Origin of the sequence: Streptomyces sp. NPDC046261 (genome assembly GCF_040646235.1) — a bacterium.
In the GTDB taxonomy this organism is placed as follows: Bacteria; Actinomycetota; Actinomycetes; order Streptomycetales; family Streptomycetaceae; genus Streptomyces.
On record NZ_JBEYZU010000007.1, the window covers coordinates 27,063 to 253,588 of the forward strand.

196 protein-coding genes, 1 tRNA gene and 3 pseudogenes (1 of these 200 only partly in view) are annotated in these 226,526 nt (G+C 71.8%); 98 read left to right on the top strand and 102 right to left on the bottom strand.

Annotated elements, in window-relative coordinates; translation table 11 throughout:
• Positions 1 to 216 precede the first annotated feature (216 nt).
• Complete coding sequence (locus ABZ956_RS15300; RefSeq protein ID WP_361892561.1) at positions 217 to 621, bottom strand: DUF1992 domain-containing protein; 405 nt, start codon at positions 619 to 621, stop codon at positions 217 to 219.
• A gap of 281 nt (positions 622 to 902) precedes the next feature.
• Here ABZ956_RS15300 and ABZ956_RS15305 point away from each other — a divergent pair, with 281 nt between their 5' ends.
• Positions 903 to 1,556: an HAD-IA family hydrolase gene (locus tag ABZ956_RS15305; RefSeq protein WP_361892564.1), complete on the top strand. Its 654-nt coding sequence runs from the start codon at positions 903 to 905 to the stop codon at positions 1,554 to 1,556.
• A 63-nt stretch (positions 1,557 to 1,619) separates the two neighbouring features.
• Here the strand turns inward: ABZ956_RS15305 and ABZ956_RS15310 are convergent, their stop codons facing one another.
• The 3 genes from ABZ956_RS15310 to ABZ956_RS15320 all read right to left on the bottom strand — a co-directional run bounded on the left by ABZ956_RS15310 (position 1,620) and on the right by ABZ956_RS15320 (position 4,087).
• Entirely contained in the window at positions 1,620 to 2,180 is a 561-nt protein-coding gene (locus ABZ956_RS15310; protein ID WP_361892567.1) for a DUF3592 domain-containing protein, read from the bottom strand.
• 3 nt (positions 2,181 to 2,183) lie between these two features.
• On the bottom strand, positions 2,184 to 2,687 hold the full coding sequence (locus tag ABZ956_RS15315; protein WP_361892570.1) for an SRPBCC family protein: 504 nt from the start codon (positions 2,685 to 2,687) through the stop codon (positions 2,184 to 2,186).
• A gap of 299 nt (positions 2,688 to 2,986) precedes the next feature.
• Positions 2,987 to 4,087: a mechanosensitive ion channel family protein gene (locus ABZ956_RS15320; RefSeq protein ID WP_361892572.1), complete on the bottom strand. Its 1,101-nt coding sequence runs from the start codon at positions 4,085 to 4,087 to the stop codon at positions 2,987 to 2,989.
• A 495-nt stretch (positions 4,088 to 4,582) separates the two neighbouring features.
• Between ABZ956_RS15320 and ABZ956_RS15325 the strand changes: the two genes are divergently transcribed.
• Together ABZ956_RS15325 and ABZ956_RS15330 are read left to right on the top strand one after the other, a co-directional pair.
• Entirely contained in the window at positions 4,583 to 4,804 is a 222-nt protein-coding gene (locus ABZ956_RS15325) for a hypothetical protein (protein WP_361892575.1), read from the top strand.
• A 101-nt stretch (positions 4,805 to 4,905) separates the two neighbouring features.
• Positions 4,906 to 5,112: a hypothetical protein gene (locus tag ABZ956_RS15330; RefSeq protein ID WP_361892578.1), complete on the top strand. Its 207-nt coding sequence runs from the start codon at positions 4,906 to 4,908 to the stop codon at positions 5,110 to 5,112.
• Between the two features lie 234 nt (positions 5,113 to 5,346).
• Here ABZ956_RS15330 and ABZ956_RS15335 read toward each other — a convergent pair whose 3' ends face one another.
• On the bottom strand, positions 5,347 to 5,823 hold the full coding sequence (locus tag ABZ956_RS15335; protein WP_361892581.1) for an SRPBCC family protein: 477 nt from the start codon (positions 5,821 to 5,823) through the stop codon (positions 5,347 to 5,349).
• A 65-nt stretch (positions 5,824 to 5,888) separates the two neighbouring features.
• Positions 5,889 to 7,199: a serine hydrolase domain-containing protein gene (locus tag ABZ956_RS15340; RefSeq protein ID WP_361892584.1), complete on the bottom strand. Its 1,311-nt coding sequence runs from the start codon at positions 7,197 to 7,199 to the stop codon at positions 5,889 to 5,891.
• A 213-nt stretch (positions 7,200 to 7,412) separates the two neighbouring features.
• Here ABZ956_RS15340 and ABZ956_RS15345 point away from each other — a divergent pair, with 213 nt between their 5' ends.
• From ABZ956_RS15345 to ABZ956_RS15360, 4 genes are all read left to right on the top strand, one after another.
• The gene (locus tag ABZ956_RS15345) at positions 7,413 to 8,402 is read left to right on the top strand and encodes an ornithine cyclodeaminase family protein (RefSeq protein WP_361892587.1); all 990 of its coding nucleotides are present in this window, start codon (positions 7,413 to 7,415) and stop codon (positions 8,400 to 8,402) included.
• Positions 8,403 to 8,599: 197 nt separating this feature from the next.
• A tRNA-Trp gene (locus tag ABZ956_RS15350) sits at positions 8,600 to 8,677 on the top strand.
• A 254-nt stretch (positions 8,678 to 8,931) separates the two neighbouring features.
• Positions 8,932 to 9,276, top strand: a complete 345-nt coding sequence (locus ABZ956_RS15355) for a hypothetical protein (protein WP_361892590.1) — start codon at positions 8,932 to 8,934, stop codon at positions 9,274 to 9,276.
• A 192-nt stretch (positions 9,277 to 9,468) separates the two neighbouring features.
• Positions 9,469 to 9,858: a hypothetical protein gene (locus ABZ956_RS15360; RefSeq protein WP_361892593.1), complete on the top strand. Its 390-nt coding sequence runs from the start codon at positions 9,469 to 9,471 to the stop codon at positions 9,856 to 9,858.
• Between the two features lie 462 nt (positions 9,859 to 10,320).
• Here the strand turns inward: ABZ956_RS15360 and ABZ956_RS15365 are convergent, their stop codons facing one another.
• Complete coding sequence (locus ABZ956_RS15365) at positions 10,321 to 12,204, bottom strand: ABC transporter ATP-binding protein (RefSeq protein ID WP_361892596.1); 1,884 nt, start codon at positions 12,202 to 12,204, stop codon at positions 10,321 to 10,323.
• A 436-nt stretch (positions 12,205 to 12,640) separates the two neighbouring features.
• On the opposite strand from ABZ956_RS15365, the gene ABZ956_RS15370 reads away from it, so the two are divergent.
• Positions 12,641 to 13,942, top strand: coding sequence for a vanadium-dependent haloperoxidase (locus ABZ956_RS15370; protein WP_361892599.1), 1,302 nt, complete (start codon positions 12,641 to 12,643; stop codon positions 13,940 to 13,942).
• Between the two features lie 85 nt (positions 13,943 to 14,027).
• On the opposite strand, the gene ABZ956_RS15375 is transcribed toward ABZ956_RS15370, so the two are convergent.
• From ABZ956_RS15375 to ABZ956_RS15385, 3 genes are all read right to left on the bottom strand, one after another.
• On the bottom strand, positions 14,028 to 14,837 hold the full coding sequence (locus ABZ956_RS15375; RefSeq protein WP_361892601.1) for a hypothetical protein: 810 nt from the start codon (positions 14,835 to 14,837) through the stop codon (positions 14,028 to 14,030).
• A 49-nt stretch (positions 14,838 to 14,886) separates the two neighbouring features.
• Positions 14,887 to 15,405 carry a hypothetical protein gene (locus ABZ956_RS15380; RefSeq protein ID WP_361892604.1) on the bottom strand — a complete coding sequence of 173 codons (519 nt, stop codon included), beginning with the start codon at positions 15,403 to 15,405 and terminating at the stop codon, positions 14,887 to 14,889.
• A 119-nt stretch (positions 15,406 to 15,524) separates the two neighbouring features.
• On the bottom strand, positions 15,525 to 16,115 hold the full coding sequence (locus tag ABZ956_RS15385) for a TetR family transcriptional regulator (protein ID WP_361892607.1): 591 nt from the start codon (positions 16,113 to 16,115) through the stop codon (positions 15,525 to 15,527).
• A 50-nt stretch (positions 16,116 to 16,165) separates the two neighbouring features.
• Between ABZ956_RS15385 and ABZ956_RS15390 the strand changes: the two genes are divergently transcribed.
• The gene (locus ABZ956_RS15390) at positions 16,166 to 16,993 is read left to right on the top strand and encodes a class I SAM-dependent methyltransferase (RefSeq protein ID WP_361892610.1); all 828 of its coding nucleotides are present in this window, start codon (positions 16,166 to 16,168) and stop codon (positions 16,991 to 16,993) included.
• 91 nt (positions 16,994 to 17,084) lie between these two features.
• Here the strand turns inward: ABZ956_RS15390 and helR are convergent, their stop codons facing one another.
• Together helR and ABZ956_RS15400 are read right to left on the bottom strand one after the other, a co-directional pair.
• On the bottom strand, positions 17,085 to 19,256 hold the full coding sequence (helR, locus tag ABZ956_RS15395) for an RNA polymerase recycling motor ATPase HelR (RefSeq protein WP_361892613.1): 2,172 nt from the start codon (positions 19,254 to 19,256) through the stop codon (positions 17,085 to 17,087).
• Positions 19,257 to 19,467: 211 nt separating this feature from the next.
• Positions 19,468 to 20,703: a glycosyltransferase gene (locus ABZ956_RS15400; RefSeq protein WP_361892616.1), complete on the bottom strand. Its 1,236-nt coding sequence runs from the start codon at positions 20,701 to 20,703 to the stop codon at positions 19,468 to 19,470.
• 205 nt (positions 20,704 to 20,908) lie between these two features.
• Here ABZ956_RS15400 and ABZ956_RS15405 point away from each other — a divergent pair, with 205 nt between their 5' ends.
• Both ABZ956_RS15405 and ABZ956_RS15410 read left to right on the top strand, forming a co-directional pair.
• A complete protein-coding gene (locus ABZ956_RS15405; RefSeq protein WP_361892618.1) occupies positions 20,909 to 27,910 on the top strand; it encodes an SDR family NAD(P)-dependent oxidoreductase in 7,002 nt (2,333 codons plus the stop codon).
• The gene (locus tag ABZ956_RS15410; RefSeq protein WP_361892621.1) at positions 27,838 to 28,920 is read left to right on the top strand and encodes an alpha/beta fold hydrolase; all 1,083 of its coding nucleotides are present in this window, start codon (positions 27,838 to 27,840) and stop codon (positions 28,918 to 28,920) included. The genes ABZ956_RS15405 and ABZ956_RS15410 overlap by 73 nt, the downstream gene beginning before the upstream one ends.
• Before the next feature lie 11 nt (positions 28,921 to 28,931).
• Here the strand turns inward: ABZ956_RS15410 and ABZ956_RS15415 are convergent, their stop codons facing one another.
• The gene (locus ABZ956_RS15415; protein WP_361892623.1) at positions 28,932 to 29,855 is read right to left on the bottom strand and encodes a LysR family transcriptional regulator; all 924 of its coding nucleotides are present in this window, start codon (positions 29,853 to 29,855) and stop codon (positions 28,932 to 28,934) included.
• A 187-nt stretch (positions 29,856 to 30,042) separates the two neighbouring features.
• On the opposite strand from ABZ956_RS15415, the gene ABZ956_RS15420 reads away from it, so the two are divergent.
• Positions 30,043 to 30,621, top strand: coding sequence for a DUF6817 domain-containing protein (locus tag ABZ956_RS15420; RefSeq protein ID WP_361892626.1), 579 nt, complete (start codon positions 30,043 to 30,045; stop codon positions 30,619 to 30,621).
• A gap of 40 nt (positions 30,622 to 30,661) precedes the next feature.
• Entirely contained in the window at positions 30,662 to 31,573 is a 912-nt protein-coding gene (locus ABZ956_RS15425; protein ID WP_361892629.1) for an oxidoreductase, read from the top strand.
• A gap of 15 nt (positions 31,574 to 31,588) precedes the next feature.
• Here ABZ956_RS15425 and ABZ956_RS15430 read toward each other — a convergent pair whose 3' ends face one another.
• Entirely contained in the window at positions 31,589 to 33,169 is a 1,581-nt protein-coding gene (locus tag ABZ956_RS15430) for a TROVE domain-containing protein (protein ID WP_361892631.1), read from the bottom strand.
• 578 nt (positions 33,170 to 33,747) lie between these two features.
• Here ABZ956_RS15430 and ABZ956_RS15435 point away from each other — a divergent pair.
• A pseudogene (locus tag ABZ956_RS15435) lies at positions 33,748 to 34,367 on the top strand (transposase).
• Position 34,368: 1 nt separating this feature from the next.
• Here the strand turns inward: ABZ956_RS15435 and ABZ956_RS15440 are convergent.
• Entirely contained in the window at positions 34,369 to 34,587 is a 219-nt protein-coding gene (locus ABZ956_RS15440) for a hypothetical protein (protein ID WP_361892634.1), read from the bottom strand.
• Positions 34,588 to 34,879: 292 nt separating this feature from the next.
• Here ABZ956_RS15440 and ABZ956_RS15445 point away from each other — a divergent pair, with 292 nt between their 5' ends.
• Positions 34,880 to 35,911, top strand: a complete 1,032-nt coding sequence (locus ABZ956_RS15445) for a methyltransferase (RefSeq protein WP_361892637.1) — start codon at positions 34,880 to 34,882, stop codon at positions 35,909 to 35,911.
• 41 nt (positions 35,912 to 35,952) lie between these two features.
• On the opposite strand, the gene ABZ956_RS15450 is transcribed toward ABZ956_RS15445, so the two are convergent.
• Both ABZ956_RS15450 and ABZ956_RS15455 read right to left on the bottom strand, forming a co-directional pair.
• Positions 35,953 to 36,480 (bottom strand): hypothetical protein, encoded by a 528-nt coding sequence (locus tag ABZ956_RS15450; protein ID WP_361892639.1) that lies wholly within the window; start codon positions 36,478 to 36,480, stop codon positions 35,953 to 35,955.
• Positions 36,481 to 36,627: 147 nt separating this feature from the next.
• The gene (locus ABZ956_RS15455; RefSeq protein WP_361892642.1) at positions 36,628 to 37,281 is read right to left on the bottom strand and encodes a maleylpyruvate isomerase N-terminal domain-containing protein; all 654 of its coding nucleotides are present in this window, start codon (positions 37,279 to 37,281) and stop codon (positions 36,628 to 36,630) included.
• Between the two features lie 554 nt (positions 37,282 to 37,835).
• Between ABZ956_RS15455 and ABZ956_RS15460 the strand changes: the two genes are divergently transcribed.
• The 5 genes from ABZ956_RS15460 to ABZ956_RS15480 all read left to right on the top strand — a co-directional run bounded on the left by ABZ956_RS15460 (position 37,836) and on the right by ABZ956_RS15480 (position 43,595).
• On the top strand, positions 37,836 to 38,582 hold the full coding sequence (locus ABZ956_RS15460) for a hypothetical protein (protein WP_361892645.1): 747 nt from the start codon (positions 37,836 to 37,838) through the stop codon (positions 38,580 to 38,582).
• Between the two features lie 264 nt (positions 38,583 to 38,846).
• On the top strand, positions 38,847 to 39,698 hold the full coding sequence (aac(3), locus tag ABZ956_RS15465; RefSeq protein WP_361892648.1) for an aminoglycoside 3-N-acetyltransferase: 852 nt from the start codon (positions 38,847 to 38,849) through the stop codon (positions 39,696 to 39,698).
• Positions 39,699 to 39,802: 104 nt separating this feature from the next.
• Positions 39,803 to 41,359, top strand: coding sequence for an FAD-dependent oxidoreductase (locus ABZ956_RS15470; protein WP_361892651.1), 1,557 nt, complete (start codon positions 39,803 to 39,805; stop codon positions 41,357 to 41,359).
• Between the two features lie 230 nt (positions 41,360 to 41,589).
• Positions 41,590 to 43,266 carry a cytochrome bc complex cytochrome b subunit gene (locus ABZ956_RS15475; RefSeq protein WP_361892654.1) on the top strand — a complete coding sequence of 559 codons (1,677 nt, stop codon included), beginning with the start codon at positions 41,590 to 41,592 and terminating at the stop codon, positions 43,264 to 43,266.
• A 95-nt stretch (positions 43,267 to 43,361) separates the two neighbouring features.
• On the top strand, positions 43,362 to 43,595 hold the full coding sequence (locus tag ABZ956_RS15480) for a hypothetical protein (RefSeq protein WP_361892657.1): 234 nt from the start codon (positions 43,362 to 43,364) through the stop codon (positions 43,593 to 43,595).
• Positions 43,596 to 43,697: 102 nt separating this feature from the next.
• Here ABZ956_RS15480 and ABZ956_RS15485 read toward each other — a convergent pair whose 3' ends face one another.
• Positions 43,698 to 44,459: a MerR family transcriptional regulator gene (locus tag ABZ956_RS15485; RefSeq protein ID WP_361892659.1), complete on the bottom strand. Its 762-nt coding sequence runs from the start codon at positions 44,457 to 44,459 to the stop codon at positions 43,698 to 43,700.
• Positions 44,460 to 44,727: 268 nt separating this feature from the next.
• On the opposite strand from ABZ956_RS15485, the gene ABZ956_RS15490 reads away from it, so the two are divergent.
• From ABZ956_RS15490 to ABZ956_RS15500, 3 genes are read left to right on the top strand one after another with little or no spacing between them, the layout of a single operon-like run.
• Entirely contained in the window at positions 44,728 to 51,903 is a 7,176-nt protein-coding gene (locus ABZ956_RS15490) for an amino acid adenylation domain-containing protein (protein WP_361892662.1), read from the top strand.
• 4 nt (positions 51,904 to 51,907) lie between these two features.
• Entirely contained in the window at positions 51,908 to 54,445 is a 2,538-nt protein-coding gene (locus ABZ956_RS15495) for an FAD-dependent monooxygenase (RefSeq protein ID WP_361892665.1), read from the top strand.
• 58 nt (positions 54,446 to 54,503) lie between these two features.
• Complete coding sequence (locus ABZ956_RS15500) at positions 54,504 to 55,388, top strand: SDR family oxidoreductase (protein ID WP_361892668.1); 885 nt, start codon at positions 54,504 to 54,506, stop codon at positions 55,386 to 55,388.
• Positions 55,389 to 55,452: 64 nt separating this feature from the next.
• Here ABZ956_RS15500 and ABZ956_RS15505 read toward each other — a convergent pair whose 3' ends face one another.
• From ABZ956_RS15505 to ABZ956_RS15520, 4 genes are all read right to left on the bottom strand, one after another.
• The gene (locus tag ABZ956_RS15505; protein ID WP_361892671.1) at positions 55,453 to 55,911 is read right to left on the bottom strand and encodes an SRPBCC family protein; all 459 of its coding nucleotides are present in this window, start codon (positions 55,909 to 55,911) and stop codon (positions 55,453 to 55,455) included.
• 2 nt (positions 55,912 to 55,913) lie between these two features.
• Positions 55,914 to 56,795 (bottom strand): RNA polymerase sigma-70 factor, encoded by an 882-nt coding sequence (locus ABZ956_RS15510; RefSeq protein ID WP_361893248.1) that lies wholly within the window; start codon positions 56,793 to 56,795, stop codon positions 55,914 to 55,916.
• Positions 56,796 to 56,977: 182 nt separating this feature from the next.
• The gene (locus tag ABZ956_RS15515) at positions 56,978 to 57,280 is read right to left on the bottom strand and encodes a zinc-binding dehydrogenase (protein ID WP_361892673.1); all 303 of its coding nucleotides are present in this window, start codon (positions 57,278 to 57,280) and stop codon (positions 56,978 to 56,980) included.
• Positions 57,235 to 57,876, bottom strand: coding sequence for a zinc-binding alcohol dehydrogenase family protein (locus tag ABZ956_RS15520; protein ID WP_361892676.1), 642 nt, complete (start codon positions 57,874 to 57,876; stop codon positions 57,235 to 57,237). Before ABZ956_RS15520 ends, ABZ956_RS15515 begins: the two co-directional genes overlap by 46 nt.
• Positions 57,877 to 57,965: 89 nt before the next feature.
• Between ABZ956_RS15520 and ABZ956_RS15525 the strand changes: the two genes are divergently transcribed.
• On the top strand, positions 57,966 to 58,613 hold the full coding sequence (locus tag ABZ956_RS15525) for an ABATE domain-containing protein (RefSeq protein WP_361892679.1): 648 nt from the start codon (positions 57,966 to 57,968) through the stop codon (positions 58,611 to 58,613).
• A 151-nt stretch (positions 58,614 to 58,764) separates the two neighbouring features.
• Here the strand turns inward: ABZ956_RS15525 and ABZ956_RS15530 are convergent, their stop codons facing one another.
• Positions 58,765 to 59,145, bottom strand: coding sequence for a peptidase inhibitor family I36 protein (locus tag ABZ956_RS15530; protein WP_361892682.1), 381 nt, complete (start codon positions 59,143 to 59,145; stop codon positions 58,765 to 58,767).
• A gap of 175 nt (positions 59,146 to 59,320) precedes the next feature.
• A complete protein-coding gene (locus ABZ956_RS15535) occupies positions 59,321 to 60,343 on the bottom strand; it encodes an alpha/beta hydrolase-fold protein (RefSeq protein ID WP_361892685.1) in 1,023 nt (340 codons plus the stop codon).
• Positions 60,344 to 60,762: 419 nt separating this feature from the next.
• On the opposite strand from ABZ956_RS15535, the gene ABZ956_RS15540 reads away from it, so the two are divergent.
• The 5 genes from ABZ956_RS15540 (at position 60,763) to ABZ956_RS15560 (ending at position 66,972) form a co-directional block, all read left to right on the top strand.
• On the top strand, positions 60,763 to 61,641 hold the full coding sequence (locus tag ABZ956_RS15540) for a helix-turn-helix transcriptional regulator (protein WP_361892688.1): 879 nt from the start codon (positions 60,763 to 60,765) through the stop codon (positions 61,639 to 61,641).
• A 349-nt stretch (positions 61,642 to 61,990) separates the two neighbouring features.
• Complete coding sequence (locus ABZ956_RS15545; RefSeq protein ID WP_361892691.1) at positions 61,991 to 62,851, top strand: TauD/TfdA family dioxygenase; 861 nt, start codon at positions 61,991 to 61,993, stop codon at positions 62,849 to 62,851.
• Between the two features lie 28 nt (positions 62,852 to 62,879).
• The gene (locus ABZ956_RS15550; RefSeq protein ID WP_361892694.1) at positions 62,880 to 63,716 is read left to right on the top strand and encodes a TauD/TfdA family dioxygenase; all 837 of its coding nucleotides are present in this window, start codon (positions 62,880 to 62,882) and stop codon (positions 63,714 to 63,716) included.
• Between the two features lie 86 nt (positions 63,717 to 63,802).
• Positions 63,803 to 65,983, top strand: coding sequence for a carbamoyltransferase C-terminal domain-containing protein (locus ABZ956_RS15555; protein WP_361892697.1), 2,181 nt, complete (start codon positions 63,803 to 63,805; stop codon positions 65,981 to 65,983).
• Positions 65,980 to 66,972, top strand: coding sequence for an amidohydrolase family protein (locus ABZ956_RS15560; RefSeq protein ID WP_361892700.1), 993 nt, complete (start codon positions 65,980 to 65,982; stop codon positions 66,970 to 66,972). The genes ABZ956_RS15555 and ABZ956_RS15560 overlap by 4 nt, the downstream gene beginning before the upstream one ends.
• Before the next feature lie 4 nt (positions 66,973 to 66,976).
• On the opposite strand, the gene ABZ956_RS15565 is transcribed toward ABZ956_RS15560, so the two are convergent.
• Together ABZ956_RS15565 and ABZ956_RS15570 are read right to left on the bottom strand one after the other, a co-directional pair.
• On the bottom strand, positions 66,977 to 67,375 hold the full coding sequence (locus ABZ956_RS15565; RefSeq protein ID WP_361892703.1) for a DUF4440 domain-containing protein: 399 nt from the start codon (positions 67,373 to 67,375) through the stop codon (positions 66,977 to 66,979).
• An 81-nt stretch (positions 67,376 to 67,456) separates the two neighbouring features.
• Positions 67,457 to 68,533, bottom strand: a complete 1,077-nt coding sequence (locus ABZ956_RS15570; RefSeq protein WP_361892706.1) for a hypothetical protein — start codon at positions 68,531 to 68,533, stop codon at positions 67,457 to 67,459.
• 120 nt (positions 68,534 to 68,653) lie between these two features.
• On the opposite strand from ABZ956_RS15570, the gene ABZ956_RS15575 reads away from it, so the two are divergent.
• Positions 68,654 to 69,121, top strand: a complete 468-nt coding sequence (locus ABZ956_RS15575) for a hypothetical protein (protein WP_361892709.1) — start codon at positions 68,654 to 68,656, stop codon at positions 69,119 to 69,121.
• A 258-nt stretch (positions 69,122 to 69,379) separates the two neighbouring features.
• Here ABZ956_RS15575 and ABZ956_RS15580 read toward each other — a convergent pair whose 3' ends face one another.
• The 5 genes from ABZ956_RS15580 to ABZ956_RS15600 form a co-directional block, all read right to left on the bottom strand.
• Positions 69,380 to 69,943, bottom strand: a complete 564-nt coding sequence (locus ABZ956_RS15580) for an NADPH-dependent FMN reductase (RefSeq protein WP_361892712.1) — start codon at positions 69,941 to 69,943, stop codon at positions 69,380 to 69,382.
• A 74-nt stretch (positions 69,944 to 70,017) separates the two neighbouring features.
• Entirely contained in the window at positions 70,018 to 71,004 is a 987-nt protein-coding gene (locus ABZ956_RS15585; RefSeq protein WP_361892714.1) for an LLM class flavin-dependent oxidoreductase, read from the bottom strand.
• A gap of 228 nt (positions 71,005 to 71,232) precedes the next feature.
• A complete protein-coding gene (locus ABZ956_RS15590; protein ID WP_361892717.1) occupies positions 71,233 to 71,892 on the bottom strand; it encodes a hypothetical protein in 660 nt (219 codons plus the stop codon).
• 18 nt (positions 71,893 to 71,910) lie between these two features.
• On the bottom strand, positions 71,911 to 72,909 hold the full coding sequence (locus ABZ956_RS15595; protein WP_361892720.1) for an inorganic phosphate transporter: 999 nt from the start codon (positions 72,907 to 72,909) through the stop codon (positions 71,911 to 71,913).
• Positions 72,910 to 73,097: 188 nt separating this feature from the next.
• Positions 73,098 to 73,511, bottom strand: a complete 414-nt coding sequence (locus ABZ956_RS15600; protein ID WP_361892723.1) for an arsenate reductase ArsC — start codon at positions 73,509 to 73,511, stop codon at positions 73,098 to 73,100.
• 113 nt (positions 73,512 to 73,624) lie between these two features.
• Between ABZ956_RS15600 and ABZ956_RS15605 the strand changes: the two genes are divergently transcribed.
• The 3 genes from ABZ956_RS15605 (at position 73,625) to ABZ956_RS15615 (ending at position 76,180) form a co-directional block, all read left to right on the top strand.
• Positions 73,625 to 73,939, top strand: a complete 315-nt coding sequence (locus ABZ956_RS15605) for a metalloregulator ArsR/SmtB family transcription factor (protein WP_361892726.1) — start codon at positions 73,625 to 73,627, stop codon at positions 73,937 to 73,939.
• Entirely contained in the window at positions 73,936 to 75,063 is a 1,128-nt protein-coding gene (arsB, locus tag ABZ956_RS15610; protein WP_361892728.1) for an ACR3 family arsenite efflux transporter, read from the top strand. The genes ABZ956_RS15605 and arsB overlap by 4 nt, the downstream gene beginning before the upstream one ends.
• A gap of 61 nt (positions 75,064 to 75,124) precedes the next feature.
• Positions 75,125 to 76,180, top strand: coding sequence for an ArsO family NAD(P)H-dependent flavin-containing monooxygenase (locus ABZ956_RS15615; protein ID WP_361892731.1), 1,056 nt, complete (start codon positions 75,125 to 75,127; stop codon positions 76,178 to 76,180).
• Here ABZ956_RS15615 and ABZ956_RS15620 read toward each other — a convergent pair.
• Positions 76,173 to 76,547 carry a metalloregulator ArsR/SmtB family transcription factor gene (locus ABZ956_RS15620; protein ID WP_361892734.1) on the bottom strand — a complete coding sequence of 125 codons (375 nt, stop codon included), beginning with the start codon at positions 76,545 to 76,547 and terminating at the stop codon, positions 76,173 to 76,175. The genes ABZ956_RS15615 and ABZ956_RS15620 overlap by 8 nt on opposite strands.
• A 160-nt stretch (positions 76,548 to 76,707) precedes the next feature.
• Between ABZ956_RS15620 and ABZ956_RS15625 the strand changes: the two genes are divergently transcribed.
• Positions 76,708 to 77,928 (top strand): hypothetical protein, encoded by a 1,221-nt coding sequence (locus tag ABZ956_RS15625; protein ID WP_361892737.1) that lies wholly within the window; start codon positions 76,708 to 76,710, stop codon positions 77,926 to 77,928.
• A 9-nt stretch (positions 77,929 to 77,937) separates the two neighbouring features.
• Here ABZ956_RS15625 and ABZ956_RS15630 read toward each other — a convergent pair whose 3' ends face one another.
• Positions 77,938 to 78,573: a hypothetical protein gene (locus ABZ956_RS15630; protein WP_361892740.1), complete on the bottom strand. Its 636-nt coding sequence runs from the start codon at positions 78,571 to 78,573 to the stop codon at positions 77,938 to 77,940.
• 185 nt (positions 78,574 to 78,758) lie between these two features.
• On the opposite strand from ABZ956_RS15630, the gene ABZ956_RS15635 reads away from it, so the two are divergent.
• Positions 78,759 to 80,228: an FAD-dependent monooxygenase gene (locus ABZ956_RS15635; RefSeq protein ID WP_361893251.1), complete on the top strand. Its 1,470-nt coding sequence runs from the start codon at positions 78,759 to 78,761 to the stop codon at positions 80,226 to 80,228.
• Positions 80,229 to 80,259: 31 nt separating this feature from the next.
• On the opposite strand, the gene ABZ956_RS15640 is transcribed toward ABZ956_RS15635, so the two are convergent.
• From ABZ956_RS15640 to ABZ956_RS15650, 3 genes are all read right to left on the bottom strand, one after another.
• A complete protein-coding gene (locus tag ABZ956_RS15640; RefSeq protein WP_361892742.1) occupies positions 80,260 to 81,126 on the bottom strand; it encodes a hypothetical protein in 867 nt (288 codons plus the stop codon).
• Complete coding sequence (locus ABZ956_RS15645; RefSeq protein ID WP_361892745.1) at positions 81,123 to 81,929, bottom strand: MerR family transcriptional regulator; 807 nt, start codon at positions 81,927 to 81,929, stop codon at positions 81,123 to 81,125. The genes ABZ956_RS15640 and ABZ956_RS15645 overlap by 4 nt, the downstream gene beginning before the upstream one ends.
• Before the next feature lie 66 nt (positions 81,930 to 81,995).
• Entirely contained in the window at positions 81,996 to 82,859 is an 864-nt protein-coding gene (locus ABZ956_RS15650; RefSeq protein WP_361892748.1) for a LysR substrate-binding domain-containing protein, read from the bottom strand.
• 69 nt (positions 82,860 to 82,928) lie between these two features.
• Here ABZ956_RS15650 and ABZ956_RS15655 point away from each other — a divergent pair, with 69 nt between their 5' ends.
• A complete protein-coding gene (locus tag ABZ956_RS15655; RefSeq protein ID WP_361892750.1) occupies positions 82,929 to 83,834 on the top strand; it encodes an EamA family transporter in 906 nt (301 codons plus the stop codon).
• 180 nt (positions 83,835 to 84,014) lie between these two features.
• On the opposite strand, the pseudogene ABZ956_RS15660 reads toward ABZ956_RS15655, so the two are convergent.
• Positions 84,015 to 84,623, bottom strand: a pseudogene (locus tag ABZ956_RS15660) (pentachlorophenol monooxygenase); the annotation flags it as partial.
• A gap of 298 nt (positions 84,624 to 84,921) precedes the next feature.
• Between ABZ956_RS15660 and ABZ956_RS15665 the strand changes: the two are divergent.
• The 5 genes from ABZ956_RS15665 (at position 84,922) to ABZ956_RS15685 (ending at position 88,802) form a co-directional block, all read left to right on the top strand.
• On the top strand, positions 84,922 to 85,122 hold the full coding sequence (locus ABZ956_RS15665) for a hypothetical protein (RefSeq protein WP_361892752.1): 201 nt from the start codon (positions 84,922 to 84,924) through the stop codon (positions 85,120 to 85,122).
• 130 nt (positions 85,123 to 85,252) lie between these two features.
• Entirely contained in the window at positions 85,253 to 85,960 is a 708-nt protein-coding gene (locus ABZ956_RS15670; RefSeq protein ID WP_361893254.1) for a MauE/DoxX family redox-associated membrane protein, read from the top strand.
• Complete coding sequence (locus ABZ956_RS15675; protein WP_361893257.1) at positions 85,851 to 86,378, top strand: hypothetical protein; 528 nt, start codon at positions 85,851 to 85,853, stop codon at positions 86,376 to 86,378. The genes ABZ956_RS15670 and ABZ956_RS15675 overlap by 110 nt, the downstream gene beginning before the upstream one ends.
• Positions 86,375 to 88,240, top strand: coding sequence for an ABC transporter ATP-binding protein (locus ABZ956_RS15680; protein ID WP_361892755.1), 1,866 nt, complete (start codon positions 86,375 to 86,377; stop codon positions 88,238 to 88,240). Before ABZ956_RS15675 ends, ABZ956_RS15680 begins: the two co-directional genes overlap by 4 nt.
• Before the next feature lie 16 nt (positions 88,241 to 88,256).
• Positions 88,257 to 88,802 (top strand): S26 family signal peptidase, encoded by a 546-nt coding sequence (locus tag ABZ956_RS15685; protein WP_361892758.1) that lies wholly within the window; start codon positions 88,257 to 88,259, stop codon positions 88,800 to 88,802.
• 103 nt (positions 88,803 to 88,905) lie between these two features.
• Here ABZ956_RS15685 and ABZ956_RS15690 read toward each other — a convergent pair whose 3' ends face one another.
• The 3 genes from ABZ956_RS15690 to ABZ956_RS15700 all read right to left on the bottom strand — a co-directional run bounded on the left by ABZ956_RS15690 (position 88,906) and on the right by ABZ956_RS15700 (position 92,708).
• Positions 88,906 to 91,293 carry an excinuclease ABC subunit UvrA gene (locus ABZ956_RS15690; protein ID WP_361892761.1) on the bottom strand — a complete coding sequence of 796 codons (2,388 nt, stop codon included), beginning with the start codon at positions 91,291 to 91,293 and terminating at the stop codon, positions 88,906 to 88,908.
• A gap of 232 nt (positions 91,294 to 91,525) precedes the next feature.
• Positions 91,526 to 91,882 carry a VOC family protein gene (locus ABZ956_RS15695; RefSeq protein ID WP_361892764.1) on the bottom strand — a complete coding sequence of 119 codons (357 nt, stop codon included), beginning with the start codon at positions 91,880 to 91,882 and terminating at the stop codon, positions 91,526 to 91,528.
• A 223-nt stretch (positions 91,883 to 92,105) separates the two neighbouring features.
• Positions 92,106 to 92,708 carry a 2'-5' RNA ligase family protein gene (locus ABZ956_RS15700; RefSeq protein ID WP_361892767.1) on the bottom strand — a complete coding sequence of 201 codons (603 nt, stop codon included), beginning with the start codon at positions 92,706 to 92,708 and terminating at the stop codon, positions 92,106 to 92,108.
• A 224-nt stretch (positions 92,709 to 92,932) separates the two neighbouring features.
• Here ABZ956_RS15700 and ABZ956_RS15705 point away from each other — a divergent pair, with 224 nt between their 5' ends.
• Positions 92,933 to 94,129 carry a cytochrome P450 gene (locus ABZ956_RS15705; protein WP_361892770.1) on the top strand — a complete coding sequence of 399 codons (1,197 nt, stop codon included), beginning with the start codon at positions 92,933 to 92,935 and terminating at the stop codon, positions 94,127 to 94,129.
• Between the two features lie 4 nt (positions 94,130 to 94,133).
• Here ABZ956_RS15705 and ABZ956_RS15710 read toward each other — a convergent pair whose 3' ends face one another.
• Complete coding sequence (locus ABZ956_RS15710) at positions 94,134 to 94,565, bottom strand: VOC family protein (protein WP_361892773.1); 432 nt, start codon at positions 94,563 to 94,565, stop codon at positions 94,134 to 94,136.
• Positions 94,562 to 95,257 carry a TetR/AcrR family transcriptional regulator gene (locus ABZ956_RS15715; protein ID WP_361892776.1) on the bottom strand — a complete coding sequence of 232 codons (696 nt, stop codon included), beginning with the start codon at positions 95,255 to 95,257 and terminating at the stop codon, positions 94,562 to 94,564. The genes ABZ956_RS15710 and ABZ956_RS15715 overlap by 4 nt, the downstream gene beginning before the upstream one ends.
• Before the next feature lie 190 nt (positions 95,258 to 95,447).
• Here ABZ956_RS15715 and ABZ956_RS15720 point away from each other — a divergent pair, with 190 nt between their 5' ends.
• Positions 95,448 to 96,578 carry a PP2C family protein-serine/threonine phosphatase gene (locus ABZ956_RS15720; protein WP_361892779.1) on the top strand — a complete coding sequence of 377 codons (1,131 nt, stop codon included), beginning with the start codon at positions 95,448 to 95,450 and terminating at the stop codon, positions 96,576 to 96,578.
• Between the two features lie 49 nt (positions 96,579 to 96,627).
• Here the strand turns inward: ABZ956_RS15720 and ABZ956_RS15725 are convergent.
• Positions 96,628 to 97,366, bottom strand: a pseudogene (locus ABZ956_RS15725) (alpha/beta hydrolase).
• 95 nt (positions 97,367 to 97,461) lie between these two features.
• Between ABZ956_RS15725 and ABZ956_RS15730 the strand changes: the two are divergent.
• From ABZ956_RS15730 to ABZ956_RS15740, 3 genes are all read left to right on the top strand, one after another.
• The gene (locus ABZ956_RS15730) at positions 97,462 to 98,502 is read left to right on the top strand and encodes a helix-turn-helix domain-containing protein (protein ID WP_361892782.1); all 1,041 of its coding nucleotides are present in this window, start codon (positions 97,462 to 97,464) and stop codon (positions 98,500 to 98,502) included.
• A gap of 353 nt (positions 98,503 to 98,855) precedes the next feature.
• Positions 98,856 to 99,602, top strand: coding sequence for an alpha/beta fold hydrolase (locus ABZ956_RS15735; RefSeq protein ID WP_361892785.1), 747 nt, complete (start codon positions 98,856 to 98,858; stop codon positions 99,600 to 99,602).
• A gap of 38 nt (positions 99,603 to 99,640) precedes the next feature.
• A complete protein-coding gene (locus tag ABZ956_RS15740; RefSeq protein ID WP_361892788.1) occupies positions 99,641 to 100,261 on the top strand; it encodes a hypothetical protein in 621 nt (206 codons plus the stop codon).
• 61 nt (positions 100,262 to 100,322) lie between these two features.
• Here ABZ956_RS15740 and ABZ956_RS15745 read toward each other — a convergent pair whose 3' ends face one another.
• Positions 100,323 to 102,608, bottom strand: coding sequence for an MMPL family transporter (locus tag ABZ956_RS15745; protein ID WP_361892791.1), 2,286 nt, complete (start codon positions 102,606 to 102,608; stop codon positions 100,323 to 100,325).
• Positions 102,609 to 103,197: 589 nt separating this feature from the next.
• Between ABZ956_RS15745 and ABZ956_RS15750 the strand changes: the two genes are divergently transcribed.
• From ABZ956_RS15750 to ABZ956_RS15770, 5 genes are all read left to right on the top strand, one after another.
• Positions 103,198 to 105,273, top strand: a complete 2,076-nt coding sequence (locus tag ABZ956_RS15750; RefSeq protein ID WP_361892794.1) for an RICIN domain-containing protein — start codon at positions 103,198 to 103,200, stop codon at positions 105,271 to 105,273.
• Between the two features lie 74 nt (positions 105,274 to 105,347).
• Positions 105,348 to 105,947: a hypothetical protein gene (locus ABZ956_RS15755; protein ID WP_361892797.1), complete on the top strand. Its 600-nt coding sequence runs from the start codon at positions 105,348 to 105,350 to the stop codon at positions 105,945 to 105,947.
• Between the two features lie 34 nt (positions 105,948 to 105,981).
• Positions 105,982 to 106,836: a papain-like cysteine protease family protein gene (locus tag ABZ956_RS15760; protein ID WP_361892800.1), complete on the top strand. Its 855-nt coding sequence runs from the start codon at positions 105,982 to 105,984 to the stop codon at positions 106,834 to 106,836.
• A gap of 15 nt (positions 106,837 to 106,851) precedes the next feature.
• Complete coding sequence (locus ABZ956_RS15765; protein ID WP_361892803.1) at positions 106,852 to 107,769, top strand: hypothetical protein; 918 nt, start codon at positions 106,852 to 106,854, stop codon at positions 107,767 to 107,769.
• 123 nt (positions 107,770 to 107,892) lie between these two features.
• On the top strand, positions 107,893 to 109,137 hold the full coding sequence (locus ABZ956_RS15770) for a glycosyltransferase (protein ID WP_361892806.1): 1,245 nt from the start codon (positions 107,893 to 107,895) through the stop codon (positions 109,135 to 109,137).
• A 45-nt stretch (positions 109,138 to 109,182) separates the two neighbouring features.
• Here ABZ956_RS15770 and ABZ956_RS15775 read toward each other — a convergent pair whose 3' ends face one another.
• The gene (locus tag ABZ956_RS15775; RefSeq protein ID WP_361892809.1) at positions 109,183 to 110,229 is read right to left on the bottom strand and encodes an alpha/beta hydrolase; all 1,047 of its coding nucleotides are present in this window, start codon (positions 110,227 to 110,229) and stop codon (positions 109,183 to 109,185) included.
• Positions 110,230 to 110,548: 319 nt separating this feature from the next.
• Here ABZ956_RS15775 and ABZ956_RS15780 point away from each other — a divergent pair, with 319 nt between their 5' ends.
• Positions 110,549 to 111,655, top strand: a complete 1,107-nt coding sequence (locus ABZ956_RS15780) for an alpha/beta fold hydrolase (protein ID WP_361892812.1) — start codon at positions 110,549 to 110,551, stop codon at positions 111,653 to 111,655.
• Between the two features lie 13 nt (positions 111,656 to 111,668).
• Here the strand turns inward: ABZ956_RS15780 and ABZ956_RS15785 are convergent, their stop codons facing one another.
• The 3 genes from ABZ956_RS15785 to ABZ956_RS15795 all read right to left on the bottom strand — a co-directional run bounded on the left by ABZ956_RS15785 (position 111,669) and on the right by ABZ956_RS15795 (position 115,373).
• On the bottom strand, positions 111,669 to 112,526 hold the full coding sequence (locus tag ABZ956_RS15785) for a fumarylacetoacetate hydrolase family protein (RefSeq protein WP_361892815.1): 858 nt from the start codon (positions 112,524 to 112,526) through the stop codon (positions 111,669 to 111,671).
• A 38-nt stretch (positions 112,527 to 112,564) separates the two neighbouring features.
• On the bottom strand, positions 112,565 to 113,854 hold the full coding sequence (locus tag ABZ956_RS15790) for a helix-turn-helix domain-containing protein (protein ID WP_361892818.1): 1,290 nt from the start codon (positions 113,852 to 113,854) through the stop codon (positions 112,565 to 112,567).
• Positions 113,855 to 114,341: 487 nt separating this feature from the next.
• On the bottom strand, positions 114,342 to 115,373 hold the full coding sequence (locus ABZ956_RS15795) for a hypothetical protein (RefSeq protein WP_361892821.1): 1,032 nt from the start codon (positions 115,371 to 115,373) through the stop codon (positions 114,342 to 114,344).
• A gap of 251 nt (positions 115,374 to 115,624) precedes the next feature.
• Between ABZ956_RS15795 and ABZ956_RS15800 the strand changes: the two genes are divergently transcribed.
• The 3 genes from ABZ956_RS15800 to ABZ956_RS15810 are packed head-to-tail and all read left to right on the top strand — an operon-like array spanning position 115,625 to position 118,456.
• Positions 115,625 to 116,539 carry a phytanoyl-CoA dioxygenase family protein gene (locus tag ABZ956_RS15800; protein ID WP_361892824.1) on the top strand — a complete coding sequence of 305 codons (915 nt, stop codon included), beginning with the start codon at positions 115,625 to 115,627 and terminating at the stop codon, positions 116,537 to 116,539.
• A 37-nt stretch (positions 116,540 to 116,576) separates the two neighbouring features.
• A complete protein-coding gene (locus ABZ956_RS15805; protein ID WP_361892827.1) occupies positions 116,577 to 117,350 on the top strand; it encodes an alpha/beta fold hydrolase in 774 nt (257 codons plus the stop codon).
• 11 nt (positions 117,351 to 117,361) lie between these two features.
• Positions 117,362 to 118,456 (top strand): histidinol-phosphate transaminase, encoded by a 1,095-nt coding sequence (locus ABZ956_RS15810; RefSeq protein WP_361892830.1) that lies wholly within the window; start codon positions 117,362 to 117,364, stop codon positions 118,454 to 118,456.
• Positions 118,457 to 118,461: 5 nt separating this feature from the next.
• Here the strand turns inward: ABZ956_RS15810 and ABZ956_RS15815 are convergent, their stop codons facing one another.
• From ABZ956_RS15815 to ABZ956_RS15825, 3 genes are read right to left on the bottom strand one after another with little or no spacing between them, the layout of a single operon-like run.
• Positions 118,462 to 119,751, bottom strand: coding sequence for an ATP-grasp domain-containing protein (locus ABZ956_RS15815; protein ID WP_361892833.1), 1,290 nt, complete (start codon positions 119,749 to 119,751; stop codon positions 118,462 to 118,464).
• Between the two features lie 2 nt (positions 119,752 to 119,753).
• Positions 119,754 to 121,406, bottom strand: a complete 1,653-nt coding sequence (locus ABZ956_RS15820; protein WP_361892835.1) for a condensation domain-containing protein — start codon at positions 121,404 to 121,406, stop codon at positions 119,754 to 119,756.
• Entirely contained in the window at positions 121,403 to 122,698 is a 1,296-nt protein-coding gene (locus tag ABZ956_RS15825; protein WP_361892838.1) for an MFS transporter, read from the bottom strand. The genes ABZ956_RS15820 and ABZ956_RS15825 overlap by 4 nt, the downstream gene beginning before the upstream one ends.
• Positions 122,699 to 122,963: 265 nt before the next feature.
• On the opposite strand from ABZ956_RS15825, the gene ABZ956_RS15830 reads away from it, so the two are divergent.
• The 7 genes from ABZ956_RS15830 (at position 122,964) to ABZ956_RS15860 (ending at position 136,736) form a co-directional block, all read left to right on the top strand.
• Entirely contained in the window at positions 122,964 to 125,372 is a 2,409-nt protein-coding gene (locus ABZ956_RS15830; RefSeq protein WP_361892841.1) for a non-ribosomal peptide synthetase, read from the top strand.
• A 46-nt stretch (positions 125,373 to 125,418) separates the two neighbouring features.
• Complete coding sequence (locus tag ABZ956_RS15835) at positions 125,419 to 129,444, top strand: amino acid adenylation domain-containing protein (RefSeq protein ID WP_361892843.1); 4,026 nt, start codon at positions 125,419 to 125,421, stop codon at positions 129,442 to 129,444.
• Positions 129,441 to 130,850 carry an FAD-binding oxidoreductase gene (locus tag ABZ956_RS15840; RefSeq protein ID WP_361892846.1) on the top strand — a complete coding sequence of 470 codons (1,410 nt, stop codon included), beginning with the start codon at positions 129,441 to 129,443 and terminating at the stop codon, positions 130,848 to 130,850. Before ABZ956_RS15835 ends, ABZ956_RS15840 begins: the two co-directional genes overlap by 4 nt.
• Positions 130,851 to 130,863: 13 nt before the next feature.
• Positions 130,864 to 131,922, top strand: coding sequence for an amino acid--tRNA ligase-related protein (locus ABZ956_RS15845; protein WP_361892848.1), 1,059 nt, complete (start codon positions 130,864 to 130,866; stop codon positions 131,920 to 131,922).
• Between the two features lie 97 nt (positions 131,923 to 132,019).
• Positions 132,020 to 132,778: an alpha/beta fold hydrolase gene (locus ABZ956_RS15850; RefSeq protein WP_361892851.1), complete on the top strand. Its 759-nt coding sequence runs from the start codon at positions 132,020 to 132,022 to the stop codon at positions 132,776 to 132,778.
• Positions 132,769 to 133,593, top strand: coding sequence for a mycofactocin-coupled SDR family oxidoreductase (locus ABZ956_RS15855; protein WP_361892854.1), 825 nt, complete (start codon positions 132,769 to 132,771; stop codon positions 133,591 to 133,593). Before ABZ956_RS15850 ends, ABZ956_RS15855 begins: the two co-directional genes overlap by 10 nt.
• Positions 133,594 to 133,622: 29 nt before the next feature.
• Positions 133,623 to 136,736 (top strand): amino acid adenylation domain-containing protein, encoded by a 3,114-nt coding sequence (locus ABZ956_RS15860; protein WP_361892857.1) that lies wholly within the window; start codon positions 133,623 to 133,625, stop codon positions 136,734 to 136,736.
• A 7-nt stretch (positions 136,737 to 136,743) separates the two neighbouring features.
• Here the strand turns inward: ABZ956_RS15860 and ABZ956_RS15865 are convergent, their stop codons facing one another.
• The 5 genes from ABZ956_RS15865 to ABZ956_RS15885 form a co-directional block, all read right to left on the bottom strand.
• Positions 136,744 to 138,252, bottom strand: a complete 1,509-nt coding sequence (locus ABZ956_RS15865) for a protein kinase (RefSeq protein ID WP_361892860.1) — start codon at positions 138,250 to 138,252, stop codon at positions 136,744 to 136,746.
• A 182-nt stretch (positions 138,253 to 138,434) separates the two neighbouring features.
• On the bottom strand, positions 138,435 to 138,824 hold the full coding sequence (locus ABZ956_RS15870) for a hypothetical protein (protein WP_361892862.1): 390 nt from the start codon (positions 138,822 to 138,824) through the stop codon (positions 138,435 to 138,437).
• A 53-nt stretch (positions 138,825 to 138,877) separates the two neighbouring features.
• On the bottom strand, positions 138,878 to 139,969 hold the full coding sequence (locus ABZ956_RS15875) for a DUF2867 domain-containing protein (RefSeq protein WP_361892865.1): 1,092 nt from the start codon (positions 139,967 to 139,969) through the stop codon (positions 138,878 to 138,880).
• Positions 139,966 to 140,484: a TetR/AcrR family transcriptional regulator gene (locus tag ABZ956_RS15880; RefSeq protein ID WP_361892868.1), complete on the bottom strand. Its 519-nt coding sequence runs from the start codon at positions 140,482 to 140,484 to the stop codon at positions 139,966 to 139,968. The genes ABZ956_RS15875 and ABZ956_RS15880 overlap by 4 nt, the downstream gene beginning before the upstream one ends.
• Before the next feature lie 9 nt (positions 140,485 to 140,493).
• Positions 140,494 to 140,640 (bottom strand): hypothetical protein, encoded by a 147-nt coding sequence (locus ABZ956_RS15885; protein WP_361892871.1) that lies wholly within the window; start codon positions 140,638 to 140,640, stop codon positions 140,494 to 140,496.
• Positions 140,641 to 140,724: 84 nt separating this feature from the next.
• Here ABZ956_RS15885 and ABZ956_RS15890 point away from each other — a divergent pair, with 84 nt between their 5' ends.
• Entirely contained in the window at positions 140,725 to 141,321 is a 597-nt protein-coding gene (locus tag ABZ956_RS15890; protein WP_361892874.1) for a DUF2867 domain-containing protein, read from the top strand.
• A 20-nt stretch (positions 141,322 to 141,341) separates the two neighbouring features.
• Here ABZ956_RS15890 and ABZ956_RS15895 read toward each other — a convergent pair whose 3' ends face one another.
• The 3 genes from ABZ956_RS15895 to ABZ956_RS15905 are packed head-to-tail and all read right to left on the bottom strand — an operon-like array spanning position 141,342 to position 143,332.
• Complete coding sequence (locus ABZ956_RS15895) at positions 141,342 to 142,610, bottom strand: hypothetical protein (protein ID WP_361892877.1); 1,269 nt, start codon at positions 142,608 to 142,610, stop codon at positions 141,342 to 141,344.
• Between the two features lie 6 nt (positions 142,611 to 142,616).
• On the bottom strand, positions 142,617 to 142,979 hold the full coding sequence (locus ABZ956_RS15900) for a chaplin family protein (RefSeq protein WP_361892880.1): 363 nt from the start codon (positions 142,977 to 142,979) through the stop codon (positions 142,617 to 142,619).
• Positions 142,976 to 143,332 (bottom strand): chaplin family protein, encoded by a 357-nt coding sequence (locus tag ABZ956_RS15905; protein ID WP_361892882.1) that lies wholly within the window; start codon positions 143,330 to 143,332, stop codon positions 142,976 to 142,978. Before ABZ956_RS15905 ends, ABZ956_RS15900 begins: the two co-directional genes overlap by 4 nt.
• A 144-nt stretch (positions 143,333 to 143,476) precedes the next feature.
• Here ABZ956_RS15905 and ABZ956_RS15910 point away from each other — a divergent pair, with 144 nt between their 5' ends.
• Positions 143,477 to 144,055 carry a hypothetical protein gene (locus ABZ956_RS15910; protein ID WP_361892885.1) on the top strand — a complete coding sequence of 193 codons (579 nt, stop codon included), beginning with the start codon at positions 143,477 to 143,479 and terminating at the stop codon, positions 144,053 to 144,055.
• 18 nt (positions 144,056 to 144,073) lie between these two features.
• Here the strand turns inward: ABZ956_RS15910 and ABZ956_RS15915 are convergent, their stop codons facing one another.
• On the bottom strand, positions 144,074 to 145,675 hold the full coding sequence (locus tag ABZ956_RS15915; RefSeq protein ID WP_361893260.1) for a CocE/NonD family hydrolase: 1,602 nt from the start codon (positions 145,673 to 145,675) through the stop codon (positions 144,074 to 144,076).
• 189 nt (positions 145,676 to 145,864) lie between these two features.
• Here ABZ956_RS15915 and ABZ956_RS15920 point away from each other — a divergent pair, with 189 nt between their 5' ends.
• Positions 145,865 to 146,584, top strand: coding sequence for a TetR/AcrR family transcriptional regulator C-terminal domain-containing protein (locus ABZ956_RS15920; RefSeq protein WP_361892888.1), 720 nt, complete (start codon positions 145,865 to 145,867; stop codon positions 146,582 to 146,584).
• A gap of 23 nt (positions 146,585 to 146,607) precedes the next feature.
• Here ABZ956_RS15920 and ABZ956_RS15925 read toward each other — a convergent pair whose 3' ends face one another.
• Together ABZ956_RS15925 and ABZ956_RS15930 are read right to left on the bottom strand one after the other, a co-directional pair.
• Complete coding sequence (locus tag ABZ956_RS15925; protein ID WP_361893263.1) at positions 146,608 to 147,684, bottom strand: serine hydrolase domain-containing protein; 1,077 nt, start codon at positions 147,682 to 147,684, stop codon at positions 146,608 to 146,610.
• A 208-nt stretch (positions 147,685 to 147,892) separates the two neighbouring features.
• Positions 147,893 to 148,426: a ferritin-like domain-containing protein gene (locus tag ABZ956_RS15930; RefSeq protein ID WP_361892891.1), complete on the bottom strand. Its 534-nt coding sequence runs from the start codon at positions 148,424 to 148,426 to the stop codon at positions 147,893 to 147,895.
• 256 nt (positions 148,427 to 148,682) lie between these two features.
• Between ABZ956_RS15930 and ABZ956_RS15935 the strand changes: the two genes are divergently transcribed.
• The gene (locus ABZ956_RS15935; RefSeq protein ID WP_361892894.1) at positions 148,683 to 150,191 is read left to right on the top strand and encodes an alpha/beta fold hydrolase; all 1,509 of its coding nucleotides are present in this window, start codon (positions 148,683 to 148,685) and stop codon (positions 150,189 to 150,191) included.
• A gap of 94 nt (positions 150,192 to 150,285) precedes the next feature.
• Here the strand turns inward: ABZ956_RS15935 and ABZ956_RS15940 are convergent, their stop codons facing one another.
• Complete coding sequence (locus ABZ956_RS15940; RefSeq protein ID WP_361892897.1) at positions 150,286 to 151,041, bottom strand: SDR family oxidoreductase; 756 nt, start codon at positions 151,039 to 151,041, stop codon at positions 150,286 to 150,288.
• Between the two features lie 70 nt (positions 151,042 to 151,111).
• Between ABZ956_RS15940 and ABZ956_RS15945 the strand changes: the two genes are divergently transcribed.
• Both ABZ956_RS15945 and ABZ956_RS15950 read left to right on the top strand, forming a co-directional pair.
• Entirely contained in the window at positions 151,112 to 152,038 is a 927-nt protein-coding gene (locus ABZ956_RS15945; RefSeq protein WP_361892900.1) for a LysR substrate-binding domain-containing protein, read from the top strand.
• Between the two features lie 121 nt (positions 152,039 to 152,159).
• The gene (locus ABZ956_RS15950) at positions 152,160 to 153,272 is read left to right on the top strand and encodes a PP2C family protein-serine/threonine phosphatase (RefSeq protein ID WP_361892902.1); all 1,113 of its coding nucleotides are present in this window, start codon (positions 152,160 to 152,162) and stop codon (positions 153,270 to 153,272) included.
• A 26-nt stretch (positions 153,273 to 153,298) separates the two neighbouring features.
• Here ABZ956_RS15950 and ABZ956_RS15955 read toward each other — a convergent pair whose 3' ends face one another.
• From ABZ956_RS15955 to ABZ956_RS15965, 3 genes are all read right to left on the bottom strand, one after another.
• A complete protein-coding gene (locus ABZ956_RS15955) occupies positions 153,299 to 153,754 on the bottom strand; it encodes a DUF6234 family protein (protein WP_361892905.1) in 456 nt (151 codons plus the stop codon).
• A gap of 67 nt (positions 153,755 to 153,821) precedes the next feature.
• Positions 153,822 to 154,367, bottom strand: a complete 546-nt coding sequence (locus ABZ956_RS15960; protein WP_361892908.1) for a hypothetical protein — start codon at positions 154,365 to 154,367, stop codon at positions 153,822 to 153,824.
• A gap of 44 nt (positions 154,368 to 154,411) precedes the next feature.
• Positions 154,412 to 154,975 (bottom strand): hypothetical protein, encoded by a 564-nt coding sequence (locus ABZ956_RS15965; RefSeq protein ID WP_361892911.1) that lies wholly within the window; start codon positions 154,973 to 154,975, stop codon positions 154,412 to 154,414.
• A 283-nt stretch (positions 154,976 to 155,258) separates the two neighbouring features.
• Between ABZ956_RS15965 and ABZ956_RS15970 the strand changes: the two genes are divergently transcribed.
• Both ABZ956_RS15970 and ABZ956_RS15975 read left to right on the top strand, forming a co-directional pair.
• Positions 155,259 to 156,005, top strand: a complete 747-nt coding sequence (locus tag ABZ956_RS15970; RefSeq protein ID WP_361892914.1) for a hypothetical protein — start codon at positions 155,259 to 155,261, stop codon at positions 156,003 to 156,005.
• Positions 156,006 to 156,061: 56 nt separating this feature from the next.
• Positions 156,062 to 157,429, top strand: coding sequence for an erythromycin esterase family protein (locus tag ABZ956_RS15975; RefSeq protein ID WP_361892917.1), 1,368 nt, complete (start codon positions 156,062 to 156,064; stop codon positions 157,427 to 157,429).
• Positions 157,430 to 157,474: 45 nt separating this feature from the next.
• On the opposite strand, the gene ABZ956_RS15980 is transcribed toward ABZ956_RS15975, so the two are convergent.
• Complete coding sequence (locus ABZ956_RS15980) at positions 157,475 to 158,047, bottom strand: TetR family transcriptional regulator (protein ID WP_361892920.1); 573 nt, start codon at positions 158,045 to 158,047, stop codon at positions 157,475 to 157,477.
• 170 nt (positions 158,048 to 158,217) lie between these two features.
• On the opposite strand from ABZ956_RS15980, the gene ABZ956_RS15985 reads away from it, so the two are divergent.
• Complete coding sequence (locus ABZ956_RS15985) at positions 158,218 to 159,408, top strand: cytochrome P450 (RefSeq protein ID WP_361892923.1); 1,191 nt, start codon at positions 158,218 to 158,220, stop codon at positions 159,406 to 159,408.
• Positions 159,409 to 159,411: 3 nt separating this feature from the next.
• Positions 159,412 to 159,627 carry a ferredoxin gene (locus ABZ956_RS15990; protein ID WP_361892926.1) on the top strand — a complete coding sequence of 72 codons (216 nt, stop codon included), beginning with the start codon at positions 159,412 to 159,414 and terminating at the stop codon, positions 159,625 to 159,627.
• A 36-nt stretch (positions 159,628 to 159,663) separates the two neighbouring features.
• Here ABZ956_RS15990 and ABZ956_RS15995 read toward each other — a convergent pair whose 3' ends face one another.
• On the bottom strand, positions 159,664 to 160,437 hold the full coding sequence (locus tag ABZ956_RS15995; RefSeq protein ID WP_361892928.1) for a LysR substrate-binding domain-containing protein: 774 nt from the start codon (positions 160,435 to 160,437) through the stop codon (positions 159,664 to 159,666).
• Positions 160,438 to 160,495: 58 nt separating this feature from the next.
• Between ABZ956_RS15995 and ABZ956_RS16000 the strand changes: the two genes are divergently transcribed.
• Positions 160,496 to 160,888, top strand: a complete 393-nt coding sequence (locus ABZ956_RS16000; RefSeq protein WP_361892930.1) for a DUF5997 family protein — start codon at positions 160,496 to 160,498, stop codon at positions 160,886 to 160,888.
• Between the two features lie 193 nt (positions 160,889 to 161,081).
• Positions 161,082 to 161,543 (top strand): ribonuclease domain-containing protein, encoded by a 462-nt coding sequence (locus ABZ956_RS16005; RefSeq protein ID WP_361892933.1) that lies wholly within the window; start codon positions 161,082 to 161,084, stop codon positions 161,541 to 161,543.
• Between the two features lie 30 nt (positions 161,544 to 161,573).
• Here the strand turns inward: ABZ956_RS16005 and ABZ956_RS16010 are convergent, their stop codons facing one another.
• Positions 161,574 to 161,969: a cupin domain-containing protein gene (locus ABZ956_RS16010; protein ID WP_361892936.1), complete on the bottom strand. Its 396-nt coding sequence runs from the start codon at positions 161,967 to 161,969 to the stop codon at positions 161,574 to 161,576.
• Between the two features lie 52 nt (positions 161,970 to 162,021).
• On the opposite strand from ABZ956_RS16010, the gene ABZ956_RS16015 reads away from it, so the two are divergent.
• Together ABZ956_RS16015 and ABZ956_RS16020 are read left to right on the top strand one after the other, a co-directional pair.
• The gene (locus ABZ956_RS16015; RefSeq protein ID WP_361892939.1) at positions 162,022 to 163,017 is read left to right on the top strand and encodes a helix-turn-helix domain-containing protein; all 996 of its coding nucleotides are present in this window, start codon (positions 162,022 to 162,024) and stop codon (positions 163,015 to 163,017) included.
• Positions 163,018 to 163,164: 147 nt separating this feature from the next.
• On the top strand, positions 163,165 to 164,019 hold the full coding sequence (locus tag ABZ956_RS16020) for an arylamine N-acetyltransferase (RefSeq protein ID WP_361892942.1): 855 nt from the start codon (positions 163,165 to 163,167) through the stop codon (positions 164,017 to 164,019).
• On the opposite strand, the gene ABZ956_RS16025 is transcribed toward ABZ956_RS16020, so the two are convergent.
• The 3 genes from ABZ956_RS16025 to ABZ956_RS16035 form a co-directional block, all read right to left on the bottom strand.
• Positions 163,991 to 165,430, bottom strand: a complete 1,440-nt coding sequence (locus ABZ956_RS16025) for an MFS transporter (protein ID WP_361892945.1) — start codon at positions 165,428 to 165,430, stop codon at positions 163,991 to 163,993. The two genes, ABZ956_RS16020 and ABZ956_RS16025, sit on opposite strands and share 29 nt — an antisense overlap.
• Positions 165,427 to 166,107, bottom strand: a complete 681-nt coding sequence (locus ABZ956_RS16030) for a TetR/AcrR family transcriptional regulator (RefSeq protein ID WP_361892948.1) — start codon at positions 166,105 to 166,107, stop codon at positions 165,427 to 165,429. Before ABZ956_RS16030 ends, ABZ956_RS16025 begins: the two co-directional genes overlap by 4 nt.
• 83 nt (positions 166,108 to 166,190) lie before the next feature.
• Positions 166,191 to 167,510, bottom strand: coding sequence for an aminotransferase class I/II-fold pyridoxal phosphate-dependent enzyme (locus ABZ956_RS16035; protein ID WP_361892950.1), 1,320 nt, complete (start codon positions 167,508 to 167,510; stop codon positions 166,191 to 166,193).
• A gap of 121 nt (positions 167,511 to 167,631) precedes the next feature.
• Here ABZ956_RS16035 and ABZ956_RS16040 point away from each other — a divergent pair, with 121 nt between their 5' ends.
• Positions 167,632 to 168,855 (top strand): MFS transporter, encoded by a 1,224-nt coding sequence (locus ABZ956_RS16040; RefSeq protein ID WP_361892953.1) that lies wholly within the window; start codon positions 167,632 to 167,634, stop codon positions 168,853 to 168,855.
• On the opposite strand, the gene ABZ956_RS16045 is transcribed toward ABZ956_RS16040, so the two are convergent.
• Positions 168,852 to 170,219: an NAD(P)/FAD-dependent oxidoreductase gene (locus tag ABZ956_RS16045; RefSeq protein ID WP_361892955.1), complete on the bottom strand. Its 1,368-nt coding sequence runs from the start codon at positions 170,217 to 170,219 to the stop codon at positions 168,852 to 168,854. The genes ABZ956_RS16040 and ABZ956_RS16045 overlap by 4 nt on opposite strands.
• A gap of 141 nt (positions 170,220 to 170,360) precedes the next feature.
• Between ABZ956_RS16045 and ABZ956_RS16050 the strand changes: the two genes are divergently transcribed.
• From ABZ956_RS16050 to ABZ956_RS16065, 4 genes are all read left to right on the top strand, one after another.
• The gene (locus tag ABZ956_RS16050; RefSeq protein ID WP_361892958.1) at positions 170,361 to 170,930 is read left to right on the top strand and encodes a GNAT family protein; all 570 of its coding nucleotides are present in this window, start codon (positions 170,361 to 170,363) and stop codon (positions 170,928 to 170,930) included.
• Between the two features lie 84 nt (positions 170,931 to 171,014).
• Entirely contained in the window at positions 171,015 to 171,449 is a 435-nt protein-coding gene (locus ABZ956_RS16055; RefSeq protein WP_361892961.1) for a protein-tyrosine phosphatase family protein, read from the top strand.
• A gap of 89 nt (positions 171,450 to 171,538) precedes the next feature.
• Positions 171,539 to 173,149, top strand: coding sequence for a hypothetical protein (locus ABZ956_RS16060; protein ID WP_361892963.1), 1,611 nt, complete (start codon positions 171,539 to 171,541; stop codon positions 173,147 to 173,149).
• A 1,170-nt stretch (positions 173,150 to 174,319) separates the two neighbouring features.
• A complete protein-coding gene (locus ABZ956_RS16065; RefSeq protein ID WP_361892965.1) occupies positions 174,320 to 175,723 on the top strand; it encodes a helix-turn-helix transcriptional regulator in 1,404 nt (467 codons plus the stop codon).
• A 42-nt stretch (positions 175,724 to 175,765) separates the two neighbouring features.
• Here the strand turns inward: ABZ956_RS16065 and ABZ956_RS16070 are convergent, their stop codons facing one another.
• Together ABZ956_RS16070 and ABZ956_RS16075 are read right to left on the bottom strand one after the other, a co-directional pair.
• Positions 175,766 to 176,623 carry a maleylpyruvate isomerase N-terminal domain-containing protein gene (locus ABZ956_RS16070; RefSeq protein WP_361892968.1) on the bottom strand — a complete coding sequence of 286 codons (858 nt, stop codon included), beginning with the start codon at positions 176,621 to 176,623 and terminating at the stop codon, positions 175,766 to 175,768.
• A gap of 162 nt (positions 176,624 to 176,785) precedes the next feature.
• On the bottom strand, positions 176,786 to 177,394 hold the full coding sequence (locus tag ABZ956_RS16075; protein WP_361892970.1) for a hypothetical protein: 609 nt from the start codon (positions 177,392 to 177,394) through the stop codon (positions 176,786 to 176,788).
• Positions 177,395 to 177,750: 356 nt separating this feature from the next.
• On the opposite strand from ABZ956_RS16075, the gene ABZ956_RS16080 reads away from it, so the two are divergent.
• Complete coding sequence (locus ABZ956_RS16080) at positions 177,751 to 178,203, top strand: peptidoglycan-binding domain-containing protein (RefSeq protein ID WP_361892973.1); 453 nt, start codon at positions 177,751 to 177,753, stop codon at positions 178,201 to 178,203.
• Between the two features lie 228 nt (positions 178,204 to 178,431).
• Here ABZ956_RS16080 and ABZ956_RS16085 read toward each other — a convergent pair whose 3' ends face one another.
• Entirely contained in the window at positions 178,432 to 178,926 is a 495-nt protein-coding gene (locus ABZ956_RS16085) for a peptidylprolyl isomerase (protein WP_361892976.1), read from the bottom strand.
• 223 nt (positions 178,927 to 179,149) lie between these two features.
• On the opposite strand from ABZ956_RS16085, the gene ABZ956_RS16090 reads away from it, so the two are divergent.
• Positions 179,150 to 180,019 (top strand): DMT family transporter, encoded by an 870-nt coding sequence (locus tag ABZ956_RS16090; protein WP_361892979.1) that lies wholly within the window; start codon positions 179,150 to 179,152, stop codon positions 180,017 to 180,019.
• Between the two features lie 131 nt (positions 180,020 to 180,150).
• Here ABZ956_RS16090 and ABZ956_RS16095 read toward each other — a convergent pair whose 3' ends face one another.
• The 3 genes from ABZ956_RS16095 to ABZ956_RS16105 all read right to left on the bottom strand — a co-directional run bounded on the left by ABZ956_RS16095 (position 180,151) and on the right by ABZ956_RS16105 (position 183,402).
• Positions 180,151 to 181,320 carry a hypothetical protein gene (locus ABZ956_RS16095; protein WP_361892982.1) on the bottom strand — a complete coding sequence of 390 codons (1,170 nt, stop codon included), beginning with the start codon at positions 181,318 to 181,320 and terminating at the stop codon, positions 180,151 to 180,153.
• A gap of 121 nt (positions 181,321 to 181,441) precedes the next feature.
• A complete protein-coding gene (locus ABZ956_RS16100; protein ID WP_361892985.1) occupies positions 181,442 to 182,374 on the bottom strand; it encodes an HNH endonuclease family protein in 933 nt (310 codons plus the stop codon).
• 92 nt (positions 182,375 to 182,466) lie between these two features.
• Positions 182,467 to 183,402 carry a LysR family transcriptional regulator gene (locus ABZ956_RS16105; RefSeq protein WP_361892988.1) on the bottom strand — a complete coding sequence of 312 codons (936 nt, stop codon included), beginning with the start codon at positions 183,400 to 183,402 and terminating at the stop codon, positions 182,467 to 182,469.
• Between the two features lie 92 nt (positions 183,403 to 183,494).
• On the opposite strand from ABZ956_RS16105, the gene ABZ956_RS16110 reads away from it, so the two are divergent.
• Positions 183,495 to 184,376, top strand: a complete 882-nt coding sequence (locus tag ABZ956_RS16110) for a PhzF family phenazine biosynthesis isomerase (RefSeq protein WP_361892991.1) — start codon at positions 183,495 to 183,497, stop codon at positions 184,374 to 184,376.
• Between the two features lie 52 nt (positions 184,377 to 184,428).
• Here the strand turns inward: ABZ956_RS16110 and ABZ956_RS16115 are convergent, their stop codons facing one another.
• The 6 genes from ABZ956_RS16115 to ABZ956_RS16140 all read right to left on the bottom strand — a co-directional run bounded on the left by ABZ956_RS16115 (position 184,429) and on the right by ABZ956_RS16140 (position 190,786).
• Positions 184,429 to 185,094, bottom strand: coding sequence for a response regulator transcription factor (locus ABZ956_RS16115; protein ID WP_361892994.1), 666 nt, complete (start codon positions 185,092 to 185,094; stop codon positions 184,429 to 184,431).
• A gap of 1 nt (position 185,095) precedes the next feature.
• On the bottom strand, positions 185,096 to 186,271 hold the full coding sequence (locus ABZ956_RS16120; RefSeq protein ID WP_361892996.1) for a sensor histidine kinase: 1,176 nt from the start codon (positions 186,269 to 186,271) through the stop codon (positions 185,096 to 185,098).
• A 5-nt stretch (positions 186,272 to 186,276) separates the two neighbouring features.
• A complete protein-coding gene (locus ABZ956_RS16125; RefSeq protein WP_361892999.1) occupies positions 186,277 to 188,499 on the bottom strand; it encodes an MMPL family transporter in 2,223 nt (740 codons plus the stop codon).
• A gap of 130 nt (positions 188,500 to 188,629) precedes the next feature.
• Entirely contained in the window at positions 188,630 to 188,908 is a 279-nt protein-coding gene (locus ABZ956_RS16130; protein WP_361893002.1) for a hypothetical protein, read from the bottom strand.
• Entirely contained in the window at positions 188,905 to 189,456 is a 552-nt protein-coding gene (locus tag ABZ956_RS16135) for an HNH endonuclease family protein (RefSeq protein WP_361893265.1), read from the bottom strand. Before ABZ956_RS16135 ends, ABZ956_RS16130 begins: the two co-directional genes overlap by 4 nt.
• Positions 189,457 to 189,892: 436 nt before the next feature.
• On the bottom strand, positions 189,893 to 190,786 hold the full coding sequence (locus ABZ956_RS16140) for an NAD(P)-binding domain-containing protein (RefSeq protein WP_361893005.1): 894 nt from the start codon (positions 190,784 to 190,786) through the stop codon (positions 189,893 to 189,895).
• An 803-nt stretch (positions 190,787 to 191,589) separates the two neighbouring features.
• Between ABZ956_RS16140 and ABZ956_RS16145 the strand changes: the two genes are divergently transcribed.
• The 5 genes from ABZ956_RS16145 (at position 191,590) to ABZ956_RS16165 (ending at position 195,000) form a co-directional block, all read left to right on the top strand.
• Complete coding sequence (locus ABZ956_RS16145) at positions 191,590 to 192,852, top strand: cytochrome P450 (RefSeq protein WP_361893007.1); 1,263 nt, start codon at positions 191,590 to 191,592, stop codon at positions 192,850 to 192,852.
• A gap of 95 nt (positions 192,853 to 192,947) precedes the next feature.
• On the top strand, positions 192,948 to 193,505 hold the full coding sequence (locus ABZ956_RS16150) for a hypothetical protein (protein WP_361893011.1): 558 nt from the start codon (positions 192,948 to 192,950) through the stop codon (positions 193,503 to 193,505).
• A 68-nt stretch (positions 193,506 to 193,573) separates the two neighbouring features.
• Positions 193,574 to 194,065: a hypothetical protein gene (locus tag ABZ956_RS16155; RefSeq protein WP_361893013.1), complete on the top strand. Its 492-nt coding sequence runs from the start codon at positions 193,574 to 193,576 to the stop codon at positions 194,063 to 194,065.
• 131 nt (positions 194,066 to 194,196) lie between these two features.
• Complete coding sequence (locus ABZ956_RS16160) at positions 194,197 to 194,352, top strand: DUF6131 family protein (protein WP_361893267.1); 156 nt, start codon at positions 194,197 to 194,199, stop codon at positions 194,350 to 194,352.
• Between the two features lie 276 nt (positions 194,353 to 194,628).
• Positions 194,629 to 195,000, top strand: coding sequence for a MazG-like family protein (locus ABZ956_RS16165; protein WP_361893016.1), 372 nt, complete (start codon positions 194,629 to 194,631; stop codon positions 194,998 to 195,000).
• 63 nt (positions 195,001 to 195,063) lie between these two features.
• Here the strand turns inward: ABZ956_RS16165 and ABZ956_RS16170 are convergent, their stop codons facing one another.
• Together ABZ956_RS16170 and ABZ956_RS16175 are read right to left on the bottom strand one after the other, a co-directional pair.
• A complete protein-coding gene (locus ABZ956_RS16170; protein WP_361893018.1) occupies positions 195,064 to 196,263 on the bottom strand; it encodes a saccharopine dehydrogenase NADP-binding domain-containing protein in 1,200 nt (399 codons plus the stop codon).
• Positions 196,264 to 196,411: 148 nt separating this feature from the next.
• Complete coding sequence (locus ABZ956_RS16175) at positions 196,412 to 197,752, bottom strand: CAP domain-containing protein (protein ID WP_361893021.1); 1,341 nt, start codon at positions 197,750 to 197,752, stop codon at positions 196,412 to 196,414.
• Positions 197,753 to 197,952: 200 nt separating this feature from the next.
• Here ABZ956_RS16175 and ABZ956_RS16180 point away from each other — a divergent pair, with 200 nt between their 5' ends.
• The 3 genes from ABZ956_RS16180 (at position 197,953) to ABZ956_RS16190 (ending at position 203,217) form a co-directional block, all read left to right on the top strand.
• Positions 197,953 to 200,826 carry a hypothetical protein gene (locus ABZ956_RS16180; RefSeq protein WP_361893024.1) on the top strand — a complete coding sequence of 958 codons (2,874 nt, stop codon included), beginning with the start codon at positions 197,953 to 197,955 and terminating at the stop codon, positions 200,824 to 200,826.
• 275 nt (positions 200,827 to 201,101) lie between these two features.
• Entirely contained in the window at positions 201,102 to 202,607 is a 1,506-nt protein-coding gene (gene proP / locus ABZ956_RS16185) for a glycine betaine/L-proline transporter ProP (protein WP_361893270.1), read from the top strand.
• 79 nt (positions 202,608 to 202,686) lie between these two features.
• Positions 202,687 to 203,217, top strand: coding sequence for a GNAT family N-acetyltransferase (locus ABZ956_RS16190; RefSeq protein WP_361893026.1), 531 nt, complete (start codon positions 202,687 to 202,689; stop codon positions 203,215 to 203,217).
• On the opposite strand, the gene ABZ956_RS16195 is transcribed toward ABZ956_RS16190, so the two are convergent.
• From ABZ956_RS16195 to ABZ956_RS16225, 7 genes are all read right to left on the bottom strand, one after another.
• A complete protein-coding gene (locus ABZ956_RS16195) occupies positions 203,187 to 204,356 on the bottom strand; it encodes an FAD-dependent monooxygenase (protein ID WP_361893029.1) in 1,170 nt (389 codons plus the stop codon). The genes ABZ956_RS16190 and ABZ956_RS16195 overlap by 31 nt on opposite strands.
• A 52-nt stretch (positions 204,357 to 204,408) precedes the next feature.
• Entirely contained in the window at positions 204,409 to 206,160 is a 1,752-nt protein-coding gene (locus ABZ956_RS16200) for an ABC transporter ATP-binding protein (RefSeq protein ID WP_361893032.1), read from the bottom strand.
• Between the two features lie 12 nt (positions 206,161 to 206,172).
• Complete coding sequence (locus tag ABZ956_RS16205; protein WP_361893035.1) at positions 206,173 to 207,249, bottom strand: LLM class flavin-dependent oxidoreductase; 1,077 nt, start codon at positions 207,247 to 207,249, stop codon at positions 206,173 to 206,175.
• Positions 207,246 to 207,722, bottom strand: a complete 477-nt coding sequence (locus ABZ956_RS16210; protein ID WP_361893038.1) for a lasso peptide biosynthesis B2 protein — start codon at positions 207,720 to 207,722, stop codon at positions 207,246 to 207,248. The genes ABZ956_RS16205 and ABZ956_RS16210 overlap by 4 nt, the downstream gene beginning before the upstream one ends.
• Entirely contained in the window at positions 207,719 to 207,976 is a 258-nt protein-coding gene (locus tag ABZ956_RS16215; protein WP_361893041.1) for a lasso peptide biosynthesis PqqD family chaperone, read from the bottom strand. The genes ABZ956_RS16210 and ABZ956_RS16215 overlap by 4 nt, the downstream gene beginning before the upstream one ends.
• Positions 207,973 to 209,814, bottom strand: coding sequence for an asparagine synthase-related protein (locus ABZ956_RS16220; protein ID WP_361893044.1), 1,842 nt, complete (start codon positions 209,812 to 209,814; stop codon positions 207,973 to 207,975). Before ABZ956_RS16220 ends, ABZ956_RS16215 begins: the two co-directional genes overlap by 4 nt.
• Positions 209,815 to 209,938: 124 nt before the next feature.
• Positions 209,939 to 210,067, bottom strand: coding sequence for a lasso RiPP family leader peptide-containing protein (locus ABZ956_RS16225; protein ID WP_361893047.1), 129 nt, complete (start codon positions 210,065 to 210,067; stop codon positions 209,939 to 209,941).
• Between the two features lie 440 nt (positions 210,068 to 210,507).
• On the opposite strand from ABZ956_RS16225, the gene ABZ956_RS16230 reads away from it, so the two are divergent.
• Complete coding sequence (locus tag ABZ956_RS16230) at positions 210,508 to 211,140, top strand: hypothetical protein (protein WP_361893050.1); 633 nt, start codon at positions 210,508 to 210,510, stop codon at positions 211,138 to 211,140.
• 13 nt (positions 211,141 to 211,153) lie between these two features.
• On the opposite strand, the gene ABZ956_RS16235 is transcribed toward ABZ956_RS16230, so the two are convergent.
• On the bottom strand, positions 211,154 to 211,918 hold the full coding sequence (locus ABZ956_RS16235; RefSeq protein ID WP_361893053.1) for a response regulator transcription factor: 765 nt from the start codon (positions 211,916 to 211,918) through the stop codon (positions 211,154 to 211,156).
• A 589-nt stretch (positions 211,919 to 212,507) separates the two neighbouring features.
• Here ABZ956_RS16235 and ABZ956_RS16240 point away from each other — a divergent pair.
• Both ABZ956_RS16240 and ABZ956_RS16245 read left to right on the top strand, forming a co-directional pair.
• Positions 212,508 to 213,890, top strand: coding sequence for a tetratricopeptide repeat protein (locus ABZ956_RS16240; protein ID WP_361893056.1), 1,383 nt, complete (start codon positions 212,508 to 212,510; stop codon positions 213,888 to 213,890).
• A 118-nt stretch (positions 213,891 to 214,008) separates the two neighbouring features.
• A complete protein-coding gene (locus tag ABZ956_RS16245; protein WP_361893059.1) occupies positions 214,009 to 215,571 on the top strand; it encodes an NAD(P)/FAD-dependent oxidoreductase in 1,563 nt (520 codons plus the stop codon).
• A gap of 24 nt (positions 215,572 to 215,595) precedes the next feature.
• On the opposite strand, the gene ABZ956_RS16250 is transcribed toward ABZ956_RS16245, so the two are convergent.
• Positions 215,596 to 216,324, bottom strand: coding sequence for a DUF6766 family protein (locus tag ABZ956_RS16250; protein WP_361893062.1), 729 nt, complete (start codon positions 216,322 to 216,324; stop codon positions 215,596 to 215,598).
• An 87-nt stretch (positions 216,325 to 216,411) separates the two neighbouring features.
• Positions 216,412 to 216,858 (bottom strand): hypothetical protein, encoded by a 447-nt coding sequence (locus tag ABZ956_RS16255; RefSeq protein ID WP_361893065.1) that lies wholly within the window; start codon positions 216,856 to 216,858, stop codon positions 216,412 to 216,414.
• Between the two features lie 162 nt (positions 216,859 to 217,020).
• On the opposite strand from ABZ956_RS16255, the gene ABZ956_RS16260 reads away from it, so the two are divergent.
• Complete coding sequence (locus ABZ956_RS16260; RefSeq protein ID WP_361893068.1) at positions 217,021 to 217,728, top strand: RraA family protein; 708 nt, start codon at positions 217,021 to 217,023, stop codon at positions 217,726 to 217,728.
• 37 nt (positions 217,729 to 217,765) lie between these two features.
• On the opposite strand, the gene ABZ956_RS16265 is transcribed toward ABZ956_RS16260, so the two are convergent.
• The 4 genes from ABZ956_RS16265 to ABZ956_RS16280 all read right to left on the bottom strand — a co-directional run bounded on the left by ABZ956_RS16265 (position 217,766) and on the right by ABZ956_RS16280 (position 222,940).
• Complete coding sequence (locus ABZ956_RS16265) at positions 217,766 to 218,818, bottom strand: chitinase (protein WP_361893070.1); 1,053 nt, start codon at positions 218,816 to 218,818, stop codon at positions 217,766 to 217,768.
• A gap of 203 nt (positions 218,819 to 219,021) precedes the next feature.
• Complete coding sequence (locus ABZ956_RS16270) at positions 219,022 to 220,674, bottom strand: APC family permease (RefSeq protein WP_361893072.1); 1,653 nt, start codon at positions 220,672 to 220,674, stop codon at positions 219,022 to 219,024.
• 385 nt (positions 220,675 to 221,059) lie between these two features.
• Positions 221,060 to 222,430, bottom strand: coding sequence for an aldehyde dehydrogenase family protein (locus ABZ956_RS16275; RefSeq protein WP_361893075.1), 1,371 nt, complete (start codon positions 222,428 to 222,430; stop codon positions 221,060 to 221,062).
• Between the two features lie 81 nt (positions 222,431 to 222,511).
• Complete coding sequence (locus ABZ956_RS16280; protein ID WP_361893078.1) at positions 222,512 to 222,940, bottom strand: hypothetical protein; 429 nt, start codon at positions 222,938 to 222,940, stop codon at positions 222,512 to 222,514.
• Positions 222,941 to 223,263: 323 nt separating this feature from the next.
• Between ABZ956_RS16280 and ABZ956_RS16285 the strand changes: the two genes are divergently transcribed.
• Together ABZ956_RS16285 and ABZ956_RS16290 are read left to right on the top strand one after the other, a co-directional pair.
• Complete coding sequence (locus ABZ956_RS16285) at positions 223,264 to 224,463, top strand: hypothetical protein (RefSeq protein WP_361893080.1); 1,200 nt, start codon at positions 223,264 to 223,266, stop codon at positions 224,461 to 224,463.
• Between the two features lie 128 nt (positions 224,464 to 224,591).
• Positions 224,592 to 226,211 (top strand): FAD-binding protein, encoded by a 1,620-nt coding sequence (locus ABZ956_RS16290; RefSeq protein ID WP_361893083.1) that lies wholly within the window; start codon positions 224,592 to 224,594, stop codon positions 226,209 to 226,211.
• A 47-nt stretch (positions 226,212 to 226,258) separates the two neighbouring features.
• Here the strand turns inward: ABZ956_RS16290 and ABZ956_RS16295 are convergent, their stop codons facing one another.
• Positions 226,259 to 226,526: the 3' portion of a nuclear transport factor 2 family protein gene (locus ABZ956_RS16295; protein WP_361893086.1), read on the bottom strand. It continues 227 nt past the right edge of the window; only the last 268 of its 495 coding nucleotides appear in the window; the start codon falls outside the window, past its right edge; the stop codon is at positions 226,259 to 226,261.

Consider the following 226,526-nt stretch of genomic DNA (forward strand, 5'->3'; position numbering starts at 1 on the left):
GTGCGGTGACCGGCCGGTGCGGTGATGCGGTGCGGTGCGGTGCGGTGACCGGCCGGTGCGGTGATGCGGTGCGGTGCGGTGCGGTGACCGGCCGGTGCGGTGATGCGGTGCGGTGCGGTGCGGTGACCGGCCGGTGCGCAGGCGGGCGCTGGTGAAGCTGCGGGCCGCCGGCCCCGGGGCGCAGCGTGCGTACCGGGTGCCGCGTCCCCGGGGGCGCTAGCGGGCTTCGTGGTTCTTGCGCCACGTGGTGAGGACCTGCTCGACGTCGAAAGGGGTGAGGTTGAGCGGGGGCCCGGGCGGGGGCATTCTCAGGGCCTCGGCGATCTTTTCGTTGATGTCCGCCACGATCCGGCGTGCCTCACGTTCCGAGCGTGCCGAGGCGGCCGCGGACAGGGCGTCTTCGGCCTCCTTGCGCAGGGCCAGTGACGGCGGGAGGAAGGAGACCTTCTCGCGGCGCATCTTCTCCTTGATCCACCAGTCCTCGTCGTAGGGCCGGTCGGCGTCGGGCAGCGGTTTGCCGAAGCCCGGCAGGTCACGGAAGTCCCCGCGCTGCTCGGCCGCGTGGATCTGCTGGTCGACCCATGACTGGAAGCCGACACCCGGGGGTTTGCGCTCGGTCAACGTGTGCTCCTCCCTCAAGGGGCGCGCGCCGTGGCTTTCGCGCGCGGCGCGCGCACGCTTCGTCACCTCCCAGGATCCCAGACGGGCGGGGTGGGGTGCTGGTGGGGCGTCTTCCGGCGGGGTGGGTGGATGGGGAGTGGGTGGATGGGGAGTGGGTGGTGGCTGGGATCATGCCGCGTTGTTACTGTGCGTAGCTTTGCTTGTGTGTTTGTGTGAGTTTTCCCGGTGGGTGGGTCGGTCGGTGTGCCGGCTGGCAGGGAGGGCCATGTACGCTCCCGGCCATGCGACTTACGGCCGACGCTCTTTTGTTCGACAGTGATGAAACGCTGGTCTCTTCCCTTCGCTCGGTCGTGCGCGCCTGGACCCGGTGGGCCCAGTCGTACGGGCTGACCCCCGCGGATGTGGCACGCGTCGAGGTCCACGGCCGGCCGGCTGCCGCGATCGTCGCCGAACTGCTGCCGGCCGAGCAGGTCGCCGAGGCGCTTGCGCGCCTGGAAGAGGCGGAGATCGCCGATGCGGCCGCCGGAGGTGTCGTACCGGTTCCCGGTGCTGTCGAGCTGCTGGCTTCACTGCCGGCCGACCGGTGGGCCGTGGTGACGTCCGCCAACCGGCGGGTGGCCGGGGCCCGGCTCGGCCAGGCCGGTATCCACCCCAAGTTCCTGGTCACCGTCGACGACATCACCCACCACAAGCCGCACCCCGAACCGTTTCTCCTGGCTGCTGAGCAGCTGGGCGTCGATCCGGCGCGCTGTGTGGTCGTCGAGGACGCGCCCGCCGGGCTGGCCGCCGGGCGGGCCGCCGGTATGACGACCATCGCCCTGACGACCACGCACCGTGCGCAGGAACTGGAGGCGGACGTGACGGTCGCCGACCTCACCGGCCTGTCCGTCCGGGTCACGGAAGGCGGGCAGCTGGAGGTCCTGGTCGCCGGCTGAGGCGGCGAGCGGGGAGCCGGGGTTGGACGTTGGGCGTTGGGGGTTGAGGGCTGCGGGTGGGTGTCAGGGGTTCAGTGGCGGGAACCCCGGGGGCGCCGGCAGGTCCGGTGGTGCGGGCGGGGCGGGGAGAGGGGATTCGTCGACCTGCCCGACCTTGTCCCTCGCCTCGGTGAAGACACTGGTGACGGTGAGGAAGACCGCTGTCGCGCCCAGGCAGAGCAGCGTGGCGAAGGCGGCGAAACCGATCCGCAAGCGGGCCTGCGCCCGGGCCTGCCTGTCGCCGGGCGGATGCGCCGTCGCCCGGTCGGGGCGCCCTGCCGGGTAGCGGATGAGAACCCTCTCCCCTTCGAAGACGGTCGCGCTCCCCTCCTCCTCGAAGCGCCTCGTTCTTCCGTCCGGGGTCGTGAACTCGTACACATGGCTCAGGGATCGCGACGCGCTGTGGTGCGGGCCCCGTCGCCACACCGTCGTGGTCACGTAACTGCGTACGCAACGCCCCTCGGCCACGATTCCACCGGCCCAGACCGCCTTGAGGCGCCGCTGCCGTCGCAGCGCCACGAACAGCAGGGACAGGGCACCAATGGTCAGGACACCGGGTATCGCCGGCAGAACGTACAGCAACACGGTCTAGGCGTCGCCTTCAGCCGTCGCGGTGTGGGTGGGCGGCGGCGTCGTCCGGCGGATGACGTCGAGGGTGTTACGGACCGTCTCCAGCATGCGGGCGCGCATCTGCTCGAGGACCTCCTCCCCGCTCCGGCCGCCGGCCAGCTGCGTGCCGGAGGAAGGCAGGTGCGGCATGTCGCCGATGAAGGTCAGCGTCAGGGCACCGGTGGAGTCCTCGCCTATACGGTTGCGGATGACCCAGCTGTCCCGGTCACCGCGGCGCAGGAAGCTGACCAGGAGGGGCGGTTCGAAGGTCACCTCTTCCCTCAGGCGCTCACCGTTGACGACGACTTCGCGCAACAGCCCGTTCTCGCGGCGTTCGAGCACCGTGCACTGGCTCATGCCCGCGACGAAAGGCACGGCGTTCTCCGCCTTGCGCAGCAGCCCCTCCCAGACCTGGGCACGGTCGAGCCGGGGCTGCTCGGGACGAGCGGGGTCATTGACCGGCAGGGTGACTTCAATACGCATGACAGGGACTCCACGGTGGGTATCGGCGCTTGCCGGACACTCGGTGATCTTGCTGTCTCGCGCGGCCCGTATCAATAGGTACGGAAGTGGCGTGGCTCGAATTCGCACCCGGCCCGCCGGACCGGCCGGACCGGCGCATCCGGCCGCCGGCCGCAGGTGCGGTCGGCCGGGTGCGGTCGGCGGCCGGTGCGGTGGGCCGGTGCGGTTCGGTCGGGTGCGGTCGGTGCGGTGGGCCGGGTGCGGTCGGCTTCGGGTACCGCCCGGCGGGCCGGCCCGGGAACGGACCACAGGGCGGAGCCTCAGCCCGTCGGGCCGGGGCGGTCCGGAGCGGCGGCATCCAGGGGGGTACGCGGGTGCGGGATCGTCGCGTCGCCGCTCGGGTGCAGGGCCACGGTCCGGGCCGGGGCGGGGATGCGGATGCCCTCGGCACGGTAGCGGTGGTGCAGGCGCTTGATGAACTCGTGCTTGATCCGGTACTTGTCGCTGTACTCGCCGACCCCCAGGATCACCGTGAAGCCGATGCGCGAGTCACCGAAGGTGTGAAAGCGGATGGCCGGCTCGTGGTCGGGGACGGCACCGGTGACGTCCTTCATCACGGCGTCGATGACCTCATTGGTGACCCGTTCGACGTGGTCGAGGTCGCTGTCGTAGCCGACACCGACCTGCACGGTGACGGTCAGGTTCTGCTCGGGCCGGCTGAAGTTGGTCATATTCGTGCCGGCGAGCTGGGCGTTGGGGATGATGACCAGGTTGTTCGAGAGGTCCTCCACCACCGTGATACGCCAGTTGATGTCGCGGACGTAGCCTTCCTCACCACTGCTGAGCCGGATGTAGTCACCGGGCTGGACCGTCTTCGAGACGAGAATGTGCACACCCGCGAACAGGTTCGCCAAGGTGTCCTTCAACGCCAGCGCGATCGCCAGACCACCCACACCCAGGGCAGTGAGCAGCGGGGCGATGGATATGCCGAGGGTTTCCAGGACGATGAGGAAACCCATCGCCAGGACCGCGATACGCGTGATGTTGACGAATATCGTGGCCGAGGCCGCCACACCGGAGCGCGACTGCGCCACGGACTGCACCAGGCCGCTGATCACCCGCGCGGCGGTGAGCGTCGCGGTCAGTATGACGAACGTGGTCAGCACCTGGTTGACGGTGTGTCCGACCTGGCGGGTCAGCGGGAGGGCCGCTGCCGCCGCGGCCACCCCGATCGCCACCGCGGACCACGGGGCGAGCGTGCGCAGCACGTCGACGATGATGTCGTCCCCGGCCCACTTGGTTCTGCGGGCCCGCTCGGCCAGCCAGCGCAGGATCACCCGCAGCACCAAGGCCACGGCGAGGCCGGCGGCCACCGCGATGCCGGCGACGATGATGTCGTGGAGTGTCAGGGCCCGGCTCATCGGCACTCCCCTGCCATCAGACTGAACTGAGCTGCGGCATCGTCGTGCACTGCCGGACGGCCGGAGCCACGACCGGCGCCACGACCAGGGCCATGGCCGGAGCCGGGGCCGGGGCCGGGGCCCCGGTCGTGGCCGGAGTAATGACCGGAGTAATGAATCGTCACCTTGTACCTGTCTGTCCTGACGGATCGTGATCGCGCCAGGTCACGGGGTGGGCCTGGCGCGCGAAGTCATCCTCCATCACGCCCGTTTCACGCGTGCAGGCGAGGAGGGGCATCCGGACGCTGGTGGGGGAACGTGACTTGACGTGACGTTTCTCAGCGTGACGGGCCGCTTCAGCGCGTACACCTTGCCTCACGCCGGGCCGGCGCTCACCTTCCGCATGCCTGCCGCCCGTCACCGGCACAGCCAGGCCAAGCCCAGCGCTGCTCGTCGGGACGGGGCGCCCCTGGCTGGTGACTGGCGCGGGACGGCGCCGCAACGCACTCTGGTGCCATGGTCGCGCCCGTATTCGTGCACAAGCTGGACGCCGGCGGCGGGCGCCGTGTCACCGTCCGCCGCGAGGGCACCGAGCACATCCTCGGCATGGCCTACAGCGACCGTGACGTCATGGAATTCCTCCGCCAGGCCGGCCTGCCCGACGCCGAGGCCCTGCTGGACGACCCCGACGCCGTGGAATGGGCCGGAGGCCGGCCCCATGAATGGACAGCCGCCTGACCATGCCCGGCATGGGGGTGGATGTGGGTGTGCAGGGGGTGGGGGGACGCCTGGGGCCTGGTCCGGATGCATCCGGGGGGTTCCGGGCGCAGGCTGGAGGCGTGTCCGGGATTCCGCAGATCGTGGTTCACCCGCCGTCGCCATCGGGCGGCCGGCTCGTCAGCATGGGCGCGGAAACCCTGGGCGTGGCGTACGGGGTGGTCGATCTGCTGGAGTTTCTCGTGCGGGCCGGGGTCAGCGCCGATGTGCCGCTCGACGACCCAGAGGTGATCGACTGGCGTGGCGGCGGCCCCGGCATCTGGTCGTAAGAGCCCGGGCGGAGCATGGGCGGGGCATGGGCGGGGCCGGTGAGGGACCATTGGCCGGTCAGAGTGCTGGGCCGTGTCTCCCGGCCGGCCGCCTGGCCGGCCTTGACCGGGACCTGCCCCTGATCCGGCGACGGCGCGGGTAGGCACGGTTGGCCTGGGACGCCTAGGTCTTGTCCGTCAGCGCCTGGTCCGGACGGTCCGGCCACCGCCCAGCTGGGCGTCGGTCAGATGAGGTCACCTACCGCGGACAAGCTCGGCCAGGTGGCGCAGCGAGTTGGTGAGATGCTCAGGGCCGAACGGCGGGAACTGGAGGTACTCCCGGATGGACTGCGGCACCGCCGACCAGTCGTAGGTGAGCGTGACCTCAGTCCCGGTCGGACCGAGCGGCGCCAGGTCGTAACGCCAGATCCAGCCGCCGAACTCCAGGTGACCGTCGCTCTTCTCCTCCCCCGTCAGCCAGCCGATGGCGTGCGGCGGGTCGAAGACCTGGACCCTGTTGGCCACCTGGTAGTCACCGTGGGGATGGTCGGCGTGGTACATGGCCATCCGGAAGATCTGTCCCGCCTCGGTCAGCGGCGCCCGGTCGACGGCTTCCTGAACCCAGCCGGTGCCATCGATCGCAACATGGGTCGTCGGGTCCGCCAGCACCGCGAACACCCTCGCGGCGGGCGCGGCAACCGTCAGGGTGGCGCTCACGTTCTCCTGGTCCACGCTGTCCACGCTCCTTGTCATCTCCATCCCGGGCCACCCCGCAGGCGCGAAGGGGGGCAAACCTCTCAGTCAGTGTCAGTGTCGGTGCCGGTGTCGGTGCTGATCGCCTCGATGAGGCGGGTGGCTATGGGGGCGCTGCCATCCGGGGTGGCTGTGCCGTAGCCGTAGACGATGCGACGGCTGAGGTCGGGTGTGGCGAAGGCGGCGCTGCGGTAGCCGAGGTCACTGCCCGTCTTGCCCCACAGCAGCGAGCCGTCGCGCAAGGGGACGGACATCAGGACCGTGCTGAAGCAGGCCGAGCCCTTGCGGGGGCCAGTGTTGCAGTGAGAGGCGTCCGCGTAAGGCAGGGGTGCGCCGCTCTTGTCCTGCGGGAGAGCGAACAGTTCGGCGGCCTGGGCAGGGCGCAGCAGGCGGCCGTCGAGGAGGGCGGTCAGGAAGCGGTCGAGGTCGGCGGTCGTGGAGGTCATGCTGGAGGGGAGACCGCCTTGCTCGTTGACGTCGACCAGCTCGCCCTTGCTGGTCGGTACGTATCCGGGTACGTACGGGCCGGGTATCGGTGCGGTGCGGGTCGGGGCGGAGGTTTCCTTCATCTTCAAGGGCGCCAGAATGCGGGTGGTGACCTCGTGCTGGAAGGAGTGGCCGGTGAGTTTTTCGATCAGCTCGCCGGCGATGCGGTAGCCAAGGGAGTTGTACTCCTGCTTGGTGCCCGGTGCGAACCGCGGGCCCGGCCGGTTGCGGCCCTCGGGCCGGAGCGTCTGCTGAATAACCTGCTCGAAGGTGTAGAAACCGAGGCGCGTGTCGAGGACTTCGTCCTGGGAGGGTGCGGGAGCGCCCTCGAATTCCTGGGGCAGACCGCTGGTGTGGTTGAGCAGCTGCCGCACGGTGACCGGGGCGAAGGTCTCCGGCAGCAGGCCCGGCAGGTAGTGCTGAACCGTCTGGTCGAGGTTCACCCGGCCCTCGGCGGACAGCTGCAGCAAGATCACCGCTTCCATCGGCTTGGCGATGCTGCCGATCCGAAAGCGCGCGCCCGGAGTGACCCGTTTACCGGAGACCATGTCACCGGACGCGCCCCGCCACCTCTGACCGGACGTGTAGACCTGGGCCACCGCACCGGCCATGCCACCGCCCGGGTGCACCGCGACCGCCTCACGCAACGCCGCACGGTCCAGCTCGGCGGATGGGTGCCCGGACGGCGCGAACGGCGCGGCCTGCACGGACGACGCGGCCTGCGCAGCCGGCGCAGCTTGCGCAGCCGGCGCGGCCTGCGCGGACGGCGCGGCCTGTGCGGCTTGCGCGGCCTGTGCGGATGCGCCCGCCGGCAGGGTCAGCGACACGGCGGCCGCGACAGCCAGAGTCAGGGCGGAAGAACGGCGCACGGCAACTCCGATCGGGGGGGACGGATACGTCCCTGAGTCTTCCCAGCCAAGATCATCCGTTCATCCGGGACCACCCTGAGCCCACCCTGACGCGGCTGTGAGAACGTCTCAGGGGCGCGGCGGAGTGGTGTGGTGGGGTGTGGGGTGGGAGAGGCTGCCGGGGCCGGGAACGCTTCAAGACTGCCGTCGGAAGAAGGAAGAAGGGTGTGGCGGATGCTGGTGCTGGGACGCTCGCAGGTCGAGGCGCTGCTCGAGGTGGACGCGCTGATCGATGCCCTGGCCGTCGCGATGGCCGATCTCAGCGCGGGCCGCGCCTCGGCGCCCGAGCGCGTCGCCGCGCTCGTACCCGGGCAGGGCGGGCTCCTGGCCGCCATGCCCGGCTACGTACCCTCGACACCGGTACTGATGAGCAAGCTCGTCTCCCTCTTTCCGCACAACGCCGCAACCGCGCTGCCGACCCACCAGGCGGTCATCATGGTGTTCGACCCCGAGACCGGGCAGCCCACGGCACTGCTGGACGGCACGGCCATCACCGCGGCGCGGACCGCCGCCTGTTCGGCGTTGTCGGCGCGACTGCTGGCACGTGAGGACGCCACCGTACTGGCGGTTCTCGGTACGGGCGCCCAGGCGCGCTCGCACGCCCACGCCATGTGCCAGGTCCGGCCCATCCAGCAGATCCGGGTGGCCGGACGGGACCCGCGCAAGGCCGCCGCTCTCGCCGCGGAACTCTCCGGCACCCTGACAGCGGAAGTCCGGGCGGTCCCCACCTACGCCGCGGCGCTCGACGGCGCGGACATCGCCGCCGCGACCACCCACTGCCTCGAACCCGTCATCCGCCGCCCCTGGCTCACCCCCGGGGTCCACATCACCTCGGTCGGCTACAACCCCGACGGCCGCGAGATCGACGACGCCACCATCGCCCAGGCCCTGATCTGCGTCGAAACACGCCAGGCCGCCCTCGCCCCCTTCCCCGCCGGCAGCAACGACCTGCTCAACCCCCTCCGCGACGGCCTCATCACAGCCGACCACATCCACGCCGAACTCGGCGAACTCCTCTCCGGCACGAAAACCGGCCGTACCACGCCCGGGCAGATCACCTTGTACAAGTCCGTCGGTGTGGCGGTACAGGACGCGGCAGCCGCCGCCCTGGTCGTAACCGCCGCCCGCGAGCGCGGGATCGGCGAGGAGATCACGTTGCGGTGATCCGGTGGGCGGGTCCGGGAACGAGCGCCGCCAGGCGCTCGCGGGCCCCACGTCTTTGTGTTCCGCGCTGCACGTCTTTGTGTCCCGCGCTGCTGCTGTTCGCATGGGCCGCCGGAAGCTGTTCGGCGTGGGCCGTTCGGAAAAATAGTGTGGCTGCGGCGGCCGTGGTTGTGGCAAGCTGATCTTGGCGAAGCCGAAGGGGTGTAGCTCAGCCCGGCCAGAGCAGCGGACTCCAAACCCGCTAGTCGCAGGTTCGAATCCTGTCACCCCTGCCAAACTCCCTCACCCACTCCCTGACAGCGCGTCAGGACCACTTCCCGGCCTGCTCCCCCGGCGGCCCCGGATCCCCCTGGCGGCCCGGCCGTGCAAGCAGGAAACGCCCCGCAGAGGCGAGCGGTTCCAGCGCCTGACGGCCCGGCCGGCCGGCGTCCGCGCCGGGACCGACCGCTTACGACGACGCCGGCGCCCTGGCTGCCGGAGCGTGGACGGCCCTCGTGGCGGCGTGTGTTGACGGCGCTTCTACAGTGCCGTGTATGACAAGGACGGACAGCCCACCCGCGACCACGGCCAGCACCGGGAAGCTGCCATGAAGAACGTCGCGTTACCGGCCGGCGTCCTCGACTACGACGACCGCGGGGACGGACCCGCGGTCGTCCTGCTGCACGGGCTGCTGATGGACCACACCCTGTGGGACCGAGTACTGCCACTCCTGCCCCAGGGATTCCGGTACATACGACCCGTCCTGCCACTCGGCGCCCACCGCCGGCCCATGAACCCCGGCGCCGACCTCACACTGCGAGGACACATCCGCCTGGTCGCCGACCTCCTCGACACACTCGACCTCCACAACGTCACCCTGATACACACCGACTGAGCAGGAGCGCTGTTCCTGACCACCCACGGCCTCGACCAGCGCGTCACCCGGCAGATCATCCTCCCCTGCGAAGCCTTCGACAACTTCCCACCCGGCCTGCCCGGCAAAATGCTCTCCCTCACCGCCCACCTGCCCGGCGGCCTCCAACTCGCCACCCACCTACTACGCATCCGCCCGCTACGCCCACTGCCCATGCTGCTCGGACAGATGGCCCGCCGACCCCTGCCCGACGATCTCGTCCACCGCTGGAGCGAACCCCTCCTGCACGACACCCGCATCCGACGCGACCTCCTCACCTACTGCCGCAGCCCCTTCAACAAACCCGAACTCATCCACAACACCGAAGCACTAGCCCGCTTCACCGGCGACACCCTCATCCTGTGGTCCCCCGACAACCGCGTCATGCCCCCCGCACACGGCCACCGCCTGGCCCACCTGCTACCCGCAGGCCGATACGCCGAGATACCCGGCGCCTACGTGCTGTCCATGCTGGACAAACCCCACACCGTGGCACGCGAGATCAGCCACTTCCTCACCTCTCCCCCACCACCACCGCCACAGCGCGCGCCGCGCGGACGGTGAAGGGGGCCTCGGCTGCCGGGGTTTGGGCTGGACGCGGACTCGTGCGGCGGCCTTCAGACGCGACACCCCCGGAGACCACAGACCGGCCGGGGCCTGCGCCGGGCCTGCGGCGGGCCTGCGCCCGGCCTGCGCCCGGCCTGCGGCGGTCATGTACCGGCCCTGTCGGGCTTGCGCCGGGCCCGGCCGGGCTGGTCGGGCTTGCGCCGGGCCTAGCCCGGCCTGCGGCGGGCATGCGCCGGGCATGCGCCGGGCCGGTCGGGCTTGTACCGGCCCTTCGCTGGGCCCGGCCGGGCCTGTCGGGCTTGCGCCGGGCCCGGCCGGGCCGGTGCCGGGCCCGGCCGGGCCTGTCGGGCATGCGCCGGGCATGTACCGGGCTGGTCGGGCCTGTACCGGCCCTGCGCTGGGCCTGTCGGGCCTGCGCCGGGCCTGTCGGGCTTGTGCCGGCCGGGGTTCCGCTGGTGGTCAGGAGGTGGGCTGGGGGGTGGTGGTGTGGGTGAACTGGGTGCGGTGGAGTTCCTCGTAACGGCCGCCGGCGGCCAGGAGATCGGTATGGGTACCACGTTCAACGATGCGACCGTCCTCCAGAACCAGGATGAGATCGGCTGCCCGCACGGTGGACAAACGGTGGGCGATCACAATGGCAGTACGGCCTTCCAGAGCCTCATCCAGCGCCTCCTGCACCGCAGCCTCAGAAGTCGAATCAAGGTGCGCGGTGGCCTCGTCAAGAATGACCACACGCTGACGCGCCAGAAGCAGCCGGGCAATGGTCAAACGCTGACGCTCCCCGCCGGACAAGCGGTAACCACGTTCACCGACAACCGTCTCCAACTGGTCAGGCAGCGCCGCCACCAGGCCATCAAGGCGGGCCCGGCGCAGCGCGTCCCAGATCTCGTCCTCACTCGCTTCGGGGCGGGCCAGGAGCAGGTTGGCGCGGATGGTGTCATGGAAAAGGTGACCGTCCTGGGTGACCATGCCCACGGTTTCGCGCAGAGAAGCGGCGCTCAGGTCACGTACGTCCCTTCCGCCCAGGCGCACAGTTCCGGCATCGGCGTCATAGAGGCGGGGCAAGAGCTGGGCAATCGTCGACTTGCCCGCCCCGGAGGAGCCGACCAGAGCAACCATCTGCCCGGGTTCCGCACGGAAGGAGACGCCGTGCAGGACCGGGATACCGCCGCGGGTGTCAAGGGCGGCGACATCCTCAAGTGAAGCGAGGGAGACCCTCTCGGCCGACGGATAGCCGAAGTCGACACCATCGAACTCCACCGACACCGGCCCCTCCGGCACCGCCAGCGGACGCGGCTTATCGGTAATCAGCGGCTTGAGATCGAGGATCTCGAAAACCCGCTCAAAGCTGACCAGAGCACTCATCACCTCCAGACGAGCGCCGGCCAAAGCGGTCAGCGGGGCATAGAGACGGGTCAGGAGCAGAGCCAGGGCAACGACGGCGCCGGGCTGGAGATGGCCACGCAGGGCATAGAAGCCACCCAGACCGTAAACCAGGGCCAGGGCCAGGGCGGAGACGAGGGTGAGAGCGGTAATGAACGCCGACTGAGTCATCGCAGTACGGATACCGATGTCCCGAACACGACGGGCACGGGCAGCGAACTCAGCCGACTCGTCCGCGGGACGGCCGAAAAGCTTGACGAGAGTGGCGCCGGGCGCGGAGAACCGCTCGGTCATCTGGGTACTCATGGCGGCGTTGTGGCGAGCCGCTTCGCGCTGGAGCGCGGCCATACGCGAGCCCATACGGCGTGCCGGCACAACGAACACCGGCAGCAGGAGAAGAGCGAGCAGGGTGATCTGCCAGGAGATACCGAGCATCACCGCGAGCGTCAGCAGCAGAGTGACGAGGTGGGAGACGACGCCGGAGAGGGTGTTACTGAAAGCCCGCTGCGCGCCGATGACATCGTTGTTCAGGCGGCTGACCAAGGCTCCGGTGCGGGTACGGGTGAAGAAAGCAACAGGCATCTTCTGAACATGATCAAAAACCGCCGTCCGCAAGTCCAGAATGAGTCCCTCACCCAGGGTCGCGGAGAGCCGGCGGGTGAACAGCGCCAGACCCGCCTCCACCACAGCAATCAACGCAATGAGGACCGCGAGACGGGTAACGGTAGCGGCGTCCGCACCCTTGACGATGGCATCGACGACACGACCGGCCAGGACCGGGGTCGCCACCGCCAGGAGCGCCGTAACCACGCTAAGCAGCACAAACCAGCCCAAACGACGACGATACGGCCGCGCGAACACAGCAATACGGGCCAGACTCACCCGAGAAAAAGGCCGCCGGTCCTGCTGGGCGTTCATCACACTGTGCAGCGACGACCACGCCGTAACTTCCATGTCCACGAGGTTCCTCCAGGGATGTTGGTTCACCCTGAACGCTAAAACCTCAACCATGCTTGAGATCAAGCGTGCGGCGTACGACGGACGGCGGGTAGCGGACGGCGGGCCACCGGGGGTGGATCGCAACAATCCAAGGCGTCACCTCATTTGGGAGGTTGACCGAGGGCTGTCGATCACGGTGGATTCACTGAGAGGCTGCTGCAGAAGGCTCGCGTGTCGGCCATTCCCGGCAGCGGGTTCGGCCCGTGGGCGAGGGGACGCCTCCGTCTGACCTATGTATGCGCCCGCCCCAACCTGATCCGCCGGTGACTGCTGTTGTCACATCCTGCGGGTGGGGCTGTTCGGCGCCAACTTCGCGTAAATATCTGCCTTTTTACCTACTGTCACCGTTTCATACGGGCATATGCGTGGCAGCAAAGGGGAGAAGGGAGAAAGTCCCATGAAACGTGGATCTTTTCGCGCGCTCCCTCGTACGGCCGCCCGGGTCGCACTGACCACCGTGATCGGGCTGGCACTCGCTGTGGGTCCTGCAGCGCCCAGCACCGAAGTCCTCGCGCACTCGGCATCGTCGGCCACCGATCCGTCGGTGATCACCGAGTGGAATGCCGTGGCGACCGAGACGATCGTCACCGATGCCCGGCGCATCACCCCGGAGCCGGTCATCTGGCAGGCGTTCGTGTCCGTCGCCATGTACAACGCGGTCGTCGGTATCGAGGGCCGCTACGCGCCGTACCGGTGGAAGGCGCGCGGGCCGCGTGGGGCCTCTTCAGTGGCGGCGGCCGCGGCGGCCGCGCACCGGGTTCTGTCGGTCTACTTCCCGGGCTCGAAGGCGCGTTTGGAGACCGCGTACGCCGCTTCCCTCGCCGCGGTCCCCGATGGCTCCGCCAAGGACCGCGGAGTGCGGTTCGGCGTGCGCGCCGCCGACCACGTCATCGCGCTGCGGGAGGATGATGGCCGTTCCGTGACGGTCGAGTTCACCAGGCCGGCTGCTCCCGGAATCTGGCGACCGACCCCGCCCGGGTATCTGCCCTTCAAGAGCGCCTGGATGGGCCGGCTGCGGCCTCTGCTGCTCACCTCATCGCGCCAGTTCCGGCCCGGCCCTCCGCCCGCCCTCACCTCCGGCCGCTATGCCGAGGACCTGGCCGAGGTGAAGGCTTACGGCGGGCGGAACAGTACGCAGCGGAGCCGGTCGCAGACGGAGACCGCGCTGTTCTTCGCGAGTGACGTGGGAATCCAGGAAGCCTTGCGTGACTACGGGGCGCGGCACGGCCTCGGAATCGCCGAAATGGCGCGCCTGTTCGCCGCCGTGAACACCGTCGCGGCGGATGCGGTCATCACCACGTGGGACTCCAAGCTTCATTACGGCTCCTGGAGGCCGTTGACCGCCATCCGCCTGGCGGCCACCGACGGCAACCCCTCCACCGAACCCGATCCGCACTGGCAGCCCCTGATCGACACGCCCCCGCATCCGGACTATCTCAGCGGCCACGCGACGGTCGGCGGCGCCATCATGCGGGCCTTGAGTGAACTCTTCGGCTCATCCCGGGTGGATCTCCGCCTCACTTCGGCGACCACCGGCGCGACCCGGTACTACGAGTACGCCGATCAGTACAACCGTGACGTCGTCGATGCCCGGGTCTGGGCGGGAATCCACACCCGGACGGCCGACCGCGTCGGAAACGACGTGGGCCAGCGCCTGGCGGTCTGGGCACTCCAGCGGAACTTCCGGCCGAAAACGTGACGCCGCCGGGCGCTTCAGTGTGCCACTGATCCGTGAGGAAGCGGCTGTACGGCGGTTCCCCGCCGGCCGCAGGCACCGGCCCCCGTCACGGCCCGGCATGGGGCGGTGTGACCTCTAGCAGGCGTGGGGGGGAGAAGCACCAGCGCAGCCACAGTGTTGATTCGATGTCCCAGAACGGCGCCGCGGCCAGGCCGTCCGCCACTGGGATGCGGAATCCCTGGGCCGCGACGATCGCGCGTAGCGTCATGTGCACCCCGGCGAAGTCCCGGGCGGCCTTCGTCCAGTCGGGGTAGATGTCGTTGCCGCGGGCGAGCGGATAGCGTCCGACGAACGCCGTCCAGCCGGCCGCGCCGTCGATTTCGAGGACGTCGGCGGCCGGGTCTGTGACCGGTAGTTGCCATGTCTGCCAGGGCTGGGGATGGAGACTGGACCCCAGGTCGAGGTATATCCGCCACATGCCTGGCCCGTCACGCCGCGCCGTGGACGTGTAGAGGCCCAGGTGGAACGGCTTCGCACTGGGTGGACCCGGGTCTGCGGCGGGGGCGGTGAACCGTTGCCGGGTCAGGGTGGGGCGCCGATGCGGTACGAGTTCGTGGGGGCTGGTGCCGATCCAGTGTTGGTGTGTCCGGTCTAGGGGTCCCCGGACGAGAGTTTCCTCGTCTTGGGCGAGCCGGCCCAGCAGCCGGCAGCTGTCGGCCATCTCGTCCGCCTCCTCCGCCTCGGACGGGGTGAGGACGGCCGTGCCGCCCGCCAGGGCCGTCACTTCCGGCTCGGTCCAGCCCGTCATGACGGAGGTGAAATGGCGCAGCCCGGCGTCCGTGTCGGCGGTCAGGTCCGCTGCCGCGTCGAGCTGCTCGATGCGTCGGCGCAGGATCCGGGCGGGGGTGGGGCGCACGCCGGGACTCCTTCCCCGGCGGCGCCCCCATGCAACACGGTGTTGCGGATCAGCAGCCGAGGGCGACCTCCTGGCCCAGACCGTTGCCGGAGCCGGTCGGGGGCCGGTAGCCGGGCGGGAAGACGACCTTGAAGTACATCCAGCCGCGGTAGTTTCCGGGGCTGCACCGCACGGCCGCGTTGTTCTGGCCGGAGGCGGTGTTCCGCTGCGTCCTCAGCGTCGACTGCTTGACGAGCTGTCCGTTCTTGTACAGGGCCGCCCGGGTGGTGATCTCCGGTACCGGCGCGGTGCACGAGACCGTCACGACGACGTTGACGGTGCCGGGCACGTGGGTGGAGTTGTGCGGGCGCTGCACCTGGCCCGTACACCGGATCACCGCGCGCGCGTCCGCGTCCGAACCGGACTTACCGGCTTCCGCGTTGCCCCCGACGGGCCCTTGCCCGGCGGGCGCGGTGGGCGGAGCGGACGGGTCGGGGTCCGCCCTTCTCGCCGCGGCGGGGGAGGTTCCGCCGATGAGCGCCAGGACCGCCATCGACGCGGCGGCGGCCGCCGTCCTCCATGTACGCATGCCTGCTCCTCCGTGGGTGCTTGCTCCGGTTGGGTGTGTGTGCGCACAGCGAGGAGGCACTCTACAGAGAGCAATCGATTCATCACTTCACGTGACATACGTTCGAGTGCGGAATCCGGTCACTCGCGCTCGGCGCCGGCGATGACCGCTGTCACGACCTTGCGGACGGCCCCGGCTTCCGGCGGGGCGGCTTGGCGGTCGGCGAACAGCATGTGCGCGGCCCCGATCAGGGTGGGAGCGAGCGTGTCGACGTCGGCATCCGCGGCGATGCGGCCCAGTTCGCGCTCGGCGGTGAGGTAGGCGGCGATCGCGGTCGCGGCATCCGTCAGGACCGGGACACCGGTGGGTCGGGCCTGGCGCAGCCGGGCGCGTAGGTCGTCCCGGGAGGTGATGAGGCTGACGATCGCGACCGCGACCGTCGCGAACAGGTCCGTCAGCGCCTGGGTGAGGTTGTCGGTGACGGTGCCGGTTCCGGCGGACGCGCGCAGGGTGGCGGCCTGGTCGTCGATCCGGGCGATGCGGTCGAGTACGAGCTCGGCGAGGAAGGCGTCGAAGTCGGCGAAGTGCCGGTGCAGGACGCCCTTGGCGCAGCCTGCTTCCGTGGTGACCGCCCGGCTGGTCAGCGCGCTCGGCCCGTCCCGGAGCAGGACGCGCTCGGCGGCGCCGAACAGTTGCTCGCGCACGTCGCGAATGGCTACTCCGGTGGGCACCGCGCATCTCCTTCTTCCCTGGTGGGCATGTGCCCACTTATAGTGGGCACATGCCCACTTTACCGCCGGAGCGAGCCCCTCAGCCCGAGCACGCGTCCCATCGACACCGCGAGGTAGCGGAGTCGTTCGGTGCGGATCCCGAACGCTACGACCGGACCCGGCCCCGCTATCCCCGGGCCATGGTGGACCGGATCGTCGCCGCCAGCCCCGGCCCGGACGTCCTCGACGTCGGCTGCGGCACCGGCATCGTGGCCCGGCAGTTCGAAGCGGCCGGTGCCCATGTGCTGGGCGTCGACGTCGACGCCCGGATGGCCGGCCTGGCGCGGCGGCGCGGACTCGACGTCGAGGTGGCCTCGTTCGAAGCCTGGGACCCGGCCGGCCGGAAGTTCGACGCCGTCGTCTCCGGACAGACCTGGCACTGGGTGGACCCGGTCGCCGGAGCCGCCAAGGCGGGGCGGGCACTGCGGTCCCGTGGTGTGCTGGCCCTGTTCTGGAACGTGGGCCGGCCCGTGCCGGAAGTGGCGGAAGCCTTCGCCGAGGTCTACCGCCTGGTGGTGCCCGACTCGCTCGCCGCCCGGCAAGGGACGGTGCCGGCCGGGAACGGGTACGCGGCGCTGCATACGCAGGCGGCCGACGGGATACGGGATGCGGGCGCGTTCACCGGCCCCGAGCAATGGCGGTTCGCGTGGGAACAGCCCTACACACGGGACGAGTGGCTCGATCAGCTGCCCACCCAGGGTGCCTTCACCCGGCTCCCGCAGGCCCGGCTGGAGGAAGTACTGACGGGCATCGGCGCCGCCATCGACGCGGCAGGCGGCAGCTTCACGATGCGCTACACCACCCTGGCGGTCATCGCGACGCGAACCGATACCGCCTGACCCGGCCTCCAGTCGCCCCTCCCCCGCCCACCCCTGACGCGGCCTGCCGGATCCCCCAAGCCGTAGCGTCCGTCCGTCCGTCCGGCCGGGGTCAGGAGGTCGTGAGGATGACGAGTTGCTGAGTCGCCCGGGTCATCGCGACATAGCGGTCGATCGTTCCTTCGATGCCCTCGCCGAACTTCTCCGGGTCGACGAGGACGACCAGGTCGAACTCGAGCCCCTTCGACAGCTCCGGGGTCAGCGACCGGACGCGGGGCGTCGTCCGGAACGTGGGATCGCCGATGACGCACGCGATCCCCTCGGCATGGGCGGCGAGCCAGGTGTCGAGGATCGAGCCGAGATCCGAAGCGGATCCGTGGACGACGGGGAGGCCGCTGCTACGGATGGAGGTCGGCACGTTGGCGTCCGGGAGCACGGCCCGGATGACCGGTTCGGCTTCCGTCATGATCTCTTCCGGTGTCCGGTAGTTGATGCTCAGGGAGGCCAGGTTGATCCGGTCGAGGCCGATCCGCTCGAGCCGTTCCCGCCATGACTCCGTGAACCCCTGCCTGGCCTGTGCCCGGTCCCCGACGATGGTGAAGCTCCGGGACGGGCACCGGAGCAGCAGCATCTGCCACTCCGCGTCGGTCAGTTCCTGAGCCTCGTCCACGACGATGTATGCGAAGGGGCCGGCGAGCCGGTCCCGGTCGGCGGTGGGCAGCCCGGACTCGTCGACGAGGCTGACCTGAGCGTCCTGGCCGCGCAACATCGTCACCAGACCTTCACCGTCGTCACCGTCGGCCCCGGAGTCGGATGCGGCGGCTATCAGGTTGTCGACGACCTGCGCCATGCTCTCGCGCTGGGCGGCGAGGGCGGCCGCGTGCCGACGCCTGCTCCGCGCGGTCTCCGGGTCGCCGAGCCGCTGCCGTGCCGCGTCCAGGAGCGGCAGGTCGGACACCGTCCAGGCGTGAGGGGCCTCCTTGCGCTGGAGCTTGCGGATCTCGTCGCGGCTGAGCCAGGGAGCGCACATCCGCAGGTAGGCGGGTACCGACCACAGGTCTCCGACGAGGTCGGCCGCTTCGAGCAGTGGCCACGCGCGGTTGAGGGTGGTGACCAGTTCCTCGTCGTGCGCCAGCGACCTGCGGAAGAGGTCGAGCGGAACGTCGTCGTCGAGCTTGTCCATCAAGATCGTGACCAGCTCCTCCCAGATCTGCTCACGCGCCTCGTTGTGCGGAGCGCCCGGTCCCGGTGTCTCGAAGGCCTCGGCCCACTCGTCGGCGCTCAGCCAGATGTCGCCCCAGTCGGTCGATACCGTCATCCCCTCGGTGGGCGGCTCCTCGTAGAACCTGACGGCCTTCTCGATCGCCTTCACCATGTCGGCGGACGACTTCAGGCGGGCCACGTCCGGGTCGGCCTCGATCGTCGCTCCGGCTCCCTCGGCGACCAGGTCCCGCAGGGTGCAGGTCTGCACGCCGTCCTCTCCGAGGCTGGGGAGGACGTCGGCGACGTAGGCCAGGTAGGGCCGGTGCGGACCGACGAACAGCACGCCACCGCGGCGGTGACCGAGGCGGGGGTCGGAGTGGAGGAGATAGGCGGAGCGGTGCAGGGCCACGACGGTCTTGCCCGTGCCCGGACCGCCGTCGACGACGAGAGCGCCGCGGGATCCCGCGCGGATGATGGCGTCCTGGTCGGCCTGGATGGTGCCGAGCACGTCTCGCATCCGTGGTGACCGGTTGCCGCCCAGGCTGGCGATGAAGGCGGACTGGTCGTCGAGCGCGGCGTGCCCGGCGAAGCCGTCGGGGGTGAACACCTCGTCCCAGTAGTCGCTGATCCGGCCGCGGGTCCAGCGGTACCGGCGGCGGCTCGCCAGGCCCATCGGGTTGGCGTGGGTGGCTCCGAAGAACGGCTCAGCCGCGGGGGAACGCCAGTCGACCAGCAACCGGCGGCCCTCGCTGTCCGTCAGACCAAGTCGTCCGACGTACAGGGGTTCTGGGTTGTCCGCGCTGACCATGCGTCCGAGGCACAGGTCCAGACCGAAGCGCCGCAGTGTGCGCAGGCGGGCGGTCAGCCGGTGGATCTCCGCGTCCCGTTCCATCGCCTGCCGGCCTGTGCCGCCGGGCGACTTGCGCTCGGCGTCGAGGCGGTCGGACACCTCGGCGATCGACTGCTCGAGGCACTCCGCGAGGGCCGCGAAGTGCTGCTCGTCGTCGCCGATCAGCGTCGGGTCGGCCTTGGAGGAGAGGCGGTGGGGAAGGTCGAAAGCGCTGGTGGTCAGGTGGTTCACGTGATCAGCTCCGATATGAGGCCGGTTGCGGATATCGCGCGCGGTCGGCAAGGCGTCCGGACGGACCGGCATGGCGAAAGGCGTGGTCATGACGGTGATGCTCCGTCTGACACGGCTCCGTGGCCGTGGTCGTGGCCGTTGTCGCTTTGGTTCGGTCCGCCCGGGTGTGCGGGTTCTCGTTCTATGTACTGGTTTGGCGATCCCTCGCGGTTCACGCGGGCACTGGCGGCCGTTCCCGGCCGATGGCGTCGAGCAGCAGCTCCGCGGCCACCGTCGCGCCGTCGGTGCGGATCGTGCCGGCCACGGCGGCCGCCCGGGCGCGGGTCTCGTCGGTCAGGGCCGTGGTGAGCGCGGCCGCCAGGGACTCGGTGGTCAGGGTCGGACCGTCGTGGGCCGCGCCGATGCCCAGCTCGGCCACACGGCCGGCCCAGTACGGCTGATCCGCCGCCTGGGCCACGACCACCTGCGGCGCGCCGGCCCGGGCCGCCGTCGTCGTGGTGCCCGCGCCGCCGTGGTGCACGACGGCGGCCACCCGGCCGAACAGTGCCTGCTGGTTGACCTCGCCGACGGCGAAGCAGTCGTCCCGGTCGTCGAGCAGGGCCAGGCCGGCCCAGCCTCGGGCCACGACCGTGCGGCGGCCCAGCGCGCGGACCGCCTCGACGGCCGCCCGGGCGGCGTCCTCCGAGTCGTGCAGGGGCATGCTGCCGAAGCCCACGAACACCGGTGGTGTGCCGGCGTCCAGGAACGCCACCAGATCGGCCGGGAGCGGGCGCTCGTCCGGCAGGATCCACGCGCCGGTCTGTACGACGTCGAGGTCGGCCGGCTCCAGCCAGGGGTCCAGGACCGGGTCCGTCGCCAGCCATGGCCGGTCGCCGACGACGTAGTCGCGGACGTTGTCCACCGGTGGCAGGCCGTTCGCCGCCCGGTGGGTGTTGAGCGCCGCACCGAACAGCGCGTCGATGCTCTGGGCGTCCCACTCCCACAGCGCCCGATTGTCGGTCGCCTCCGGCGGGAACGGCCGGCCCGGGTAGGCCAGCGGCGGGCGGTGCGGCGAGGGCAGGGTGAGCTGCTGGAACGTCACGGACACCGAGCGGATGCCCAGTTTCTCGGCCACCGACAGCGCGCCGGCCGCGGCCGGCATCATGCCGGTCGCCACCAGCACATCGCATCCCCCGGCCGCCGCGGTGACCACGTCGAACTGGTCGGCGATCAACTCGGCCGCGCGCCGCGGCAGGGAGGACGAGGACGGAGCCCCGGTCGTCAGCGCGCGTGCCGACCGGCCGACCGGCATCAGCGGCACGTCGGCATCGGACAGCCGCCGCGCGAAGTCCTCGTCCGGCGGCGCGCACACCCGCACCTCCGCGCCGAGTTCCCGCACCCGCACCGCGAGTCCCACCAACGGTTCGACGTCCCCCCGCGACCCATACGTCGACAACACCACACGCACGTCGTACTCCCGTTTCCGCAGGTCCCTGGCTTAGGCCGGCCATTGTGCGGGACAGCCGGGGCCTTGCCGCAAGCCCCCCTGTGCGCTATACCTTGAGAGTGGAAAGGAGTGGGTGACCTCCTTTCCCTTTTCTTTTTGTCGTCCGCTGTGGACGGACAAGCCCCCGTGAAGCGCCGTTGTTCGTCGCGTGGCCGAAGGGGTGGGGATGACGAGGGTCCACGGCGAGTTGGTGCGTGCGTTGCCCGGTGCGCTGAAGACGCACGCGTCGCGGGTCGGGGGAAAGACCGCGTACCGGGATGCCCGGCGAGGCGTGACGTACGCGGAGCTGGAGGAGCGGACCGGGCGGCTGGCGGGTCATCTGGCGGGGCTGGGCGTACGGCGTGGGGACCGGGTGGCGCTTGTTGTGGGCAACCGGGTGGAGATGGTGGAGAGCTGTCTCGCGGTCCTGCGGGCGGGGGCGGTGGGGGTTCCGCTCGATCCCGGTGCTTCGGCGGCGGAGCTGGCGTACTTCCTCGACGACAGCGGGGCGGTCGCGGTCGTCGTCGACGCGGCGCTGCTGCCCCTGGTCGGCCGGCTGGTGGACGGTCGCCCGCGGCTCCGGGTCGTGGTGGCGGGCACGGACGCGGTGCCCGACGGGGCGCCGGCGGGCACGCGCGTGTTCGGGGAACTGGCCGGAACGGACCCAGGAGTGCCGCCCCGGGACGACCTCGGTCTGGACGAGCCCGCCTGGATCCACTACACCTCGGGCACCACCGGGCAGAGCAAGGGCGTGGTCTCCGCCCAGCGTGCCGCGCTGTGGTCGGTGGCGGCGGCCTACGTGCCGCTGTGGGGGTTACGGTCGCAGGACCGGTTGCTGTGGCCGCTGCCGATGTCCCATGCCTACGCGCACTCGTTGTGCCTGCTGGGGGTGGTCTCGGTGGGGGCGAGCGCGTACCTCCTCGACAGGGGGGCGAGCGTCGCGGACGCGCTCGCCGGGCAGCCGTTCACCGTCCTGGCCGGCGTGCCCGCCACGTACCACGTGCTGATGGACGCCTTGCGCGAGGGGCGGCGGCCGCCGCCCGGTCTGCGCCTGTGTGTCACCGCGGGCTCGCCGTGTCCCGCGGTGCTGCGGGCGGACGTCGAGGAGTCGCTGGGTGTTCCGCTGCTCGACGGGTACGGCAGCACCGAGACGTGCGGGAAGATCGCGGTCGACCGGCTCGACGGCCCCCGGGGCGACTCCGGCGGTACGCCGGTGCCGGGGGTGGAGGTGCGGCTCGCCGATCCCGTCACGGGCGTCGAGGTCGCCGACGGCGAGGAGGGGGAGATCCGGGTCCGGGGCCCGAACCTGATGATCGGTTACCACAATCGTCCGGACGACACCGGCCGGGCTTTCGGGGACGGCTGGTACCGCACGGGAGACCTCGGCCGCCGCGTCGGCCACGGCCGTCTGCGGGTCACCGGCCGCGTCAAGGAACTGATCATCCGCGGCGGCGAGAACATCAACCCGGTCGAGGTCGAGCATGTGCTGCTCGCCTGTCCCGGCGTCGCGGACGCGGCCGTCGTCGGCAGACCGCACGACGTGCTCGGCGAGGTGCCCGTCGCCTTCGTCGTCCCCGGTCCGGGGGGCGTGGACACCGGCCGGGTACGCGCCCTGTGCCGGGAGCGGCTGTCGGGCTTCAAGGTGCCCGACGAGGTGTACGAGACCGGCGCCGTACCCCGTACGGCCTCCGGCAAGACCGACCGCCCGGCCCTGGCCCGGCAGTCGGCCGAGCGGCTGGGGGCGGCGCAGGGGGCCGCCGCCTCCGCCTTGCGCGGGCGTCTGAAGGCTCTGGCCCCGTCCGAGCGGTACGACGCCGTCCTGCGCCTCGTCCTCGCGGCGACGGCGGAAGCCGCCGGCACGCCCGCGACGGATCGGGAACAGGGCCGTCCTTTCACTGACTTCGGCCTCACGTCCCTCGGGGGCGTGCTGCTGCGTGACCGGCTCGGCGCGGCGAGTGGGCTGGGCCTGCCGGCGACGTTGGTGTTCGACCACCCGACGCCCGCCGCCGTGGCGGAGTTCCTGCACACCGCGCTGGTCGGGGAACCGGCCCCGGCGGCCCCGGCGGCCGCTACGGGCGATGCCACGGCGCGGCCGTCCTCCACGGAACCGGTCGCCATCGTCGCCATGGCGTGCCGGTATCCGGGCGGAGTGGAGTCACCCGAGGACCTGTGGCGCCTGGTCGCGGACGGGACCGACGCGACATCGGACTTTCCCGGCGACCGCGGCTGGGACCTGGAAGCGCTCTACGACCCCGATCCGGACCGTACCGGCACCTCCGTCACCCGCCGCGGTGGCTTCCTGCACCGGGCGGCCGACTTCGACGCGGCCTTCTTCGGGATGTCCCCCCGGGAGGCGCTGGCCACCGATCCGCAGCAGCGGCTGCTGCTGGAGACCGCCTGGGAGGTCTGCGAACGGGCCGGCATCGACCCGACCGCCCTGCGCGGCAGCGACACCGGCGTCTTCGTCGGCGTGATGCACGCGGACTACGCCGGCCGCTTCCTGCACCGAGGCCCGCACGAACTGGAGGCGCATCTCGCACTCGGCTCGGCCGGCAGCGTGGCGTCGGGCCGTATCGCCTACGCCCTGGGGCTGCGCGGGCCCGCCGTGACGGTGGACACCGCCTGCTCGTCGTCGCTGGTGGCGATGGACCGGGCCGCACGGGCGCTGCGGTCCGGCGAATGTGCGCTGGCCGTGGCCGGAGGTGTCACCGTCATGGCCACTCCGGGACCGTTCGTGGTGTTCAGCAGGCTGCGCGGCATGGCGCCGGACGGCCGGTGCAAACCGTTCTCGGCGGCGGCCGACGGCACCGGCTGGGCCGAAGGGGCCGGGATGGTCCTGCTGGAGCGGCTGTCCGACGCCCGGCGCAACGGCCACCCGGTGCTGGCCCTGCTCCGCGGTTCGGCCGTCGGCTCCGACGGCGCCTCCAACGGCCTCACCGCGCCCAGCGGCCCGGCCCAACAGCAGGTGATCCGCCGGGCCTTGGCCGACGCCGGGCTCGCCCCGGCGGACATCGACGCGGTCGAGGCGCACGGCACCGGTACCGCGCTCGGCGACCCCGTCGAGGCGCGGGCGCTGCTGGCCGTGTACGGGCGCGGGAGGCCCGCCGGCCGGCCGCTGTGGCTCGGTGCGCTGAAGTCCAACCTCGGGCACACCCAGGCCGCGGCCGGGGTCGGCGGGGTCATCAAGACCGTCATGGCGATGCGGCACGGACGGCTGCCCCGCACCCTGCACTGCGAAGAGCCGTCACCGCGGGTGGACTGGTCCTCGGGCGCCGTGCGGCTGCTGACGCGGGAGGAGGAGTGGCACCCGGCCCGGCCCGGGGGCCCGCGCCGGGCCGGGGTGTCCGCGTTCGGCATCGGCGGGACCAACGCCCACGTCATCGTGGAACAGACCCTTCCCGTGCCCGGACCCGGCGCTTCCACGCCCTGGCGTACCGTGCCGCCGCTGCTGCTGTCGGGCGCGGATCCCCAGGCGCTGCGCGCCCAGGCCCGGCGGACGGCCGCGCTTCTGCGGGAGCGGCCCCGGCTGCGCCCGCTGGACGTCGCGTTCTCCCTCGCCACGACCCGGGCCGCCCTCGCGCACCGCGCGGCCGTCCCCTCGGGCGACCGGGCGGCGGTGCTGAGTGCTCTGGACACCTTGGCCCGGACCGGAGTCTGCCCCATGACCGCGGCCGGCGGGGCGAGGCCGGCCGCCGCCCGGCTGGCCTTGATGTTCACCGGTCAGGGCGCGCAGCGGCCGGGCATGGGCCGGGACCTGCACGCCGCCTTCCCCGCGTTCGCCACCGCCTTCGACTCCCTGTGCGAGCGGTTCGACGCCGCCTTCGACGCCGGATCCGGCCGGGGCCGGCCGCTGCGCGCGGTGCTGTGGGCGGCCGAGGGCAGCGAGGACGCCGCTCTGCTGCACCGTACGGATGTCGCGCAGGCGGGTCTGTTCGTCTTCGAAGTCGCGCTGGCGCGGCTGCTGTTGTCCTGGGGCGTGCGGCCGGACGTCCTGGTCGGGCACTCCGTCGGTGAGCTGGCGGCGGCGCACGCGGCGGGCGTCCTGTCGGAAGGGGACGCGGTGGAGCTGGTCGCCGCCCGGGGCCGGCTGATGCGGCACCTGCCCGGAAACGGGGCCATGGTGGCCCTGGACGCCTCCGAAAGCGAGACGGCACGCGAGCTGGCCGACGTCCCGGACCTGGTCGACAAGGTCGCGATCGCGGCGGTGAACGGTCCGCGGTCGGTCGTCGTCTCCGGGGAGGAGGAAGCGGTACTGGCTGTCGCGGACCGCTTCGCCGGGCGCGGACGCCGCACCACGCGGCTGCGGGCCGGCCACGCCTTCCACTCTCCGCTGATGCGACCGATGCTCGCCGAACTCGGCCGCGTCGCCTCACGGTTGACGTACCGGGCCCCGCGCATCCCGGTGATGTCGACGGTGACCGGGCGTCAAGCCACCGGTGGCGACCTGTGCTCGGCCGCGTACTGGGTGCGCCACGCCCGCGAGACCGTGCGCTTCGGGGACGCCGTCCACCGCCTCGCGCACGACGGGCGGGTGACCGCCTTCGCGGAGGTCGGGCCCGACGCGCAGCTGACCGCGGCCGCCGCGGCCTCCGTGGCCGGGGAGGCGGAAGGGCCGCTGTTCACAGCTGCCGCACGGGCCGGTGCGCCGGAGACGGAAACGGTCCTGGCCGCACTGGCCCGGTTGCACGTGCACGGCCTGCCGGTGGACTGGCACCGGGTGTACGCGGGCAGCGGCGCCCGGCGGGTGGACCTGCCGACCTACCCTTTCCAGCGGCAGCGCTACTGGCTGGAGGACGCCGCGATCCCCGGGACCGGCCCCTCCCCCGCTGTGCGCGACCGCGGCCACCCCCTGCTGGCCCAGACGACCACTGTTCCCGGCACGCAACGCCTGCTGTGCACCGGCCACCTGTCCGTCACGGCCCAGCCGTGGCTGCGCGACCACGCCGTCGCCGGGCACGCGCTCGTACCCGGCGCGGCGTTCGCCGAGATGGTGCTCCACGCGGGCGAGGCGTGCGGGCTCGACCTGCTGGAGGACCTCGTGCTGGAGGCCCCGCTGGCCCTGCCCGGCTCCGGTGACCGGGTCCAGGTGCAGGTGGTCCTCGGCGAACCCGACGCCTCCGGCCGCCGCACCGCCGACGTCCACTCCCGCCCGCCGGATTCCGGAGCGCTCGGCGCCTGGACGCACCACGCGACCGGGCGGCTCGGTCCCGTCGCCGGCCCCCCGGGCCATGCCGGCGATGCCCCGGCGTGGCCGCCGCCGTACGCCGTGCCGGTGGACCTCGCCGGCGCCTACGAGCGCCTGGCCGCCGCCGGTTACGCGTACGGTCCCGCGTTCCGGGGCGTCGCGGCCGCCTGGCGGGGGCGGGAGGAGGAGCTGTTCGCCGAGGTCCGGCTGCCCGAAGCGGCGAAGGCCGATGCCGGGCGGTACGGTCTGCATCCCGCCCTGCTCGATGCCGCGCTGCACGCCGCGCTGCTGGCCGCACCGCCCACCGGCCCCGCCCGGGTGCCCTTCGCCTGGCGAGGGCTGGCCGTGTACGCCACGGGCCCCACGGCGCTGCGCGTGCGCGTACGCGCCACCGGCACGGACACCGTGGCCGTGGACCTCGCGGACCAGGCGGGCAGGCCGGTGGCCCGGGTGGAGTCCTTGACCACACGACCGGTGCCGCGATCCGTCGGCACCGCGGCGGGGGCCGGAGGGCTGTACCGCCTGCGGTGGACCGCTCTGGCGGCCGGTACGGCCGACGGTGACGGACCGGCCCTGACGGTGGGGGCGCCCGACGACCTCGCTCTGCGCTCCGCGCTCCCGGCCACGTCCCCGGGAGCGGGGACGGCCGCTGGAACCGTCGTCGTCTCCCTGTCCGCTCCGATGTCCTCCAGCCAGTCCCCCGACCCGGTCGCGGACACCCACGCCCTGACGGTACGGGCCCTGTCCGTCCTGCGGGCCCACCTGTCCGGTTCCGGGGGCCGCCTGGTCGTGGTGACCCGCGGCGCCGCCTCCCGCGTACCCGGCCTGCCCGCCGCCGCGGTGTGGGGCCTGTTGCGTTCCGCGCAGTCGGAGTATCCCGGCCGTCTCACCGTCGTCGACACGGACGGGCGACGGGAGTCGCTGCGTCTGCTGCCCGCCGCCATCGCCACGGGCGAACCTCAGCTCTCCCTCGCCGAAGGCTTGGTGCGCGTGCCCCGGCTGACCGACGCCGAAGCCCCCGCTGGCGCTGGTGGCGGCTTCGCGGGCGGCGGCACCGTACTGCTCACCGGCGGTACCGGAGCCCTCGGCGGGCTGCTGGCCGGGCACCTGGTCACCCGTCACGGGATCCGGCATGTGGTGCTCGTCAGCCGCCGTGGTCCGCGGGCGGCGGGCGCCGGGCGGCTGCGGACCGCGCTGGAGCGGTCCGGCGCCCGCGTGGACGTGATCGCTTGTGACGCCGCCGACCGGAGGCGGCTGGCCGCCGTCGTCGAGGAGTACGCACCACACCTGACCGCCGTCGTGCACACCGCCGGGATCGTGGACGACGGTGTGCTGGAGGCGCTGACGCCCGAACGGATGACAGCGGTGCTGCGGGCGAAAGCCGACGCGGCCTGGAACCTGCACGAGTTGACGGCGCGTCTGCCGCTGTCGCACTTCGTGCTGTTCTCCTCGGCGGCCGGCCTGCTCGGCAATCCCGGCCAGGCCAACTACGCCGCCGCCAACGCCTTCCTGGACGCCCTCGCGCACCACCGCGCCGCCCTCGGCCTTCCCGCGCTCTCCCTCGCGTGGGGGCCCTGGAGCGGGGATGGAATGGCGGCGAGCACCGGCCGTAGTGCCCGAGCCGGGGCGCGGGGCGGCGTGCTGCGCGCGGTCTCCCCCGAACAGGGGCTGGCGTTGTTCGACTCCGCGCTGGGCAGCGACGAACCGGCACTCGCGCCTCTGCTGCTGGACCGTTCCCGGCCGGCGGTGCCCGCCGGGACACCGCTCCCGGCGCCGCTGCGTGGGCCGTTGCGCCCGTCCCGACCGGCCGCGGCGGGCGGGGGCGACGCCCCGAGGACGCGGCCGGAGCCTGGCGGGACCGGCTCGCCGCGCTGCCCCCGGCCGACCGGGCGCCCGCCCTGCTGGAGCTGGTCCGCGAGGAGGTCGCCACCGTGCTCGGCCATCCGGACGCGACCGCGGTGGACCCCGGCCGGCCCTTCACCGAGCTCGGCTTCGACTCCCTGACCGGCGTCCTGCTGCGCAACCGCCTCGGCATGCTCACCGGGCTGCCCCTGCCCGCCACCCTCGCCTTCGACCGGCCCAGCGCCGCGGAACTGGCCGACCATCTGTACGAGGGCCTGAGCGGGGCCCTGCCCGAAAGGGCCGCCGCGGCCGGCCCCGCCCCGCACGCGACGAAACGGCCGCCCCAGACCCTTGCCTCCCTCTACCGGCGGGTGTGCGCAACGGGTGACGTCGTCGCGGCCCTGCACCTGCTGGTGACCGCCTCGCTCGCCGTACCCGCCTTCGACCACGCCGACCGCGCCCGTCACGCGCTCGCGCCCCTCGAACTCGCCCTAGGCACCGGTGGTACTGCACTCGTGTGCTTCCCCGGCTTCTCCCCCACCCTCGGCCGGCCCTGGTACGCGACGCTCGCCTCCTCCTTCGGCTGCGATCGCGACATCTTCGAGATCCCGCACCCCGGCGTCACGCACGGGGACACCGTCCCCCGTGACTGGAGGACCCTCGTGGACCTGCACGCCGACACCGTACGGAAGCGGATCGGCGACCGCCCGTACGCCGTCCTCGGCCACTCGATGGGCGGCTACCCGGCCCATGCGGTGGCCGTCCGGCTCGCGGCGACCGGCACACCGCCGGCCGGCCTGGTCCTCATCGACACCTACCACGTCACCCCGGACCGCGAGCACGAGCCATGGCTGCTCGGGATGCCCGCGCGCCTGCCCCTCCAGTTGGGCGAGCGGTTCGACACCGCCGTGGACGACATGTCCGTCGCCGCCCTGGGCGCCTACACCCGCATGGCCCGCGGCTGGCACCCGGAACCGACCGACATCCCCACACTCATGGTCCACGCCACATCGGAGGGACATGGGCGATCGTCCTGGCCGGCGCCCCACACCGCTGTGGACGTGCCCGGAGACCACTGGAGCATGACCGAGGAACACGCCTCCACGACGGCCGAAGCGATCCGGGCATGGCTCGGCACCCTGCCCGGCGGCGGCGCGGGGTCGTGCCAGTAGTGCCACACCGCTCATTCCGAGCCGGACGGCGCCTGTGCGGCTGTGGGCCGCTGTGCCCAGTGCCGGGCGACGGTGTCGGCGAAGGTACGGGCCAGTGGGGAGAGCGCGTCCCAGCGGCGGACGGCCCATCCTGTGCGGAGGACCGGGAGGGCGGGGATGGGGACGAGGCGGAGGTCGGCGTGGCCGGGGCCGTGCCAGCCGGGGAGTGCGGGGACGATCGCGCAGCCGAGTCCCAGCTCGGCCAGGAGGATCGCGGTGTCCCAGTCGGCGACGCTGGTGTCGAAGACCGGCTGGATCCCCGATTGCCGTAGCCAGGTGTCGAGATGGGTCCGGGAGGTGGAGTTCCCGGGGAGTCCGATGAGCCGGGTGCCTTCCAAGTCCGTCGGCGCGATGAACGGCTGAGCCGCCAGGGGGCTCTCGGTGCGGACGGCGAGGACCCAGGGCAGTTCGACCACGGGGCGCTGGTCGATGCCCCGGACCGGTGCGCCGAGGGTGATCCAGGCGAGATCGAGACCGCCGGCGGCGAGTGCGTCGAAGCAGCCGCGGCTGGAGTGCTCGGTCTGGAATTCGAGGCGGACCTGCGGGAATGTCCGCCGGAAGTCGACGACGGCGTCAGCCATGAAGTGGCGGACCGTCGTGGCCCCGGTGGTGATCCGCACCGAACCGCCGTCGCCGCGCACGAGGGCCTCTATCTCGCGCAGGGCACGGTCGATGCTGCCGAGGCCGTCGGTGACCGCCACCCGCAGCAGGTGCCCGGCCTGGGTGGGTACGACGCCCCGCGGGTGCCGCTCCAGCAGGCTGAGGCCCAGCTCCCGCTCGAGGCGTTTGACGTGCTGGCTGACGGCCGACTGTGTGCAGGACACCTCGCGTGCCACGGCGCTGAACGACCCGGCCTTGCACACCGCGACAAAGAAACGAAGATCATCAAGCGTCATGGACCGAAGCTACAGCTTGGGTGTGGGCAAGCAAACCCGAGGATTGACTTGGGCCTTGTCCCTTTGTGACGATCTGCGTAGGGCCCAGGGCGGCAACCCGGCAGGGACCTGAGCACTGCTCCGGACAGTGCTCAGGGCACTGCCGGGTGTCGACCCGCCCCACCCGACCCCAGAAGGAACGATCCAGATGCCACGTCCGGCCGACCCCGCCTCAGCCGCCCTGCGCCTCCTGGACGACCTCGGCGCCACGACCGCCGACCACCCCGGCGGCACCCTCGGCGCACACCTGCGACGCGTACAGCAGCAGCTCGCACACTGGGGAGCCCGCCCGGCGCTCCAACTCGCGGGACTGTGCCACGCCTTCTACGGGACCGATGGGTTCGCCATGGCGCCGCTGCCACACGGCGACCGGTCCAGGCTGGTGGAAGTGATCGGCACCGAGGCCGAATCCATCGTCCACTTCTACGCGAGCTGCGACCGCGCCGCCACCTACCCCACGCTCGCCGACGCCGGCGCGGTCTTCCGGGACCGCTTCACCGGCCGCACGTTCACCCCCACCCTCCAGCAACGCAAGGACTTCACCGAACTCACCGCCGCCAACGAACTGGACATCGCCCGCGTCGACGCGGACTTCCGCAAGAAGTGGGGAGGCGAGCTCCTGGCCCTCTTCACACGGCTCCAGTCGCTGCTGAGCCCGCGGGCATGGCAGGACTGCGAGACAGTGCTCGCTCCGCCAGGGCCAGGACCTCGGCTCACCCCTCGTTAACCGATGGCCCGGCAGCCTACGTGCGGGGATCATCCCCGGTATGACAACTCCCCAGACGATGACCGCGGCCGCATCGGGTACCTGGCGGCTCGGTGACCTGACGGTCAACCGGATCGGTTTCGGCGCGATGCGCCTGACGCAGAACGGCGAGGCGTTCGCCACGGACGCCGCTCCGAGCGATCGCGACCGGGCGATCAGCGTGCTCCGCCGAGCCGTCGAACTCGGCGTCAACCACATCGACACCGCCGCGTTCTACTTCTCCCGGCTGCGCTCCGCCAACGAACTCATCAACCGAGCACTGGCCCCGTACCCGGACGATCTCGTGATCACCACCAAGGTCGGGCCCGGCCGGGACCTGTCCGGCCGGTGGCTGCCCCATGCCACGCCCGGGCAACTGCGCGGCCAGGTCGAGGAGAACCTGCGCCAGCTCGGCCGGGACCACCTCGACGTGGTGAACCTGCGCATCGTCGGCACCGACTCGATCGCCGAGCGCTTCGCCGCGTTGGCCCGCCTCCGTGACGCCGGCCTCATCCGCCACCTGGGCCTCTCCAACGTCACCCCCGAGCACCTCGCCGAGGCCCAGGCCATCGCACCCGTGGTGTGCGTGCAGAACCAGTACGGCATCGGCGTGCGGCCCGACCAGGACGGGTTCGTGCGCGCCTGCGGTGAGCAGGGCATCGCGTTCGTGCCGTTCTACGCGATCGCCGGCGCCGGGCGTGAAGCGGGCGCGAGCGGCGCCGAGGGCGACGCGGTGCTCGCCGTCGCCCAGGCGCACGGGGCGAGCGCGGCGCAGGTGCGGCTGGCGTGGACGCTGCACCGCGGTCCGCATGTGCTGGCCATTCCCGGCACCGGCAACCCTGATCACCTGGCCGCGAACGTGGCCGCCGGCACGCTGCGCCTCTCCGAGGACGAACTGGCCGCCCTGGACTCCCTTCACCGGGGCGGCGCGTAAGGAGCGGCGGCCCGCTCAGTCCTCCCAGGGCCAGCGGGCGTCCTGGCCGCGTTCGAGCAGCGGAACCATGCGGAACGCCGCGTCGGTGAGGCCGCCGAAGGTGTGCCGGTCAGCGGACCCGGACGGGCCGTGGCCGGGCCGGTAGCCGGCGAGGTTCCAGGTGTAGACCGGGATGTGGGCCGGGATCTGCTCGGTCGGGTCGCCCGCGCGGTGGTAGGAGGCCTGTTCGTCGGTGACGATCAGGACCCGGTCGTGGCCGCGGTAGTGCCGGCGCACCGCCTCGGTGGTGTCGGTGCCGCCGAGGCTCCCGAAGCGCTCCAGCACCTTGAGGACCGACTCGCCCTGGCGGTAGGCCACGGGCGCGCTGGTGGTGCCGAACTCGACGAGGTCGGCGTCGGCGGCGCGCATCGCCACCGCCGTGCCGAAGATCGCGGCGGCGTCCGCGCGGTTGAGCCGGGACCGGTCCGACAGCGGTGCCCACATGGAACCGGAGCGGTCGACCAGGATCAGGGTCCGGCCGGGCAGCGTGGGCACGTTCGCCAGCGAGTGGCCGAGGGCCCGCTCCAGCGGATAGGCCCAGCGCAGCGAGGGGGCGTGCTGGTACGCGGCCAGGTACCGGAAGGGGAACTGCCGGGACCGGGCGACCTCTTCCGGGTCGGCTATCCGCGCGGCCACCTGCTGGGCGATCTCGTCGCGGACGCCGGCCTCGTCGAAGTTGCGCAGGTTGCGGACCAGGGCCATGGTGCCCATGGAGGGGATGACGGCCTCCCAGGCCGCCGCGTCCATCGGGCCCTGCAGCCAGCCGGCGAGGGCCTCCCAGGTCATGCCCGCCTCGGCGAGCCGTTCGGCGCCGCCGGGCCCGGTGACCAGGCCACGGCGTTCCGCGACGGGCAGGGCCATCAGCGCGCGGTGCGCGGTGAGGGTGCGGTCCGCGGCGGGCGGGGTGGCGGTGTCCGGGGAGTGGCGGCGGTCCAGGGCGTACTGGAAGAGGTCGCCCTGCCACGGCTTGGCGGGGTCGGGCGTGGGGTGGACGAGGTTGAGGACGTCGCCGAAGCGGTAGCCCTTGGAGGCGGTGTCGTACTTCAGGAGGTTGCGGCCGGTGTACAGGCGCCGCACGGCGTCGGCGATGCCCCGCTTGACCGGCTTGGGCACGTTCCGCCCGTAGGTGGAGGTCCAGTAGGCCAGCATCTCGCCGGGCTCGTCGGCGCGGCGCAGCACGGAGTCGACGACCTGGCGGTTGGTGGGGCCGTCCGTGGCGCCGGCCTCGAGGCGGGCCTTGACGTACTCGGCGGCGCCGACGAGGGAGGCGGTGCGCATCCGGCCGTCGCCGCGCAGCCATCGCAGGAGACCGGCGGTCCAGGCGGGGTCCGCGACGGCGAGCTTGCGGACGAGCGCGGCGAACCGGTCGTCCCGGTCGCTGCCGCTCTCGTGGTAGGTCTGCTGGGAGACGAAGTTGGCGACCGCGAGCAGGAACAGCTCGGAGCGGTCGTCCCGCAGGTACCCCTTGCCACCGAGGTGGGTGGGGGTGCGCCCGGTCGTGGTCACGGGCGAGGCGGGACGGGTCGCCTTGGACGCGCGGACGTTGAAGCGTGCCATGTGAATTCCCCCGAATTCGTCGGGGAAGCACGGCGTGGGGGCGTCCGAGGTCAAGGGTCGGCGACGGTACATAAAACGGCTGCTCTGCCTGACTGAGCTACACCAGCCCGTAGCTGGGACGGGATTCGAACCCGCGACCCGCCGTTCCCGGAAGTAACCGTCGCCTGCGCACCGGACGCCCCGATGCCGCGCCTCCCGAGTTCAAAGTGGCCGCGGCGTGGGTTTCGATGAGAGCGAAGTAGCCGTGGCCCGCGCACCGGGAGGTGCGTGAAGCTCATGTCCAGAGATCCGGGCGGCGGAACCGACAAGGTGCTCTGCCTCTGAGCTACGCCGGCATGGGTGCCGGCGGCGGGATTCGAACCCGCGACCTCCCGATTATGAGTCGAAGTAGGTCCTGCCTTCGCACCTGGACACTGATCACTTTAGGAGAGGAGGTGCCCCGGCCGCCAAGGGTTTTTCGCAGCGGCTCGTCAGCACGGGCAGCGCGGGTAGCGCGCCTGATGCCGGGGCCGCGGCCGTGGCCTAGGGCCTGTCTGCTGGATTGGTATCCGTCCAGGTTGTAGGTCGTTCTCAGCCGCGTGGGCCGGGGTGACTTGAGTGAGACGGAGTGGGTTCGGCTGGAACCGCACCTGCCCGGGAACGCCGGGCGTGGTGGGCGGTGGAAGTGTCACCGCAGGGTGATCAACGGGATTCTGTTCCGGTTGCGCACGGGAATTCCGTGGCGGGACTTGCCGACCCGGTTCGGTAAGTGGCAGACGGTGGACGACCGCCATCGCAGATGGTCAGCGGACGGTACCTGGGCGAGGGTCTTGCAAGGACTGACGGGCCGCAGATGGTCGATGTCCTCGGCCGCATCCGGGTTCCCCGCCCAGGCGTCGGACACCCGCGTACCCGACCCGACTGCCTGAGCGCCGACAAGGCGTATTCGTCGCGGCGTAACCGTCGTTACCTGCGGCGCAGGCAGATCCGGCACGTCATCCCTGAGCGCCGTGACCAGCGGGCCCACCGCAACCGAGGAAGCGCGGGAGGCAGACCCACTGGTTTCAACCGGGACCAGTACGCACGCCGGAACGAAGTCGAACGCACCGTGAACGCCCTCAAGGACTTTCGGTCCGTAGCGACGCGGTTCGACAAGCGCGCCTACGTCTTCCAGGGAACGGTCACGCTCGCCGCGATCCGTCTCTGGCTCCGGCCGTAATTCAGACCTCCTTGAGCCCAGGGACGAGGCCGGTCACGGTCCCCGGGGCGCCACCGATGAGGCGGCCAGCCTGTTCGGCGATGCTGTCCTTGCCGAAGATGAGGCCGTAGGTGGTGGGGCTGCCGTCTGCGGCCTGAGCGGGAGTAGCCAGCGCGATGCCTCCCAGGGCGAGAAGGGCGCTCGCCGCGATGGCGGCGCTGAACCGGCGAACACTGCTCATGACATGCCTCCCGTAAGTGTGCCGGCGGTCGGCACAGGGTTGAGTTGACGGGGAGCATTCCCAGCGCGAAACCGACGCGCACCGTAGGGCGAGAGCGCCCGGAGTCTTCCAGGGGCGCACCAGACCGCCCAGGCGCTGCGACACACCCGACGCAGGCCAGCAACAGACTCATCAGACAGGCCCTAGGACGAAAGTCCCAGCCGGAGATCCGTACAGTGACGGTGCCGGGGCCCGGCCGGCGGCTGGAAGGGTGGCGATGCGTACCTGTCAGAACCGACCCCGGGAGAACACCTTGGAGCCCTCGTCCAGCCGTGACGTAGCCGCCCCCGACGCGTCAGGGGCCCTGCGGCTGATGGAGGAGACCTTCGGGTTCCTTCACTCCGCGGCGCTGCGGACCGCCGCGTCGCTCCGGCTTGCCGACCGGCTCGCCGACGGACCGCGCACGGCCGCCGAGCTCGCCGCGGACACCGGCGCCGACGGCGCGGCACTGCGCCGGTTGCTGCGGCTCCTGGCATCGCGCGGCGTCTTCCAGGAGGACGAGGCGGGCGCCTTCGGGCTCACGCCCGCCGCGTACGCCCTGCGCACGGACGTACCGGGCTCGCTGCACTCCGCGGTTCTCCTGCTCACCGACGACATGTTCCTGCGGTCCTCGGCCGACCTCGCCGAGACCGTACGCACCGGGGAATCCGCCTTCCCCAGGGTCTTCGGCACCCCCTTCTTCCAGCATCTCGAAGCCGACGGAGCGGCCCGGGAGGTCTTCGACGCCGGGATGGCGGCCTTCTCCGGGCCGCTCGACGACGTGGTCGCGGCCGCGTACCCGTTCCCGGACCGGGGCACGGTCGTGGACGTCGGCGGTGGACGGGGCGGGCTGCTCCGGGCGGTCCTGCGGCGCCACTCCGGCCTGTCGGGCGTCCTCTTCGACCGGGCGCCGGCGCTACGCGAACCGCTGCTCGCCACAGAGGAGTTGGCGGGACGCTGGCGTGCCGAGCCCGGGGACTTCTTCGCCGCTGTCCCGGAAGGCGACATCCATCTCCTCAAGCATGTCCTGCCCGACTGGAGCGACGAGGATTGCGTCCGCATCCTGCGTTCCTGCCGCCGTGCCCTCGCCCCGGGCGGCCGGGTCCTGGTCGTCGACGCCGTCCCGGCGCCGGGCAACGCCCCGCACCCGGGCAAGGACCTCGACATCCTGATGATGACGGCCCTCGGCGGCAGCACCCGCGGCCCCGCCGAACTCGACGCCCTCTTCGCCCGCTCCGGACTGCGCCACGTCCGCACCCTGCACACGCCCGGCTTCGCCTCGATCGTGGAGGCGGCGGCGGACTGAATCAGGGCGGGGTGGGATGGGGTGCGGGTGCGAGTGCGGGCTCACGCTGGGACGGTCACCGGGGCGTGAATGCTGGACACATCGCCCGGGCGGAGATTGTCCGGTGTGCTGTACTCGCCGTAGGTGCCGATGATGGAGACGGCCACGTGGGAACCGGGCTGCCAGAACGTCCGGTAGTACGGCGCGTTCGCCGGGTTCTCCGGGATCTCCAGCAGGGGGACGCCACGTCGTTCCAGTAGCCGACGTAGCTTGTCGAACCGGAGCCTGGGGGTGAACCTCCCGTACCGTGCCCGGATCGGGTCGTTGGCGAGCGTTCGGTCGCGGTACGCCAGCCGGTGCACCTGCAACGTGAAATGGTGGCCCGCCCAGAGGTCCTCGGCGGACGCGCGGTGCCAGTGGAACTCGGCCAGGCCGAAGTCACGGCACATGCCGCGATCGCCGAAAACGTTCTCGCCGAAGTCCGGCCCCAGGACCTCGCTGACGCGGTCGGGAGAATCCGTGGGGCGCAGGCCGAGCACGGTTCCGGTGGTGACGACGTCCACGTAGAAGGCCAGGGAGAACGGGGTCAACTGTTGTTCCTCGCATACAGTTCGAATTGGCGTCGACATTCTGCACGCCCGAATGCGGGGAAAGCGACCAACGGTCGGCCCCACGTGGACCAAAGGCGCCCTGCCGCAGGGGGAATGGAGAAAAACCGACGGGTTCGGTGTCGACGATCAGCCGAGGGCGAGGGGGAGTTTCGCGGCCAGGTCACCCAGTTCGGCCTTCTCCGCTTCGGCCGGGGCGCGCCGTCCGGTGCCGATCAACAGCGCGTCCTTGTCGGAGAACGAACGGGGAAACGCCGCACCGGCGATCTTCTCCAGCAGCTCGCGTGACCGGGCGAGCCCCTCGGCGGGCGGTTCCGCCGCGTCCGGGAGGTGCGCGATCAGGTCGAGGTGGTGCAGTGTCCATTCCAGGACGTACGCGCAGAGGTAGTCGCCCGTGGTGAGCACCTCGCCGCGGGTGCCGACCCGGACCGCGGGATCCGCGAGTTTCGCGGCGCGACCGGCGGCGGAACCGACGTCGTCCAAGTGGAACTTCAGCAGCCGCGGCTCTTCGTACGCGGCGGCCAGGCGGACGATCAGCGCGTCGAGCGGGTCGTCGCCGGTCGGGGCTTCGACGATGTCCCAGTAGGTCACCGCATCCCGGGTCGGCTCCGTGTCGGCGGGCGTGACGAGGGTGATCAGGACGTCCTGAGCATCGATGATCAGATGGCACACCAGGTCCCGCACAAGCCAGCCGGCGCAGCCGGACGGCCGCGCGAAATCCTCGTCCGGGACTTCGGCGACCGCTGCGCGCAGCGCTGCCCAAGAGCGTGAGAAGAGATCCACGGCCGCAAGCTAGCAGCGCCCCGCCGCCGCTGCGAGCGATTTTCGCTCGCCCGCGAACGTGGCATAGAGGTGTTCACCGGGCTTCGTCGGCGCCAGTTCCAGGGGTGGCCGACGCGACCAACGCCCGGATCGCGGTCGTCTCCGCCCGGCTCGATGCGCAGTTTCAGGCCATCGTCATCGGCCTCGTGGCGCTCCGGCGAACTCGTCCTGCGGCCGGTCAGGTCGTCCGGCAGCGCGGCTCACCCTTGTATCCGCCCGGCTGCCGGACGGCGGGCGGGGGCGCGCCGCGTCGTCGCCGTCGACTGCCGGCGCGGGCGTCGGCTGAAGGAAGTTGACGCAAAGCCTTCGCTTTGCTGATTTTTGACTTCTTCTTGATCGTCCCTTGCCGGTAGCGTCCCCTTCTGGTCGGTGACCCCGATCAGGGCCGGCCCACGCCCGGGGCGTCCCGGGCCGGAGACGCGTCCGTGCCCAGGCCGCGCAAGGGGCGGGCGTCGTCCCAGCACGTCATCTGCTCGCCGGCTCGCCATGAGCCGTCGGATGTCTCCGGAGGATGCATGCCCTCTCGTATAGCCGCCGCAGTCGCCACGTCCGCGCTGAGCCTCGGGGCCCTCGCCCTGGGCGCCGGCGCCGCCACAGCGGCTCCCTCGGCTCCCGCCGCCGGCGGCGCGCCGGCGGTCAGCGCACGCGCCGCTGCCGTGGACCAGTGCAGCTACCAGGTGGTCCGCGACGACGACTCCCGCTACGTGTACTCCGTGAGCGCGGTCGCCGGCGGCGTCAGCCGCGTACTGCCGGTCCAGAAGGAGGACTTCGTCAGGTTCTCCGGCACCTGGCGCGTGGTGGTCCAGGTCGACGCGTGTGCGGGCGGGACGGGTCAGGCCCCCACCACGTTCCGCGTGACGGGGAAGCTGGACAACCCGGACGGCTACGATTCGTCCGTGCCGCGGACGATCCGCAGCAACGACTTCAAGCCCGCCGCCTCCTCGGTGATCCCCAAGGCCCCGGCCGTGACGTCCGTCGACCGCCTCGACGCGGCCACCGTCCGTGTCAACTGGAAGCCCGCCCAGGGCAACCCGGACCAGGTCATGCTGATGGAGACCAAGCCCTTCTACAGCAGCGAGATCGGCATCTGGCACCCCTACACGTTCCAGCGGGACGTCCAGGGCGGCGCCACCTCGATGGACCGCAAGCTGGAGCGTGACTCCGACATCAAGGACCGCAGGCACTCCTACTGGATGCGCGTGGTCAAGGACGGCTTCGTCAGCGACCTGCGCGCCGAGAAGCCGGTCACGATCGAGCCGTAACGGTCTTTTCGCTACGTCATACGGGCCGACGGCGGCGCGAGGCCACATGGGTGAGGGGACGGCACAGCCGCCCGCCACCGCGCCGCCGTGGGTCCGGTCGTAGGTCGCCGCGGTGCGAGGGGCCACGAGCGAGCCCAGAACACCGCGATTCGGCACGTCGCGAGGCCGGCCGTCTGTTCTGATCCGATGCTCTGATCCGCCCCTCAGGGCCATGGTCGGAAAACCGGTTTCGTCACCCGCGCCGGCGCTCGTACGGTCCTGGTCATGGATGAACTGGCCCTGCTCCAGCGTTCCGGCGGTCCCGTCACCCGCAGTCGGCTCGTGCGCGACCTGACCACGCTCGGCCTCGCCGACGGGGACGTGGTGATGTTCCATACGCGCATGTCGGCCATCGGATATGTGGCCGGCGGGCCCGCGACGCTCATCGGAGCCCTCGGCGACGTCGTGGGCGAGCGCGGAACCCTCATGGTGACCTGCGGCTGGAACGACGCGCCGCCCTACGAGCTCGTCACCTGGCCGCAGCCCTGGCAGGAGGCCCTGCGCCGGGAGCACCCCGCGTACGACCCGCGGCTCAGCGAGGCGGACCACTCCTACGGCCGGCTCCCCGAGGCCCTTCGCCGGTGGCCGGGTGCCGTCCGCAGCCGGCATCCCGATGCCAGCTTCGCGGCACTCGGCGCGGCCGCGGAGGCGTTGATGGCCGACCACCCGTGGGACGACCCGCACGGACCCGGCAGCCCGCTGGCCCGGCTCGTCGCCATGGGCGGCCGGGTGCTTCTGCTGGGCGCCCCGCTGGACTCGATCACCCTGCTGCATCACGCCGAAGCGCTCGCCGAGGCACCGGGCAAGCGGTTCGTGGACTTCGAGCAGCCGATCATGGCCGACGGTGAGCGGGTCTGGCGGCGCTTCCACGACATCGACTCCTCCGACGGGGCCTTCGACTACTCCTCCGTCGTCCCCGAAGGGGAATGGCCGTTCGCGGTCATCGCCCAGGACATGCTCTCCGCCGGCATCGGTACCGCGGGCACGGTCGGCGCGGCCACGAGTCATCTGTTCGAGGCGGCGGACGTCGTGGACTTCGGTGTGGCCTGGATCGAGGAGAAGCTCGGCAAGGGGTGACCTGACCCCTCGGGGCGGCGCGGCGGAACCGCACGCATGCGGCCATACGGGGCACATCCGCGTACGCCGTGATTCAGGCGCCCCGCACGGGGAACCCGGCCCGCATGTCGCGCCCCGAGGGCCCCACCGCACCCCCTGGCCAGCCCGAGTCCTACTGGATGGCCACCGCGCCACCCGCCGAGCCGTATCCGCCCCTGACCACCGACATCGAGGTGGAGGTCGTCGTGATCGGCGGCGGCATCGCCGGGCTGAGCACCGCGTGGGAACTGATCGACGCCGGTCGTTCGGTGGCGGTGCTGGAGGCCGACCGGCTCGCCGCCGGAGTCACCGGGTACACGACGGCGAAGGTGTCGGCGCTGCACACCCTCGTCTACGACAGGCTGCGCCGCACCCGTGGGGCGGAGGGGGCGCGGCTGTTCGCGCGGTCCCAGCAGGAGGCGGTCGAACGGGTCGTCGCGGTGGCGTCCGCCGTAGGGGTGGACTGCGATCTGGAGAGGCGGCCGGCCTTCACCTATGTGACCGACCCCGGCGCGTGCGAGAGCGTACGCGCCGAGGCGGAGGCCGCCCGGGAGGCGGGACTGGCGGCCTCCTACGTCGAGGAGACGGGGCTGCCCTTCGCGGTCGCCGGCGCGGTCCGCGTCGAGGACCAGGCCCAGTTCCATCCGCGTACGTACCTCCTCGCGCTGGCCGAGGACCTGCGGGAGCGCGGCGGGAGGCTCTACGAGCACACCCGCGTCACCGGGCTGGCCGAGGGCGCTCCCTGCCGGGTGACGACGGAGAACGGCTGCGTGGTCACCGCCGGGGACGTGGTGGTGGCCACCCATTACCCGGTCTTCGACCGTGCCCTGCTGTTCACCAGGCTCTCGCCCCGCCGCGAGCTGGTGCTGGCGGCGGCGATCCCCGCCCGGGACGACCCGGGCGGGATGTACATCACGCGAGAGGACCGTACGCGGTCGGTGCGCACGGCCCCGCACGGCCCGGAGCAGCGCCTTCTGATCGTCACCGGCGAGAGCTTCACCCCGGGCGCGGGCGACGTCGGCCGGCGGTACGCGGCGCTGGCCGACTGGACGCGCGAACGCTTCCCGGCCGCGCGGATGCTGTACCACTGGGCGGCGCAGGACAACGACTCCACCGATACCGTGCCGCTGGTCGGCCCGTTCCATCCGGGCGCCCGCCACACGTACGTGGCGACCGGCTTCGGAGGCTGGGGCATGAGCGGCGGCGTCATGGCCGGCCGCCTGCTGACCGACCTCATCTGTGACCGTGGCATCCCTTCGTGGGCGGACCTGTACGACCCCCGCCGGCTGCGGAGCACGGTGCGCGAGGCACCGGGCTTCCTCAAGCATCAGGCGGTCGTGGGGCGCCACTTCCTCGGCGACCGGCTGCGGCCCACCCACGTCGGCTCGGTGGCGGAGATCGCGCCGGGCACGGGCGCTCTCGTACGGACAGGCGGCGAGAAGTGCGCGGTCTACCGCCATGACGACGGCACCCTGCGGGCCGTCTCGGCGCGCTGTACGCACCTGGGCTGCCTGGTGGCCTTCAACGCCACCGAGCGCACCTGGGAGTGTCCGTGCCACGGTTCACGGTTCGACACGGATGGCGCTGTGCTCCAGGGCCCGGCGATACGGCCGTTGGACGGGCGCACGGTCGAGGAGGAGTGAGCCGCGCCCGTTCGGCCCTGTGCGCGGGCGGGATGCCCGCGGTACGAGGGCCGCGGCAGGCCGTCGGCTACCCGTGCGCTCCTCGCCCCCTTGCCCGACACTCCACGTAAATACCGCATTCGCGGCACAACACGGGGAAGATGGAGGCCACAATGCCAGAAATGCTGATCTTTGTAGGATAAAGGGGCAAACAGGGATATGTTGCCCTTCCAGGCCGGGAGCGCTCACGCATGACCAATACGCACCACACCCCAGCGGCCGGCCAGGGGCCCTCGGCCCCGGCATCGCGGGGTGAGAAGCTCGCGACCTGGGCCGACGGGCGAGTCGGGGTCTTCTCCCTCGCCAAGGCGAACCTGCGCAAGATCTTTCCCGACCACTGGTCCTTCATGCTGGGAGAGGTCGCCCTCTACTCGTTCATCATCATCATCCTGACCGGTGTCTATCTGACGCTGTTCTTCAAGCCCAGCATGAACGAGGTCGTGTACCACGGCGCGTACACGCCGCTCAACGGCATCCTCATGTCCGACGCGTACAAGTCGACGCTCGACATCAGCTTCGACATCCGCGGCGGCCTGCTGCTCCGTCAACTGCACCACTGGGCGGCGCTCGTCTTCATCATGGCGATGCTGGTGCACATGATGCGGGTCTTCTTCACCGGCGCGTTCCGCAAGCCCCGCGAGCTCAACTGGCTCTTCGGGGCGGGCCTGTTGTTCCTCGGCATGTTCGACGGCTTCATGGGGTACTCGCTGCCCGACGACCTGCTGTCGGGCACGGGCATCCGGTTCCTGGAAGGCGCGATCCTGTCCGTGCCGATCATCGGCACGTACCTGGTGTTCTTCATCTTCGGCGGCGAATTCCCCGGCACCATCTGGGTGCCGCGGATGTTCACCGTCCACGTCCTGCTGATCCCCGGCATCATGCTGGGGCTGCTGGTCGCCCACCTGATCCTGGTCTTCTACCACAAGCACACCCAGGGCTTCGGACCCGGACGCAACAACAAGAACGTCGTCGGCATGCCCCTGATGCCGGTCTACATGGCCAAGGCCGGCGGCTTCTTCTTCCTGGTCACCGGGGTGCTGGCGGTGTTCTCGGCCATCGCGCAGGTCAATCCGATCTGGGCGTACGGTCCCTACCGGCCGGACCAGGTGACCACCGACGCCCAGCCCGACTGGTACATGGGCTTCTCCGAGGGCCTGATCCGCATCATGCCGGGCTGGGAGATCAACCTCTGGGGTCACACCCTGGTGCTCGGGGTGTTCATCCCGCTGATGATCTTCCCGCTGATCCTTCTCGCCCTGTGGTGCTATCCCTTCTTCGAGGCATGGCTCACCAAGGACACCCGCGAACACCACATCACCGAGCGACCGCGCAACAACCCGACCCGCACGGCCTTCGGGGCCGCCTGGATCGCCGAGTACGCGCTCCTACTGGTGGGCGGCGGCAACGACCTCTTCGCGACGCGCTTCCAGCTGTCGCTCAACGCGATCACCTGGGTGGTCCGCGTCGGCTTCTTCGTCCTGCCGGTGCTCGTCTTCATCATCACCAAGAGATGGTGCCTCGGCCTGCAGCGCCGCGACCGGGAGAAGGTCCTGCACGGGCGCGAGAGCGGCGTCATCCTGCGCAAGCCGCACGGCGAATTCGTCGAGATCCACGAGCCGTTGGCGCAGGCCGACCTGTACTACTACACCGCGCACGATCAGCCCACGCCGTACGAGCTTCCGCCTGAGGTGGACGAGCACGGCGTCCGCCGCAAGATCGGATGGTCGGAGAGGCTGCGGGCTCGCCTTTCCCGGGCCTGTTTCGGCGAGACGGGTCAGATCCCGAAGGCGACCCCGGAGGAGTACCGGGCGATCGCCGCGGCGCACGGCGAACCGGAACGCCAACGGATTCCCGAAGGCCACCACTGACCGTGGCGGGCCTGCCGCGCCTCGGCATCCGGTCACGGGGCTCCGCCGCGGGCCGCCGGAGCTATCCGTACGGACTGCTGGTACCGGTGGCGTGCGTGGGGACGACGACCGCCGCCGACGAGGTCCGCCGGTTCCTCGACGTCTGCGGGATCCGGTCCACGGTCGCCCCCTGCACCCGCAAGTCCTACGGCCCGGTGCGGGCGCTGCGCGAGCTCCAGGTCCTGGTCTTCGCCGACGACGCGCGGCGGGCCAGGCAGCTCGTCAACGACTGGACCCTGCCGCTCGAGGCACCTCAAGGGCGCGCCTCCGGGACCGCGAGCGCGGACTGAGCAGCTGCTCGCGGTCCGGGGTTCCAAGTGGCCCGTCGGCCGCACGCCGGGCTGCGGTGGGCCGCCGCGCGCGAAGGGCTCGCGGCGGCGGCCCGGTTCGGGTCAGCTCAGGCGGGTCGTGGCGTACGCCTCGATGGCGTCGCGCTGGTACGCGGCCAGGCCCGGCGCGATCGACTCGTACGCCGCGCGCCACTGCTCGTTGCCGACACAGGAACGCCCGATCGCCCGGAATTCCTCGGCGGAGACCGCTCGGAGCCCGGACAGTTCCCGGTACTGGCCGTCTATCTCGGCCTGCACCGGGTCGGCGTCGGCGGGCGTACCGGCGGCCTGGAGCTCGGCCAGCCGGATCATCCGCGCGGTGCGCTCCCGCTGCCCGGCCTCGATTCCGGCCTGGCTCATCGCCGAGTTGTGCCGCTCGATGGCCCCGGCCAGCTCCGGGAACGCCCGCAGGCTCTCCTCGTACGTGGCGGGCTGGATGCCTTCGAACAGGTTCTCCGGCCGGTTGATGCTGATCATATGGCTACCGTCCTTCCTGGATGCTTCCAGTTCGGTGATCGTGCGGGAGACGGTGCCGGCCAGGGCGTCGAGCCGGTCGCGCTCGGCCAGCAGCCGACGGTGATGGCCGCGCAGGGCCTCCAGCTCGTCGACCTGCTCGGCCAGGATCCGGCCGATCTCGATCAGCCCCAGGCCCAGCGCCCGCAGTACGAGGATCTGTTGCAGCCTCAGCAACTGGTGTTCCTCGTAATAGCGGTGGCCGTTGGTGCCGATCCAGGCCGGCGGCAGCAGGCCCACCTCGTCGTAATGCCGCAGCGTACGGGCCGTCACGCCCGACATCCGGGCGACCTCCGCGATCGGCCAGGCCATCGCCGCCTCCCCCACGGGTGCTTCACCGGGCCGGCCTTTCCGGCCCTGGTCATGACGGTAGGAGCTGCCGCTGCGGCAGCTTCAAGTCCTGCACCCGGAGTCCGATAAGCGCCCTTCGGAGGCGTCAGAGGGCTGTTGACCGGCTTCCTTCCCGCTTTGCCCCACCATGACCCAGGACTAGTCAAATGCCTACTCCTCAGTAGCCATGATGTCGCTCAGGACAGGGACTGCGACTGCCAGGGCGGTCCACCGTGGAAAGCAGATGCATGTGATCAGTCAAGTACAGCGCCCCCTGACGGCCTACCAGCGGGACATCTGGGTCGCGGGCTCCCAGGCCCCCCTCTCGCCGCAGTTCAACTGTGTGCTCCACGAGCGTCTGCGGGGCAGCGTCGACCTCGACGCGCTCACCGCTTGTGTCGAGCGTGCGTTATGCCGGCATGAAACGTTCCGGCTGCGGTTCGGCGAGCGCGCGGGGACGCCGTTCCAGTGGGCCGAGGCCGAAGGGGTCCACGTCGCGAGGGTCGTTCTCGCCGGCGAGGCCGAGCCGGAGGCGGCGTGTGCCGAGTGGATGAGGCGCTCGCTGGCGGAGCCTGTGCCGCTGGCCGGTGGCCCCCTCGTCGAAGCCACGCTGCTCGTCGAGGCGCCGGACGTCACACATGTACACATCAAGGCCCATCACATCGTCACCGATGCCTGGACCTTCCACAGGCTGAGCGCCGAGATCCTCGGCGACTACGCGCGGACGGTGGCCGGCGGGCAGGGCGACGTCCGTCTGTCGTCCTCCTCCTATCTCGCGTGCGTCGAGGAGGAAGCCGCCTACCGTTCCGGCGCGGACGCCGACCAGGATCGCGCCTTCCACCGGGAGAACCTGGCGGGAGTGGCGCCTGCCCTCTTCCCCCGCGCGGCGGCCGGGGGCGGGCGCGGCCGCCACTCGTTCACGGTGGAGAGCGCCCTCGTCGACCGGGTCCGCGCCGCCGGGCTCTCGCCGTTCGCGTACATCGCCGCCATGGTCGGTACGTACTTGACGCGCCTGCACCGCGGCGGGGACGTCGTGCTGGGCGTCCCCTTCCTCAACCGGCCGGGTGGCTGGCGGGACGTCCTCGGCGAGTTCGCCAACGCCCTGCCGCTGCGTGTGCCCGGGGCCGGCGAGCGGTCGGTGCGGGAGCTGGTCGCCGCGACCCAGGACGCGACCCGGGCGCTCCAGCGGCACCAGCGGCTCTCCCTCGGCGACGTCCTGCGCGAGCTGCCCTCCTCCGCCGAGGGGCCCCGCCAGCTGTTCGACGTGACGCTCTCCTACATCCACTGGCCCCAGCAGGACCGGCTCCCCGGCATCGAACGACAGACGGCCATGAGGGCCCCCTCGCACGACCAGGACGCCCTGAGCATCCTGGTGTCCACCTTCGACGACACCGCCGACCTGCACATCGACCTGGACTACGCCTGCGACGTCTTCGACGGCGAGCTGTCCGTCGAATCGGTCGCCCGGCATCTCACGACGCTTCTCCGCAACGGTGTGGACATGCTGGACCGGCCCGTATCGGCCGTGCCGATGCTGGCGGCCGCCGAGTACGAGGACCTCACCGCGGCGCTCGCACAGGGCCCGCGCGTCCCGTACGCGGACGAGGCGACCCTGCACGGCCTGTTCGAGGCGCAGGCCGCCCGCAGGCCGGGTCAAACGGCCGTGACCGGCGCCGCCGGGGAGAGCCTGACGTACGCCGAGCTGGACGAGCGGGCCAACCGCGTCGCACGGGCCCTGCGCGCCGAGGGCGTCGGGCCGGACGACCGGGTCGCGGTGATGATGGAGCGGGGGCCACGGCTGCTGGTGGCGCTCCTGGGCGTACTGAAGTCCGGTGGCGCCTACGTGCCGGTGGACCGCGGCTACCCGGCCGAGCGCGTGCGGTTCCTGCTGGAGGACAGCCGCGCCAAGGTGGTGATCGTGGACGGCGACGGGCCCGTCACGGATGTCGCCGAGGGGACGACGGTGCGGTGCGTCGAGGACCTGCTGCGCGCGGACGGCGCCCCGCTCGACCCGCTCGGCACCTCCCGCGACCTGGCGTACGTCATCTACACCTCCGGCTCGACCGGCCGTCCCAAGGGGGTGATGGTCGAGCACCACAGTGTCGTCAACCGCCTCGCGTGGATGCAGAGCCGCTATCCGCTCGGCGCGAGCGACGTCCTGTTGCAGAAGACACCGGTCTCCTTCGACGTCTCGGTGTGGGAGCTGTTCTGGTGGGCGATCGAGGGCGCGAGTGTGGCGCTGCTGCCGCCCGGCGGCCAGCATGACCCGCGGCAGATCCTGCGGGCCCTCCGCGAACAGCGGGTCAGCGCCGTGCACTTCGTCCCCTCGATGCTGGGACCGTTCCTGGATCTGCTCCAGGAGACACCGGGAGCCGTCGGGGAACTCGGCACCCTGCGGTACGTCTTCTGCAGCGGAGAAGCCCTGCCCGCCGCGCGCGTCGAGCAGTTCAACCGCGTGTTCGGCGCCCAGTCCCCCGTGCGGCTGGTGAATCTCTACGGTCCGACCGAGGCCACCGTCGACGTCTCGTACTACGACTGTCCGCGCGAAGGGCACATCGCGCGGGTCCCCATCGGCCGGCCGATCGACAACACCAGCCTGTACGTGCTGGGCCCCGACGACCATCCGCAGCCGGCCGGCGTCGCCGGTGAGCTGTGCGTCGGCGGCGTCGGTGTCGCCCGGGGGTATCTGGACCGGCCGGAGCTGACCGCCGAGAAGTTCGTCCGGGACCCGTTCGTGCCGGGCGGCCGGATGTACCGCACCGGCGACCTCGCCCGCCGGCTGGCGGACGGCACCCTGGAATACCTCGGCCGCATCGACGGCCAGGTGAAGATCCGCGGCAATCGCGTGGAGCTTGGCGAGGTGGCGGCCGCCCTGAGCACGGTGCCGGGCGTCCGCGACGCCCTCGTCGTGGACCGCGCGACCGACGCCCGCGGCACCCACCTCGTCGGCTACTACGTGGCCGACGCCGCCATCGACCCCGAGTCACTACGCGAGCAGCTCACGCGGAGCCTGCCGGTGTTCATGGTGCCGGCCTACTTCGTCCGTATCGACGGCATTCCGCTGACGCCCAACGGCAAGGCCGACCGCCGCGCGCTGCCCCTGCCCCAGGACGCCGCGCGGCCGGCCGCCGACGGACGGCCACGCGACCGTACCGAGGCCGTCCTGGCCGGGATCTGGGCCCGGGTGCTGGGCGTGGAGAGCGTCGGCGTCCACGACGACTACTTCGCGCTCGGCGGGGACTCCATCCTGATGCTCAAGGTGCGGGCCGAGGCCGAGGAGCGGGGCCTGTTCTTCTCGCTCACCGACCTGATCCGCCATCCGACGGTGGCCGCTCTCGCCGCCCGCGCCCGCGGCACCCGGGGGGCCGGCGGCGGGGACGCCCCGGCGCCGTTCGCTCTCATATCCACGGTGGACCGGGCCCGCCTGGAAGGCGCCGAGGACGCCTATCCGCTCACCCGGCTCCAGCTCGGTCTGCTCTACCACAGCCGCCGGCACGAGACCTCCGCCATGTACAAGGACGTCTTCCTGTACCGCCTGGACATGCCGTGGGACGAGGAGCGGTTCCGCCGGTCGTTCGCCCGGATGGTGGCGCGGCATCCGGCGCTGCGTTCCGGCTTCGACCTGGCGGGCTTCTCCGAGCCGCTGCAGATCGTCCATCCCCGGGTGGAGGGCGGCCTGGACGTCGTCGACCTGCGCTCCCTCGACGGCGCGGCGGCCGACGCCGAGGTCCACGCGCACATCGAGGAACGGCGCCGGCACGCCTACGTCTTCGACAGGGCGCCGCTGTACCTCGCCCGGGTCCATGTCCGGCCCACGACCGTCGATCTGGTCCTCAGCTTCCATCACGCGCTCCTCGACGGCGGCAGCGTGGCCAACCTCCTGCGGGAGCTCCTCCAGGATTACGCGCACGACCTCGGGCTGGGCATCGGCCCCGTGGAGGCCACGGCGCTGCCGTCGGCGGCGGCGCATGTGCGGGAGGAGCGGATCGCCCTGGGGTCCGAGGAGACGCGGCGCTACTGGAAGGAGAAGCTGGCCGGCTGCGAATCCCTGCAGATCGAGGCGTTCCGGCCGCACCGGCCGCCGCACACCGCCCAGGGTCCGGCCACCCGCCGCGTCGATGTGCCCGCCGACCTGCTCGCACAGCTGCGGGCGCTGGCCGCCGAGCACAGCCTGCCGGTGAAGTCCGCGCTCCTGGCCGCACACTGCCTGACGCTGTCGGTGTTCGCCGGCACGCATGACGTGACCACCGGGCTGGTCACCCACGGGCGGCCCGAGCTCGCCCACGCCGAACGCGTCGCCGGGCTCTTCCTCAACACCGTGCCCCTGCGTCTGGACACCGGGGGCGTCAGCTGGCTGGACGTGGTGCGCGAGACCTTCCGGCAGGAGCAGGACGGGCATGCCCACCGCCGCTGTCCGCTGAGCGCCGTCCAGGAGGACCACGGCGGCCCCGTCCTGGACACTGCCTTCAACTACGTGCACTTCCACCAGCTCGCCGAGGTCCTGCGTCTGCCCGGCGTGCGCCTGCTGGACTTCCGCACCTGGGAGGAGACCAACTTCCGGCTCCTGGTGAACGCCGTCACCGACCCCGACGGCGGGCGTCTGTGGCTGCGGATCGACGGTGACGGGGAGACGTTCTCCGCCGAGCGCACCGACCTCTACGCGCGCGGATTCCTGCGGATCCTGCGGAAGATGGTGGAGGAGCCGCACGCGGAGCCCCACCTGGCCTTCCTCGCCGACCGGCCGGTCCTCGCGGAGCCCGTGGCGCGCCCCACCGTCGTCGAACTCTTCGCGGAGCAGGCCGCCCGCACCCCGGACGCGACCGCACTGGCGATGCGGGAGCAACGGTGGAGCTACGCGCGGCTGGCCGAGGCCGCCGACCGCGTCGCCGGGCGGCTGCGCGCGATCGGCGCCCCGCCCCAGGCCCGGATCGGCATCGCGATGGACCGCTCGCCCGAGATGATCGCCGTGCTGCTGGGCGTCGTGCGCGCCGGATGCGCGGTGGTGCCGCTGGACGTCGGATACCCCGCCCGGCGGCTGGCCGCGATGCTGGAACAGGCCCGGCCCTTCCGGGTCGTCGCCCACGCCCCGTACGCGCACCTCGCCGGCGACCCGTCGCTGGTGCTGCCCGCCGAATCCCTGACCGAGGCGCCGGCGAAGCCGTTCGCCAACGCGCCGCGGATCGACGCCGACAGCACCGCCTACGTCCTGTTCACCTCCGGCTCCACCGGCCGGCCCAAGGGCGTGACGATGCCGCACCGCTCCCTGGCCGGCCTCGTGGCCTGGCAGAACGCGGCCGTGAGCGGCGCGGTGGGCGGAACGACCCTGCAGTACGCGCCGCTGAGCTTCGACGTGTCCTTCCAGGAGATCTTCTCCACCCTGTGCTCCGGCGGCACCCTGCACCTGGTGAGCGACGGCGAGCGGCGTGACATGTCCCGTCTGCTGCGGCTGATCGACCGTGAGGGCGTCGAGCGGGTCTTCCTCCCCTACGTCGCGCTCCAGCAGCTGGCCGAGACCTCGGCCGCGCTGGGCATCGTCCCCCGCGCGCTGCGCGTACTGATCTCCTCCGGCGAACAGCTGCGCGTCACCGAGGAGATCCGGCGGCTGTGCGCCGCGCTGCCGGGCGCCGTCCTGGAGAACCAGTACGGGCCGACCGAGACGCATGTCGCCACCGCCTTCACCATGACCGGGGACCCGGCCACGTTCCCCGCGCTGCCGCCGATCGGCCGCCCCATCGACGGGGCCGAGGCACATGTGCTGGACGCCCACATGCGCCCGGTGCCCGCCGGGGCGCGCGGGGTGATCCACCTCGGCGGCGCCTGCCTGGCCGACGGCTACGAGGGCCGGCCCGACCTGACCAAGGAGCGCTTCGCCCCGCATCCCTTCGGCGGCGATCGGCAGCGGCTCTACGACACCGGCGACCTCGGCCTGGTGCTGCCCGACGGGACGATCGCCTACGCCGGCCGGGCGGACTCCCAGGTCAAGGTGCGCGGGTTCCGCGTCGAGCTCGCGGAGGTGGAACTGGCCCTCACCGACCTCACCGGACGGTACCCGGGCCTGCTCGACGCCGCGGTCGTGGCCCGGCGGCGCGACGACGGCGACTGCTTCCTCGCGGCGTTCCTCGTCGGGGACGGCACCGCCGCCGACCTGGCCGGCATCCGCGAGCACCTGCACATCACGCTGCCCGACCACATGGTCCCCGCGCACCTGCAATGGGTGGCGTCCCTGCCCCTGACCCCCAGCGGCAAGCGCGACGACGACGCGCTGCGCCGGGCCCCGCTTACCCCCGCCGCCGACGCCCCCGGCGTCGGCGCCCAGCCGCGCGACGCCTACGAGCGCGCGCTCGCCGAGATGCTCGCGGATCTGCTGCGGCTGCCCGCCGTCGGCATCGACGACAGCCTCTTCGACCTGGGCGGCACCTCGCTGACGGCCATGCGGCTGGTGGTCCAGATCGAGCAGCGCTACGGCGTGCACATCCCGCTGTCCGGGTTCGTCGCCGCGCCGACCGTGGCCGCGCTCGCGGAGCGGTTGCGCGCGGGCGACGCGGTCGCCGCGTACGACCCCGTGGTCCCGATCCGCCCGGAAGGCACCCGCCCGCCGCTGTTCATGGTCCACCCCATGGGCGGCAACGTGCTCTGCTACGTCCCCTTCTCCCGGCACCTCCCGGACGACCAGCCGCTGTACGCCCTCCAGGCCGCCGGCGCGGACCCGGGCACCACACCGCTGCGCACCGTCGAGGAGATCGCGGCCGGCTACGTCGCCGCGCTGCGCGGGGTGCAGCCACAGGGCCCGTACGCCGTCGGCGGTTGGTCCTTCGGTGGCTTCGTCGCGTTCGAGATCGCCCGGCAGCTGCGGGCGGCGGGCGAGGAGGTGTCCCGGCTGGTGCTGCTGGACACCACCGCCCTGGACCAGGGGGCGCGCCTGCGGCATGACGACGACGCGCTGCTGCGGTGGTTCTTCTGGGAGCTGCTCCTGCTGGAGCGCGGCGGTGACTCCCCGATGGAGGCCATCCCGGACGAACTGGCCGGCCTGGAGGAGAAGTTCGACTTCATCGCCCGGCTCGCGAGCGACGCGGGCGTGCTGCCCGCGGGCAGTTCGGGAGCGGTCATACGCCGGCTCTTCGGCGTCTACCGCGCCAACTGGCAGGCGACGCTGGAGTACCGGCCGGGTGTCCAGGAGCAGGACCTCACCCTGATCCGCGCCATGGAACCGCTGCCGGACGTCCTCACCGCCATGCACGGCGCGGCCGGCAGTCGCCACCAGGACCGCACCAATGGCTGGAGCGACATGACCAGCGGCCGGCTCCACGTCGTCGACGTGCCCGGCGACCATCTCACGATCATGGAGGAACCGTACGTGGAACACGTCGCCAGGACCGTCGCGGAACTGCTCGGGAGCGGCCCGGCCGGTTCCGTGGACGGGAAGTGACGCCATGACGGGACGACAGCGAACCAAGGCCCTCGTCATCGGCGCCGGCATCGGCGGCCTGGCCTGCGCCGTGGCCCTACGGCGGGTCGGCGTCGACGTCGAGGTGTACGAGCGCGCCACCGAGCTCCGCGCGGCGGGATCCGGCCTGTCGGTGATGAGCAACGCCGTCAACGCGCTGGCCACGCTCGGCATCGACCTCGGCCTGGACAAGCGCGGCCAGGTCGCGGAGTCCTTCCTGGTCCTGGACCACCTGGGAAGGGAAATACGGGACCTGCCGTTCAAGGAGATCTGCGACAAGGTGGGCGCGCCCAGCGTCTGCCTGAGCCGCTCGGACCTCCAGGAGGCCCTGCTCGACGCGGCCGGCGGCCTCCCCGTCCACCTGGGCGCGACCGCCACCGGCTTCGAGGCCGACGGCGAGGGCGTCACCGTCCGCTTCGCCGACGGGCGTTCGGCCCACGGCGACCTCCTCATCGGCGCCGACGGCTTCCATTCGGCCGTACGCGCCCACCTCGTCGGCCCCGAGGCATCGAAGGACAGCGGCTACGTCTGCTGGCTCGGCATCGTCCCGTTCGACCATCCGGTGCTGACCCCGGGGGCCGTGCGCCACTACTGGGGCAGCGGACAGCGCTTCGGCCTCATCGACATCGGCCACGGCCGCTTCTACTGGTGGGGCACCAAGAACATGCCCGCCGCCCGCTCGCACGCCTGGGACGGCACCAAGGACGAGATCACCCAGGCGTACGCGGGATGGGCCGACGAGGTGCGGGCGGTGATCGAGGCCACCCCGGCGGAGGACATCCTCGCCGTGCCCTCCCGTGACCGCGCCTTCCTGGAGCGGTGGGGGGACGGGCCCGTCACCCTCCTCGGCGACGCCGCCCACCCCATGCTGACCACGCTCGGGCAGGGCTCGGCCATGGCCGTCGAGGACGCCGTCGTCCTGGCGCACACCCTCGCCGAGCCGGGGGCGTTGGAGGACCTGCCGCTCGCCCTGCGCACGTACGAGGACCGCCGCCGCGACCGCACCCGGGCCATGGTCGCCGCCTCCCGGGCGATGAGCGACCTCGAACAGGCCGACACCCCCGGCCTGCGACAGGTCCGGGACGACTACTTCCGGCTGACGCCCCGGGAGGAGCTCGCCCGGCAGAACGAGGAGGCCCTCACCTTCCCCGGAATCCCGGCACCCGAGCCGCGCGTGCGGCGCCCGCTCAGCCCGCTGGAGCGCTGGTACTGGACGGCCGACCGGACCTCACCGCTGAACGGCGTCTTCCGGGCCCGGCTCCACGGCCCCCTGCCGGTGCCGCTGCTGCGCGACGCCCTGGACGCCCTGCAGGCCCGGCACCCCCTGCTGCGCGTCGCAATCAGCGGCGACGAGGAGGGGGCACAGCCCGCGTTCCGCCCGGTGGGCGGGCGGCCGATCCCGCTGCGCCAGGTCACGGTGTCACCGGCGGACCCCGCCGCCGACACCCGGTGGGAGCGCGAGATCGACGAGCACGAGCTCGCCGAACCCATCGACTGGCGCACGGGACCCCTGGCGCGCGCCGTCGTGATCACGCGGGAAGCGGGCGCCGGACACCCCGAGGACGTCCACGACCTGCTGCTCACGGCCTCGCACTGCGTCGCCGACGGCATGACGGGCGTGGCCCTGATGCGGCAGTGGATCGAGCTCGCCGCCCGGCTGAGCGAGGGCGAGGCGCCGCCGCGCGCCTCGCTGCGGGCGCTGCCCGCCACGGAGGACCTGCTCCCCCGCCGCCACCGGGGCGCCGCGGGAGCGGCCGCTCTCACGGCCCTGATGGAGCGTGACCAGGAGGAGGCCGAGCGGCTGCGGCCGCGGCGGCTGATCCCCAGCAACCCGGTGCCCTTCGGGGAGCGACGCACCCGGATGGTGCACCGGTCCCTGACCGGCGAGCAGCTGGAGCTGCTGGTACGGGCCTGCAAGCGGCACGGTGTCACGGTGCACGGCGCCCTCGCCGCCGCCCTGGTGACCGCCGTCGCCCGGGAGGCGGGGACCTCGGAGCCCGCGTACTTCTCGATCGGTTCCCCGGTCGACTTCCGCGGCGAACTGGATCCCGCCGTCTCCTACGACGAGGCCGGTTCCTACGCGGCCACCCTCCCGTCCCGCGTCCTGTACCGGCCCGGCACGCCGCTGTGGCCCATGGCCGAAGCCATCGGCCGGGACCTGGCGGCGCGCAGGGAGCGCGAGGAACACCTGTCCGTGATCAACCTGCTGGACCGGGCGGGGCCGACGTCCTTCGCCGACAGCGAGCCGTTCATGCGGTACATGGACGAACAAGGGCCGCTCAACCTGTGCCTGTCCAACCTCGGCCGCTACGACTTCCCCGACCGGATGGGCCCGTGGCGCGTCTCCGACGCCCAGCTGGTCGCGGCCGTCTCGGTGACCGGCGCCCTCGTGGCGACCGCCAACACCAGCCACGGCCGGCTCGCGTGGAACTTCAGCTACGTCGACGGCATCGTCCCGGGCGACCGCGCGCGGCACATCGCCGACGAGTCCGTCCGCACGGTGCTGTCCGCCGTCCACGACTGACCCGCCCGTCGTCACCAGTCGTCACCGGTCACCAGAACAAAGAAGAAGGAGAGATCAGTTGATCCGACAGTCGAAGCCCAGCCCTCCGGCCGGGCGCGTCATCGTCCTCACCGGTGCCTCGTCCGGACTCGGCAGGGAATGCGCGCTCCACCTGGAACGGCGCGGCTTCCGCGTCTTCGCCGGGGTCCGCAGGGCGGAGGACGGCGAGAAGCTGCGCGCCGACGCCTCCTCCACACGCCTGCGGCCGGTGCTCCTGGACGTGACCGACGAGGAATCCCTCCGCACGGCCACGGCCGAGGTCGTCGACGCGGCGGGCGAGCAGGGCGTGTGGGGGCTGGTGAACAACGCCGGTACGTGCGTGTCGGCACCGCTGGAGTGCGTCACGCCCGAGCAGCTGCGCGCGCAGCTGAACATCAACGTGGTCGGAGCGGTCGCCGTCACCCAGGCATTCCTCCCGCACCTGCGCCGCACCGGCGGGCGCGTCGTCAACGTCTCCTCGGGCGTGGGGGCCGTCGCGGCGCCCTACCTCGGCGCGTACGCGACAGGGCAGTTCGCCAAGGAGGGCATGAGCGACGCCTTCCGCCGCGAACTGCGCCCCTTCGGCGTCTCGGTCTGCGTCGTACGGCCGGGCGCGATCGCGACGCCGATCTGGGACAAGGTGCGGGAGGCCGGCGGGGACCTCCTCGACCGTGCCCCCGGCGACGTCGCCGACCTGTACCGCGCGTCGTTCGAGCGGTTCCTGCGGATGAACGAGGAGCGGGCGCGGTCCAGCGGCACCCGTCCCGAGGACTTCGCGCGTACGGTCTTCCGTGCCCTCACCGCCCCGCGGGCCAAGGCCCGCTACCACGTCGGCACCGACGCGAGGACGGCCGCGGCGCTGTCCCGGCTGCTGCCGGACGCCGCGCTGGACCGCATGTTCGCCAAGGTCACCGCGGTGCGGTGACCGAAGCGAGGGGGCGAGGGGCGAGGGCGTGAGACGTCCCACGGTCGCGCCCGTCGGATCGTGGTCAGAGCCGCTGGGGGCGTCGGGCCAGCGCGGTCTCGGCGGCGTCGAGGATGTTGCGGAAGGTGCGGGTGATGATCGGCCGCGCGACGCGCCGGGTGAGGAAGGAGCCGACCAACGGGACGGGAATCTCGGCACGGGTGATCCAGCGGACCTGGGTGCCGCCGTCGACCTCGGTGAAGGTCATGCGGCCGAGTTCGTGCCGGGACGGCGGCAGACTGCGCTCGACGACATACTCGGTGGCGTACGGCGGGTCGTAGTGGCTGATGCGTTCCTTGAACCAGCCGATCAGCCACAGGTGATTGCGCACCGCGCCGACACCGTAGGGCGCGCTCTCGCCGTGCCGGTCCAGGCGGCAGCGCAGCACCAGGGGCGAGCTGGTGTAGTTGGTGGTCGTGGTGAGCCAGGCGAACACCTCGTCGATCGGGGCGTGGATGACGCGTTCGACCGTCATGGTTTCCATGGTCAGGCTTCTCCTCTGTCGAGTGGGTGCACGGTGTCGGCGCGGTGCAGCTTGTCCGGGTTGCGTACGCCGTAGAGACCGGTGATCCGTCCGTTGTGGATCTCGAACGCGACCAGCCAGTCGAGTTCACCGCCGGTCATGAACCGTGCCGCGGGCATGCCGTTGTAGGTGGTGTGCTCGACCTGGGTCGTCGCGGCGCTGGTGCGGATCACGCGGAGGACGAACCGGGCGACGTCGTCGCGGCCGGTGATCGGGCGGCGGGCGGCGACCACCTTCCCGCCGCCGTCGGAGATCTGGACGACGTCGGGCGCCAGCAGGTCCATCAGCGTCTGGACCTCGCCGGTCGCCGCCGCGAGCAGGAACCGCCGGACGATCTCCCGGGTGCCGTCGGAGTCGGGTTCGAAGCGACGGCGCCGCGCGTGGACGTGCCGGCGGGCCCGGTGGGCGATCTGCCGGACGGTGACCTCGCTCTTCCCGATCGACGCGGCGATCTCGCCATGGGGGTAGCCGAACACGTCGTGCAACACGAACACCGCGCGCTCGGTCGGGTTGAGCGTCTCCAGGACGAGCATCATGGCCATCGACACCGACTCGGCCAGGATCACGTCCTCGCCCACCTCGGGCGCGGTGCGGATCGGCTCGGGCAGCCACGCACCCACGTACTCCTCGCGCCGCGCCTTGACCGCGCGCAGGTGGTTGAGGGCCTGCCGGGTCACCACGCGGACCAGGTAGGCGCGCGGATGCTCGACCGTGGCCGGATCGACCGCGCTCCACCGCAGATAGCTCTCCTGCAGCACGTCCTCGGCGTCGGTGGCGCTGCCCAGCATCTCGTAGGCGATGGTGAACAACAGGGGACGGTGCTCGGTGAAGGCGTCCTCACCCATGCCCGAACCCACCCCGCTCATCATTGCGACTCCTCATGACCTGCCCGACGCGTCGATACTCCGGCACCACACCCGGCTCCTTTCCTTGGTACGCCCATCGAGACACCCCGCGACGGCGAACCGTGACAGCCCATCACTGTGATTCACTGCACAATGCGGCAGGGCCCCGACGCCTTGAAGACTCACAGCCCCTGACCGACCGTGAGGACGACCTTGCCGCGGTTGTCCCGGCGCTCCAGCCGCTCGTGGGCGCGGCCCGCCTCCGTGAGCGGGAACGTGGCCTCCACCGGCACGCGGAAGGTGCCCGCGGCGACCCGGCGGGCGATCTCCCGCAGGTCATCACCGGGTGCGTAGCCGCGCTCCAGCCGGTTGGTGAGCTGGAAGCCGTGAATCGTCACGTTCTTCGGATAGAAGTCGAGCGTGTCGACCGTGCTCGGCTTCAGCGCGACGTTGGCGAGGGCCACGACCCGGCCGGCGTACCCCACCTGCCGCAGGCTCTGCGCGAAGACCGCGCCGCCGACGGTGTCTCCGCCGCCCAGGCCGCCTTGGCGGCAGAGCTCGCGAGCGCGATGACGCGCGCCCCCGCGTCGGCGGCGATCTGCACCGCCGCGCTGCCCACCCCGCTGGCCGCCGCGTGGACGACCACCGTCTCGCCCTCGGTCACCCGCGCGAGCCGCCGCAGGCAGAGCCAGGCGCTCAGCCAGGCCACCGGCAGCGACGCTGCCTCGGCCATTCCGACGCCGTCCGGCAGGACTGTCGTCAGCGCGGCCGGCACCGCGGCGAGCTCCGCGTAGAAGCCGGGCTCGTTCACCGCGCCCATCGCCATGACCCGCTGCCCGGCCTCGAGCCCGCTCACCCCCTCGCCCACGGCTACCACCGTCCCGGCGGCCTCCAGCCCGGGGGTCAGCGGTGGCCGGCCCGCCCGGTGGTACCGGCCGGTGCGGGTCAGGACGTCCGCCCGGTTCACCCCCGCGGCCTCGATCCGTACGAGCACCTCGCCGGGCCCCGCCACCGGGTCCGGCACCTCGGCCGGCACCAGCACCTCGGGCCCGCCGAACTCCGCTATGCGCACTGCGCGCATCTCACTGCCACCCCTCCGACACGACACTGGTTCAACTGGTGTCACCATCCAACACCCCATCAACCGGTGTCAACGGCTAAGGTGACGGCATGCAGCAGACGCCCCGCGCCACTCCGACCACGGACGAAGTCCCGGACCCGGCCCTCGCCTTCCCGTTCCTCGGCGGCCGCCCCTGCCTGAACTTCGTCGCCACGCTGGGCAAGCGGCACACCGTACGCATCGAACGGCTCCCCTCCCCCGACGCACTCGCCCGCTGGATCACCGAGGCCGGCCTGCTCCCCTGCCCGCCGGAGGGTTTCCGCGTCACCGATGACGATCTGGCCGAGGCGCGGGTGCTCCGCGAGGCGATGTACGGGCTGTTGACCGCCGCGATGCGGGGTCGGCGCCCGGAGGCGGCCGACCTCGGCGCCGTCAACGAAGCGGCCGCGCACGCGGACCTCGTCCCCCGCCTGGCCCCCGCCGACGACGAACCGGGCGGGCTGTGCCTGTCCTGGCACGCCGACCACCCTGTGCGCGCCGCGCTCTCGACCGTCGCGCGCGACGCGATGCTGCTGGCCGGCGGCCCCCTGGTGGCCCGCGTCAAGGAGTGCGAGGGCCCCGACTGCTCACTGCTCTTCCTCGACGACTCCCAGGCCCGCCGCAGGCGCTGGTGTTCCATGGACCGCTGCGGGAACCTCGCCAAGGTGGCCGGTTACCGCACCCGGCGCCACCCGGCGCGGCGAGCCGGGCAGGCCTGAGCGGGCCAGCCGGCCGCCCTGAGGCGGCCGCAGGCAGGCGGACACCGACGGCGGCACGGCATGGCACAGCCCGGCATGGCATGCGGTCTGTTCTGAAGACGATCAGCCCCGGCCACACGGCCGGGGTGTTGCGGGCTCCTGAGGAACGGCGTCAGCAGGGCCGCACGGAGCACGCCGTGAGACCGAGCCCCGGCGTGTATGAACCCGAGGGCAGGACGACCGCCCGGCCGGCGTAGGACGGGCGCGGATACAGGCACCAGGTCTGCGAGGTCTGGTTCTTGGCGCTGCGCACGGGCGGGTTCACCTGGGGCTCCGCACGCGGGAGCATTCTCACTCGGCCCTCGGAGTTCGGCTCCGTCCACGTGCACAGGCCGACGACGTGCGGACAGATCGGGATCTGCGCCTGCGCCCGGGCCTGTCCCTGTCCCTGCCCCTGCCCCTGCCCCTGCGCCGTGGCCGGCAGCAGAACCGACGCTCCCACGGCCGCTGCGGCGATCGCCGACATCACCGCTCTCCTGACTCCGGACTTCACACCCGACTCCTCCCTGACCTTGGCGGTGGGGCCCGCCGTCCAGCGGTGGCCTATCCACCGGGCGGAGCCGGTAAACGATGCGATACACCCCCCAGGCGACGGCCACCTGGGGGGAAAGCAGGCCGCCGCAGGTGGCCGGAACGCGGCCGGGAAGAAGGCGCCGGGGCGGGCGTGATCAGGCGGAGGGCGTCGGGCCTTCCATCTGCTCACTGATCCACTTCATGGGTTCGCGCATGTTCGACAGGTACGTGGCGGCGTTGTGGCCGCCGCCCGGGATCTCCCAGTACTGGGTGTGGACCGGCCCCTTGCCGTAGGTGGCCATGAACTTCTTGATGCCGGCCAAGGTCGCGCGGTTCTCCTTCGAACCGGCCTGGAAGGCGATGTAGACGTCCGGACCCTTGGCTGCCGTCAGCTGCTTGGCCAGTACCTCGGGGTTGTTCTCGGCCTTCTCCTTGTCGTGGCCGCGCCACAGCGGGGAGTCGGGAACGATGTCCGGCCCGTTGGCGACGGCGGCCTTGAACTTGTCCGGGTGCTTCAGCACCGACTTCAGGCTCGCGAAGCCTCCCGTGGACGAACCCATGTAAGCCCAGCCGTCACGGGACTTCAGGGTGCGGAAGTTGGCCTTCATCAGGTCCGGGACGTCCTCGGTCAGCCAGGTGCCCATCTTCGGCTGGTCGGGGATGTCACTGCCGTCCCAGTAGATGCCCTTGTCGTCCGGCCCCGGGTTGAGGATCGGCATGGCCAGGAGGAACGGCTTGCTCGCGCTCTCGCGGTACCACTGGGAGATGCTCTCCTGGAGCGAGAGCTTGTCCTTGCCGAACTTGCCTATCCAGTAGTTGCCGTCGTGACCGGGACCACCGGGCAGGGCGATGAGGACGGGGAAGCCACTCTTGGCGAACTTCGGGTCGTCGGTGTACTCCTTGGGCGCCCAGACCCACACCTTGCCCTTGAAGCCGGACTTCTTGCCGTCCAGCGTCACGACGCTGATCTTCGAACCGTCACTCATCGTGTTTGCGTTCTTGAACGCCGCCTGCGGGCCCGTGGGCAGCAGGGTCCTGGAGTCGGCGGGCTTCCCGCCTTTCGCGTCATCGGCCTGGCCGTAGCTGACAGGATCACCCTTGTCGGTGAAAGGCGGGACCTCGAAGTAGCTCATCACGGGCCAGGCGATCAGCCCGAGCGCGGCAATGGATGCCACCACGACGAGCCATCGTCGGGCGCGGGATGCGCGGCGGCGGCCGTGGGACTCGTAAGCCCCGGCGGAGGGGGTCGTCATGGTGGTGGCTCCTGCTGGTGCTGGCTGCCCTGAGAGGCAAAACGGTCAGTTCTATGTCTGCGGATGGGTAATCGGGGGGTGGAGGTTCCGCCGTTGTCCCGTTAATTCGGTTTTGGTGCGAAACCCTCACACCGACTGATGTCAGGTCCCTGACAGACCGCCGGGGAGGGGGTGCTGTCACGGGCGAAAATGATGGGCGAACGTACGTTGCCACCGATCGCTCGTCCGGGTGAATCCCATAGCCCCCGAGCGATTGTCAGCGCTCGCCCTCTATCTTCCATTAGGCGACGTTCCCTCAGAGAGGTAACCGGGTGGTCAGGGAAGTAGAAAGCCCGTACGCTTGGATGAGTCCGCGCGATGGAGACTTAATCAAGACGATCCTGCTCAACGCGGCCGAACGCTCAGCGCGGCAACTGCGCGTCCTCGAATGGGGTTCGGGTCAAAGCACGTTGTCTTATCCCCAAATTCTGGCCGCACACGACCTGCCCTTTCAGTGGCTCGCCCTCGAATACGACCGCGAGTTCTTCGACACCTTTGTGGCGCCCGGACTGCTTTATCGGCCTGACACCGTCCTGCGATATGCAGACGACGGCAGGGTCCTGCACGGACCGGTCGGAGCCGGACGCGCTCATATCGAAGCGGTCTGCTGGAACCGAACCGCACTGCGCCCCTCAGAGCGATCGGCGGACCGTGAGGCAGACCTCGATCACTACGTGAACTATCCCGCGGCGACTGGCCACGGTTTCGACGTCGTCATCGTGGACGGGCGCAAGCGACGCCGCTGCCTACTGGCGGCCGCGGACTTCATGGAAGCCGACACCGTTGTGCTGCTGCACGATGCCCGGCACCCGTACTATCACTGCGCGCTGGACCGCTACCCGGCCTCTCGATTCATCGGCGACGACATGTGGGTCGGAGCACGCAGCACCGCTCGACTCGATGATGTGCTTACCGAGCGAGCGGCGATGACTGCCTCTCTCGGGTATCGGTGGCATCTGCGCAGGTTGATGGCCGAGCGGGAGATGTTCGCGAGCACCGAGTTGGCACAGCTGCTGGCCGAGCGGGGCGTCATGGCGTCCCGTGAGCAGGTCCATCGGCTGTTCACCGGCGTCCCGGAACGGCTCAACCCCAACCTCCTGGTGGCGCTGTGCGACATCTTGGATTGCCAGGTCGGCGACCTGATCGAGCCGGCGCGGCAGGCGCATTCGCGCTCGCCGGGGTAGCCGCCGGGCCAGGCCGCCATGCACCCACTGCAGTGCGCCCTCGGCCCTGATAAATCCGGTCTTGTCGAACCCGACGACCGACGCGGCGGCGATCCGCGCCCGCACGTGCTCGGTGAACTCGCCCGGGTTCCGCGCCGCCCGGGTGGCCAGGGAGGCGACCCTGCCCGGGGCCATAGGCGTGCCGAAGAGCTCTCCCATGATCCGGCGACGCCGGCCTTGGCCAGGAACTGTCCGTACCGCAGGGCGACCGTTGACGTGGATCGCAAAAAGGGCTTCGCTGCTATACCAGTTCGCCACGTTAACTGGTCTCGGTACGACATTGGTTCGGCCGACGGCAGAGGGAGAGAACGTGTCGCTGGACTTCGCAGCCCTCCGCGGAAAATTCGTCGTGGAAGTTACTGGGCGGACAGGTACGTTGCTGGCCGATCGCGACGGATCCGCCATCAAGCGGGCGCTCACCACCTACTCGGTCGTTGTGATCAGAGGTCTGGAGCTGGTCCCGGCAGAGCAGGTGGCGCTGACCCGGTTGCTCGGGAAACCCGAGATTGTGACGGATATGCGCAACCACCACCCCGAAAGCCGGGACATCTTGGTGGTCAGCAATTCGGGCGCCACCCCCGTGGTCGGCAACAGGTGTTGGCACTCGGATCGATCCTTCCTGCCCGAGCCGACGCGCTACACCATGCTGCGAGCGGAGGTTGTTCCGCCGCAGGGCGGGGACACCCTGTTCGCCGACATGGTGGAGGCTTACGCACAGTCCCCGACCTCCTGGAAGGCAGCGCTCTCCGGCGCGGTTGGCGTGCACTCCTACGACAAGATCGCCCGCCTGCGCTCCGAGATCCATCGCAAGCCCATCGAGGAGGATTACGAGAAGGTGTACCCCCCGGTACGCCATCCTGCGGTGCGCGCCCATCCGGAAACCGGCACTCCCGCCCTGTATCTGAGTGACTTGTGCCTTACCCGCATCGAATCCGAGCACGGAACCTCCATCCGAATTCCGCTGGACAAGCTCCACGCGCATGCCACCGAGGACAGGTTCGTCTACCGTCATCGCTGGCATGTAGGGGACGTCGTGATCTGGGACAACGCCAGGGTGATGCACCGGGCGGACATGCGGCTGTGGAAGCTGCCGCGCGTGCTGCACCGCACCACCACAGCAAGCCCCCCGCCTCGCCCGGCCGCCCCGTACGTGCCGGACGAAATCCGCTGACCGGCGTTTGATCGAGAGAGGACGTCGAATGAGGCTCCTATCGGATGCCCCGGTCTTTGTGGCGGAACTTTCGGCTGATGATGACAGACGATACGATCCCGATGCGCTGCTGACGTTGTTGCGGACGTTCGCCGTGGTTGTTCTGCGGGGGATGGTGCTGACCCCCGCTCAGCAGGTCGAATTAACGCGCGGCCTTGGTGAACCACAGCTGGACCCGGACACGTACAACAGACACCCCGACAACCCCGAACTTTTCGTCGTGGACAACTCCGGCGACACGCCGGTGGTCGGAAACAATGTCTGGCACACTGATGGCTCGTTCTTACCCCGGCCCATAAGGTACACAATGCTGAGGGCGGTTACGCTGCCGCCGTCAGGCGGCGACACCTTGTACGCCGACTTGCAGACCGCATACGAGAACATGCCCCCGCAGTGGCGAGATGCGCTCGCCGGCGCGATGGGCCTGCACACCTACGATCGCATTGCGGCAAAGCGGGCCGACGCTCACAACAACCCCGCAGCGCTGGCAGGCACTTCAACATACACACCGGTCCGTCACCCGGTCATCAGAGCGCACCCCGATACCGGAGCCCCGGTTCTCTTCATCAACGACCTCTGCCTGGCTCGAGTTGAGTCCGGCGACGGAGTGCCACTGGAACTGACGGTGTCGGACCTGATCGCTCACGCCACCCAGGACCGGTTCGTGTACCGCCATCAGTGGGCCGCCGGTGACGTGGTGGTCTGGGACAATGCCAGAGCTCTCCATCGATCGGATTTCACTGCCGCGCTGGCCCGGGTCATGCATCGCACGACCACCGCGGGCGACATTCCGCAGCCCTTTACCTCTGTCGATCAGCCGGCTTGACAGCCGAGGCACCCACGCGCATCCCGACCGAAGCTGCTTTCCACCCATTCAGCCAGTTGCCGCTCCAGCAACGAGGTAGGTGCCAAGTGATTGTTCTGGGAACCAAGCCCGGTCAACATGACGCGTGCTTCGCCCTCATCCGGGACGGAGAGCCCCTCTTTGTCTATGAGGTAGAGCGCTTCAATCGGGTCAAACGCGCGACGTCCACAGACCTCTCGGTATTGTTCGAGGGGCTCGCGGAGTACTCGATATCGCCTGCCGATGTAGACCTGGTAACCAATTGCATGCACCCCGGCGAGTTAGAGAAACGCAAGTCGCAGATGTCGGCGTACATCACTCCCGACAAAATTGGCAATATACATCGCTTTCTCGACTGGCATCTTCCGTCATGGTACTTGCTTCTGCGCGCGGGAGGCTTTCCGGCTGACCGGATCGTCAACATACGCCACCATCTGTGTCATGTGTCCGGCGTCTATTACTCGGGACCGAGTAATGACGCGGCCATCCTCAGTGTCGACGGTAGCGGCGAGGCAGAGACCGCGATGCTCGCGCACGGTCGAAACGGCCGCATCTCCATCCTCAGGACTACTCCGCACCCGCACTCGCTCGGGCACCTCTATCAAGGTGTCACCATCTGGCTTGGGTGGGGGTACGGCGAGGAAGGGAAAACGATGGCACTTGCGGCCTACGGTGACCCTCAGCGTTTCAGGCGGCAATTGGACACGTTCATTGACATTGACGACGAGGGCCAGTTTCGCTACCTCCCGGCCCTTCGCCCTGGAACGTGTCGGTACGCCTCGACGGAAATCGGGCGCGTCGTCCTGCCGCAACTGGTCGGGCAGCCACTCCGGCAGGATGGCGAGGAAATATCTCAGACGCACCGGGACGTTGCGGCGGCCGTACAGGCGATATGCGAAGAGATCATGCTGAAGCAGGCGAGATTTTTGAAACGAGAAACCGGCTCGAAGACTCTCCTGCTCGCGGGCGGCGTCGGCCTCAACTCGGTTACCAATGGAATCCTTTCGGCTGAAAGTGGATTCGACGATGTCGTCGCTTATCCACAGGCAAGCGACGCGGGGACCGCGCTCGGCGGAGCGCTCTACGCATATCACAATATCGGTGCACCCGATCAGCCCCGCCGGTGGCACATGACGCATGCGTACTGGGGGCAGAGCATCGATCTGGAAAACCTGGACGCGGCAAGCAAGACCTACCAGGTACACGGTAGGCAATCGGATGACATTGCCGCGGATGCGGCTGAAACGCTGGCCGCCGGCCATGTCGTCGGGTGGGTACAAGGCAGGTCTGAAATTGGACCGAGAGCGCTTGGGAATCGCTCGATTCTGGCGAACCCGATCGCACCCGGCATCAAAGACAAGGTCAATGGCGTCAAGCGCCGGGAGTGGTGGCGGCCCTTCGCGCCGTCGGTCCTTCGAGACGACGTGAGCACCTACTTCGAGATCGACGGCGATCTGCCGTACATGACTGCGGTCGCCCGCATCAGGGAGGAGTGGCGCCGGCCTCTCAGCTCGATCGGTCACGTCGATGGCACGGCACGGGTTCAAACGGTAACGGAGGAGAGTAATCCCCTCTTCTATCGATTGCTACAGGAGTTCAAGATTCGGACTGGACTCGGAGTCCTGTTGAACACATCGCTGAATGGTCGAGGCGAACCGCTGGTCCAGACGTGCGAGCAGGCACTTCGACTCTACGTGAATTCCGACCTCGATGCGATCGTCATCGGGGATCGGCTGTTCACCGACAAGACGAACGCGCTCGTGGGGCAGACTCTCGTTCCCTATGTGTGGAACATTCGAAAGTTGCCACGGACGCGGCTCTTGGTTGTGCCGGGCGAGCTACCGGTAAGTAAGTGTGAGCTGTTATTCCATATCGCGCAGGACAATCCGCAAGCGCGTGTTGCTGTATCCGCCAACTCGGCACTAGCGGAAGCCATTTCGGGCGCCGGTCAGCAACGGACCGTATCGGACCCAGTGCTTGAGCCTGACGATATCGCGCCCGCGTATGATGCGGTGGCTTTCTATGTGCCGTTTCCTGGCGACAAGTGCGTCTTCGAGGAGGAAATATACTACTCGCCGCTCGCTGTGCTGTCACGACGAATCATGGAGGAAGCCGGCATCCCTGTGTACTGGATCGACTCGAGAGGCGATGTCAATTTCATGCGGGATTCCCTGTACGTACACCACGACGAAACTCCGGCACTGGCGATCCCCTCCACGTACCAACGGTTCTGGATGCCCGAGGCATGATCCGGGATCCGGATCTACCGATTGTGGACCCGCATCATCACCTTTGGCCGGACAGCCCGACGAGCGTCTCGATCGCGGGACCGGGACAACAGTCCGTCCCCGAAGAGGGCTACTCGGTGCAAGACCTACATGCCGATACCCGGTCCGGGCACAACGTCGTTGCCACCATTTTCGTGGAGTGCTCCCGTACCTACTACACCGAGGGGCCGCGACATCTACGGCCCGTGGGAGAGACCGACTGGGTTGCGAGCCAGTCCGTCTCCGATGGATTGCTCAGCGGTATCGTCGGCCACGCAGACCTGACGTGGGAACCGTCTCTACTTGCCGAAGCCCTGGATGCGCATATCGAAGCAGGGAACGGCACGTTCAAAGGGGTCCGCCACACCGTGGCCTGGGATGCGAACCCGGGTGTGTTCGCTTCTCGCCACAGGCCACCTTCGGGGCTTCTTCTCGATGGTGCCTTCAGGAGAGGGGCATCCGAACTGGCGCGCCGCGGGCTCATTTATGAGACGTGGACGTACTTTCACCAACTCCTGGATCTGTGCGACTTCGCACGATCGCGCCCGAACCTCCTGGTGGTTCTGAACCACCTCGGCGGCCCCGCGGCGACCGGGCCGTACTCCCAGCGGAGGAAGGAAGTGCTCGAAGAATGGCGCGCCGGCATCACGGCGTTGGCGTGCGTTCCCAATGTGGTGATGAAGCTCGGCGCGATCGGCATGCCCGCGTTCACCCCCATCGAATTCATCGAGTCAACCCCGATGACATCCGCCAGGATCGCTGACTACTGGGGCCCGCACATCCGGTACTGCATCGACACCCTGGGCCCCGAACGATGCATGTTCGAAAGCAACTTCCCGGTGGACAGAAGACTGTGTGACTACGTCACCCTGTGGAACTCGTTCAAATTGATCGCTGCGCCCTACTCGAGCGCCGAGCGCGAATCCCTCTTCGCCGGTACTGCTCGTCGAACCTACGGTATTGGGCGATGAACAGTCACAGCTCGTCGTACCAGGCGAAGGCTGCGATCCGCCAGCCTTCCGAAGTGCGGACGAACTGGATGGTCTTGGTCCCGCTTCCCTCGAACGGCTCGCCGTCCAGGACTCCGGACTTGTGGTACTCGCCGAACCGCGACGCGATGTCGCCGGCCATCTCGGTTCGTTCGGAGGTCTCCCACTCGGAGAACTCGACCAGCCGGCCGTCGGTCAACAGCCGCTGGCGAGGCTCGATGAACTCGTCCACGGTGTAGACCGTGAGCTCCGAGCCGGCCTTGACAATCACACCTCCCGGAAGCATCAGCCGACGTATTCGGGCCACGTCGGCAGTCTTGTCACCCCGGTTGTCAAAGGCGCCGAAGAACTCGGCGGTCACTGCGTCAATCTCGGCCTTGGACATGGCGCGACAGTAACACCGGCGGGTGCCGGACTTCGTGACGGGCCGCCGGAGTCTCCGGCGGCCCGTCACGAGGTCTTGGGGTCAACCCGCTTTGGCCTTCTTCGCGGCGATGCCCCGGGCGAGGTCGAACGCGCCGACCGGGTCGCCCTTCTTCGTCCACGGCTCCGCGCCGCACCACGGGCCGATTAGCCGGAACTGTTCCAGCGCCGCGTCGTAGCGGCCGGCCTTGCCCAGGTAGTACGCCAGGAAATGCCGCAACCGGGGCAACCGCTCGTCGTCATCGGGGACCTGGTGCAGTGAGCGGGCGACGTCCTCCAGCAGGGCCTTCGTCCTGCGCGACATGCGGGGGGCGGAGACGCCGGAGCGCTCCGTGAGCTCGTTCAGCGCGTGCAGGTAGATGCCTGCCAGTGGGCTGCCGGCGGGGGCGTACCGCACGGCTCGCTCAGCGAACTCCAGCATCAACTTGTTGGAGCCGTACCACTTGGCGCACCAGTACTGCAGGGCCTGCCAGTGGCCCGCGTAGTGGTGGGGAGCCCGTGCGACAAGTCCCTCCCACAGGGGGCGGAAGTGTTCGGGCGAGTACTGGAGCCCACGGGCGGCGGTGACCATGACGACCCACGGGCCGGGGTCGTGCGGCGCGAGCTGGGCGGCTTCCTGTGCGGCCCTCATGGAAGCGGGCAGCAGTTCGCGGAAGCGCCTCATCCGCTCGGCTGGGACCTTGTGGGCGTACTCGGTGCCCCGGATCTCCCAGGCGCGGTGGAGCAGCATCTGGGCGTGGAGGGTGGCGGCGGCGCAGCTCTCCGGCTGCGCCCGGCGCCAGTCGTCCAGCCAAGCGTCGCCGTCCTCGGCGAGTTGCTGCAGGAATTCCAGCCGGGACCACCGTTCGTCCCAGTCCTGACCTGCGGCCTCCACGTACGCGGCGGCCGCCCTCCAGTCGCCCTCCCAGGCCGCGTCCGCGATGGCCTGCATCTCCTTGAGCCGGTAGACAGGCATCGCCGGGCCGGCTCGGCGCGGGTCCAGCTGTTCGCGAGGGACCAGCCCGTAGTCGGCCGGGACGAAGCGGTCGCGGGCCCAGGCCGCGAGGCGGGCGGGCCCCACGAAAGTAGAGCCGAGCCACGCGAGGAGTGTGGCCGTCAGGATGGTGAAAAAGAGTGTCACGGGCGAGATCATCCCATTTGTGATCACTGGGTGCAAAATCCTGGCCACGGGTTGTGCGGGGCTCTCTTCCGGGCCCCTCCCCCACTGATGCATCCGTCTGCTGTGTGATCGACTGGTGGCGTGGAGGCCATCTGGACGAGTGTTGTAGCGGTTGTGGGTACGTTGCTGGGCTCGGTGATCACACACACCTTCCAGCGCTTCGCGTCCCGGCGCAGTGAGCTGTTCACGCGGTCCGAGGCGCTGCGGCAGGAGCGCATAGCCACGTACAGCGCGTTCGCCGCAGCGGCGGAGGACTACCGCCATGGCCAGGCGGAGCGCTGGTACCGCAAGCAGGAGGACCCGGACGGGGAGGCGTTCATCGCGGCGCGGGATGAGGCACACCGTCTTCGGACGGCGGCTCGGCAAGCGCTCTACCGGGTCAAACTGCTAACCGATGAGGGGGAGGTGATCCTCGCGGCTGAGCGGGCCTATCGGTGCACGTGGGAGGTGTCGAACGCACAGGACCAGGCGAACCGGGACGCACGGGATGCCGAGGCGAGGCGAGCGATCGAGGCGTTCGTCTCCCACGCCTCACTGCTGGTTCGCTGAGCCGGACCTGACCTGCCCACTGTGACGACCGGGTCGTCCAGGATCGCGACCAGCAGCACGAACCAGTCGTGGACGGTGTCGCCGTCCCACAAGGCCTCGACCGCGGCCACCCGGCCCGGGAGGGCCGCGGCGCAGGCCGCGAGCGAGGGGGTGTCGAGTGGGTCGGGCGGCGTGTACCGCACGCGGTCGCCGAGGGCCACCTGTGTCGACGCCGCCGCCGTCCTGCTCTGGCTCCGGACACGACCCACCTGACAGGCTCTACGCCTGATCGAGCTCCGCGCCCCGTCCGTGAAATCCCGCCAGCAGGCCGAGAACCTTGCCGATCTGCTCGCGTACCCCGGCATCGGTGATGACTCCGTCCGCGCCGACCATCTGAGGGGTCACCGGAATCCTCGCGCAGGCCGGCTCCACGATGTCGGCGCCGGTGTAGCCGAGTACGGTCCGAAGCGTGGCCTCCGCGCCCTGGCCACGGCCCGGGGCGGCTGCGTTGACCCAGGCCACGGGCTTGTCGCAGATTTCGACGCCGCCGACCGTCCAGTCCAACAGGTTCTTGAACGAACCCGGCAGAGTGCCCGCGTACTCCGGGGTGCAGATCAACACCGCAGCAGCCTCATTGATCGCTCCGCGCAACTCGGCCACCGGAGTCGGCAGCGGATCGGTGTCATCGTCGGGGTTGAAGTGCGGAAGCCCCGCCAAGCCGTCGTAGAAGGCGGTGCGCAGCTGCGGCGGGGCCACGGCCTGCGCCGTGCGCAGCACGGACTCGTTGGACGAACCGGTCCGCAGGCTTCCGGACAGCAAGAGGATCAGAGGCGGCGTAGACATTCGCCCAACCTATCGACCTCGTCGCCATGATCCGGCAACGGCTCTGCCCAGGGTCCGGCTCTCCTCACCGCGCCCTACGCTGTCGTCGTCGCCCCGATGTACCGCTTGATGAGCTCGTAGGAGCGAATGCGGTCCTTGAGGTCGTAGACGGGTGTGGTCAGCATGAGTTCGTCCGCTCCGGTCTCACCGGCCAGTTCCGTGAGCCGGTGCACGACGGTCTTGGGTGTCCCGACGGCCTGCTGGGCACGGAAGCCGTCCAGGGCCTGGCGTTCTTCCGGCGTGAAGGGGTGGGCGGCCGCGTCCGCCGGCGTGGGGAAGGGGATCTCGCTCCGGCCTTTGAGGAGCCCGGCTTTGACGACTTCCATCGGTCCCCGTTGCCACGCGGCCTCTTCCTCCGTCTCGGCGCACACCGCCTCCACGCACAACAGCACCCGGGGTTGCTCGCACCAGCGCGAGGGGGTGAACGCCGCCCGGTAGCGCTCCGCGACCGCAAGGGTGTTGTCGGGCCGGATGTGGTGTGCGACGGCGATCGGCAGGCCCAGTTCCGCGGCCAGAGCGGCACCCGCGGTGCTGGAGGCCAGCAGCCATGGCTCCGGCAGGGGGCCGAGTGCGACTTCGTCGACCAGGAAGGACAGGATCGCGACTATGTCGTCCCGGTACTCCGCATCCGTCGCCGGTCCGGCTCCGCGGCGAAGTGCCCGTGCGGTGGCCTCGTCGAAGGTTCCCGGGCCACGGCCGATCCCCAGGTCGATGCGATCCGGATGCAGGGCGGCCAGCGTTCCGAACTGCTCCGCCAGCGTGATGGGGGCGTGGTTGGGGGCCAGTACTCCGCCCGAACCGAGACGGATGGATGAGGTGGAAGCGGCGGAGTGCGCGGTCAATACGACGGGTGGGAACGCGCCGATCGCAGGCGAGTGGTGATGCTCGGCGTACCAGATCCGGTGGTAGCCCAGCCGTTCCAGCCCCTGCGCGAAGGCCGCGGTGTCGCGCAGGGTGTCCACGGCGCGTGCGCCCGCCTGGACCATCGCGACTTCCAACGCTGAAAGAGGGATTTCGATCATGCCGTCAGCATAGAGATCCAGCGGTCGGCGAGGGGAACGGAGCCTACTCGGTGCCTCGCCTGGCGAGTTGGACAAGGCCGCGGCCGGAATCGTGACCATGGCCGCTGTCGATGCACCCCGACATGTGCGGCGTCGACACCAGTGGCTTGTGCCCGCCGCGACCGTCACGCTGTGCCGGCTCCACGCCGGGCGTGAGCAGCTCACCCGTCGAAGAGATCGTGGATCTGATCATCGCCCGGTCCGGTTGCCCACGACGGGACGGACCGGCGACGGCTCCGTAGCGCCCTGGGCGCTCGCCGGGGCGCGCCCAGGCTCGTGGGGCTCGGCCAGCGCGTCCGCCACGGCATTCGACAGCAGACGGGGCAGGCGCTCCTCCGCGTCCGGGGCACGCCACAGGACGCGCAGAGCGTGTTCGAGGTGGTGACGTCCCGGTCCGCGCCACCACAGTGTGTCGGAGAGGTTCGCGAGCCAGGCCGGCGTACGGGCATGGGCATCGGCGTGGGCGAGACGGCCGGCGCGGTGCCGGCACGCCGCGCACCGCACGCGCAGGACTCGTGAGCCGGGCCGTACCTGCAGTGCGGCTTCCAGGGCGCTGTTGATCAGGCGGGGGGCGTAGTCGCGACCGGGTGGGCAGGCGTGGGCGAGGTCGGCCGCGAGCGGCCACAGCTCCTGTCGGGCGTGGTCGCCGACGCTGTCGTTGACGACGCGGGCGAGGGCCGCCAGGACCGGGTGTGTGCCGGACGGGCTGTCCGTGAAACGCCCGCCGGCCAGTACCGAGGCGGCTTCCATCAGGCATGCCCCGTCCTCGGGATACAGGTGGGCGAAGCGTCGTGGGGCCGGCAGGCCGTCGGGGGCCGGGGCGGAGCCGGGGAATCGGATGGAGGGCATGGTGGCCTCCGGGGTCGATCAGATTCCGGTGGAGAAGTGGAGCAGCAGCCAGGCCGCCGCGGCGACCAGTGCGGCTCCGGGGAGGGTGAGCACCCAGGCGGAGACGATCGTTCTGGCGACACCCCAGCGTACGGCGGAGAGCCGGCGGGTGGCTCCGGCTCCCATCACCGCCGAGGTGATGGTCTGGGTGGTGGAGATCGGGGCCTTGAAGAGGAAGGCGGTCACGTACAGGACCGAGGCGGCGGACGCTTCGGCGGCGAAGCCGCGGGGCGGGTCGAGGTGGACGATGCGCCGGCCGAGGGTGGTGATGATGCGCCGCCCGCCGCCGTACGTACCCAGGGCCATCGCGGCGGCCACGGCGGCGATCACCCACAGCGGGACGGAGAGGGAGTCCTGCCAGCCGGCGGTGACCAGGGCCAGCACGATGACGCCCATGGTCTTCTGCGCGTCCTGGAGGCCGTGACCGAGTCCCATGGCGGCGGCGGACAGGGTCTGGGCGAAGCGGAAGCCACGGGTGGTGTGGCGGGGGTTGGAGCGGCGGAAGCTCCACAGGATCGCGGTGTGCACGCCGTAACCGAGCGCGAGGCCGACGAGCGGGGAGATCAGCATCGGCAGAATGACCTTCTCCAGTACGCCGTTCCAGTGAACGGTGCCCGCGGCTGCCAGTGCGGCGCCGACCAGGCCACCGATGAGGGCGTGGGAGGAGGAGGTGGGCAGACCGAGCCGCCAGGTGATGAGGTTCCAGGTGATCGCGCCGATGAGGGCCGCCAGCACGAGCAGCAGCCCCGGGGAACCGTCGGGGGCGGCGATGATGCCGCCGCCCACGGTCTTCGCGACCCCGGTGCCCAGGAAGGCGCCGAAGAAGTTGGTGACCGCGGCCATGACCAGCGCGGCCCGTGGGGTGAGGGCGCGGGTGGAGATGGAGGTGGCGATCGCGTTCGCCGCGTCGTGGAAGCCGTTGGTGACGTCGAAGATCAGCCCCACGATGATGATCACAATGACCAGTGAGGTCTCCACCACCTGCCTCCCTTCGCGGGCACCGGGCATGCGCCGGTGGCGGTGCCGGGCGCGGGAGGTCCGTACCCGGCGTACCGCTGGGCCGCTGGGCCGCTACGGTCTTCTTCTCATCTTCGACGGCCGTCCCGCCGTCGGCGAGCGCGGCCGGGTTCGGCCGTCCGTGATGATGACCTCGCGGGTCTCGCCGGTCAGGAGGTCTTGCGCGGGGCGATTTCGGCGATCAGGTCCTCGATCAGGACCTTGATCCGGTCACGGATGGGGCGGACGGCCTCGACGCCCTGACCGGCGGGGTCCTCGAGCTTCCAGTCCAGGTACTTCTTGCCGGGGAAGACCGGGCAGACGTCGCCGCAGCCCATGGTGACGCACACGTCGGACGCCTGGACGGCGTCGACGGTCAGGACCTTCGGGGTCTGGGAGGCGATGTCGATGCCGACCTCGCGCATGGCCTCGACGACGGCCGGGTTGACGCTGTCGGCCGGGGCGGAGCCGGCGGAGCGGACCTCGACGCGGTCGCCGGCCAGGTGGGTCAGCCACGCGGCGGCCATCTGGGAGCGGCCGGCGTTGTGGACGCAGACGAAGAGAACGGAGGGCTTCTCGGGCATCGGGGTCTCTCTTGTCTCGCGGAGGGGAGGCGAACTTGTCTCGCGGAGTGGAGGCGAAGCGTGGTATCAGCATCCACTGGTGTCAGTCACCACTGATGTGAGAGTATCAGTCCATGATGACGTCAGTCGACACTGATCTGATCCGGGTGCTCGCCGACCCGCTCAGGCTGAGGATCGTGACCTTGCTCGCCCACGAGACGCTCTGCACCACGCACCTGGTCGAGGAGACCGGCGCCAAGCAGACCAACCTCTCCAACCACCTGAAGGTGCTGCGCGAGGCCGGCGTCGTCGAGACCGAGCCGTGCGGTCGCTTCGTCTACTACAAGCTGCGCCCCGACGTCATCGAGGCCCTCGCGGGCACCTTCACGCAGCTGGCCGCCACCGCCCGCGCGACCGCCGACGCCGACAGGAAGAGGTCCTGCCCGTGACCCGCGCCCAAGCCCCCGCGACCGGGACCACCCGCGCGACCGCGACCGCGGAAGGGACATCGGTCGTCGCGAAGCTCTCCACGCTGGATCGTTTCCTCGCGGTCTGGATCCTCATCGCCATGGGGCTCGGCCTGGGCCTGGGCCGTCTGGTCCCCGGGCTGGACGACGCGCTGGCGAAAGTGGAGATCGGCGGGATCTCCCTGCCGATCGCCGTCGGCCTGCTGATCATGATGTATCCGGTGCTGGCGAAGGTCCGCTACGACAAGCTCGACGCGGTGACCGGCGACCGGAAGCTGATGATCTCGTCGCTGGTCATCAACTGGATCCTGGGCCCCGCCGTGATGTTCGCGCTGGCCTGGACCTTCCTGCCGGACCTGCCCGAGTACCGCACCGGCCTGATCATCGTCGGCCTCGCGCGCTGCATCGCGATGGTCATCATCTGGAACGACCTGGCCTGCGGCGACCGTGAGGCGGCCGCCGTCCTGGTGGCCCTCAACTCCGTCTTCCAGGTCATCGCCTTCGGCCTGCTGGGCTGGCTCTACCTCGACCTGCTCCCCGACTGGCTCGGCCTCGGCGACGGCGAACACCTCGACATCTCCCTGTGGAAGATCGCGCTCAACGTCGTCATCTTCCTGGGCGTCCCACTGCTGGCCGGCTTCCTCACCCGCCGCCTCGGCGAGAAGAAGATGGGCCGGCAGGGCTACGAGTCGACGTTCCTGCCGAAGATCGGTCCGTGGGCCCTGTACGGCCTGCTGTTCACGATCGTCATCCTCTTCGCCCTCCAGGGGAAGACCATCACCTCCCGGCCCGGCGACGTCGCCCGGATCGCGCTGCCGCTGCTCGCGTACTTCGCGATCATGTGGTTCGGCACGTTCGCTCTCGGCAAGGCCATCGGCCTGGCCTACGACCGCACCGCGACGCTGGCGTTCACAGCGGCGGGCAACAACTTCGAGCTGGCCATCGCGGTCGCCATCGCCACCTTCGGCGTCACCAGCGGCCAAGCGCTCTCCGGCGTCGTCGGTCCGCTGATCGAGGTGCCTGTGCTGGTCGGCCTGGTCTACGTCTCCCTCGCCTGGCGGCGGAAGTTCACCCGGCCCGCCGAGCTCGCCGAGGCCACCGGATGAACTGCCCCGGCACCGCTGTGGTGCCTCCCTGCTCGCCCGTAGGCGAACGGGCGGTGGCCCTGTGAACCGGCCGGTGGATGTGGTGGTGATCGGCGGCGGCCAGGCGGGGCTCGCCGCCGGCTACCACCTGCGCCGCCTGGGCATCGACTTCGTGCTCCTCGACGCACAGACCGGGCCGGGCGGCGCCTGGCGGCACGCCTGGGACTCGCTGCGCCTGTTCTCCCCCGCCGCGTACTCGTCGCTGCCCGGCCGCCTCATGCCCCCGCAGGCCGGCCGGCCCTCTCCTGATGCCGCCCACGTGACGGAGTACCTCTCCGCGTACGAGCGACGGTACGAGCTGCCCGTCGAGCGGCCCGTACGCGTCCGGGCCGTCCGCCGCGACGGCGAGCGCCTGCGCGTCGAGACGGACTCCGGCGTCCGGTCGGCGCGGGTGGTGGTGAGTGCGACCGGCACGTGGTGGCGGCCGTTCCTGCCCGCCGTCCCCGGCAGCGACGCCTTCCGGGGCCGCCGGCTCCACACCGCCGACTACCGCGGCCCGGCGGAATTCGCGGGTCAGCGGGTGGTCGTGGTGGGCGGCGGCAACTCCGGCGCGCAGATCGCCGCCGACCTCGCCGGCCACGCCGACCTGACGTGGGTGACCCGGCGGGAGCCCCGCTTCCTGCCCGACGGGATCGACGGCCGGGCCCTGTTCGACGCCGCCACCGCCCGCCGCCAGGCTCTCGACGCCGGCCTCCCGGACACCGGCGGCGTCGCCGGCCTGGGCGACATCGTCGCCGTCCCACCCGTACGGGCCGCCCGTGACCAGGGGCTGCTCAAGGCCCAGCCGATGTTCACCCGCCTGTCCGCGCACGGCCCCGTCTGGGCCGACGGCACCGGCGCGGACGCGGACGTCATCATCTGGTGCACCGGTTTCCGCCCCGCCCTCTCCCATCTCGCCCCGCTCGGACTGCGCGACCGGCACGGCCACATCCCCACCGCCGGTACGCGGGCGCTCGGCGAGCCACGACTGCATCTGCTCGGCTACGGCGACTGGACCGGCCCCGCGTCGGCCACGCTCATCGGCGTCGGCCGCCCCGCCCGGGACATGGCGAAGGAGATCGCGGCCCGGCTCAGCTGACGGCGGGGCCGCGGTCGAGCATGGCGGACATGGCCACGAGCACGGACGGCTCGATGCGGTAGTACACCCACGTCCCGCGCCTCTCGGAAGCCAGCAGTCCGGCGTCCTTGAGCTTCTTCAGGTGGTGGGACACCGTCGGCTGGGAGACGCCCACGTCCTGGATGTCGCACACGCATGCCTCGCCGTCCGGGTGGGAGGCGATCTTGGAGAACAGGCGCAGCCGCACCGGATCACCCAGGGCCTTGAACATCGCGGCCATTTTCACCGCGTCCGCCTCCGACAGCTCCGCCGACGTCAGCGGCGGGCAGCACGGCACCACCGCCTCCGGTTCCAGGACCGGCAGCTCCACACCACTGAGATTCGACATGTATCTATGTTGACATTCGTCGATGCGAGTGGGCAAGCCCGCTCGCGCGCACCGGCACGATCGCCGTCCGGCCGTCGAAGACCAGGGCCCGCCGGTCGAGGCGTCGGCCTAGCCTGGGAGGGGCGGGGTTCGGCCGGGCCGGGTGTGGGGCGGGGTGTGGATGACGCGAGTGGTGGTCCTGGGCGAGTTCCGGGTGGACAGGCTGGTCGCACCACTGCGGCGAGGCGGGGCTGATGTCGTCGTGCTGACGTCCGTGGAGCTGGAGTCGTTCCTGGGGCCTGATGTGGAGTGCGGTGTGCTGCCCTCCGCGCTGAATGAGCGGGCTGTGGTGCGGTTGCTCGGCGAGTACGGCGCGGACATCGCCGTGCCCAACCTCGGGTGCCCCGGTCAGGAACAGTTCCTTCCGGTCTACGCGCGCGCCGCGGCCTGTCTGCGGGCCGCGGGGCGGCGCATGCCCGTGCACTCGGCAGGCTTCGCCGGGCTGGCCAGCGACAAGGTGGCCTTTCACGAGGTCGCCCGGCGGCGGGGCTGGCCCGTGCCCCGCGCGGTGGTGTGTGCGGCGGCGGGGGCCGTGCGGGAGGCGGTCCGTGCGCTGGGGTTTCCCGTGCTGGTCAAGGAGGCCCGTAGTGAGTTTCACGCCGGGCGCCACTATGTGCGGGACGCCGTTCACCTCGGCCGGGTGTGCGGCGAGGTGAGCTGTCCGGTGCTGGTCCAGCAGGCGGTGGAGGGAGAGGAGTTCGCTGTCGAGTTCCTCTCAGGGGCCTCGCGCACCGTCGCCTGGCCGGTGGCCTCCCTGGGCCGGCTCGACAGCGACTGCGCCCCGGGCCGGCGGGTCAGGGTCGCGCCCGCCGCACTGCCCACCCGGGCGCGAGCGGAACTGACCGCCGCGGTCACGGACATGGTGGAGACCTTCCGCCCTTGGGGGCCGTGGCAAATGGACTTCGCCGTCACCGATGACGGCCGGCTCCAGGTGATCGAGCTGAACGGCCGGCTGGGCGGTGTGTCGAACATGAGCTGGGCCGGTACGGGCCTCGACCCGCATGCGGCACATGGGGCGGCCGTGCTCGGCCGTACGCCCACAAGTCCGCGGGCCGGACGGGTCGCGCTCGAACTGCCGGTGCCCAACGGTGTGGTGCTGCCGCCCGCACCGGCCGGGACCGGGCTGACGCACTTTCCCGGGAACCCGGCCAACCGCGGCCCTTTCATCGGCGGGTATCACCGAGCGGTCCTCGGTGTCCCGGCCGCACGAGCGACGGCGGTGCGTACCTGGCTGGCCGCCCTACCGGCGGAGGCGCTGCTGAACAGCCCGCGCGAGGCGGCCGCGCAACTCGCGCGCGGCACCCACGCCCTGGAACAGGGCGGTGTGCCGGTCATCTCCTGAGCGCGGCGGTCATGCGAGGAGGTTGGTGATGAGTTTGCGCACCCTGCCCTGGATGACCGGCAGGACGCCGTGGACGAGCTGGGTGCCGTAGACGACGGTGGTTCCGGGTGGCGGGCTACAGGTCCAGCGGGTGTGCGGGATCTCGTCGAGATTCACCGGTCCGGTGCGGGCGGTGATCTCGTGGACGAAGCGGGTGCCGGGCGCGTAGTCGCTGCCGGCAGTCGCGGTGACGTCGCTCCACACGGCGTCGGCGGAACAGGTGTCGAGGTAGAACTCGCCGCCGCTGTCGGCGTCCTGGAGATTGAAGGCGACCCGGGCGATCCTCTGGGGGCGGGCCCGCGGGTCGCCCACGCCGTGGACGTGCGGGCGAATCTTGTCGCCGGGCTTGAGGTCGTGGTAGAGCCATGGATCGGTGGCCGTGGCGGAGGGGAAGGCCCGGCGGAGCGCCGGCAGCGCCCGCCGCATCGCACCGTCCAGGATCGCCTGGGCGGGCCCGGGCGGCGTGATGCCCTCACTGGGGCGCGCGGGGACCCAGCCGGTGGCGGCAAGGTGTTCGTCCAGGATGGTGGTGAGCCGGGTGGTCTCCTCGCCGGTGAGGAAGTCCTCCATGGTCTGCACGGCCAGGGTCTCGGTCATGTGGATCACGAACGGACTCCTCTCGCGGCACCCAAGGGTCGTCCGCCCCATCCCAGTACGGAGCCGTCCCGCTGCCAAGTTCTCTTCCCGGCCAACCGCCGCCCCGGACGGCGGACGGGGCAGCCTTGACGGCGCACCCGCCCACGTCAAAAGGTGACGGTGTGACGTCCTTGGGCACCGGCACGGGTATCGACATGGACAGCGAGGTCCTCGTGGTCGGTGCGGGGCCGGCCGGGCTGTTGCTCGCCTGCGAGCTGGCCCTGGCCGGCGTGCGGACGCGGCTGATCGAAAAGCGCCCCGAGCCCCACCGCGCGTCACGGGCGCTGAACCTGCACCCCCGCAGCATCGAGCTGATGGACATGCGGGGCCTGGCCGGCCGGTTCCTCGCCGCCGGCCGGACCGTACCCGGCTGGCAGTTCACGGCGAGCCTCAAACAGCCGCTGGACTTCACCGCGCTCGACACCCGGCACCCCTATGCCCTGCTGATAGCCCAGTCCCGCACCGAGGCCCTGCTCGCCGAACGCGCCCGGGAACTGGGAGTGCCGGTCCATCGCGGGTACGAAGCCGTCGCCCTCCGGCAGAAGGAGGACGGCGTCGAGGTGGACGTGCGCGGCCCCGGCGGGACGGTCACCGCCCGGGCCCGTTATGTGGTCGGCTGCGACGGCGGGCGCAGTTTCGTACGGCAGGCGGTGGGCATCGGGTTCCCGGGTACGGCGGAGTCGATGACCGCGGTGGTGGGCGACTTCGCGGTCGCCGATCACGCGGACATTGCCCGGGCCCGCCGGCACGGCGTGCTCGTCGCCCGTCTGGAGGCCGGCCTGACCCGGTTCGTGGTCATGGATCCGGACCGGATCCGGGTGCCGTCCACCGAGCCGGTGACCTTGGAGGAGTTCCGTACCTCGCTGAGGCGGGTCTGCGGGACGGACTGCGGGATCGACGAGCCCCGGTGGCTGTCGCGGTTCGGCAACGCCACCCGCCTCGCCGAGAGCTACCGCCGTGGCCGCGTCCTGCTGGCCGGCGACGCCGCGCACATCCACTTCCCCGTCGGGGCCCAGGGCCTGAACACCGGGTTGCAGGACGCGATGAACCTCGGGTGGAAGCTCGCGGCCCAGGTCCACGGATGGGCGCCGCCCACGCTTCTGGACACCTACCACGCCGAGCGTCACGCCGTGGGCCACGCTGTCACCACCGCCACCCAGGCCCAGACGTTACTGGTGGAGCTGCCCCTCACCCGGCGCTACGGGCGCCCCGCGGGCATCCTGTGCGAGCTGCTCGACACGCTCCTGGGCATGGAGGAAGTCAACCTCCACCTGGCCAACCGGATCTCGGCGCTCGACACCGTCTATCCACCCCCCGCCGCCGCCCGCGCCGATCCGCTCACCGGCCGGCGCATGCCGGACATCGGCCTCGTCACCACCACGGCGGAGCCCACCCGTGTGTACGAGCTCCTGCACGACGGCCACTTCGTCCTGCTGCGCCTGGACGGCGACGACGATTCCCGCAGGCGGGCAGCGGACGGCGCGGGCCGGCCCGGCCACATCCGCACGTTCACCGCTCGCCCGCAGGGCGCCCGTCCCGATCTCGAGGGGGTGAAGGACGTCCTCATCCGCCCCGACGGTCACATCGCAGGGGCCAGCCGGGCCGTGACCCGGCCCTCCGTATGAGCCGGTACAGGGCGCCGCGGTCATGGGCCGATCACGCACGGGACCGCTGACCACGGACCGTCCGGGCACGAAGCGCGGCGACGGCGGACGCCGGGTCCTGCGCGTAGTAGCGGAAGGTGCGGGCTTTTGCTGTCTTGCCCAGTGGCCGGACGAACGTGATCGGTTCCGTCAGCTCCACGGTGACCGTCGTCTGGCCGGCCACGGCGAGGTCCGCGCCCCCGTGTGCGTCCACTGCGGCCGGCCTGCCCTCGGGGAAGCGGCGCTCCACGCGGGCGGAGGCGATGTGCCGGGCGGGGATGCGGATGTCGAGCAGCGCCCCGTAGCGCAGCCGCAGCGAGCCGTCGGCGCCGACGACGTGCGGGCGTACGACGCAGGAGGCGTGCAGGGCGATGATGAAGTACACGCCCCAGACGTCCAGGACGAGGGTGAGCGTGTGCAGCACCGGCCAGGGGATGAGGTAGGCGAGCGCCACCGTTTCCACGACGGAGACGAAGAGGAAGCCGTACATGACCGCTGTCTGTCCCGAGGCGTACGGCACCGCCGCGTCGCCCTCGCGTACGCCGTGCGGCCCGCGGCGGGTGGTCCAGCGCACAAAGCTGGTGGTGAGGCTGATCTCGTGGGCGGCGAGCTTGCGCACGGGCGCGGGGACCGTGTCCGCGACGGCGGCGAGGAGGGCCGGGCGCCGGGGCAGGCCGTCGAGCCGGTGCCGGTGGTAGTCCAGGGCCAGCAGCGTTGTCGCGGCCACCATGACGGTGAGCACCGCCAGTTCCAGAGCGGTGCGCGCTGCGGGGGTGACGCGTATGCCGGATGCCAGGCAGAGCATCAGCACCAGCTCGCCGGGGGCCAGCACGGCGAGCGACCACCGCACGGCCGTGCGCAGCGGGCGTGGCGTGGTCATCGGTCGCGCTCCCGCAGCAGTTGGACGGCGCGGCGGATCGCGGCTGCCTGTGCGGGTGCGAAGTCCGCGAAGAACGCCTCGGCGAAACCGCTGTCCGCCTTGTGTGCCTCCTGGCCGTCGGGGAGTGGCAGTCCCATCGCCCGCAGTGCCTCGTCGGGGACGCTGTCGGCAATGGCATGCGCCGTTCGCTCCACCCGGGGGTCGTTCTCGGGCGCCCCGGCGAGCTCATCGAGCTGGGCGTAGACCGCGTACGCCCGCACGATCGCCTGCGGGTCGGAGCTCAGCGCGTGCATGAGCCCGTCGAGCCAGCCGCGGTCGCCGCCCGGGGAGCTGGTCTCCAGCAGGGCCATCAGTTCCCGCTCTTTGGCCGCCATCTCGGGTTCCGGTCCGCCGAGGTGGGCGGAGGCGCGGGCCATGTCGTCGAACAGGGCGGTGAGCTGGGGGGAGACCGGCGCCTCGGCGGGCAGGGTGCCGTTTTCCTCCGTCTGCCGCAGCAGCTGTGCCAGACGAGCGCGGCGCCGGCGGATGGACTCCTCCTGGCGTGCCAGGTCCGCGTCGAGCTCGGCGAGGACCTCGGCCAGTTCCTTGTCGGCGTCGCCGGCCACGACGTCACGGACCTCGTCGAGGCTCAGGCCCAGTTCCGTGAGGCGGCGGATGCGGGCGAGTTCGACGGCGTCGCGCAGAGAGTACTCGCGGTAGCCGTTCGGCTGGCGCGGGGGCTCGGGCAGCAGCCCGATGCGGTGGTAGTGCCGGACGGCACGTGCGGTGATGCCGGCGATGCCGGCGAGCTCTCCGATCCTCATGGCACCAGTAGAAACGTTGTCGCTGCGACAAGGTCAAGGAGAGCCTCTGCCGCAGCGCCAGTCGGTTCAGCCCTTTCCTGCCGCGAGGACCTCGTGTGCGAGTGCCAGCAGGTCCGGTAGGGCCGGGTGTCCCAGGCCCTCGCGCCAGGCGAGGACGACGGGGACGGGCGGCGCGTCCGCGAGCGGGCGGTAGACCAGCGCGGGGTGCGTGTGGTTGCTCGGGGTGGCCGAGGTGGAGATTCCCACGGCGCGGCCCGCGGCGATGGCGATGAGCCATTCGTCGGTATTGGTCACGTCGACGGTCGCGACGGGTCGGGCCGTCGGCGGCCACAGGTCCATCGTCGTGGTGCCGGAGACGGTGTTGAGGGCGATCCGGTGGGCGGCGACGTCCGCGAGGGTGACCCGTGGGAGAGCCGCCAGGGGGCTGTCGGCCGGCATGACCACCACCCGTTCCTCCGACAACAGCAGCTGCGTGCGGAGTCCCGGCGAGGTGACCGCGCCGCGCAGCAGGGCCGCGTCGACCTTGCCCTGTGTGAGGCCGGCCGTGCGGTCGTCGACGCGGAGCAGCTCCAGCGGGATGCCGGGGCGTGTCTCGTCCCAGCGGCGCAGCAACGGGATGGTGTGGTCGCCGAGCGCCGCCCAGGTGTGGCCCAGGCGGAGGGGCCAGCTCTTCAGTCCCCCGGGGTCGAGGGCGGTCTCGACGGCGGCGAGGGCGGCGCGGGCTTTGTCGCGGAAGGTGTGGCCCTCGGCGGTCAGTTCGAGGTGGTGGGTGGAGCGGTCGACGAGGCGGGCGGCCAGGTGGTCCTCGAGTTGGCGCAGGGTGCGGGAGAGCGCGGGCTGGCTGAGGTGGAGGCGGGCGGCGGCGCGGGTGACGTTGCCCTCGTCCGCGATGGCGAGGAAGGCACGCAGGTGCCGCAGCTCGATGGTCATGCGCCGGAAGCATAACCGTGGCGGACTCGGCATTTCACACGGCGTGGCTGGATTCCTACCGTGAAGGGCATGACATCCACGGTGCGCAACTCATCCGCGACGACGGTCGCCTCGCCTGTTCTCCTTCGTCACGCCGCGGGGCGCGGCACCCTCAGCGGCGTCGGCCTGGTGCTGGCCGGGACGGTGTCCGTCCAGTTCGGCTCGGCCTTCGCCGCGCTGCTGTTCCCCCGGGCCGGGGCGCTGGGCACGGTCGCGCTGCGGGTGACGTTCGCGGCGTTGCTGCTGCTGGTCGTCAGCCGGCCCCGGCTGCGTGGGTACGCGCGCGCCGACTGGGCAGTGGTCGGCGGGTTCGGCCTGGCTCTCGGCGGCATGAACCTCCTCTTCTATCAGGCGATCGACCGCATCCCGCTGGGAGCGGCGGTCACGCTCGAGGTCCTCGGGCCGCTGCTGCTGTCGGTCGTCGCCTCGCGCCGCGCCGCCAGCCTGCTGTGGGCCACCCTGGCGCTGGCCGGCGTCTGTCTGCTGGGCCGCGGCGGCTTCGGCCAGCTCAACGTCGCGGGCGTGGCCTTCGCGCTGGGTGCCGGGGTGATGTGGGCGGCATACATCGTGCTCAACGCCCGCGCGGGCGCCCGCTTCCCCCGGCTGGACGGTCTGGCCATCGCGATGGCCGTCGCCGCGCTGGTCAGCCTGCCGCTGGGCATCGGGTCCTCGGGCGGCACGCTGCTGGAACCGGGGGTGCTCGCTCTGGGCCTGGCGATCGCGGTGATGAGCTCGGGGGTGCCCTACACCCTGGAACTCCTCGCGCTGCGACGGCTGCCGGCGGCGACGTTCGCGGTGCTGACGAGCCTGGCGCCGGCCGTCGCCGCGTCGGCGGGCTATCTGGTGCTGGATCAGGGACTGTCGCTGCCGCAATGCGCCGCGATCGCGCTGGTGGTCGCGGCGAGCGCGGGCGCGGTACGTACCGGCAGGCGCTGAGCCGCGGCGTGAGCGCGACGTAGGCCACGTACGGAGCGGCGGGCCGCGCTCATCGGTGCGGGTCTTTGCCGCCGGAGGAAGCTGACTCGCTGCGGTGGGCGACGTGGCCGGGGCGGCTCCGGCCGTGGCGGGGGTTCCGGGCGGCCGGGGCGTGATCGTGCGCCTGGGTGGACGTGGTGGTCACACCGGCGTGGACAGGGCCGCGACGTAGTCGGACAGGGCGGGGGCGGTGCCGGCTAGGGGGAAGCGGGCTCCGAGGTGGCCGTCCGGGCGGACGGCGAAGCCGGTCGAGCCGTGGGGGCGGTAGAGCCGGGCGAACTCCCCGCCGGCGTCGCGGTATCCGGGGACGGCCAGGGTGCCGGGGATGGTCGGTGCGGCTTCGCGGGCGAGGACGGCGACGGTCTGCAGGCCGATGCCGGGGTCCGGGCGGTCGGGGGTGCCCGGGCTGCCGTCGGCCATCAGCGGCAACCCGGCGGCCACGGCCGCCGCGACGGCCTCGGCCAGGCCGGCGGCGTCGTCCGCCTACAGGAGCAGCACGTGCCCGGTGCGGCCGCGCAGGATGTCGAGCAGGCGCAGCGGGTAGGCGGCCACGGGCGCGGTCAGTCCGGCGCAGTCCGGGGCCCGGTCGCCGGGCTGGGGGGCGTCGGCCGGCCCGTACGGGCTGCCGGCGAGCGGGCCGTCCCGGTAGCCGACGAGCAGTTGGGCCTCGCGGAGGAGCAGGGTTCGGGGGTCGTCGGGGTCGGCGTCGATGCCCTGGGTGGCGTGCCGGACGGTCCGGCCGACGACCTCACGGGTGCCTCCCAGTGCCTGGCTCCACGGACCGGTCCCGTACCTCCATGGTCGCCTGGCGGCGGGCGGGCGGCGAGCCGGGGCGCGGCAGGCGCCCGGACAGTGTCTGGGACAGGGCCGGACACCGGCTCCGACCAGGCCGGACAGTGGCGGGGCTGTCCGGGACGGCCCCGGCTGTTGCGGCGCCCGTACCCCCGCCAGCAGGTTGGTGCCGCGGCCCGCCGGGGCCGTGCACAGCGCTCTTCCGTTCCCGTCGCGTCGGCCATCGGCGACGTGGCATCAGCAGAAGGAGTCACACATGACCAAGGTCGTGCGGGCAATCACCGATCGTCTGGTCGAGCGGCTGGTACCCGGGGCGACGGCTCACGCGGTCCGGTGCTGGAAGGCCGGCTCGAAGTGCGTCAACGGCCGCTGCTCGAACAAGAACAAGTACACCCAGTACAGGATGAACTGCGATGACGGCAGCTACTACTACGCGTTCGGCCGCTGCGGCTGTTGACGAGCTGGTTGATGGGCTCAGGGGCGTCGGTGGTCTCCCCGTCGCGGCGGATCCACCGGCGTCCCTCGTCCTCGTACTCGTACTCCACCGGCACGACGGGAGGGTGTTCCCCGACATGGAGCTGGCCGCGATGTCCTGCCGAGCCCTGCTCGTGGTCGTCTTCACGGTCGCGGTGGTGAGCAAGCTCCGTAGTGCGCAGGCTTTTGGAGCGTTCGTGCGCTCCGTCCAGGGGTTCGCCGCGCTGTCCCGGCGCCGGGGACGCGCCGTGGCCGGCCTGGTGGCCGGGGCGGAGGCGGCCGGGGTCGTCCTGCTGTTACTTCCGGGGCCGGTGGCGATCGTGGGGTTCGCGCTGGCGGGGTGCCTGGTCGGGGCGTTCGCGCTGGCGATCGGGGCGTCGCTGCGGCGCGGAGTGCGGGTGCCGTGCCGGTGTTTCGGGGCCTCCACGAGCAGCACGGGCCCCCTCCATCTCGTCCGCAACGGCTTCCTGGTCGCCGTGGCGGTGACCGGCGCCGTCGGGACGTTCCACGGCCTGCCGGAAGCACCGGGCGGCCTGGCGGTGGCCGTCGGCACCGGTCTCGTCCTGGGCGTCGTGGTGACCGTCCTCGACGACATCTCCGGGGCGCTGCGCGACTCCTTCCCGGTCCCGGTGCCCGTCTCCTTCCCGTCTCCTTCCCCGTCGTCGTACGGAAAGGGCAGAGGTGATCATGCCGTATCTCATCGCGGCCGTCGTGCTCGTCGGCGCGCTGTGTCTGCTGGACCTCCTGCTGACCGTGGGGCTGATCAGGAGGCTGCGCGCGCAGCCGGCCCCGCGCACGGCGGCGGACCGGTTCGCCGATGACGGGATGCTGCCTCCGGGCGCTCTCGTCGGCGCCTTCGAGACCCGGACCGTCGACGGCCGGCCCCTGCACAGCCGCGATCTCGGCACGGGCACCGTCGTGGTGTTCCTCTCCCCCGGTTGTCCCCCGTGCCACGAACAGTTGCCGCGGGTGGCGGCGGCGCTGGGGGCCGCTCCCGCGCGGCGGGCCGTCGCCGTCGTCGCGGGCGGGGCCGACGGGGACGCGGAGACCGAGCAGATGCTCAAGGAGCTGGGGCCGGTCGCCAGGGTCGTACACGAGAGCGGCACGGGACCGGTGACCGAGGCGTTCGCGGTCCGCGGCTTCCCCGCCATGTGCCGGGTCCGTGCCGCCGGTGACGAACTCGTGGTGGAGGCGGTGGGCGAGCACGTCCTGCCGGCCCCCCTACCCGCCGCCTCATGAGGACGGCGGAGGCGTCGTCGCCGGGGCCGCGGCGGCTGACGGAGGTCTTCCGTGCGGCGACCGGGCTCGCCTTGAAGGCGGCGCCCCGGCATCTGGCGGCGCTCACGCTCCTGACCGCCCTCGGCGCGATGCTGCCCGTCGCCGCCGCGTGGACGGTGCGGGCCGTCCTGGACCGGCTGGCCGCCGGCGGCGGGCTCGGCGCGCTCCTCGTACCGGCCGGGCTGCTCGCCGCGGCGGGGGTCGCGGCCGCCGCGGTGCCGCACGTCGTGCAGTACGTCCAGGCCCAGACGCAGCGCGCGGCCGGGCTGCGCGCCCAGGACGCGCTCTACCGGGCCGTGGACGGCCTGACCGGCCTCGGCAAGTTCGAGGACCCGCGGTTCCTCGACCGGCTGCGACTGGCCCAGCAGGCCGGGGGCATGACGCCGACCCAGGCGGTCAACAGCGCGCTGGGGGTCCTGCACGGGACACTCACCGTCGCCGGGTTCCTCGGCTCGCTGATCGTGCTGAGCCCCCTCCTGGCCGCCGCCGTGCTGCTGTCCGGTGTGCCGGTACTGCTCGGTGAACTGGCGTTGAGCCGCCGGCGGGCGGCGATGCTCTGGGACATCGGCCCCGCGGAACGCCGGGAGCTGTTCTACCTCCAGCTGCTGACCAGCACGCAGGCCGCGAAGGAGATCCGGCTGTTCGGCATCGGCGGCTTCCTGCGCGGGCGGATGCTCACCGAACGCCGCAAGGCCGACGCGGCCAAGCAGGCGGTGGACCGCCGGGAGCTGGCGATCCAGCTCGGCCTCGGCGTGCTCGCGGCGGTCGTCGCCGGCCTGGGCCTGTTGTGGGCGGTCCGGGCCGCGGAGCAGGGCCGTATCAGCATCGGCGGCGTCTCCCTCCTGGTGGCCGCGCTGCCCGCCGTGCAGACGGCGCTCGCCGGTCTGGCCAACGAGATCGCGGGCGGGCACCAGGCGCTCCTGCTCTTCGACCACTACGTCGCGATCCGCGACACCAAGGACGATCTGCCGGTCAGCGCCCGCCCCCGTCCGGTGCCGCGCCTCCGGGAGGGCATCGCGCTGCGGGACGTCTGGTTCCGCTACAGCCCCGAACACCCCTGGGTGCTGCGCGGGGTGAACCTCACGATTCCCGCGGGCAGCTCCGTCGGCCTGGTGGGGCTCAACGGCGCGGGGAAGACGACGCTGGTCAAGCTCCTGTGCCGCCTGTACGACCCGGCCCGCGGCCGGATCCTGTGGGACGGGACCGACCTGCGTGCGTTCCATCCCGCCGAGGTGCGCAGGCGCATCGGGGTCACCTTCCAGGACTACATGGAGTACGACCTCACCGCCGGCGAGAACATCGGGCTCGGCGACCTCGAGCGGCTGACGGATCAGGACCGCATCGAACACGCCGCGCGCCTGTCCGGGATGGCCGACTCCCTGGCCCGCCTGCCCGACGGCTACCGCACGATGCTGAGCCGGACCTTCTTCTCCGAGGAGGACAAGGACGACCCCGGCACCGGCGTCGTCCTGTCCGGTGGGCAGTGGCAACGCCTCGCCCTGGCCCGGTCGTTCCTCCGCGACCGCGCCGATCTCCTCATCCTCGACGAGCCGAGCTCCGGGCTCGACGCGGAGGCGGAACACGAGATCCATCTGCGCCTGCGCGACCACCGGGCCGGCCGCACCAGTGTGCTGATCTCGCACCGGCTCGGCGCGCTCCGGGACGCCGATCTCCTCGTGGTGCTGGAGGACGGCCGGATCACCGAACAGGGCACTCACGACGGGCTCATGCGGGCCGGCGGGGCCTACGCCCGGCTGTTCACGACGCAGGCGCGCGGCTACCGGCCCGGAGCCGCGGTGGCCTCCGCCGGCCGGGACACCTGAGGAGGTGCGTGCACCCATGCGGTCAACCGACCGTTGGCTGTTCCCGTTCGCCGTCGTCATGGTCGGGACGCCCCTGCTGGGCGTACTCCTGCTACGGCGCCGCTTCGCCGTGATCACCGTCGCCGGTGCCAGCATGGAACCGGCCTGTCGCCACGGCGACCGGCTGCTGGTCCGCCGGCTCGGCCGAGGCGGGGACACCGGCGTCCAGAGGGGCGAGATCGTCGTCGCGACGTGGCGACCGCCCTCCGGTGCCCCGGCAGGCGAAACGGCACGAGTGACAGCAGGCGTGACGGCAGGCGAGACGGCAGGCGTACCGGCAGGTGTGTCGATCGGTGCGCGTCACCACCGGATGATCAAGCGCGTCGTGGCAGGCCCCGGGGACCCGGTGCCCGCAGGTCTGGGTCCCGCCCTGGCCGCCGAGGCCCGCAAGCCCGTACCGCGGGACCGGTTCGTGGTCCTGGGCGACAACAGCGCTCACAGCCACGACTCCCGCCACACCGGCTACGTCGAACGCGGCGACATCCTCGGCGTGGTGATCCGCAGGCTCGAACCCCGCCGGTGAGGCGGGCCGACGCGGACGCGCACGGGCCAGGGAATCCGTCGCGCCGGGTGGGACGAGCCGAAACGGCCCAGGGCCCGTCCCACCGTGTCCACGAGAGCCTCGGTCAGGTGCCGACGTAGGCCGCGAGGTGCTCACCGGTGAGGGTGGAGCGGGCGGCGACGAGGTCGGTGGGTGTGCCCTCGAAGACGACCCGGCCGCCGTCGTGGCCGGCGCCGGGGCCGAGGTCGATGATCCAGTCGGCGTGCGCCATCACCGCCTGGTGGTGCTCGATGACGATGACCGACTTGCCGGAGTCGACGAGCCGGTCGAGCAGGCCGAGCAGCTGCTCGACGTCGGCGAGGTGGAGGCCGGTGGTCGGCTCGTCAAGGACGTAGATGCCGCCCTTCTCGGCCATGTGGGTGGCCAGCTTGAGCCGCTGCCGCTCGCCGCCGGACAGCGTGGTCAGCGGCTGGCCGAGGGTGAGGTAGCCGAGCCCGACGTCGGCGAGCCGCTCGAGAATCCTGTGCGCGGCCGGTGTGCGCGCCTCGCCGGAACCGAAGAACTCCTCGGCCTCGGTCACCGACATCGCGAGCACCTCGCTGATGTCGCGGCCGCCGAGGTGGTGGTCGAGCACCGCTGCCTGGAACCGCTTGCCCTCGCAGTCCTCGCAGGTGGTGGCGACGCCGGCCATCATGGCCAGGTCGGTGTAGACGACGCCGGCGCCGTTGCAGGTGGGGCAGGCGCCCTCGGAGTTGGCGCTGAACAGCGCCGGCTTCACGCCGTTGGCCTTCGCGAACGCCTTGCGGATCGGGTCGAGCAGTCCGGTGTACGTCGCGGGGTTGCTCCGCCGGGAGCCGCGGATCGGGGTCTGGTCGACGGAGACCACGCCGGCGTCGGCGTCGATCGAGCCATGGATGAGCGAGCTCTTGCCCGACCCGGCCACGCCGGTGACGACACAGAGCACGCCCAGCGGAATGTCGACGTCGACGTCCCGCAGGTTGTGCGCGTTCGCTCCCCGGATCCCGAGCGTCCCGGTGGGCTTGCGCACCTCGTCCTTGAGCCTCGCCCGGTCGTCGAAATGACGGCCGGTGATGGTGCCGCTGACCCGCAGCTTCTCGACGGTGCCCTCGAAGCAGACGGTGCCGCCCGCGGTACCGGCGCCGGGGCCGAGGTCGACGACGTGGTCGGCGATCGCGATCGTCTCCGGCTTGTGCTCCACGACGAGCACCGTGTTGCCCTTGTCGCGCAGCCGCAGCAGCAGGTCGTTCATCCGCTGGATGTCGTGGGGGTGCAGGCCCGTGGTCGGCTCGTCGAAGACGTAGGTGACGTCGGTGAGCGAGGAGCCGAGGTGGCGGATCATCTTGACGCGCTGCGCCTCGCCGCCCGAGAGCGTGCCCGACGAGCGGTCGAGCGAGAGGTAGCCCAGCCCGATCTCCACGAACGAGTCGAGGGTGTGCCGCAGCGCGTCGAGCAGCGGCGCCACCGACGGCTCGTCGAGGCCACGGATCCATTCGGCCAGGTCGCGGATCTCCATCGCGCACGCGTCGGCGATGCTGACCTTCTTGATCTTCGACGACCGCGCCCCCTCGCTGAGCCGGGTGCCGTCGCACTCGGGGCAGGTGGTGAAGGTGACCGCCCGCTCGACGAACGCCCGGATGTGCGGCTGCATCGCCTCCCGGTCCTTGGCGAGGAACGACTTCTGGATCTTCGGGATCAGCCCTTCGTAGGTGAGGTTGATGCCGTTGATCTTCACCTTGGTCGGCTCGCGGTGGAGGAAGTCGTGCAGCTCCTTCTTGGTGTACTCGCGGATCGGCTTGTCCGGGTCGAGGAAGCCCGACTCGGTGAAGATCCGCACCACCCAGCCGCCCCCGGTGTAGCCGGGGATGGTGAACGGGTCCTCGGCGAGCGACTTGGAGTCGTCGTAGAGCTGGGTGAGGTCGATGTCGGAGACCGTGCCCCGGCCCTCGCAGCGCGGACACATGCCGCCGGTGCGCGAGTAGGTCGCCTTCACGGCCTTCTTGGCACCGCGCTCGACCGTGATCGCGCCGCTGGCCCGGACCGAGGCGACGTTGAAGGCGTACGCGCTGGGCGGGCCGATGTGCGGCTTCCCGAGCCGGCTGAAGAGGATGCGCAGCATCGCGTTGGCGTCGGTGGCGGTGCCGACCGTGGAGCGGGGATCGCCGCCCATCCGCTGCTGGTCGACGCTGATCGCGGTCGTCAGCCCGTCGAGGACGTCGACCTCGGGCCGCGCCAGCGTCGGCATGAAGCCCTGCACGAAGGCGCTGTAGGTCTCGTTGATCAGACGCTGCGACTCCGCGGCGATCGTGTCGAACACCAGCGAGCTCTTGCCCGAGCCGGAGACACCGGTGAACACCGTCAGCCGACGCTTGGGGATCTCGACGCTGACGTCCTTGAGATTGTTCACGCGCGCTCCGTGCACGCGGATCAGATCGTGGCTGTCGGCATCGTGCGGCGCGGGCGACCGCGTGTCCGTCTTCCTGGCCGTGCTCATCGTGTCTCCATCCGTTGCACGAGGCCGCTTTCGCGGTCTCCGTCGGCATCACCGGGCCCCATCTCATCAGCTGGGTCTGACAATGCGCTCTGACCAGCGTCGATGTGGGTCCGGCCCGCCTTCGCCCCGGCTCGCCTTCGCCCGGCCCGGTCCGCGCGGCGGACCGGGACCCGCTCCTGCGGCAGCGGCAGGGGCGGGGGCCGGGGGCCGGAGGCAGCGGAACGGCCGGCGCTCACCGGTCCTGAAGCAGCCCGAGGACGTTGCCGTCGGGGTCGGTGACGGTGGCCACCAGGCGGCCGCCACCGACGTCGCGCACGGGCTCCTTCACGGTGGCACCCGCGGCGGTCACCTCGGCGAGCTTCGCCTCGATGTCCGGCACGTGCCAGTAGGCGACCGGTGAGGTCATGCCCTGCGGTCCGCCGCCCGGCACCAGCCCGATGTGCTGGCCCGCGGCCTCGAAGCCGACGTAGTAGGACTCGTCGCTCTGCGGCGGTACGCCGAGCAGGGCGGCATACACCTGCTTGGCCTTCGCCAGGTCGGCGACGGGATGCAGCACGGTCTTGATTCCCTGGGTGGATGAGCCGGTCATGGTCACTCCTGAAGTCGTGGTGCGGTCGGGATGGTCCTGGCTCACAGGCTCGTCTCGACGGGGCTGCGGTCACGCCAGGTGGGGATCAGGGCCCGCGCTTCCCGAGTCCCTTGGTATCGCCCGCTCCCGCGTTCCGCCAGTCGGCCGAACCGCGTCGGGGCCCGGGCTTCCTGATCCGGCGCGGCATCATCTGGCGCGCGACCGGCAGGCGCGGGATGCGGCACTAGTGCTCCAGCAGTCGGCGGACCTCGCCCGTGCCCAGCGTGATCACGGCCCGGGGCCGCATGGGCTCCTCCTCCCCGCGCCGGGAGAGCAGCACCACCTCATCGACCACCGCGGACAGTGCGCCGAGCCGGTCGGCGCACTCGGCGGCCAGACGCCGCGGTTCCTGTGCGCGGCCGAGGGACAGATGCGGGGTGAAGCGGGCGGCGCGCCCGCGGCAGAGCGGGAACCGCACTTCCAGTGCCTGGTGGAGACGGGCCCACGGCGCGAGGCCCGCGGCGGCCGGATCGAGCCACACCGTGGCGTAATGCCGGTGCCGGAAGGACCGCACGCCGGCCAGGCGCGCCGTGAACGCCGCGCTCTCCGCCGCCCCGGCGGCCAGCAGTGGCACGGCCTGCGCGAACTCCCTCTCCGGTACGAAGCCGAACAGCAGGTTCACATGCGGCGGCCACCGCCGTACCTGCGGATCATGCTCCCGGCGGATGGCCTGGATCGCCGGCCAGAGCTCCTGCGGCGGCAGCCACGCCACCGCTGTCCGGGCTGTCGGCTCCACCTCGAGCGTGTCCACCGGCCCGGCCCCGCCGAACACCCGGTTCCCGTCCACACTGCCATGGTCCGGACCGCGGCCGGATCACACGAGTCGGCGAGCGCCGCCGGGCCGCGCCGAACCGGAGCGCGGCCGCGCTCACGCGATCAGGCGCAAAAATAGCCGTTAAATCATTCTTGCCTCGATTTCCCGTACTCAGCACCTCTATGTCTTAGATTTAGCGGTGTGCATGGCGACGGAACGGCCGGGCGGCCATGGCGGAGGGGCGGCTGTGATTGATCATGAACTGTCCACGGCTGTACGACGTCGCCGACCTGCCGGCGCTTGAATTCGATCCCTTTCTCCGGAAGTCCTTGCAGGACGCCCCGGTGTCCCGGATCCGGCTGCCGCACGGCGAAGGTGACTGCTGGCTGGTGACGCGGTACGCCGACGTACGGTTCGTCACGTCGGATCCGCGGTTCAGCCGCGACATCGTCGGTCTGCCCATCCCGAAGATGACCAAGCACTTCATCCCGCTCGACAGGGCCGTCAGCTTCGTGGACCCGCCCGACCACGCGCGCGTACGCGCGGTGGTCGCCCCCGCCTTCACCCAGCGCAATATGGAGCGGCTGCGCCCTCAGGCCCAGGCCATCCTCGACCGCCTTGTGGACCGCTTGCTCGAGAGCGGTCCCCCCGCTGACCTCATCCACCACGTCACCTCGCCGTTTCCCCTGGACGTGGTCAGCGAAGTGGTCGGCATCCCGGCCTCCGACCGCGGCCGTGTGCGTGACTGGGCCCAGACTCTGCTGACCAGGGCGTCGGACCAGGCGGCTGCCGAACGCGCGCGGCAGGTGAAGGAGGCCGCCAGGGGCTACTTCCGTGAACTGGCCGCCCAGCGCCGGGCCGAGCCCCGGAACGATCTGATGAGCGCGATGGTGGCCGCCGTCGGCGCGGGCCGCATCGACGACGAAGAGCTCCTCGCCCTCGCCACCCTGATGGGCCTCAACGGCTGGCACGCGGTGCGCAACAACACCTCCAACATGATGTACGCGTTGCTCACCCGGCCCAGGCTGATGGACAGGCTGCGGTCCGAACCCCAGTTGGTACCGCAGGCGGTGGACGAACTGCTGCGCTGGATCCCGCACAAGCACGGGGTCGGGCAGCCGCGGATCGCCACCGAGGACGTCGAGGTAGGGGGCGTCCTGATCCGCAAGGGCGAGTTCGTCTACGTCTCCTACGTCACGGCCAACTGGGACGAGCAGGTCTACCCCGAGCCCGACCGCATCGACTTCGACCGCAAGGGCCCGCCGCACATCGCCTTCGGATACGGACCGCACTTCTGCGTGGGCCCCTTGCTCGCCCGCATGGAGTCGGAGGTCCTGCTGTCGACCCTGGTCCGCCGGCTGCCCGCGATGCGGTTGGCGGTTCCGCAGGACCAGGTGCGGTGGCAGACCGACGTACTGATCCGGGGCCCGGTCGACCTGCCGGTCGCCTGGTGAGCGCTCAGCGTTCCGACAGCTCCGACGGGGCCTCCTGGACCATCCAGCCGTTGCCGTCCGGGTCTTCGAAGGACATGAACGAGTTCCAGGTCCCGCCCTTGCCGTCCTCCCAGCCCGTCGCGCCGAGGTGGCGCACCGGGGAGACGTCCACGCCCCGGCCCACCAGTTCCTCGCGGGCCGCCTCGATGTCCGTGACGCAGAGCTGAAGGCCCTGCAGCGTGCCGGGGGCCATCACCTTCGTACCGGGTGGCGTGGGCATGCCCTGGAGCATCGCGATCGAACACCGCGAACCGGGCGGGGTCATCTGGATGATGCGCACACCGGGGGCGACCTCGTCGTCGAGGTCGAGCTTGAAACCGGCCTTGTCGGCGTAGAACTCCTTCGCCCGGTCCATGTCACTGACAGGGACCGGCATGACTTCGAGCGTCCAGTTCACGGAGAGCCTCCTCGGGAAACGCCGGCGGGCTGTGGTGCCCGCCGGGGGCGGGCGACGGGGACGCCTGACGGCCGGTAGCCGGTCTGGCGGAGGACGGCGACGAAATAGGACCTGACCTCTTCCGCGGTGGTGGTGTCGGGGTAGGCGGCAAGGTGCTGCAGCGCCGCGCCGCTGAGCATCTGCTGCAGGATGTCCGGGTCGCTGTCCGGCGGGAGCTGTCCGGCCGCTCGTGCCTGTGCGAGGACGGTGCGCACCGCCCGGCCGCGGTGGCGGCCATGAGCGGCGTCGTAGGCGCGCAGCAGTTCGGGGAGGTCGTCCACCGTCCCGTAGAGGCGACGGATCAGCCGGCGGGCGCGGGGCCGGCTGAGGTAGTCGGCCCAGGCCGTGATCATGGCGTCGACGTCCGGCCAGTCCAGTGCGCCGGGATCCACGTCCCGGTACTCCCATTCGACCGCCCGCACCAGCAGGTCGGTCAGGGTCGGGAACCGCCGGTAGACGGTCGCGCGGGTGACCCCGGCGCGGCGTGCGACCTGTTCGATGCTGGCCGAGTCGACACCCCGCTCGATGAGCAGGTCGAGCGCCGCCGTGAGGATCGCCTCGTCCGCCTTCCGGCTGCGCGGCCGGCCGGGAGGTCGTGCGGACAGGGCCGGTGGGTCGGTGACCCGCCGGCCTCCGTCGTCGCCAAGCTCCATGGTATTTACGATACAGCGCTGTACTGTAATGCGACTCTTCGGGAAGGTGGTCCGCCGGCGCCTACCCGAACGGCTCAACGCCCCGACCGGCCGGGGGCGGCCTTCGCTGTTTCGGGCGTGCGCCCCTGGGGCGGGGTAGCCCCGCCCGAACGGGATCATATGTCCATGTTGTGCCGATATGATATGCACCATGGTCAAGCCTGGACAGTCGCGGCTCCGTCGCCCCCATGGCCGGTGGTCCCCTGTCCAGCTGTCCCCGGTGATCCTGACCGTGGTCATCGCCGCCCTGGCGTACTCCACGCCCCCGGACATGGCCTTCAGCCGCATCCTGCCCGCTGCCCCCGCTCTCGCGGCCGCCATGTGGCCCGTGCTTCCCACCGTGCTGCTGGGGACGGTCTGCTTTCTGCTCATGATCGGCCTCAGCCTCGTGTTCCCCGGCCTGGGGGCGTGGTACACGGTGGCGGGTATCGTCGCGGTCACCGTGGCGGCCGCGTACGGAAGCCATGTCCGCCTCCAGCGGGAGCAGGCGCTCTTCCAGGTCCGGCTCGTCGCCGACGCGGCGCAGAAGGTGGTCCTGAGCCCGATGCCGCGCTGCTTCGGGGGCATCGAGATCGAGGCGCTGTATCTCGCCGCCGCCAAGGAGGCCCGTATCGGCGGCGACTTCTACGAGGTGGCCGACACACAATTCGGGGCCCGCTTGCTCATCGGCGACGTGCGGGGCAAGGGTCTGCCGGCGGTGGGAGCGGCCGCGGCCGTGGTCAACTCCTTCCGGGAGGCGGCCTACGACGAGCCCGATCTGGGCGGCATCGCACGCCGCCTGGAGGCCAGCAGCACCCGTTACAACGCCGCGTTTCCGCCCGAGGACCTGATGGAGCGCTTCACCACCGCCATTCTCGTCGAGATCCCGTACGAGGACGGCCTCGTCAGAATTCTCAACTGCGGACACCCACCGCCGCTGCTCCTGAACCGGGAGGGACTCCGCGTCCTCAATCCCACGGCTCCGTCGCCGCTTCTCAACCTCGCGGACCTGATCGGCGACCACTACAACATCGATACCTTCCACTTCGCTCGCGGCGACCAGTTGCTCCTCTACACCGACGGCGTCACCGAGGCCCGCGGCCGCGATGGCGAGTTCTTCCCACTGACGGACTGGATGCGGCACCAAAACCCGGCACATCCCCGCGAACTGCTCAACAAGCTCCACCGTGACCTCCTCCACTACAGCGACGAAGGTCTTGACGACGACATCGCCGCTCTCTCCGTGCGCCTGCGGGAAGTTCCGGACCCGCTGGACATCGAGAGGGCGACTCGGTCCGCGTAGCCGGAGGGCCCACTGACGGGTTGTGGCATGGGAGTGGTGACCGGCCGCCTCACTCGGTCAGGGCACGGCGCAGAACGGCGCCGAGTTCGGCGATCTGCCGCTGCGACACCTCGGCGGACAGGATCGCCTGCGACCCGTGGAAGGTGCCGGACCACTGATGCAGCTCGACCGAGACGCCGGCCTGCAGCAGGCGCAGCGCGTAGGTGATGCCCTCGTCGCGGCTGCCGCGCCGACCAGGTCTCCTGCCGGTCGTCGAGCCCGGGCTGGTTGAGCAGTTGGCAGCGGATCGGCGGACCCTGCTGGTCACGCGCCCGCAACGCCACCGCCGCCGCGAGCCCCGCGCCGGCGCTGTGACCTCCGACCGCGATGCGCTCCGGGTCGATGCCGAGTTCCGACGCATGCTCGGCGGTCCAGGTCAGCACGGCGTAGGTGTCGTCCAGGGCGGCCGGGAACCGGTGCTCGGGGGCCAGTCGGTAGCCCACCGAGATCACCACCGCGTTGGACAGGGCCGCGATCCGGGCGGCCCACGGGTGCTCGGTGTCGAGGTCACCCATGACGAATCCGCCGCCGTGCAGCCAGACGATGGCGCCCTGTGCCTGGTGCGGGCGGTAGATCCGCACCGTCACGTCCGGGTCGGCGGGCACCGTGCGGTGCTCGATGTCCATGCCGGCGGTGTCCGGTGGCGGCAGCGTGGCCGCCAGGCCGGCGAGGTTCTCGCGCTCGGCGACCGGGTCGGTCAGGTCGGCCCGGGGGAACAAGGGGATGAACGCTTCGAGTTCGGGATCCATGTCGGCCATCCTGACGGTCGTCACGCTCGCGTTCATCCGCCAACTGTCGGGCGTGCAGCGCCGATCACGCGCCGATCGGCGCCTATCCTCTGGGGATGGAGGCACTGGCCGCACGGCTGTCGCAACTGGATTCGCACGTCGACGGCGCGATCCGCGTCATCATGTTCTACGACACGCTGATGCGCCGGCGGGTGGATCTGCCGGCGCTCGCCCGGGCCTCGGCGGGCCTGGCCGAGTGCGTCGCCGGGATCCGGCTCCACGGCACGGGGCGGGCGATCCGCGTCGCGCCCGACGGCACGGAAGCGTCCGCCCCGCCGCCGCCCGCGTCCGCCACGACGCCGATCGTCCTCGATGAGGAGGAGATCGGCACGGTGTGGCTGGAGCGCCCCGGCGCGCCCGGCGCGCTCGACCTCGACGAGCTGCTGCTGGACCGGCTCGCCATCGCCGCCGCGGCGGTCGTCGAACGGTACGGCCCGGCCCGCACCACCATGGCCGACCCCGCCCTCGTCGAGCTGGTGATCAGCGCCGACTGCGACGAGGCGGCCCGGGCGCGGGCGCTACGGCTCCTGGGCTTCGCCGCCGGCCTGCCGGTGCACGTCGTCGCCGTACGGTCGCTGCTTCCCCTCGACCAGGTCGGCGCCCTGGTCGGCCGGGGCCGCCCCGTGAAGGCGGCGCCTCTCGCCGACGTGGGCGTCATCCTGGCCACCGCCGTCGACCCGGCCCTGTTCCCAGCAGGCGTACGTGCGGGCATCGGCGCCGCCGGAAGCCCCGACCGATCCTGGCAGGAAGCGCGTACCGCCCTCCGTTTCACCACCCCGCGCCAGCCGGTCGTCCCCTACGAGGACCTGGGGGCGCTGGCGCTGCTCGCACAGGTCCCCCAGAACGCCGCGCGCGGCAACGCCGACGTCGCCGCGATCGCCCGCATCGCCGGCAACCCGGAAGACCTGGAGACTCTGGACGCCTACTGCGCCACCGGCTCCCTGCGCCGGGCGGCCGACCTTCTCCACCTGCACCACAGCAGCGTCGCCCGCCGACTCGAACAGATGGGAAAGGTCCTGGGCATCGAGCTCACCGCGCCCGCCGGACTGACACGGGCCAAGCTCGCCCTCACCGCTTGGCGGGTCGTCAACGACTGAGGGCTACCGCGAGAGGCCAAGGCGACGCCACCACCACAGGTCGGGGCCACGCCTGACAGTTCGGTTTTTCCGGCCGCCCGCCACTCGCCTGAGTGACCTTCGGAAAATCGGATGGTGAGGACGCTTCCGCCGGACCCAGAATGCCGACGAACGCGAGCGGCCTTCGTTCGATGCTCCGGATGGCGCAAGTGAGGGAGACGCGGGTGAGCTCCGGATGGAAGCCTTCCATGGTGCCGTCGGCACGGCGGGACCGCACCGGATCGCGGACACCGCGGAACGATGGGGCCTATGTCGCGGGGCTGTACACCCGCTGGTTCGGGCCCGTGCCCGTCACGGGCGCTCCGGTGATCGTCATGATTCACGGACTCGGCTTGTCGGGGCGGTACTTCACCCCGGTGGCACGACGCCTGGCGGCGGACGGGCACACCGTGGTGGTGCCCGACCTGCCGGGTACCGTCCGGTCGCGAGCCGCCGTCCGCACCACGCCCGGCACGGAGGAACTGGCGTCGTCGCTGGGCCGCTGGTATGCCGCGGCGGGGCTCGGCCCGTGTCTGCTCGTGGGCCACTCGGTCGGCTGTCAGGTGGCCGCGGCCTTCGCCGCCCGGCACCCGGAGTTCATCGCCCGTGTGCTCCTGACCGGCCCGGCGCTCGAGCCCGGGGCGTCCGCGTGGCGGCAGTTGGGGCGGCTGCTGGCGGATGCTCCTCGCGAGCCCTGGTCCCTGCTGTTCCTGGCCGTCTCCGACTACCTGACCACGGGCCCTGTCCGATTCCTCTCCGCCCTCCGCGGGGCTCTGCGCGATGCCGAGGGGGCGTTCGAGGCGCGCCTGCGGGTGATCGATGTGCCCGCGCTCGTCGTTCGCGGCTCGGGCGACCCGCTCGCGCCTGCGGCGTGGGCGGAGCGCGTGGCGGCTCTCCTGCCCAAGGGCGGGGCCGCCGTGGTCGAGGACGCCGCACACGCCGCTCATTTCAGCGCTCCGGACCGCATGGCGGCGCTGATCACCACATTCCTGTCCGATCCGGCTCCGTCCTCGTCGGACCGGAGCGCTTCCGCTCGATTCCTCGGTCAACCGGCAGAATCCAGAATGGAGTCACGCTTGTGAGCTCGGTCGTGAAGTCATGGATGGCCTCTCGTTCGCCGATGAGAAAGGCGGCGTACGCCGCCACCGCCCTTGCCATCGGTGCCGCCGCCGTCACGTTCGGAGGAGGTCAGGCCGTCCAGGCCAAGGGCGGGCCCGGAGACGGTCTGCTGCCCCTCCCCCAGCTCGTCTGCCCGGACGCCACGGCCACCGTCCACTACAGCGAGCCGTTCAAGCTGCGGGGCCTCACCAACGCCCTGGAGACGTCCGACGACATCAAGTTCGGCACCGAGGCGAGCGGGGTGCCTTGCGCGGATACGCGGCTGCACGTCCCCGGGGGCAAGAGAGTCACCGGCGGTCACGGGCGGCTGATCGCCCGTAAGACGGGAAACTGCTCGAACGTCGACGCGATGGGCACGGCACAGATCACCTGGACCAAGCGGGTGGGCACAAAGCACGTGCCCGTCGGCGAGAGCACGATCAACTATTCCGCCTCCGGCCCGATCGTGGACACGGTGATCACCAGCGGCACGGTGGACGTCGGCGACACCTTCGGCGGCACCAAGGTCATCAACAACAGCATCAACTCCGACGACCCGGCGGGCACCCTGGCGAAGTGCTCCATCACCGAAGGTCTCGTGAAGCAGGGCGGCAGGGCCCAGTTCACGCTGTGGAAGTACTGACGGTGCAGATCTGAGCACGTGGTGGGCGGGGGCCCGAGTCCCCGCCCACCCGGCTGTGCGGTCACCGCACGGCGCGGCGGCCGAAGCGCGGGAACCACCAGTTCGCCCGGCCCGCCAGCCGCATGACCGCCGGCAGGAGCAGCATGCGCACCAAGGTCACGTCCAGGACGACCGCGACGGCGAGGGCGAAGCCGATCTGCTTGATCTCCACCACGTCCACCAGGACGAAGGAACCGAAGACAGCGGTCATGACGGCGGCGGCCGCGCTGATCGGCACCGCCGTGTGGGCCATTCCCTCGACGACGGCCTCCGTGTTGTCGCCGGTACGGCGCCAGGCTTCCTGGATCCGCCGGACGAGGAAGAGTTCGTAGTCCATGGACACCGCGAACAGGAACACGAAGGTGAGCAGCGGCAGGAACGCCTGGATGGTGCCGGTGCCGGTGCCGGTGAAGCCGAGGAGCCCCGCGAGGTGTCCCGACTGGAACACCCATACGGTCAGCCCGTAGGCGGCCAGGGTGCCCAGCGCGTTCATCAGGAACGCCTTGACCGGTACGAGGACGCTACGGAAGACGGCGACGAGGAAGAGGAAGGAGAGGAGGAGGACGAAGGCGATGACGGGCCAGAGCTTTCCCGTCGTCTCGTCGCTCAGGTCCAGGTGCGCCGCCGTCAGTCCGCCGACGAACCCCCGCGCGCCGGGGGCGTCCGCGAGCACCTCCGGAACGATCCGCGCGCGCAACCGGGTCACCAGCTCCGTGGCCTGGCTGCTGTCGGAGGCGGCCACCGGCGCGACCGACAGCACGGTGCTCCGTGCGTCGGCGCTGACCAGGAGGCGCTTCGAGGTGATCCGCAGGCTGGCGGGAGTGGCCCGCACGGGAGCCGCGCCGGGTGCGGTGAGAGTGGCGACCGAGTCGACGGAGTGGACCGCCGGGTCCTGTGCCAGCCGGGCGCCGAGCCGGTCGACGGCGTCGAGATCGCGCTGGGTGAGAGCGCCGTGCGCGGTGGTGTAGACGATTTCGATCGGCATGGACCGGCCGGGCGCGAACGCTTCTTCGATGATGTGCTGGCCCTTGCCGACCGCCTGTCCCTCGATCGCCGGTACACCGAGGTCGACTCCCAGGCGCAGGTTCAGCGTGGGCAGGGCGCACAGGCAGAGCGCTCCCACTGTCAGCACCCCGACCAGGACGGGCCGGCGCATCACCCGCCGGGCGAAGGCGGCACAGCGCGGCGACCCCTTTTCCGTCGGGGACCTTCCCGGCGCCCAGGGCATGCGTCCCTTCTCCAGCCGGTGGCCGAGCAGGGCGAGGAGGGCGGGCAGCAGGGTGAGCCCGGCGAGCAGGGTGCACGCGGCCGCGATCATCGCGCCCACGCCGATCTGCCGGATAGTGGGTGCCTGGATGAACAACAGACCGGACATCCCCAGCACGAACACGACACCGGACAGCGTGATCGTGGTCCCCGCGTGCCGCATGGCCTCCGCCACGGCCTCCCGCACGGCCGCGGGTGAGGGCGGTTCCCGGCCGGTACGGCGTGCGGCCTGCTCGGCACGGAACCGGGACACGACGAACAGCGAGTAGTCGATGCCCAGGGCCAGCCCCATCATCGGGATGATGGTCTCCAGGGTGGAGTCGAAGCCGGTGAAGGCGCTCAGCGCCCCCACCGTGCCGAAGGCGACGAGCACTCCGGCCGCCGCGACGAGGACCGGCACGCAGGCGGCGACCACGCCGCCCGTCGCGAGCAGCAGCAGGAGCAGGGCGACCGGGACGCCGATCAGCTCGGCCCGCCGGGTGCCCGCCTGCTCCTGCGCGACGATCTCCGAGAACACCCCGGAATAGCTGACGAGATACGCCTCGGCCTCGAGCCCCGCTTCGCGCTGGAACAGACTCGCCGAGCGGTGTACGACGTCCTGGAGCCTCGGCGCCTCGCGTTGCAGGGCGTCCTTGTCACCGCGGAAGAGCACACCGGCGAGTGCGGTGTGCCGGTCGGCGGAGACCCGGCCCGCGACGGAGAAGGGCGACACCGTCCGCTGGACCGCCGGATCCCCTTGCAGGCCGAGTGCGACACCCGTGATGAGCGTCCGGTACCGCGGATCGTCGACGGTGACGGTGGGCGAGTGGAAGGCGATCACCCCGGCCTCGGGCCCCAGGTGCGGGAACGCGGTGCTCAGCAGGTGCTCCACGTGGGCGGACTCGCTGCCCTCGACCCGTGCCGTCCGCGGGGTCTCGTGCTCGGTGAAGGACGGGATCTGCGACACGGCGGCGAGCACGACGAGCAGCCAGCAGCCGGCGACGAGGGCGGGCCTGGCCGCCATCGAGCGGGCCAGGCGGACCACCCACGGTTCACTGTTCAATGGCGACGGCTCCAGGATCACGAGGGGTGTTCTCACTCGCGCTCACCCTGGCCCCGGCGCTCCCGTCCCACAATCCGGTCGTCCGCTTGTCATCCAGGAGAGTGACGCCCTCGCGGGCCCCGACTGATTACGGACCGCCCGTAATCGCCTCCGCGCAATGCGTCATCGCGCGCCCGTCTCTTTGCGAGGCTTCTGACGTCAGCGGAATAGCCGCAATGCCCTGACTATGCCTCAATTGCCCTTCATAAGCCTTCCTTGGCGCCACCCAAACGGATTCGCAAGAAAGGTGATCAAGGGTGATAGCTCCAGCACGCTACGCACTTGCACACAAGCGGAACCATTGCCTCCACGGCAAAGTTCTCACCAAGGCAACGCCCCTGGAGTCGCGAGGCATTGGAATAGACCTTTACCGCCGGTAAGGGCAACTGGCCACTGGGCAAAGGGATTTGCCGAACGCCGCCCACCGCACCCATCCCCTTCCATGGATCGGTACCCAATTACGCCTCCATAAACACCCCTGTCTGACGGCCCGTTCGTTCTGGCACACTTCCGGCCACCCACAACTCCCCCACGGAAATGAGGTGTGGCTTTGTCCGGTCGTAGAAGACATACACAGGGTCGAAGACGAAAACGCGGCATACTCGTCGCGGCGGTCGCCTCGGTCGCCGTCGCAGCCGGAGCGCTCGCCGGTACGGCGGCGCTCGGCGGCTTCGACCAGGAGCCCTCGAAGCCCCAGGTCACCGCCGCGCAGACGATGGCCGACGGTCCGACTCCGGCGCCGGCCCCCGCGCACGACAAGGCACCGGAACCGGTGACCCGAATACCCGACGACGACCGCGCTCAGGGCCTGGTCTACAAGGGCCTCAAGCCCGCGCCCAAGGGCGACCACTGCGCCGGCGTCCTGCGGACCACCGACGGCCGGTGTACGCACGGCCCCGACAAGCCGCCCAAGGGCGTCGACATCAGCAAGGACACCCCGCCCGCGGCGAAGACGCGGGACACGGCCGAAACGCCGAGCAGCCCCGGCACCGGGAAGCCGTCCGAGGGCAAGCCGTCCCAGGGGCAGCCGTCCGCCGGCACCATGGCCTCCGTCGACGCCCGCCAGGCGGGCACAGCGGCGGACAGGAAGCCGCCCGCGGCCCCCAAGCCGGACCCCACCTCCGGCAAGGCGGCCGGGCCGGCCGGCCAAACCGTGCAGTGCGACGGCGACGGCACCACCGGCAACCGCGTCCAGGTCGTGTACGCGCACGGCCCCCGCAACGACCGGTACGCCGAGTACCTGGCCTCGTTCCGCAAGTGGGCCGCCGACGCCGACACCATCTACTTCGCCAGCGCGCAGGAGACCGGCGGCGTGCGGCACATCCGGTACGTGACCGGCGCCGACTGCACGCCCTCGGTGCTCAACGTCGAGGTGCCGGACTCCGCCCTGGCGGAGTTCAGCGCGATGAACTCGGCGCTCGCGGCGAAAGGATTCGACCGGCGCGACCGCAAGTACATGATCTTCGCGGACGCCAAGGTCTACTGCGGCATCGGCACCTTCAACGGAGACGAGCGCCCCGGTCCCAGCAACCTCAGCAACTTCGGCCCCTCCTACGGTCGTACGGACGCCGGGTGCTGGGGCGGTTCGACCGCCGCGCACGAGCTCGGGCACAACCTCGGAGCGGTGAACAACAGCGCGCCCAACACCAGCCGCGCCGCGCACTGCACCGACGAGTGGGACGTCATGTGCTACTCGGACGCGCCGTACTACCCGACCATGCGCAACGTGTGCACCGAGCGGGGCCACGACGAGCGTCTGGACTGCAACCACGACGACTACTACAACACCAGCCCACGGCCCGGCAGTTACCTCGCCACACACTGGAACGTGGCGAACAACCAGTTCCTGATGACCGGCAACGGCACCCGGCCGGACCCCGGCCCGAGCCCCACGCCGACCCCGAGCCCGAAGCCGACCGGCAGCACCGGGCCGTCGTCGGGCCCCGTCCCGGTCGTCGGACAGCTGACGTCCGACTCGGTCGTGCTCAGCTGGCCCGCCGCGCCCTCCGCGGCCTGGTACCAGCTGCTGCTCAACGGCCGGCACCTGGCCTGGGTCCAGCCCAATTCGGCGCGGATCCACAATCTGCGGCCCGACACCGACTACACGGTCGCCGTCGGGGTCCGCGACCAGGCGGGACGCGACGCCAAGCCCGGCCGTACGGTGTCGTTCCACACCCCACCGGTCGGCAGTACCACCGCCAAGCCCGGCGCGCGGTACACGCTGACGAACGGACAGAGTGGGCTCGCGGCCGAGATCTGGGGCGGCAAGACCGCTGACGGCACCGTCCTGGTCGGCAACCAGCCCAACAGGCTCAACCTTCAGCAGTGGTACCTCGACGACGCCGGTGGCGGCACAGTGCGGCTGCGCTCGGCGGCGTCCGGCAAGTGCCTGCAGATCGCCGGTGCCGCGAGCCCCGGCCAGTGGGTCGCCCAGCAAGCCTGCTCCGGCAGTGCCGCCCAGCAGTGGCAGCTGGCCAAGTCCGGCAACGGCTTGCGCCTCACCCCCCGGAACAGCTCCCTCGTCCTGAGCGTCGGCAAACGGCCGTACTACGGGGCCTGGCTGCTCGAGCTCCAGAACCCGGACAGCTCCGGCTACCAGACCTGGACCCTGCAGAAGACCTCCTGAACCACCGCGGTGGCCGGGGCCGCCCCGCGCGGACCCCGGCCACCCTCCCTCCCTCACACCGGAGCCACTCCCCCATGCCCGATCGCCGCTTCACGGCAGCGGCCGCCGCTCTCGCGGGCCTGCTCGTCCTGGGACCCGCCGCGACGGCACACGCCCACGGCGACACCATCCACCTGACCGTGACGGGCGTGTCCGCCGGCCACCCCACCACCACAGCGACCTGGGAGGACGACGGCCACCCCGTGAACGAAAAGGTCGCCGGCACCCTCACCGCCACCTCGGACGACGGCACGTCGCTCGGCCCCTGGCGGTTCGTACCAGTACCCGGCCGGCCCGGAACCTTCACCACCGCCGAGGCACTGCCCGCCGGCCACTGGACCATCACGGCCCAGACGGCCTTCCCGGCACTCGGCCGCACCGAGTACCGGACCGAGGTGACCGCCGCGTCCCTGGCGGTCCCCACGGACGCGCCGGCCGGGCCGCCGAGCGCCGCCGCGGCGGCGCCTTCGACGAAGGCCACGCCCACGGCATCCGCAGAAGCGGCCGCTTCCGATTCCGACGGCGGACCGGCTCCCGGCGCGGTGACTCTCGGCGTCACCGCCCTGGCGATCGCCGCCGTCGGCGTACCCGTCGCGTTCTGGCTGCGCCGCCGCCGTGGCCGTCGCGACGCCTGAACGCCCGACTCCTGACCGACAAAGGAAACCCCCCATGCGCAGACTCCGTTTGCCGGCCCGCATACCGGGCCGCAGAAAGACCCTCCTGACCACCATGGCCGCCGTCCTCTCCGGCGGGCTCCTGCTGGGCTCCGCCCCTCAGGCCCAGGCCGCCGCAACCGGCACGGTCTACGGCGGGCAGGGCAACTTCAGCACCGTCAACCAGCGTTCGCAGCCGTCGCTGTCCGCCGGCGTCACCGGCACCTCACGGGTCGGCGACCGCATCTCGATGTCCTGCCGCACCACCGGCGACGTCGTCGAGAACAACTCCCGCTGGATCTGGTCCGGCACCTTCTACATCGCCGACGCCTTCATCCGGGAGGACACCGGCGGACTGCCCGTCTGCGGCTCCACCCAGCCTGCCGGCCAGAAGATCCTGAACATCGGCATGCAGAAGCAGGTCCGGGACCAGTGGTGCTGGGACGCCTCCGGCCTGACCATCGCCAACTACTGGGGCTACACCAACTACGACCAGTACGACTTCTGCCGCCTGGCCCAGCAGGGCAACAGCGGCCTGGACTGCAACAACCGGCCCGCCACCCTCGGCGACATGGCCAACGGCCTCCGCAACATGGGCTTCCGCAACAGCGGCACCGACCTGTGGCGCAACGCCTCCTTCGGCGAGACCCAGAGCGAGATCGCGAACGGTCGGCCGTTCGCCGTCCGCATCGGCTGGACCTCCGGCGGCGGCCACATGAACGTCATCTACGGCTACGACAGCGCCACCAACATGGTCGCGGTCGGCGACCCCTGGCCCAGCACCCAGACCTACACCTGGTGGAACTACTCCGCCTACGCCGGAAACAATTCCTTCCGGTGGACCCACTCGCGCATCGGCATCCACCGCTAGAGGAGACGACCCACCATGCACCGTACGACCAGACGCACCGCCACCCTGCTCGCGGCCACTGCCGTCGCCATCCTCTGCGGAACCATTCCCGCGCAGGCCACCGACGGCCCCGCCCTGCCCGCGCCGCCCGCCGCGACCGACTACGCCGCCGCCGAGAAGGTGCTGCGTTCCGGCCAGGTCCACGACACCGTCTCCCGCTTCCTGACGGCCGCCGAACAGCGCACCCCGGCCGCCGGCGCGGACGGCGGCACCTCCTCCACCCCGCGCCGCGGCCTCGCCCAGGCCCCCGCCGCGGCGCCCGGCTTCGACCTCAAGAAGCCGGTCCCCCTCTACGAGCTCGCCCCCGAGTTCGTCACCGGCAAGGCCAAGCCCACCGCCGGGTCCGCCCTGCGGCTGTCCTACCTCGCCTCCCGCGTCTCGGCCGCCAACGGCCACCAGGCCGCGGTCCTGCTCGCCCCCGGCAAGGGCGGCGGCGACCGGGACTGGCAGCTGGCAGGCATCCGCGACGGCGACGCCGACATCAACGCCGCCGAGCGCGGCACGGGACAGACACGGACCTTCATGGAACCGCAGATCCACGCCTGGTACCGGCTGACCGACAGCGGCTCCGTCGAGCCGCTCAACAAGGAGGCCGGCGTGGCCCTCCAGGGCAAGTCGCGCGTCACCCTCGCCGCTTACCAGCAGCTCGTCACCAAGCGCTACGGCGACAAGCTCCCCGGCTCGGCCTACGACCGCAAGGGCCTCGCGGGCGGCTACACCCAGTCCGGACCTCAGGCCGAGGTCCAGGCCCAGGCTCAGCCCGAGACCCGGGCCGAGGGCCGGGCCGCCACCGCCTCTTCCGGCACCTGGCTCCCCGCCGCCTCCGGCGCGGCCGCCCTGGCGGCTTCGGGCGCGGCGGTCCTCCACCTGCGCCGTAAGCGCCGCTCGGTCTGACCCCATCCCCCACACCACATGCCCGGCGGTCCGGGCCCCCACCGCGGGGGCCCGGGCCGCCGGGCCGCTTGCCGATCGGTGACTCCAGGACTCCGCTGGGTTCCGGCTGGGCATGATTCGACGGTGCGCGTACTCATCGTGACAGTGGGCTCCTGGGGTGACGTGGCGCCGTACACCGGGCTCGGTGTCCGCATGCGGGCCGCCGGGCACGAGGTGGCGCTGGCCACCCATGCCCGATACGCCCGGGCCGTCGAGGACCACGGTCTGGCTTTCCGGGCGATCCCGGTGGATCCGCGCGAGGTCCTGATGTCGGCCCACGGCCAGGGGCTGGCCCGGGCCTCGAGCGCACCGGCGGTGCTGGCCCAGGTCCTGAGGATGGGCCGGGAGTCCGTTCCACGGCTGGCCGCGGGGATGGTGGCCGCCGTGCGGGAGGGGACGGACGTCCTGCTGGCGTCCGCGGTCGCCCATCCGCTGTGCGCCACCGTCGCGGAGGCACGGAACGCGGCGTGCATCGGCGCCTACCTGCAACCGCTGGAACCGACCGGGGCGTTCGCGCCTGTCCTGAGCGACTTCCCCTCCCTCGGCCGACGGGGCAACCGGCTGGCCGGACACCTGCTGTGGGCGGCCGCCGACCGCGTCTTCGCCCCCGCCGTCGCCGACCTGCGCCGGCGACTGGGCCTGCCGGAACGCGCGATCAGCGCCGTACGCCGGGCCGTGCGCGCGCAGACGGTGTGCCACGGCTTCAGCCCGACGGTCGTACCCGTGCCCGCGGACTGGCCGTCCCATCTCAAGGCGTGCGGCTACTGGTGGCCGCGGCGGCCCGCGGGCTGGCGTCCGGACGACCGGCTGACGGCCTTCCTCGAAGCCGGCCCCGCCCCGGTGTTCGTCGGCTTCGGGAGTTTCGTCGCGGCCGACGCGGCACGGCTGAGCGAGCTGGTCACGAAGGCGGTGCGCGCGGCGGGGATGCGTGCGGTCGTGCAGTCCGGCTGGACGGGTCTGCGCGCCGAAGGCGACGACGTCCTGACCGTCTCCGACGTGCCGCACGACTGGCTCTTCCCGCACATGGCCGCCGTGGTCCATCACGCCGGGGCCGGCACCACGGCGGCCGGCCTGCGGGCCGGGGTCCCGGCCGTGCCCGTGCCGGTCCAGCTCGACCAGTACTTCTGGGCCGCCCGCCTCGTGGCCCTGGGCACCGCTCCCACCAGAATCCCCTACCGGCACCTGACGGTCCCCCGTCTGGCCGACGCCGTGCACCGCGCGGTCCGCGAACCCGCCTTCGGGGCCCGCTCCCGCCGTGTCGCCACCCGCCTCGCCGCCGAGGACGGAACGGCTCCGGTGCTGGCGGAGCTCGCCCGCCTGGAGGCGTGAGGCGCGCCCTGCGGCCGGTGCCGGACCGGGGACGCCCAGGAACCGCTATCCGGCAGGCCGGTTCCCCGTGCCGGACTGCGCGAGGAGGCGCTGGAGCCAGCGGGTACGGGCGTCGCGGGCGTCCCGGCTGAGGGCAGCCTTCGGTGCTATGCCGTCGAAGCCGTGGTAGGCGCCGGGCCATACGTGCAGTTCGGCCTGGCCGCCCGCCTGCCAGATCGCGTTCGCGTACGCCACGTCCTCGTCCCGGAACATCTCGGCCGACCCGACCTCGATATAGGCCGGGGGAAGCCCGGAAAGGTCCGTGGCGCGCGAGGGGGCCGCGTAGGGCGGCAGGTCCGCGGCGCCGTAGCGGTCACCCAGCAGTGCCTTCCACACGGTCTCGTGGGAGGTGAGGTCCCACAGGCCGAGGCCCGACATCTGATGACTGGAGAAGGTGCCGCGACGGTCGTCGAGCATCGGGCACAGCAGCAGTTGCCCCAGTGCCCGGGGACCGCCGCGGTCACGGGCCAGCAGGGCGAGGGCCGCGGCGAGCCCGCCGCCGGCGCTCTTCCCGCCGATGATGACGCGGTCCGCGTCGATGTCCAGTTCGGCGGCGTGCCCGGCCGCCCAGACGAGTCCGGAGTAGCAGTCCTCCAGCGGTCCCGGGTACCGCGTGCGCGGCGCCAACCGGTACTCGACCGAGATGACGGCCAGTCCCAGCGGAAGGACCCACTCGCGAAGGATCCGCGGCAGCACGGACCATGCGTTGCCCATGATCATCGCGCCGCCGTGCATGTAGTACAGCAGAGGCAGCGGCCCGGCGAGCCCGGCGGGCCGCGCGCTCACGAGCGTGACGTCCGGCCCACCCGGCGGTCCCGGCACACGGAACTCCGTCACGTCGAAACGCCCGTCGGCACGAAGGTCCTCGGCCGTCGGCCTGGGCCGGGACGCGGCATCCCGCTCCTGCCGGGCCTCGAGATTGTCCGGGGTGACCGGCTCCCTCGCCTCCTTGCCCAGGGCCGCCAGCGCGACGCTCAGTTCGGGGTCGAAGGGGGGCGCCGCCTTCGGTGCCGGGACGCGTCCGGACTCCGACGGCGCGGGGCGGACGCTCATGCCCCGGCCCCCGGTCGGACGGCGGGACACCACCCGGCCTCCCCGCCGCAACAGCTCGGTCGCACACACGTACACCTGGGAAACGCTCGTCTGAGACCCATACGGCGTAGCCAACCACACCACCGGAGGGCACCGCCGCCGGGACCGCAGGTGAAGGCCGTGGGCGGTGGGGCCTGTGTGGCCCGCGTTGCTGATGGCGGTCGACCTTCACGTACGATGCCGCTCGCGCCGCTGACGTGCCATCGGGTGCGGGACCTTTCCGTCCCCACCACGCCCGTACCGAGGGCGCTGCTCACCCGATTCAGCCACGGAGCTCCTGATGTCCTTCCCTCCCCACCCCGACCGCGCGCCCGGCCGGGGATCCCGTTTCCGCCGCGCCAGACCCTGGTGGATAGCGGTGGCCGTCGTCCTCGGTCTGGGGCTCGTGTCCTGGCCGGTCCTGCACTACACCGGGCTGCTGTCCAGCAAGGGCGAGCCGGTGGCCTTCGGCGACGACGCGCCCGGTCCCGCCCGCCAGGCCGACGCCGCGCCCCGGCAGGTCGACGAAGCGCCGGAGACCCTGATGCCCACGGGGCCGGCCGCCGATCTGAGGGAGGAGAGCAGGCTGGCGGACGGCACGGTCATCGCGAAGACCACGCTGCACGGCGCGAAGTCCGGTTTCACCGGCAAAGTGTGGGTGTGGGCACCCAAGCAGTACAAGGAGCCGCGGTACCGGAAGAGCGGATTCCCGGTGTTGGTGGCCCTGCCCGGTGGCCCCGGGGCCAGTGGGAACTACTGGATCGGCGCCAACCTCAAGCTGCAGGCGTCCATCGGGAAGTGGTCCCAGGAGGGCAAGGCCCAGCCGTTCATCGTGGTGATGCCGGTCCTCAACCCGGGCACCGACAAGAAGGAGGACTACCACGACGGCAGTGACATCCCCGGCCGGCCCAAGATGGGCACCTGGCTCGCCGAGGACGTCCCCGACTTCGTCCGCGCCAACTTCCGCACCCTGAAGTCCCGTGACGGATGGGCATTCATGGGCTCCTCCAGCGGCGGCTTCGCCGGGCTGAAGTCCGTCCTGAAGCATCCGGACAAGTTCAAGGCCGTCATCGCCTCCGGCCCGGACATCGTCCCCGACTCGCCCCACTGGAAGGGCCACGAGGCCGAGCGGCAGGCCAACAACCCGCAGAAGCTCGCCCAGCACCTCATCGACACCAAGGGCCCCGACGTCTACCTCGCCTTCCAGTACGGCACCGCCGAGCACCCGATCACCATCAACGGCGTCAACGGGTTCATCAGCACCTATGGCAACAAGGGACCCGTCCACACCCAGCTGACGAAGATACCCGGCGGCGTCCACAACGCCGAGACGTACGTCCGCGGCCTGGGCATGGGCCCCATGGAGTGGATCAGCAAGCACATGCAGGGGCCCATAGCCCGTCCCTGATGCCGCGGTTTCTCTAGCGGGCGGCCTGGCGTACGGGGTTCCGGAGGGTGCCGACCCGTTCGACGACGGCTTCGACGACGTCGCCGTCCCGGATGACCCCGGCTCCGGGGGTGCCGGTGGCGATGACGGAGCCCGCGTCGAGCGTCATGCCGCCGGAGAAGTAGGCGACCTGCCAGTAGGGGTCGCGCATCATGGCCGAGACCTGGTTGGAGGCGATGGTCCGGCCGTTCACCACGGTCGAGATGCGGATCGAGGAGAGGTCGCCGGCCTCGTCGGGGGTGACGATCCACGGGCCGAGGCTGCAGAACGTGTCGAACGCCTTCGACCAGGGGATGTAGCGCGGGTTGATGCGGATCGCGTCCTCCGCCGTCATGTCCAGGATGGTCGTGTAGCCGAAGATGACGGATTCGGCGTCCTCCGGTGCGACGTCCCGGCAGGTCCGGCCGATCACCACGCCGAGCTCGGCCTCCGCCGTGACGCGGTCGGACTGGGTGGGCAGGACGATCTCGTCACCGTGACCGATGACGCAGCTGCTGGGGCGCAGATAGGAACCGGGAGTGCCGCTGGGCTGCTCGACGTCGAGGTCGTCGGCGTGCCGCCGGTAGTTGAGCCCGACGCCCCACAGCTTGGGCGGGTGGCGGTAGACGGGGCCGAAGGCCGCCTCCGTGGTACGGACGGCCTTGGCCTGGATGCCGGGTTCGGCGAGCGCTTCACGGATCCGCCCCAGCTGCCCGTCGACGACGACGTCGAGCAGTGTCGGGCCGAGCGTGGTGCCGGTCAGGTCGGCGAGGACGGCGAGCGGGACGATCCCGCCGTCGACCGCGATGCCGACATCCTCCTGGCCGTCCAGGGTCATGGTGCACAGGCGCATGTGAGTATTCCGTTTCCGGTGGCAGAGGTGAACGGCGGTCAGCCCGCGGCCAGCGCGAGCCGGGGCACGAGCGGAGCGCGCCCCCGCAGCGCGACCCGGACGAGATTGAGGAGGGCGAAGCGGACGGGCCCGCCCGACGTCGACGGGAGCTCGACGATCAGGCCGGCGTGCAGCAGGGACTGGACGACGAGAGCGGCCTGTGCCCGGGGCAGGCCGGACTGCTGGACGACCTGGTCGATGGTCCATCCGTCGGGCCGGTCGGCGAGCTGGAGCGCCAGGTCCTGGGTGACCGGGGTCTGCTGGCCCAGTACGCCTCGCGCTGCCGCCACGGGGTCGGTGCGCGTCGCCGGGTGGCTGGCGAGCACTTCGGGCTCGCCCTGGGCCATGCTCACCAGCTCGTCGATGGAGATCACGGTGGCCCAGGAGGCGGCGGACTCGAGGGCGCTGGGCAGGCCGTCCAGCCTGCCGCAGACCTCCGTCAGCTTGGCCACCTCGCACTCGCCGGGCTGGAAGTTGGGCCGCAGGTCGGCGAAGCGCCGCAGCAGGAACTCCAGCGCGGGCGCGCTCGCGGCGTCGGACCGGTCCGTTCCCGTCCGCCAGCAGGGCAGGGGGGCGACGAGAAACCTGTGGTGGTCCGAGACGTCGTGGGGGACCCGGCTGGTCTCCAGGACGCTCAGGTTGGGGCACTCGCGGATGAGGGTCCACACGGTCTCGCGGCGGACCTGTCCGTTGTCGTTGCCGTCGAGGACGAGCAGGGTGGCGCGGTCGCCGATCTGCCGGGCGAGCCTGTTGACGCCGGTGCCCTCGCCGACGAGCAGGTCGGCGATCGCCGCCTGGAGCGGGCCGCGGTCGGTGTTCTTCTGCAGCTGGACCCAGAGGATCGGTGTGGCCGTCACGGCCTGGACGGAGCGGGCCGCGGCGACGGCCAGATGCGTCTTGCCGACGCCCGCGAATCCCGATATGACCGTGATGCGCTGTTGATGGTTCAGTAACTGCCTGAGCAGCGCGTCGAGTTCACGCGTGCGTCCGACCAGGGGGCGTGCCAGGACATCGGTCGGCAGGCTGAGGGTTCCGAAGAGCGCCTCGTCGACTTCGCCGCCGGCGGCGAGCTCGAAGGACAGGCGCTCGTGGGTGGTCAGCTGGAGTGCGTTCGCGAGCAGCCGCACGGTCTCGCGGCGGGGGGCGGCGACCTGCCCGAGCTCCAGGTTACGGACCGCCCGTACGCTGACCGTGGACAGGTCGGCCAAGGTCTTCTGGCTCAGCTGGGCTCTCTTGCGATAGCGCTGGAGTTGAACCCCGAAATCTTCGACATTCGCCCAGTTAATCATTGTCAAATGCTCCAGATGTGAATATCTGCGCATGCCGTCGCAAGGGTTGGAGCGGCCATTCTCCGTGCCGGATAGTGCTGTCGGGCCGCGTTTACAAGAACTGCAAATTCCACACCAGAATCGTCGGAAAAGTTCGCCACTGATGCTCCTCGAGCGATGACCCCACCCCATGACGAACTGGAGTCGAACTGGAGTCGGTGTAACCAGCAAGTCCGACCCTAACCGCAGGAGTTGTGCCGGGGAACCCCCGACGATCAAGCCGGATGTCCGGGAGGAGGCATAGGGGCACTCGGCCTCCGTGAACGTGCCTCGTGCCCGACATCGCCCCGGCAGGGGATGCACCTTATCTTCGTCTTTTCCCGTTGCCGGGCCCGGCCGCCGGTGCCTGTCCGGTGGGACGTCGGCCTCGCCGGGGGCGCGGCACCGCCACGTGTGTGAGGCGTTTCACGTCGCGCCACTTGCACACCTGCGCCGCGCTCGCGTCGGGTCACAGCCGCAGGCCGGCGGCAATCTCCTTGACGAGCGTCTCCGTCGGCCGGACGCGCTCGACCCGCGCGACGGCGGTCATCAGCTCGAAGACGTCGACACCGGCCGCCTCGGCGCAGCGCGTGATCAGCGGGAAGAAGCTGGAGTGGGTCTGCGTCAGTCCGCCGAGGACCTGGAAGGTCCGGTCGTCGTGCAGTCGCGGGAGGGGGCGTACGACCGTCTCGCTCAGCCGGGCCAGCGCCCGGTAGTCGTACCCGCCGGAGTCTTGATGGCGTGTCAGGATCGCGGCGAAGGACTCGGTCACGGTGTTTCCCGCGCCGCGCCCGATGCCGTCGAGGGTGGCGTCCACGAACCGGGCCCCGGCCGTCGCGGCGGCCAGGGCGTTGGCGTTGGCGAGCCCGAGGTTGTCGTGGCCGTGGAAGCCGAGCGGAACTGCAACCTCCGCGCCGACCCGCCGGAACAGCTCCCCGACCTCGTGCGGCAGGTAGCCGCCGACGGAGTCGACGAGGTAGACGGCGTCGGCTCCGAAGCCGGCGCACCGCCGGACCGCCGCCACCACGCCGTCCGCGTCGAGGACGTTGGTCTTCATCAGGTTGACGAAGGTCCGCAGGCCCAGTTGCCTGGCCAGGGCGACGAAGTGTTCGGCCGGGCAGACGTCGGTGATGTCGACGCCGACGCGCACGAAACCCATCCCGGCTGCGGCGGCCCGGGTCAGATGCTCGGGCTCGGCGAGCCCGGGAATGCAGAACATCCCCCAGGCGGTCCGGTGCAGCGTCCGCGCCGCGATCTCGAAGCAGCGGTCGTCGGCGACGAGGCAGGGCTGCGACAGCGCTTCACCCGCGTTGAGGCCGAGCCCGTGCCCGAGTTCGACGAGGCCGATCCCCGACTGCTCCAAGCCGGCCAGGACCGATCGGATCGTATCCTCCGTAAAGGTGAAGTCGACGGAATAACTTCCGTCCCGGAGCGTGCAGTCGAGAATCTCGACCGCCGGCACGGTGGTACGGGCAGTGGGCTCTCGCGAGACGCCGGTCATGGCACTCCCTAGCCGTCGGGAAATCGCGTAGGTCGCCTCACGCTACCCAGCGGTGAAGGGGCCGGGAGGCAGCGGCAGAGGCACCTTCGATGCTTCGCGCGGCCGGCAAGATGCCTCTTCCTCAACGCTGTTGATTCTTGTGGGCCCGAACTCGCGGTGCGAGACTCGCTGCCGTAGATCGTTCACATGCTTGTGCCGATGGACCATGCACCGCCGGACGCCGCGGCGATTGCGGGAAAGAGAGTGAACTCATGGGACACGTCCTCTCCGAGAGCCAGATCAAAACCTATCGGGATAACGGGTTCCTGGTCGCCGAGGGGCTTCTCGACGGCGACCTGGTCGATCGGGCCCGTCGGGTCGTCGACGACCTGCTTTCCGGTCCGGGCCTGAACTCCGTCGCCGAGACGGAGCCCGGCGACGCGTCCAAGGCGCGTCGGATCTGGGCGCCGACGAGCCGGGACAAGGTGTTCGCCGAACTGGCGGAGCACCCGGTCCTCCTCGACGCCGTCGCGGACCTCATCGGCGAGGACCTGGTCCTGCAGTACTCGAAGCTCAATGTGAAGGCCCCGCACGTCGGCAGCGTCGTGGAGTGGCACCAGGACTTCGCCTACTATCCGCACTCGAACACGGACCTGGTGGCCGCGCTCGTCTACCTCGACGACGCGACCCGGGAGAACGCCTGCCTGCGGGTGGCCGCCGGCTCGCACCGCAAGGGTCTGCTCAGCCACGAGGTGGACGGTTACTTCGGCGGGAAGATCGTGAGCCTCGACGGCGTCGGCGTGGCGGAGGCCACGGTCCAGGACTGCCCCGGACCGGCCGGCAGCGTCGTCTTCCTGCACCCGCTGGTCGTCCACGCCTCCGAGCAGAACCGTTCCGACCGTTACCGTCGCGCGTTCATCCCCGCCTACCGCGCGTCCGACGCCTTCCCCCTGTACTACGGCCCGCACGCCGCGCACAACGAGCCGACGGCCAAGCTGGTCCGCGGCAAGGTCTCGAAGACCGCCCGCACCGAGGCCGGGGACTGGCGCCTCCCGCTCGCCGCGGCGGAGTTCAACTCGCTCTTCGAGATCCAGGAGGGCGCTCACCTGCGGTCCGGCCACAAGGCGGCCACCGGCTACTTCTCGCACGAGGTGGACTCCGACGCTCCGGCAGGCTCCGCCCTGTAGCCTCCGCGGAACCACCAGAAGCGAAAGGGATTCCGGCATGTCGTACGCCAAGGCCGCGGACGGGACACGCGTCGCCTATCAGCTCCGGGGAACGGGTTCCCCGCTGGTCCTGCTCGCCGGCCAGGCGAACGACCACCGCTGGTGGGACGGCGTGCGCGAGGACTTCCACGCCTCCCACGCCACGATCACGATCGACTACCGCGGTACCGGGGACAGCGACAAGCCGGACGTGCCGTACAGCACCAGGCTGCTGGCCGACGACGTACGAGCGGTGCTCGACGAACTCGGCGTCGAGCGGGCGGACGTGTACGGCACCTCGATGGGGGGCCGTGTCGCGCAGTGGCTGGCCGTCGACCAGCCGCACCGCGTCCGGTCCCTCGTCCTCGGCTGCACCTCGCCGGGCGGCCCGCACGCGGTCGAACGCGACGAGAGGGTCCGCAAGGCCCTCGCGGGTGGCGATCCGGTCACCCGGCGCGCGGCGCTGCTCGACCTGATGTACACCCCCGCCTGGCTCGCGGCCCATCCCGGCCCCCACCACACGGTCGGCGACCCCGCGATGCCGGCCTTCGCGCGGGCCCGGCACCTGGTGGCCAGCAACCGGCACGACGCCTGGGACGTCCTGCCGCGGATCTCCTGCCCGACCCTGGTCGTGCACGGAACCGACGATCTGCTCAACCCCGTGGCCAACGCCCATCTGCTGGCGCGGCGCGTCCCCGGCGCCCGGCTGGAGTTGCTGGCGGGGGCGCGGCACGCGTACTTCGAGGAGTTCCGGGCGATCGCCGGACCCCTGGTATCGGACTTCATCGATTGAGGGAACCGTCCATGGTCAGCATCGAGGACCTGCCGATCCGCCCGGAACTGAAGGGGCTGACCGCCTACGGCGCCCCGCGGATCGACGTCCCCGTCCGGCTCAACACCAACGAGAACCCCTACCCGTTGCCCGACGTGCTGGTGGACCGGATCGTCGCCGGACTCGGCCCGGTGCTGCGCGACCTGAACCGCTATCCGGACCGCGACGCGGTGGCCCTGCGTGCCGCGCTGGCCAAGCACCTGGAGGACGGCACCGGTTGCTCCCTCAGTGACCGGCAGATCTGGGCGGCCAACGGTTCGAACGAGATCATCCAGCAGCTGTTGCAAGCCTTCGGTGGCCCCGGGCGCGTCGCCCTGGGCTTCGAGCCCTCCTACGCCGTGCACCGCGAGATCGCCCGCAGCACGGGCACCGGCTGGGTCGCGGTCCCCCGGGCCGAGGACTTCACGATCGCGCTGGACGCGTCCCGCGCGGCGATCGCCCGGCACCGGCCGCAGGTCGTCTTCGTCACCGCCCCGAACAACCCGACGGGCACCGGGGTGAGCGCCGACGCGGTGGTCGCCCTGTACGAGGCGGCCCAGGCCGCCGGTCCGGCGCTGGTGGTCCTGGACGAAGCGTACGTGGAGTTCCAGAGCGCCCCCTCCCTGCTGCCCCTCATCGCGGACAGGCCACTGCTGGTCGTCGTGCGCACCCTCTCGAAGGGGCTCGGCCTGGCCGGTCTGCGCCTGGGCTACCTCGCCGGCGACGCCGCGATCGTGGACGCCCTGCGTCTGGTGCGCCTGCCCTACCACCTGTCCGCCCCGACCCAGGCCATCGCGCTGGCCCTGCTGGAGCGGGCCCCGGACCTGCTGGGCAACGTCGGGCGCATCACCGCCGAGCGGGACCGGATGGTCCGGGAGCTGCGGGCGGCCGGATACGAGGTGGCCGCCTCCGAGGCGAACTTCGTGCAGTTCGGCCGCTTCCGGGATTCCCACCGGGCCTGGCGGGAGATCGTGGCCCGGGGCGCTCTGGTCCGCGACAGCGAGGTGCCGTCCTGGCTGCGGGTGTCCGTGGGGACGCCGGCCGAGAACGACGTCTTCCTCGCCGCCGTCCGCCCACGGCTCTCCTAGCCGCCTCAGTAGCCGGGCAGCTCCAGCCCGGTCAGGCGGCGCGTGCCGTCGTCGAACCGCAGCTCGAAGGTGAGGGCGGCACGGGCGGCCTCGATGGTGGCGAGCACCGCGTCGTGGTCCTCTCCCATGCCGGAGACGGTGTCCAGGGTGCGCGTCGAGGTACCGCCCGCCAGGTCCGAGCCCGGGCGGACGAAGCTCCGGTAGGCCGTGACGCCGGGCAGGCCGCGCACCCGCGCGGCGCCCTCGACGCCTTCCAGCCGGCACGGGCGGAGCGGCGCGAGGTTGTTGTACTGGAAGTACACCTTGCCGCCGAAGTCGAAGGGCGGCGGCGACAGGGGCTCGCCCAGGGCGACGCGGGCGCCGAGCTGGACGAGGTCCACGCCGCAGGTCTCCCGGGCCATCATGTTGACGTAGCCGGATATGCGGCCGTTGATCTCGATGATGCGCGGGCCGTCGGCGGTGAGCTTGACTTCGGTGTGCGTGAAGCCGCGGTCGGCACCGACCACCCGCAGGGCCGCGCCGACCAGGTCGAGCACCTCGCGCTGCTCCGCGTCGGGCAGGTGGCTCGGCCAGATCCGGCCGGTCCCCCGGAACGGCGGCATGACCGGCGTCTTGTCGGTGAGCACCAGGTGGGTGATCCCTTGCGGGGTGCACACGCTCTCCACCGAGACGTAGTCGCCGAACGGTTCGCTCGGCCGGCCCTGGAGGTACTCCTCGGCGATGAACGGCCCCCACTGTCCCGCGGCGGCCAGCCGCTGCGCGTACGCGCGTACCTCGGCGCGGTCCTCGGGCGACCGTACGGCGAAGGTGTGCCGGCTGAGGGTCCCGCTGACGGGCTTGACGATGGCGGGCAGCCCGACGGCGTCGAGGGCATCGTCGAAGTCGGCGATGGAGTCGATCACCACGGTCCGGGTGCGGTCCACGCCCGACTCGTACAGGGCGCGCCGTTGCAGGCCCTTGTCGGTGAAGAGCCGGGCGGTCCGCTCGGACGGGCCGGGGACGCCCGCCGCGGCGGCGAGGGACGCCGCGGGCCGGATCAGGTCGTCGCAGAACGTGAGGACGGCGTCGGGGGCGAGGGTCCGGATCAGCCGGGCGTCCGCGGCCGGTTCGCCGGAGAGGGTGTGGACGTCGCCGAGCATCTCCATCACGGGCCGCAACTGCTCGACGTGGTCGGAGCGGGCCGGCACCAGGAAGGTGACGTCGCCCAGATCGGCGAGGCCCGCGCCGATCTCGCCGGCGGGGACGGCGCCGAGGTCGTAGACGACGGCGAAGTGGGGACGGCGGCTGTTCGGCATGATCAGACGTCACTTTCGTGGGAGAGTTCCGGGCTTTCGGCCGGCTCCGAGCCCGCCCGGGCCGGGCCGGCCGGATCGGCGGCGAGACGGACGAGGCTCTCGTGCAGGGTCCGGGCGTAAGCCTCGACCGAGGCCGGGGCGACGAAGGCGGGGTCGAATCCGATGCGCACCTGCCCGCGCTCGCCCGTCATCTCCACGTTGACGTGGAACGGGAAGCTGGGCTTGCCCCGGCGCCAGCGGCCGCGGACCGGGGTGGCCGTGGGCTGGTCGAGGTCGCGGTAGGCGTGGAAGTGCATGTAGTTGAAGACCACCTGGAACGCCGGGCGGCCCAGGTGCTCGACCAGGAGCGCCTGCGGGTAGTGCCGGTGGGTGTGGCCCGCGCGCTCGGCCTGGTCGGCGGACCGGATCAGGGCGGCCCAGCTGCCGGCTGTGTCGGCGAAGCGGACGGGGAGGGTGTTGAGGAAGAGTCCGGTCGCCCGGTCGGAACCCTCGCTTTCCGGGCGGGTGTTGAAGACCATCCCGGTCACGACGCTCTTCCCGTGGCCGGACCAGGTGCCCAGCGCGGCGGCGTGCGCGGCCAGCAGCACCGATTTCAGCGAGGTGTCCAGCGTGCGGGCCACGGCCGTCAGCGACGCGACCAGGTCCGTCTCCAGGTCCAGCTCGAGCCGGTCCGAGGCGTCGGCTCCGTGCGGGGGGCCGGCGTCGGGGAGTGTCCCGGACGCGTCGTCGGCCTGGGCGGTCCAGTGGTCACGTGCGTCGGTCGAGGAGGCGGCGGCCAGCTCCGCCGTGGTGAAGTCGTGCAGGACCCGGGCGTTGACCGCCGCTTCCCGGTCCGCGGCCTGCCGGTCCACGCCGCGGTCGTAGAGGTGCATGAGGTCGACCGCGAGCCGGCTGAAGCTCCAGCCGTCCAGGACCGCGTGGTGGGCGGAGAGCGCCACGTGGAACGAGTCGGCGAGCGTGACGACCAGGAACCGGGCCAGGGGCGCGGTGCGCCAGTCCAGCGGCGCGGCGGTCCTCAGGGAGCGCCAGTCGTCCAGCAGGCGCAGCGCGTGGTCCGCGGAGTCGGCGCTCTCTACGCGCAGCTCGGGCTCGGCGTGCTCCCATATCAGTTGGGCCGGTACGGACAGGTCGCCGAAGTCGAAGGAGGTGCGCAGCGCCGGGTGCCGGCGGGTCAGGTCTGCCAGGGCGGCCCGGAACCGGTCCTCGTCGAAGCGGGCGCACACCTCCCAGCCCTCGACGCTGTGGTAGAGGTGCGCATCGCCGCTGGTCTCGCACAGGTAGAGCATCCCGGACTGGAGCGCGGAGGCGGGCAGCGCGTCCTGGAGGCCGTCGGGCAGGCGTGCGCGGTCCTCGTCGGTGAGCAGCGAGAAGGGTTCGGCGGCGGGGGCCGCGGCCGGGGCGTTCGCCGCGGGGGTGTCGCGGACACTGTCGGAGGTCAGCAGTGCGCGGACCGTCTGGTGGACGAGCAGATCGCGCAGTGACAGGCCGATGCCTCTGGCCCGTGTCTCGTTGACGACGCGCACGGCGAGCAGGGAATCGCCGCCCAGCGCGTAGAACTTGCTGTCGAGGGTGACGTCGGGGACCGCCAGGGTCTCGCGGAAGATCTCCAGCAGGGTGTCCGCGACGCGCGTCTCGCGTAGGGCGTCCGTGCTCATGGCTGCTCCTCGGCCTTGGTCGGGATTCCGGGAATGTCACGCGTCGTGCGCAGGGGGGAGAACAGGACGAACAGCGCCGCGCCCCACATGCCGAGGACGCATATCCACATGGTGGTGCGCAGTCCGACGGTGGTGCCGAGGGTCCCGCCGAAGAGGGAGCCGAGGGGGACGGCCCCGTAGGACATCCACAGGTACACCGAGCTCACCCGGCTCAGGAGGTCCGGCGGGCAGACGCGCTGCCGGTAGGAGATGGAGGCGCTGTTGAACAGTGTCGAGTTCGCGGAGAACGCCGCGAGGCCGACGGCGAACATGATCAGGCCCCAGCCGGGGCGGGCGGCCGGCATCAGCAGGTAGAGGGGTCCGGGGGCCAGCATGGACACCCAGACGATCCGGGCCGAACCGATCGCGCTGGAGAGCCGGTTCGCGAACGCGCCGGCGAGCAGGCCGCCGATCGCGGCGCAGGAGAAGACCAGGCCGATGACCGCCGACGAGGCGTGCAGTTGCCGCGCCATGAAGGTGACCTGGACCGAGGAGGCGGCCATGGCGAAGAAGTTGCAGAAGCTGGTGCAGAACAGCAGCCGTTGCAGGACCGTTTCGCGTCGTACGAACGCGAACCCCTCGGCCATGGCGGTCCGGAACGGTACGCGCTGTGCCGGGCTCGCCGGCTCCGCGGTGGCGGGGACCTTGATCAGCCCGAGGGTGAGTGCGCTCAGACCGTAGGTGGCGGCGTTCGCGAACAGCCCGCGCGCGGCGCCCACCAGGCCGACCAGCAGGCCGGCGATCGCCGGCCCGCCCATCTCGGCCAGCGCGTCGGACATGCCGAGTTTGCCGTTGGCGTCGACCAGCTGGGTGCTGCGGACGAGTTTGGGCAGCTGGCTGCGGTAGGCGACGGTGAAGAACACCGTCAGTACGCCGGTGGTGCCGACGACGAGGTAGAGGTAGGTCAGGCTCAGCCAGCCGGCCATGCCCGCCACGGGGATCGACAGCAGGAGCAGCATCCGGCCCAGGTCGCAGGCGATCATCGTCCTGCGCTGGTCGAGGCGGTCGACGACCACTCCCGCCGGGAGCGAGAAGAGCAGGTAGGGCAGCCACCCGAGCAGGGTCAGCAACGAGACCTGGAACGTCGAGGCGTGCAGCACGTCGATGGCCAGCAGCGGCATGGCGACGAGGGCGACCCGCGGGCCCAGCGTGCCCATCCCCTGACCGGTCCACAGCAGCATGAAGTTCCGGTTCCGCCACAGCGAGCCCGTGGGGCCCGCTTGGGTGCGCCGTACCGGCGCCGTCTGTGTCACTGTCCTGTTCCTGCCTAGCGTGGTCGGGAGCGCTCTGTGTCCGGCCTACGCTGCCAGCCCCGCCGCACCGCTACCAGAGTGGCGTGTGTGAACTACCGCCATTGTGCCCAGGGTTCTGCCGCCCGGCCGCGTGAGCGGGTGCCTAGCATCGGTCTGCGCGTCCGAGGTGCCCGCGGCACGGGATCGCACACGCATACGGGCGGCCGGTGTTGTCGCCGCACGGGAACGTGCCCGTGCGATCCGATCGAGATAGGTGACAGTGCTCGTGGGAAATGAGTTTCCGGGGCAGGCCGATGTCCCCACCCGGTTTCCGTTCGCCGGAACGTGCCCTGCGACGGAGCCCTGCCGGACCACGCGATCGACCCGTGTCCTTCCGGCCGGGCTGACGAGCCGCATCGGCGACCGCGCCGAGGAGCTCATCTGCGCGGCCACGCTCGTCCTGGCACGCAAGTACACCGACAGTACGGCCTTCTGCCTGGGGATCCGGCGGACGACGTGGTCGCCGGCCGATCCGGCCCATGACCTGGTCGCCTCCATGCCGTCCTCGCTCCGGGTGGCGGACCACCTCGCGTCCGTCACGGCGGCCCTGCGAGCGGTACGCGCCCCCGGGCCGGGCCAGGAGGCCACGTCCCGGATCGTGTGCGTCCTCGACGGGCCCGCCGCCGCTTCGGGCGCGGAGCTGGTCGTCTCGCACGAGAGGTCGGGGGACGGCGCCCTCGCGCTGCACGCGGACGCCGATGAACACCGGTTCGGCGCCCCCTTCGCGCAGCGGATGCTCGGGCATCTGGAGCATCTGCTCCACCAGCTCTGCGACGGCGGCCGGCCGACGGTCGGTGAGCTGCGGGTCACCACGGACGCCGAGGTCGGGCAACTGCGCGCGCTGAACCGCACGGAGCGGGAGTACCCACGCGAGGCGGGCCTCTACCAGCTCTTCGCCGAACAGGCGGCGGCCCGGCCGGACGCCGTGGCGATCGGCCACGACGACGGGCCGACGAGCTACCGGTGTCTGCGGCGGCAGGCGGAGGAGCTGGCGCTGCTGCTGCACGACCGGGGGGTCACTCCGGGCAGCCGCGTGGCGTTCATGCTGGAGAGGACTCCCCGGCTGCTCGCGGTGGTGCTGGCGATCGTGCGGCTGGGCGCCTCCTACGTGCCCCTCGATCCCGGCACGCCGGCCGAGCGCAGGGCGTTCCTCCTGGCCGACAGCGGCGCCGGCCTGCTGGTGACCGACGACCCGCGGGTCACGGCCGGCATCCCGGTGCTCGACCTCACCGCGCCCCGGACGGACACCGGGGAGGACCGGGTGCTGCCGCCGCCGGCGGGGCCGGAGGCGGAGGCGTACGTGATGTACACCTCGGGGACGACCGGCCGCCCCAAGGGCGTCATGATCGACCAGCGCGCGGTGGTGCGGCTGGTGCGTAACACCGACTTCGCGGACCTGTCGCCCGACACCCGCATCCTGCAGACCGGTGCCCTCGCCTTCGACGCGACGACCTTCGAGTTCTGGGGAGCGCTCCTCAACGGCGGCACCGTCGTGCTGGTGCCGGGCACCACGGTGCTCGACCCGGCGCGGCTGCGGGCCGCCGTCGAGGAGCACCGGGTGAACCTGATGTTCCTGACGGCCGCGCTGTTCAACCAGCTCGTCGACCAGGACCCGACGGCCCTCGCGGGCTGCCACGTGCTCATCGGCGGTGAGGCGCTGTCCCCGGACCATGTGGCGCGGGCCCGCGCGGCCTGCCCGACCAGCACGTTCAGCAATGTCTACGGCCCGACGGAGAACACGACGTTCTCGGTGGCGCAGCGCATCACCGGGACCTACCCGGGCCGGATACCCATCGGGCGCCCGATCGCCAACTCCACGGCGTGGGTGCTCGACCGGGACGGCGCCCCCCAGCCTCTGGGTGTCCCCGGCGAACTCTTCGTCGGCGGCGACGGTGTGAGCACCGGCTACCTCGGCCGGCCCGAGCTGGACCGGGCCGCGTTCGTCCAGGCGCCGGCCGTCACCGGGGGGCGCCTCTACCGCACCGGTGACATCGCCTGCTGGACCGAGGAGGGCCTGCTGGACTACCTCGGGCGCGCCGACCAGCAGGTCAAGATCCGCGGTTACCGCATCGAACCGGGCGAGGTCGAGGTCCAGTTGGGCCTGCTCCCCGACGTCCGCGAGACCGCCGTGGTGCTCAGCCCCCGAGCTGACGGCATGCCGGCCCTGCGGGCGTTCTTCACCGCGGAACGGCGGCTCGACCCGGCCGCCCTGGGCGCGCGGCTCGCCGAGGTGCTGCCCGACTACATGGTGCCCGCCGCGATCCAGCAGGTGCCCCGGATGCCGCGCACACGGAACAACAAGATCGACCGGGGTGCGCTGGACGCGCTCCCCCTGCCGGCCTCCCCCACGGCCGGCGGCGGCCGTGCCCCGCGGACCGCGCTGGAGACCACGGTGGCCGCCGCGTTCGCCGAGGTGCTCGGGGTGGCGTCGGTATCCCTGGACGACGACTTCTTCCGGCTCGGCGGCCACTCGCTGCGGATGATGCGGCTGTGGAACCGGATCCGCTCCCTCACCGGTGTGCCGGTCGAACTCGGGCAGGTCCTGGAGAACCCGACGGTCGCCGGCGTCGTGGCCCTGCTGGAGCAGGGCGCCGCCGGGACCGTGACCCGCCCGCGCCTGGTGCGCCGCTCATGACGCGGCACCCGCGCTGTCCGCCGGCCAGGGACCCCAAGGAGTGAGCGTGTTCCCGCTGTCCTACGCCCAACAGGGGCTCTGGTTCCTCAACCGCCTCGAGGGGCCCAGCTCCACCTACAACGTTCCCGTGCTGGCGCGGCTGACCGGCACCCTCGACGTGCCGGCGCTCGAGAACGCGCTGCTGGACGTGCTGACCCGTCACGAGAGCCTGCGCACCGTCTTCGGCGAGCGCGAGGGGGTGCCGTACCAGCGCATCCTCCCCACGGCCGGGAGCGGCTTCCGCCTGGTCCGGCTGGACACCGGCCGGCCGTCACTCGACGCGGTGCTCCGGGACGTCGTCGGCGAGCCCTTCGACCTGGCCGGCGACCTGCCGACACGCGCCTGGCTGATCCGGGTGGGCGACCGGGAGCACGTACTCGCGCTGGTGCTGCACCACGCGGTCTGCGACGGCTGGTCACTGACACCGCTGCTGGGGGACCTGAGCACGGCGTACGCCGCCCGGCTCGAGGGCCGCGCCCCCGACTGGGACCCGCTGCCGGTGCAGTACAGCGACTACACCCTGTGGCAGCGGGAGCTGCTGGGCGACGACGAGGACCCCGACAGCCTCGTCAGCCGGCAGCTGCGGTTCTGGCGCACGACCCTGTCCGGGCTGCCCGACGAGCTCGTACTGCCGGGCCACGGGGGCGGCCCGCCCGCGACGCGCGCGGAGGGTGAGGTCACCGGTGACACCTACGACCACGCGCTCGGCGCGGCCCTGCACGGCAGGCTGCTGGACGTCGCCCAGCAGCACGGCTGCAGCCTGTTCATGCTGCTCCAGGCGGCGGTCGCCGCACTGTTCACCCGCTGCGGCGCGGGGACCGACCTGCCGTTCGGCACCCCTACGGCGGGCCGGGTCGAGGAGGCACTCGACCCTCTGGTCGGCTACTTCGTCAACACCCTCGTGCTGCGCACCGACACCTCCGGCAACCCCACCTTCGCGGAGCTGCTCGCCCGGGTACGGACCGCCGACTTCGACGCCTACGGACATCAGGACGTGCCCTTCGACCGGCTCGTCGAGGCGCTGAACCCGAAGCGGTCGGCCTCCCGGCACCCGCTGTTCCAGGTGATGCTCGCCCTGCACGAGGGCAGTCGGGGCGACGCGCTGCGGCTGCCCGGGCTGACCGCCGAGCTGCTGCGCCTGGCCACGCGGACCTCGAAGTTCAACCTCTCCGTCGACTTCGAGGACCGGCGCGACGCCTCCGGGCGCCCGGACGGGCTGCGCATGGCCTTCGAGTATGCGACGGACCTCTTCGACGAGGGCGCGGTCCGGCTTCTGGCCGAGCGCCTCGAACGCGTGCTGGAGCGGGTCGCCGACGACCCGGCGGTGCGGCTGCGCGAGCTTCCGGTGCTGGCCAAGGCCGAGGAGTACCGGCAGCTCGTGCAGTGGAACGGCCCGCAAGCCGTCGAGGAGGCCGTCGACTTCGCGCGGACGATCGAGGCGTGGGCGGCCCGGCGGGCGGATGCCGTGGCGGTGTCCGGGGCGGACGCCCGGTACACCTACCGGGAGCTCGCCGACGCCGCGGCCACGGTCTCCCGCGCCCTGACGGCGGCCGGTGCCCGGGCCGGCGACCTGACCGCGATCGTCTCCCGGCGCAGCACCTGGTTCGTCACGGCCGCGCTCGGCGCGCTCGGGGCCGGCACCGGCTACCTCGCGCTGGACGCCGCGCTGCCGCCGGACCGGGCGCGGGGGATGCTCACCGACAGCCGCGCGCGGTACGTGCTGACCGAGCCCGGTGCGCGGGAGCACACCGCCGGGCCGCCGGCGGACACCGGGGGCGTCCGGCCCGTCGAACCGCGGGCGGACGTCCTTCCCCCGGCCGGCCGGGAAGCCTCGCCGGCTGACGGGACGCACCCGCTCGACCTCGCCTACGCCGTGTTCACCTCCGGTTCCACCGGCCGGCCCAAGGGCGTCCTGGTGCCCCGCCGGGGGCTGTCGAACCATCTGCTCGCCATCATCGAGCTCTACGGCCTCGACGAGCGCGACGTCATGGCGTTCAACGCGCCGCTGACCTTCGACGTCGCCGTCTGGCAGGCGCTGACCATGCCGGTGGCGGGCGGCCGGGTCCACGTACTGGACGAGGACACCATCCGCGACCCGCTGGCGCTCGCGCGGTGCGTCGCGGCGGAGGGCATCACGGTCCTGCAGATCGTGCCGCAGGTACTGCGGGCGATCCTCGACCTGTGGGATCTCGACGACCGCCACGTCGGCCTGCTGCGGGGGCTGCGCTGGATGCTCGTGCACGGCGAGGAGCTTCCCCCCGACCTGGTCGACCGGTGGTTCGCCCGCCACCCCGGCATCCCGCTGGCCAACGTCTACGGGCCCGCCGAGTGCTCCGACGACGTGTCGATCTCGGTGATCCGCGCCGGCGACGACTTCCGCCGCAGGCGGGCGCCCATCGGTCAGCTGCTGCGCAACATGCGCGCCTACGTCCTGGACGACCTGCTCCAGCTGGTGCCGGCCGGCGCCGTGGGCGAGCTCTACGTCGGCGGCGCGGGCCTGGCCCGCGGATACGCCGGACGGGTCGGCGTCACCGCCCAGCGCTTCGTGGCCGATCCGTTCGGCGGGCCCGGCGAGCGGATGTACCGCACGGGTGATCTCGTCCGCTGGAACGCCGCCGGTGAGCTGGAGTTCATCGGCCGGGCCGACCACCAGGTGAAGATCCGGGGGCACCGGGTCGAACCCGGCGAGGCGCAGACCGTCCTGGAACAGCACCCCCTCGTCCACCAGGCGTTCGTGCTGGCGCGCGAGGAGCCGCACGGCGACACCCGCCTGGTCGCCTATGTGGTCCCCGTGCCGGGCGTGGCGCCCGACGTGGCGGAGTTGCGGCGGCATGCCGTCGAGCGGCTGCCCGACTACATGGTCCCCTCGGCGTTCATGTGCGTCGGCGAACTCCCCGTGACACCCAACGGCAAGATCGACCGCAAGGCCCTGCCCGTCCCCGGGCCGGCCACGGACGAGGCGGGCGTGCCGCCGCGCACCCCGCAGGAGGAGCTGCTGTGCGGCCTCTTCTGCGAGGTGCTGGGTGTGCCCCGGGTCGGCGTCGAGGACAGCTTCTTCGATCTCGGCGGGCACTCGATGCTGGCGATGCGTCTGCTCAGCCGCGTGCGCACGGTGATGGGGCTGGACGTCACGGTGCGGTCGCTCCTGACGGCACCGACCGTGGCGGGGATCCTCGCGGCGAGCGGGGCGCACGACGCCGGTGACGACTTCGGCGTGCTGCTCCCGCTGCGGGCCGGCGCGGGCAGCCGGCCGCTGTTCTGCGTGCATCCCGCGACGGGTCTGGCCTGGAGCTACGCCGGGCTGGCCGCGCACCTGCCGCCCGCCGTGCCGCTGTACGGGCTCCAGGCCCCGGGTCTGGCCGAAGGGGCCAGCCCGCCCGCGGACCTGGCCGAAATGACGGGGCGGCTGCTCGACGAGATCCGCGGTGTGCAGCCGGAGGGCCCCTACCGGCTGCTCGGCTGGTCGCTGGGCGGCAACATCGCCCAGGCGCTGGCGGCACGCCTGGAGAGCGAGGGCCACCACGTCGAGCTGCTCGTCCTGGTCGACTCCTACCCCGGTGAGGTCTGGCCCTGCCCGGACTACGCCACCCCTGAGCAGTGGGACGAGTTCGGCCTGCTGGCCACGCTCGCCCCTGAGATCCCCGGTCCGTCCGAGATCGAGGCGGACATCGAGGGCGTGCTGGACAGACTGCGGTCGGCCGCCCGTGAGCGGCTGGGCCTGACGGCCGGGGTGCTGGACCGGATGGTCCGGGTCGGGGTCAACGCCGGCCGTCTGGTGGCCCGGCACCGCCCCGCGCGCTTCACCGGCCGCACCGTCTACTTCACGGCCACCCGTAGCCGCGGCGCCGGTCGGCCGAGTCTGCGGTCCTGGGATCCGTATCTGGCGGCCTTCACCGAGCACGACCTGGAGTGCCGACACGAGGAGGCCATGGACGCCGAACCGCGCCGCCGCATCGCCCGGATCATCACGCCCCACCTGACCGCCCGCGAGGGCGACGAACGCGAGCCATCGGAAGGCAGGCACCACCCGTGACCGAACTGTTGGAACCGACCCCCTCACCCGCCGCCGAGTCGGAGCTGCGCAGCCGCTTCCAGGGCCCGGTCGTGGGGCCGGCCGACCCTGACTTCGACGAGCTGCGAGCGGTCTGGAACGGCATGCACGACCGCCGCCCGAGCATGATCCTGCGCTGCACCGGCGCGGCCGACGTCAGCGCCGCCCTGCGCTACGCCAGGGCGAGCGGGCGGGCGGTGACCGTCCGCGGCGGCGGCCACAACGTCGCGGGCATCGCCCTCGCCGACGACGCCGTGATGATCGACCTCTCCCTCATGCGGGACGTGGAGGTCGACGCGGAGCGGCGGATCGCCCACGCCCAGGGCGGCTGCCTGCTCGCCGACGTGGACGCCGCGACCACCGCGCACGGCCTGGCGTGCCCGGCCGGCGTCGTCTCGCACACGGGCCTCGGCGGCCTCGCCCTGGGCGGCGGCTACGGATGGCTGGCCCGCAAGTGGGGCCTGACCTGCGATCACATCCTGGCCGCCGAAGTGGTGCTGGCCGACGGCAGCGTCGTGGTGGCGGACGAGAACCGGAACGGCGAGCTGCTGTGGGGGCTGCGGGGCGGCGGCGGCAACCTCGGCGTCGTCACCCGCTTCACGCTCCGGTTGCGCCCGGTCGGCCCGGTGCACCACCACACCGGTGTCTTCCCCCTCGCCGACGGGCCGCGGGCACTCGCCCGGTACCGCGAGTTCGCCGAGGCCCAGGGCAACGATCTGCACGCCGTCGGCGCCCTCAAGTACGCCGGCCAACAGGACTGGGTGCCGGTCGAACTGCGGGGCAAGCCGGCGCTGTTCCTCACCGCGGCCTGGTTCGGCGACCCGGACCAGGGCCCGGCCCGGACGGAGCCGCTGTTCGCCGCGGCCGCCGGCAGCGACGTCCGCCGTATGAGCTACGCCGAGCTCCAGGCCCTGGGCGACCACGGCGAGCCGCACGGAAACCGCTACTTCACCAAGTCCTGCTATCTCACCGGGCTCACCGGGGGCGCGGCCGGCGAGCTGCTCGCGACCGCGGAGACGATGGTGTCCCCGCTCTCGTCCATCGACTTCGAGTACCTGCGCGGCGCCATCACCGACGTCGCCGACGAGGACTCCGCCTTCCCGCGCCGGGACGCCCCCTACATCGTCACCGTCTCGTCCCAGTGGACCGATCCCGCGCAGGACCGGGCCAACGCGGCCTGGAGCCGTCAGGGCGTGGAGCGGCTCGCGCCGTGGCAGTACGGCGGGGCCTACGTCAACTACCTCCAGGACGAGGAGCCGGGCAAGGTCGCCGAGGTGTACGGCGCCCGGCGGTACGCGCGGCTGGCGGAGCTCAAGCGCCGTTTCGACCCGGAGAACGTGTTGTCCGCCAACCAGAACATCCCCCCGACCTCATCCGCGCACCAGTAACAAGGGGCAACCCATGTCGCAGCACGCTTCGTCCACTCCGAGTGTCACCCCTCCGGCGACCTACGCCAGCAACGAACCGGGCGCCTTCGTCCGGGCCCTGCGCTCGCCCTGGTACCAGCTCGTGGCCGATCTCCACGAAACCCTGCACTGGGCGACGATGGAGTACGCGCGTTCGCAGGGCCTGAAGCACCTCTGGCTGCCGATCACAACCCGTACGGTCACCTGCCCGACCGCGCTGGGCAGCGACACCGAGGCGGTCAAGGTCGACATCGGCGGCGTCGACACCTACCTGGCGGACTCGATGCAGTTCGCGCTGGAGTACGGCTGCCGACTCTCGCCCGGCGGGTGCTACAGCATCCTGCCGACCTTCCGCGGCGAGACGCCGGACGCGACGCACCTGAACCAGTTCACGCACAGCGAGGCCGAGATCCCCGGCGGGATGGACGACCTCATCCGCTACGTCGACGGCTACGTCAAGGCGCTGGCCACGGCCGTGCTCGACCAGCACGGTGACCGGCTCGTCGCCGCGCGCGGCGACGTCTCCCACATCGAGCGCATGGCCGGCCACACCGCCCCCTTCGAGCGGCTGACCTTCGACGAGGCCGTGAAGATCGTCGAGGGTGAGGACGGCTGCGTCCGCGACGAGGGCGACTGGCGGTCCCTGACCCGCAAGGGCGAGCGCCTGCTGATGGCCAAGGTCAGCGAATTCCTGTGGGTGCACGACCTGGACACCCTGGCGGTGCCGTTCTACCAGCGCTTCCCCGCGGACGACAGCGGCCGCGCCCGCTGCGCCGACCTCTTCTTCGGGATGGGCGAGGTCGTCGGCAGCGGTGAGCGCCACGTCGACCCCGGCCTCCTGCGCAAGTCCATGGCGATACACAACGTCAAGGAGGAGGAGTACGAGTGGTACGTCCGCATGCGGGAGGAGACCCCGATGCGGACCTCCGGCTTCGGCATGGGCTTCGAGCGGTTCCTGATGTGGGTGCTCGATCACGACGACATCCGCGACCTCCCGCTGATCTCCCGCGTCAACGAGCCCGGGGCCTGGCCCGCGGCCGTCGTCCGGCCGTGACCCGGCTCCCGGCTCCCCCACACCCCGAACGTGCCGCCCCGTCCGCACACCACGGCAGGGGCCGCACCTCGCACCGTACGAAACGAGACCCAGCACCATGACGATCCGGCCCGTACCGCTCCTGTGCCTGCCCTACGCGGGCGCCGGCGCGAGCGTGTTTTGGAAGTGGCGTCACCTGGCACCGCCCGGCATCCTCCTGGCGCCCCTGCAACTGCCGGGGCGCGAGGAGCGAACCGACGAAGAGCCGTTCCGCAGCGTCGCCGAGGCCCTCCAGGCCCTGCTTCCCGCCGCCGTGGACGCGGCGGCGGGGCACCGCCGCGTCGCCCTCTTCGGCCACAGCATGGGCGCCGTCCTCGCCTTCGAACTCGCCCGCGCCCTCGAGGAACGCACCGAGATCCCGGTGGCCCACCTCTACGTCAGCGGATCCCCGGGGCCCTACCACGGCCGCGCCGAGAACGCGGCCGACCTCGACGACGAGACCTTCCTCGCCGCCGTGGAGCGGCTCGCGGGGTACCGCCACCCGGCCTTCGACATCGCCGAGTTCCGGGAGCTGATGCTGCCGATGCTGCGCGCGGACGTCGCCATGCACGAGAACTACCGCCCCCTGTCCGACACCCCCGTCCAGGCGCCGATCACCTGTCTGCGCGGCGACGACGACGCCCTGGTCGCCGCGGACGAGGCCGCGCGCTGGAGCACGGTGACGACCGGACCGTTCGTGTACACGGAGCGGCCCGGCGGCCACATGTACCTGCTCGACGCGCCCGAGGACCTGCTGCGCCTCGTCGCCGCGGACCTCCACCCCCACGCCGACGCCGAGGCCCTCTCCCTCCCCGGCCTGGAGACGCCGTGCGACTAGAGGGCAGGACCGCCATCGTGACCGGAGCCGGCCGGGGCATCGGCCGCGCGACCGCCGTGCGCTTCGCCCAGGAGGGCGCGGACCTGGTACTCCTCGACGTCGGCGCGGACATCCCGGGCGTGCCGTACCCGCTCGCCGACCGCGATCAGCTGGACCGGACCGACGAGCTGTGCCGCAAGTCGGGCGCGTCCACGCTGACCGTGCTCGCGGACGTCCGCGACACCGGATCGGTGCGCGCGGCGGTCGGCACCGCGCTGCGGCGGTTCGGCCGGATCGACGTACTGGTCAACAACGCCGGCATCGCGGCCCCCTCGGGAAAGCCGGTCCACGAGATCGGCGACGACGAGTGGGAGTTGATGCTCGACGTCGACCTCTCCGGCGCCTGGCGGATGATCCGCGCCGTCGCGCCCGCCATGCTCGCCCGGCGCGGCGGCAGCATCGTCAACGTCTCCTCGACGGCCGGCCTCGTCGGGTACCGGCACTTCGCCGCCTACGTCGCGGCGAAACACGCCCTGGTCGGGCTGACCAAGGCGGCGGCGCTCGACTTCGCCCCGCTCCGGGTGCGTGTCAACGCCCTGTGCCCGGGCTCGGTGCGCGACGCCCCCCACGTCGAGGGCCGCATGCTCTCCGAGATCGCCCGCAGCCTCGGCGTGGACGTCGACGAACACGAGCAGACCTTCGTCACGGCCCAGCCCATGAACGCGTTGATCGAGCCCGAGGAGATCGCCAACGCCGCGCTCTGGCTGGCCGGCGACGATTCCCGGCAGGTGACCGGAACCACGCTCACCGTCGACGGCGGCTTCTCCGCCCGATGAACGACCTTGTCGGCCGATGTGGATGAGAGATGACTGAACAGACCCACCCTGGGACAGACACCCGGCCCGTGCCCGGGGACGCGGCCGAGCACGGCCTCGTGCTGCGGCTGTCCGATTCCGCCCGCATCGGCCGGGCGGCGGCGGAGATCGCCCGGGCGGCCGCCTCGCCGCGGCTGAACGAGGCCGGCAGCTACTGGGCAGCGGACGCCGCGACCGCGTCGCCCCCGGCCGACTCCGCCCGAGGGCGACGGGAGGCGCTGCGACCGCTGGCGCCCGGTGGCCCCGGTCTGCGCGTGGTCCTGACGCGCTACCAGGACGACGTGGCCGACCTCGCCATCGTCGCCCGCCGGGGAACCTTGGACCACGCCGGCCTGCGCCGACTGGCCCGCGAACTGACGACCGCCGACGCCGAGGCCGACGCCGGGGCGTCCACGGTGCTCGGCGCCCTGGCGGACGCGGGCGCGGGCGATGCGGGCGGGGCGGGCGACCTGGGCGCCGCGGGCACCAGGACCGCCCCAGGCGACGCGGATGCCCCGAGCAATGCGGGCGACCCGAGCACCGCGGGTGACCCCGGCACCGCGGGCAGCCCGAGCAATCCGGGCACCCCCGGCGACCCGAGCACCGCAGGCACCCCGGGCAAGCCGAGCACCGCGGGCATCGCGGACACCGCAGGCACCCCGGGCACCCCGAGCACCCCCGGCACCCCCGGCACCCCGGGTCGGCGTCCGGTGGCCGCGCCCGCCTGGGGGCTGGGTGATGACGCCGATGACGCCGTCGGCCCCGGCCTGGCGTCGGAGGCCCGTGAGGCGGTCGGGTGGGCATCCGTTCGTCCTGGCAGCGTCATCGCCGCCGTCGCCGTCGCCCTGGGCCGGTACGAGCGCAGCGGCGTGGTGCGCCTGGCCGTCGTGTCGGCCGGGGACTTCGGGTACGCCCCCGAGGCCAAGGTGGTGCGCGTCGAGGTCGACGAGGATCTGCCGGTCGGGCGGCTGCTCGAGCAGGTGGAGTCCCGGCTGCGCGAGCCGGGCGAAGCCGGAGCCGCGGAAAGCCCTGCCGTCTGCGTTTTCCTGACGGACCGCCGGCCCGATGAGACCTATCTGCCGTTCGCCCCGCACGCCTTCCCGCTGGCCCTGACCTTCGTCCGGGAGCCGGACGGCGCCGGCGCCGGCGGCGTCGTCTTCGAAACGTCCACCCGGGCACCCGGGGCCGTGCACGCGGCCGTCGCCGAGGCGTTCACCCACCAGGTCGAGCGGCTCGCCCACCGGCTGGACCGGGCGCCGGCCGGGCGGACCGTCGGTGACCTCGCCCTGCTGTCCGACGCGCAAGCCCGTGCCGTCGTCGCGCTGGGCGACAACACCGCCCCGGGCGGTGCGGAGCTCACGGCGATCCCCGACGTCATCGAGCTGCTGGCCCGGACCCAGCCGGACGCCATCGCCGTGAACGACGAGACGCGGCGGTTGACCTACCGGGAACTGGACGAGCGCGCCTCCGGCTGGGCCCGCGCCCTGGCGCGGCAGGGCGTCGCGCCCGGCGACTTCGTCGGTGTCTGCCTCAAGCGCACCGCCGACCTGGTGGTCGCCCTGTTGGCCGTGCTGAAGGCCGGCGCCGCCTACGTACCGCTCGACCCGCAGGCGCCCGACGAGCGGCTGCGCTACATCGCGGACGACGCCGGGCTCACCGCGGTCATCAGCACCCTCTCCACCTTCCCCGCCCGGCCGGGTACGCCGGTGCTCGCGCCCGCCGCCCTGTCGGCCGCCGCGGGGACGGCACAGGACCTGGAACCGCCGGCCGTCCGTCCCGACGACCCCGCCTACGTCATCTATACGTCCGGGACCACCGGGCGGCCCAAGGGCGTGGTCGTCCCGCACGGCAATGTCGTCGCCCTGTTGCAGGCCACGCGCAAGGACATGGCTCTCGGGCCCGACGACGTGTGGACGTTCTTCCATTCGGTGGCCTTCGACTTCTCGGTGTGGGAGATCTGGGGCTGTCTCCTCACGGGTGGGCGCCTGGTCGTCGTGCCCTACCTGGTCACGCGCTCTCCCGAGGACTTCCACGCGCTGCTGGTGCGCGAGGGCGTCACCGTGCTGAGTCAGACCCCGTCCGCCTTCGCCGGCCTGCTGGAGATCGACGCGTCGGCGGGAGGGCCGGCGCCGCGCATCGTCGTTCTCGGTGGCGAGGCTTTCGACCCGGGCGTGCTGGGCGGGTGGTTCCGGCGTCACCCGGTCGGCGAGTGCCGGCTGATCAACATGTACGGCATCACGGAGACGACCGTGCACGTCACCCTCCAGGACGTCCGGCCCTGGGCCCCCGCCGGGCGCGCCCGCTGTGTGGGACGCCCGCTCGCCGGATGGTCCGTCTCCGTCCGCGACGCCCGGGGGCGCCCGCTGCCACCCGGTGCGGTCGGCGAGATCTGGGTGGGGGGAGCCGGGCTGGCGGAGCACTACCTCGGCCGGCCGGAACTCACCGCCGAGCGCTTCGTGACCGACGCCGTCACCGGCCGGCGCCTGTACCGCAGCGGCGATCTGGGGCGGCTGCGGCTCGACGGCTCGCTCGACCACGCCGGACGGCTGGACGACCAGGTCAAGCTCCGGGGCTTCCGCATCGAGCTGGGAGAGGTCCGGTCGGTGCTCCTCGACGATCCCGGCGTGACGGACGCCGCGGTCGTCGTCCGCGGCCAGGAGGCCGGGCCGGCCCGCACGCGGATCGTCGCCTATGTGGTGCCGGCCGACGGCTCGGGCGCCGCGGACATCCGGCGGCGCGCCGCGGGTCTGCTGCCCGACTACATGGTGCCGGCGGAGCTGATCACGCTGCCGGCGCTGCCGTTGACCATCAACGGCAAGCTGGACCGTGCGGCACTGCCGGAACACGCCCCGGCAGCCGAACGGGCCGAGCGGGCGCCCGCCTCCGGCCCTGCCGCGGGCTCCGAGGCCCTGGAACGGGTCCTGTCCGTGTGGCGGGCCGTCGTACAGCCGGACGCCCGGGCCGACGACCACTTCTTCGACAACGGCGGCAACTCCCTGCTCGCGGTGCAGTTGCTGGGCGCCGTGCGTAAGGCGGGACTGGGCTCGGTCGCGTTGCGCGACCTCTACGCCCACCCCACGCCGTCCGGACTGGCGTCCCTCCTCACGCCGAGTGGACGGGGGTGAACCCGGCTCAGTCGCGCCGGCAGCGTCCGCTCGCGGCCCCGTCCGGGCTGTGAGCGCAGATCAGGTCCCCGTCCGATGGGCGATGGCTCAGATAGCGGCCGACGCACTGTTCGTCGGTGGTGCGGCCGACCGAGGAGCAGAAGGACAGGGCCGAGCGGCCGTCGGGGAACGGGCCGGGCGCGTACACCACCCAGTAGCCGGGGCGCAGTGCGGCGAAGTCGTCGCTGAGCAGCGTCCTCGCGGTCGGTATCCGCCGCCGTACGGCGGCCAGTTCGCGGTCGCGGCTCGCCGTCCCTTCGGAGACCTTCACCGAGGCGAGCTGGGCTATCCAGGTGTTCGCGCTCTCGTCGCCCGCGACCCGCGCCGTATCGGACGGTTGTGCCGTCTCCGGCGCTCGCGTCGCCTGCGGTGGCGGGGCGGGCGCGGAGGAGACGGCCGGGCGGGGAGTGGCGGGTGTTGCTGACGGCGGTGCGGTGGCAGAAGTCGCCGACGGGTGTGGGGCGACGGACCGCGGGCCGTCTTCTCCCCCGTCACGAAGCCCCAGGATCGCCGCTGTCGCACCGACGGCCACCAGACACACCGCGATGACGGCTACGGCGACGTTTCGCCGGGTGGCGTGCCCGGTGGTGGTGGGAGAGCCGCCCTGGCGGGGGTGGCGTGGCTCCGGCCAGGCGGGCGCGGTCGGCGGGTGGGGCGTCGGCGTGGACACCGTCGTCGCGGCGGCCGACCGCGCCGCCGCGGTCAGCATCACGGCCACGTGGGCGGCCGTCGGGCGGGCCGCGGGATCCCGGGCGAGCAACGCCCGCAGGACGGGTTCCAGGGGCCCGGCCCGGGTGGGGGCCGGTACGGGGCTCTCCCGTACGGCGGTGAGGGTCGACAGCGGGGTCTCCCTGCGGAGAGGCGAGGTGCCCTCGACCGCCACGTACAACGACATGCCGAGCGACCACAGGTCGGCGGCGGGTCCGCCCGCCTCGCCCGCGGCTCGCTCCGGGGCCATGAATTCCGGCGATCCGATGACGCCGCCCGGCATGGTCAGCCCGGACGGTCCGTCCAGCGCGGCGATGCCGAAGTCGGTCAGCACCGCCGACCCGTCCGGCCGGATGATCACGTTGGCCGGCTTCACGTCCCGGTGCTGGATCCCCGCCTCGTGCGCGGCGTTCAGGGCCGACAGCACGTCGCGCCCCACCCCGGCGACGAACGCGGGAGGCAGGGGCCCCGACGCCATCCGCTCCTCGAGCGAGACCCCGTCGACGAGCTCCATCACCAGCCAGGGGAAGGGGGTGTCGTCGACGACCTGGTGGATCGTCACCACGTGGGGGTGCTGGATGCGGGCCAGCGCCCTGGCTTCACGGAGCACCCTCTCGCGCACCCGGGCCGCGTCCTCGGGGCTGTCCGGGCCGAACGTCCGTACCTCCTTGAGGGCGACGTCACGCTGCAACTCCATGTCGCGGGCCCGCCAGACGGTCCCCATACCCCCGCCGCCCAGCCTGCGCGACAGCGCGAACCGACCCGCCACGAGCCGTCCCCCACCGTCTCCCGTACCGCCTCGCATGCGTGTCCCCCGCTGTCACGACCGTGTGGGCAGTGCCCCGGCCTCCCCTGTCACGATGCTCCGCACCCGCACGAAGGTGTCAAGAGCGACGCTCGACCGCCGTCCGCAATATGACAATGCCCCCTCGCGGGAGGGGACATTGCGGGCTACTTGGCGCGTATCTTGCGGCCCTTTGGCGGCTCGCATTCCTGCGCGGCTGCGATGAAGGGCTTGAGTGCGTCATGGAGCTTATTCAGCGAGTCGGGCCCGAGCTCGATCTGGTAATACTGGACAGATGGGATGAGCCTCGTTTCGAATTCGCTGCTTCCGTCCTCGTCGTCCTTCGCGGCCCCGACCCGCACTTCCATGCCCGGGACTGCGAACATGTGCAGATGGACATCCTCGGTCACGGTCGGATCGAGGTCGTCGTAAGCTTCTACCTTTACCCACGTCTCGTGGGTGACGGACTGATCCCCCACTGTCAATGTTCTGCCTCCCTTCCGCACTCCCGGCTCGCCTTGTCGCGATTCGTCTACTTCAATAAACCTGGTGCCCATCAGCGCCCCTTCCCAAGAACAACCAAAGCCTAGCCGCTGCTGGGGAGTTACAATCAATCGGGAATGTCGTTCACGATTCGGTGGGCGTCGCGCAGGAGGCCGGGCACCAGGCGCCGGTGGAGGGCCGCCAGTGGTGGCCAGACGCGGGCCGCGGTCGGCCGGCGGTAGCGGACGGCCGTGGCCATCGAGACCTGGCCGTCGCCGGTCCGGACGACGAGGTGGCCGGTCAGCATCCAGGAGTGGGCCTCGAGCCGGATCCAGCCGTCGCGGCGCTCGGCTGTCCGCCAGCCGGCGATGTGCTGAGGTGACGGTCGCCGGCGCAGCCGCAGACCGAGCAGCACACGCCAGATGAACTGCCCCTGGAGTCCGGCGACGTCCTCGAAGAGGGCGCGGGCCCACTGTTCCGGTGACGTGGCCGTCCCGTCCGCGGCGAGAGTGAAGACGTCGGCGTAACCGTTCTTCTCAGGACCGACGAGTGCGCGGATCTCCGCGGGGATCTCGTGCTGTCGGTGGACGGCCGGTGGCGCGGCGGCCGCCCGCGCGGTGGTGGCGCGGCCGGTCGCCGGTGTCGTCCTCGCCCGCCAGTCGCGTCTGACCATGCGCATCAGGGCCGGGTAGACGATCAGATGCCGGAACGGCGCGATCGCGGTCATGTAGGCCCGGCCGAGCAGGCCGTTCGGCTTCACCAGCACGGTCATCTCACCGTGGTGGCCGCCGGTCCCGTCCGGGACCCAGCCGACGTGCAGCACGGTGTGCACGGTGCTGTTGGCGCTCTCGGCCGCCCACTCGGTGTCCGTCAGGTAGACGGAGGTGAAGGGCAGCGACGGCAGGTCCGGACCGCGGGGCCCCTCGCGCAGATCCTCGGGCAGCCGGCTCCGCAGCGACGGCACCCGCGAGCCGACGCCCGTACCGTGCCCGTCCCAGCCGAGGAGCCTTCCCAGGCGCGCCCGGATCGAGAAGAGCACACCGGCGGCGCCGGAGAACGGGTTCGGGCCGTCATCCTCGGTGAACCACTCGACCAGCAGCGGAAGGTCGGCGGGTCCGCCGGGCGTGGGCAGAGCCCAGACGTCCTCGACGCGGAAGTCCCGGGCCAGTTCGTGGACGCGCCAGGGGCGGGAGGTGTGGGTGGCCTTCGCGATTTTCATCGGTGCTCCTCCGTCCGGTTGGTGAGGCGGATTCCCAGGACGCCGGCCACGGCGCGTTCGGCGAGGACCTCGTCGTGCGGTGCCTGGCCTGCCAGGGAGACGACGGCTCCTTCGAGGGCGCCGACGACAGCGAGTGCGAGCGTTCGGGCCGGCGGGCCGGGCGGGATCGCCCCCGACGCCCGGCCGGACTCGACGAGGCGCTCGCAATCGGCGATGAGTGAGGCATAGCTGTCCTCTGCCGCGCGCCCCACCGGATGGTCCTGTCCGCTGAACTCCAGCCGCAGCGCGATCGCCATGCGGGCGATGTCACGCCGGCAGAACACGGCGTGGCCGCGCGCCATGGCCAGCAGCGCCGCGACGGGCTCCGGTTCGCGCTCGACGAGGACGCCCACCTCCCGCTGCCACGTGTCGAGGACCCACTCGAGGGTGGCCAGGGCAAGCTCCTGCTTCCCCTTGAACTGGTGGTACAGCGCGCCGCGGGTATAGCCCGCTTCGGCGGCCACCTGCTCCAGCACGAGATTGCCCTAGCCGTACCGGGACAGGCCGCGGGCCGCGGACTCCAGGAGGGCGCTGCGGGAGCGCGCACGGCGCTCGGCCTGACCGGGGCGGCGGCCAACTACCGCGCCCTGGGCGGCCGACGGGTCGGAGTCCGGCTCTTTACGTACATGCATGTCTGTATGTTAGCGACGTCTATACGGCGCCGTATAGCGGTGCTAGCTTGATTTATACGGCGTCGTATAGATAGGGGCCCACCCATGAGACTCCCCAGAACCGCGCACACCTCCCGTCCCTGGCGGATCCACGAGATCGCCGGCGACTTCCAGGTCGAGGACGTGTGGGCCCTGCCGACACCGGGCGGTCCGGACGATCTGCCGCACCTGGTGCGGCAGATCGCGGACGACGAGGCGACCGTCTCCTCGCCCGTTTACCGCTTGCTCTTCGGCATCCGCTGGAAGCTCGGGCGACTGCTCGGCTGGGACAAGCCCGACGCCGGTATCGGCGCACGGGTGCGTACCCTGCGCGACCGACTGCCGGCGGACCTCCGCGAGGGCCCCCGGGGGCCCGACTTCCGTTCGGGCCCGTTCAGTTCCGTCTACCAACTGCGCGACGAGTGGGCGGCCGAGATAGCCAACCGGACCGTGCACGCGGTGATGCACATCGGCTGGGTTCCGGATGAGGAAGCCGGTGGCTACCGCGGCCAGATGGCCGTCCTGGTGAAGCCGAACGGGCTGTTCGGCGCCCTCTACATGGCGGGTATCAAGCCCTTCCGGTACGTGGGGGTGTATCCGGCGCTGCTTCGAGCGGTGGGACGCCAGTGGCAGGCCGACTCCGGCGAAAGAAGCGCGGGCTGAGCGGATTCAGCGAAGCAGCCTCATGACGATCCGCTCTTCCGGCCCGGACCACTCGTCGCCCGACCGGTGAGAAGGAGCTTTTCGTAGGTGTGGTGCCGGCGGGTGGTGGTGCGGTGGTGGAGCAGGTGGGCGGCGCGCTGTGGCTGGCCGGCGTCGATGAGGGCGCGGGCGAGCGTGTCCTGGATGATTTCGCGTTCCACCCGGACGCCCCCGATGCGTTCGGTCCGGTCGCCGAGAGCGGTGAGGAGGTCGACGGCCCGTCCGGGGCTGCCGGCGGTGATGTGGGCCAGGGCCAGGGCGACGGGGGCGAGCACCTCGGAGTAGTCGGCGCGGGGGTCGTCGGCGGCGCGGCGCGCCAGGTCCTGGAGGGCGTCGGTGTCGGCGGCGACGGCGAGGCCGAGGGCGAGCTGGAAGGTGTGGAACACCTCGGCCCAGCCGCCGGGCTCGCCCAGCAGCCGGTGGACGTGTTCGAGTCCGGCGATACGGGCCGGGGTCTGTCCGGCCAGCAGCAGGCGCCAGTTGGTGGCCGAGCGCATGCCGACGTCCCCGTGATGGAGCTCGGTGTCGGCGCGCCGGCGGGCGTCGGCGAAGTCGCCCGCGGCGATGGACTGCAGGGCGGCGTGCCACTGCAGGTGGCGGCGCTGGAGGGCGTGGGGGTCGGCGGTGAGCCAGGTGTCGATGAAGGCGGTGCAGGCGGGGCCGGTGCCGTGGTCGTGCTCGGCGTGCGCGCGGGCGTGGACGGCCGGGCCCGATCGGGGGTTGATCCGGAGGGCGTGCTCGGCCAGCGCCCAGGCGTCGTCGGGGCGGCCCTGTTCGGCGCGCGCCCCGGCCAGCCAGGATGCCCATGGCCAGGACTCGGGCCCGGCGAGGGCGTACTGCTGCTCGGTGAGAGCCTGGCCGTGCTCGCGGTACTCCAGGGGGCCCGCGAGGGCGAAGGATCCCAGCATGCTCCCGGCGATCTCGTCGGCCGGGAACTGCGCGAAGTGCACGATCAGGTGGTCGGCGGTGGCCTGATAGTGCCGGTGGGTGAACAGGTAGATCGCATAGACGAGCGACTGATCCCGGGCACCCGCCTCCCCGGCGTCGCGGTGGGCTTGGACCAGCTCGCCGCGCAGCGTCGCATCGTCCAGCGCCTCGTCGTTCGCGAGCACGACCAGTGCCCGGGCCAGCCCGCACCGGGGGCGCCGCTGCGCGAGGTCCTCCAGAGCGGCAGCCGACCGACCGGTCGCCGCCAGCCACTCCCCCACCGCCGGGTCCGACACGGACAGACCCTCAAGCGCCGGCAGCATCACCGATCAACCTCCCGGGAAAGCATGGTTGATGCCGAACATCTGGATGGGCGCGTACGCCGGGTTGGCCTTCGGGGCAGCATCGAGGTTGAGTACGGCAGAGGCGCAGGTGAGCCCGCTGTTTCCGCAGTGATTCCGCGGCAGCCCGACCGGAAGCTGCCCCGCGTTGCCCGCAAGCGCCCCCGTACCCGAACGCGTCGCACCCGCCACCCGCGGCGCTCCCGCATTGGCGCAGACGTTGCCGGATGCCGGGTTGCCGATACCGATGATCGCGTGTGCGGGCGCCGCCGACAACGCCACCGCACCCAACCCCGTACCGACCAGCGCCACCCGCTTCCGCATCGATCTGGCCCGCGTCGCCGCACTCATGTGCCACTGCCCATAAATCCGATGACTTCAGTACCGGCAGGCAGGGACTTGGGGTCGATCTGCAAGACGTTGACCTGGTTGGTAGCGATACATGTGAGCCCGCTGTTTCCGCAGTGATTCCGCGGCAGCCCGACCGGAAGCTGCCCCGCGTTGCCCGCAAGCGCCCCCGTACCCGAACGCGTCGCACCCGCCACCCGCGGCGCTCCCGCATTGGCACAGACGTTGCCGGATGCCGGGTTGCCGATACCGATGATCGCGTGTGCGGGCGCCGCCGACAGCGCCACCGCACCCAACCCCGTACCGACCAGCGCCGCCCGTCTCCGCACCGACCTGGCCCGCGTCACCGCACCCATACATCACCCTTCATACCCGCACCATCACCCATAGCCGCATTCCATCTCTTTTGTGCAGTAACACCTGAAACACCGACAAAGACACGGGCTCGGGGCAAGCACCCACCGAGGGGCACCGGAACGGCTCGCGCGACACTGTCCGGCATGACCACGCCCCCCTCCCCTCCGGCCTCCCACGATCCGGCCGACTTCGCGTCCCGTCTGACCGCGGCCGAGGACTGGTTCGATGCCGCCGTCGGTGCTCAGCAGGAGGGCGAGTGGGTGGTCACGGAGACGGAACGCCGCGTCCTGGACGACCTGGTGGCGGCGGCCGATCCCCTGCACGGCGGCGCTCTGCCGCCGCACACGGGGGACTCCCTGTACGTACGGGTGGCACGCATCCGCCGCTGGGCCGGTGCGCTCCGGCTCGCCGCCCGGGCCGGCGGCTGGGAGCTGTTCCCGGTGACGGGCCTGGACCCGCGGGCCCTCGACCGCCCCGCCGGCATGGCCGACCTGCTCTCCGGTATCTACGCCCTCGCCGAGCAGGGCGAGCGATGGCAGCAGCTGCTCCTGGAAGCCGCCCGCATGAAGAACGCCGCCGCGCCCGACGCCCCGATGCGGGACAGCACCCTCGAGGAGGTCGTCGGCGACCTGCACCCGCGGTTCCTGGCGGACCTGGCCGCAGCCGAATGCTTCTTCAACGGCCCCGGTTCGCTGGACGACCTGCCTCAGTTCTTCTACTGATGTGCCCCCAGACGCTCTCTACCCGACCCCGGCCTCCCCGGGAAGCGTCAACACCGAGCCCGCGTGCAGCGTGATCCGTACCGGTACGAAGCTGGTGGCCTCGGCCGACGGCTCCCCCGTGCCGGGGTTGCTGGCGTAGCGCGGGTGGGCGCCTGGGCTGATCTGCAGGCGGATGCGGTGGCCGGCGGCGAAGCGGTGGGCGGTGGAGCTCATCGGTACGGTGACCTCCGAGGGCGCCTGGTCGGCGGTCCGCAGGCGGGCCAGGCCGTCGCAGATGTTGGTGGAGCGGCCCCGGGGGTCGACGTCGCACAGGCGGGCGAAGACGTCGGCGTATCCGGTGTCGATGGAGATCCGCAGTCGTGCGGAGACCGGGCCGAGGATGTCGACGGGCTCGGTCAGCGGTGGACCGGTGAACGTGAGGACGTCCTCGCGTGCCTCCAGGGTGCTGTTGTCGCGTGGGCCGGCGGCACGGGAGAGCAGGGGGCCGCCCACGGACGGGGTGGGGTCGGCCGGGTCGTGGCGGAAGGTCGCCAGAGGGGCGGTGACCTGGGGGGTTTGCCTGGTGAGATGTCCCTCCGGGGCGAGGAACCAGGCAGCCGTGGCCGGGGAGGGGGGCCAGTGGTCGAGGTCCCGCCACGCCCCTTCGCCGCCGACGTGCACGCGCACCGCGGTGGGGCGCAGGCCGGAGCGGTCGCCGCACAGGTGAGCCCGTAGCCAGGCGAGGCTGTCGGCGAACACCTCGGACCAGCCCTGCTGGAGCGCGGAGGTATGGGTCCAGGGGCCGACGAGCAGGCTGGTCTCGCAGCCGGCCTCGCGCAGCCGACCGTACTGCTCGAAGGTCTGGTCGGCCAGCGCGTCGTACCAGCCGGTGATCAGACGGGTGGGTACGCTCAGCCGCTGCGCCGCCTCCGCCAGGGACGCGCCCTTCCAGTACGGGTCGTCGGCGTCGGGGTGCGTCATCACGCCGTCCAGCCAGGGCACTTCCCCGAGGGCGGATTCGTACGCCCCGCGCAGGGGTCGCGCGGTGGTGATGTCGCGCAGCCGGCGCTGCAGGCGCAGGATCGCCTTCACGAAGGGCGCCATGCCCTGGTGCTGGTACGTCATGCCGACGCCGACAGTGAGGGCGTTCTCCAGGCGGAGCGCGCCGTCCGTGTAGAAGAGGGCGTAGGGGTCGTGCAGGCCGACCTGCACGACCATCGCCTTCAGCTCCGGCGGCGGGTCCAGGGCGAGCGCCCACTGCACGTAGCCCAGGTAGCTGGGGCCGACTGTGCCGAGAGTTCCGTTGAACCAGGGCTGTTCCCGCAGCCAGGACACCGTGGCCTGGCCGTCGGCGGCCTCGTTGCGCCAGAAGTCGAACCGGCCGCCCGATCCGCCCGTGCCCCGGCAGCTCTGCAGCACCACGTGGAAGCCCTGTTCGGCGAAGAGCATGCCGTACATGGGCGACCACGGCAGGCCCCTGCCGTAGGGCGAGCGCACGAGAAGGGTGGGGAAGTCGCCCGTCGCGCGGGGGAAGTAGTGGTCCGTCAGCAACGGGCTGCCGTCCGCGGCCGGTACGGCCAGGCCCGGCTCCCAGCCCACGTCGTGCCGTTTGGCGGGGAGGCCGCGCCAGGTCGCCCTCATCATCCGTGAGGACAACGGCGGCTTGCCCGTCGGTGCGGTGCGGTCGGTCCTCGGCGCGGCGTCGTGCGGGTGCGCTGGCATGGTTCCCCTCCGTTAATTACGTACGTTGTACGAGAATAACCGATGCTTGGATGTCCCTGTACAACCCAGCGGCCGGCGGCCGGCACTGACGAAAGGAACCAGAGGATCGTGACCCGTGATGAGGGGGCCGGCTCCGCAGGCGTCGACCCTCAACAGCTCTGGCTGAGTCCCCGTCGGTCGCCCGGCAGAGGACGTAAACCCGCCTTCAGCCGTGAGGCCATCACGGCGGCGGCCGTCGCCCTGGCGGACGCCGAGGGGCTGGAGGCGGTCACCATGCGGCGAGTCGCCTCCGCGGTCGGGGCGGGCGTGATGTCCCTCTACAGCTACGCGCCCGACAAGGAGACGCTGCTGGAGCTGATGGTCGACCACGTCAGCGGCGAACTCCCGACGACCGACCCCCTCACCGGCGACTGGCGTACGGATCTGAAGGCCATCGGCCACCTCCAGCGCGCTCTGATGCTCCGCCACCCCTGGCTGCCGGCCGCGCTGTCCGCCCGCCGGACACTCGGCCCGAACACCCTGGCCTTCCTGGAACGCGCGCTGGCCGCCCTGCGGCCCACCCGGCTCGACGGCGCCACGAAGCTGGAGGTCTTCGCCCAGCTCACCGGGTTCGTCGCGGCGCACGTCGCCCACGAGATCGCGCAGGCCGCGGTCGCGCGATCACCCGAGAAGGCCGAGGCCGAGGCCCGCTACCTCGCCGCCGTCGCCGCGGACGGCCAGCATCCGGAGCTCGCCGAAGCCCTCGCCGCGCCCGTACGCCCCCTCACCCCGGACGCCACGTTCACCCGGTTCCTCGGCCGTCTGGTCGACGGCCTCGACACCGACTGATCGCGCTCGGGCGCGCCGATTGCCTACCGAGGCCCGCAGAACTCCGCGTCGAGCACGGCGCCCAGGTCACCGGCCCGGTCGGTGTTGAAGTTGAACGCCATCGAGTGGCGGGCGTCTTCCGTGGTCACGGCCTGGCTGTGGGAACCGTGAAGTCCGCCGTCGTGGCCCCAGACCACCGTGCCGCAGGAGAGCCGCTTGCGGATGAGTCCGAGACCGTATCGCTCGCCGGGGTATTCCTTCTCCGCGGACACGGTGGTCTTCATCTCCCTCAACTGCGCGGGCGGCAGCAGTTCGCCGCCGAGCAGCGCGGTGACGAAGCGGTTGAGGTCCGCCGAGGTGGAAATCATCTCCCCCGCCGAACTCGCCCAGGAGGGGTTGAATTCGGTGACGTCATACGCCGTGGCGTCCGGGCCCCCGCCGAACCGGGTATAGGCCCGTGCGCTGGGGGCGGGAAGCGTACGGTCGGTTCCCGGCAGTGAAGTCGAGCGCAGACCGAGGCGCTTGATGACGCGCCGGTCGATCTCCTCACCGTACGGCCGGCCCGTCACCTTCTCGATGACCATCCCGGCGAGGAGGTAATTGGTGTTGGAGTAGTGCCAGCCGGTGCCCGGCTCGAAGTCCGGCCGGTGTTTCATGGCGGTCGCCAGCAACTGGTCCCGCGTCCACGTCTCGTCGCGGTGCTCGAGGAAGTTCTCGGTCAGGACGCGCTGGGCGAAGCCGGGGTCGGCGAGGTAGTCGTGAATACCGCTGGTCTGGTTGAGCACCTGGCGTACGGTGATCCGCCGGCCGTCGTGGCCATGACCTTGGACCGCGCCGGGCAGCCACCTGTCGACGGTGTCATCGAGGTCGAGTTTTGCCTCGGCCTCCAATTGCAGCAGCACTGTCGCCACGAACGTCTTGGTGATGCTGCCGATCCGGTACCGCTCTCCGGCCCCGCGAGGCCGTTGCGTGGTCAGGTCCGCCACGCCGGCCGCGCCATTCCATGTCCCGCGCACGTCACGGGCCTGCCCGGTCACTCCCGGCACACCTTGTTCGACTGCCCTGCGCATGGCCTCCCGGGTGGCCGCGTGCCGGGCCTCGTTCCCGCGATCGGCCGCCATGGCCTGCGGGCCGGTCAGTAACGACCCGAACGCGGCCATGGCCGCGACGACGGTCAGCGCACCGCGGATCGTCCGTACGTTCATGAATGCTGTCCTTCCTCGTCATCACCCGCGGGCAAGAGCGCGGGCTTTGACAGGGAGGACTATGTGGCTTGTGTGATGGTTGAGTCTCGACCCCCATCGGTTGAAACCCGTTGAAACGGCGGCTTCAGCTGCCGATCAGGTCGAGGAGATCGTCGGCGTGCTCTTCTTCCTCCTCGAGGATCGACTCCAGCAGGCGGCGGGTGGTGGGGTCACGGTCCGACAGCCACCGCACGATCTCCTGATAGGTGGAGATGACGATCCGTTCGGCGAGCAGATTGTGCTCGAGCATCGTCGTCAGGTCGTTCGGGGACGGAGTCGTGTAGTCGGTATGTGCCCGCCGCACCAGTGTCGCCGGATCGAAATCGGGTTCACCTCCCAGTTGAGAGACCCTTTCGGCCGCCCGCATGGCGTGCTGCATCTCCTGCGCGGCGTGCTCGGTGAATTCCGCCGTCACCTGTGCCCGGTCGATGCCGGTCGCCGAGATGGCGTGGCGGGTGTAGCGCAGCCAGCACACCACCTCGGTGGCGATGACGTCGTTGAGGATGCCGACGACCCGTTCCTTGTCGACGCCATAGGTACCGGTGACGGGCCCGGCATCCATCTTCCGCCGCGCCTCGTCACGGATTCTGGTGACGTCCAGGACGAAGTCGTCGCTCATGCCGGGTCCTCTCCGCTCGTACTTCTCCGCTCCGCGTTCGCACTGACTTCCCCGGCACGCGGAGGAAGGCACGCGGCCCGTCACAAGATGACCGGTTCGACGCAATGCCGGGGGGTGAGGGGTCGTCGACGACGACAGCCGCGGATCAAGCCGCGCTCTCGCTTGAATCTCCCCTTGGGGGAGTTCCTACCGTAACGGCGAGCGCGGACGGCCCCTCGGGCCGGCCGTGTGGACCGAGGCAGGCGAGGAGACGTTCATGACGGCATTCATTCTGGTGTCGGGCGCGCACACCGGCGGCTGGATATGGCAGGAGGTGGCCGACCGGCTGAAGGAGTCGGGGGCCGAGGTGTATCCGGTGACGCTCACCGGCATGGGTGAGCGCGCCCACCTGGCGGGACCGGAGACGGACCTGGAGACCCACGTCCAGGAGCTGGTGCGGCTGATCGACGGGGTGGACGCGCCGGAGGTGGTGATCGTCGGTCACTGTTACGGCAGCTACCCGGTGCTCGGTGCCGCCGACCGGCGTCCGGAGCGGATCGCGCGGATCGTCTGTCTGGATGTGGGCCTCCCGCAGGATGGCGACTCGGCCCTCGCGCTGGTGCCCGACGGGGCGGTCCGCGACCGGCTGCTGCGGCAGGCCGGGCAGGGAGAAGGCGACGACTGGCGGCTGTCCCCGCCGGCGCTCGAGGAGTGGCGGCGCTGGGGCAGCGTCGCCGGCGTCCCGGCGGCCGCGCTCGAGCGGCTGACCAGCCGTGCCGCCCCGCAGCCGGCGGCCACGCTGACGCAACCGCTCCGGCTGTCGGGGGCGGTCGCCGAGCTGCCGACGACCGGCATCCTCTGCACCGCCAACGGGTCGACCATCGCCTTCGTCGAGTCCCTGGTCAAGCTCGGGGACCCTCGCCTCCAGGCGCTCACCGACCCCCGGGTGAGCTTCTTCGAGCTCGGCACCGGGCACTGGCCGATGCTTTCCGCCCCCGGCGAACTGGCCGACGTACTGCTGCGTGCCGCCGCGGGCGAAGGGCACCGTCTGAGCGCGACCGACCAGCAGCCGACACACCTGCGGCCCTTCCTCCTGGACGTACCGGAGCGGCCCCGCGAGCGGATGGGGCGGGTCGATCTCTATCTGCCCGACGCCGACGGCCCCCGTCCGGCGGTGGTGTTCGTCCACGGCGGCCCGGTTGCCGCCGGCGTGCGGCCCACGCCACGGGACTGGCCGACCTTCATGGGCTACGGCCGGTACGCGGCGAGCCTGGGCGCGGTCGGTGTGACGCTCGATCACCGGCTGCACGATCTGGCCGACTACGCGCGTGCCGCCGAGGACATCGCGGCAGCGGTGGAGCTCGTACGGGCCGATCCACGCGTCGACGGCGAGCGCGTCGCGCTGTGGTTCTTCTCCGGTGGCGGGCTGCTGTCGGCGGACTGGCTCGCGGCGCCCCCGCCGTGGCTGCGGTGTGTGGCGGCGACCTATCCCATCCTCGCGCCACTGCCGAACTGGGGACTTGTCGACTCCCGCTTCCGCCCTGGGACCGCTGTGCGCACGGCGGGACGGTTGCCGATCGTCCTGACCCGCGTGGGGCTGGAATTCGCGGAGCTGGCGGCGACGGTCGAGGAGTTCCTGGCCGCCGCCAAGGACTGCGAGGCCGACGTCGAGGTGATCGACGTACCCCTCGGCCACCACGGATTCGAGACGATCGACCACACCGAGCAGACGCGCGACGCCGTCCACCACGCGGTGCGATCGGTCCTGGGACATCTGCGCGGCTGAGCGGTTCGCGTCGGAGCCGCCGCTGGTCCCCGCGGGCAGCGCGTACCGCAGCCAGGTGCCGCGGACGCGCTGCCCGCGCCGACGAGGAACATGACTACGCGGCCTGTGCCGTGGCGGCGATGACCAGTTCGCGCAGGGTGACCCTCTGGGGCCGCTGGTACGCGAAGGTGATGGCGTCCGCCACGTCCTGGGGGTCCAGCACCTGGATGGAGTCCTTGAACGCCTGGTAGTCGGCCTTGATCGTCACATCGGTGGTGTGGGACAGCAGCTCGGTCTCCACCGCGCCGGGGGCGATGGTGATGACACGGACACCGTGCCCCGCGACCTCCTCGCGGAGGCTGTCGGACATGCCGTGCACGGCGAACTTGGTACCGCTGTAGACCGTGTGGCCGGGGTAGCTCTTGCGGCCCGCGACCGAGCTGACGTTGATGACGGTGCCGTGGGCGCGCTCGATCATGCCGGGCAGGACGGCTCGTACGCCGTTGAGCAGGCCCCGCACATTGACGTCGAACATCCGCTCCCATTCGCCGGTCGGCTGGTGGGCCACCGCTCCGAGCAGCATGACGCCGGCGTTGTTGACGATGAGGTCCACCGGTCCGTACAGCGCCTCGGCCTCGTGGACGGCGGCGGCCACGGCCTGTTCGTCGGTGACGTCGACGGAGCGGGCAAGGGTGTCGGGGAGGCCGAGCGCCTCGATCCGGTCGGCGCGGCGGCCCAGGAGCAGGAGGGGGTGGCCCAGTTCCGACAGGGTCCGGGCGGTGGCGGCGCCGATGCCCGAGCCGGCTCCGGTGATGACGGCGAGGGGCTTGCGGGTGCTCGTCTTCGCTTGCGTGTTCGTCTTCGCGTTCATGCATCCAGCTTCGATGACCGTCGATTCAAGAACAACGACGGAAGGCGCAACGATCGATAACCTACGGGTTATGGAACGTCGGGATCTTGAGATCTTTCTGGCACTCGCGGAGGAGCTGCACTTCGGACGCACCGCGGAACGGCTGCACGTGTCCCAGGCCCGGGTCAGCCAGACCGTCAAGCAGTTGGAGCGGCGGATCGGCGCCCTGCTCTTCGAACGGACCAGCCGGCGCGTGGCCCTGACGCCGATCGGCCGGCGGTTGCTGGAGGACGTGCGTCCTGGCTACGAGCTCATCAAGGCGGGCGTCGCGCGCGCGGTGGCCGCGGGCCGTGGCCTCGGAGAGCCGCTGCGGGTCGGCTTCGCCAGCCCGCTGGCGGGCGAGCTGGTGCTGGCCGCCGCTTCCGTGTACCGCGGGCACGACCCGGCAGCGGGCGAGGTCCTCATTCACGAGACCCCGCTGTGCGACCCGTTCGGTCTCCTCCGCACGGGCGAACTCGACCTGCTGCTCGCCCAGTTCCCCGTCGCCGAGCCGGACCTGCGCACCGGCCCCGTGCTGATCTCCGACACGCGCGTCCTGGCGGTCTCCACGCGGCACCCCTTCGCGGGCCGGCCCTCCGTCCGGCTCGAGGACCTCGCCGCCGAGAAGCTGCTCAGCCTCTCCGGGCCCGTACCCGCGTACTGGCTCGATCATCTGCTCCCCCGCACCACCCCGGGCGGACTGCCCCTCGAACGCGGCGAGGAGGCGGCGACCCGGCAGGAACTCCTCGCCCTCGTCGGGGCGGGCCGGGGCGTCCATCCGACCGCCGCCCACGAGGTCCGCTACTACGCCCGGCCCAACATCGCCTACGTGCCCCTCGCCGACGCGCCGCCGCTGGAGTACGGCCTGGTCTGGCGGGCGGCCGCCGGGACCGGACGCGTCCGTGCCTTCGCCGAGATGGCCGCCGAGGTCGTACAGCGGCAGAACGGCCCCACCAACGTCTGCGCCGCATGCCGCTGAGCGCCCCCACCGCCCGGCGATCACGGCGCGCACCCATACGGCCGCCCCATGACTGGCAGGCGTAATCCGGCCCGAGGATGCTTGAGCGTGTCGTACGGCACGGAAGAGCGGGAGCGGGCACGTGAGGGCACCGAGCGCGGGGCGCACCGCCGTGAAGCGCTGGTGCCTGCGCCACCTTCAGCTGCTGCCCGTCCTCCTGCTCCTCGGGGGCGCCCTCCTCGACTACTGCACGCCACCGCATTTCAGTGCCGAGGCTCTCTACACCGCCGCGCCGATGGCCGCCGCCGCCCTGCTGTCGCTGCGTGCCACGGTCCTGGCGGGCATCGGGGCGTGTGCCGTGGACTTCGCGCTGCTCACGCACTTCGGTTTCATGGGGGACTCCGGCGGGCGGAGCGAGCTGGCGGCGGTCGCGACCGTCTCGGCCTTCGCCGTCGTCGTCAACCGCCTCATGTACTACAGCGACGTGCGGTTGCGGTCCGCGCGCGGCATCGCCCTCGCCGTGCAGCGCGCCGTGCTGCCGGAGCCGCCCGCCTCGATCGGGCCGCTGCGGATCGCCGTGCGCTATCAGTCGGCCGTCAAGGACGCGCAGATCGGCGGTGACCTGTACGGCGTGCAGGACACTCCGTACGGCGTGCGCTGCGTGGTCGGCGACGTGCGGGGCAAGGGCATGGAGGCGGTCAAGGCGGTGGACGTGGCGCTCGGGGTGTTCCGGGAGGCCGCCGAGGAGGAGCCCACCCTCGCCGGGGTCACGGCCAGGCTGGAGCGGGCGCTGATACGGGAAGCCGGGCGGCGGACGGGGGTCGAGCGGACCGAGGGGTTCGTCACCGGCGTCCTGGCCGAGATCCCGCACTCCGGCGACGAGCTGCGGCTGATCAACCGAGGCCATCCGCCGCCGTTGCTGCTGCACGGCGGTGAAGTGCGCAGCGTGTACCCGTCCGAGCCGGCGCTCCCGCTGGGGCTGGCCGGGCTGGCCGCCGGCGAGGAGCGCACGGACACGGTGCCGTTCCCCGCGGGGGCGACGCTCCTGCTGTACACCGACGGCCTCACCGAGGCCCGGAACCGCGCCGGGGCCTTCTACGACCCCGTCACCTGCCTGACCGGACGTGACGTCCCCGGGCCCGACGCGCTCCTCGACGTCCTCCTCACCGACGTGGGCCGCCACACCGGTGGCCGTATCACCGATGACATGGCACTGCTGGCGGTCACGCGGAGCGGGGGCTACGAGCGCCCGTGACGGGGGCGGTGGGCCGGGAGCCCGCGTCAGGATCCGTTGCACTCGCTGTTGTCGCCGCCGGACCGGCACTGGGTGTGGGGGCCGCTGTAGCCCGGCTCCGGGCGGGGCGGGTGCGCTTCCTTGTACTCCTCGTGCAGTCCGGCCCCGGCCAGCAGTACCAGGACCGCCCCGGCGAGGATCTGCCCACTGCCGGCGATGACCGCGCGGACCGTGAACAGCGCCCACGCCGAGAGCAGGACCGCCGCCCCGGTCACCGCCACGGCCGTGTACGGGCCGACCATGCTCAGGCCGTCGTTCTGAGCGGCGTCGAAAAAGTGGAACCCGGTGGCGTCGAGGGCGAAGAGGAGGACGACGCACGCCGCGAGCACGTCGAAGGCGAGCAGGCCGATCGCGACGGCGACGTCGGCCACGGGGTGAAGGTTCGCGTCCCGGCGCCCGGCGGGGGAGGAAACGTTCCGCCCGCCGTGGTGGGAAGAAGTCATGACGAACAGCGTCGCCCACGCACGGGCCGGGGTCATGAGTACGCGTACTCATGACCCCGGTGCGTGATCAGTGCAGGAGCGGCGAGCCGGTCAGCTGGCGGGTGATGGGGCCCTTGCCGTCGCCCTCGATGTCGTAGACGACGGTCGAGTCCGTCGACCACCACAGGTTCTTGTCGTACGTGGCCGCCGGCGCCGCGCACGTGGAGGCCCGGTCGGTGTCGGAGGCCCCGTACTGGTAGTGCTTGTTCACCAGCTCGGTCAGGTCGCAGGTCTTGGACGTGATGACCTTGTCGACGTCGGGGGCCGTGGGGCCCGACCGCGCCTCGAGCCTCGTCGTAACCTTGAAGGAGGTGAACCGCTTGCTCAGGTCGATCGCCTGCAAGTCGAGCATCTGCCAGCTCGTCGCGCTGTGGCCGGTGACCTTGCCGTTGGTGACGTCGGCGCAGTTCTCGATGTAGTAGGTCTGGTCGGGCTTGTTGCCGGGGTTGATGACGTCGAACTGGTCCTTGAACGAGTCCGAGCACGAGCCGACGGCGGAAGCCGGCGCCGCGAACACGATGCCTCCGGCCACAATGCTTGCCGCGAGGGTGGCAGCGGCGAGGGTCTTACGCATGAATGTCCTCTCTACGGTCCTACGGTGATGGGGGAAGTGGGCTGTCAGTTGCAGGAGCCGACGCCGCGCACGGTGTCGATGACGACCCGGCCACCCTTCTTCATGTAGGAGTACACCTCACCGCAGTAACCACGGTTCTGGTACACGGGACCCGCGTAAGTGGAGAAGCTGCCGAAGTTCTCGGTGTGCGGGGTGCTGGTGTAGTTGTCCTTGAGCCGGATGCCCATGGACTGCTTGGCACCGGTGTCGTTCCACAGCACGGCGCAGATCGGCCGGTCGTAGTACGAGGGCCCGGTCTCCTTGCCGTTGGTCCACAGGTACAGCGTGGCGTACCGGGTGGTCGAGGACGGCAGGCGCTCGGCGTACACCGACTGGGTGTAGCCGGCGCCGCAGGCGTTCCCGGCCGCCGCGGCGGCCTGGGGCGCGGCGGCGACGACGCTCTTGGTCTCCGCCGACGCCTTGGGGGAGAACTGGATCGAGCCGACCGAGGCCGGCGCCTTCGGCGCCTCGCCCGTAACGGCCATGGCGGTCTGCGGAACCGCAATGCCCAGGGTGGCCATGGTGGTTGCGGCGACGGTCACACGTATCGCGGTCTTCTTACCGAGCATGTGAAATGAATCCCCCATGTGACATGCAAAAGGAAAGGGGAACCCTGATGGACCAGTCCCCCCTTGACGGTCACGCGGAACTTATCAGGCCATCCACGGGAGTTCCTGTGATCCAGTCCACATGTGCCCGGTACCGTCGGCCGGCCGGGTTTAGCGGATTCCATTCCTCCGCCATGCGTACGGCACAGCACTGTGCAAGTGGCCGATGTCTTGGGACAATTGAGGAGTTCGGTGAGACGATCCGTGTCACCAGTCGCCGACCTCAAGCCTTACGGAGTGACCGATGCCCACGGAAGTCACCATCTGGCTGACCCCCGAGGAGGCGGCTTCCGGCGTCACCAGAGCTGTCAGCCTCCCCAAGGGGACGGTGGACGTCCGCATTCCGCCGGTCCAGGACGGCACCCTCATCCGGGTCTCCACCGACAAAGGCGAGACGTTCATCCGGATCCGCCTTCACGGCACGCCACCGCGGCCGCCGGGTCGCGGACGGCTCGCCTTCCTCGGCAGTCCGGTGGCCAAGCCGTTGTTCATCGTCGGTGTGCTCGGCGTGCTGACCGTCGTCCTGCTGAACCAGGGCGAGGATTCCACCCCGCCGACCGCGGGCCGCCCGAGTACGAGCACCACCGCCCCCTCCCTTGGTGGCACCGCCGGCGCCACCGCCGGCCCGGACAGCGGAACCCCGGGATCCGCCGGTCCCCTCGACAGCGCCGACCGTTCCCGTCCCCCAGCGGCGAGCGACTACCCGGCAACCGCCGCCCCGCCCACCCCCTACAGCGCCGGAACGTGCCTCGACGGGACGCTCCCCGATTCGACGACCCCGGTGAAGGTGAAGAACGTCGACGTCGTCTCCTGTTCGTCGCCCGACGCGCACTACCGGGTCATCCAGGCGTACCACGGGACCACGGACCTCTCCCGGTGCCGCGAGGACTCCGAGACGCAGTACTCCTTCTCCTCCCGGACGACGCTGGGCGGCCGGACCATCAGCTCGGTCGTCTACTGCCTGGTGGGCATCGGCTCCTACGCGCGGTAGGACGGCACGGCCGGCTCGCCACCGCCTCTCCGGGGGCACCCTGTATAACTTCCTGCATGACACACGCATCTTTACGGCGTCCGGTGGCCCTGGCGCTCGCCCTGACGGCCTTCCTGGGGACGGCCGCGGGCACCGCGACAGCGGCGGGGCCGTCCCCCGCGCCCTTTGCCGCCGCCCCGCCCCAGGACCGCGCGGTGGTGGCCGGACTGGAGCGGTACGCCCATCCGTTGCGCACCGCCGAACCCGGCGGGCCCGCGGGTGACCTGGCCGCGTTCGGCTCGATGACGCGGGGGGCGACCGTCGTCGGGATCGGCGAGGCGTCGCACGGCTCGAAGGAACTGTTCACCGTCAAGGACCGGTTGTTCCGACAGCTGGTGACGCGGGAGGGGTTCTCCGCCTTCGCCATGGAGATCACCTGGTCGGCGGCCGCCCGCATCGACGCGTACGTCCGTACCGGCGAGGGCGACCTGCGGCAGATCATGCGGGAGGAGTTCCAGGACGCCTACTCCCTGTTGAACACCGAGGAGTTCCTGAACCTGTTCAGCTGGGTGCGCGAGCACAACCGCACCAGCGCCCGCCCGGTCCGGATCGTGGGCCTGGACTTCTCCGACGCCGGGCCCGAGCAGTACGAGCGCATCCTCACCTGGGCGGGGCGCAACACCCCCGCCCTCGTACCCGAGCTGCGCCGGCGTTACGCCGCCCTGCGGGCCCTGCCGGCCGGGGTCGGCGCGCGGCTGGCGGCGTACAGCGCGCTTCCGCTCGCCGAGCGCAAGGCGATCGCACAGGATGCCGAAGCCGCGCACCGGCTGCTGGCCGGGGCCGGCAAGCAGGACCCCTGGGTGCTCCAGGAGGCCCTGGTCCTGGCCCAGATGGCCAAATCCTTCGCCTTCGACACCGACGACCCCGCCCAGGCCACCGCCGTGAACCGGCACCGCTCGCGGACCATGGCCGAGTTCGCCGTGTGGTGGCAGCGGCAGACCGGCGACCGGATCGTGGTGTCGGCGCACGACGGGCACGTCGCCTACGAGTCGCCGATGCCCGCCTCCTACCCCGTCGCGATGGGCGCTGAGCTGCGCGAACTCATCGGCCGTGCGTACCTCTCCGTCGGCACCTCCCTGTACGGCGGCCAGTACCGGGCCCGTACGGCGAACGGCTCGGCAGGGGTATTCGGCATCGGTCCCGCCGCGCCCGGCAGCAATGAACACACCCTCGACCGGGTGCGCTTCCGCGACTTCTACGTCGACCTGCGCGCGGCACGCCGTGATCCGGTGGTGGGCGCCTGGCTGAACACGGCGCGCCCGACGTTCGTCATCCCGGGGCGGTATCCCAACCAGCCGACGTCGCCGGTCGCGCTGGGCCGCGCCTTCGACGTCGTCGTGCATCAGCACACGGTGCGGGCGTCCGTGCCGGTGCCGCAGCCGTAGGAAGGAGCCGGGGCGGGCGGCGACGGCCGCCGGCCCCGCGTGCCGTCACGGCAGCCGCTCCAGGAGCGTACGGGCCGCGTCCAGCATCAGCCGGCACACATGCTCCGGGTCGGCGCCGGCCAGCGGCTCCTGGCGCACGACCACACGCGTGAGGCCGATGCCGAGCAGCCAGGCCAGGACCAGGGCGGAGCGCAACGCGGCGTCCTCCGCGTCGGTGAGGCCCGCCAGCACGTCGGCGTACTCCTCGGTCAGGAGCCGGCTGGTCCGCGCGACCTCGTCGTCTCCGCCGACGGAGCGCAGGAAGACCTCCAGCGAGCGGTCCCCGGGTGGGGTGCCGGCAGGGGCGAGCAGATTGCGCAAGGCGGTCTCCAGCAGCCGCTCGGCCGGTGTCTCGCACAGCTGCCTGCGGCCGTCCAGTGCGACCACTTCACCGAAGAGGGCTGTCTTCGATCCGAAATAGCGGAAGAGCAGGGCCTGGTTGACGCCGGCACGGTCGGCTATCGCACGCACGGTCGTGCGGTCGTAGCCGCGCTCGGCGAACAGCTCCGCCGCCGCCTCGATCAAGGACTGGCGGGTGGCCCCGGCGTCGCGTCGGCGCACCGGTTTCTCCGTGGTCATCCCGTTCCTCCTCAAGCGCCGCCCGGCCTTCCGGAGCGTTCAAATCCCCCGGCGATAGGCCCCGTTGACGTCCTTCCTACCCCGTCCTACGGTCGTTGTAAGCAGATGCTTACAACGCTGCCCGCGCCGGCGCGAGACCTACTGCCTACGTGAGGGAACAAGGGGTCCGGATGTCCACCTCCCACAGCGAGCCCGCCGCCTATCCGTTCAACGAGGCCACCGGCCTGGACCTGTCCGAGCAGTACGAGAAGGCACGCCGCGGCGAGGGGCTGCGGCGCGTGCGGCTGCCGTACGGCGAGCCGGCCTGGCTCGTCACCCGCTACGCGGACGCCAGGCTCGTCCTGGGCGACCGGAGGTTCAGCCGCGCCGCCTGCGTCGAGCACGACGAACCCCGTCAGTCGCCCGGCCGGTCCACCGACGGCATCCTCAGCATGGATCCTCCCGACCACACCCGGCTGCGCACGCTGGTGACGAAGGCGTTCACCGTGCAGCGGGTGGAGCGGCTGCGGCCGGACATCCGCGCCCTGGCCGGGAGTCTGCTGGACGACATGGTGGCCGCGGGGCCGCCCGCCGACCTGGTCGAGGATTACGCCCTGCCGATCCCCGTCTCCGTGATCTGCCGGCTTCTCGGGGTGCCCGAGGCGGACCGGCCCCTCTTCCGCAAGTGGAGCGACGACGCCCTGTCCACCAGCTCGCTCACGGCCGAGGAGGCGGACGCGAGCCGGGAGGAGTTGCGCGCGTACATGGCGGGGCTGATCGCCGAGCACCGCGCCCGGCCCGCCGACGACCTGATGACCGCCTTGATCGGGGCCCGCGACAAGGACGACCGGCTGTCGGAGCTGGAGCTGATCGACCTGTGTGTGGCCATCCTAGTCGCGGGCCACGAGACCACCGCCACCCAGCTCCCCAACTTCGTGTGGACCCTCCTCGGGCATCCCGGCGAGCTCGCGCGGCTGCACGAGGATCCCGGTCTCGTCCCGGCCGCGGTCGAGGAGTTGCTGCGCTTCGTTCCCCTGGGCATGGCCGCGACCATGCCCCGCTACGCGACCGAGGACATCGAGGTGGGCGGGACGCTGGTGCGCTCGGGCGAGCCGGTCCTGGTGTCGGTGGGCTCCGCCAACCGTGACGCCCTGCGCTTCGGGGCCCCCGACACCCTCGACCTCGGCCGGGAGGGCAACCAGCACCTGGGCTTCGGCCACGGCGTCCACCACTGCCTCGGCGCACCCCTGGCCCGGGTCGAGCTCCAGGAGGCGCTACGGGCCCTCGTCGTGCGGATGCCGGGCCTTCATCTGGCCGGGGACGTCGTCTGGAAGACGCAGATGCTGGTCCGTGGCCCCCGCTCGATGCCGGTGGGGTGGTGAGCGATGACCTGGCGGGTGACGGTGGACCGCGGCCGGTGCATGGGGTCGGGCATCTGCACGGCCCTGGCCGCCAGGTCGTTCGTCCTGGACGACGAACGCTCCCGGGCCGTGGGCGACGGGAGCGCGCCCGGCGAGAGCGTCCTCGACGCGGCCGACTCCTGCCCGGCGGGGGCCATCACCGTGACCGAGAACGGGAGGGTGATCGGCCCCCGGGACTGAAGGCGACCGCACGGGTGCCCGCGCCCCGGGCCCGGGCTACGACCGGCGGCGCGGCTTCCCGCGCTTGCCGCCCTTGGTGCCGCCGGTACCGCCGCGCGCGCTCTTGCCGGCCGGCTTGCCCGTCGACTTGCCGCCCGCGGGCTTGCGCTGCGCGCCGCGCGCCTCGGGGCGCTTGCCCTTCGGCTGCGCGGGGGTCTGGGGACGGCCCCGGGTGCTGTTGACGGTCCGCCCGCGGACGATCCCGATGAACTGCTCCACCAGGTCGGTGGTTTCCTCCTCCGGCCACGACAGCGCCACACGCGACTGCGGGACGTCCGAGACCGGCCGGTAGGTGAGGTCCTTGCGGTGGTGCAGACGGGCGATCGACTGGGGGACGACAAGGAGACCCACTCCCGCCGCCACCAGCTCGATCGCGTCCGCGGTCGTGGCGGGGCGCTCGATCGCGGGCCGTCCCGGCGGGCGCTCCCAGTCCAGGGTGTCGTCGAGGGGGTGCAGCACGAGCTCGTCGGCCAGGTCCTCGGCGGACACCTCGTCGACCGCCGCCACGACGTGGTCCTTCGGGACCACGACCACCGTCGTCTCGGTGTAGAGGGGGATCGCGCTGAGGTCCGTACGGTCGGCCGGCAGGCGGACGAAGCCCGCGTCGGCTCCGCCGGCGCGCAGCACGTCGCACGCCTCGGCGGCGGGGACCCCGACGAGGGTGAGGGGGACTTCGGGCAGCCGCTCGTTCCAGATCCGCACCCACTTCGTGGGCGTCACTCCCGGGACATACGCGAGCCGGAACGAAGGGGAATCTTCCGAGCCTGTCACTCCCCTAGGTTACCGGTCGTGGTCAGAGGTAGCGCACATGCTCGATACTCTTGACACCATGACGTCGCACAAGACCACCCAGACGATGAAGCCCGCGACCGCGGCGAAGAAGCTGGGTGTGTACCTCGAGGCCACCCCCGCCGAGTTCCAGGAGGGTGTCGTCTCGCGCACCGAGTTGAACGCCCTGCAGGCCGATCCGCCCGAGTGGCTGCAGGAGCTGCGACGCAACGGCCCGCACCCCCGGCCGGTCGTCGCGGCGAAGCTGGGCGTCTCCATCGCGGGTCTCGCCCGTGGCGGAGTCACGGAGGCCCTCACCACGGAGCAGATCGAGGCGCTGAAGCAGGAGCAGCCCGAGTGGCTGCGGCGGGAGCGCGCCACCCAGGCCGAGGTCCGCAAGGAAGCGGTGCGCATCAAGGAGAAGAAGGCCGAGCGGGGCGAGCAGGCCCGCTAGCCGCACGCCGCCCGGGCCGCCGGGCCCGACATCGTGGATGCCGCCTGTGATCTTCGCTTGCCGAAGCGGGGATCACCGGCGGCATCACTTCTGTGGGGCCAGGCCGGGGGCTGCCCCGGCGGCCCCGCGGGTGATCCCGCGTATCCCCGTGACTTTGGTCGCCGTTGATGGCGATATGACCACATTGCGCAGATTGCCGCATTTCACGGCCGTCGCAGTGCTCCTGACGGCCGCCACCCCGCCCACCACGCCCCCGGCCGCTGCCGCGACACCCCCGGCACCCCCGGCCCACCCGTCGCACGCGGTGGTCCGGCCGGCCGATGTCGTCGGTCCGCCCCTGCCGGTCGAGCGCTTCCCCGCCCCGGTCAAGAACGCCTGCGGCATCTGGAAGGGCCTGGACTGGCCGACCGTGGCGAAGGCCCGGGACTTCCCGGTGGCCCGCTCCGCCCTCGTCATCCGCGGCGGCTCGATCCACCGCAACCTCAGCGGCCACCTCCCCGCGAGCGGCCACTACCGGGAGTACGACGTCACCCCGCGGCCACCGGGCCGGCACCGGGACGCCGAACGCCTCGTCCGCGATCCGGGCACCCACGCCGTCTGGTACACCGGCGACCACTACCGCACCTTCCGCAAGATCGCCTCGGGCTGCCCCTGAAGCGTGCCCTCGGGCCCGGGGTCCGACGGCTCAGGAGCCGAGGGGGTGCCCGGTCGTCGCGTCGACATGGCCCGGGATCTCCTCGTGGCGATCGCCCACCGACAGCGTCCCACTGGGCTCGAAGAGGAGGAGCTCGGCACCGGAGGGAGCGTACGGCTTGTGCTCCGTGCCCCGGGGGACGGTGAACACCGCGCCCCGGGGAAGCACGACCGTGCGCTCCCCGGCGGGCTCGCGCAAGGAGATGCGCAGTTCTCCGTCGAGCACCAGGAAGAACTCGTCGGTGTCGTCGTGGACGTGCCAGATGTGTTCTCCCCTGACCTTGGCGACGCGGACGTCGTAGTCGTTGACCCGCGTGAGGACGCGGGGGCTCCACAGGGCGTCGAAGGAGGCCAGGGCCTTGTCGAGGAAGAGGGGCTCGTTGCTCATGGGCTCATCCTTCGCCGGTTCCCCCGGCCCGCGTGAGTGCTAGAAATCGCATATGGCGCAACATTCCTCGCAGGCGGTTCGCCCGGCGGGCCTTCATCGGGTCGTCGTGATCGTCGACGAGAACTCCAACCCCTTCGAGCTCGGCTGTGCGATCGAGGTCTTCGGGCTGCGCAGGCCCGAGCTCGGCCGTGAACTGTACGACTTCGGGCTCTGCTCCCCCGGGCCCAGCACCCTGATGCGGGACGGGTTCTTCACGCTCACGGGGGTCGCCGGCCTGGAGGCGGCCGAGGCGGCGGACACCTTGATCGTGCCCAACCGCCCCGACGTCGAGGTGCCGCGTCGCCGGGCGGTGCTCGGGGCGATCCGGCGGGCGCACGCGCGCGGTGCGCGCTTGGTCGGCTTCTGCAGCGGCGCGTTCACGCTGGCCGAGGCCGGGGTCCTCGACGGGCGCCGGGCCGCCGCGCACTGGCAGTGGGCGGACGCCTTCCGGGCCCGTTTCCCTTCCGTCCGGCTCGAGCCGGACGTGCTGTTCGTGGACGACGGTGACATCCTCACCGCCGCCGGCAGCGCGGCCGCGCTCGACCTCGGGCTGCATGTGGTCCGCCGCGACCACGGCGCCGAGGTCGCCAACTCCGTCAGCCGGCGGCTGGTCTTCGCGGCGCACCGGGACGGCGGGCAGCGGCAGTTCGTGGAGCGTCCCGTGCCCGAGATCCCGGACGAGTCGCTGGCGCCCGTCCTGGCCTGGGCCCAGGAGCACCTGGACGCGCCGCTCACGGTGTCCGCCCTCGCGGCGCGCGCGGCGGTCAGTCCCGCGACGCTGCACCGGCGCTTCCGTGCGCAGCTGGGGACGACGCCGTTGGCATGGCTCACGGGCGAACGGCTCGCCCTGGCATGCCGGTTGATCGAGCGGGGCGAGTCGCGCTTCGAGGTGGTCGCGCGGCGCAGCGGGCTGGGCACCGCCGCCCATCTGCGTACGCTGATGCGCCGCGGGACCGGTCTCACGCCGTCGGCGTACCAGCGCCGGTTCGGGCCCCCGGGGGTGAACTGAGGCCGGGGCGGGTCCGGTGCCCGGGCGCCATCGGCTCATGGGCCTAGGACCAAATGTGGAGGCCCGCACCGTCCGCGGGCAGAGGCCCCGGGGGCGGCGCGGCGCTTACGGTCGTGTACGCAACGATCGAGAAGCGAGGAACCCACGATGCAGACGGACCGCAAACACCACTGGAACGGCGACCTGCTGGATCTCGACGCCTACTTGGACCGCGTCGGGTACGAGGGCGAGCGGGCGCCGACCCTGGACGTGTTGCGCGCGCTGCACCGGGCGCACGTCACCTCGATACCCTTCGAGAACGTCGACGCCGTCCTGGGCGTGCCGGTCCTACTGGATCTCGAGGCCGTCCAGGACAAGCTGGTGCGCGGCCGGCGCGGCGGCTACTGCTTCGAGCACGTGACGCTGTTCGCCGCCGTCCTCGAGCGGCTGGGCTTCCGGTTCACCGCCATGAGCGGGCGGGTGACGCTCGGCGAGGACAAGATCCTGCCCGCCACCCACGCGCTGCTGGCCGTGACGGCCGCCGACGACGAGCGGCTGTGGCTGTGCGACGTCGGGTTCGGCTGCGGGCCGCTGGAGCCGATCGAGCTCGCGGACGGCACCGAGGTGGACTACGAGGGCTGGAAGTTCCGGCTGGAGCGGCGTCCGGGCGTCTACGGCATCGACGACTGGTGGCTGTACCAGCTCAAGGCCGGGGGCTGGCAGGACCGGCACACCTTCACCCTCAATCCGCAGTACATGATCGACTATGTGGGGGGCAGCCACTACGTCTCCACCCACGCGCGCTCCCCCTTCGTCAAGCGCCTGTTCGCCCAGCGGTTCAGTGCCACCCATCACCACCGGCTCGACGCGACGACCCTGACCGTCTTCCGTCCCGACGGTTCCAGCACCGAGCGGAAGATCGAGCCGGCCGAACTCGGGCAGGTGCTGGAGGAGGAGTTCGGGATCGTCGTGGACGCCGGGGACCTCGCCCGGCTCAGGGAAGACGGCCTGCACTCGGCCTGACCGGGCCCGCCACCGCGGCCGTTCGCCCGTGCGGGCTCCCGCGCCGCAGCAGCGCGGCCGGCAGCAGGGCGAGGGCGGCGAGTCCGGCCAGGACGAGCAAGGCGGGGCCTGTCGCCGGGGCGGAGCGGATCGCGTCGGCGGCCGTGGAGCCGGTGGCAGCGGTCATGGGCATCATGCTCGACGCGACGGCGATGCCGAAGGCCGGGCCGACGTTCATGGCGGTCTGCTTCAGGCCGCCGACGACCCCGGCGTACCCCGGCGGCGCGTCGCCGACGACGGTCCCGGTGGCGGTGACCATCACGGTGGCGATGCCCGCGCCGAGTACGGCGAAGGCGGCGCCCGTGGCCGGCCATGTGCTGGTCGCGGTGAGCCGGGAGAGGCCCGTGAGGCCGAGGACGACGAGGAGGATGCCGGCTGTGGCCGTGCGGCGCGGGCCGTACCGGCGCAGCGCGGCGCCGGCGACGGGCGCGCCGAGGACCATGAGCGCGGTCAGCGGAAGGACCCGCAGACCGGTGGTGAGCGGGTCGAGCCCGAGGACGTCCTGGAGGAAGAAGGTGGCCACGAACAGGGCGCCGAACATGCCGCCGGTGGTGAGCAGCAGGATCGCCATGGAGGCCGTCACCGGTACGGACCGTGCCACGGCGCGCGGCACGACGGGGTGGTCGATGCGGCGTTCGTGCGCGACGAGGGCGCCCGCGAGAGCCGCGGCGACGGCGAGTCCGAGCAGGGTCGGCGTCGCGGTCCAGCCGTGCGCCGGTACGCCGACGAGGGCGTGGACGAGGGCGGCGAGTGCGGCGGCGAGCAGGCCCGCGCCCGGAAGGCCGAGCCGCTGTGACAGCTCGGGGGGAGGCGTCGGTACCCGTACGGCGAGGGTGAGCGCGGCGATCACGAGGGCGACGGGGACGTTGACCCAGAACACGGCGCGCCAGCCCAGGTGGGCGACGAGGACGCCGCCGAGGAGGGGGCCGGCCGCCGAGGCCACGCCGATCGCGCTGGTGCGGATGGCGACCGGTGCCCCGACGCGGTCGGCGGGATAGGCCAGTCTGAGCAGCGCGAGGGTCGCCGGCTGCAGCAGTGCGCCGAAGACGCCCTGCAGGGTGCGCAGGGCGATGACCCAGCCCACGGAGGGGGCGAGGGCGATCCCGGCCGAGGCGGCCGCGAAGCCGAGGACGCCGATGCACAGCAGCCTCGGATGCCCGTGCCGGTCGCCGAGCCGGCCGGCGAGGACGAGGAGGGCCGCGACGGCGAGCAGGTAGCCGGTGCTGGTCCACTGGACCTGCGCCACGCTCGCGCCGAGTTCGTGCTGCATGCGGGGTTGCGCCACGAGCAGGACGGTGCCGTCGAGCGCGACGATCATCGCTCCGGCCACGCTGGCCAGGAGCGCCAGATGCTCCCGCGCGGGCCCGCTCATGCGTCCGCCGGGCCGAGGTGGGCGTCCAGGACCGCCGCGACGAGCCGGTCGAGCTCTTCGAGGCGGTCATCGTCGGACGGGGCTGCGGGGAGGACGAGTTGGAGGCTGCCCCAGGCCCAGAGCTGGGCGAGGCCGTGCAGGTTCGACCAGAGGGCGGCGGCCGTGACGGCGGCCGGCGTGTCCGGCCCCCGCTGGTCGCCTCGCTCGGGCCGGCACCGGGCGACGAGCCCGACGAGGAGTTCGAACAGCGGCAGGGTCGACTCCCGCAGCCGGGGCCGGCCGGTGGTGTCCTGCTCGCCGCGCAGGGCGGCCTTGTCGCTGTCGAGCAGGTCGTGACGGAACATCAGCTCGAACATGCCGCGGCACTCCAGCGCGTAGCCGACGTACGCCCGCCCGATCGCGTGCGCTTGCTCGCGCGGGGTCCGCGCGCCGTCGGCCGTGGGTCCGGACGTGGGTCGGATCGCGGCCTCGATGCGTGAGGCGAGGTCGGCGAAGCCGCGCCGGGCGATCGCGGAGAGCAGGGAGTGGTGCGTGGGGAAGTACCGCCGCGGGGCCCCGTGGGAGACCCCGGCCCGGCGGGCGATCTCACGCAGGCCCAGCGCGGCGCTGCCCTCGGTCATGACGAGGTCCACCCCGACGTCGATCAGCCGGTCACGGAGGGAGGGTTCACGTTCCATAGACAGTGTCTACCAGAGCGGCGTAGACACTGTCTACCAGCACAGCAGGGCGCTGACACCAGGTGCGGCCCCGTCCCGGGGGTTCACCCCCCGTACGTGGCCTGGGACTCCCCCAGCACGGCCGCGAAGTCGCCGGCCAGCCGTCGGGCGTCGGCCGGCGGCAGGCCGGCGGTGGTGATCCGCACGCCAGGGGCGGTCTCGATACGGAACCGCGCTCCGGCCGCGACCCACCAGCCATGCGTCCGCAGCCCGTTCACCACCGCCGACTCGTCCCGCACCGGCACCCATACGTTCATGCCGCTCATGCCGTGTGCGGCGATGCCGCGTCGCCCGAGTTCGTCGGTCAGGGCCCGTCGGCGCTCGTCGTACGCCTCCCGCGCCCGCCGCACGAGCCCCTGGGTGCCGTCGTCCGTCATCAGTGAGAGCACCGTCTCCTGCAGCAGGTGACTCACCCACCCGGAGGTGAGCAGCAGCCGCCCGTCGTGACGGGCCAGCGTCGTCGCGTCGCAGGCGGCCGCCGCCCACCGCAGGTCCGTGCCCAGGTACTTCGTCACGGTCGCCACGTGCGCCCAGCGGGTGAGCCCGCCGGCGGTGAGGGTGTGCAGGGGGGCGGCGGCGATGCTTCCGGCGTGGTCGTTCTCGATCACGAGCACGTCGGGCGCCTCGCGCAGGACGTCCACGAGCGCGTCGCGGCGGGCCGCGGAGAAGCGTCCGCCGTACGGGTTCTGCGCCCGGGGGCTGCAGACGACGGCCCGTACGCCGGCCCGCAGCACGGTGCGCAGCGCCTCGGGGCGCATGCCCTCGTCGTCGACCGCGACCGCGACCGTGCGCAGGCCCAACGCCGTGACCAGGTCGAGCAGATGGTGGTAGCCGGGGTCCTCCATGGCCACGGCGTCGCCCGGGCGGAGTTCGACGGAGAGCAGCCGTCCGATCAGGTCCAGCGCCCCGTGCGCGAACGTCACGTGCTCCACCGGCACGCCGCCGGCCCCGAGCCACTGCCGCACGGCCTCCTCCAGGCGGGGCAGCCGGGGGGACGAGCGGTGGGAGCGGGCGCCGGGCGCGAGGCGGCCGGGCGGCAGCAGGTCGGGCAGGAACGCGGGGTCGGGGTGGCCGCCCGCGAGGTCGCGCAGCCCGTCCGGGACTCTGGGCGGGCGCCGGGACGCCACGGCGGGGGCGGGCGCCACGACCGTACCGCCGCGTCCGCGCGTGACCACGATCCCGCGCCGGCGCAGTTCCTTGTAGGCGGTCGCGACCGTTCCGGGGCTGATCCCGAGGTCCTCCGCGAGCCTGCGCACCGGCGGGAGGGCCGCGCCGGGCTCCAATCCGCCGTCCGTGACGGCCCGTTCGACGGACGCGGAAAGGGCCTTGGCTGTCGTACCGGTGATCCCATATTGTGTTGCCACGTAGTCAAGTATGTATCAATACATACGTGTTGGCAAGAGGATCGGGGGGACCGTGAGCTCGGGTCGCAGGTGGATCGCCGCTGTCGGGGCACGTGTACCAGGAGGCCGGGACGGGCGCCGGATGCTGTGGGTGGCCCTGGTCGACAGAGTCGGCAGCGGCCTGTGGGCCGCCACGTCGGTGCTGTACTTCACCTACGTCGCCCACCTCGGCGTGGCCCGGGTCGGCACCCTCGTCGCCGTCGCCGGCGTCGCCGGCATCGCGGGAGCGCCGCTCGGCGGCCGCATGGCCGACCGGCTGCCGCTCACCCGCGTGCTCGCCGCCTTCCAACTCCTGCGCGCCGTGGCCGCCTTCGCCCTTCTCGCCACGGACGACTACGCGCTGCTGCTGGCCTGTTCGGCGGCCGGGGGCTTCGGCGACCGGGGGGCGAGCGTCCTGACCAAGCTCTACGGCTCCCGCATCGCCGGAAGCGAGCGGGTCCGCTACCAGGCGGTCAACCGCACGGTGGCCAACGCCGGATGGGCCATCGGCGGCCTCGGCGCGGCTGCGGCACTGGGCATCGGCACGACCGCCGTCTACCGGTATCTGCTCCTCGGTGACGCGCTCTCCTTCGTCGCCGCCGCCCTCATCACCCTGCGCTGCGCCGAAGCCTCCGCGCCCGCCCGCACCGTCGCCCAGGGCTCCGGCCCGGCGCCCACCGCGGCGCCGTCGAGCCCCTGGCGCGACCGCGCCTACCTCACGTACATGGCCACGGAGGCGGTGCTCTTCCTCGACGACTCCGTCATCAGGGTCGGCCTGCCGCTGTGGGCCGTACGTGCCACCGACGCCCCGCACGGCCTCGTCCCTTTGCTGCTGGTGCTCAACAGCGTGCTGGTCGTGGCGCTCCAGGTCCCCCTGGCCGGGTTCGGCGCCACCACGGCCAGGGCCCGCGCGCTCCTGGTCCCCCTTTGTCTGACGTTCGCGGCGGCCGGCGTCGCGATGGCGGCCTCCGCCGCGCACGGCGCCGTGCTCGCCACCGTCTTCCTCATCCTCGCCGCCACGGCCATCACCCTGGCCGAGATGCTCCACGCCACCGTCTCCTGGGAACTGTCCGTCGCCCTCGCCCCGGAGGACGCCCAGGGCGCCTACCTCGGCGTCCACGGCCTGGCCCAGGCGACCCAGCGCGCGCTGGGCCCGCTCGCCGTCACCGCGGCCGTCGCCACCGGCCCCCTCGGCTGGGCGGCCTTCGGCGCGCTCACCGCGGGCACCTGCCTGGCGCAACACCGCCTCGTCCGCGACCGGGTGCCGCGGGCGGAGGCGAAGGAGGCGGCGCCGGAGCCGTACGAGGTGTCCCCGGCCGGCCGTTAGAGCCCCTCCGGCCGCTCCGTGGAGGAGGAGGTACGGGCGCGGACCTCCTCGGGCGTGAGGTAGGCGTCGGTGAACTCGAAGTCCCGCAGGGTGGCGGGGCGCCTGCTCTGAAAACCGGTACGGACGTAGTCGTCGCCGGCCGTGGCGTTCAACAGCCAGTTCGTCATCGTCCGCACCTTGGCGACGTGGGTGCGCAGGGCCATCAGGTGATAGCCGCGGGCCACCGCCTGCGCCGGAAGGCCGGTCAGCTGCACGCCCAGCGGCCGGGAGACCGCGTCCTTGCCGCCGAGGTCCACCACCAGCCCCAGGTCCTTGTGCACATACGGGCGCAACGGCTCCCCGCGCAGGTGCGCCACCACGTTGTCCGCGACCACCTTGCCCTGGCGTTGCGCGTGCTGCGCCGTGGGCGGGCAGGAGGAGCCGTCGCCCTTGGCGACGTCGGGCACGGCCGCGGCGTCACCGAGCGCGAAGACACCGTCGTAGCCCGGCAGCGTCATGCGGTCGGTGACGGCGAGCCGGCCCTTCACCGTCTCCGCGCCCAGGGTGCCGATCAGCGGACTGGCCGTCACGCCCGCCGTCCACAGCAGGGTCCGGCACGGCAGCGTGCGACCGTCCGTCAGGGTGACCCGGTCCCGCTCCACCTTGTCGACCGAGACGCCCAGGGAGATCTCGATGCCGCGCCGTCGCAGGGTGCGCATGGCCGCGGCGCCCAGCTTGTCGCCGAGTTCGGGCATGAGCTTGGGCGCCAGGTCCACGATGTGCCAGGTGATCTGCCGTGCGTCCAGCCGGGGGTAGCGCCTGCAGGCCGCCGAGGTGACGCGCTGCAGACAAGCGGCCGTCTCGGTGCCGGCGTAGCCGCCGCCCACCACCACGAACCGCAGGCGCGCGGCGCGCTCGGCCTCGTCGGTGGCCGCGTCGGCCAGGTCGAGCTGGGCGATGACGTGGTCGCGGAGATAGGCGGCTTCGGCCAGGGTCTTCATGCCCAGGGCGTGCTCGGCGAGGCCGGGGATGTCGAAGGTACGGGTGATGCTGCCCGGTGCGAGCACGATGGCGTCGTACGGCTCGTCGACGACCTCGTCGGTGATCTTCCGTACGACGCAGACCTTGGCCCGGGCGTCCACGCCGATCGCTCCGCCGGGGATGACGCGGGTGCGGCGCAGGCCCCGGCGGAGCGAGACGGCCACGGACTGCGGGGTGAGGACGCCCGAGGCCACCTGGGGCAGGAGGGGCAGGTAGAGCTGGTAGTCGAAGGGCGCCACGAGCGTGATCAGCGCCTCGTCGGGCGTGAGCTTGCGTTCCAGGCGGCGGGCGCACTCGACTCCGGCGAAGCCGCCGCCGACGATCAGGATCCGTGGACGTGTCATGTTCTGACGTCTGCTCGCTCGGAGCGGTTTCAGTACTCCCCCGCCCACCCGGGTCGCTCCGGCCGCCGACGGGCCGGCAGGGAACATGATCAACGCGTGGGGAGTTGTTCCGACGTTGCGTGTACGCCGTGAAGGAGAGAGATGTTCGCGATATCGCTGGGTGACGACCATGCCGAACTGCGCCCCCTGGAACCGTGGAACGCGGAGGAATACCTCGCCCACATCGACCGGTCCCGCGCCTACATAGGCCGTCATATCGCGCTGGCCGAACGGGCCACCGACCTCGCGTCCGCCAGGGCTTTCCTGCAGTCGTACGCGGACAAGAAGGCCACCGACAGCGGGGCGCTGTACGGCATTTGGGCGGACGGCACGCTCGTCGGGGGTGTACTCTTCCGGACCTTCGACGCCGCGGCCGGCACGTGCGAGGTCGGCTGCTGGCTGGAGGAGTCGGCTGTCGGCCGGGGACTGGTCACGCGCGCGATCACGGTGCTCGTCGACTGGGCGGTCGAGGTGCGCGGGATCCACCGGGTCGAGTGGCAGGCGTCCTCCGCCAACGCCGAGAGCCTCAAGGTCGCCCAGCGGCTCGGGATGGAGCGGGACGGGGTGCTGCGGGAGAGCCACGTCCACCGCGGCGTACGTCGTGACACGGAGGTCTGGTCGGTGCTGGCCCCGCAGTGGCGGGCCCGGCGGGAAGCCGCCCGGCAGGGGTGACGTGCCGTCGGCGGCCGCGCACGCGAGCACCCGCCGAACGGGCGTCCGTCGAGGGCGCCGTCCGGCGCTCGGTAGGGTGCTCGCATGGCGGAGAACTGGAGCTCGACGGACCCGGGGGTCATACGGTTCCCCTCGGGTGTCCTGGTGCGCGGCAGGGGCCTGCGCCACCCGCTGCCCCCGGGACCGCGGCCGTCCCTGACCGTCCATCTGCTCGGCAAGCGGCCGCCGCCGGCCGCGTGGGAATCCCGGTGGGTGCGCTGGCCCGACTTCCGGCTGCCCAAGGACCGCCGGCAGGCCCGGGAGGCGTTCGCGGAGGCGCTGGCCCGGGCGGCCCACGAACGCGTCGAGATCGCCTGCGGCGGCGGGATAGGCCGGACGGGAACGGCGCTGGCGTGCATGGCCGTGCTGGACGGGGTCCCGGCGGAGCGGGCTGTGGAGTTCGTCCGCCGGCACTACCACCGGCGCGCTGTGGAGACGCCCTGGCAGCGACGCTTCGTCCGCCGCTTCGCGGACGCGTAGGGGCACCCTCCCGGCCGGGCGCTCCGGCCGGTCCGCGCCGCCCTGGCCCCCTGGGAGTGCGGCCGTCGTGGTGCCTGACAATGGCGCGTATGCGTGCGATACCTGACGAGCCCTTTCCCGAGGCCCGCTGGCCGTACCCGGCCGTGGTGAGCGGAGACGGGCAGTGGCTCGCCCTCGTCGCCACCCCGGCGCCGCGGGACGGCAGGCCACGGGTGGCGGTGTACCGGAAGGGCGACCTCTCGCCCTGGCATGTCGTGGAGCTGGACCACTACGTGGAGGTCTTCACCTTCCACCCCATCCTCCCCCTCCTCGCCATCGGCACCGAGCGGGGCGACGAGTGGGAGCGCAACGGTGAACTGGTCCTCTTCGAGCCGGAGCCACGACGCCGCACCTCCCTCCGCTTCCCCGGCGAAGGCGTGACGGCTCTGCGCTGGATCGACGAGCGCAGGCTGGAGGTGACCCTGGCCGAGCCGAACCGTTGCTACGACGATCCGGGCGACATCTCTACCCGGTGCGTCGCCGAGCGGGACGAGTGGCTCGGTCTCGAGGACCTCGAGGGCGGGGGCCTCACGTTCGGCCCGCGGGTGGCCGTGGAGCAGGAGGACGTCTTCCGGCAGCCCGCCGCGGACCGGCCGGGTGACCGGCTGGCCGCGTGGGCCGCCGAGGCGGGGCGCCCGTGGGGGCACCGCGACGCGGTGATGGCGGTGGAAGGGCTCCGGGACGGGCGGATGCTCGTCGCGCACCTCAGCAGCAGTCTGCTGGCGTGCCGGTCGGCTTCGGGTGATCTGCTGTGGTCCGTGCCGGTGCCGGAGGACACCTTCCACCGGTCCGGTGGCGAGGTGTACGTGGCGCCGGACGGACACACGGCGTGGGTCACGGTGCTCGTCGGGGACAGCGCGGACCGCAAGACGCTGCTCCAGCGGATCGACCTCGCGGACGGCACGGTCCTCGCCGAGCGCCGGGTCGACTTCCCCGCCACGCTTGTCGATCGAGCCGACGGCGCCTGGGCGGCCCGCGACTCGCGCGATCTGTTCCCCACGGCGAGGTGGGCGCCGTACGAGACCCCTGTCTTCACGCCCACGGGCCGGCAGCTGGACACGGTGGCGCTGGGCGAGTGCGATTCCTCGTACCGCGGGTTCCGTGTCCGTCGCTCCCCGCACCTGTTGTTCTTGCAAGGCATCGGTGAGCGGTTGTTCGTCCAGGGGTACAGCAGCGAGCCGTGCCCGGAGAAGTGGGTGGTCAGGGTCGCGCCGGAGGGCATCGAGCCGCTCTTCCCGCTCCGGTGGGGCACGTGCCCCACGGGGCCGATCGGAGGGGGCCCGGGCGTCTTCGTCGAGGACGGCCTCGGACAGGCGATCGTCCACGTCTGCACCACCCTCGACGGTACGTACCTCTTGCGCCGTGCCTTCCCGGAGGGCGAGGTGGTGTGGACGTACCGCGTGGACGCCACCGTGGTGGGGGTGGACGCGCACGGGGGTCTTCTGCATGTCACGACCGGCGAGCGGGAGTTGCTGACGCTGCGACAGGAGGACGGCGAGGTGCTGCGCCGCCGGCCGACCGCCGTCGGCCCGCACGTCTTCCTTCCGCGCTGCATGAGCGTCGCCCCGAACGGAGAGGTGCTGATCGGGACGGCAGAGGGCCGGATCGTGGTGTGCGGCCAGGAGGCACGGGACCCGGACGTCCACCCGGCCGCCGGCTGAACACGATCGCGTCCCCGGGGCACGGCTGTGGGCATGTGCGGGCATGAAACAGCCCTCGGCTCTCCGTATCGATCCGTGAGTCCCGGTCGTCGCCCGGACTCCGATGTCGATACGTACTTGCCGAGGGCCTAGCCAGTTGCCGAGATGGGGGTCACTCGGGCCGATGGACGTCTCCACCGACGGTGCGGCTCTCACCGGTTGTCTGGTGTATTCCCAGTTTCCTCCGCTTTTGTCCGTAGTCAAGAGGGAATCCGGAACTAAATTCGCTGCCCGAGGCAACCAGGCACGGGGAAGTCGTGTACGGCGTGGACCGGACGCCGGGCCGGGGCGCGCGGCAGCCCAGGTCGGAGTGCCTGTCATACCAGGAAAGGCAGGCCCCACGGGCGAAATCGCCGAAATCCGGTGAGATGGGCACGGATTTTCACTACGGAATTCGGACGGTCCTGCGGCGTTCCGCGAAATGGGCGCGATGCACCATTAGGGCGATTCGTTTTCGGCGCAGTGTAAAGCTAAGGTCACGCTCAGGCGCGTGCAGGGCGTGAAGCGGTCGCCAAACCTTCATCCAAAGCCCTGCACGCGTCCCTCAGCGATTCGAACGACCAGGAGGAACCGAATGAAACGATCCCCCCGGCGCCGACGTGCCAAACAGCTTCAGCACCGTCTGGCTCACGACCTAGAGACTAGCATTCGCTACGAAACCTTCCGTCGTGTGAACCGATCTGGCAAGAGTGCGCTTGCCTGGTTCCTGGCCATCCTTGTCACGGGTTTCCTGCTGATCTCGGGCACCAGACTCCAGCTGCAGTTCACTCCGGAGTCCGCCTCCGCACTCCTCGCCGCTCTCGGAGTCGCTGGTCGAGGCCACTGGCCGAGGCGAAAGCGCCGGTCCTGAAATGCGCCCGGTGCCGGCCGGATCCCGCCGGCCGGCACCGGGCCCCTGTGACGAAAAACAGGAATCCGGAGAAGCCATCCGGTTTCCGGTAACGAAAATACAGGTCCGCTCCCACCAAATCAGCGACGGAACTTCCCAGGCTGAACCCTTTTCGTAGCAAGAGGACGGCGAGGATGAGTTTTTGCCAGTTCTGCCAGACGCCCCTCGGATCCAGTGGTGAGCCCAAAGTGGGCCGCCCTCAGAAGTACTGCAGCACCCCCTGCCGCCAGGCCGCCTACCGCATGAGGAAGAACCCCCAGGCCGCCGTCTCCGCGCCCAGCGTCCCCGCACCCGCCGCGCCGCCGGTCCGCCCCCCGCTGCCCAAGCGCCGGCCCCGGGCCGTCCAGGGGCCGCACCACCCCTCTCCCTCGTCCCCCTCCGCACCGTCGGGGGCCGACGAGGTCCTCGCGGAGATCATCAAGGACATTCTCGAGGAGACCCGCCAGCTCCAGCGCAGCCTGCCGGCCCCCGACGCCGAGGAGCCGCTGCGCAGGGCCGAGCAGCTGCGCGCCCAGCTCGAGAGCCTCACCGCCGGCCTCGTGGGCCGCGCACGCCACCGGCGCGTGACATGGAGCCGCATCGGCCGCCTGCTCAACGTCAGCGAGGACACCGCACGCCACCGCTACACCAACGCCTACATCCTGCGCCGCCTCAGCCAGCACATCCACCTCCGGAGCACCCCGTCCTCCCTGGGCGCCCTCTACGGCGAGACCGCTCCACCCGGGGAATCGCCACCGCCGTCCGACCTGCCGGTCGACACCCCCCTGTCCGCCCGCACCCCGGCGAGCCCGGCGTTCAACCGGCTCGCGCCCGTCCTGTCGATGCTCGCCCGCGCCTCCAAGATGCAGCTGCAGGTCCTCAGCCGCCGCGTCGGCTGCTCGGCCTCCTATCTCTCCCGGATCCTCAGCGGGGAACGCGTACCCGCCTGGCCCCTCACCGAGCGCTTCGCCATCGCCTGCGGGGCGGATCCCGCCGTGCTGCGCCAGGTGTGGGAGACCGAACGGCTGCGGGACACGGCCGCCGTGGCCGCCCCCGTGGTGGCCACTCCGGGCGAGATCATCGCCGACCAGGACCGGCTGCTGGGCCCGGCCCGCCTGCTGGCGGCGCTGCGGACCCTGCACGTGCGGGCGGGCCAGCCGACCGCCTACGACATCGCCGTCGCCACGCGCTGGCGGCTGTCGTCCGACCGGGTGACGACCATGCTGGAAGGCACGCAACCCGCCGAGTGGGACGACGTCGCCGCCCTCCTGCACGTCCTCGGCGGCCCTCTGGACTACTTCAGGCCGCTGTGGGAGGCGGCCGTACAACACCCCGACCAGCAGCAACACCAGCACCGGCGATCATCCGGCCAGGACACCGGAACGCAGACACCGCACCAACCCGTCCGCCACCTGGCGCCCGGCACGGACGAGCAGCCGGACGGCGCGGCGGACACCGCCGGGGACCCGGCCGCCGGCGAATGCGCCGAGGACGCCGACGAGGAGGGGGACGAGCTGCACCATCTCCTCACCCGGTTCAACGGGGTCCTCAGCAGCAGCGACATCCTCGGTCTCGGCCGGCGCGAGCACCTGCGCGGAAGGATCGCCCGCCGGCGCGGCACCTCCTGCACGGCGCCCGTTCTCAAGTCCGACCCCGACCACCAGTAGTTTCCCTGCCCTTCTCGACCCCGGTCGGCGTGCCGGCCGGGGTCAGGGGCTGACGATGAGCCGGCCGAGGCTCGGGGCCCGCCAGGGTTTGCGGCCTCCGGCCCGCATCCGGCCGCGCGCGATCGCCTGCCAGATGGGCATGCGCCGGAAACTGATCAGCAGGAACTCCGTCGGCGCCGCCGTGATCCGGCAGTCGTAGCTCCGCGGGGGCGCGTCGCGGACCACCGTCGCCTGCCCGTCTCTGATGTCGATCGCCAGCCGTGGACCGCCCTCGATCGCGAGGTCGAACGACACGCTGACCCCGCGCGCCTTCGTCGCGTCCAGGGCGAGCGGCATCATCGTCGGCATCGACTGGCCGAGCACCAGCCGCGCCTCGTCCGGGCCGATCGTCCAGGGCAGCCGGGCGCCGCGCGCGATGTCGAGGCCGTGGAGGAGGCTTTCGCTGAGCATGAGCCCGGTCGCCGCCGCCAGCGTCAGGACCATCCGCTGCCCGTACCAGGGGGTCGCGACGGGAGTCTGCGGGGCGAGGCCCTCGGTGACCCGCAGAAACGTCTCGCCATGGTCGGCGATGAAGTCGCCGAGGCGGGTGCGCTCGTCCTCGCCGAAGAGCCCGAGCGCCTTGGCGTTCACGGCGGTGATCCGCTCGGTCAACGGGCCGTCGTCCGGCGGCAGGACGCTGCCCCAGTCGTCGAACTCCCCGGTGAAGGCGGAACAGTACGCCAGGTAGGCGGCACAGACGTGCGCGCCGACGTCCCCCACCGTCCATACCGGTACGCCGGAGGGCGCGCCCAGGTCGGGAACGCCGCGCATCAGGTGGGCCAGGCGCGGAACCACGGCACGCAGCGCGGCCCGGGTCCTGTCGTGCTCGGCAAGGGGATCGTGGCGGCCCACGGCGCCCATGGCGCACTCCTCTGACGGCGAATGAGCCCGCAGGCTACCGCCGGGAGTCCGCGGGCGGTAGAGGCCGGGCACCGCGAGGTGCCCTCGCCCCCGGGCTTCGTGGGGGACAGCACGGACGGGCTGCCCGGCCGGCCCGGGTGACGAGGGGTACGGCTCAGCCGGTCACTCGAGGGTCCACTTCAGGGGCGCCTTGTAGTAGCCGCGGGAGTAGGTGATGGCGGTGACCTTCTGCTTCTCCGGCACGATGAAGGGCATGCAGGCGGTGTGCTCCTCGTCCTTCTGCCATGTCGCGTCGGTGTCCAGGTCACGGCAGTCGGCGGGCCTGCCGGGCATGTCGCCGATGAGGATCAGCTGGGTGCCCCGCTGGTTCCCCTCGGACAGCACCCCGACGTTGGTCGACACCATGGGGCCCTTCATCGGCATGTCGCCGCCGACCAGCTTGGCGTTCACGTACGCCCAGGCGACCGTCATCCCCTGGTACTTCTGCGCGTCCAGCTCGGTGAGGTCGGACGGCTTGCCCATGACGACGCGCTGCGGCGTGATGGTGAACTTGCCGGTCTTCCCGTAGCGCCCGATCTCCATCGGCTCAGGGCTGGGCTGGCCTATCTTGAGCGGCTTGTCGGCCTCGGCCGAGGCCTTGGCCTTGCTCTTCTTCTCGCCCGCGCCGCTGCCGGCGGAGGAGTTGCAGGCCGTCAGGGCGAGTGCCACGGCTACGGTTCCGACGGCGAGCGCGGAGCGCCGCCACGTGCCGGCCTTCGTGTGAGTCAGCAAGATATCCCCGTTGATCGGTGGTGCTTTCCGGCCGTCGGGTCCGGAAACAGCCAGGGAGTCTACGCAGGGGCGTCCTCCTGACTGTTCGCCGGGGTGGCCAGTGGTTGTTCCGGCGGGGTTCGCCGGCCGTCGGTGGGGGGTGCCCGCGCGGGATACCGCGGAGGTTGTACATCCCTTGCCGCTACCGCGGTCGATGGAGACGGATGCCGACTCCTGGTCGGGCGAATGTCAACTCACGGGTTGACGAAGGTGGATACGCCGGCGGATAGCTTCTGTGCCTACCGGACAGGCGTCGGCGGGCACCATCACCGCCGGCCGGGCCGGGTGTCGCCCTACGACCCGAAAGAGGAACCGAAATGCGACCGAATGCTGTGACGAGAACGCTCGTCAGTGTCACCGCCGTCGTCGGGATCGCCGCCGGCGGCCTGGCGGGGGCGGGTGCCGCCTTCGCGGAGTCCGCGCCGGCCGCGAAGCCGGCCGCGAGCTCCGAGGTCCTCGCCCCGCTCGCGGTGAACAACCTCGGCCTCAACGCCACGCAGGCCAAGAAGCTCCAGCGCGTGCTGAAGCAGTACTGGGGCTACAACGGCGCGATAGACGGAAAGCTGGGCACCGACAGCTGGAAGGCGATGCAGCGCTTCCTCAAGAAGCACTGGGGCTACAACGACTCGATCGACGGCAAAGTCGGCCCCAACACGGTGAAGGCGTTGCAGCGCTGGCTGAAGAGCAACTGGGGCTACAACGGCGCCATCGACGGAGACGCCGGAGCGGGGACACGGGCCGCGTTCGCGCGGTATGCCAATTCCCTCTAGGTCCCTCTAGTTCCCTCGGGCGGCTGCTCCCGAGAGGTGGGCGGTCACCCCGTGAGCCGTGGGTGGCGTCCCCACGCGCTCGGCGGGGGCCAGGGCGGTACGGCTTGCGGCCGGCCGCCCTGTCGCACGTAAGCGGACGGACGTGCCGGCGCGGCCGGCCCGAGGCGGCGGCTGTCGGTCAGCCGCCGCCTCGTCGGGCCGGCCCGCCGGGCCGGTGGCTCAGGCCTCTCAGCCCTCGATCACACCGGACTTCGCGATCTTGATCTTGGCCGAGGTGGCGCCGCTGCGCGAGCCCAGGCCCTCGATCTTCTTCACGACGTCCATGCCCTCGACGACCTCGCCGAAGACGACGTGCTTGCCGTCCAGCCAGTCGGTGACGATGGTGGTGATGAAGAACTGCGAGCCGTTGGTGTTGCGGCCCGCGTTGGCCATGGAGAGCAGGCCCGGCTTGGTGTGCTTCAGCTCGAAGTTCTCGTCCGCGAACTTCTCGCCGTAGATGCTCTTGCCGCCGGTGCCGTCGCCCCGGGTGAAGTCGCCGCCCTGCAGCATGAAGTCGGGGATGACCCGGTGGAAGCCGGAGCCCTCGTAGCCGAAGCCGTGCTGGCCGGTGGCGAGCTCACGGAAGTTCTGGGCGGTCTTGGGAACCACGTCGTCGAACAGCTTGAAGACGATCCGACCGGCGGGCTCGTCGTTGATGGTGATGTCGAAGAACACATTCTGCATGGGGACAGCCTGACATTCCCGACCCCTCGAGTGCACACAGGCCCCCCGAGTTTCGCTCTCGGCCCCTCCTGGGGACCGCGCGTCCGGCGCACTGTCACTCCCTGTGCCCACCCCAGCCGATCGTGTGATCACCGCGCGCACACGGTGGTGCGCTTCCGGCACCGGCGCCCGCTCTGCCACCGTTGCTGCCGCGACCCAACACTCCGAACGGAGGAGCCGCACCGTGGCAGCCCTGCTCTCCGCGCTGTTCGCCCTGCTGGCGGCCGTGGGCAACGCCACGGGCACGGTCCTCCAGCGACTGGCCGCGCGCACCGTCCCCCCGGGCGACGCCTTCAGCGTCCGCATCATCCGGCACCTGATCCGTAATCCGGCGTGGCTCGGCGGCATCGCCGTCGTCGTCGGCGCGGCGGCCTGCCAGGCCCTTGCCCTGACCCTGGGGTCCCTGTCGCTGGTACAGCCGATTCTCGTGACCGAGCTGCCCTTCACTCTCCTGATCGCGTCCGCGGTGTCCCGGCGCCGGCTGCCCGCGGTCGGCTGGGCGGCGTCCGTCATGGTCGCCGCCGGGCTCGGCATGGCGCTGGCGGCGGCCTCGCCGGCCGGGGGACACACCGACGTCTCCCCCGGCATGTGGGCCCTGACCCTGCTCACCACCGGCGGCGCCATGGCCCTGTGCGTGGCCGCCGCCCTGCCGCGGCCCAGGGGAAAGGCGCGCGCCGCCTTCTTCAGCTCCGCCTCCGCGATCGGCTACGCCCTGACCGCCACCCTGATGAAGTCCGCCACCACCACCTTCGACGAGCACGGCGGCGGCGCCTTCCTCGCCTCCTGGCAGACCTACGGTTTCGTGGCGACCGGCGCGTGCTCGCTGTTCCTGCTCGCGAACGCCATGGAGTCCGGCCCGCTCATCGCCTCCCAGCCGGCCCTCACCCTGGGCGAGGGCCTGGTCAGCCTGGCGCTCGGCATCCTGGTCTACGGGGAGCGGGTGCGCGCCGGGTGGTGGCTGGTTCCCGAGACGATCGGAGCGGTGCTGGTCACCTGGGGCGTGCTGATCCTCCCCCGGGTCGACACGGAGCGGCAGGAGCACGCCGTGCCCTGAGCCCGGCCACCGCCGCGGCATGCGGCGCCTCCGCGCGGACCGGGCTGTCGGAGTCGGCCGGCGCCGGGTCGGCGGGGAGTGCCGCCGAGCCGGCGCCGTGTGACACCCCGGGTGCTCATGCCGCCTGCCCGCTATCGCGGTGGCGTGCTGCGGCCGTCTGCCGCGGGCGGCACGTGGTCGGCCCAGGCGCCGGCGGGCAGGCCGCCGATCCAGTCGGCGAGTGCTGCCGGGTCGTCGGCGACGACCAGTGTCCGGTGGAAGTGGGAGGGCAGGCAGGGTTCCGTGGGTGAGGGCCTCTCGACCTCGACGCGTACCGCGTCGTCCGCCGGCAGGTGCGCGCCGAGGCTCAGGGGCAGCTCGGCGGCGACGCGCACGGCCGTGGGTGTCGGCGGCCGGCCGCCCAGTGCGGCGGTGGCGAGCGCCTGGTACGGGTCGATGCCGGTGACCGCCCGGCTCAGGTGTGCCATGCCGCCGAACCTGCCGTTGACCTCCAGCACCCGCAGCTCTCCCGCCTCGACCGCCATGTCGATCTGCCACGCCCCGCACGGTGCGAGCAGGTCGGTGACGTCCGTGACGAACGCGTCGAGGTCGTGCCGGACGGTGGTGGGCAGCGCGGCCGGCATCAGCCGGGTGCGCCACCCCGGCATGCACCGCGCGTCCAGGGGGCCGAAGGAGGCGATGGGCCACCGCAGCGTGCTCCCCCTGTCGGTGAGCAGCTCGACGCCGAATTCCTCGCCCCGGCAGACGCGCTGCGCCACTACGGGGAAGACCATGCCGTCCGCCGTGCCGAGGTCGTCGGGGCCGTCGAGGTACCAGCGCCCCTCCCACGGCACCGATCGGCCGGTCTTGACCATCACCGGTGGTCCGAGCTGTCGCAGTGCCGCCGCCAGTTCCGTCCTGTCCTCGCAGACGATGCCCTCGGGCACCGGCCAGCCGCGGTCGAGAGCCAGCCGGTGGAAGAGGACCTTGTCGGACACCGCTTCCGCGAAGGCGGGCGGATGTACGTGCACGCGCCGGCCGCCGGCGGCCACCAGCTGTGCGGCTGTGGCCAGGGTGTGCAGGAGCTGTTCCTGTTGGAGCGGGTACAGGCTCGGCACCACCACCTGCGCGCCGACGTGCGCCCACAGGGCGAGGACATCGTCGACGCCCGCGTCCGCCGCGAGGTACCGGTAGCGGACCCCCGGGCCCAGTCCGGCACGGACGTCGACGGGGCCGCACAGCCAGATCCGCTCGGCGTCGTGGCGCCTGAGGGCGGTGACGAGCCGGTCGGCGCGGTAGTGCCCCATGATCGCGACGTCCATCCGTATCCGTGTTCCCGGGGGCACGGTCGCTCCCCACGGTTCGGCCGCCGGATTCGCCGCAACGGAGCAGGCTGCCGAGGAGCTGGTCACGGGGCACGGCGTGTGACCGCGCTCCGGCCGGCTAGCCGGTCGCCGTGTCGGGGCAGTGGTCGAGCGCCTTGTACAGCGCGGCACGTTCGGCCTCCGTCACCGACAGCCGGTAGTAGTCCTTCACCGCGACCCAGGCGCGTGCGTAGGTGCACTCCGAACCCTTCGGCATCCACCTTTCGGGGCCCTTGTCACCCTTGGCGCGGTTGGTCCACGTCGACACGACGATCAGCTCGGGAGTCGCCAGCAGGTCGTTGGCGAACTCCCGGCGCTTCTGGAACGACCACCGGTTGGCCCCGGACCCCCACGCGTTCCGCAGCGGCACGAGGTGGTCGACGTCGAGGCGCAGCGGGTCGGCCATGGTCCGCCCTTTGTACTCATACTCACTGCGCCACTCGCCGCCGACGACGCGGCACGGGCCGTCGTGCTTCACCGGCGTGCGGGAGGCTTCCCGCAGGGCGATCTGCCGGGTGGTGCATCTGTTGGGGCCGTGCAGCAGCCAGCAGGACTTGCCGACGAAGTGCTTGTGGTCGTAGCCCTTGTCGTCGAAGGCCCGGACCGGCAGGCCGTCCAGCATGCGCTCGGCCTCGTCCTGGTCCGGGATGCCCCGGGGCCATGTGCTGGGGAGGGCATTGCGGCTCGTTGCGGCCCCGGAGGGTCCGCTGCCGGGAACTGTCCTGCCTGCGTCGGCACCGGGCGCCGGCTTGTGGGGCGCGTCCTTGGAGCCTCTGGGGGGAGTGCTGTTCGGGGAGGTCTTCGGTAGCCCGTAGGGGTCCCCCTCCTCCGCCGGCGGGCCCTCGCAGGCGGTCTCGTCGTAGTCCACCGGCGCCATGGCGGTACGGGTGTCGCTGCCCTGTCCGGGCGGCCGTACCGCCGCGGACGCGGCACCGGGCAGGGCCGCCAGCAGTACGGCGGCGGATATCGCGGAGACGAGGGGGGTGGTTTTCGGCTCCCGGATACGGCGCATGGTCTCTCCTCCGGTGTTCGACCGACTCGGCCGGCATGGCCGACACTCCGAGTGCACCGCAATCAGGGACACATGCCCCTAACTGTCGTTTTTCACCCCTTTGGGCCTGAGGGGCCGGGCCGCGGGACGCTGTCGCGGACGCCGTGGAAATGCCGTACGAGCTCGGCCACGACCGCCTGCGCCGCGGGAGAGGTCCAGCGCCTGCGGTGGCGCGCCAGTTGTACGGGCACGTCGGGGATCGGCGGTCCCGGCACCACGGCGAGGCGGCCTTCGCGCAGGGCGTGCTCGACGGTGGCGCGTGGCAGGAGGGTGAGGCCGAGGCCGGCCGCCACGCAGGAGCGGGCGGCTTCGATGCTGCCGAAGCGGGTCAGCCGGGGCCGTACGCCCGGGGTCGACAGGAGGTGGCGGGCGAGCCGGTCGCTGTAGGAGCAGCCCTGCTCGTGGAGGAAGAACGCTTCCTGTGCGAGCTCCTCCCAGGCGACCGGATCCGCCCTCCGGTGGGCGAAGGGGTGTTCGGGGGCGCAGAGGAGCACCAGCGGCTCGTCGGCGAGGTGTTCGGTGGCGATGTCGGGGTAGGGGACGTCCTCCTCCAGCATCAGCGCGATGTCGATCCGGCCCGTGCGCAGGCCCTCCGCCGCCTCGGCGGTTCCCACGGGGGACAGGTCGACCTCGAGGTCGGGGTGGCGCCCGCGCAGGGCGGCGATGACGCCGGGCAACCGCGCCGAGCACAGCGTCTCGCCCGCGCCGATGACGACCCGTCCCACGGGCGGCCCGTCGGCGGCGGCCGCCGCGCGCAGCCGTGACTCGGCGTCCAGCATGCTGTCGGCCTCCACGAGCAGCCGCCTGCCCACCTCGGTGACCGCCACGCCCCGGGGCAGCCGGTCGAAGAGCCGGGTGCCCAGCTCCTTCTCCAGGGCCTGGACCTGTGCGGTGACCGTGGACTGGGCGAGGTGCAGTCGCGTGGCCGCCGTGGTGAAGCTGCCGGTTCCGGCCACGGTGGTGAAGGTGCGCAGCAGTCGGGTGTCCATGGGGCGATCGTACGGCGCCATCGGGGCTACCGATGGGTCTCATCGAAATCCATCGCTTGTGCTGATGCCTTGCCTGACGGAGAGTAAGCCCCATGACTACTGAGACCGAGACCGTCGCCGTCCGTTCCGTCGAGATCCTGCGCTATGCCGCCTTCACCTCCGACCCGGCGGGTGGGAACCCGGCGGGCGTCGTCCTCGACGCCGCGGGTCTCGACGAGGCGGGGATGCTCGCCGTGGCCGCCGGGGTGGGCTACTCCGAGACCGCGTTCATCACCGGCGGCGAGGAGGCCGCGCGCCGTTTCCGGCTGCGTTTCTTCAGCCCTCTGGCCGAGGTCGCGTTCTGCGGTCACGCCACGGTCGCGACCGCGGTGGCCCTCGCCGAGCGCCTCGGGCCCGGCGAGGTGGTCTTCGACACGGCCGTGGGTGACATCCGGGTGGCGACGGTCGCCGACGGGCAGGGCGCGGTCCGGGCGACCCTCACCAGTGCGCCCACCCGCTCCCGCCCGGCCGGGGACGCCGAACTGGACGCGGCGCTCGCCGCCTTGCGCTGGACGCGCGAGGACCTGGACCCGGCGCTGCCGCCGCACGTCGCCTTCGGCGGCAACGAACACCTCGTCCTGGCCGCCGGCTCCCGGGCACGACTGGCCGATCTGGCCTACGACTTCGACGCCCTGGCCGACGTCATGCGGTCGCACGGCTGGACCACCGTGCAGCTGGTGTGGCGGGAGAGCGAGCTGCTCTTCCACGCGCGCGACCCGTTCCCGGTGGGCGGCGTCGTGGAGGACCCCGCGACGGGCGCGGCAGCCGCGGCGCTGGGCGGCTATCTGCGGGCGACCGGAGAGGTCCGTCAGGAGGCGGTCATCCGCATTCGCCAGGGCGAGGACATGGGCCGTCCCAGCGATCTGCTCGTGGCCGTGGACCCCGCCGACGCGCGCGTACGCGTCTCCGGGCAGGCGGTACGCATCGGCGGGTGAGCCCGGCGTCATGCGGGGGACGGGCGGTGGCGTGCGCGGCGCGCCACCCGTCTCAGGAGAGCGGGCCCTGCCCGGGGCGGGTCAGCAAGCCGCGTTCGAGGGCGACGACCACCGCGTGCGTACGGTCGCTGACGTCGAGCTTGGCGAAGACCCGCAGCAGGTGCGTCTTGACCGTCGCCTCCCCGATGACGAGCCGCCTGCCGATGTCGGCGTTGGACAGTCCGTCGGCGACCGCGTTCAGCACATCCACCTCGCGTGCGGTCAGCGCCACCGGGGCGGGCCGCCGCATGCGGGCGACGAGCCGCTCCGCGACCCGGGGGGCCAGGACCGTCTGGCCCCGGGCCGCGGAGCGGATGGCGTCGACGAGCTGGTCGCGCGTGGTGTCCTTGAGCAGATAGCCGATGGCGCCCGCCTCGACCGCCCGCTCGATCTCGGCGTCGGTGTCGTACGTCGTCAGGATCAGCACCCGGGTACCGGTCCCGCCCGCGATGATCTCGGCGGTGGCGGCCACTCCGTCCAGGACGGGCATCCGCAGATCGACCAGGGCCACGTCGGGCCGCAGCCGCTGGGCGAGTTCGACACCCGCGCGGCCGTCGCCGGCCTCGCCGACCACGTCGATGGCGGGCTCCGCGGCCAGCAGGGCCACCACGCCGGCGCGCATGACCGTATGGTCGTCCACCACGATGATGCGGAGCCTGTCCCGCGTCACGTCCGCCATGTCACACCTGACCGTTCGTGGGGATCTCGGCGAGCACGCGGGTGCCCTCGCCGACGGAGCTGGTCACGGTGAGCGCGCCGCCGAGTTCGGCCAGGCGCGTGCGCATGCCGTCGAGGCCGAAGCCGTACGACTCCTCGACCACGAAACCGCGGCCGTCATCGGTGATCTCCAGCTCGACGCCGTGCGGGTGCCGTGCCAGGACGACACCCACCGTCGAGGCGGCCGCGTGCCTGCGCACGTTGGCCAGCGACTCCTGGGTGCAGCGCAGGAGGGCGATCCGGGTCCGCTGGTCGCAGTCGATGTCCGGCAGCTCCGCGTCGACGTCCAGCCCGGTGTCCTCGGCGAACCGCTCCAGGGTCCGGCGCAGCGTCCGGGCGACGGAGGCGGGGGCCGCGCCGCCCTGCGGGGCGGAGCCGACGAGGAGGCGTGCCTCGGCGAAGTTCTCGCGCGCCGTCTGCTCGATGGACGCCAGTTGCCGGGCGCACTTCGCCGGCTGCGCCTCCAGGTTCGAACGGGCCGCCTCCGCGAGGATGATGATGGACGCGAAGCCCTGGGCCAGGGTGTCGTGGATCTCCCGTGCGAGCCGTTCGCGCTCCTCCACGGCGCCCTGGCGCCGGTGTGCCTCGGCCAGCCGGCGCTGGGTGTCCGCCAGTTCGGCGCCCAGCCGGCGGGCGCGCTCCTCACCCTGCTGGACGAGCCGGTGCACCAGGAGGCCGAGCAGCACTCCGGCCGCGTAGCCGATGAGCGCGAAGACGGCGTTGCCGCTGAGGAGTTCCCCGTACTGGACGGTGCTGCCGGCGACCGTCCCCGCGGCGGCGACACCGCTGAGGGCGATCGCCGTCCGCGGGCTGCGGGCGAGGATCCAGAACTGCGGGAGCGAGACGATGAACAACGCCGCGCCGCCGCCCGGCAGAGCCGCCATCGCCCCCACGCCGAGGGCCAGGACCCACAGATACGCGACCGGGCGCACCAGCCGGCTGCCGGAGAACGCCTCCACGAGCGCGTAGCCGGCGGCGAGTACGGTCAGCAGTGCCAGCGCCCAGTACTTGGGCGTGCCGGAGTCGTCGCGGCCGCCCAGGACCGAGGGGACCGGACCCAGCAGGACCCAGCACACCGCGTACCACCGGCGCAGTCGTCGTATCCAGGGCTGGTCACCCGTCAGCGGCTGTTGATGCATGCTGGTCAGCCTACGTTTTCCAACGGCCGCTCGGCGGGGGCGGCGTTCTCCTGCGCCCGGCGCATGCCGCGTGAGGGCCACCAGCTGGCGTTGCCGAGGAGCAGCATGGCGGAGGGCAGGATCATGATGCGGATGACCACGGCGTCGAGGAGCACGGCCACCGCCAGGGCGAAGCCCATCTGCTTCATCTCCATGATGTGCAGGAAGACGAAGCTGGTGAACACCGTCACCATGACGAACGCGGCGCTGGTGACGACGCCGGCCGAGCTGCCGATGCCCTCGAGCACGGCCCTGCGGGTCGGTACACCGCGCAGGGCGGCTTCCCGGATCCGGCTGATGACGAACACCTGGTAGTCCATCGACAGGCCGAAGAGGATCACGAAGAGGAACAGCGGTACCCGTGAGCCGATCGAGCCGGTGGAGGTGAAGTCGAGCAGTCCTTCGGCCCATTCGCCCTGGAAGACCAGGGTCAGCAGGCCGAGGGAGGCGACGGCGGAGAGCAGGTTCAAGGCGATGCCGACCAGGCCGAGGATCACGGAGCGGAAGGCCCACACCGTCATGGCGAAGGTGACCAGCAGCAGGGAACCGATGATCAGGGGCAGCTTCCGCTTCTGGTGCTGGGGGTAGTCCGCGTAGCGGGCGACGTCTCCGGTCACGGCGCTCTTCGTGCCCTGCAGCCTGCCGACGGTGGCGGGCAGGTAGTCCTGGCGTACGCGCTCGAGGGACGTCTGTGCGGCGTCGGAGCTCACATAGTGCGGAACGGGCAGTTCCAGCAGGCTGATCCGGCGGTCCGGCGAGGTGTGCAGGTGCGCGGTGCCGGCGAGGTGCGGGTCGCTCTCCGCGCGCCGGGCGAGGTCGCGCAGTGCGCCGGTCACCTCGTCCGCGCGGCCGGGTTCGGCGCGTACGACGACCTGGTGCATGGCTTTCAGCTCCGGGAACGCCGCGTTCAGCCGGTCGAAGGTCCGCATGGCCGGGATGGAGCGCGAGTGGGTCTCGCGGCCCATGTCGGTCAGGTTCAGGCCCAGCAGCGGAGTGGCCAGGGCGAGCATGGCGAGGACCGCGAGGCACAGGGTCGCGGCGGGGTGCCGGCTCGTGGGGCGCAGCATGGCGGCTGTGACGCGGCCGCTGCCGCGCCCCGGCCGCCGGGTGCGCCGTGGGCGTGCCGTTCCACCGGAGCGTGCCGCGCGTTCGGCCTTGCGGTCCGCCCGGCGTTCGGCCGCCGCGCCGAAGGTGGCGAGCAGGGCGGGCAGGACGGTGAGCGAGCTGGCGACGGCGACGAGGGTGACGACGATGGCGCCGGTGGCGATCGAGGAGAAGATGACGTCGTCGGCCAGGTACAGCGTGGCGCTGGAGACGGCGACGGCGAGCCCGGACAGCACGACGGCCCGCCCCGAGGTGGCCGCGGCCAGCTCCACCAGGGCCCGGGCGTCGAGCCGGCCACCGCAGCGGGCGCGTTCCTCCCGTTCCCGCTTGAGGTAGAAGAGGGTGTAGTCGACGCCGACGGCCAGCCCGATGAGCAGGATGACGTTGGTGCCGACGCCCGCGTCCGGGAAGACGTGCGAGGCGAGCATCGACAGGCCGATGGCGGCGGCGATCGAGGAGAGTGCCAGCAGCAGCGGCACGGTGGCCATCGCGGCGGAGCGGAAGACCAGCAGCAGGGTGATGAGGGTGACGGGCAGAGCGATCACCTCGGTGCGGGCGAGGTCGTCACCGCGCTGTTTTTCCACGCCCTTGCTGATGGAGGGGCCGCCGGTCTCCTCGATCCGCAGCCCGGGGTGGGCCTTTTGCGCCGCGTCGGTCTGTGCGCGCAGCGGGCCGACGTGTTTCTTGCCGTCCAGCTCGGGGCCCTTGAGGGTCACGTCGAGGCGGACCGCGCTGCCGTCGGCGGAACGCACGGGCGCGGCCACGGACCGTACGCCGGGCAGTCGGCCCATCCGCTCGGTGACGTCACGGGCGGCGGCCCGGGCCGCGGCCTCGTCCAGGCGGGCCGCGCCGGGCCTGGCGGTGATCAGCACCCGCTCCACGGGCCGTTGCTGCAGGCCCCCTTCGGCCGCCATGGCCTCCGCCCGGCCCGCCTCACCGATGCGGAAGTCGTCGCTGGTGGCCGCGGTGCCGCCGACGGCCACCCCGGCGCCCAGGCACAGGGCGACGAAGAGGAACCAGCCGGCGATCGCGCGCCAGGGATGCCGGGCGCTGTGGCGGGCCATGCGCACAGGAAGATCGTTCATGGTGTTCATGCTGGTCGGCGCGGTGGTGTCGCCGACAGCCCCGGCCGGTTGAACCTCCTGTCCACCGGTCGGTGGACACGAGGTCCGGCGGGGCGGCCCCGGCGCGTCGGGGCCGCCCGGCACGGGAGGTTCAGCCGGGCACCTGCGCGCCCCCGCCGGCCCGGACGGCCTCGAGCACCGCCTGGTGCAGGGATTTCAGTCCGGCGGGTGGTACGGCGCGGGGGCTGCCGGTGAGGGTGTACCACTCCTCCGCGCCGGTGTACTGCACCCGCACGCCGGCCAGCCCGTCCGGGCGCTGTGCGGTGACGACGGTGAGGTCACCGGTGACGACGCCGACCTCGTCGGTCATCGCACCGCCCGGGCCGGCGGTCACCTCGTCCCGGTAATGCTCGAATTGCTCACTGTTCATGGCTTACAGGTACCCAGCATGGTGGTGAGCATCTTCCGCTCGTTCTCGGTGACGGAGAGACCGTAGGTGCTCTTCACCGACGTCCAGGCCCGCCCGTACACGCACCAGGCGGACTTCGCCGGGGGCTGCCACTGGTCCGGTGACTGGTCGCCCTTGCTCCGGTTCGAGGCCGCCGAGACCGTCAGCAGCTGTGGGTGGGCCAGGTCGTTGGCGAACGCCTTGCGCCGGTCGGTGGTCCACTTGTCGGCGCCCGACCGCCACGCGTTGGCCAGGGGCACGATGTGGTCGATGTCGACCTGGGAAGCCGCCGTGAACGTCTTGTCGTCGTAGAAGCTGTGCCACGAGCCGGAGGTCGCCCGGCACTCGGCGTCCCGCTTGACCGACTGGCCGTCCCGCTCCAGGACCGTCTCCCGCGTGTCGCACTTGTTGCCCTGCTGCGCCCAGTGGGGGAAGGCCGCCCGGCTGTAACCGGTCATCGACCGCGGCTCGGCGACCGCCAGCTTGCCCAGCTGCTGCCGTGCCTCACCCGCCGACGGCAGCCCGGGCAGCACCTCGCGCCCGCCGTTCTTCCCGTCTTGCGGCGACGCGGAGCCCGACGGGGTCGAGGAGGTTCGCGGAGTCGACGAAGGGGACGAAGGGGAGGGGGCCGACTGGGCCGACGGGCCCGAGCGGGCCGACGCGGACACGGACACGGACGCGGCCGGCTCCGACCGGCCCGCGTCGCTCTCACCGCACCCACCGAGCGCCACCACGACCGTACCGACCACCGCCACGCATGCGCCGACTCGCCATTGACGCGTCTTCATCCTCACGCCCCCAACCGACTGCCCGAATCGTCCCACTGCAGGCTGCCCACCCCCGGTCGGCCGCCAAACAGCACAGAACACCCGATGCCCGCCATAGGGAGGAAACCGCGCGAAGGGTGGTACGGGCGGGCATGCCGTCGCGCGACGTCCGGCCGCCCTCCGCCGAACCGGCCGGGGCTCACGGCCGGACGTTCTTGCGCATGACCTCGACCAGACGCGCGTAACTGTCGTCGCCGTGCCCGGCCTCGATGGCCCGCGCGCTCAGCTCCCGCAACAGTTCCGGCAGATCGGAGGCCACCCCTCGCAGCTCGCTGGCGTGGATGAGGAGGTCCATCGCCGAACGGTGCAGGTGCAGGGTGAGTTCACCCCCCGGGTACTGCCCGGAGTCGACCTGTGGGGCATAGCTCCTCATGAGCCCGCTGACGGTCTTCAGCCACCGGTCGGCCACCTCGGTGAAGGCCGCCGCCGTCTCGTTCCCGCCGGGGCCGTCGGCACCGACGAGCGCCGCCCCGTGTAACCAGCCGGCCAGCGCGGCCCACATCAGGCCCAGCAGCGCCGTGTCGTACACGGAGGCCAGTGCGGTGTCGGTGCCCAGATGGACCGGCTCGCCCAGCGCGGCGAGCACCTCGCGATGGCCGTCGAAGGCGGGCCGTGAGCCGCTGTAGAGCACCGGGAAGTCCGGGTTCCCTATCCCCGGCGGCGACGTCGTCATGACCGCGCCGTCGAGGTAGTCGGCGCCGTGCCGTCGCGCCCAATCCGCCGCGGCGCGTGCGTGCGGCGGCGAGCCCGGGGTGAGGTTGACGAGGCAGCGGCCCCCGAGCCCGCCGGCGGCAGCCACGGGGTCCAGGACCTCGCGGACGGCCTCGTACGTCCCCATCCGGATCACGACCAGTGGGCTCGCCGCCACGGCCTCCGCGGCCGAGCCCGCCTCCACCGCGCCCCGCCCGGCCAGGGCGTCCGCCCAACCCGGGGTACCGGCCCAGACGGTCGTGCGGTGGCCGGCCGCCAAAAACGCTTCGGCCAATGCCGTACCCACGGGCCCCAGGCCGAGAACGGTCACCTTCGCATTCATGTTTCCCCCGTTTGACAGGACCCCCACGAGAAATTCGGCAACTCCCCCTGAACGGCCCGTGATCCGCACTCCATTCTCCCTGACCGGGGCGGGCATCGGATGATCAATGAGATCGCCCGAGGGGCGTCGTGCCGACCGTCGCCCGACGTCCCTTCCCGGCCGGACGGCGCGGCTCGATTCGGCCTCGCGGGCCGGTGAAAGGCATCGCCGCCGGCCCGGCGCGCACGGGCGGAGCGGGGACGAACGCCCTGGTCGGTGCCGGTTGCCGTGGGGAGTGAGCACCGCGCGCGGCCTTGCCGCGGCCGCCGTGCGGATACCGCCGGCCGTGGCGGACACCGGTCCCCTGGGCAGTGGCCCTCCTTCGATGGCCCCACCGGGCGGAAACACGGAATTCGACGGCATGCGACTGCCTGCCGAAGGACGTATATGCCCCTCAAGGGCCGTCTACCGGCGTGCGTATCTTCCCGAGTACACGTACCGAACGTGTCAGGCGGACGGGCGCGGGGCGCGTCCGTAGCGGATGCGGCAGCCCTTGGCCCTGTGAGGTTCCGTGATTCCCGTGGTGCTCCGGGGGCGGGAATTCCCTGGCTGTCGTGGCCGCCCGCGCCGCGCCCGGCGCCCCGGCTCCCGTCAAGAGGGTCCGGTGAACACAGGGGCGGCGGACCACGTGTCTCACGCAGGAGTGCGAGCCTGAACACAGCGACTGATACGTCGACACCCCCGGAGACCAACTGTTGTGGCATGCGCCACCAAGTCGATCGAAAGCAGGGCCGACGTTGCCGGATTTCCTCAACTCCCCCACCGTGACGGACAACGGGACCAAGGCACAGGGCTGCCCCCTGCTCTCTCCCGAGTCGGTGGCGGCCACGTTCCTCTCCCATGGATCGGCCGATCTGTATCCGATGCTGAAGAGCCTGCGGGACGAGGCACCGGTGTTCTACAGCGAAGATCTGCGCATGTGGATCGTGTCCCGGTACGACGACGTGTCATGGGTTCTCAAGAATTCCGCGCTCTTTCCCGCGTCCACGCGGTCCATCATCATGTCGAGCTATCCCCCGGAAGTCCGTGAGGTGCTCCGGAGCACCAGCACGTTCACGGCGCCCAATATGGGATTCGACGGACCCCCGGCACACGACCGACTGCGCAAGCCGGTCGTGCCGTCCTTCTCCGCCAAAGGCGTCAAGCGGCTGGAGCCCCGGATCGAGGAGATGGCCGACCTGCGGGCCGGTGAGATTCCCTCCGAACCGCCCGTGGATCTCGTCGAGGCGTACGCCCGCCCGCTGGCGAACACCATCGTCATCGAGCTGGCCGGGCTGCCCACCGGGGACTACGACCGCATCCTGCGCTATCACCGGGCGGTCGACGCGTTCTTCTTCGGCCAGCCTCCCGCGCATCTGCAACTCGCCTATGCGAAGGACATCCAGGAGTGGGAGGAGTACCTGACCGACGTCATCCGCATGCGGCGACGCGTGCCCCAGGACGATCTGATCAGCCTTCTCACGCAGAAGGTGTCGAGGGGAGAGGCCGACTACACCGAGGAGGAGCTGATCAGCCTCATCAGCTTCGACATCGTCACCGCCGGCTTCCGCCCCACCAGTTTCGCCCTGGTCAATCTGTGCAAGGAACTGCTGGAAGAGCCGCACCGCTGGCGGGCGCTCCGCGACGAACCCGGCCGCTTCGACGGGGTGTTCAGCGAGACGCTCCGCCGCTCCGGACCCGCCCTGGGCGTGTTCCGGATGACGGCGGCCGAGGTGGAGGTGGGCGGCGTCCCGGTCCCGGCGGGCGCGGTCCTGTGGGTCATGACGGCGTCGGCGAACCGCGACGAGAGGCATTTCCTTCGGCCCGACGCCTTCGACCCGCACCGCCCGCACCTGGCCGGCAGCCTGCACTTCTCCCAAGGGCTGCACTACTGCCTCGGCGCCAACCTCGCCCGGACGGTGACCCGGGCCGGCATCACCGCGCTCATGCGTCACCGGCCGGGCCTGCGCCTGGTCCCGGACCAGGCGCGTGTGTACGAGCCGAGCATCAACGTCGTGGCGCCGGCGAAACTGCTGGTCGCGTGGTGAAGGCCGGGCTCGTACTCGATTCAACCATTCCGCTGAGCGCTGCGGAAGTTTAAGATAAAAGCGGCGTATCCGACATATCGAGGGGGTTCGGTCCGATGTCAACCGGCATTCTTCTGGCGATCATCCTCCCCATCGTGGCGGTGGTTATCGTTATCGGCCTTGCAGCCTTTCTCACCGTGCGCCGCCGCCGGCTACGCGAGCGCTTCGGCCCGGAATACGAGCGGACGGTCGAGGAAAGCGGCGACCGACTGGCGGCCGAGCGCGACCTGAGCGCACGCGAGAAGCGCCATGACTCGCTGGACATCAAGCCGCTGGAAAGCGGTGCCCGGGACCGGTACGTCCGGGAATGGACCAGCGTGCAAAGTGAATTCGTGGACCATCCTGAGGACGCCGTCCAGGACGCGGACCTCCTGGTGACCTCGCTGATGCATGAGCGCGGCTATCCGACCGAGAACTTCGAACAGCGCCTCAAGGACCTCTCGGTCGAGCACGGCCGCACGCTGGAGCACTACCGCAGCGCTCACGAGGTCAACGCACTGAGCATGAGACACGAGGCGACCACCGAGCAGCTGCGGGGCGCCATGGTGCATTACCGCGCCCTTTTCGACGAGCTGCTCTCGAACGGGGGCCAGGCCCGTCACGCCCGGGCGTGACCCGCTCACCGTGCACGACCGGCGGGTGCCGTCCCGCGAGGGGCGGACACGGGACCGACGGAGGAGACATGCGACGCGAAGACATACCCGGAACCGGCGAGAGCGGCCTGTCCACCGAGGACCTGGCCGGGGTCAGCGACCGGGACACGGGCGAAGAGCCGGAAGAGACGGGAGAAGAGACGGAAAGCCGGTCCGACCTGCCCACCTTCCCCGGTGAGGGCACCGGCCCGGCAGGAGAGGCGGAAGCGGCCTCCCCGCCCACGGAGACCGACACCGGGGCGGAGGACGAGGTACCGGAACTCCTGACGCCGGAGGACGAGGAGGGCTTCCGGGAGCGCTGGCAGGACATCCAGGCGCAGTTCGTGGACGATCCACGCGAAGCCGTGCACAAGGCCGACACCCTCGTCGCGGAGGTCATGCAGACGCTGGCCACGACCTTCGCGCGACACAAGGAGGACCTGGAGGGACAGTGGAACCGGGGCGAGGAGGTGGACACCGAAGACCTCCGTGTGGCCCTGCGCCACTACCGGTCGTTCTTCAACCGCCTGCTCACCACGTGAACAACGACGCACGGGCACCGGCCGGCCCACCGGCTTCCCACGAAAAGTGACCGTGCGTGACAGCCAGCCACCCACCGGCCCGGACCGCCACTCCGGGCGCCGGGCCGGACGGCGGAGATCAGGAGGCCATCATGATCACGCTCGGCGTCATCCTGCTCATCATCGGATTCGTGGCGAACATCGGCATCCTGTGGACGCTCGGCATCATCCTCGTCGTCCTCGGAGCCATATTCTTCCTGCTCGGATCGATGGGACACGCGGTATTCGGCCGCAAGCACTATTGGTAAGGCACGCGGCGCGCGTCATCGAGTGAACCACTCCAGAATGGGATAAGTTCCAGCAAAAGCCCCATTCGGAGAGGGAGACGTCATGTCCTCGAAGCGGCGCCGCAAGAAGAAGGCACGTCGAAAGCACGGGGCCAACCACGGCCGACGCCCCCAGTGCTGAACCGGGGCCGGCGCCCGTAACGCTCGCCCGCCCGCTTCCGCCCCGGGCGGCCGCGGGACGCTCCCGCGAGGGTGCAGCCTGGTGGTCGCATCCGGCGTCGGGGAGGGACGGGACACATGACCGCGAGGACCGAGGGCGAGCGGGCGACAACCGATACGAACGCACTCGTACGTGCGATGTCGCAGTGGATCGACGGCTCGCCCGAGAACCGGGCGCGGACACCGGAAGCCCTGTTGTGGGGGCGGGTGGCCAAGGTCGCCGAGGAGTCCGGCGAGGTGATCGCCGCGCTCGTCGGGGCGACCGGCCAGAATCCCCGCAAGGGGGTGTCGGCGACGATGCGCGATGTGGAGCGGGAGCTGCTGGACGTGGCGCTGACCGCCCTGTGCGCCGTCGAGCATCTGCACGCCGCCGACGACGCCCCCACCGATGTGATGGCCCTGCTCGCGGCCCATGCCGAGTCCGTCGCCCGGCGCGCCGGCCTGGCGTGAGATCCGAAGAGAGACCGCCGGCGGCGGTGCCGGTGCCTTCGGTGAAGGATCACCGGCACCGGGTCACGGCGCCGGCATGCTCCGGACGCGGAAGGAGATGCCGGCCGCCCGTAGCCGCTCGACCAGGGCGTCGCCCGTCGCCGTCACCGGTGTGACCTGGCCCGAGGTTTTGGGCAGGTCGTCCAGTGCGAGGCTCAGGGAGGTCTCCGCGAGCATCTTCGCTGTCTCGTCGTAGCCCGGGTCGCCGCCTGTGATCTCGGTGAGCGCCCGGCGGCCGCCGCCCTCGCCGACGAAGCGGAGCCGGAACCAGCTGCGGGCCCGCCGCTCCGCGCTCGGGCCGCGCCCCGAGGCGTAACGGTTCATCAGCCAGGAGCCGACGGCCGGCACCTGCGCCGCCGCCGCGAACGCGCCGATCGCCAAGGGGCCGGCCAGCGCCATGGGGAGCGTCTTCACCGAGGCGTAGTGGCGGTAGCGGAAGTCGGGGCCGTACCGCTCCAGCGCGGCGGCCGAGCGGCGCACGACGACGGGGTCGAGGGTGGGCAGGGGCAGGGCCCAGGTGCCCGTCTCCTTGCTGAACCGGGGCGCGCCCAGCGGTGCCCGGACCCGGCGGCCCGGCGGCGGCTGCTCGAGCGAGCGTCGCTCCCGGGCCGCGGCCAGCGCCTGCGGCTGACGCCGGAGGATGGCCAGGGACGAGGCCAGCGTCCCGCCGGAGACGAGCCCCCACGCCTGGACGAATCCGTCGACCCGCAGAGGCACGCCCTCCGGCAGCTGACGGACCGTGAGGTAGGCGCCCAGGTCGTGCGGCAGCGAGTCGAAGCCGCAGGAATGCACGATCCGCGCGCCGGTCTCCCGGGCCCGCGCGTCGTACCGTGCGAACATCAGGTCCACGAACTCCGGCTCACCGGTGAGGTCCGTGTAGTCGGTGCCGGCTTCCGCGCAGGCGGCGACCAGTTCCTCCCCGTACCACATGTACGGGCCGACGGTGGAGGCGACGACGTGCGTGGACTCGGCGAGCTCCCGCATCGCCGCCGGGTCGGCCGCGTCCGCGGTCACCAGCGCGAGGCCGGCCGCCCGGGCGGGGTCGAGCGCGGCCAGGCGCTCCCGCAGCCGCTCCAGCTTCTCTCTGTTGCGCCCGGCGATGGCCCACCGGCAGCCCTGCGGCGCGTGCGCCAGCAGATACTCGGCGGTGATCTCCCCGACGAACCCCGTCGCTCCGAAGATCACGACGTCGTAAGGCCGGTCCGGCCCGTCCTGCCGGTTCATGGTGCCTCCTTCTTCCTGCCTCGTCCTGGGCCCGGCCCCGGTCCCGTGGGACCGTGCCACCTCGTGTCCGCCCACCCTCTCTCCTCGCCGGCGGTTGTGGCCATGGTGCGGAGCCCGCGGAATCGCCGCGGGGGCGGCGGTTGCACTCTCAACAGGCTCCGCCGAAGAGCTGGGTCCAGTACGTGCCGGCCCGGCCGCCGGGGGCGTAGCCCACGCCCAGGTGGGTGAAGTGGGGGGTGAGGATGTTGGCGCGGTGGCCGGGGCTGTCCATCCAGCCGCGGACGACCTCCGCGGGCGTGCGCTGGCCGCAGGCGATGTTCTCGCCGATCGCGCGGTGCGTGGCGCCGGCGGCCCGGGCCCGGTCCCAGGGCTCGCGTCCTTCGGGGGTGGTGTGGGCGTAGAAGTCGCGGCGGGCCATGTCGTCGCTGTGGGCCCGGGCCGCCGTGGCCAGGCGCGGGTCGGCGGCCAGCGGGGGCAGGGCGGCCGCGGCCCGTTCCGCGTTGGTGAGGGCGAGTACGTCGGCCACGGCCTGCTCCAGGCCGGCCGGTGAGTACGGCCGGACCCACAGCACCGTCCAGTACGTCCGGCCCGTGGCGTCCACCGCGTGGCCGGGTCCGAGGTGGGTGAACGTCGCGTCGGCGAAGGGGCCGTGACGTTCGGGCCCCGTCAGGCAGTAGTCCATGAACTCCGCCGGTGTGCGCGGGCCCGAGACCAGGTGTTCGGTGAGTATGAGGTAGGCGTAGCCGGCCGCGGTGACCCGCTGGAAGAGGGAGGTCCCGGACGGGCTGTCGGCGGACAGCCGGCCGTGGGCCGCCATGTCGGCGGCGTGGGCGCGGGCGGCCGCGGCCAGCCGCGCGTCCACCGTCACCGGGCGCACACCGGCCCGGGACCGCCGGGAGTTGACGAGGTCCAGCAGAGGGTCCTGGCCGCCGGGAGCGGCGGCCGACGCCGGGCCGGGGCCGGCCGGTGCGGAACGGCCGGACGGCGGTAGGGACGGGGGCGGGCCCGCGTCGTCCTCGACGTCGATGCCGAAGTCGCGGGCCACCCCGGCCAGCCCCTCCGCGTACCCCTGCCCCAGCGCCCGCACCTTCCATCCGGTCTCACGCCGGTAGAGCTCGGCGAGCAGCAGCACCGTCTCGGCGGCCGGCCGCAGCGGGGTGAACCGGGCCAGCACCCGGCCGCCGCCGGCGACGGTCATGACCGGGGACGGCAGCGCCGCCAGCGGGGTACGGGCGTCGGCCGGGCTGAGCACCACCGTGACCCGCCGGGCGCCCGGTCGCAGGCGTGCCGGGTCCACGGTGAGGGTGTCGCCGTCCAGCCGGGCGCCGGGCGCGCGGGGCTGGTTGAAGAACACGAAGTCGCCGTCGCCCGACGTCCTGCCGTCCTCGCCGGTGACGATCGCCGACACGTCGAACGGGCCGGGCACCCGTATCGTCAGCGCGCCCGCGGGCAGCGCCCGGTTCCCCCCGGGCACCAGCTCGCTCGTCACCCCGCGTCCTCCCGCCCCTCGCTCCGGCCACTCGCTCCGGCCCTCCTGAACGGGAACGCGCCACGGACGGGGGCAGTTCCGGACGGCCCGGGACGCCTCCGGCGCAGGGGCGCGGCACGTGAGGCAGCGCGGCCTCGGGTCCCTTCCGTCTCTTGCGCAAGGGGGGCGATACGGCCGCACTTGTGGCCCACAATGCCGTCATGGCAGACGAGTTGCGCTCCCACAACGTCATGCGGGGCACGGCGGAGTACGTGCTGCAGATCGGCCACGTCCACGGGGACGTCACCGTGCACCTGCCGCCCGCCGCCGATCCCGTCGAACGGGCCGCGTGGTCCTTGGCGCGCAGCATCCGGGCGCAGTGGTCGGCGGAGCTGAACGCCTGGGATCTGGCGTCGGACGAGCCGTTGGCGGTGCGCTGGCGGGCGGACTGGCCCGAGTTACGGGGCGGCGGGCACGGTGAGCAGATGGCGAGGATGGCGGATGTCTTCCTCGGTCAGGCCCACCGCCGGCTGGTGGTGCTGGGCGGCCCGGGCGCGGGCAAGTCGACGCTGGCCGTGCTGCTGGCCCTGGAGCTGGCGGAACGCTGTCTGACGGCGCGGCACGCGCCGCGCGACGCCGGGAGCGGTGACGTACGGCCGCCCGTGCCCGTCGTGCTGACGCTGGAGTCGTGGGATCCGGCCCGGGAGCACTTCCGCGGCTGGCTGACGCGGCGGATAGCCGAGGACCATCCCGGCCTGCCGCGCGTCGACGGCTCCCACCCCGCGGCGCGGCTGGTCCAGGACGGGCTCGTCCTGCCCGTGCTCGACGGGCTCGACGAGCTTCCCGCGCACCGGCGGTCCCTGGTGGTCCGTGAGATCGACCGGGCCCTGGGCGAGAAGGACGCGGTCGTCCTCACCTCCCGTACGCGGGAGTACCGGGCGGGAGAGGAGGCGGGGGCCCGCCTCGCACGGGCCGCGGTGATCGAGGCGCAGCCGGTCGGTCTGGAGGACGCGACCGCCTATCTGCTGCGGTCCGCGGCGCCCCAGGTCCGCCGGAGCTGGAAGCTGATGCTCGACGTCGTGGACCAGGAGCCGGCGGGGCCCGTTGCCCAGGCCCTGACCAGTCCGCTGATGATCTGGCTGGCCCGCCGGGGCTTCCAGGCGCCGCCCGCCGATCCGCTGGACCTGGTGCGCCGGCCCTTCCCTTCGCGGGAGGCGGTCGAGAGGTACCTGCTCGACCTGATCATCCCGGCGGTGTTCACCCAGCAGCCCCAGGCGCCGGACCGGTTGCACGCGCCGCACCAGTGGCACCCGGGGCGCTCGCGGCACTGGCTCGGCCATCTGGCCCGCCACCTCACCGGCCGCCGCACCACGGAGTTCGCCTGGTGGGACCTGCACCGCACGGCCCTGGTGCGCGTCATGGCGCTGCCCATCCTGGCCATGGTGTGCTTCGCCCTGTCGGAGGTCGCCGCGGTGGCCCGTGACCGGTTCGCCTCCTCGCGGGCGGGGGGTGCGGCCGGCTGGGAGCTGGAGACGGCGTTGACCAACGGCCTGGTGCACGCCATGGCCGCCTGGATCGCGGTGGACATGTGGTTCGGGTTCAGGCTGGCGCGACCCCGCCGGCGCGCCAATCCGTTCCGCATCGGTGCCGCCCTGCGCTCGGCCGGCCGGGCTGCTTCCCTCGGGCGGGGCCTGAAGGCGTCGGCGGTGATCGTGGTGCCCGCCGCGTTGTTCACCGCCGCGGCCCTCGGGGCGTACGACGTCCGCCCCTACCTGGTGATGATCCTGTGCAGCACCGTACTGGCGCCGCTGGTCATGGTGACGATCGCCGCCCCGTCGGACACGGAGGACGCGAGCACGCCCGACGAGGTGCTGGGCAGCGAGCGCACGGCGGCCTGGCTCTCGGTGGGCACGGTGGCCGTGCTGATCGGCGTCGGGCAGGGGGCGTTCGGCTGGTTCGGCCACGACACCGCCGGCGCGGCCCTGGCACGGGGCGTCACCGCCTGGTTCGGGGCCTCGGCGATGCTCCTGCTGATGAGCCTGTGGAGCCGCTGGCTGCTGGCCAAGGGGTGTCTGGCGATCGCCGGGCGGGTGCCCTGGTCGCTGATGGAGTTCCTGCGCGACGCGCACCACGGTGGTTTGCTGCAGCGCAGCGGCGGCGTCTACCGGTTCCGCCACCTGCGGCTCCAGGAGCACCTGGCCGGCACCGCGCAGGGCGACGCCCCCGCGGCCGTGCCGCATCCCCGCGCCGACCGGCCCGCGCCGTATCCGCGGCCCGCCCGGTCCCCCGCGGCCTCCGCGCCCTTCCCCCGGCTGGGCGACATGGTCGCCGAGTTCGCCAGGTCCCCGATGGCCTCGGCCAAGGGCTGGACCGTCCACGCCGACGAGCACGCCTTCAGTGCCGAGGGCAGACATCGCCGGTTCTCCCTCGCCCACTGGCCGGTGATCCTCTTCCTCGCGGTCATGGTCCTCATCCGTTCGGGCGTGCAGGGGAACTGGCTGGTGGCCGTCGGAGCGTTCCTGACCATGTGCGGCTTCGGGGCGCTGATCACCGTGTTCCACTGGCTGCTGCCGCGCCAGGTGCAGGCGCTGCGCCTGACACCGGCGCACATCGAGTTCCGCGTGGGCCGCCACCATGGCCGGCTGGCCTGGGCGGACGTGCGGGAAGTGGCCGTACGCAAGTTCGTCCACCGCAAGAGGGACACCAAGGTCTACGCCCTTCAGGTGCTGCCCCGGCCCGGCGCGCCGGCTCCCGCCCGGTACTTCCGCGCCGGTGACGGGTGGTTCTTCGTCCTTCCGCTGTCCACGAGCACCGCTGTCCCGGTGGACCTCGCGGCCGCGTTGCGGCACTTCGCGGGGGCACGGTGGCGGGAGCCCGAGGACTTCCCCGTGCCGCGGGGCGGCCACGGCACCGTCCACGTCCACGTCCACAACGAGGTCTCGGGGCAGGCGCGTACGGAGGGAGTGATCCAGGCGGGGCACGTCCACGGCGATGTCACGTTCGGGCGGCCGGGTGGCCCGCAGGGCACGGGAGAGGACGACGGAACGGGCGGTCAGGAGCCGCCCGGGCGGTGGCCGGGGGGACGCCAGGGGTGAACGAGTAGGTCAGGGGATTGACCGGCGTCCGTCCGGGCACGCGCGTGGCTGATCAACATGTCAGGAATAAACTACGGCAAACCGCTCATAAGTAGAGGAATGCCACCAGCTGCCTGACGCGCCGCCACCGGCACCGCCCGACCCGCCGCCCCGACCCCTGGCAGGAGACCATGAGCGCCGACCGCAAGAGAACGCCGAAGACGCCGAAGGCGCCCAGGACGCCCGGGAGCGGGCGTTCGGCGCCGCAGCGCGGCGGCACCTCGGCCACGGACCGGATGCTCCGGACCCTGCTGCGGCGCCGCAAGACCCCGCTGACCCTCGACGACGTCACGGTCACGGACCGCCCCGAGGTGCACCGCGCGGTGTCCGCCGCCGCGCTGGGGAACATGATGGAGTGGTTCGACTTCGGCGTGTACGCCTATATGGCGGCCACCCTGGGCAAGGTCTTCTTCCCCGCCAGCTCCCCCGGCGCCCAGGTGATCTCCGCCTTCGCCACCTTCGCCGCCGCGTTCCTCGTACGGCCGCTCGGCGGTCTGGTCTTCGGCCCGCTGGGCGACCGGATCGGGCGTCAGAAGGTACTGGCCGCCACCATGATCATGATGGCCGTCAGCACCTTCGCCGTCGGCTTCCTCCCCAGTTACGCGACGGCCGGCTTCGGCGCGCCCGTACTGCTCCTCGTCTGCCGCCTGGTGCAGGGCTTCTCCACCGGCGGCGAGTACGCCGGGGCCACCACCTACATCGCCGAGTACGCGCCCGACAAGCGCCGGGGCTTCCTCGGCAGTTGGCTCGACTTCGGCACCTTCGTCGGCTACGCGCTCGGATCGGGTCTGGTCACGGTGCTCACCGCGGTCCTGGGCACCGACGGGATGACGGACTGGGGATGGCGCCTGCCGTTCCTCGTGGCCGGGCCACTGGGCCTGATCGGCCTGTACATGCGGATGCGCCTGGAGGAGACCCCGGCGTTCCGCGCGGAGGCGGAGGCCGCCGCCGAGGCCGAGGCCCGGGAGCAGAGCGCCGAGGAAGCGCGCCAGTCCGGGCACGGACGACTGAAGGAGATCTTCACCAAGCACTGGCACGCGGTACTCATCTGCATGGGCCTGGTGGTGGTCTACAACGTCACCAGCTATCTGGTGACGTCCTATCTGCCGACGTACATGACCGAAACCCTCGGCGAGGACCCCACCACGGCACAGTTGCTGATCCTGGGCACCATGATCCTCGTGGCCCTGACCATCACCACCGTGGGCCGCACCTCCGACCTCTGGGGACGCCGTCCCGTCTTCATGGCGGGCAGCGCCGCCCTGGTGGCCCTCGCCGCCCCGGCGATGCTGCTCATCCGGGCCGGCGGCGCCCTGCTCCCGGCCTTCGGCTGCCTGATCCTCGGCCTGCTGCTGGTGTGCTTCGCCGGCACCGCCGCCGCGACGCTGCCCGCCCTCTTCCCGACCCGTCTGCGGTACGGGGCACTGTCCGTCTCGTACAACATCTCCGTCTCGCTCTTCGGCGGCACGACCCCGCTGGCCGTCTCGGCGCTGCTGGAGGCGACGCGCGACGAGATGATTCCCGCGTACTACCTGATGGCCGCCGGCGTGATCGGGTTCGTCTCCGCCTTCTTCCTCCACGAGACGGCGGGCAAGCCCCTGCGCGGCTCGGGACCGATGGTGGAGACCGCCGAGCAGGCCCGGCGCCTGGTCGCCCACAGCCGGACGGAGGCGGGCCGCCGTGCGCGGGAGGTCTGGACGCACCTGCGCCACCCGGGCCACCGCCACCACGACGACTCGTGAACACCGCCGCCGCGCTGTCGTCCGCGGCCGCCCGGGCGCCGATTTCCGCTGGGGCCCGCGGTGCCGCAGGATGGGGGCCATGACCGAGATCCACACCCCCCGCCTCCTCCTGCGTCGCTGGCACGACGACGACCTCGCCCCCTTGGCGGACATCAACGCGGACCCTCAGGTCATGCGGTGGATCGGCGACGGCTCGACCCTCGGCCTGGACCGGACGGCCGAGGCCGTCGAGCGGTGGGAGGAGGAGTGGGACGAGGAGGGCTTCGGCATCTTCGCCGTCGAACTCCTCGCCTCGGGCGAGCTCGCCGGCCTCGTGGGGCTGACCGTCCCCACCTACCTGCCGGAGGTGCTGCCCGCCGTGGAGATCCACTGGCGGCTCGGCCAGCAGTTCTGGGGCCAGGGGTACGCCTCCGAAGCCGCCCAGGCCACGCTGGAGTTCGCGCTCCAGGACCGCGGGCTCGACCGCGTCATCGCCATCGACCGGATGGGCAACGACGCCTCGGAGAACGTCATGCGCAAGCTCGGCATGGAGCCCGAGCGCGAGACCACCCACCCGGAATACGGCTTTCCGCTGCACGTCTACGCCATCGATCTGACCGAGTACGTCTGAGCGGTGAGGGCCGCTTCGATGTCGTAGCGGTGGATCCAGGACACGTCCTCCACGAGCCGGGCGAGACCGCCCGCGGCGGGCTTCCGCGGCGCCGCCGCGGTGCTCAGGCGCATCGAGCCGCCGCCGCGGGAGCCGAGTTGGACGCGGGTGACGTGCGGGATGCGGAAGGCCGCGTAGCGGCGCAGGCCCCGCGGGCCTTTGTCGAGGAAGTGCGCCAGCGCGACGGCGTCCTCGAGGGCCTGGCCCACGCCCTGGCCGTGGTGCGGCAGCATCGGGTGGGCGGCGTCGCCGAGCAGGGTGAACCGGCCCTCGCCCCACCGGGTGAGGGGTTCCCGGTCGTACAGCGTCCAGCAGCCGGTCGCACCGGCCGCGCCCACGACGGCCCGCACGTCCTCGTGCCAGCCGGCGAACCCGCGCACCAGCACGTCGCGTTCGCCGGCCGCCTCCCACGACTCGGGGCGCGCGGACGCCTCGGGCATCACCGCGACGAAGGTGAAGCGCCGGCCCGCCGCGACCGGGTAGCACAGCAGCCTCGCCTCCCGGCCGACCCACACGTACACGGTGTCGGGTGACAGCCGGGGCAGCGCCGCGGCGCTCACCATGCCGCGCACGGCACTGAGGCCGGCGAAGGCGGGACGCTCCTCGCCCGCCACGGCGCGCCGGACGACCGAGTGCACGCCGTCGGCGCCCACCAGCAGGTCGGCGTCCGCGGTGCGGCCGTCGGCGCACCGCAGCCGTACCCCGTCGCCATGCGCGTCGAAGGAGACCAGCCGCGCGCCGAGGACGATCCGCTCGCGGGGGATCCGCGCGGCGAGCGCGGTGTGCAGGTCGGTGCGCTCCACGGTCAGGTGCGGGGCGCCGTACTCCTCCTCCCATGTATCGCCCATGGGCCGGCGCGCGTGGACGCGGCCGTCCAGCCCGTCGCGTACCTCCAGGGCCTCGGGGCGGACGGCCGTCCGGCGCAGGCGCGCCTCCAGGCCCCAGCGGCGCAGGATCCGGGCTCCGTTGGGGCCCAGGTGCATCCCGACGCCGGCCTCGCCGAGGGCGGGCGCCTGCTCGTACACCGTGACGTCCGCTCCCCCGCGCAGGAGGGCGAACGCGGCGGCCAGGCCGCCGATGCCGGCACCGACGACGGCCACACGGGGACCACTTGGCGTTGGCGGCACGAGCGCTCACCTTCTTCGTTCGTCGTCATGTGCGTGCTGTCAGCAGTTGGGTTGCGGCGAGGCCGCGGTAGAGCGTGTCCTGGGCGACCAGGTCCTCGTGGGTGCCGACGGCACGGACCCGGCCGGCCTCCATGACGACGATGCGGTCGGCCATGGTGACCGTGGAGAGGCGGTGCGCGACGACGAGGACGGTCGTCTCGCGGGCCACGTCCGCGATGACGTCGCGCACGGCCAGTTCGTTGGCGGCGTCCAGCTGCGAGGTGGCCTCGTCCAGGAGGAGCAGCCGGGGTCTGCGCAGCAGGGCGCGGGCGATGGCGACGCGCTGGCGTTCGCCGCCGGAGAGCCGGGTGCCCCGGTGGCCCACCGGGGTGTCGAGCCCGTCGGGCAGGGACCGCAGGAGCCCGTCGAGGCGGGTGCGGGCGAGGGCCTGGCGTATCTGCCGTTCCGTGGCGTCGGGTGCGGCGAACAGGAGGTTCTCGCGCAGGGTGCCGGAGAGTACGGGTGCGTCCTGTTCGATGTAGCCGATGGAGGCCCGCAGCTCGCGCAGGGGGATGTCGCGTATGTCGCGGCCGTCGATGAGGACGCTGCCCGAGGCCGGTTCATAGAACCTCTCCAGGAGGGCGAAGACGGTGGACTTGCCGGCCCCGGACGGCCCGACGATCGCGGTCATGCCGCCGGCGGGCGCGGTGAAGTCCAGGCCCCGGTGCGCGTCGGGCAGCTCCGGCCGGTAGCGGAAGACGACGCGGTCGAAGGTGACCGTCGCGGGGGTGGCCGGGAGCGTCTTCGCCCGCACGGTGCCGGCGGGCCGCTGACCGCGGGCGTCGTCGGTCTCCAGGAGCTCGATCTCCCGCAGCCGCGCGACGGCCGCGGCCCCGACGTGGAACTGCGTGATCGCGTGGATGAGGTCGGAGACCGGGCTCATCAGATAGAAGAGGAACAGCAGGAAGGCGACCAGGTCGGACACCTCGATGGTGCCCGAGGCCACACGGGCGCCGCCGACGCCGAGCACGCACAGGAAGGACAGCTGGACGGACAGCCCGGCCGCGGTCCCCATCACCGCCTGCCACTTGGCGGCCTGGACCCCGCTGCGCCATGCCTCGTCGGCCGCCCGGTGCACGACGGCCGTCTCGCGTTCCTCGGCTCCGGCCCACTTGACGGTGCGGATGGCCCCGAGCGCCCGTTCCAGTACGGCGCCCATCGCGCCGACCGACGCCTGGGCGGCGCTGGTGGCACGGGAGATGCGGGGCATGGTCGTGGCGATGACGGCGCCGACGACCACGATCACGGTGACGGTCACGGCCAGCAGCACCGGATCCAGCAGTCCCATCATCACCATCACCCCTACGAGGGTGAGGGAGCCGGTGACGGAGGAGACGATCGACTGGGTGGTGACCTGGCGCAGCAGGGTGGTGTCGGAGGTGACCCTGGCCAGCAGGTCGCCGGGCTCGGTGCGTTCGATTTCCGGCACGGTCAGCCGCAGGAGCCGGTCGATGAGCCGGCGGCGGGCGCTCAGGACGATGGACTCCGCGGCGTGGGAGAGGACGTACTGGCCGGCGGCGGTGAGTGCGGCGCCGGTCAGCACGAGGGCCGTGAGGGTGAGGAGGGTGCCCGCGATGGCGTTCTGCCGGCCGAGGTCCTCCACCAGGGCTCTGGCCGCGTACGGCTGGGCGAGGAGGGCGGCGGCACCGGCCAGCCCCAGGGCCCCGCCGGCGACGATCCGTGCGCGGCGTTCGCGGACGTGGGCGAGCAGGATCCGGGCGGTCGACGGCGTCGGCATGCGGTTCGGCCCTCAGACCGCGACCCGCGCCGCTCGGGTGCGCAGGCGCTCCCGTACGGCGGGGAAGACCTCGGTGGCGAGCCGTCGCAGGTTGTGCAGGGCCTCCGCGGTCCCCTCGGCGGCTTCGACCTGGCACATCACCCGCCTGCAGCCGGATGTGGCGATGTCGTGCGCGAGCCGTTCGGCACAGGTCCGGGCGGTCCCCACGGGGTGAGTGGTCATCAGCCGGTCCACGACGAGGTCGATCGCTTCCCCGGTCAGGGGCGGAGGGGCGGGCCGGTCGGGGTCGACGAGGCGTTGGGGCTGGTTGTTGAGGGAGAGGATGAACCGTGCGCGTTCCCGCATGAGCCGACGGGCCTCTGCCGCCGAGTCCGTCACCTGGGCGAAGACGGCGAACGCGTGGCCGCTCCCGGGTTCCGGCTGCTGCCCGGCGGCGCGCGCCCTGCGGCCGTAGAGGGCCAGCATCTCCGCCTTGGCCTCGGCGTTCTTGTCGAAGAACAGCATCAGGGGCAGTCCCCTGTCGGCCGCGAGCTCGATCGAGTCCACCGAGCCGGCCGCCACGTACACGGGAGGGTGCGGTCGCGTCCGTACGGCGGGGGCGAGGCGGACGGGTACGGACGCGGACGGTCCGGGTCCGCGGGGGATCTCGCCGTGCAGGGCGGCGAGAGTGCGGTCCAGCGGCTCGGCCAGTCCGGCGTGCCAGGCCGCGATTCCCTCGCCCATGAGCTCGTATTCGACGCCGGGCACGCCGCGGCCGACGCCGAGGACGAACCGGCCGCCGGAGATCTGGTCCAGCAGTGCCGTCTGTTCCGCGATGTGCACGGGCGAGTGCAGCGGCAGCACGGTCACGGCCGTGCCGATCCGGACGCGGCGTGTCCGTCCCAGCAGGAACGCCGCGAAGGCCATGGCCGAGGGGCTCACCGCGGAGGGGAGGAAGTGGTGCTCGGTCAGCCAGACGTCGTCCAGCCCCAGGGCTTCGGCGGCCTGTGCCACCGCCACGGCGCGGGCGAGCGCGTCGCCGTCGCTCTGGCCGGCGTGGCGGTTGACGGTCAGCAGGACGCCGAACCGGAGATCGTCCGCTGGCTTCATGTGCCCCTCCTGAGGGTTCCTCGCTCGCGTGGCCGTCGGTCGTGGCCCCGCGCGTCCCGCGCGGGCGGGGATACGCGCATGAGCGCGCGGAAGAGACGGATGTCCTCGCCCTCGCCCACCGGCAGCCCGTCCGCCTCGACCCAGGCGTGGGCGCGGAAGGGTTCGGTCCGGACGCCGGCGCACCAGGTGGGCCAGCTCCCCGTGAGCCGGCAGAGCAGCACGGTGGCCACCGAGCGCTGCAGGCAGCCCTGCCCGGCGCAGGTGCGGCTCACCGAGACGACCGCCCGGCGGCTCGCCAGCGCCTGGGCACCGGTCGCGGGGTGGGCGCCCCGGGACAGCAGGCCGAGCGTGCGGCGCAGCCTGGCCGGCGGCATGCGGATCAGCAGCCAGGCGACGGTCACGGTGAGCCGGGCCAGGAGGCGGCGGCCGAGGGTGAGGGGGGAACGGTGTTCCGGTACGACGGGGAAGGTCATGGCGTCACCAGCCGGGCCTTGCTCAGCTGCTCCAGCAGCCGGCGCACGTCCGCCTCCACGCGCTGGCGTTCCCGGGGGAAGCGGGCGCACAGGCTCTCGATGGCGTCCTGCACGCTCGCGCCCTCGCGGAGGTGGCGTACGACGGTGGCGCCGGTGGCGTTGAGCATCCAGTAGCGGCCGGTCCGTTCGTGGAGGAGCACCATGCCGTCCTCGGTCTCGGTGACGGACACGTCCGGTGCGAGGGAGGGGGTCATCGGGTGCCTCCCGTCCGGGGGCTGTGCCGGGGGCTGTCCGTCCGTTCCGTGGTGAGCGAGCGCAGCCATGTCTCGCACGCCAGGGTGAAGACGACCGGGATCAGCGTCGCGGAGCGTGGGTGCGGGGCGAGGAGGACGGAGCGCAGGGCCGGGCCGTCCACCAGGCCCAGGTGCTCCAGGCGCATGTCGTCGCAGAGCTCCAGCAGTTCCCGCTTGTGCCGGCGGAATCCGGCGTAGACCTCGGCGCTGAACTCGCCCTTGGTCGTGCGGTCGAGGATGGCGTCGGGGACGGTTCCCCGCATGGCGGCGGCCAGGACGGGCTTGGTGCGCACGGGGCTGGTCCTCTCCTCGAGCCGTACGGACATCGCCGCTTCCAGGACCTGGTCGTCGAGGAAGGGGGCGTGATAGGCCACCCCGAGGCGGCGGGTGAGGCGGTCGGTGAGGCGGATGTCCCTGCCGCACTGGCGGACGGCCTGGAGGAACTCGTGCTGTGCGGGGTTCGGGGAGTGGGGTGCCGGTCCGTGTGTGGCGGCTTGCCGGAGCAGCCGGCGGCCTGTGGCGACGGCGTCGGCGGTGGCCCAGAGGGGGAGCTTGGCCTGGGTGCCCCACCCGGGTAAGGGCACGCGGGGGCTGGTGACGGGCTCCGTGAGCGAGCCGGCGGATGCTTCGAGCCACTGGGCGTAGGAGGGGTTGGACAGCAGGTTGCGCAGCATCGCGCCGACCGGCCAGCGGTACATGCTGCGCGCCGTCCAGAGGGTTCGGACGGACGTGAGCGGCCGGGTCCGCGCGAGGGTGTGGTGGAAGGAGGGGGCGGGAGAGAAGAGCTCGTCGCCGCCGTGACCGGTGAGGTGGTCGCTGACGCCCCTGTCGGCCAGTCGCCGGGTGATGTGTTCGAGTTCCGCCCAGACGCGGCCCCAGGCGTAGGGGGCTTCGTGGTCGTAGGGGTGGTGGCGCAGTCCGGCGAAGGATCCGGGGACGCTGTCCTTGGCGAAGACCATGGGCCGGGCGTCCGGCAGGGCGTCGGCCGCGCGCCGTGCCCATGTCCCGTCGTCGTTGGCCGCGTCCTGCGCCTCGGTGCGCGTCGTCAGCAGTTCCCCGCGTGTCCTGTGGCGGTGGGCGAGGAAGGCGATGGTGGTGGAGTCCATTCCGCCGGACAGGTCGCAGCCGAGGGATCCTGTGCCCTGGGTCCGCGCGGCGACGGCGTCGTCCAGCGCGGATCGCACCTGTCCGGCCGCCTGTGCCAGGGGGAGCCCGGGAGGGGGAGGCGTCCACCACGGGATGGTCCGGGAGCGGCCGTCAGGGGTGATCAGGAGGTAGCGGCCGGGGCCGGGGCTGTGGACCCGCTGCCACAGGGTGCGTTCGGCCAGCGGCCAGGGCGGCTGGCTCATGAGGCGGCACACCAGGGACGTTTCGTCGACGCCGCGTCCTGCCAGCGCCGCCAGGGTGTCGGGCCGGTCGGCGACGAGGGTGACGCCGCCGATCTCGGTGAAGAAGATGTCACGGACGCCCGAGAGGGATCCCTGTACGCGCAGGTGGCCGGCGAACGAGGCGACCAGGTGGTAGCTGCCGGGAACGGAGCGGGTCAGGTCGTCGAGCCGCTCGATGCCGTCGCCGCGTTCGAGGGCGCGGGCGACGGGCCCGGCGGCGGCCGGCGGGCATCCGAAGAGCGCGATGCGCCGACTGCCGCGTGCCGCCGACACGATGTCCTCCTCGCGCCATGACCCGACGATCCACGGTCGCCCGGAGGAGTGCCGCAGCACATGGTGCCGGCCTTGGTCACGCAATGTCCCGGCATAGGCCTCGCCGGCGCCATGGTCGGGAAGGATGACAAATTCCACTTACGCCTCCACCAGGTATGGCTTTGCTCGACGAATGCCGGGCGGAGAATTCCGCCCGGCATCGCGGCATGTGCCGACGGCGGTCACTCATGCCGCCGGCGGCGAAACCGCCCTTCCGCTGACGTCAGCAGGCAAGCCACGAGCACTGGTTGATGCGGTCCCATCCCCAGGTGCCCTTGTCCAGCGTGAGTTCGGCGAATCCGCCGATCTCGGCCAGCGCCGGCGGTTCGTAGATGCCGGTCTGCTCTTCCATGGCGCACTACCTCCCTTTTCGTGGAAAACATGGCGTCGGCTTCCCTGAACGTCCTTGTCCGGAGGCGGGGCCGACGCCGCTCACCCTAGGGATCCCGTGGCCCCGGGCGCGTGGTACCGCTGTCCCGGCCCTGTCCCGTTCTTTCGCAAGCCGTGGACAGCCCGACGGAATGTGGAGCAGCATCGGCCGGGAACACGCGTCGAGGCGTACGGGCCTGAACGCGCCCATTGCGCGGCGTGCCGTGGCACGTGCCCGATCCCGAGGAGAAGGACAGGTTCTCCATGACGTCGCTCATCCATGGGCAGTACAGCAGGAGGAACGCCCTGCGGAACGCCGTCGGGCTCGTCGGAGCCGTCGGTGTGGGAACGGGGCTCCTGACGGTGCCCGCACGGGCCGCGACTTCTTCCGGGACGGACCCCGGTCTCCCGGAGGTTCCGGGAATGCTGGGAGACCGTCTGGCGAACGAGTTCTGGTACCGGTTCGACGAGGCGACGCTCGTCCGGCAGAGCCCCGAACTGAAAGAGGCTTATGCCGCCATCACCCGGCATGTGGGGGGCAATCCGTCGTCGGGGATGCTGAAGGCCTGGACGCGCCTGGGAATGGCGGAGGGATATCCGGCGTCGTACGCCGAGTTCCTCAGGCCCGTCCGGGAGCCGCTGCGCATCGTCTCGGGTGTCCAGCTGGCGGTGTTCGAGAGGTATTACCGGCACCGCCCCCACGGGGTGTTCACCGCGTTCTCCCTGTTCGCCCAAGGGGTGTTGTTCGATCCGCGCAGGGAGCCGGTACAGGCCGAGGTGCACACCATGGACGGGGACCCTCCCCTCGGCTATCACGTGTGGCACGCCTACCAGCGCGCGAGCGTGCTGCTCGGGATCGACGGGAGGTTCTGGACGTCGGTGATCCCTGTCAACGGCTTCGCCTGGGCCCTGCAATTGCTGGCCAGGCCCGACACCCGCAAGGTGAACCCCGCGTTGCCCCGGGAAACGGTCCGGCGGGTGGCGGCCTCATGGCTGGTCCGGAGTCCGGACGAGGTCGACCGCGCCCTCCTGGAATTCCACCGGCCGGGGAAATGACGGCGTCGTGCGCTCAGCATCCCATGCCGGCGTTCCGGGCCCGTAGGGCCGCCGTCGTCCGGTCGCTGACCTGGAGCTTGGCGAAGATGTGGGACACGTGGTTGCGGACGGTCTTCTCGGATACGACGAGCCGGCGCGCGATGCCCCGGTTGTCGTATCCCCGCGCCAGCAGATCGAGAATCTCCCTCTCCCGCACGGTCAGTTGCGGGAAGACGACCTGTCCCGGAAGGCTGCCGACGGCGGAGAAGTACCCTTCCAGGCGGGCCGCGATGGCGGGGCAGAAGACGGCGCCGCCCGACATCACGATGCGCACCGCTTCCAGCAATTGCTCGCATGGAGCGGCCTTGCTGATGAACCCGAGTGCGCCGGCGCTCATCGCGGCGACCACGACCTCGTCGGCCGTCGCCTCCTCCATGGAGACGATCAGGATGCGGGTGGTGGGCCCCGCCAGTCCCCTGGCCGTCCGGATGAAGTCGTTCTCCTGAATTCCGGTGGAGGGTATGTTCATCAGAATGACGTCGGGGACCGCTCGTGGATGCCCCCGGATCTCCTCCAGCGCCTCCTCGCCCGTCGCCGCCTCCCCCACCACCTCCATGTCGTCCTCGCGCTCCAGGGCCAGCCGCACTCCGGCCCGGAACATGGGGTGGTCGTCGATCAGGAATACCCGTGCGATCGCACCGTGGTCGCAGACGCTGTGCGGCGATCCTCTGGCGGACCGTATTCGCGCCGGTGAACCGTCGGAACCCTGCCCGTCAGTGTTCCCCCGTGCAGCTGTCATGAGTGCGAGGGTAAACCTTGATGTACGGGCCACACGGTGCGTGTTCCGGACAGGACGGCAAGAAGTGTCCCCCGGTTCCGCTTCCCCGTCGCATCGCCGCGTGGCATTTCCGCGGCGTAGCGGATCCCTCGCGTATTGCTGCGTGAACCCGGGGAAGCCGGACGCGTCCCACCCAGGGCCATGGCTATGCGGCCGGAGTGGATTCCTTCCGCTTCGCCGCACCACCGGCATGGCCCGTTCCGGTGGCATATCCGCTCCATCTCGGCCCCTCTTCCGGCATCCGCGCGGCTGTCGCAGGTCACGGCGGCCCCACCGCGGGCCTCCCCCACGACCGTCACCGGAATCAACTTCTCCGCATGTCACCGGCACATGCGGACCCGGCTCATGGCAGCGGCGGAAACCATCCCGGAGCGGCCACCCCACACGCCTGCCGGGCCCGGGCCGGCGGCTCGCGGGAGCGGGTGACACCGGGCCACCCCACGCATCCGGACGCGTCCCGCCGGGCAGGGATGTCCTGCCGCCGGCGGCCGAACGCACGGGCGGCCGGACGGGAGGAACCGGGGTGGAAAAGGATCGGCACGCTCAGACGATGACGGGCACCGGCGCCGAAGCGGTGCGGCACTACGAAAAGGCGCTGGACTGCCTGCTCTACTTCCGCGAAGAGGTGAACACGCAGGTGCGGGCGGCGGTCGCCGCCTCCCCTCGCTCCGTCATGGGAAACGTCTTCGCGGCGTATCTGGGCCTGCTGGGAACGGAGGAGAAGGACGCGGCCGACGCGCGGAAGCAATTCGGGGAATTCCGCCGGAGCGTGCGCCCGGAGGAAGCCACGCCCCGCGAGCGGATGCACATCGAGGCCGCCTCCGCCTGGCTGCGCGGTGACGTCCACCGGGCCGGTCACGTGCTCGCCGAGCTCAGCGTGTCGCATCCGCGCGACGCGCTCGCCCTCGCGGTGGGGCACCAGATCGACTTCTTCACCGGCGACGCCGTGCTGCTGCGCGACCGCGTCGGCGGTGCGCTGTCGGCCTGGGACACCAGCGATCCGCACTACGGTTTCCTGCTGGGGATGTACGCGTTCGGCCTGGAGGAGGCGGGCCACTACCGGCGGTCGGAGCAGGTGGCCCTGGAGGCCGTGGAACGCGACGCCCGCGACGTGTGGGGAATTCACGCCGTCGTGCACGCCTACGAGATGCAGGGGCGGTTCGCGGACGGGATCCGCTACCTGGACGAGCGCGTGGGCGACTGGGCGGACGGCAACTACCTGAACGTGCACAACTGGTGGCACTACGCCCTCTATGTTCTGGAGACCGGCCGGACCGACCGGGTGCTGGACGTCTACGACGCCGCCCTGCACCACGAGGGCTCGGCCGGCGTCGCGATGGAGCTGCTGGACGCGGCGTCGTTGCTGTGGCGCCTGTACCTGGCCGGTGTCGACACCGGCGACCGCTGGTCCGCCCTGGCCGACGCCTGGGCGGGCCGCGAGGACGGCGCCTACTACGCCTTCAACGACGTGCACGCCGTCATGGCCTACGTCGGGGCGGACCGCGTCGGCGATGCCGAGGGCCTCATCCGCGACCGGCGGACCTGGGTGCGCGACCCGCGGCCGGGGGTGTCCAACGTCTCGATGACCGCCGAGGTCGGGCTGCCGGTGTGCCGGGCCCTCGTCGCCTACGGGCGGCGACGGTACGACGAGGCGGTCGGCCTGCTGCTCCCGCTCCGGCACCGCCTCCATACCTTCGGCGGCAGTCACGCCCAACGTGACGCCATGCAGAGGACCTTGGTGGAGGCGGCGCTGCACGCGGGGCGCCGGGACCTGGCGCGCACGCTGCTGAGCGAGCGGATCAACCTGCGCCCGGTGTGCCCGTACAACTGGGGTGCCCGGGCCCGGCTCGCCGAGCAGCTCGGCCGGCCGGACCAGGCGGCCGCGGACCGCCGCCGTGCCGCTGAGCAGAGGGCGGCGGCGATCGTCCGGTGAACCGTCCCGCCTGACTGCCCCGCGTAGACGGATTTCCCGTCCCACCTGCGTCTTTTGCCGACTACACCGCGTGTCCGGCCCGGTGCCAGAATCCCTTATGGAGCGATATGACGCGATTATGATCGGCGGCGGTCACAACGCCCTCGTCACAGCCGCCTACTTGGCGCGTGCGGGCTGGGGCGTCCTGGTCCTGGAGGGGAACGACCGCCCCGGCGGCCTCGTCCGTACCGAGGAGCTCACGGTGCCCGGCTTCCTGCACGACACCTACTCCTCGGCGCACCCGCTGTTCACCTCCGGCCCCGCCTACGCCGAGCTGGGGGCCGAGCTGGCCGCGCTCGGCCTGACGTACCGCGCCTCCCGTTACGCGATCGGCGTCTCGATGCCCGGCTCGCGCTCGGCGGTGTTGTCGACGAACGCCGAGGAGAACGTGGCGGAGGCGGAACGGCTCGCGCCGGGCGACGGCGGCGCGCTCACGGCGTTGCTTGAGGAGTTCGCACCGCACGCCGGTCCCGTGTTCGGGCTGTTCGCGGCCGAACTGAGCACTGCGGAGTCGGCCCGGGTCATCCATGACCTGATGCACGAGAACGGGCACTACTCCACGTTCGCGCAGTCCTTCTTCCGCGACGCCAGGGACATGCTCGAACACCGCTTCGCCTCGCCCGTGCTGCACGGGCTGCTGGCACCGTGGTCGCTGCACCTGGGCCGCGGGCCCGACGAGGTGAACAGCGCCTTCTGGACCGTACTGGCGCTGCTCGCCGTGACCGGCGCGGGCATGCCCACCCCGGAGGGCGGCAGCGAGCGGCTCGCCCAGACGCTGGCCGCCCTGACCGAACGGCACGGGGGGCAGGTGCGGACCGGGCGGTGGGTGGAGCGGATCCTGGTCCGCGGGGGACGTGCGGTGGGGGTGCGCACGGCCGACGGCGAGGTCTTCCACGCCGCGCGAGCGGTCATCGCCTCCGTCAATCCCGACCAGCTGTACCTGAAACTGCTCGCCCACGAGGAACACGTCGTACCGCCCCTGATCCGGCGGCAGGCCCGCGGATACCGCTACGGGCGCGGCTGCGTCCAGATCCACCTGGCGCTCTCCGAGCCGCCGCGGTTCGAGGACGAACGGCTGGCCCGTACCGGGCAATCGCATCTCACCGGGGGGCTCGACGCGCTGTCCCGTTCGGTCAACGAGGCCACCCGCGGGCTGCTCCCGGCCGAACCGACCATCTCCTTCGACACGCCGTCCGCCGCCGACCCGTCCCGCTGCCCGCCGGGCGCGGCGGTGGCCAGGCTGCAGATCCTCGACGTGCCGCTGCGGCTCCGCGGGGACGCCGCCGGCCGGATCGACACCGGAGCGGGCTGGAGCGAGCAGGTCACGGACGCCTTCGCGGACCGGGTCGTCGAGATCGCCGGACGACACGCCCCGAACCTGCCCGGCGCGATCATCGCACGGCATGTGATCGGCCCGGCCGACCTGGCCCGGTTCAACCCGAACTGCGGTCCGGGCGACCCGTACGGCGGGAGCCACGAGCTCGCCCAGAGCTACCTGTTCCGGCCGCTGCCGGGCCAGCCCTCGCACCGGAGCGTCATCGCGAACCTGTTCATGGTCGGTGCGGCGACGTGGCCCGGGCACGGCGTCAACGGAAGCTCCGGTTACATCGTCGCCAAGGAAGCCCTTCGTCCGGCTCGCTGAGGGCGGCGGCCGCCCGGGCCCGCGTCAGCCCTCGACACCGGTGGCGGTGTGGGCCGCGCCGACGGGCTTCGATTCGGGTGAGCCCCGTTGGCGGAGGTAGATGGAGAGGACGGCCATGGAGGCGACCGCCAGCAGTTCGGACTGCCAGTTCTGCAGGGTGCGGCTCCAGAACTCCGCGCGCAGCAGGTACTCGCTCCAGCTGACGGGTGCCTGCAGCTGGCGCAGTTGTTGTTCGTTGTAGGCGGATGTGCCGGTGACGGATTGCGCGAACCAGGACAGCAGGAAGATGAAGCCCATGACCAGGCCGAGCGAGTGGGAGTACACGGCCTGGCGCCACCCCCGTGCGGCCGCCCAGCGGGGAGAGCCGGCCTTGGCGTGCTCTCCGGTCATCTGCTCACGGTCGGATTCGGGGCCGGCCTTGCCGATGTTCTTCGATTCGGGTGAGCCGCGCTGGACGAGCCAGACGGTGACGAAGACGTAGAGGAAGAACTGCAGGTATTCCGATTGCCAGTTCTCGGTGACGTCGACGGCGAAGTCCGAGGACGTCAGATAGTCGGGAAAGCTGACCGGTGCCAGACCGTCAGTGATCATCAGGCTGTTGAACTCGGCTCGCCCGGCCACCGCCTGGCCCGCGATCGCCAGCAGGAACCCGACACCGAAGGCGAGGCTGAGCCCGTTGTCGTGCAGGAAGCGCCCGACTCCTCCCCCGCTCTTCGCCCGCGCGCCCTCAGGTGATCCCGTGGCCCGGCTCATCGGTGCATCAGCCCCAGTGCGGTGAAGTACGCCAGGCCCGCGACGATCACGAGCAGGCACGAGCCGAACATCGCTCTCACGGCATCGTCACCTGCCCTTGACCGCGCACTGGTAGGGCTCCTCCGGGCGCGGTACGCATCCGGCGGCGGTCACCTTCCATCCGGTGGGGAAACGGGCCAGGAACAGGGTGTCGTGCTCGAGAACCGCTCGCGCCTGGTCCCCGTAGAGGTCCACGTGCCGCACCGCCCCGGCCACGGGCAGTTCCCCGCGGTCCAGCGCCTGCTCGCACGGACGCCCGGCCGACGCCTCCACTTCCTCCCGGGTGCCGGGGGCGAGAGCAGCGCACAACGCCACCTGCCGCCCGGCCTTCAGGGCCCGCTCGAAGCGGTCGGCCGCGGCGCGGGCGTCGTCGCGGCGTTCGGGCAGCGTGCCGCACGCGGCCGTGCCGGCGAGCAGCGCCGCCGCGACCCCGGCCCTCAACCGGCGCGAACCGCCGACGACGGCACCCGGCGCCCGCGTCCCCGGCCTGTTCACGGCATCATCACGCACGCCACACTAAAAGGCACCGGCGAACATTCAGGACATTTCCCTCTGCGACACCGCCGCCGGCCTCCACGAAGCACCTGCGCGCCCGCACCCGCCGGCAATACCGTGTGCCCGGACGAGCCACACCGCGCGGCGCGGAGAGGACACGGCATGGACCACCACGAGCTTCGCCGGCGATTCGCGGCACTGACGACCCCCCACGTGGCGGACGCCTGCATCCGGGCCCACGTCCCGGTGCGCTGCGCACCCGCGCCCATGAGGGCGGTGACACCCGGCAGCCGGCTGGCCGGACGGGTGGCTCCCGCGCGGCACGTCGGCAGTGTCGACATCTTCCTCGAGGTGTTCGAAGGGGCGGCCCCCGGCGACGTGCTCGTGGTGGACAACGGTGGACGGCTCGACGAAGCGTGCGTCGGCGACCTCGTGGCTCTGGAGGCCCAGGCCGCCGGGCTGGAAGGGATCGTGATCTGGGGGCTGCACCGCGACACGGCCGACATCCGGGCGGCCGGACTGCCGGTCTTCAGCCTGGGAGCACTGCCGACCGGCCCCCTGCGCCTGGACGCCCGGCCCCGGGACGCCGTGGAGTCGGCCGCCGTCGGGGAGTGGACGGTGACGCGCGAGGATCTGGCCTTGGGCGATGACGACGGCGTGCTCTTCGTGCCGGCCGACCGCGCCGGGGAGGTGTTCACGCTGGCGGAGACGATCCGTGACACCGAGCGGCGCCAGGCCGAACGCCTCCGCGCGGGCGTCACCCTGCGCCGGCAGGTGCGGTTCGACGCCTACCTCGCCCAGCGCGAGAGAACGCCGTCCCTGACGTTCCGCGATCATCTACGGGGCGGGGGCGGGGCCGTCGAGGAATGAGGGGTGCGACCTCGTTCGGGGTCGAGGCGGCCGTGCGTCAGCGCCCCTGCAGGGCCTTCACGTTGTCCCCGAACGTCCACCCCTTCGACCCGTCCCAGTTCAGCGACCAGGTCATGAGCCCCTTGAGGGCGCCGCCGTAGGTGTTCCATGCCTGCGAGACCAGGTTCGGGGGCATGTGGCCGCCGCCCGCGCCCGGCTGCGCGGGCAGGCCCGGGACCTGCTTGTCGTAGGGGACGCGGATGGTGGTGCCCTGGACGACCAGGCCCTTGTTCAGGCAGTCCGTCTGGGCGGTGAAGCCCTTGACCGTGCCGGCCTGGTACGAGTCACCGGAGCAGCCGTACATGCTGCCGTTGTAGTACTGCATGTTCAGCCACCAGAGCCGGCCGTTGTCCGCGTACTTCTTCACGATCGGCAGGTAGGCGCCCCAGATCGAGCCGTACGTGACGCTGCCGCCGGTGACGTAGGCCGTCTCGGGCGCCATCGTCAGGCCGAAGCCGGCGGGCATCTTCTCGAGCACTCCGTCGATGATGCGCACGAGGTTGGCCTGGGAGGTCGACAGCCTGGTGATGTCACCGCTGCCGGTGAGGCCGGTCTCGATGTCGATGTCGATGCCGTCGAAGTTGTACGCCTTGAGGATCGGCACCACCGTCTCGACGAACCGGTCGGCCACGGCGGCGGAGCTCAGGTCGATGCCGGCCGTGGCACCGCCGATGGACATCAGGATCGTGGCGCCCGCCGCCTTGGCGCGGCACATCTCGGCAGGGGTGGCGACCTTCACCGTCGCGTCCATCCCGTCCTCCCACAGCACGGTGCCGTCGGGGCGGATGACCGGGAAGGCCGCGTTGAGCACGTTGTAGCCGTGGTCGCGGATGCGGGGGTCGGTGACCGGGGTCCAGCCGAACGGCGGGTGCACGCCGTTCGCCGCCCCGTCCCAGTTCTCCCAGTAGCCCTGGAGCACCTTGCCCGGGGGCTTCGGCTTGACCGCGCACGTCTCCTCGCGCGGCGCGCCGGCCGCGGGGGCGGCCGGCAGGTGTACGGCGAAGGCCATGGCCAGCGCCACGCCCAGGAAAAGCGCCGTCCGACCGCTCATCCTCGAGCTCCCTTCTGGGCACGGCCGCACAACGTGGCGGCCGTGGTGGGGGGTTCGAGCGCACCGTAGAGTCGCACTGACGATCGGTCAATAGGTCTGGACCAACCTCCCGCCGGGGGCGCCGGGCGGTGGCCCACGCCGGCCGGCCCTCGCGTACCCCTGGGGCGCGAGGGCCGGTCCGCGGGTGGCGGGAGCCGCCGGTGTCAGGAGGCGGTGGCCCCGACGGGTTCGGCGTGGCGCTGTCCGGGCACGGACCCGGCGGTGGCGTCGAGCACGGGGTCGGGGTCCGGCAGGCCCGCGCGGTGGGCCTGGACGCCGGCGCGTACGGCCCAGAAGTAGAAGCCCAGGGCCGAGAGGGCGACCAGCGTGATGTCGAGGCCGCCGGGGATGACGCCGTGGCCGCCGAACTCGGAGCTGCCGAGGGCGGACAGCAGCGCCAGCCACAGCAGGAACGCCACCATCCACCAGGCCGGTGCGAACTGCCGGCGCAGGCTCGTCTCGCCCTTGCGGCGCAGCACCACCGCGGCGATGGGCACCGAGATCAGGGTGAGCAGGGCGACCTTGCCGGTGTTGGGCCACTTCGACCAGTACAGGGCGCAGGCCGCGAAGGCGAAGGTGACGGGGCAGAGCACCGTGGCCGCGGGGAGGCGGAACGGGCGGGGCAGGTCGGGCTTGGTCTGCCGGAAGACGCCGACCGCGATGGGGCCCATGAGGTAGGAGACGACCATCGCGGCGGAGACGACGCTGGCCAGGGCCTCCCAGCTGTGGCCGACGGTCAGGAGCAGCAGCACGGAGAAGCCCAGGTTCAGCCACATGGCGGGGCGGGCGACGCCGTAGCGGGGGTGCACCTCGGCGATCTTCTTGGGGAAGAAGCCGGTCTCGGCGAGGTTCTGGGCCAGGTACGCGGCCGAGGCGACGTTGCCGATGTTGGCGCCGTTCGGCGAGATGAAGGCGCCGAACTGGAGCATGGTGACGACCCAGTGCAGCATCAGCAGCTTGGCGAGGTCGGCGAAGGGGGACGCGAAGTTGATCCCGCTCCAGCCGCCGGCCTCGGCGAGCCGCTCCGGCGGTACGGCGCCGAGGAAGGCGACCTGGAGGGCGAGGTAGATGACCAGGCCGAGGGAGAGCGCGCCGACGAGGGCGAGCGGGATGGCGCGGCCGGGGTTCTTGGCGTTGCCGCCGAGGTTGACGACGGCCTGGAAGCCGTTGAAGGCGAAGACGACGCCGGAGGCGGAGACGGCGGTGAGCACCGCGGACCAGCCGTTGGGGGCGAAGCCGCCGTGGGCGGTGAAGTTGCCGGTGTGGAAGCCGGAGGCGATGAGCGCGCCGACGGCGAGGACGGGGATGGCGAACTTGACCAGGGTCAGGAGGTTGTTGGCGCGGGCCAGCAGCTCGACCGACCAGTAGCAGGCCAGCCACAGGGCCACGGTCAGGAGCAGCGCCATCGCCATGCCGGTGCCGGTGAGGCTGCCGTCGGAGACCAGCCCCCGGGCCCAGCCGAAGCTCCAGGACGACATGTACTGGGTGCCGGCGATGGCCTCGATGGGGATGAGGGAGGCGGTCGCGATCCAGACCGCCCATCCGGTGACGAAGCCCAGCACCGGGCCGTGCGAGATGGAGCCGAACCGGGCCATGGCGCCGGGCAGCGGGTAGGCGGCACCGACCTCCGCGTACGTCATGGCGATCATGCCGATGAAGACGGCGCCGATCACCCAGGCGACCAGCGCGGCGGGCCCGGCGACCTGGGCCGCCTGACCGGCTCCGAAGAGCCAGCCCGAGCCGAAGATCGACCCCAGCCCGATCATTATCAGGGCGAAGAGGCTGAGGCCTTTTCGATTGGCCGCGCTCATATCCACGACGTACTTTTCCGTTCTGTCCGGAGACCGAGGGGGCGCCTCTACACGCCTCTCGGTCATCCGGTTCGCCGGGCCTGCTCCGTCGGCGCGCGCCGACAGGCGACGCCGTCTGCCGGGCTGAGCGGAAGCAACCGTCTGCACTGCGTGCCGGCCCCATGGGCTTCGCCGAGATCGGCCCCCGGGGAGCGGACACCGGGTGTGGCGCGACGGGTCCGGCCGGCCGTGGATTAAGATCGACGGCTGTCCGGGCTCGGTGGCGACGAGATGGCCGAGGACGCAATAGCGACGCCGGACATATTACGCCAACCAGGGGTAACACCTGCATTCGGCCCATCGACGGCGCTCACCCGGCGTGACCGTACGACCTGGGCCGTTCCCGCCCTCCTCAGGCCGGCGGCCCCTCGAGCACCGCCTTGCGGTGGCTGAACGTCTCGATCGAATAGCGGCCGTGGTAGTTACCCATGCCGCTCTCGCCGACGCCGCCGAACGGCAGATCGGACACCGTGAGGTGAGCCAGCGGAAGGCCGAAGCCGATGCCGCCGGAGGAGGTTTCCGAGGCCAGCCGCCGCCGGGTGGCGGCGGAATCGGTGAAGGCGTACAGCGCCAGCGGCTTGTCGCGGTCGTTGATGAAGGCGATGGCCTCGTCCAGGCCGTCGACCGTGACGATGGGGAGGATGGGCCCGAAGATCTCCTCCCGCATGACCGGCGCCCCGGGGTCGACGTCGGCCAGGACGGTCGGGGCGATGTATTTCGTGGCGCGGTCGCTGTCGCCGCCGGTCACCACGCGGCCGGAGCCGAGCAGGGCGGTCAGCCGGTCGAAGTGGCGCTCGTTGACGATCCGCCCGTAGGCGTCGGAGTCCGCGGGGGCGGATCCGTACAGCGCCTCGACGGCCCGGACCAGGGCGGGCTCCAGGGCGCGGGCCGTGTGCGGGTCGGTGAGGACGTAGTCGGGCGCGACACAGGTCTGGCCCGCGTTGAGGAACTTGCCGGCGGCGAGCCGCGCCGCGACCGTGTCCGGGTCCGTGTCGCGGTCGACGAACACCGGCGACTTGCCGCCCAGCTCCAGGGTGACCGGCGTGAGATGCCGGGCCGCCGCGGCCATGACGACGCGACCCACGGTCCCGTTGCCGGTGTAGAAGATGTGGTCGAAGCGCTCGGCGAGCAGGGCCGTGGTCTCGGGGACGCCGCCCTCGACGACGGCGACCGCGTCCGTGTCGAGGTACGTGGGCAGGAGGCGGGCGAGGGCGGCGGAGGTGGCGGGGGCGAGCTCGCTCGGCTTGGCGACGACCGCGTTGCCGGAGGCCAGCGCTCCCACCATGGGGGCGAGCAGCAGCTGCGCGGGATAGTTCCAGGGGGCGATGACGAGGACGACGCCCAGCGGGTCGTACTGCGTCCAGGCCGTGGCCCCGCCGAGGTGGGGCGGGACCGGGGCCGGCTCGGGGCGCAGCCAGTCGGCGAGGTGGTCGAGGGTGTGGTCGATCTCCCGGATCGTGAAGTCGATCTCGGTGCGGTATGCCTCGTAGGTGCTCTTGCCCAGGTCCTCGTGGAGCGCGGCCACCAGCTCTCCGTCGCGCTCGGTGAGCATCGTGCGCAGGCGGCGCAGCTGGTCGGTGCGCCAGTCGGTGGACCGGGTGCGGCCCGTGCGGAAGGTGGCGCGGAGCCGGGCGACGACGTCGGCGGGCTGCTCGGGGGCGGTGGGGTGCATGGTGCCTCGATCGCGGTGGTCGGTCGGACGACGTTTGCTTGATGTCCTCAAGCAACCACTTTGATGTAAGCGCCAATATTTAAAGTTGTCAAGTAATGCCCGAGGGGTGGGTAGCCGTCACCCGGCCGGGCGTCACCGGGGTGCCGCGACCGGCTGCGGCTGCGGCTCCCGCCCCGCGTCGGCTGCGGCGCACAGGAACGCCTCGATGTCCTCGTCCTCGCATCCGCCCAGGATGGTGTGAAGGGCGTCGAGGATGGCGCACGCCCAGGCGAACGCTTCGCCGGGCCGCGCGCCGAAGGCCGAGCGGAGGGGACCTGCGAGGTACGAGCCGTAGGGGATCGGCGAGCCGGCCGTCCCTCCGGCCTGGCGGTAGCCACGGAACCCTTCGACCGCGCAGGCCATGAAGCCGGCGAAGTCATTGCCCAGGAGTTCGCGGATGTCGCGCAGCAGCAGCGTCGCCGCGTGGAGGCCGCGCGGGCCGGCGCTCAGCGCCTTGTCGCCCATGCGCCGCTGAAGCCGCCGGGCCAGGGCGGCCTGGTACAGGGTGTCCTCGTGCGTCATGAGCGCATGGCTATCCGACACCGCACGACGGTGACGGGTGGCTCGCCGCCCCGTCCCCTGGATGGATGCGCCGCACATCCGGCCCGTCCCCCGCAAGGCCCCCGCGTGCGCGGGCGTGTGACGCGGCGTCCGCTGCGCCGGTACGAGCCGGCCGAGCGCCCCGCGCGAGGTGCGGGCGCCTGCGGAACGCCGCCGGCGCCCGTTTAGAGTTGCCGCGCCGACCTGGCGAAACCCTGACAAGAGAGCGTGCGGTGACAGTCGAACCACCTGTGCCCGGCAGACCCTCCAGCGATGACGGAGGAACACCTTCCATACCTGACGAGGTGTGGGAGCGCTTCACCCGGGACCATGAGCAGGCGATCCGCGCGTCGGCCGCCCCCAAGGAACCGTCGGCGCGGGCCCGCATGGTCACGGCCCGGCTGCGGCAGGAGGACGAGCAAGCCGCCACGGCCGGCCGCAAGGGCCTGGGCAGGCTCAGGGCCGGGAACCGCCGCAGCAGGAACGCTGCCCCCAAGGAGCCGGAGGGCTGGCGCACCGGGCCCGCCCGGCAGGAGATAACCCGGCGAGCGGACCGCAAACGCCGCATCCTCGGTGGCCTCGGCATCCTCGTCGCCGTGGCGGCCCTCCTGTTCGCGCTCAACCCCGGCGCGTTCCTCTCCCGGCTCCCCGGCGGCCAGGGCAAGGGCGAGGCGGCCACGCGGACGAGCCCGGCGCCCCTGCCCGCGGAGACCGGCCGCCCCGACGGGGCCCCGGGTGAGGCGCCGGCGGACACCCCGACCCTCGCCCGGCCCTTCGCCGGCTCACCGGCCGAGCGATACGCCGACGGCGCGAAGGGCCTCGTCCTGCCCGAAGCGGAGGCGGTCGGCACGCTGTCGAAGGAACAGGTCACCTCGGCCCTGAAACTGACCAGGGACTTCCTCGTCATCGCCAACCTCGAGCCCGCGACGTTGCGCGGCGAGCGCCCCACCGGGGCGATCGCCCTGATCGAACCGCGCCAGGAGGAGCTCACCACGCTGGTGAACGCCTCCCTGAGCAAGCCCGACCGGGAACACGACCCGCTGCGACTCTTCAGCCGCTTCGACCCGAACGACGTGCGCCTGGTGGGCGACACCGTCAAGACCCGGGGACGGATGACGTTCAAGAAGGGCGAGGAGGGCTCCGTTCACGTCCACGCCGACTACACCTTCGTCTACCCGCTGGTGAAGAAGGCGGACGGTTCCCGGGAGGTGACACGCACCATCGTGCGCCGCGTCCTCGAGACCGAGCTGTACGACCCCGCCCGTTTCCAGGTGACGCCGGGCAAGCTGACCGTCCGGTCCTACAACGTGGACATCGGCAATTCCGCCTGTGACGTCGACGACGGTTTCCTGCACCCGGCCTTCTCGTCCGGACACCCCGGCACACCGGCACCGTCCGGACCGGCCGTCGACCCCTACGACCGCAGCCGGGACCTGGACGCCGACGCGAACGCCGGCGGCAAGCCCGGGTCGCGAGGCGAGTGCGGCACGGCCAGCAGGACGTGACCCACCCCTAGGGGTGCCCCTACACCGTTCGGTGGAGGGGCAGTTGGTCATCACGGATGATGTTCCGCCGCGGCACAGCGCCCATGGTGGGGAGAGATCTTTTCCTACGGCGACAAGGAGAGCGGGCCATGGCGGAAGTGACGCGACGCGGCGTACTGGCGGGCGCGGCGGTGATCGGCGGTGCGGCCGCCACGGCGGCCGCACAGGGCTTCGCCGCTCCGGCCGCGCTCGCCGCGGCGCCGACGGACGGCCCGCCCCCGCCGGGAGCGGTCACCGTCGGCCCCGACGACCCCCGTTACCGTTCCCTCACCCACCGCGGGTTCAACGCCCGTTTCGTCGGGAAGCCCGACTACGTACGCGTGGTGAGCACGACCGCGCAGGTCGTCGACGCGGTGCAGCGGGCGGTGCGGGAGGGCAAGCGCATCGCCGTGCGCAGCGGTGGGCACTGCTTCGAGAACTTCGTCGACGATCCGTCGGTCCGCGTCGTCATCGACGTCTCCCCCATGACCTCGGTCTCCTACGACGCCCGGCGGCGGGCTTTCGCGGTCGAGCCGGGCGCCCTGCTCGGCGAGGTGTACCGCAGATTATTCCTCGGCTGGGGCGTGACCATCCCGGCGGGCGCGACCCCCGAGGTCGGCATCGGCGGCCACGTCCTGGGGGGCGGATACGGCGCCCTGTCCCGCCGGTACGGCCTGTCCGTCGACCACCTCCACGCCGTCGAGGTCGTGGTCGTGGACAAGTCCGGGAAGGCCTCCGCCGTGGTGGCCACCCGGGAGCCCACGGACCCCAACCATGACCTGTGGTGGGCGCACACCGGCGGCGGGGGCGGCAACTTCGGCATCGTCACCCGCTACTGGTTCCGCGACCCCGCGGCCAGGGGCTCGGACCCCGCGCAGCTGCTGCCCAGGGCCCCGGAAGCGCTCACCACCTTCTACGCCACCTGGTCCTGGAAGGACCTCGACCAGCGCTCGTTCGACGAACTGGTGCGCAATCACGGCACCTGGCACGAGCGCAACAGCGCCCCAAACTCGCGCTACGCCGGGCTGTTCAGCGTCCTGATGCTCAACAGCCGCAAGACGGGCACCGTCACCCTGGTGGGGAACCTGGACTCCACCGGAACGGGGGCCCAGCGGCTGATCGACGACTATGTCGCCGCGGTGGGCCGTGGGGTGGGCGCGCGCCCCTACCGTGGGCAGGAGGAACAGCCGTGGCTGCAGGTCGCGGGCAGTGTGCAGGAGACGGCCCCGGTCTTCTTCAAGGGCAAGGCCGCCTATCTCCGCAAGCGCTTCGCGGACCGGCAGATCACCACCGTCCACGACCATCTGTCGAGCAAGACCGGTGGTGACGTCGAGGGCGCGCTGTGGCTCGTCTCGTACGGCGGAAAGGTCAACACGGTCCCGGCCGACGCGACGGCCGTCGCACAGCGCGACTCGATCCTCAAGGCGGTCTACATGACCAGCTGGCAGCCTCCGCAAGGGAATCCCGACACGTGCCTGTCGTGGGTGCGCGACTTCTACCGGGCCATGTACGCCGACAGCGGCGGCGTCCCCGTGCCGGGCGCGGTGAGCGACGGCTCCTTCATCAACTACCCGGACACCGACCTCGCCGACCCCGCCCTCAACACCTCGGGCACCGGCTGGCAGACCCTCTACTACAAGGACAACTACCCTCGCCTGCAACGCGTCAAGGCCCGGTGGGACCCCCGCGACGAGTTCCGTCACGCGCTCTCCATCCGCCCGCCGAAGTGACGGTCGGGGCCAGGAGGGCGACGCGCTCCCCCTCATGACGCCGGCGGCTACCGGGCCTCCTGGAGCGCCCGGACCGCTTGGACCGCTTCGGGGAGCACGGGCGGTTCGCCCGTGGCCCAGAGCGCCTGGACGGACGTGCGGCAGAAGCGCCAGCCGTCGGGGGTGCGGCGCAGGTCGGCCTCCCACAGGCCGCCCACGGTGAAGAGGGGATCGGTGCCCTCGCCGAGCGCCTGGAGGGTGGAGGTGTGGTGGACATGGGTCATCAGGGCGTTCCAGGAGGCCGTCGCCCGTCCCGAGGCGGCATCGACGTCGACC

What these genes read in the sequence shown, in the direction of transcription:
- ABZ956_RS15305 (WP_361892564.1), top strand. Translation starts at nt 903, where the DNA reads ATGCGACTTACGGCCGACGCTCTTTTGTTCGACAGTGATGAAACGCTG.
- ABZ956_RS15315 (WP_361892570.1), bottom strand. Translation starts at nt 2,687, where the DNA reads ATGCGTATTGAAGTCACCCTGCCGGTCAATGACCCCGCTCGTCCCGAG.
- ABZ956_RS15320 (WP_361892572.1), bottom strand. Translation starts at nt 4,087, where the DNA reads ATGAGCCGGGCCCTGACACTCCACGACATCATCGTCGCCGGCATCGCG.
- ABZ956_RS15325 (WP_361892575.1), top strand. Translation starts at nt 4,583, where the DNA reads ATGGTCGCGCCCGTATTCGTGCACAAGCTGGACGCCGGCGGCGGGCGC.
- ABZ956_RS15345 (WP_361892587.1), top strand. Translation starts at nt 7,413, where the DNA reads ATGCTGGTGCTGGGACGCTCGCAGGTCGAGGCGCTGCTCGAGGTGGAC.
- ABZ956_RS15360 (WP_361892593.1), top strand. Translation starts at nt 9,469, where the DNA reads ATGCTGCTCGGACAGATGGCCCGCCGACCCCTGCCCGACGATCTCGTC.
- ABZ956_RS15370 (WP_361892599.1), top strand. Translation starts at nt 12,641, where the DNA reads ATGAAACGTGGATCTTTTCGCGCGCTCCCTCGTACGGCCGCCCGGGTC.
- ABZ956_RS15380 (WP_361892604.1), bottom strand. Translation starts at nt 15,405, where the DNA reads ATGCGTACATGGAGGACGGCGGCCGCCGCCGCGTCGATGGCGGTCCTG.
- ABZ956_RS15390 (WP_361892610.1), top strand. Translation starts at nt 16,166, where the DNA reads ATGCCCACTTTACCGCCGGAGCGAGCCCCTCAGCCCGAGCACGCGTCC.
- ABZ956_RS15405 (WP_361892618.1), top strand. Translation starts at nt 20,909, where the DNA reads ATGACGAGGGTCCACGGCGAGTTGGTGCGTGCGTTGCCCGGTGCGCTG.
- ABZ956_RS15415 (WP_361892623.1), bottom strand. Translation starts at nt 29,855, where the DNA reads ATGACGCTTGATGATCTTCGTTTCTTTGTCGCGGTGTGCAAGGCCGGG.
- ABZ956_RS15420 (WP_361892626.1), top strand. Translation starts at nt 30,043, where the DNA reads ATGCCACGTCCGGCCGACCCCGCCTCAGCCGCCCTGCGCCTCCTGGAC.
- ABZ956_RS15425 (WP_361892629.1), top strand. Translation starts at nt 30,662, where the DNA reads ATGACAACTCCCCAGACGATGACCGCGGCCGCATCGGGTACCTGGCGG.
- ABZ956_RS15430 (WP_361892631.1), bottom strand. Translation starts at nt 33,169, where the DNA reads ATGGCACGCTTCAACGTCCGCGCGTCCAAGGCGACCCGTCCCGCCTCG.
- ABZ956_RS15440 (WP_361892634.1), bottom strand. Translation starts at nt 34,587, where the DNA reads ATGAGCAGTGTTCGCCGGTTCAGCGCCGCCATCGCGGCGAGCGCCCTT.
- ABZ956_RS15460 (WP_361892645.1), top strand. Translation starts at nt 37,836, where the DNA reads ATGCCCTCTCGTATAGCCGCCGCAGTCGCCACGTCCGCGCTGAGCCTC.
- ABZ956_RS15470 (WP_361892651.1), top strand. Translation starts at nt 39,803, where the DNA reads ATGTCGCGCCCCGAGGGCCCCACCGCACCCCCTGGCCAGCCCGAGTCC.
- ABZ956_RS15475 (WP_361892654.1), top strand. Translation starts at nt 41,590, where the DNA reads ATGACCAATACGCACCACACCCCAGCGGCCGGCCAGGGGCCCTCGGCC.
- ABZ956_RS15485 (WP_361892659.1), bottom strand. Translation starts at nt 44,459, where the DNA reads ATGGCCTGGCCGATCGCGGAGGTCGCCCGGATGTCGGGCGTGACGGCC.
- ABZ956_RS15495 (WP_361892665.1), top strand. Translation starts at nt 51,908, where the DNA reads ATGACGGGACGACAGCGAACCAAGGCCCTCGTCATCGGCGCCGGCATC.
- ABZ956_RS15505 (WP_361892671.1), bottom strand. Translation starts at nt 55,911, where the DNA reads ATGGAAACCATGACGGTCGAACGCGTCATCCACGCCCCGATCGACGAG.
- ABZ956_RS15510 (WP_361893248.1), bottom strand. Translation starts at nt 56,795, where the DNA reads ATGGGTGAGGACGCCTTCACCGAGCACCGTCCCCTGTTGTTCACCATC.
- ABZ956_RS15520 (WP_361892676.1), bottom strand. Translation starts at nt 57,876, where the DNA reads ATGCGCGCAGTGCGCATAGCGGAGTTCGGCGGGCCCGAGGTGCTGGTG.
- ABZ956_RS15525 (WP_361892679.1), top strand. Translation starts at nt 57,966, where the DNA reads ATGCAGCAGACGCCCCGCGCCACTCCGACCACGGACGAAGTCCCGGAC.
- ABZ956_RS15540 (WP_361892688.1), top strand. Translation starts at nt 60,763, where the DNA reads ATGAGTCCGCGCGATGGAGACTTAATCAAGACGATCCTGCTCAACGCG.
- ABZ956_RS15550 (WP_361892694.1), top strand. Translation starts at nt 62,880, where the DNA reads ATGAGGCTCCTATCGGATGCCCCGGTCTTTGTGGCGGAACTTTCGGCT.
- ABZ956_RS15560 (WP_361892700.1), top strand. Translation starts at nt 65,980, where the DNA reads ATGATCCGGGATCCGGATCTACCGATTGTGGACCCGCATCATCACCTT.
- ABZ956_RS15565 (WP_361892703.1), bottom strand. Translation starts at nt 67,375, where the DNA reads ATGTCCAAGGCCGAGATTGACGCAGTGACCGCCGAGTTCTTCGGCGCC.
- ABZ956_RS15580 (WP_361892712.1), bottom strand. Translation starts at nt 69,943, where the DNA reads ATGTCTACGCCGCCTCTGATCCTCTTGCTGTCCGGAAGCCTGCGGACC.
- ABZ956_RS15585 (WP_361892714.1), bottom strand. Translation starts at nt 71,004, where the DNA reads ATGATCGAAATCCCTCTTTCAGCGTTGGAAGTCGCGATGGTCCAGGCG.
- ABZ956_RS15590 (WP_361892717.1), bottom strand. Translation starts at nt 71,892, where the DNA reads ATGCCCTCCATCCGATTCCCCGGCTCCGCCCCGGCCCCCGACGGCCTG.
- ABZ956_RS15600 (WP_361892723.1), bottom strand. Translation starts at nt 73,511, where the DNA reads ATGCCCGAGAAGCCCTCCGTTCTCTTCGTCTGCGTCCACAACGCCGGC.
- ABZ956_RS15605 (WP_361892726.1), top strand. Translation starts at nt 73,625, where the DNA reads ATGATGACGTCAGTCGACACTGATCTGATCCGGGTGCTCGCCGACCCG.
- ABZ956_RS15620 (WP_361892734.1), bottom strand. Translation starts at nt 76,547, where the DNA reads ATGTCGAATCTCAGTGGTGTGGAGCTGCCGGTCCTGGAACCGGAGGCG.
- ABZ956_RS15625 (WP_361892737.1), top strand. Translation starts at nt 76,708, where the DNA reads ATGACGCGAGTGGTGGTCCTGGGCGAGTTCCGGGTGGACAGGCTGGTC.
- ABZ956_RS15635 (WP_361893251.1), top strand. Translation starts at nt 78,759, where the DNA reads ATGGACAGCGAGGTCCTCGTGGTCGGTGCGGGGCCGGCCGGGCTGTTG.
- ABZ956_RS15640 (WP_361892742.1), bottom strand. Translation starts at nt 81,126, where the DNA reads ATGACCACGCCACGCCCGCTGCGCACGGCCGTGCGGTGGTCGCTCGCC.
- ABZ956_RS15645 (WP_361892745.1), bottom strand. Translation starts at nt 81,929, where the DNA reads ATGAGGATCGGAGAGCTCGCCGGCATCGCCGGCATCACCGCACGTGCC.
- ABZ956_RS15650 (WP_361892748.1), bottom strand. Translation starts at nt 82,859, where the DNA reads ATGACCATCGAGCTGCGGCACCTGCGTGCCTTCCTCGCCATCGCGGAC.
- ABZ956_RS15655 (WP_361892750.1), top strand. Translation starts at nt 82,929, where the DNA reads ATGACATCCACGGTGCGCAACTCATCCGCGACGACGGTCGCCTCGCCT.
- ABZ956_RS15665 (WP_361892752.1), top strand. Translation starts at nt 84,922, where the DNA reads ATGACCAAGGTCGTGCGGGCAATCACCGATCGTCTGGTCGAGCGGCTG.
- ABZ956_RS15670 (WP_361893254.1), top strand. Translation starts at nt 85,253, where the DNA reads ATGTCCTGCCGAGCCCTGCTCGTGGTCGTCTTCACGGTCGCGGTGGTG.
- ABZ956_RS15680 (WP_361892755.1), top strand. Translation starts at nt 86,375, where the DNA reads ATGAGGACGGCGGAGGCGTCGTCGCCGGGGCCGCGGCGGCTGACGGAG.
- ABZ956_RS15685 (WP_361892758.1), top strand. Translation starts at nt 88,257, where the DNA reads ATGCGGTCAACCGACCGTTGGCTGTTCCCGTTCGCCGTCGTCATGGTC.
- ABZ956_RS15690 (WP_361892761.1), bottom strand. Translation starts at nt 91,293, where the DNA reads ATGAGCACGGCCAGGAAGACGGACACGCGGTCGCCCGCGCCGCACGAT.
- ABZ956_RS15695 (WP_361892764.1), bottom strand. Translation starts at nt 91,882, where the DNA reads ATGACCGGCTCATCCACCCAGGGAATCAAGACCGTGCTGCATCCCGTC.
- ABZ956_RS15705 (WP_361892770.1), top strand. Translation starts at nt 92,933, where the DNA reads ATGAACTGTCCACGGCTGTACGACGTCGCCGACCTGCCGGCGCTTGAA.
- ABZ956_RS15715 (WP_361892776.1), bottom strand. Translation starts at nt 95,257, where the DNA reads ATGGAGCTTGGCGACGACGGAGGCCGGCGGGTCACCGACCCACCGGCC.
- ABZ956_RS15720 (WP_361892779.1), top strand. Translation starts at nt 95,448, where the DNA reads ATGGTCAAGCCTGGACAGTCGCGGCTCCGTCGCCCCCATGGCCGGTGG.
- ABZ956_RS15730 (WP_361892782.1), top strand. Translation starts at nt 97,462, where the DNA reads ATGGAGGCACTGGCCGCACGGCTGTCGCAACTGGATTCGCACGTCGAC.
- ABZ956_RS15735 (WP_361892785.1), top strand. Translation starts at nt 98,856, where the DNA reads ATGATTCACGGACTCGGCTTGTCGGGGCGGTACTTCACCCCGGTGGCA.
- ABZ956_RS15740 (WP_361892788.1), top strand. Translation starts at nt 99,641, where the DNA reads ATGAGAAAGGCGGCGTACGCCGCCACCGCCCTTGCCATCGGTGCCGCC.
- ABZ956_RS15755 (WP_361892797.1), top strand. Translation starts at nt 105,348, where the DNA reads ATGCCCGATCGCCGCTTCACGGCAGCGGCCGCCGCTCTCGCGGGCCTG.
- ABZ956_RS15760 (WP_361892800.1), top strand. Translation starts at nt 105,982, where the DNA reads ATGCGCAGACTCCGTTTGCCGGCCCGCATACCGGGCCGCAGAAAGACC.
- ABZ956_RS15765 (WP_361892803.1), top strand. Translation starts at nt 106,852, where the DNA reads ATGCACCGTACGACCAGACGCACCGCCACCCTGCTCGCGGCCACTGCC.
- ABZ956_RS15775 (WP_361892809.1), bottom strand. Translation starts at nt 110,229, where the DNA reads ATGAGCGTCCGCCCCGCGCCGTCGGAGTCCGGACGCGTCCCGGCACCG.
- ABZ956_RS15780 (WP_361892812.1), top strand. Translation starts at nt 110,549, where the DNA reads ATGTCCTTCCCTCCCCACCCCGACCGCGCGCCCGGCCGGGGATCCCGT.
- ABZ956_RS15785 (WP_361892815.1), bottom strand. Translation starts at nt 112,526, where the DNA reads ATGCGCCTGTGCACCATGACCCTGGACGGCCAGGAGGATGTCGGCATC.
- ABZ956_RS15790 (WP_361892818.1), bottom strand. Translation starts at nt 113,854, where the DNA reads ATGATTAACTGGGCGAATGTCGAAGATTTCGGGGTTCAACTCCAGCGC.
- ABZ956_RS15795 (WP_361892821.1), bottom strand. Translation starts at nt 115,373, where the DNA reads ATGACCGGCGTCTCGCGAGAGCCCACTGCCCGTACCACCGTGCCGGCG.
- ABZ956_RS15800 (WP_361892824.1), top strand. Translation starts at nt 115,625, where the DNA reads ATGGGACACGTCCTCTCCGAGAGCCAGATCAAAACCTATCGGGATAAC.
- ABZ956_RS15805 (WP_361892827.1), top strand. Translation starts at nt 116,577, where the DNA reads ATGTCGTACGCCAAGGCCGCGGACGGGACACGCGTCGCCTATCAGCTC.
- ABZ956_RS15810 (WP_361892830.1), top strand. Translation starts at nt 117,362, where the DNA reads ATGGTCAGCATCGAGGACCTGCCGATCCGCCCGGAACTGAAGGGGCTG.
- ABZ956_RS15815 (WP_361892833.1), bottom strand. Translation starts at nt 119,751, where the DNA reads ATGCCGAACAGCCGCCGTCCCCACTTCGCCGTCGTCTACGACCTCGGC.
- ABZ956_RS15820 (WP_361892835.1), bottom strand. Translation starts at nt 121,406, where the DNA reads ATGAGCACGGACGCCCTACGCGAGACGCGCGTCGCGGACACCCTGCTG.
- ABZ956_RS15845 (WP_361892848.1), top strand. Translation starts at nt 130,864, where the DNA reads ATGTCGCAGCACGCTTCGTCCACTCCGAGTGTCACCCCTCCGGCGACC.
- ABZ956_RS15850 (WP_361892851.1), top strand. Translation starts at nt 132,020, where the DNA reads ATGACGATCCGGCCCGTACCGCTCCTGTGCCTGCCCTACGCGGGCGCC.
- ABZ956_RS15860 (WP_361892857.1), top strand. Translation starts at nt 133,623, where the DNA reads ATGACTGAACAGACCCACCCTGGGACAGACACCCGGCCCGTGCCCGGG.
- ABZ956_RS15870 (WP_361892862.1), bottom strand. Translation starts at nt 138,824, where the DNA reads ATGGGCACCAGGTTTATTGAAGTAGACGAATCGCGACAAGGCGAGCCG.
- ABZ956_RS15875 (WP_361892865.1), bottom strand. Translation starts at nt 139,969, where the DNA reads ATGAAAATCGCGAAGGCCACCCACACCTCCCGCCCCTGGCGCGTCCAC.
- ABZ956_RS15885 (WP_361892871.1), bottom strand. Translation starts at nt 140,640, where the DNA reads ATGCATGTACGTAAAGAGCCGGACTCCGACCCGTCGGCCGCCCAGGGC.
- ABZ956_RS15890 (WP_361892874.1), top strand. Translation starts at nt 140,725, where the DNA reads ATGAGACTCCCCAGAACCGCGCACACCTCCCGTCCCTGGCGGATCCAC.
- ABZ956_RS15895 (WP_361892877.1), bottom strand. Translation starts at nt 142,610, where the DNA reads ATGCTGCCGGCGCTTGAGGGTCTGTCCGTGTCGGACCCGGCGGTGGGG.
- ABZ956_RS15900 (WP_361892880.1), bottom strand. Translation starts at nt 142,979, where the DNA reads ATGAGTGCGGCGACGCGGGCCAGATCGATGCGGAAGCGGGTGGCGCTG.
- ABZ956_RS15905 (WP_361892882.1), bottom strand. Translation starts at nt 143,332, where the DNA reads ATGGGTGCGGTGACGCGGGCCAGGTCGGTGCGGAGACGGGCGGCGCTG.
- ABZ956_RS15910 (WP_361892885.1), top strand. Translation starts at nt 143,477, where the DNA reads ATGACCACGCCCCCCTCCCCTCCGGCCTCCCACGATCCGGCCGACTTC.
- ABZ956_RS15915 (WP_361893260.1), bottom strand. Translation starts at nt 145,675, where the DNA reads ATGAGGGCGACCTGGCGCGGCCTCCCCGCCAAACGGCACGACGTGGGC.
- ABZ956_RS15925 (WP_361893263.1), bottom strand. Translation starts at nt 147,684, where the DNA reads ATGGCGGCCGATCGCGGGAACGAGGCCCGGCACGCGGCCACCCGGGAG.
- ABZ956_RS15930 (WP_361892891.1), bottom strand. Translation starts at nt 148,426, where the DNA reads ATGAGCGACGACTTCGTCCTGGACGTCACCAGAATCCGTGACGAGGCG.
- ABZ956_RS15935 (WP_361892894.1), top strand. Translation starts at nt 148,683, where the DNA reads ATGACGGCATTCATTCTGGTGTCGGGCGCGCACACCGGCGGCTGGATA.
- ABZ956_RS15940 (WP_361892897.1), bottom strand. Translation starts at nt 151,041, where the DNA reads ATGAACGCGAAGACGAACACGCAAGCGAAGACGAGCACCCGCAAGCCC.
- ABZ956_RS15945 (WP_361892900.1), top strand. Translation starts at nt 151,112, where the DNA reads ATGGAACGTCGGGATCTTGAGATCTTTCTGGCACTCGCGGAGGAGCTG.
- ABZ956_RS15955 (WP_361892905.1), bottom strand. Translation starts at nt 153,754, where the DNA reads ATGACTTCTTCCCACCACGGCGGGCGGAACGTTTCCTCCCCCGCCGGG.
- ABZ956_RS15960 (WP_361892908.1), bottom strand. Translation starts at nt 154,367, where the DNA reads ATGCGTAAGACCCTCGCCGCTGCCACCCTCGCGGCAAGCATTGTGGCC.
- ABZ956_RS15965 (WP_361892911.1), bottom strand. Translation starts at nt 154,975, where the DNA reads ATGCTCGGTAAGAAGACCGCGATACGTGTGACCGTCGCCGCAACCACC.
- ABZ956_RS15970 (WP_361892914.1), top strand. Translation starts at nt 155,259, where the DNA reads ATGCCCACGGAAGTCACCATCTGGCTGACCCCCGAGGAGGCGGCTTCC.
- ABZ956_RS15975 (WP_361892917.1), top strand. Translation starts at nt 156,062, where the DNA reads ATGACACACGCATCTTTACGGCGTCCGGTGGCCCTGGCGCTCGCCCTG.
- ABZ956_RS15980 (WP_361892920.1), bottom strand. Translation starts at nt 158,047, where the DNA reads ATGACCACGGAGAAACCGGTGCGCCGACGCGACGCCGGGGCCACCCGC.
- ABZ956_RS15985 (WP_361892923.1), top strand. Translation starts at nt 158,218, where the DNA reads ATGTCCACCTCCCACAGCGAGCCCGCCGCCTATCCGTTCAACGAGGCC.
- ABZ956_RS15990 (WP_361892926.1), top strand. Translation starts at nt 159,412, where the DNA reads ATGACCTGGCGGGTGACGGTGGACCGCGGCCGGTGCATGGGGTCGGGC.
- ABZ956_RS16000 (WP_361892930.1), top strand. Translation starts at nt 160,496, where the DNA reads ATGACGTCGCACAAGACCACCCAGACGATGAAGCCCGCGACCGCGGCG.
- ABZ956_RS16010 (WP_361892936.1), bottom strand. Translation starts at nt 161,969, where the DNA reads ATGAGCAACGAGCCCCTCTTCCTCGACAAGGCCCTGGCCTCCTTCGAC.
- ABZ956_RS16015 (WP_361892939.1), top strand. Translation starts at nt 162,022, where the DNA reads ATGGCGCAACATTCCTCGCAGGCGGTTCGCCCGGCGGGCCTTCATCGG.
- ABZ956_RS16020 (WP_361892942.1), top strand. Translation starts at nt 163,165, where the DNA reads ATGCAGACGGACCGCAAACACCACTGGAACGGCGACCTGCTGGATCTC.
- ABZ956_RS16025 (WP_361892945.1), bottom strand. Translation starts at nt 165,430, where the DNA reads ATGAGCGGGCCCGCGCGGGAGCATCTGGCGCTCCTGGCCAGCGTGGCC.
- ABZ956_RS16030 (WP_361892948.1), bottom strand. Translation starts at nt 166,107, where the DNA reads ATGGAACGTGAACCCTCCCTCCGTGACCGGCTGATCGACGTCGGGGTG.
- ABZ956_RS16040 (WP_361892953.1), top strand. Translation starts at nt 167,632, where the DNA reads ATGCTGTGGGTGGCCCTGGTCGACAGAGTCGGCAGCGGCCTGTGGGCC.
- ABZ956_RS16045 (WP_361892955.1), bottom strand. Translation starts at nt 170,219, where the DNA reads ATGACACGTCCACGGATCCTGATCGTCGGCGGCGGCTTCGCCGGAGTC.
- ABZ956_RS16050 (WP_361892958.1), top strand. Translation starts at nt 170,361, where the DNA reads ATGTTCGCGATATCGCTGGGTGACGACCATGCCGAACTGCGCCCCCTG.
- ABZ956_RS16055 (WP_361892961.1), top strand. Translation starts at nt 171,015, where the DNA reads ATGGCGGAGAACTGGAGCTCGACGGACCCGGGGGTCATACGGTTCCCC.
- ABZ956_RS16060 (WP_361892963.1), top strand. Translation starts at nt 171,539, where the DNA reads ATGCGTGCGATACCTGACGAGCCCTTTCCCGAGGCCCGCTGGCCGTAC.
- ABZ956_RS16065 (WP_361892965.1), top strand. Translation starts at nt 174,320, where the DNA reads ATGAGGAAGAACCCCCAGGCCGCCGTCTCCGCGCCCAGCGTCCCCGCA.
- ABZ956_RS16070 (WP_361892968.1), bottom strand. Translation starts at nt 176,623, where the DNA reads ATGGGCGCCGTGGGCCGCCACGATCCCCTTGCCGAGCACGACAGGACC.
- ABZ956_RS16080 (WP_361892973.1), top strand. Translation starts at nt 177,751, where the DNA reads ATGCGACCGAATGCTGTGACGAGAACGCTCGTCAGTGTCACCGCCGTC.
- ABZ956_RS16085 (WP_361892976.1), bottom strand. Translation starts at nt 178,926, where the DNA reads ATGCAGAATGTGTTCTTCGACATCACCATCAACGACGAGCCCGCCGGT.
- ABZ956_RS16095 (WP_361892982.1), bottom strand. Translation starts at nt 181,320, where the DNA reads ATGGACGTCGCGATCATGGGGCACTACCGCGCCGACCGGCTCGTCACC.
- ABZ956_RS16100 (WP_361892985.1), bottom strand. Translation starts at nt 182,374, where the DNA reads ATGCGCCGTATCCGGGAGCCGAAAACCACCCCCCTCGTCTCCGCGATA.
- ABZ956_RS16105 (WP_361892988.1), bottom strand. Translation starts at nt 183,402, where the DNA reads ATGGACACCCGACTGCTGCGCACCTTCACCACCGTGGCCGGAACCGGC.
- ABZ956_RS16110 (WP_361892991.1), top strand. Translation starts at nt 183,495, where the DNA reads ATGACTACTGAGACCGAGACCGTCGCCGTCCGTTCCGTCGAGATCCTG.
- ABZ956_RS16115 (WP_361892994.1), bottom strand. Translation starts at nt 185,094, where the DNA reads ATGGCGGACGTGACGCGGGACAGGCTCCGCATCATCGTGGTGGACGAC.
- ABZ956_RS16120 (WP_361892996.1), bottom strand. Translation starts at nt 186,271, where the DNA reads ATGCATCAACAGCCGCTGACGGGTGACCAGCCCTGGATACGACGACTG.
- ABZ956_RS16125 (WP_361892999.1), bottom strand. Translation starts at nt 188,499, where the DNA reads ATGAACGATCTTCCTGTGCGCATGGCCCGCCACAGCGCCCGGCATCCC.
- ABZ956_RS16130 (WP_361893002.1), bottom strand. Translation starts at nt 188,908, where the DNA reads ATGAACAGTGAGCAATTCGAGCATTACCGGGACGAGGTGACCGCCGGC.
- ABZ956_RS16140 (WP_361893005.1), bottom strand. Translation starts at nt 190,786, where the DNA reads ATGAATGCGAAGGTGACCGTTCTCGGCCTGGGGCCCGTGGGTACGGCA.
- ABZ956_RS16150 (WP_361893011.1), top strand. Translation starts at nt 192,948, where the DNA reads ATGTCAACCGGCATTCTTCTGGCGATCATCCTCCCCATCGTGGCGGTG.
- ABZ956_RS16155 (WP_361893013.1), top strand. Translation starts at nt 193,574, where the DNA reads ATGCGACGCGAAGACATACCCGGAACCGGCGAGAGCGGCCTGTCCACC.
- ABZ956_RS16160 (WP_361893267.1), top strand. Translation starts at nt 194,197, where the DNA reads ATGATCACGCTCGGCGTCATCCTGCTCATCATCGGATTCGTGGCGAAC.
- ABZ956_RS16165 (WP_361893016.1), top strand. Translation starts at nt 194,629, where the DNA reads ATGACCGCGAGGACCGAGGGCGAGCGGGCGACAACCGATACGAACGCA.
- ABZ956_RS16170 (WP_361893018.1), bottom strand. Translation starts at nt 196,263, where the DNA reads ATGAACCGGCAGGACGGGCCGGACCGGCCTTACGACGTCGTGATCTTC.
- ABZ956_RS16180 (WP_361893024.1), top strand. Translation starts at nt 197,953, where the DNA reads ATGGCAGACGAGTTGCGCTCCCACAACGTCATGCGGGGCACGGCGGAG.
- proP (WP_361893270.1), top strand. Translation starts at nt 201,102, where the DNA reads ATGCTCCGGACCCTGCTGCGGCGCCGCAAGACCCCGCTGACCCTCGAC.
- ABZ956_RS16190 (WP_361893026.1), top strand. Translation starts at nt 202,687, where the DNA reads ATGACCGAGATCCACACCCCCCGCCTCCTCCTGCGTCGCTGGCACGAC.
- ABZ956_RS16200 (WP_361893032.1), bottom strand. Translation starts at nt 206,160, where the DNA reads ATGCCGACGCCGTCGACCGCCCGGATCCTGCTCGCCCACGTCCGCGAA.
- ABZ956_RS16205 (WP_361893035.1), bottom strand. Translation starts at nt 207,249, where the DNA reads ATGAAGCCAGCGGACGATCTCCGGTTCGGCGTCCTGCTGACCGTCAAC.
- ABZ956_RS16210 (WP_361893038.1), bottom strand. Translation starts at nt 207,722, where the DNA reads ATGACCTTCCCCGTCGTACCGGAACACCGTTCCCCCCTCACCCTCGGC.
- ABZ956_RS16215 (WP_361893041.1), bottom strand. Translation starts at nt 207,976, where the DNA reads ATGACCCCCTCCCTCGCACCGGACGTGTCCGTCACCGAGACCGAGGAC.
- ABZ956_RS16225 (WP_361893047.1), bottom strand. Translation starts at nt 210,067, where the DNA reads ATGGAAGAGCAGACCGGCATCTACGAACCGCCGGCGCTGGCCGAGATC.
- ABZ956_RS16230 (WP_361893050.1), top strand. Translation starts at nt 210,508, where the DNA reads ATGCTGGGAGACCGTCTGGCGAACGAGTTCTGGTACCGGTTCGACGAG.
- ABZ956_RS16235 (WP_361893053.1), bottom strand. Translation starts at nt 211,918, where the DNA reads ATGACAGCTGCACGGGGGAACACTGACGGGCAGGGTTCCGACGGTTCA.
- ABZ956_RS16240 (WP_361893056.1), top strand. Translation starts at nt 212,508, where the DNA reads ATGACGGGCACCGGCGCCGAAGCGGTGCGGCACTACGAAAAGGCGCTG.
- ABZ956_RS16245 (WP_361893059.1), top strand. Translation starts at nt 214,009, where the DNA reads ATGATCGGCGGCGGTCACAACGCCCTCGTCACAGCCGCCTACTTGGCG.
- ABZ956_RS16250 (WP_361893062.1), bottom strand. Translation starts at nt 216,324, where the DNA reads ATGAGCCGGGCCACGGGATCACCTGAGGGCGCGCGGGCGAAGAGCGGG.
- ABZ956_RS16260 (WP_361893068.1), top strand. Translation starts at nt 217,021, where the DNA reads ATGGACCACCACGAGCTTCGCCGGCGATTCGCGGCACTGACGACCCCC.
- ABZ956_RS16265 (WP_361893070.1), bottom strand. Translation starts at nt 218,818, where the DNA reads ATGAGCGGTCGGACGGCGCTTTTCCTGGGCGTGGCGCTGGCCATGGCC.
- ABZ956_RS16280 (WP_361893078.1), bottom strand. Translation starts at nt 222,940, where the DNA reads ATGACGCACGAGGACACCCTGTACCAGGCCGCCCTGGCCCGGCGGCTT.
- ABZ956_RS16290 (WP_361893083.1), top strand. Translation starts at nt 224,592, where the DNA reads ATGGCGGAAGTGACGCGACGCGGCGTACTGGCGGGCGCGGCGGTGATC.